This window comes from Domibacillus epiphyticus, from assembly GCF_001975785.1.
GTDB lineage: Bacteria > Bacillota > Bacilli > Bacillales > Domibacillaceae > Domibacillus > Domibacillus epiphyticus.
This window is the reverse complement of sequence record NZ_MSFI01000012.1, coordinates 1-199,754: the sequence shown is the minus strand read 5'-3', so window position 1 is coordinate 199,754 and position 199,754 is coordinate 1. Positions and strand designations below refer to the sequence as shown.

Genomic DNA, 199,754 nt, shown 5'->3' with positions numbered 1-199,754 from the left:
TTGACTCCGTCATGCGCTGGTTCGAATCCAGCTAGCCCAGCCATTTTGCGGAAGTAGTTCAGTGGTAGAACATCACCTTGCCAAGGTGGGGGTCGCGGGTTCGAATCCCGTCTTCCGCTCCATAAAATAAGGCGGCATAGCCAAGCGGTAAGGCCAAGGTCTGCAAAACCTTTACCACCGGTTCGAGTCCGGTTGCCGCCTCCATAATGAATTGCCGGCGTGGCGGAATTGGCAGACGCGCTGGACTCAAAATCCAGTTCCTTCACGGGAGTGCCGGTTCGACCCCGGCCGCCGGTATACTCAGCGTTTAAAACGTAAAAAAGAACTTCTACAAGATGTAGAAGTTCTTTTTTTTGTGGGAAATTTCACTTTTCAACAATGACCGTGATAACATGAAAGAAATACATATTGTTTGAAAGGACGATTGTTGAATGAAAATCGCATTTATATCTGATATTCATGGCAATGCAGTGGCACTTGATGCTGTATTGTGTGATATTAAAAAAAAGCAAGTAGATAAAATTTACGTGTTAGGGGACATTTGTTACCGAGGTCCTGAACCGAAGCGGTCTTTACAGCTTATCCAGTCATTGAATACAAATGTGATTAAAGGGAATGCAGATGAGTGGGTTGTACGCGGTGTTCAAAAAGGAGAAGTACCGGATTCAGCAATTGATATGATGAATACTGAGCGTGAGTGGATTTTATCCAATTTAGAAAAAGAGGATATTGATTATCTACAAAAACTCCCTAAAGAACTCCAATTTGATGCAGCTGGTTTGTCTATTCATGTTTTTCACGCCACACCTGACAGTTTATTTGACGTCGTGGTTCCAGGGGAATCCGATGACATACTCAAAACCAAATTAATGTCTTCTTCTGAATCGGATGTATACGTCTATGCCCATATCCACAAGCCATATATACGTTTTATAAATGGGAAAGTATTGATCAACATCGGGAGTGTAGGGCTGCCGTTTGATGGCGTAAAAAAATCATCTTACGCGATTATTAAGATTGAAGAATGTCAAATAAGTACATCGATTGAACGTGTTGAATTTGATGTGGAAAAAGTGGTTAAGCAATATGAGCAATTGGGGTATCCGAATCAAAATATGGTAAACGTCATCCGCAATGCGAGAATTTAAAAGCAAACAACCTCTTTTGGTTACAAATGGGGTTCTTTTGTTTCATAGGGAAGTTAACTGGGTACCGTTCTCTTAGTTGAAAAGAAAATAGTAATTGGGCTGCTCGTATTTGGTGTTCTCAATTCATTTTGAACTTTATATTAAAAAATCAAATAATTCTTATTATAAGAAAAAGATAACTTTACAGAATGTTTCGAATATGGTAAGGTTGTAAACAGTTTCATATTGATTTTCTGCTAGGGGTGTCCGTTAGCCGGACTGAGAGAAGAGCGCGTATTTTGGCTCTTTAACCCTTTGAACCTGATCTGGTTGACACCAGCGTAGGGAAGTAGGGAGAGACGGCTTATACGTCGTTTTAACACACTATTTCACGGGTTCTTTTATTTATTAAAAGAACCCGTTTTTATTTTCTAAGTTGTGTTCTTCCAGATCAGGTTCATTTATTTAAAAGGAGGAATAGGTAAATGAATCGACTGGAAAGTGAAAAAATTGAGTTGCAGTCCCAGTTTCCTGCAAGTGAAAAGGTGTACGTGGAAGGAAGCCGTTCAGATGTGCGTGTTCCGTTTCGGAAAATTAAGTTGGGTGATACACAAACAGATGCAGGTACGTTTAAAAACGAGCCCCTTTCCGTATATGATACAAGCGGTCCATACACAGAACCTGGATTCGTTGCGGATGTACATAAAGGTCTCCCAAGGAGAAGGGAACAGTGGATTAAAGAACGAAATGATACTGAGACATACGCAGGACGCGAAGTAAAACCAGAAGATAACGGTACGAAAGATGCAGCATCTATGTTCCAGCCTGATTTTACTCATGTACCTCGCCGTGCACTAGCCGGAAAAAATGTAACACAAATGCATTACGCAAAAAAAGGGATCATCACACCGGAAATGGAGTATATTGCAATTCGCGAAAATATGGATCCGGAAACCGTTTGTGAAGAAGTGGCGTCTGGCAGGGCGATTATTCCGGCCAATATTAATCATCCAGAAAGTGAACCGATGATTATCGGCAGCCACTTTCATGTGAAAGTAAATGCAAATATCGGCAACTCAGCTGTAAGTTCTTCGATTGAAGAAGAAGTGGAGAAGATGACGTGGGCGACGCATTGGGGTGCAGATACGATCATGGATTTATCAACAGGAAAAAATATTCATGCGACGCGTGAGTTTATAATTCGCAACTCCCCAGTGCCAGTGGGAACCGTTCCAATTTATCAAGCGCTGGAAAAAGTAAACGGGATCGCTGAAAACTTAACGTGGGAAGTGTATCGGGATACATTAATTGAACAGGCGGAACAGGGTGTTGATTATTTTACGATTCATGCGGGTGTGCTGCTCCGCTATATTCCCTTGACAATTAAACGGACAACCGGTATTGTGTCACGAGGCGGTTCAATTTTAGCGCAGTGGTGTCTAGCGCATCATGAAGAAAATTTTCTTTATACACATTTTGAAGAGATTTGCGAAATATTAAAAGCGTATGATATATCCGTGTCATTAGGCGATGGTCTTCGCCCAGGTTCAATTGCTGATGCAAATGATGAAGCGCAATTTGCAGAGCTTGAAACGCTTGGTGAATTGACGAAAATCGCCTGGAAGCATGACGTGCAGGTAATGATAGAAGGACCTGGACATGTACCACTCCATAAAATTAAAGAAAACATTGATAAAGAAATTGAGATCTGCCAAGGGGCTCCTTTTTACACTCTCGGTCCATTGACAACAGATATTGCGCCAGGTTACGATCACATTACATCTGCAATCGGTGCAGCGATGATTGCAATGCACGGTACAGCGATGCTTTGCTATGTAACACCAAAAGAACATCTTGGATTGCCGGATAAAAACGATGTTCGTGAAGGGGTTATTGCTTATAAAATCGCTGCACATGCAGCAGATCTGGCCAAAGGCCATCCAGGAGCACAGAAAAGAGATGATGCGCTGTCAAAAGCGCGCTTTGAGTTTAGATGGCATGATCAGTTTAATCTATCACTTGATCCTGATCGTGCTCGCGAATACCACGATGAAACATTGCCGGCAGAAGGCGCAAAAACAGCTCATTTCTGCTCCATGTGTGGTCCCAAATTTTGCTCAATGCGTATTTCTCACGACCTTCGCAAACAGGCAGCCAATGACGAGGAAATTATGGAAATCGGCATGAAGCAAAAATCAGAAGAATTCGTGCAGACAGGAAGCAAAATATACAGTTAAAGCACATTGTTCGACTTTTCAAATCGATTGTGAAATAATGTTATTTACCCCTGTGCGGGATTTTTCACTGATCTGGAGGGAAGACAATATGCTTTCTGAATATATAAAGCAAAATGAACAGTACCGAAATGAAGTGATCGAAGCAGTAGATGGGCTGACGGATGATAAATTAAATAAACGTCCTGACAGCAGCAGCTGGACAATTATGCAAGTACTTGACCATCTGTATTTAATGGAGCAGGGGATTACGAAAGCAATTGAGTCGGAGCTAAATAATCCGGACAGCGAAAAAGCAGCTCCAAAGCCAATTGAAAAAACGTTAGACCGTTCTAATAAAAAAGACGCACCTGATTTTGCCAAGCCTCCTTATGATTACCGGACGCTTCAGCAAATGAAAGATCGTCTATACATTTCGCGAGATCAACTTATGAGGCTGCTTGACCAGACAAATGAAGAAACATTAAAAAATAAATCATTTCCGCATTCGTCATTCGGACCGATGCCGCTTAACCAATGGGTATCGTTTATTGGATTGCATGAAAAGCGCCACCTGGAGCAAATTGAAGAAATAAAAGAACAATTAAACAAGTAAGCGGGCACCCCCGTTTGCTTGTTTTTTCTATGAAGAGGTGATAGAAATGTATCGGCAATTAAAACAGGAACTGATCGACTACAGCAAAGAAATCGGCATTGATAAAATCGGGTTCGCTGCAGCCGATCCATTTCTGGAATTAAAGCAAAAGCTTGTTCAGCAGCAAGAACTTGGGTATGCGTCAGGTTTTGAAGAAAAAGATATTGAAAAGAGAGTAAACCCCGCCCTTCTGATCGATCAGCCGCGATCGATCATTGCCATTGCTCTTGCGTATCCGTCTAAGCTTGAGGGTGCACCAACAGGGAAAAAGGGTGAACGGCGCGGCTTGTTTTGCCGTGCGTCCTGGGGAGAGGACTACCACGCTATTTTGCGAAAAAAACTAGCTCTTATGGAAGAGTTTTTACAAAAAAAACTATCGGATGTTCAGTGCAAGTCAATGGTAGATACGGGAGAGCTATCTGACCGCGCTGTTGCGGAGCGTGCGGGCATCGGCTGGAGCGCGAAAAACTGCGCAATTATTACGCCGGAATTCGGGTCGTATGTATATCTCGGTGAAATGCTCACAAACGTGCCATTTGAGCCGGATACACCAATGGAAAGTCAATGCGGGAGCTGCAGGAAATGTATCGATGCATGTCCAACGAGTGCACTTGTACAGGGAGGCCAGCTCAATTCACAGCGTTGTATTGCGTATTTAACGCAGACAAAAGATTTTTTGCCGGAGCAGTTTCGAAAACATCTTGGCAATCGTTTATATGGCTGTGATACTTGCCAGACCGTCTGTCCGGAAAATAAGGGGAAGCATGTCCTCATTCATGATGAAATGACGCCAGACCCGGAACAGGTAAAACCACTTCTTGAACCGCTATTGTCGATCAGCAATAAAGAGTTTAAAGAACGGTTTGGATCGATGTCTGGTTCGTGGCGCGGAAAAAAACCAATTCAGCGCAATGCAATTATTGCGCTTGCGCATTTTAAAGAAGAATCGTCGCTGCCGGCTCTTATGCATGTTTTATTCGAAGATCCTCGTCCTGTCATGCGTGGCACGGCTGCGTATGCGATCGGCAAAATTGGCGGGATGGAAGCGGAACATGCGTTGAAACGTGCGTTGATCCATGAAAAAGAAAGTGACGTTCTCGCTGAGATTGAAAAAGCAATTCAAACCTTTCATTCCGTGTTATAATGAATGTTTGAGGAGAGGTGACGATTTGTGGCTGTTCATGTAGTACTTTATCAGCCGGAAATTCCGGCGAATACAGGGAACATAGCGCGGACGTGTGCCGCGACAGGTGCTCCGCTTCATTTAATCAGACCGCTGGGTTTTTCAACGGATGATAAAATGTTAAAGCGTGCAGGACTTGATTACTGGGAGTTTGTGAATATTACCTATTATGACTCGCTGGATGATTTTTTTGAGAAAAATAAAGGTAATATGTTTTATTTATCAAAGTTCGGAACACAGGACCATGCGAAATTTGATTACAGTGATCCAGAACAGGACTATTATTTCATGTTTGGAAAAGAGACGACCGGCTTGCCGAAAGATCTTATTCAAGCGAATTTGGACCGCTGCCTGCGTGTGCCGATGAACGATCATGTCCGTTCGCTAAATCTGTCAAATACTGCGGCGATTCTTGTTTATGAAGCACTTCGCCAGCAAAATTTTCCGGGATTGCATTAAAAAAGGCTGCACCGATTTATTCGGTACAGCCTTTTTATTTTTTCTCATACAAGTATTATGGCAGGACACGCTTTTCTTCAGCAGGAACAAAAATTCGCTAAAGAAATTATTTTGTTCCTGGCTTATCGTCATAGCCAGCTGTGAAAATGGCTGCTAAAAATGCAGCACAAACAGCAAGAACACCTAATAGTCTCATGAATTCATGCTCCTTCCTTCAACGTGAAAGTACATAACTTCCTCCATTATAACGGAAAAAAGCACCATTGTGAACGCTTCTTTTTCAAAATCGTGGCAGGCGTTTTTTCATAATTGGAGAGTTGTCTGCATAAAATCCGGTAAATACGCCCATTGTGAGCGGAGCGGAGGGAGCTATTTATGACGATATTAGATAAAATTCAATCGTGCCGTGCAGAAGAAGAAAAGCTGCGCTGGGAAGGAACGTTTCGCGAGTATTTGGATTTATTGAAAAAACAGCCGCACATTGCTATGCCGGCACATGCGCGTATATATGAAATGATCCGGTCTGCAGGGATTGAAGGGGACCAGTATTCATTTTTTAGTGGAGAATTATTTGGCCTGGATGAAGCGATAAAACGGCTCGTTGAAGAATATTTCCATCCGGCAGCAAAAAAGCTGGACGTACGAAAGCGGATTTTGCTGTTAATGGGACCGGTCGGCGGAGGAAAATCAACGATTGTGTCAATGCTAAAAAGAGGTTTGGAGCAGTTTACTAGAACAGATGCAGGAGCTGTTTATGCGATAAAACATTGCCAAATGGCAGAAGATCCTCTTCATTTAATTCCACGGGAACTGCGGGATGATTTTTTTGAAGAGTATGGAATACGCATTGAGGGATCACTGTCACCGCTGAATGCCTTTAGACTCGAGAATGAATTTGGCGGGAGGATTGAAGATGTCCCAGTTGAACGAATATTTTTTTCGGAAGATCGGCGCAGAGGGATCGGAACATTCAGTCCATCTGATCCGAAATCACAGGACATTGCCGATTTAACCGGCAGCATTGATTTTTCAACTATTGCAGAGTTCGGTTCGGAATCAGATCCGAGAGCATACCGGTTTGACGGCGAATTAAACATTGCAAACAGAGGACTGATGGAGTTTCAGGAAATGCTGAAATGCGATGAAAAATTTTTATGGCATCTGCTGTCACTTACGCAGGAAGGCAATTTTAAAGCAGGGCGGTTTGCGCTTATTTCCGCGGACGAGATGATTATTGCCCACACGAATGAAACGGAATACCGGTCATTTATTGCGGATAAAAAAAATGAAGCTCTTCATTCACGGATGATTGTCATGCCGGTTCCGTACAATTTAAAAGTGTCGGAAGAAGAAAAAATATATGCCAAAATGATCCATGAAAGTGAAGCGGCAGATGTTCATTTTGCGCCTCATACATTCCGGACGGCGGCGATGTTTACGATTTTAACACGATTGAAAGAGTCCAGCCGTGCGAATATCGATTTAGTGATGAAAATGAAGCTGTACGATGGAGCGGCAGTGGAAGGATTGACTGGCCTGGATGCGGCTGAATTGAAAAAGGAGCATCCAGATGAAGGAATGGATGGAATTGACCCGCGCTATGTAATGAATCGGATTTCAGCTGCGATTATAAAGAAAGGGACGAATTCGATTAATGCGCTGGATGTACTTCGTTCCTTGAAAGACGGTCTTGACAGCCATCCGTCCATTTCAAAAGAAGTCCGGGCAAAATATTTGCAGTTTATTTCTGAAGCGCGTAAGCAATATGACGAGACAGCAAAAAAAGAAGTACAGAAAGCGTTTGTCTATTCGTACGAAGAGTCAGCAAGGGCAATGATGGACAATTACCTCGATAATGTCGAGGCGTATTGCAACAAAACGAAACTGAATGATCCGCTGACAGGTGAAGAAATGAATCCAGATGAACGGCTTATGAGATCGATTGAAGAGCAGATAGGGATTTCAGAAAACGCGAAAAAATCATTTCGTGAAGAAATGCTCATTCGTATTTCGGCTTATGCACGCAAAGGAAAGAAATTTGACTACCGTGAGCATGACCGCCTGCGGGAAGCAATTCAAAAGAAACTGTTTTCTGACTTAAAAGATGTGGTGAAAATTACGACATCTTCTGTTGCACCGGATGAGCAGCAGCTGAAAAAGATGAATGAAGTGACAGCACGCCTTATTGATGAGTGCGGCTACAATTCCGTTTCAGCGAATGAACTGCTTCGCTACGTTGGCGGGTTACTGAATCGATAGCATGAAAAAACCCGGTTGAGTGTTAACCGGGTTATTGTTTTCCATCTTTTTGATTATCGTATTGAATGGGATCAGGCTGGCGCTCATCTTGTTTCAATTCTTCATTTGTACGCTGACGCTCCATTTGGCGTCCGAGCTGCTCCATATCTTCAAAACTTGTGACCATAGAATTGAAAGGCTCAACTTTTTGCTCTTTAAAATTCATGATTTGTCACCTCATCTTCATTTGTAAAGAGTTTACCCCGTCGTTTGAAAAATGAAACCGGGAGGCTGCGCAATTGGACAAATTTTATCACATTTCTGAAGAAGACTGGTCATTGCACCGAAAAGGATTTGACGATCAAGAACGACATCGGCAAAAAGTAAAAGAAGCGATTCAAAAAAATTTAGCCGACATGGTGACAGAGGAACAAATTATTATGTCAGACGGCAAAAGAATCGTGAAATTGCCAATCCGATCCTTGCAGGAATATCGAATTCGCTATGCTGAAGAGAAAAATCGTCATGGTGGGCAGGGAAAAGGGGACGTAGGGGATGCGATTGCACGGGCAGGTGACGACCAGGCGACAGCTGGACAAGGGAAAAAAGCAGGAGACGTCCGCGGTGAAGACTATTATGAAGCGGATGTCAGTCTTGCTGAAATTGAAGAAGCACTTTTTTCCGAAATGGAATTACCACGGCTGGTTGAGAAAGAAAAGTCTACATCGTTTATTACAGACTGGAAAATAAATGATATCCGCAAAACAGGGGTAACCGCACGGATCGACAAGAAAAAAACATTATTAGCCGCATTTAAACGCAACTCGCTGTCCGGCATACCAGACTTTTTTCCAGTGCTTCCGGAAGACAGGCGGTTCCGATCGTTTACAGAAGAGAAAACGCCGCAGTCAAAAGCTGTTATTTTTGCCATGATGGACACGAGTGGATCTATGGGGCCATTCGAAAAGTATATTGCCCGCAGTTTTTTCTTCTGGATGACCCGATTTTTAAGGAAAAAATATACGACGGTTGAAATCGTGTTTATCGCTCATCACACAGAAGCCAAGATTGTAGAAGAGGACGATTTTTTTTCAAAAGGGGAGAGTGGAGGAACGATCTGCTCATCTGCATATACACTTGCACTGGAGTTAATTGATAAAAAGTATTCACCAGACCGCTACAATATTTATCCATTTCATTTTTCCGATGGTGATAACTTAGCATCTGATAATCCGCAGTGCGTGACGCTTCTAAAAAAGTTATTGCCGCACTGCCGTATGTTTGGCTACGGTGAAGTCAACCAATATAACCGGACGACCCCGCTTATGTCTGCATTTCGAAAAGTAAATGATCCTCTTTTCCGTTCATATGTCATTCGAAAACGCGAAGAGGTGTACCCAGCTTTGACGTACTTTTTCAAACCGGAAAAAAAATAGGCTTCTGTCGATTAATTACGGAACAAGCTGTCGGATAAAAAAACAAACCGCTTCAAAGCATTGAGCTTTGAAGCGGTTTGTTTAATGCGGCAGGAAAGCGAGCTGATAAAAGAACAGCACCGCAAAAATATAAACGAGCGGGTGAACTTCTTTGTATCGGCCGCGTGCAATTTTTAAAAGTGGATATGAAACGAATCCAAGGGCTATACCTGTTGCAATACTTGATGTAAGCGGCATGCTTAAAATAATGAGAAAAGCGGGAAATGCTTCGTCCAGCTCTCCCCAGTTAATTTTCGCGACGCTTTGCATCATAAGGCAGCCGACGATAATAAGTGCGGGTGCAGTAATCGCAGATATGCCAGAAACCGCAGATACGAGCGGACCAAAAAAAGCAGCTGCAATAAACAGGACAGCAACCGTAACAGATGTTAAACCGGTCCGGCCGCCTGCTGCGACCCCTGTAGATGATTCGATGTATGCACTTGTCGGGCTTGTGCCGACCATTGCGCCAACTGAAGTCGCGACTGAATCAGCAAGAAGTGCTTGCCGCGCTCTTGGCATCTTATTTTCTTTCATTAATCCAGCCTGCTGCGCCACACCAATCATCGTACCCGTTGTATCAAAAATAGTTACGAGTAAAAAGGAAAAGACAACAGCATATAATCCATGCTGTATGACATCAGAAAACGCAGTGATGGGATTAGCTGAGATGAATCCTTCCGGTAAAGAAGGAGTGCCGATAAATCCGTGATCAAAAGAAAGCTGTCCTGTGAAAAAAGCAACAAGACCCGTCACAATCATCCCGATAAATAAAGAGCCGTTCACTCCGCGAACCATTAAAATTATGGTAATGGCCAGTCCAAATAAAGCAAGCAAAGCAGATGGGCTGTGCAGGTCACCGAGTTTGACCAGATTATTTGGATCAGATGCAATGATCCCTGTTAGGCGCAGCCCGATAAACGCAATGAAAAGACCAATACCAGCGGAAATTCCATGTTTCAAATTAGATGGAATTGCTTCAATCAATTTTTCACGCAGTGGTGTTAAGGATAATACTACGAATAATAAACCTGAAATAAACACAGCCGCAAACGCTGTTTCAAAAGTAATACCGCCATGAGATCCAACGACCGAGTAGGCAAAGTATGCATTCATGCCCATTCCGGGTGCAATGGCGATCGGATAATTCGCGAATAGGCCCATCCATAGCGTGCCGACAACTGCTGCGATAATCGTTGCAGTAAATACTTGTTCAAACGGCACGCCGGCATCCTGCAAGATGAGCGGGTTGACAACCACAATGTAAACCATTGTTAAAAAGGTCGTCAAGCCGGCTAACATTTCCGTTTTGACGGAAGTGCCGTTTTCAGATAATTTAAACATAAACAAATTCCTCCAAAATACGAACATTTAAAAATCCATGTTTAATGTTATTCCTTTTAGGAAATGGATGCAAGCAGCAAATAAAAACCACCCCGACATGGCGGGATGGTGTACTATTCTTATTTTGCGTACGTAATGAGGTTTTTAACCGGAATTCGGTCTGTTGGACGTCCTTCTTGCAGCTTGCGTCCTATCGTAATAAGCATCGTCGGCAAGTAGCGTTTTGACACATTAAATGTTTCGACAAGAGCAGATGCATTAAAACCGCCGATAGGGCATGTGTCAAATCCTTTTGCCCGGGCTGCCAGCATAAATTGCATCGCTGCAAGCGAAGAATTCAAAATGGCTCCATCACGCGGATATTCTGCATGTTTATAAGCACCGTTGATTTGACCGGCCAATATTTCTTTCAATTCCGGAGTCATTTCATTCGCTTCTACCTGCGGATCGAAAACAGGGTCAATATTATGGTAGCCTTCAAGATCCCCTAAAATGCAAATAACTGCGGATGCATCGACAATTTGCTTCTGGTTGTAAGCAATGGGCAATAATTTTTCCTGTACGTCTTTTCCGTGGAAAACGAGGAAATGCCATTGCTGTAAGTTCCATGCTGACGGTGCCCGGCCTGCTGTTTCCAACAGCGCTGTTAATTCGTCTGTCGATATTTCAGCCGCTGGATCGTATATTTTAACCGAACGACGGCTCAATGCGACATCAAAAAAATCTGACATATAGTAAAGCCTCCTAAATTGTACAACTTTTTACATATCCGATATGATAAGTTCATTAATCACTTTTCGTAAGTTATATTCGCTATTCACTTTAATCAAATTCGCACAGTTCGTCAAGAAATTGAATTTTATAGAACGGGAGTGAGTATTCGTGCTTGGTGATAAACAAGAAAAAATATTGATCATTGTCATGTTTGTTCTTGCTGCTATCTTGTTTGCTGCTATTTTATATATATATGTCTTTTGAAAAAAAGCTGAATTCTTAAAAGAGTTCAGCTGAAATATTTCTACTATTGTGTCGAAGAAAAAAGCTCTTTGATGAGAATTGGAACGGGTGATTCTGCCGAAACGAGATCATTGGTAAAAGGATTCGGAACGGTTAATTTTGCAGCGTGAAGCAGCTGGTAATCAAATGTGGATGAACCGCCATATAGAGAATCACCGGCAATGGGATGACCGATTGAAGCGAGATGGACGCGTATTTGATGGGTGCGTCCTGTTTCAAGACGGCATTCGACCAGTGAAAAAACATCCTTTTTTTCCATTACCTTAAAGTGTGTTACGGCGTTTTGCCCGGAAGGTGAAATACGCCGCCGTGATGGATGATGACGGTCTTTCCCGATCGGTGCTTTGATTGTACCAGAATTTTTTTTCAACCTTCCATCCACAACAGCGTAATACGTCCGATAAATTGTTTTTTCTTCCAAGAGACGTGAAAAAACTGCATATGCTGCTTCATGTTTGGCAAATAGCACGGCGCCGCTCGTCCATTCATCAAGACGGTGCACGTGGCGGACAGGAAGCGTGTCACCTGATAAGGAAACGTGATAACAAATTTCGTTTAAAAGTGTATTTGTCTCCCCGGCTTCATTTGGATGGGTTTTCATTCCCGCTGGTTTATCGGCAATAATCATATGATCATCCTCGTACAAGATGGACGGTTCAGAATAAACCGGTTCAGCGCCGAATGGAGCTGTCTGAAAAAAAGGGACAGACAGCCGTGACCCAACGGGCATTGGCATGCGCCAATTTACCGATTTGCCATCCAACTTCACCAGGTTATCCATGCGCCAGCGATGAAGTAACTTCTTCGGCAGTTTCCAAATGGTAAAAAATAATTCTTCTATGGTCATGCCGTTCCATTCGGAGGGAATTTGAAGCGAAAAGAGTGAACCTTGTCGAAGGGTGTTCATTAATATCATCCTTTTCTGAAAAATAAATAATTATGATTATCGGATTTTGTGTTATTATTTTAAAAGACTGCAAATAAAGGTGGCTGTCCCATGGTAATGATTATTTCTTCAACAATCGAACAGGAAGAAAAAATAAAAAGCTTAAGCAAGTACCTGTCGCAACATGTATTTCCGCGTTACCTTGATTCACAAAAGGGAGAAAATTTGTTCCTTTTAAATGAAGAAACGCTAGAAAATATCGAATCTTTACACGATGCTTCCCGAGTGATTACAGCGCTTACTACCATTATATCCATTCTTGAAACGGCTCATTTATCAGCTTCATATGAGGAGCTGTTTATGGATAGTGTTGAGACACTACGCAGTTATCGCATTGCTTTTCCATTTCCGCTTTCATTTTTCATTGAACGAAAGCCCGTTGAATTTAGTTAAAAAAAAGCTGTCTTCTGCCATTTTTTCTGCAGAAGACAGCTATTTCTTTATTGCTGTTCTTTTGTTTGTTCAAGGAAAGAATGCCATTCACTCTCTGGCTGGCTGCCAACAAGACGGTCTTTTTCCACACCGCCTTCAAAATAAATAAGTGTTGGCGTGTATTCAATCTTATATTCTTCCCATCCTTGCTCAAATTCAAGAAGGTTGTACTGAAGAACCTCTACATTTTCGTCATCCGCAATCGGCATCAACACAGGGGTTGTTTCTTGACAATGCGGGCAAGTCGGGCTGAAGAAATACACAACGGCATCTTCACCATCTTCAAGTTTTTTTTCAAGATCATCGGGCAAAACGATGTTTTGATAGTTTGGGTCATCGAGCTGCTGGACTGTTTCAGTATGTAGATCATCTTTTCCATATGGATTTCCTTCTGATGCCTGTTCTTTCTGATACTGCGTAATAAAGGCAATAGCACCGAATACCAACACGAGCACTACTGCGAAAATAATCACTTTTTTCAATGTTAGTCACCTTTTCCCTTTAAAATCAATAAACTGGCGATGAAAATAATCGTAAATGCTGTAAGTGCAAGAAACGGAATCGTAATAAAACCAAGCCAGTTAATGTACATGCCTGTGCATGGAACACGTCCGCATGCGGGAGCTGCATCCGTTAAAACGTCCACTTTTTGAATGCCATAATGATATAAAGAGATAAGTCCGCCAATGCCGGAAAGTGCGAGGGAATACATCGCTGCCTTCACATCTTTTCTCACGACGGCGATTCCTAAAACAAGGACGATCGGATACATCAAAATGCGTTGATACCAGCACAGCTCACATGGTTCATAGCCGACAACTTCTGAGAAATAAAGGCTGCCGAGCATCGCTGTGAAAGACGCCGCCCATGCGGTGAAAAGCAAATTGTCTTTTTTTAGCATCATTTTCCCTGCCTATAATGAATTTAATTTCTGAACAATAGCATTATAGTATTAATTGTGTTGAAAAGTAAAATATTGTGTCGATGAATTAATCTGTAAAATGGGGTATACAGATGGTATCATAAAAGAAATACGAGTTTGGAGGGGTAGTCTGTGGCCTGGAAAGAAGAGTACAGCCGGTGGACAAATCATCCGGTCCTTGATCAAGAAATGAAAGATTTACTTGTAAACATTGAAAACGATGAAAAGAGTTTAGAAGATGCATTTTACAAAAATCTTGAATTTGGTACAGGCGGGATGCGCGGCGAAATTGGTGCCGGTACAAACCGCATGAATGTATATACAATTCGCAAAGCATCTGCTGGGCTTGCTGCTTACATATCAGACGTGGGAGAAGAAGCGAAAAGGCGCGGTGTTGTCATTGCGTATGATTCGCGTCATAAGTCACCTGAATTTGCGATGGAAAGTGCGAAAACGCTCGCTTCTGCCGGCATTCAAACGTATATTTTTGATGAACTGCGCCCGACGCCCGAACTATCGTTTGCAGTTCGTCACCTACAGGCATATGCGGGCATCGTCATTACGGCGAGCCATAATCCACCTGAATACAACGGATATAAAGTTTATGGTCACGATGGCGCGCAGCTTGCTCCGGAAGCTGCTGACCACGTCATAAAAAAAGTATATGCAGCAGGAGACGAACTTTTAATTAAAGTGGAAGACGAGTCTGTGTTAAAAGAAAAAGGGCTTATTAAAATGATTGGTGGAGACATAGACAAAGCTTATGTTGACAAGCTTGTAACGATTTCCGAATGGCCGGAGGCAGCAAGAGACACGGATATTCACGTTGTGTTTTCTCCGCTTCATGGAACAGGAAACAAACCAGTTAGACAGGCACTCGAAGCGCTCGGTTATAAAAATGTGACAGTTGTTGCCGAACAGGAACAGCCTGATGCAAATTTTTCCACGGTGAAATCCCCAAATCCAGAAGAAAAGGCAGCGTTTGAATTAGCAATCCGCGATGGACAAAAAGTCGACGCTGACATTTTAATTGCAACAGATCCAGACGCAGACCGTCTTGGCGTTGCCGTAAAAGACGGAGATGGCGGTTATGTGCTTTTGACAGGAAATGAAACGGGTGCTGTGCTTGTGGACTACATTCTTTCCCGTAAAAAAGAAAGAGGGACTCTGCCAGATAACGGACGAATCTTCAAAACAATCGTCACCTCTGAAATTGGACGTGCAGCGGCAGCACAATACGGGATATCGTGCGAAGATGTGTTGACCGGTTTTAAATTTATCGGAGAAAAAATAGAAACGTACAATTCTACAGGCGAGTATACATTTTTATTTGGATATGAAGAAAGTTATGGCTATTTAATCAGTGATTTCGCACGCGATAAAGATGCAGTCCAGGCGGCGATTATGGCTGTTGAAGCATGTGCGTATTACAAAAAGCAGGGCAAGACTCTTCACGATGCGCTTATGGATTTATATGACCGTGTCGGTTTTTTCAAAGAAGGCCTGCAATCTTTGACGCTAAAAGGAAAAGATGGAGCTGAACAAATCCGCGCGCTTCTCACTTCATTCCGTGAAAACCCGCCTGCACAAATCGCAGGTATTCCGATCACATCGATTGAAGACTACCAAACAGGCGAGCGGACAATTCTTACGACAAATGAGAAAGAAACAATTAAATTGCCGGCATCGAACGTGCTGAAATATTTTCTTGAAGACGGTACATGGGTTTGTGTGCGGCCATCGGGAACTGAGCCGAAAGTGAAATTTTATTTCGGTGTGAAAGACGAGACATATGCCGGTGTTGTCGAAAAACTTGAACGCGTGCAATCACAGTTTATGGAACGTATTCAAGCCTTGGTGCATTAATGGAGGAGAGACAGAATTCAATTCTGTCTCTCTTTTTTCATGTTTATTTTTCCGCTGCATAAAATGAAGCAGGGGGGATGGCGGATGGAGCAAAATAATCTGCAAAATGCAATTGATGAAATAACAGATATTGCCGCCGGTTTCGGTCTCGATTTTTATTCAATGCGCTATGAAATTTGTCCTGCTGACATTATTTACACGTTCGGTGCTTATGGCATGCCAGCCCGCTTTTCGCATTGGCGATTCGGCAAACGGTTTTACAAAATGAAGCTTCAGTACGAAATGGGGCTCAGCAAAATATACGAACTCGTGATCAACACCGATCCATGCAGTGCGTTTTTATTAAATACGAATTCACTCATTCAAAATAAATTAATTATTGCCCACGTCCTGGCGCACTCAGATTTCTTTAAAAATAATGCCCATTTTAAAAAGACGAATCGGCAAATGGAGACGGCGATGGGTGCGGCTGCTGAGCGTATTCAGGAATTAACAGATGAATACGGGATTGACCGGGTGGAGCCATTTTTAGATGCGGTTTTGTCGATTGAAGAACATGTTGACCCGAACGGGGATATTGGCGGAGCCGATTCGAAACCATCACTTCCGAAAAAGCATCTGTATGATGACTTATGGGAGAGGACAGATGATGAGCAGGTGACAGAAGAACTGTTTCGTGAAAAAGATATGCTCAAATTTATTGCAGAAAAAAGCACTGTCCTGGAAGACTGGCAGCGGGAAGTGATCATGATTGTACGGTCGGAAATGCTGTATTTCTGGCCTCAAATGGAAACAAAGATCATGAATGAAGGATGGGCATCGTACTGGCATATGCGGATTATGCGGGAGCTTGATTTGCCGGAATCGGAAGCGATAGAATATGCACGTTTAAACGCAGAGGTTGTGCAGCCATCGAAAATGGGAATGAATCCGTATTATGTTGGTGTAAAACTGTACGAGCACATAGAACAACAATTCGGCAGCAGGGAAAAGTTGTTTGATGTGCGGGCAATGGAGTCGGACATATCGTTTTTACGAAATTATATGACCAAGGATTTTGTTGAAAAAGAAGAGATGTATTTGTTTGAAAAGAAAGGAAGTCACTGGACAATCACGGAGAAAGATTGGGAGAAAATTCGCGATCATTTAACCTCCTCGAAAATCAATGGTGGATTTCCGCATTTATGTGTGACGGATGGCGATTATTTGAAGTCAGGGGAGCTTTATATTATTCATTCATTCGAAGGGGTGGAACTTGATCTCGGTTATTTGGAACACACGATGCCTCACATTTATACTTTATGGGGGAAGCCGATTCACATTGAAACAGTGGTGGATGGCAGAATTGTCGTTTTTTCATATGGCAAAGACGGGGTAAAAAGAAAGTACGGAAAAACAGTTTAACTGTTAGACCATTAAACATGGAATCGAAAACTTTACGAAGGGAGACGAACCGGAGAAATCGCATTAATTGCGATCCTCTGATTCGTTTCCAGCTGTTTGGGCAGCAAGTCTCTCTATAATACGGCGTTTACGGTACAGCATCATGCCAGCGTCGGCGATATCTTCAATCATCGAACGGTTTGAAATGGCGCCGAATATGATGCCAATTACAGGCACAAGGCGAAAGATCTTTTTTAAACTATACTGCTCGCGGTACGCAATGACGACTTCGCGCCAGCCTTGCAAATGGGAAATCATCTGTTTGTTATTGTCACGGCTGGCGTAATTGGATAATTCCTTTAAAATCGCTTTTTTGCCGACAACATCCGATGATGTAAACTGAAGACATTTAATAATAAAGATTCGCTCTTCACGGTCGTTCGGATCATACCCATATGACACGGCAATTTCTTGCAATGTTTTTAACGAAATGGCGAGGGTCGCTGGAATATCTGCAGCCAGCGTTAAAAAACCGCCCACACCCGTTGCTGCACCTTGTACTGTAGCAGCCCCAGCATGAGATTTTTGGATGGACAGCGCAGTTTTATCCATTGCTTTCAGCGGCACATTAGCGGCATCTTCAATCGTATGAACAGGCATTTCTGCATGGCGTTCAAGCTTTTTTAAAATACCTCGCTCTTGCGTTAAATATTTTCCTCCGCTTTGAATGTAATAACCGATCTCATCCAGCAGAGCACTGATGCGTTTTTGGATAAATGCGGGTGTCATCCGGTCCAATAGAGTGAATGGCAGACGGGCAACTTTATCCCAGATCCACAACCCTTTTTGATCATTCTCCCAACGTGCAATTACTTCTAGTTCCTCTTCCAATATTTCTTTTGTTTCCATGATGAATAATCCCTGCCTTTCATTTCTTTTTACGAATAAACAAAAACAAAGTTTCATAAAAAAACCTGCTTCGTAAATTGATTCCGAAGACAGGTCATATCAATTCCCGTTTTAATTCTTTCACTTTAACAGCGAGTTCATCGCAGACAAATTGGTAAGCAGCCCATCGCTCTGGCATTTTATCACAATGCACCGGGTTTGGTATATTCCAGCGCAATACCTTGTGTTTAGGTTCATCAGGAAGCGATGGTAAACTGTCACGCTGAAAATCATAGATCTCAACAACAACATCTGCTTCTTTGACTAGCTGGGGTTTAAGAGAACGAGGTGTGTTGTTGACAATGTCAATATTAACTTCTTTCATCGCTTCTACAGGCAGGATATCGTCATCAGCATTCATGTAAGAAGCGCTAATGACATTCCAAGACGGTACATTTAATCGTGAGGCCCATCCTTCAGCCATCATGCTAAGATGATTGACAGGAGACAGGAATAAAATGGTTTTGTTTTTCATGACCGCAGACCCCTTTGATGTGATGGCTATACTTTTTTATACCCATTCCCCGCATAAATAAGCATCTATGTTTAAAACTAAATGTAATGTCTATTCTTATGTTATAGTTCTATCTTACTATTCTTTTTAAGATGAATGACAACAATCAATCTTTTTGTTTATATAGCGGGAGAGAGGGTAAATAATAAAGAAATTTGTCTTTTTTTAAATTTCGATAAAGTTCGTGAAGGGGGAAGGTTTGTGAAAAAAATGAATTTGACGCTGAAAATAATTTCAGCTCTTATTTTAGGGGTTGTCGTCGGCTTAACGTTAAATTTAACTGCGCCGGACGTTTTTACCGTTTTAAATACGTATTTATTCGTACCAATCGGTCAACTTTTTTTAAGTCTAATCAGCATGTTAGTTGTGCCGCTTGTGTTCTTTTCAATTATTCTTGGGGCAGCGGGTCTCGGTGATCCGCAAAAGCTGGGTCGGATTGGTTTGAAAACCGTCGTATATTTTTTAGCGACGACTTGTTTTGCCATTATAATCGGTCTTTTACTTTCTGAAATTGTACAGCCGGGTACAGCCGGTGATTTTGATACGGAGGGTGCGGAATTCAACGCTGTAGAAGCACCGCCAGTCAGCGAAACATTGATGAATATAATACCGAAAAACCCCATTTCAGCGATGGCAGAAGGCAATATGCTTCAAATTATCGTATTTGCTGTTTTCATAGGTCTAGCGTTAACTGCACTTGGTGAGAAAACAAAAGGAATTTTCACTCTTGTGGAGCAGGGCAACGATATTATGATGTATTTGGTTGGTCTTGTCATGAAATTTGCTCCATATGGAACGTTTGGTTTGATTGCTACAGCGATTGGGAGTCAAGGCTTCAGTGCAATCCGTGCGATGGGGGCATATATGCTTGTAGTAGTAGCCGCTCTCATTATTCATTCTGTTATTACTTATGGCGGAACGGTTGCTTTTTTAGCGAAGAAAAGCCCTATTTGGTTTTTTAAAAACTTCGTTCCGGCTATGACTGTGGCATTTAGTACATCAAGCAGTAATGCAACACTGCCTGTTTCCATGGATGTCGCTCAAAAACGTTTGAAGGTACCTGAACCAATTAGTTCATTTGTACAGCCGCTTGGTGCAACAATTAACATGGACGGTACAGCAATCATGCAAGGGGTAGCGACAATGTTCATCGCACAAGCGTATGGAATTGATTTAACAATGGGTGAACTTGTGACTGTTGTTTTAACAGCGCTGCTTGCAAGTATTGGAACAGCTGGTGTTCCGGGTGTAGGGCTTATCATGCTGGCAATGGTGCTTAGCAGCGTCAATCTTCCGGTAGAAGGAATTGGTCTCATTCTTGGTATTGACCGCGTTCTTGATATGGCGCGTACAGCTGTTAACATAACGGGTGATGCGGCATGTGCCGTTTATGTTGCAGAAACAGAAAAAAACAATAACATTAAGCGCCAGCGCGCAGAAATATAAAATGATGAAAAAGGAGATAGGGTCTAGTCCCCTTTTCCTTTTTTATTTTCAAAAAAATCTTTTTCGATTATAATAATGATGCACATACACAGCAAAGGAGCCGAGCACCCATGAATCTTGGATTTGGCGAAGTAGCAATCATTTTAATTGTGGCGCTGTTAATATTTGGACCATCGAAACTTCCGCAGCTTGGCCGGGCAGCCGGACAGACGCTTCATGAATTTAAACGAGGCATGAAGAATGTAATGGAAGACGAGGATGATAAAAAGAAAGTAGAAACAAAGTAAATAAGCGGGGCAGCTGCTCCGCTTATTTTTTTCGTTCCGAAAAACCATTTTGCAACTTTCTATGTGTCGCATTCGTATAGGCACATACGCCGGTTTTCAGTCTTTTTCGTTGCATTTTGATAGAATGTGCTTAAAATGAGAACAGGCCGTACTGTATTTTTTAGAAGGGAATAAAGCAAATGAAAGCAGTAATGAGGTTTATAAAACATGTCTGGCGCAAGTTTCATATGACGCAGATTACGATTTTGCTCTCTGCTGTCCTCTTGCTTATCGGGCTTGCAATTGGATTTTACTTTATGAAGTCAGCTGATGTGGAAACATTAAAACAAGGATTATCTCAGTCGACTATTATTTATGACCGAGATGGGGAAAAAGCAAGCAAACTTTCCGCCAATCGTACGGATAGTGTATCGATAGAAACAATTCCGGAACATTTGCAGGAAGCTTTTATAGCAGTTGAAGACAACCGTTTTTATGAACACGGCGGTTTTGACATGAAAGGGATTTTCCGCGCATTTTTCACAAATGTAATGGCTGGTTCACGCGTTCAGGGAGCAAGTACAATAACGCAGCAATTGACGAAAAACGCGCTGTTATCACCAGAAAAAACGTACCGCAGAAAAGTGGAAGAATTATTTCTGGCGATTGAAATTGAAAAAGTATACAAAAAAGAAGAGATTCTGGAGATGTATTTAAACACAAGTTATTTTGGAAATGGAGCATGGGGTGTTCAAAATGCATCGAAAAAATATTTCGGGAAAGAGGTATCGGAATTAACAAGGGCAGAGTCATCAATGCTTGCTGGGATGGTAAAAGCCCCGTCACGCTACAACCCGATTGATCACATGGACAATGCGCTGGAGCGGCGTAATGTCGTTTTAAATCAAATGGTGAAATACGGTTATATAACGCAGCAGCAGGCAGACGAAACAGCCGATCAAAGCGTGGCGTTAAAAGATACGAGCGGTGATCCGTTAAAAGGAAAATATGCTCACTATGCTGATGCTGTCATTAACGAAGCGATAACCCGTTTTGGATTAACGCAGGACGATCTTTTGACACAGGGCTACAATATTTACACTTCACTTGACCAGGATATGCAGTCGCAGCTAGAGGATGTATATGAAAATAGCTCTGTATTTCCAGATAGTGTAAACGGGGAGGATTCACAGAGTGCATCCGTACTGATGGATCCGAAAACAGGAGGAGTTCTTGCAGTTGTCGGCAGACGGGGTGAGCACGTGTTTCGCGGGTTCAGCTTTGCTACTCAGATGAAAAAGTCGCCTGGTTCAACAATAAAGCCGCTTGTCGTGTATACTCCTGCACTTGAAGAAGGATACAAACCAACAGATATGCTGAAGGACGAGAAGATGTCGTTCGGGGGAGGAGAAGAACCGTATTCTCCAACGAATTTTGGCGGCACATATGAAGGGGAAGTGCCAATGTTTCGGGCCGTGGAAAAATCACTTAATATCCCTGCTGTCTGGCTGCTTGACCAAATTGGATTGTCAAAAGGTACCAATGCATTAAAGCGGTTTGGCTTTGAAACAGGTGATGAAAAGCTCGGTATCGCTCTTGGTGATATAAAACAGGGAGTTTCCCCGTTACAATTGGCCGAAGCATACACGACTTTTTCGAACAGGGGTGTTCGAAAAGAAAGCTTCTTTATACAAAAAATCGTCGGGCCTGAGGGAGAGATAGAAGCGAAATGGGAACCGGAAGAAGTTCAAGTAACATCAGAAGAAGTGGCTGATACAATGACATCGATGCTTCTTGGTGTTGTTGAACGAGGTTCCGCACAAAGGGCACAAGTGAATGGTATCGACATTGCGGGTAAAACGGGTTCCACACAAGTGCCGATTGAAGGGATTACAGGAACTGAAGACCAGTGGTTTGTCGGTTACACCCCAAATTTAGTTGGTGCTGTTTGGGTAGGTGTGGAGAAAGTGAGTAATACAAATTACTTATCGAGTAACAGCTCTGATGGGGCGGTGCCATTGTTCGGGGAAATTGTTGATGAAATATCGCCATACATTGGTGAAACATCATTTGATGTTGAGTCGATTGACGAAGACGCAAAACCAGAAGAAGAACACTGGTATGATGGGGTTATAGACAAGTTGAATGAATGGTTTTAATCGCAAGGCCGAATGAATCTCGTTCGGCCTTGCTTTTTCTAAAAAACACATGAAAGCGATTTCAAAAAATGAATAAAAAAAATTATCTGAATATAGCGGAAAAAATACGCGAAAGGTGTTGACCAAAGTGTAAAAGAACGATATCATTGACCACAATATAAACTTAATTTTCAGATTAAAGAATATATAATTCAACGTCAAAAGCATGAATGAGTACATGCATGGCCAGTCATCTTGGAGGAGATACAATGCGCAGCGATATGATCAAAAAAGGGATCGAACGCGCCCCGCACCGGAGTTTGCTTTATGCAGCCGGCGTTAAGACGCAGGACTTACACAAGCCGTTTATCGGCGTGTGTAACTCGTATATTGATATTATTCCGGGTCACGTCCATTTAAACAAGTTTGCGGAAGTCGTCAAACAAGAAATTCGTGAAGCAGGCGGTGTTCCGTTTGAGTTCAATACAATTGGGGTTGATGATGGGATTGCAATGGGCCACATCGGAATGCGCTATTCACTTCCAAGCCGTGAGCTGATCGCGGATTCAGCAGAAACCGTTATTAATGCTCACTGGTTTGACGGCGTATTTTACATCCCAAACTGTGACAAAATTACACCAGGTATGCTTATTGCAGCCGTGAGAACGAATGTCCCGTCTGTTTTCGTTTCAGGCGGACCAATGGAAGGCGGAACATCATCAACAGGCAAGCCGCTTTCACTTGTATCAGTATTCGAAGGCGTTGGTGCTCATCTTTCCGGCAAAATGTCAGCTGAAGAGCTCGCTGATATTGAAGCAAATGCCTGCCCTACATGTGGATCTTGTTCAGGTATGTTCACAGCAAACTCTATGAATTCCCTCATGGAAATGCTTGGTTTAACACCGCCGGGCAATGCGACAATCGTAGCTACATCAAATGAACGCCACCGTCTTATTAAAGAAGCGGTAGGCTACTTGATGAATGCGATTGAAAACGACTTAAAACCGCGTGATATCGTCACAGAAAAAGCAATTGATGATGCATTTGCGCTTGATATGGCGATGGGCGGTTCAACGAATACCGTTCTTCATACATTGGCAATTGCAAGTGAAGCGGAAATTGATTATGATTTAAACCGAATTAATGATGTCGCAAAACGAATTCCATATTTATCGAAAATCAGCCCTGCTTCCGATTACACAATGGCAGATGTTCATGAAGCTGGTGGAATCAGCGCGATTATTAATGAACTCTGTTCGATCGAAGGCGCACTCGACCGCGATCGTATAACGATTACAGGCAAGTCCGTTTATGAAAACGTAAAGGATGCTGTAATCAAAAATGATCAAGTAATCCGCACGAAAGAGAACCCGTATAGCCCGGTTGGCGGTTTGTCTATCTTATATGGGAACATTGCTCCTGACGGCGGTGTCATAAAAGTCGGTGCGGTGGATCCTTCTATTAAAACATTTGAAGGTGAAGCCATCGTCTTTGAATCACAGGATGAAGCAGTTGAGAATATTAATAATGGTACAGTAAAAGAAGGACATGTCGTAGTGATCCGCTACGAGGGGCCAAAAGGTGGTCCTGGTATGCCGGAAATGTTAACACCAACGTCGGCAATCGCTGGACGTGGGCTCGATAAGAAAGTCGCTTTGATGACAGACGGACGTTTTTCCGGCGCATCTCGTGGTATTTCGATCGGACACGTTTCACCAGAAGCAGCGGAAGGCGGACCTATTGCATTCATTAAAAATGGTGATAAAATTATTATTGATCTGACAAATCGTACATTGAATGTCGATGTAACAGACGAGGAATTGGCAGCACGCAAAGCAGAATTTGTGCAGCCGGAGCCAAAGATAAAAAAAGGCTGGCTTGCACGCTATGCAAAGCTTGTCACATCCGCTAATACTGGCGGCGTCATGAAAATTTAAATGAAGTAAGAACATACAACACGTTGACGAGGAAAAAGTTTCAGGAATCTGCATTTCACAGAGAACCGGTTATTGCTGAGAGCCGGGAGTGCATCCTGCCGCGACATCCCCTCTGAGTGCTTTCCTGAACGTCATCCAGTAGGGAGAGCCGGGTGCAATAGCACCCGTTACCAAAAGGGCCGGCCGTTCAGTCGGTGGTCCATAAGGCGAATTTTTGTGAGGAAATTCGTGAATCAGGGTGGTACAGTGAAAAGTGATGAGGTCTTTTCACCCCTGCGTTTCTGCTCAGGCAGTCGCAGGCGTGAAGAGACCTTTCTTTTTGCCATAAAGTAAGTAAAAAGCAGTCACCTCTTGCCAATACGGACAAAAAACCATTATTTGGAGGGAGAAAAACAATGAGCCAAAATGCAAAGGCAGAAGAATTCAATATGGAAAAGCAGTCACCAGTTAAAACAAGTCCGATCAATGGTGCGGATCTTTTCGTCGAAATATTAAAAAAAGAAAACGTAGAAGTGATGTTCGGATACCCGGGCGGTGCCGTTCTTCCTTTGTATGATGCGCTTTATAAAAACCCAATCCGTCACATTTTAGCCCGACATGAGCAGGCAGCAATTCACGCAGCGGAAGGATATGCACGCGTATCCGGAAAACCAGGGGTTGTTCTTGCGACATCAGGACCTGGCGCAACAAACCTTGTTACGGGTATTACCGATGCAATGATGGACTCCATTCCACTTGTTGTTTTCACCGGTCAGGTAGCGACAGGTGTGATTGGATCTGACGCATTCCAGGAAGCAGACGTTATCGGAATAACAATGCCTATTACGAAACATAACTATCAAGTTCGTTCGATGGATGATCTGCCAAGAATTGTTCATGAGGCGTTTCATATCGCGACAACAGGTCGTCCCGGTCCCGTATTGATAGACATTCCAAAAGATATTGCAGGAATGGTTGGGGAACCAAAGTTTGTCGATGAAATCAATCTGCCTGGCTATCAGCCAAACTTTAAGCCGAATAGCCTGCAGGTCAAAAAGCTTCGCGGTGCGCTTGCAGAGGCGAAAAAACCGGTCATTTTAGCAGGTGCGGGTGTCCTGCACGCGAAAGCATCTGCAGAACTGCTTGAATTTGTCGAAAAAATGCAAATTCCGGTTGTGAACACACTGCTTGGCCTCGGCGGTTTCCCATCGAATCACCCATTATTCCTAGGAATGGGCGGTATGCATGGTACGCATACAGCAAATATAGCACTTTATGAAGCGGATTTATTAATAAATATTGGCGCCCGCTTTGACGATCGCTTAACAGGCAACCTGTCCCACTTTGCACGAAACGCAACGGTAGCGCATATCGACATTGATCCTGCTGAGATCGGCAAAAACGTAGAGACGCATATTCCGATTGTAGCCGATGCACGTGAAGCATTGAAAAAGATTTTAAGTCTTGACTTTGAGGCGCCTAAAGCGAATGAGTGGCGTGCGAAACTTCAGCAGGATAAAGTAGATCATCCACTTTGGAATACAGAAGACGGCGAAGGGATTTCACCGCAAGCTTTAATGAAAATCATTCATGAAATTACGAATGGAGACGCCGTTGTGACGACTGACGTTGGGCAGCATCAAATGTGGACAGCGCAATACTATGGTTTTACTAAACCTGATCAATGGGTTACATCAGGCGGTCTTGGTACAATGGGATTCGGTTTCCCGGCAGCAATCGGCGCGCAAATTGCGAAGCCGGATAAAACAGTCGTGGCGGTTGCCGGTGACGCAGGCTTCCAAATGACTTTGCAGGAGCTTGGACTTGTTGCTGAATTAAAGCTGCCGATCAAAATTATTGTGTATAACAACATGGCGCTCGGCATGGTTCGTCAATGGCAGGAAACATTTTATGAAGAGCGTTATTCACAATCGCTTATTCCGGTACAGCCGGACTTCGTAAAATTAGCTGACGCATATGGCATTCGCGGGTATGTCGTTCAGACTGAAGAAGAAGCAGAAAAAGTAATGAGCGAAACATTGAACAATAATGAACCGGTCTTAATTGACTGCCGCATTAAGCCGAAAGAAATGGTTTATCCGATGATCGCGCCAGGCAAAGGACTTCATGAAATGATTGGGGTGAAACCGCAATGAAACGAATTGTAACAGCAACTGTTTTGAATCAAAGCGGTGTATTAAACCGGATTACCGGACTCTTTACACGCCGCCAGTTTAATATTGAAAGCATTACAGTTGGTGCAACGGAAACGGAAGGCATATCAAAAATGACATTCGTTGTCCATGTTGAAGATGACCGTATGGTTGAACAAGTTGTGAAGCAGCTTAATAAGCAAATTGATGTATTAAAAGTAAACGACATTACAGATCAGGCAATTGTGACGCGTGAACTTGCGCTTCTTAAGGTAATGACAACTCCTCAGACGCGTGCTGAAATTAACGTCATTATCGAGCCGTTCCGCGCCACGATTATTGATGTGGCGAAAGATAGTGTCACGATTCAAGTAGTCGGAAACTTCGAGAAAATCGAAGCGATGATTGAACTTCTTCGCCCTTATGGAATTAAAGAAGTAGCCCGAACAGGCCAAACGGCGATTAAACGCGGTTCCCAGCGCCTTGTGTCGGAATCAAAAACGTTTTCTATTTTAAATTAAAATAAAATAAAAAAATCAAACAATTTTTGGAGGATGAAGTAAAATGACAAAAGTTTATTACAATGGTGACATTAACGAAGCGGTACTTTCTAACAAAACAGTGGCAATCATCGGTTACGGTTCTCAAGGCCATGCACATGCATTGAACCTTCGCGAAAGCGGTGTGGACGTAGTAGTAGGTCTTCGCCCGGGTAAATCATTTGATCAAGCAACTGCCGATGGTTTTGACGTGAAAACAGTACGTGAAGCAAGTGCTGCAGCGGATGTAATTATGATCCTTCTGCCGGATGAGTATCAAACAGCTGTTTACAAGGCAGAAATCGAGCCTGAATTGTCTGCAGGAAAAGCTCTTGCATTTGCTCACGGTTTCAATGTACATTTCAACCAAATCGTACCGCCAGCTGATGTTGACGTATTCCTTGCTGCTCCAAAAGGTCCTGGTCACCTTGTTCGCCGTACGTATGAGCAAGGCGCGGGCGTACCTGCACTATTCGCTATTTATCAAGATGTAACGGGACAAGCAAAAGACATCGCTCTTGCTTACGCAAAAGGTGTTGGTGCGGGCCGCGCAGGTATTTTAGAAACAACATTCCGTGAAGAAACAGAAACAGATTTGTTCGGTGAGCAAGCAGTTCTTTGCGGTGGTACAGCTGAACTTGTAAAAGCAGGTTTTGAAACACTTGTTGAAGCTGGATACCAGCCTGAAATTGCATACTTCGAGTGCTTACATGAATTAAAATTGATCGTAGATTTGATGTATGAAGGCGGTCTTGAAGGAATGCGTTACTCAATTTCTGATACAGCTCAATGGGGCGACTACGTATCAGGACCACGAGTTATTACGGCTGAAACAAAAGCGCGTATGAAAGACGTATTAACTGATATCCAAACTGGTAAATTTGCAAAAGGCTGGTTGCAAGAAAACCAATTGAACCGTCCTGAGTTCACAGCAATTACTCGCCGTGAAAGCGAACATCAGCTTGAAGTGGTTGGAAAAGAGCTTCGTGCATTAATGCCATTTATTAAACAAGGCAAAAAGGAAGTGGGTTCTAGTGCGAAAAATTGAGATTTTTGACACCACATTGCGCGATGGGGAACAGTCCGCAGGCGTAAACTTAAATACGATCGAAAAACTCGAAATCGCCAAGCAACTAGAACGGTTAGGCGTAGATGTCATCGAAGCGGGCTTTCCTGCCGCTTCTCCCGGTGACCTCGACGCGGTAAAACAAATAGCTAATACAGTGAAACACAGTTCTGTAACAGGTCTTGCCCGCTCAAACAAAAAAGATATTGATGCGGCCTGGGAAGCATTGAAGGGATCAGCTGAACCGCGTATTCACGTCTTTATTGCTACTTCGCCTATTCATCGCGAATATAAATTGAAGATGAGCAAAGATGAAGTCGTGGAACGAGCAGTAGAAGCGGTAAAATATGCTAAACAAAATTTTGCAAAAGTTCAGTTTTCTGCTGAAGATGCTTGCCGTACCGAGCTTGATTTTCTTGCACGTGTAACGGAAGCAGCCATTGACGCTGGCGCATCGGTTATTAACATTCCTGATACGGTTGGCTACATTACACCACAGGAGATTAAAGAAATTTTCCAGTACTTGACGCAAAACGTACGCAACATCGACAAAGCGATATTGTCTGCACACTGCCACGATGATCTTGGCATGGCAGCAGCAAACTCACTTGCGGCGATTGAAGGCGGCGCTGGTCAGGTTGAAGGGACAATTAATGGTATCGGTGAGCGTGCCGGTAATGTGGCTCTTGAAGAAGTAGCAGTTGCACTTTACACGCGCAGTGATTTTTACAAAGCAACAACAGGATTGAAACTGAATGAAATTAAACGTACGAGCAACTTAATCAGCAAATTGACAGGCATGATCGTTCCGGCTAATAAAGCGGTCGTTGGTGACAATGCATTTGCTCATGAATCAGGAATCCACCAAGATGGCGTATTAAAAGAAAAAACAACGTATGAAATCATAACACCTGAATTAATTGGTCTTAGCGCCAACAAACTCGTAATGGGGAAACATTCAGGCCGCCATGCATTTAAAAGTAAGGCAGCAGAGCTTGGCTTTGACCTTTCAGAAGAAAAGCTGAATGATGCATTTAAAACATTTAAAGAGCTTGCAGACCGTAAAAAAGAAATTACCGATGAAGATTTATTTTCACTTCTCGCGGATAAGCAAACACAGGCAACTGATGTAAATGGATATGAATTAACAGGTGTTCAGGTTCAATATGGAACAGAACATATACCAACAGCAACAATTTCAGCAGTATTGCCGGACGGGACAAATGTAACGGAAGCAAGCACCGGTTCTGGCAGTGTAGAAGCGATCTACAATACAATCGAACGTATTGTAGACGGCGAAGTAAAATTGCTGGATTATAAAATTAACTCGGTTGGCGGTGGACGCGATGCACTGGCAGAGGTACATGTCCGTGTGGAACTGAACGGCATGGAATCTAGCGGACGCGGCACAGCGCAGGATGTTCTAGAGTCATCAGCTCTTGCGTACTTGAACGCGGTTAATCGTGCAGTTACATTGCAAGCAAGACAATCTGGAGTTGAAAAAGCACACATTTAATGCAACGGAGGGGTTTATGTGAAGAAGAAAATTGCCGTATTACCAGGCGATGGAATTGGCCGTGAAATCGCATCGGGAGCAGCCGCTGTACTTGAAGCAGCAGGCAAGCGTTTTGGCCACGAATTTGAGATTGAGTATGCTGAAATTGGCGGTGCAGCCATTGATGCACATGGTACACCGCTTCCGGATTCTACACTGGAGCTGGCTAAAAACAGTGACGCTGTACTGCTTGGCGCGGTCGGCGGCCCGAAATGGGACAACCTCCCATCTGCACAACGTCCGGAGCGTGGGTTACTCGCAATTCGTAAAGAACTCGGGCTATTCGCGAATTTACGTCCGATTCCATCATTCCAGAAACTCGTGCAATCTTCTCCGCTGAAGCCTGAAATTGCCGGAAATGTGAATATGCTGATCGTGCGAGAACTAACAGGCGGTTTATATTTTGGCAAGCCGAGTGAACGCCGCGGTGAAAACAATGAAGTCGTTGTCGACACGCTTCAATATACTCGTGATGAAATTGAACGTATCGTAGTCAAAGCGTTTGAATTTGCCTCTGGACGCAGCGGCAGGCTGACATCTGTTGACAAAGCGAATGTTCTTGAATCTAGCCGTATGTGGCGTGAAATTGTTAATGAAAAAGCAGCGGATTATCCAAATGTGACAGTCGATCATATGTATGTTGATGCTGCAGCGATGAAGTTAATCAGCAGCCCGGGACAGTTTGATGTCATTGTGACGGAAAACTTATTCGGTGATATTTTGAGTGATGAAGCATCGATGATTACCGGTTCACTCGGCATGCTTCCATCAGCAAGTTTATCAGAAAGCGGTTTTGGTTTATATGAACCGGTACATGGTTCTGCACCGGACATCGCCGGACAAAACAAAGCAAATCCACTTGCGATGATTTTATCAACTGCATTAATGTTGAAATATTCTTTAAATATGCGTGAAGAAGGCGAAGCAATTGAGCGAGCGGTACAGTCCGTTTTGAATGACGGCTATTGCACATCAGATTTGCAAATGGAAGGCAGCACAGTTGTTGGAACTGATCAAATGATTGAACTCGTCACAAAACGTGTGGCGGAAGAGTCAGATAATATCTCTGGCAATATAGTTTATATGTAAAGAGCACAGATAGCCACGGTGGATTCTTTTCTTCTCTGCAAAACGGCAGGGAAGGACAGAGTCCCCGTTTTTTATCAAAATGCACATATGTAAGAGGAGGGCTGTAACATGACGAAGAAAACCGTTATTGAAAAAATTTGGGAAAATCACGTTGTTAACAGAGAAGAAGGGAAACCAGATCTGCTCTATATCGATTTACATCTTGTTCATGAGGTAACATCTCCACAGGCATTTGAAGGATTGAGGATGAATGGCCGGCGTGTCAGACGCCCTGATTTAACATACGCAACAATGGATCATAACGTACCGACAATTAACCGTCACATTATTAACGATCCAGTTTCCAAAACACAAATTCAGACACTCGAGCAAAATTGCCGTGAATTTGGTATTGAGCTTGCTGATATTGACCATCCAGATCAGGGGATTGTTCATGTCATCGGTCCTCAGCTTGGCTTAACTCAGCCAGGAAAAACAATTGTATGCGGTGACAGTCATACATCCACACATGGTGCATTTGGTGCCCTTTCATTCGGTATTGGAACAAGTGAAGTAGAACATGTTTTAGCAACACAAACATTATGGCAGCAGCGTCCGAAAACATTGCAAATTAAAGTGAACGGGAAACTTGGATTTGGCGTGACGGCTAAAGATATTATTTTGGCAATCATCGCGAAATTTGGTGTGAATGCTGGGACTGGGTATGTAATGGAGTACACGGGTGAAGCGATACGCAATTTGTCAATGGAAGAACGAATGACGATTTGCAATATGTCAATTGAAGCAGGTGCACGTGCCGGTCTTGTCAGCCCTGATGAAACCACTGTTGAATTTTTGCGCGGTCGCCGGTATGCCCCACAAGGAGAAGAATTTGAAGAAGCGGCAGCACGCTGGTTAGCTTTGGCTACAGATGAAGGCGCTGAATATGACAAGACGCTTGAAATTGATGCGGCAGAAATCGAACCTCAAGTAACATGGGGCACAAACCCGTCAATGGGAAGCGGAATCTCCGGATCAGTACCGTCTCCTGATCAATTTAACAGAGAAGCAGACAAAGAATCAGTCCGTCTTGCACTTGAATATATGGGCCTTGAGGCAGGTACAAAATTAAGTGACATTCCAGTTGATTTCGTTTTTATCGGTTCATGTACGAACTCCCGTATAAGTGATTTACGAGCAGCAGCGGAAGTTGCAAAGGGGCGTAAAGTAAAAGACCATGTGACAGCGATTGTTGTTCCTGGTTCGCAAACAGTCAAGCAGCAGGCAGAAGCGGAAGGACTTGATAAAGTCTTCATTGAGGCAGGTTTCCAGTGGCGCGAATCTGGCTGCTCGATGTGCCTTGCGATGAACGACGACATTGTGCCGCCTGGTAAACGCTGTGCATCAACGTCAAATCGTAACTTTGAAGGACGTCAAGGTAATGGAGCGCGTACACACCTTGTGAGCCCGTCAATGGCCGCAGCTGCTGCTGTAACAGGACAATTTACAGACGTTCGTGAATTATCAAGCGTAAATCAATAAAAAGGAGCGGTCTATTATGCAGCCTATTAACGAATTTAGCGGAATTGTTTGTCCACTTAACCGGCCAAACATTGATACCGATCAAATTATTCCAAAACAATTTTTAAAACGGATAGAACGTCAAGGATTTGGTCAATTTGTTTTTTATCACTGGCGTTTTGATGACGATGGCAATAAACGTGAAGATTTTGTAATGAACAAGACACAGTACAAAAATGCTGAAGTGCTTGTGGCCGGCGAAAACTTTGGCTGCGGTTCATCACGTGAACATGCACCGTGGGCGTTGCTTGACTATGGCTTTCGTGTCATTATTGCATCGAGCTATGCCGATATCTTTTACAATAACAGTGTGAAAAATGGCATTCTAGCCGTAAAGTTAACAGAAGAAGAAGTCGCAACCATTATGGAGCGTTCAAAAGAAGAAGGCTACAGCATTCATGTAAATCTTGAAGAACAATCCGTAAAAGACGATAAGGGCTTTACAGCGAATTTTGACATTGACCCTTACTGGAAAAAAATGCTTCTAAATGGTTGGGATGAAATTTCGGTTACACTTACGGATGAAGATCATATCCGCAAGTACGAAGAAAAAATGTACGGCAAACAATATAGCTAATAAATAAGAAGGATTCCAAGGGGAATCCTTCTTTGTTTATTTTAAAACATGGAAATAATCCATGAAATGACAACGATTGCACCAATAATCATTAAAATTGTCTTCAACATATTATTCACCTCGTAAGCATTTGTTTCGAATACTCTTCCCTGGAATTGAACAGCCTAAACACGTATGACAAAAATGATATTAAAATAAAGATTTCGTGTTTTCTTCATATATCAATAGGGAAAAGGAGAAATAGGGAGGTGCGTGCTTTTGATAGAATTTAAAGAGGTATCAAAAAAGTATCCGGATGGATTCGAGGCGCTAAAAAAAATAAATTTAACGGTGAAAACAGGTGAAATATTCGTATTGATAGGTCCGAGTGGATGCGGGAAAACAACGACGATGAAAATGATTAATCGTCTTAGTGATCCGTCCAGCGGTTCAATCTATATAGACGGAGAAAACATATCAAAGATTAATCAGGTTCAGCTCCGGAGGGATATCGGATATGTGATTCAACAAATTGGTTTAATGCCGCATATGACGATTAAAGAAAATGTCGGTCTAGTTCCAAAGCTAAAAAAATGGGAAGAATCAAAATATGCCGGCCGTGTTCGGGAATTGATGACGCTTGTCGGCCTCGATCCAGATGTGTACGCTGACCGTTATCCTGCAGAATTGTCAGGAGGCCAGCAGCAGCGGATCGGTGTTATCAGGGCAATGGCGGCAGAACCCAATATTATTTTAATGGATGAGCCATTTAGTGCGCTTGATCCAATCAGCCGGGAACAGCTCCAGGAGGAACTTGTCCGTCTGCAAAGCGACATTCAAAAAACGATCGTGTTTGTGACGCACGATATGGATGAAGCACTTAAAATCGCGGATCGTATTTGTATTATGAGAGAGGGAGAAATTGTTCAGCTTGATACACCTGAGCGCATTTTGCGTCATCCAGCTGATGAGTTTGTGAGACAATTTATCGGTGAAGACCGTATGCAGGAACAAATGCCGCTGCCGCCTCTTGAGCTCTTAATGACGGCTCCAATTACAGCGTCTCCTGATAGAGGAATTGCGGCCGGCCTCAAATTAATGCGGCAAAAACGAGTTGATAGTTTAATCCTTGTCGATCATCATCGCCGCTATCATGGCGTAGTCGGCATATGGGATTTGCAGCGTTCGTATATGGATGAAGACTTAACACTGCGAGATGTTGAAAAAGTGACAGTCCCTGTGATTGATCATCTTGAAGACCCAGAAACAGCGCTTGAGATGATGAACCAAACGCCTCTTAGCTTTATCATTGTGACAGACGAAGAAAATCGTGTGCAAGGCATTATTAATCGAGCCAGTATCGTGAGGCATATTTCCAATCAATTTGTATAAAAAGGAGAGGTAAGTTATTTTGCCATTAAATTTAATAGCACAAACGACAAACGCGTTTACAACCAGGTGGGCTGAAATATGGCAGCTCATAGTGGAACATTTATATATTTCGTTACTATCAATAGGCCTTGCAATCCTCATTTCAGTGCCTCTCGGTATTTATTTAACCCGCCATAAAAAAATTGCCGAGCCCATAATCGGTATCACCGCAGTATTTCAAACGATTCCTAGTTTAGCACTGCTCGTATTTCTCGTACCATTCATTGGAACAGGAGAAGCACCTGCCATTATTGCCTTAACCATTTATGGACTACTGCCGATTTTACGAAATACATACCTTGGTATTACAGGTGTAGACCGATCAACAGTTGAAGCGGGGGTCGGAATGGGGATGACCAGCCGCCAAGTGTTATGGATGGTTGAATTGCCGCTCGCGATGAAAGTTATTATGGGAGGTGTGCGGACCGCGACAGTGTTAATTGTTGGGGTCGCAACAATTGCCGGCTTAATCGGTGCGGGCGGGCTCGGGGATTTAATTTTCAGAGGCCTGCAAACATATAATTCGGGTCTTATTCTTGCAGGCGCGATTCCAGCTGCACTCATTGCAATTATTCTGGATTTTATTTTGAAACGAGTTGAATATAATTCATCGACAGAAGCTTTGCAAAAAAAAGGAAAACGCAGCCGCAAAATGACTTTGACCCTCGTTTCAGCTGCAGGATTGTTATTTATTGGAATGGCTGTCTGGCCGTTTGTTGGGAAAGGAAATTCAGACGATACGATTACGATTACAGGAAAGTCATTTACTGAACAGGAAATTCTCGTACATGTATACGGGAAGCTTATTGAGGAACATACAGATTTAGATGTAAAGCATGAATCGTTTATAAGCGGATCGGCTGGTGTATTTGATGGACTGAAACAAGGGTCTTACGATATGTCAGTTGAGTATACGGGAACGATTTTACTGAATTATTTAAAAGAAGAAATCGACAGCAATGATCCAGATAAGGTATATGATTATGTGAAAAACCGATTTAATGAAGAATATGATTTGCAGCTTCTCGAACCAATTGGATTTAATAATACATATTCCGTGACGATTCGCCAAGCAGACGCGGATAAATACGGGATAAATACGATTTCAGAATTAAAGTCATATGCAAAAAATATGCGTTTCGGATCAGAGCCAGAATTTTTAGAGAGAGCTGACGGTTACCCGGGTCTTCAGGAAGTGTATGGGATTGATTTTGCCTCTACACAAACGCTTGATACAGGAATCATGTATAGCGCTATTAAGAATAACGAAGTGGATGCAATTGACGCGTATACGACAGACGGACGTATTCAAGCATTTAATTTAAAAGTACTTGAAGATGACAAACAGTTTTTCCCACCGTATTACGCGATTCCCGTTGTTCGGGGCGAAGTACTTGAAGCACATCCGGAACTAGAAGAAGTATTAAATATGCTTGCGGGAAAAATTGATGATGAACGTATGCAGGAATTAAATAAGCGTGTTGATTTGGATGGGAAAAAATATGAAGAAGTAGCGGAAGAATTTTTGAAAGAAGAAGGTTTTATTGAGTAAAATTAGCCGTTCGGAATGTCCGGACGGCATTTTCTTTTAATTGGCATGAAGCTTAAAAAAAAAGGGAAAATTGAAACAGATATCTTTTCAAGGAGGAATGAAAATGAAGTTTCGAATTGAACATGATACGCTTGGTGAAATGAAGGTAGAGGCCGATAAATACTGGGGAGCGCAGACACAGCGCAGCCTTGAAAATTTTCCAATCGGCACGGAAAAAATGCCGATGGAGATGATTTACGCATTTATGCATTTGAAAAGAGCTGCGTCGGCAGTGAACGGTGAACTTGGCAAGCTTCCGGAAGAGAAAATGAATGCAATCATTGAAGTATGCGATGAAATTTTAGCAGGGGAATGGGATGAACATTTTCCTCTCGTTATCTGGCAGACAGGAAGCGGGACACAAACGAATATGAACGTGAATGAAGTGATAGCGAGACGTGCTTCAGAAATTGCCGGAAAAGAAGGATTTATCCATCCCAATGACGATGTAAACATGTCTCAAAGCTCGAATGATACATTTCCGACGGCGATGCATATCGCTATTTATACAGATATCGAAAAACGTTTAAAACCTGCTTTGAATCAACTTAAAAAAACGCTTCAAACGAAAGAAGAAGCGTATATGAATGTCATTAAAATTGGGCGTACTCATTTACAGGATGCAACGCCATTAACGCTCGGACAAGAAATATCAGGGTGGCGTCACATGATTAAACGAAGTGAAGAAATGATTGACCGGGCAAAATCAGAATTATTAAATCTTGCCATCGGTGGCACGGCAGTCGGAACAGGGATTAACGCAGATCCTTTATTTGGCGATAAAGCGGCAGAACAGTTAAAAAAACAGACGGGGTATCCGTTCGTTTCATCAAAGAACAAATTCCATGCGTTAACGAGCCATGATGAAATCGTATTTGTACATGGTGCATTAAAAGCTCTTGCAGCAGATGTAATGAAGATAGCTAATGATGTCCGTTTTCTTGCAAGCGGACCAAGAAGCGGTCTCGGAGAATTGACCATACCAGCAAATGAACCGGGCAGTTCTATTATGCCTGGAAAAGTGAATCCGACACAAAGTGAAGCGCTCACGATGGTAGCTGTTCAAGTATTTGGAAACGACGCGGCTATCGGTTTTGCATCCAGCCAGGGGAATTTTGAATTAAATGTGTTTAAACCGGTTATCGTATATAATGCTCTTCAATCGATCAGACTGCTCGCTGATGGATTAAAGTCATTTGATGAACGATGTGCTTCCGGAATTGAAGCGAATTTGGAAGTAATACGTGAATTAATGGAACAATCACTCATGCTCGTCACGGCGTTAAATCCTCATATCGGATATGAAAAATCTGCAGAAATTGCAAAAAAGGCCCACAAAGAGGGAACAACATTGAAAGAAGCAGCACTAGCATCGGGCTATGTCTCGGAAAAAGAGTATAATCAATGGGTAGACCCACTTCAAATGGTTAATTTGCCTAAATGAGGAAAAATAAAAAACCGTCTCAAAAGAGAAACTTTTGAGACGGGTCTTAATTTAACATTATTTTTGAAAGCCGCTTAATTGCTGTTCAGCCATTTGAACGAGACGTTTTGTGATCTCTCCTCCAACTGAACCGTTTGCGCGTGATGTTTCATCAGCGCCGAGCTGTACGCCGAATTCAGACGCGATTTCATACTTCATTTGGTCGATTGCTTGTTGTGCCCCTGGTGCTACTAGCTGGTTACGACTTCCGCTGTTGTTGGACATTACTGTTCATCTCCCTTTATCATTTTTTGGCCGGGTCTGACGGAGTTGCACCGCCGCGGTACACCGCCCGATACTCTCGGCTGTGACCCGATGTGTTTGTGTTACTAGTATGGATTTTTCACATTCGTTTATGCTTGACAAAAGCAGGTAGTTGTTTCCTCCATAGGAAAGCCGCTGAGACAAGCGTTTTTTGGGACAATATGTTATAATATTCATACGTTAAATTGAGTACTTGGTATGAAAAAGGAGATCAGAACGGAGAGATAGAGGATGCAAACATACAATCGTGATGTGAAAAACCGCTTGAGCCGTATTGAAGGCCAAGTTAGAGGTGTGATCAAAATGGTAGATGAAGAAAAAGACTGCCGTGATGTTGTCACACAGCTATCTGCGATTCGATCGGCTGTTGACCGTTCAATCGGACTGATCGTTGCCCAAAACTTGGAAGCATGCATTCGAGACGCACACGAAAGCGGCCAAAATGCAGATGATGCGATTGCAGAAGCGGTTAATATGATTGTAAAAAGCAGATAATGAATGCGATGTCGTTCCACCCGGAATCGGCATCGTTTCTTTTATGTAAGTGGAAGGTGGAAAAAATATGAATTTACTTGGGCTCGTTTTATTTATGGGGCTGATCGGTGCTGTGATTGGCGGGGTTACAAACGCGATTGCGATACGCATGCTATTCAGACCGCATGAAGCCCGTTATTTTGGCAATTGGCGTATACCCTTTACGCCAGGATTGATCCCAAAACGGCGTTCGGAACTTGCGAAACAGGTTGGGAAAATTGTTGATGAGCATTTATTGACTCCTGAAAGCATCAAGCACAAACTAAGTGAACAGGAATCACGCGGAGAAATTGTATCTTTTTTGCAGACGGAAGCGAAAAAATTCATTCATTCCGATATGACTGTGACTGAGCTTCTTGAAAAAGTACATATTAAAGATCCAGGGGATAAAGTTGAAACGAAAATAAATGAATGGATTGATCAAAAATACAAGGCAGTTAAAGATTTTTACATCGATCAAACGGTAAAAGAATCTTTGCCTTTGGAATGGCTGGACAAAGCAGAAGCGAAGATACCAGATGTGTCTTCTTATATATTAAAAAAAGGCGTTGATTATTTTTCCAGTGAAGAAGGCCGTTACCGGGTGAAAAGAATGACGGATGATTTCCTTGCTGAGTGGGGAAAGTTTGGCGGCATGATTCAAATGGTACTCGGAAATACATCACTGGAAGATAAAATTCGTCCAGAGATCATAAAATTTTTAAACAGTCCGGGAACGAAAGAGCTTCTTGATACCGTTTTGAAAAATGAATGGGATAAAGTGATTGAATGGACGTGGGCAGATGTTCTTGATCAGTTTTCTGATGAGAGAATGGTCAAAAAAGGGAAAAGATTTATCTCTGGACAGCTTGCCATTCAAACGATTTTGGATAAACCAATTTCTGCATATGCTGTGCCGTTTGAAGATAAAATCATTCAATCATTCATTCCAGAAATCACGGATAAAGGAATTGCCAAGATGGCGTCCCGTATACCTGTGATGATGCAGAAGTTAAACATTGCGGATATTGTTAGACAACAAATTGAAACCTTTTCGATTGCCCGCCTTGAGAAGATTGTACTCGATATTGCCCATCGTGAGTTAAAAATGATTACATGGCTCGGTGCGTTGCTTGGCGGCTTGATTGGTATTTTGCAGGCAATAATTATGATGGCGTTCCCGACTTGACCGGGGGCGTCTTTTTTCATATGATGGGAAAAGTGTATAGGAAGAAAGGGGATGAACACAGGTGTTCATTCAAGTAAAAGGGCTGTATGATGAAAAGCTAATCAGGCCCGTTCAATTAATTTCTAACTTATTTTTTGAAGAAACCGTTTTGACAGACGAAGAAAAAGAGATGGTCATGACCTTTTCCATAAATGAATCTAAAGCTGCTGTTTCATTAGCAGCAGACGGAAATCGATTTGAATCGAGCAGGAACATAGAAGAATTGCCGGAAGAAGAGAAAGAACGCCGGAAAGTTCTTAAAAATGCTGTATCGCACGTTGTGCTGGATGTATTGACACAATTCACAGGCATAAAACAAAATTGGGGCGTGTTAACAGGCATACGGCCGACGAAGCTGATGCATAAACACCATCAAGAAAATACAGATAAAATCAAAACCCGTGATTATTTAAAAGAAACCTATATGATATCCGACGAAAAAATTACACTGATGGAGCGTATTGTAGAACGGCAGCTTGCAATGGTGCCTGATTTATATAATTTGCGGCGTGAAGTAAGTATTTATATTGGGATTCCTTTCTGTCCAACGAAATGCGCATATTGTACATTCCCTGCTTTTGCCATTCAAGGAAAACAGGGAAGAGTTTCTTCGTTTCTTAGTGGACTTCATTATGAAATGGAGAAAATCGGTGACTGGCTGAAACATAATGATATGAAGATAACGACAGTGTATTACGGCGGCGGAACACCAACATCGATTACCGCACAGGAAATGGACGATCTATACGAACATATGTATAACGTTTTTCCTGATGTGAAAAATATACGCGAAATTACGGTGGAAGCAGGAAGGCCTGATACGATTACGCCGGACAAACTTGATGTATTAAATAAATGGAAAATTGACCGGATCAGCATTAATCCGCAGTCGTACACACAGGAAACGCTGCATGCAATCGGCCGCCACCATACAGTGGAAGAAACCATTGATAAATTTCATCTCGCCCGGAGTATGGGAATGAACAATATTAACATGGATTTAATTATCGGACTTCCGGGAGAAGGAACAGATGAGTTTCAGCATACACTTGATGAAACAGAGAAGTTAATGCCGGAATCACTCACTGTACACACACTGTCATTTAAACGAGCGTCAGAAATGACACAAAACCGGGACAAATATAAAGTAGCGGACCGTAATGAAGCGGAGAAAATGATGGAAATGGCAGAAAACTGGACAGGAAAGCATGGCTATGTGCCATATTATTTATACCGCCAGAAAAACATCGTCGGCAATCTTGAAAATGTCGGCTACGCCATTCCGGGACAGGAAAGTATTTATAACATTATGATCATGGAAGAAATGCAGACCATTATTGGGATCGGCTGCGGAGCGGCAAGCAAGTTTATCGATCCGGAAACGGGTAAAATTGAACAGTTTGCCAATCCAAAAGATCCGAAATCATATAACGAACGGTTTGTGGAATATACAGATAAAAAAATTGAAAAATTGAATAAACTATTTTCGATAGAATACACGACCCGATAAGAACACGGGTCTTTTTTTGCGAAAAACTATGAATAGTTGTTCATTTTTTGTATGATAAATATAGAATGACAGGAGGCGAAAAAATGGAAAATGTGCTTTGTTCAATTGAAGGAGAGACAGCGTATATTCAATTTAACCGGCCGAAGTCGATGAACGCACTTAACACAGAATTGATGAAGGAATTTTACAGCTGTATAAAAGATATTAGTGGAAATGGCGACGTGAAAATGGTTGTCTTGTCTGGTTCGGGCTCCGTTTTCTCAGCTGGCGGGGATATAAAAGAAATGTTATCGGAAGCAGATGAAGAACAGTTTAACAGCATTATGGATTTAATATCGGACATTACGCTGGCGTTTTACTCCATGCCAAAATTGACAATTGCGGCCATTCACGGTGCCGCTGCCGGTCTCGGCTTGAGCATTGCACTTGCAGCCGATTATGTCATGTGTGAAACAGATTCAAAAGTGGCCATGAATTTTATTGGCATCGGGTTAATTCCAGATGGCGGAGGTCATTTTATGCTGGAGAGGCGTCTCGGTCCAGTGAAAGCAAAAAAAGTAATATGGGATGGAAAAGTAATGAGCGGTACGGAAGCTGCGGAAATGGGACTTGCTGACCGTGCTGTCGCATCTGGGGCGATGCAGGAAGAAGTAGCTTATCTCATCGAAGAACTCAGTCAGAAGCCACTCCAAGCGATGATTAAAACAAAGAAGATTATGGCGGATTTAAATCGGCCGCAGCTAATAAAAACATTGGAGCTAGAAAAACACGGCCAGTTGAAAATGAGAGAAACGAATGACCATCAAGAAGGCATAAAGGCCTTTTTGGAAAAAAGAAAACCGGTTTTCAATAAATAAAGAATAAGCGCATTCATTAATTTGAATGCGCTTTCCTTTATGAGTGGAATAGAAGAAGTTTTCCCTCAGGTGAAGTGCACCGGTATGTTCTCTTTTCATACGCATGTTCATGCAATAGCTGGGCGCAGCGATCTTTTGCCTCATCATCCTTTTTTGCTTCAAATGATTCATCCAGTAATTTTTTACCGTTTTTTTCAAACACGGTTAGTTTATACATTTTCATTACCCAATCCCCCTTAAGACGTGATACGATTATTGTACACAAAATCCAATATAGAAAAAAGCATAGAAAGACGAAAAGAACGTATGATCCATGATATAATAAAGTGAAGAGTGCCATGAGGAGGACGACGATTTGGATAAAGGAATTACACAGTATGAGGCAGGAGAAAGTGTGGATTGCTTTTTGATGATTCGATCTGCTGTAAAAAGCACAGCAGTGAACGGAAATCCATATTTAACCCTTATGCTGCAAGATACGAGTGGTGAGATTGAAGCGAAACTTTGGGATGCAAAAGACGAAACCGTGAAAATGTACGCGCCGCAGACGATTGTGAAAGTAGCGGGGGAAATTCAAAACTATCGCGGACGTATGCAGTTAAAACTTCGTCAAATTCGTCCGGCATCCCCTCAGGATGGAATGGATGCAGGTGATTTTGTCGAAACTGCACCCCTCAGCCAGGAAGAAATGGCAGATATCATTACCCAGTTTATTTTTGAAATGAAAAATCCGCACATCCAGCGCATTACCCGCTTTTTATTAAAAAAGTACCATCATGAATTTCTTGAATATCCGGCAGCGACAAAAAATCATCATGAATTTGTATCCGGACTCGCGTATCATGTTGTCTCAATGTTACAACTAGCGAAATCAATTGCGGATCTTTATCCAACGCTCGACCGCGATTTACTCTATGCAGGCGTCATTTTACATGACCTTGGGAAAGTAACGGAATTATCAGGTCCAATCGCGACGACGTATACAGCAGAAGGGAACTTAATCGGACACATTTCGATTATGGTGAACGAAATTGGCCAGACGGCAAAAGAGCTTGGTATCGAGGGAGAAGAAGTGATGGTTCTTCAGCACATTGTCCTCTCCCACCACGGGAAAGCAGAGTGGGGAAGTCCAAAGCCTCCAATGATTAAAGAAGCGGAAATGCTGCATTATATCGATAACCTTGATGCAAAAATGAACATGCTGGATCGGGCGCTGGAACGAACAAAGCCCGGTGAGTTTACCGAAAGGATTTTTCCGCTTGATAACAGGTCGTTTTATAAACCTCATTTTTCAAAGTAAAACAAAAAAGCACCCTATTAAAGGTGCTTTTTTGTTGATTATTTTTCTTCTTTCGCGGCGTCATTTTCTTTTGTTGTTTCTTCTTCTGTTTCAAATGCGCCTTTTAAGTCCTCGTCCGTTACTTTTACATCAGCGGCTTTCATTTCTTCATCAAGCTTTGTTTGAAGTGCCTCTGTATCAACTTTTGATTCCTTCAATTCTTTCGTCATTTGATCTTTTAATTCATTGAAAGATCCTTTTTCTTTTTGTTCGGTAATTTTAATAATGTGGTAACCGTAATCCGATTTAATCGGTTCACTCACTTCACCTACTTTTAGTTTGCCAAGTGCTTCTGTAAATTCAGGAACGAATTGTGTACGTCCAGCATTATCAATCCACCCGAGACTGCCGCCATTTTCAGCGGAACCAGGATCGGTAGAATTTTCCTTAGCCAGTTTGGCAAAGTCCTCGCCATCAGCCAGCTTTTGTTTCAATTCTTTTGCTTTCGCTTCTTCTTCAACGAGAATATGGCTCACATTAATTTCAGGCTGCCACTCATCATAATATTTTTTTACTTCATCATCTGTTACTTTTACGTCCGCAAGAGCGGCTTTTTCGCGAAGAAGCTCAAGCTTCAAAAATTCTTTAAAGCCATCTTCATCAAGCCCATACTGTGCCAAAAACATTTCATACTGGTCACCAAGCTGATCCTTCGCTGTTTTCACTTCATTTTCCAGTTCTTCATCCGTTATTTCATATTTTTCAGAGAGGACTTTTTTCTGCATAATTTCCTGCAGTGCCTGCTCCATTTGCGGACCAAATTTGTCCTTCATTTCTGCATACAATTCCATATCGGTAACGTCGCCCGCTTTTGATGTCGCGATGACGTTTCCCTCACTTGCTCCACCGCAGCCGGAAAGTGCTAAAACACCTGCTGCCAGTGAAAGAGGCAGTACCCATTTCTTCATGCAAATAACAACTCCCTGATTATCGGCCGCCCTGTATGTTAGGCCGGCGTATTTAGTCTTTATATCAAACACAACTATAACATAATTCCAGTCCATGTAAAAGAAAAGACCCGTCATTCAAATGATAGGCGGGTCTATACATACAAGATTTCGATATAAGATGTGGATAATAAAATCACAATTAAAATATTTACTGTCCGAAAAATTTTCGCATGGCGTTCTTCTGGAATTTCCTTTTGAATACAAAGAAGATTTGTCATTCGATTTATATGGTAAAGAATGAATATTGAAAAGATGATAAAAGTAATCATAAGCCCGATCATTTTACACAATTTCCCCCTTTTTTCCTTGTACTCATAACTATATCAAACTACGGGATAAATTGAAAACAGAACCCCCGGCATCAGTGCCATGCGGGGGATTCATCCGGAATTAAAATCTCAAAACCTTGCATGTCTTCTTCAATGAAGGCATTCTTAGGACATGACAAAATCGCTTTTAAATATAGAAAATCAAACGCGCAAATACCGGTATGGAATGCCGCTGCCATTGTAAAATAGTGCAAATAATGCGGGAGCATGGCCCCCCCGGCAAGAAGCAAAGGCGTCATGACGAAAAATGGCAATGTTAAGCAGATCATAAAGCGGTTTTTCGAGACGGGCTTGCGTATTGTAACCGTCAAAACAGGCAAAAATGTATATTTCCGTTCCCATGTTAATTTTAATCGGCGATTGATCACAGGAACGAGGTGGATCAATTTATGAAGCGGGTAAACGGCTAGAAGACCGACAGCAAACCAGGGAAATCCCGGTGTATGCAACGTTTCTGAGTAGTACGACTGCATGGATGAAAAGGCGACTGAAAAGAAGAGAAGCGTTGTCAGTATAGAGACGACGAACAGCTTGTTGAACCCGTACGTTTTTTCAAAATTAAACGTCCGCCAGCATTTCATAAAAACGTAACCTCCGCCTTGCTAAAAATTAATTCATTGCCTACATAATTTACGACGGTGGCACATAAAAAGCAAGAATAATTTTATAGAAAATAAAAACATCCGGCATTTTACCTAGCCGGATGTTTTTGACGTTTCGGATTTACTCAACTTACCGTTTTCCTCATCAAAATCTTTTTCAATGTTATGAATCGATTTTTCGAAAATGTCCATGAAGTCATCGCCGTAAATATTTTTAATAATCGCCATCAGTTCAGCGAGATCAGGAAATTTTCCGAATAATTCACGAAGCGGGGCACTTCCTTCAAACACAAGGTTCGTTTCTGGATCGTACTGCTCCATTAAGTCGAATATAAGCTGTTCGCCTTCTTTTGTTAGTTCTACGTATGTGTTTCGTTTATCATCTTCTTTTTTTGAAAAAGTCAACAGTCCACGCTCTTCAAGCTTTTTTGAAAAATTAAAAGCGGTTGAGACGTGCATCACACCGAAATTAGCGACATCGGAAATGGAGGCGCCTTTTAAATGATGCGCAATCCATAGAATATGATGTTCATTAATGTTTAGATCATACGGTTTAATCCAGCGCTGCCAATCTTTTTCGACAGCTTTCCAGAGTGCTTTTGATAATTGTGCCATTCTCTGACTAAATATAAACGCTTCTTTCATCGTATATTGATGATTTGACATATTCGCACCTTCTTTAGCTATTTTTCCCACCCCAAATTGAAGAAGACTGATTGTCTTATATTATGCCAATAAAATAAAAAAATGGAAAGAGAAAATTCACGAAATTTTCAAAATGGCTGATAATAAAAAAACAAGCAGAGGAAGCTTTGCATCCTCTGCTTGTACGCTTACTTTTTTGGAGAAGGCTGTGGGAGACTTTTTTGCAAATCTTCAACCGTGCTTTGAATTCCGGAAATTTCAGTTTGTAATGCTTGTTTATGAGGCTCAATGCTTTCTTTCCATAGTGCAGCATTTACTTTCACATCATTAACCATTTCCGGAATGTCTGTTTTTGCTGTGTCAATAAGGCGCTTCACGGACTCTTTAACCTGACCGGCATTGTCTCTTATTTCCATCATCGTAAGTTTAGCTGAGACTTGGGCATCTTTCATTTTCCCGCGTGTTTCCCGTCCACTCACGGGTGCTTTTAAAAGGGCCGCTGCAGCACCTCCCGCAAGTCCTGCAAGTAAACCTGTAAACAAAGCTTTTTTATTCATATTTTCACCTCGTTAGTCATTACCTGTTCCAAACTGAATATATATATTGAATAGCTTTTCCCGAATTCCATGGGTTGCAAACGTGCAAAGGAGCGAAAAAGATGACAGGACTTATATTCGGGTTGTTTTCGTTTGCATGGATTCTTTTTGCGAGCATGCTTTACCATGTAAATGCAGCAAAAAAAAGCGTGCCAGCGGAAGCTATATGTTTGAAAAAAAGAGCGGGACAGATCGGTGCAATGGGTGCACTGTTAATGGCGGCTGCCATTTTACTCTCCACTTATAGCTGAGCGTTGATCGCCGCTGCGACTTCCTTTAAATCATATGATTGGCTGTTTTCTTTAAAGACGGGGTGGAAGCCATCTTCTGATCCATAACGCGGAATTAAATGCATGTGATAATGAAATACGGTCTGGCCTGCTGTTTTCCCGTTATTGTTCAGCAAATTTAATCCTTTTGGTGAAAAAGCGGCATGAATGGCATCGGCTACTTTTTTGACCGATTCAAATAAAGGTGCCGACATATCAGGTGTGAGTTCAAATATATTTTCTTTATGTACTTTCGGGATAACTAGTGTGTGGCCTTTCGTCACTTGACTAATGTCAAGAAATGCATACACATTTTCATCTTCATATACTTTTGCTGATGGGATGTCACCGTTTACGATCTTGCAAAAAATACAATCACCCATGATCAAACACTCCTTTATGATTCATTGTCAAAATTTTAGCACATAATCAGCAGGTGGGGAACTATGTGCTCATCTTCTTATTTTGATACAATATATGTAACGGATTTAGAAGGAGAGGACGTTGTATATGTCTTTATTATCAGTGAAAGATTTGACTGGCGGTTATACGCGTAAGCCGGTTTTGCATAATGTGTCGTTTGAAGTCGGCAAAAACGAGCTGGTCGGGCTGATCGGTTTGAACGGTGCCGGAAAAAGTACGGCGATTAAGCATATTATCGGCTTAATGGAACCGGTGAAAGGGAATGTTCAGATTAACGGACGGACACTAGAAGAAGGCCCGTCTGGCTACCGCCGTCATTTTTCCTTTGTACCGGAAACGCCTGTCTTATATGATGAGTTAACGCTGGAGGAACATATGCGGTTGACTGCAATGGCGTACGGGTTATCAGATTCAGAATATGAAAAAAGAATCGGGCCGCTGCTAAAAGAATTCAGGCTCGAATCCAAAATGAAATGGTTTCCAGCTCATTTTTCAAAAGGAATGAAGCAAAAAGTCATGATTATGGGCGCGTTTCTAACCGAGCCGTCGCTTTATATTATTGACGAGCCATTCGTTGGCCTTGATCCGCTCGGCATCCGGTCATTGCTGGACTGGATGGACAAAATGAAAAAAGGCGGAGCCGGTATTTTAATGTCGACACACATTCTGGCTACGGCAGAAAAATACTGCGATAAATTTGTTATATTGCATGAAGGCAGAGTAAGGGCAAAAGGGACCATGGACGAGCTTCGACGTGAATTCAATATGCCGGGTGCAGCACTTGACGATATTTACGTAGAACTCACAAAGGAAGAGACACGATGAAATTTTCTGCGGATGCACTTTTTAAAGAACGGGTCACGTCGTATTACGCTGAAGTACGAAAATATACGCGGTATATGTTAAATGACCACCTTTTATTTGTCCTTGTTTTTGCCTTGGGTGCCACGCTTTATTATTACAGCGGCTGGGTTGAAACGATTGACGAAACATTCCCGGCACCGCTTTTTATGGCGGCTGCAATGGCCGGCGTACTGCTGTGGAGTCCAGTTTATACGTACATAAAGCGGCCTGATACAGTTTATTTACTGCCAATTGAAGAAGAGATGCCCCCTTATTTACAAAAAGCCGTCTGGACAAGTTTTGCAGCGCAGAGTTATATCCTCGCTGCACTCCTGGCGTTTTCCATGCCGATGTATGCGGCATCACAAAATACAGGGTTTGGAAACTTTTTCTTCTTTTTAGCTGTGCTTCTTGCCGTGAAACTCTGGAACTTATATTGCCGGCTGTATGCGCTCAATTTGCCGTCAAATGATACACGTGTGATGGATATTATTGTGAGGCTGTTACAAAGTTTTGCTGTATTATATGCTGTTTTTTCCGGGTATTATTCCGTTGCCGGGCTTACCGTCTTATTTATGCTCTTATGGTTTTCACATGTAAGACGTCAGGGGAGCCGCCCTCTTAAGTGGGAACTGCTAGCTGAGCTTGAAGAAAAGAGGCTTGCTGGCTTTTATCGGATTGCGAATATGTTTACTGATGTTCCGCATTTGCGAGGTACAGCAAAACGACGGGCTTGGCTGGACAGACTCCTTCCGGGTTCGAAAAGCGGAATACATGTTTATTTGCTGTTCCGTACGTTTGTCCGAATGAATGAATATTTTGGTTTGTATCTCCGTTTGTCCATTATAGCAGCGGTCATTATTTTGTTCAGCGGAACACTCACCATGCAGCTTATTGTTGCGATTCTCTTTGTGTATTTAACAGGATTTCAGCTTATACCCATTGCTGTGCGTCATGATCACATTATCTGGCCGCGTCTTTATCCTGAAGGTGAGGGTGAAAAAAGTAAGGCGGTACAAAAACTGCTTCAGCGTCTTATGATCATACAGTCTGTTTTATTCAGCATTGCGTCAATTCAAAATGGGACACTGGTAGGTGCTGGGATTGTCCTAACATCCTCCATCGCATTTTCTATTTTGTTTGTTAACGTGTATGCACCGGCACGTCTAGCGAAAATGAGGCGCATATAATGGGAGAAAGCAAGAAGCTCTGATATGGACTGCACCCCAATGGTTAGACATCATCTAACAACTGGAGGTGCAGTTTTTATAGGACTCTTAAGGTATCAACCCGGAAAAGAAAGTATCCACTCTCGTTCAAAATTCTTTCTTGTGAGTTTACCTGTAATAAGTAACTGGGTGAAACAACATGAAGTACATGGGGGAAAACGTTTGACAAACGGTTTCCATCCTATTGCTTGCCGTTTAAACTGGACGTACTAAACGATAAAAATGGGACGTCACCCTAAGTACTGCCTAACTGAATAAAAGTGTCTACCTTTTTGGGTTCAATTCAATGAGGGCAGCTTTTTTATTAATTACTGTTCTTCAGGAATGGTATACACTGTGATATAAGATGAACCGGAAAAGATATTTGGCCGTTTATCAAGGCCTTCTTCTGTGCCGCGTTTTTTATGTGCTTGATTGTATGCGTCAGACGTTTTCCAGTTTTCAAATGCTTTTGCATTTTTCCACTGTGTATAGATTACGTATGTGTTAGAATCGAGAGGACGCAGTACACGGATCGCCACAAACCCTGCTTCATTCTCAATTGCGCCGGCACGGTTTTTGAAGCGGTGTTCAAATAATGGACGTCCCTCATCAGTTACTGGAATATTGTTTAAGACAACATATCCATGTTCAGCGATTTCACCGGCTGCATCCACGACTTCGTAACGGCGTGGAGACGCAAAAACGGTCTTTCCATTTGTTTCATGAACCAGTGCCGCTCCTTCAGCGCCTTCCATCAAGACCATTTTTTCTCCCGAATTCTTCTTTTTAATCGTTTTCAAAAAATCGTATGTGCCGCTTGTAATGAACACATTCATCCTGATCACCTCCATTTCAAGTATATATTGATCATTGCAAGTTCTGCCATTTTTAACTCTTGTACACTGTACGATTTGGCGATTTTTCGAATTACACAACCTTTTAGTGAAAACAATGGGATGGTGGGATATAATAGTTAATAGTGATTCTAATCTGGAAAGGTGGCACTCAATTAATATGAGGCAAATTAATGATACATTTATAAAAGCGGCGCGTGGTGAAAAGACCGATTACACACCGGTCTGGTTCATGCGTCAGGCTGGGCGTTCTCAGCCCGAATACCGGAAGTTAAAAGAAAAATATTCGCTGTTTGAAATTACACATCAACCGGAAATCTGTGCATACGTAACACGTTTGCCAGTCGAGCAATATGATGTAGATGCAGCGATTTTATACAAAGATATTATGTCACCGCTTCCGTCCATCGGTGTAGACGTAGACATAAAGTCAGGCATTGGACCTGTCATTTCCAACCCGATCCGTTCCGCAGCGGATGTTGAGAAACTAGGGGAAATTGATCCGGAAAGCGACGTTCCTTACGTTCTTGAGACAATTCGGCTGTTGACAAAAGAGCAACTGAATGTGCCGCTTATTGGTTTTGCGGGTGCGCCGTTTACCCTCGCCAGCTATATGATCGAAGGAGGCCCTTCAAAAAACTATAATAAAACGAAAGCCTTTATGTACGCAGAACCAAAAGCGTGGTATGCCCTTATGGACAAGCTTGCCGAAATGACCGTTACATATGTGCGTGCGCAAGTAAAAGCAGGTGCAAAAGCGATTCAAATTTTTGATTCATGGGTTGGTGCTTTAAATGTAGCGGATTACCGTACATACATTAAGCCGGTTATGGAGCGTATTTTCGGCGAGCTTGGAAGTGAAAATGTGCCACTTATTATGTTCGGTGTCGGTGCGAGCCATCTCGCCAAAGAGTGGCATGATCTGCCGCTTGACGTCGTCGGTCTTGACTGGCGTCTGCAAATCAATGAAGCACGAGCTATGGGCTTAACAAAAACATTGCAGGGAAATCTTGATCCGTCCATCCTCCTTGCCCCATGGGAGGTAATTGAAGAGCGGACAAAAGCCATTCTAGATCAAGGGCTTGCACAGCCTGGCCACATTTTTAATCTGGGACATGGCGTTTTTCCTGAAGTAGACCCGGATACGTTGAAGCGTTTGACGGCATTCGTACACGAATACAGTGCAAAATAAGCTTTCTTTTTTGAACAAAGTTGTTCATCCGTGTCAAAATAAGGAGAATTGATTATTAATTAAGGTGGGAAAAGCATGACAAAGAAAAAAATGGGCCTTCTTGTCATGGCGTATGGCACGCCATATAAAGAAGATGATATTGAACGTTATTACACACATATCCGTCACGGGCGCAAGCCTTCCCAGGAAATGCTGGATGATTTGAAAAGCCGCTACGAAGCAATCGGGGGGATCTCTCCACTTGCGAAAATTACGGAAGACCAGGCAAAAGAGCTGGAAGCATTTTTAAATAAAATGCAGGATGATATTGAGTTTAAAATGTATATCGGTTTAAAACATATCGAACCGTTTATTGAAGATGCCGTACAGCAAATGAAAAACGACGGTATTGAAGAAGCGGTTTCGATCGTTTTGGCGCCGCATTTCTCAACATTCAGCGTAAAATCATACAACAACCGTGCGGCAGAAGAATCAGCAAAAATTGGCGGTCCGGTGATTACATCAATTGAAAGCTGGTACCATGAACCAAAATTTGTTCAATACTGGGCAGACAAAATTAAAGAAACGGTTGCGTCCATGACAGACGAAGAAAAAGAACATTTCGTTTTAATCGTATCTGCACACAGTCTACCTAAAAAAATTATTGCGGCAGGAGATCCGTATCCGGAGCAGCTGAAAGAAACCGCTGACCTGCTTGCGGGTGCTGCGGGTGTTGAGCGGTATGCTGTCGGCTGGCAAAGTGCAGGGAATACACCGGAGCCATGGATTGGACCGGACGTTCAGGACTTAACACGCGATCTATATAAAACGAATGAATATAAAGCCTTTGTTTATGTGCCGGCAGGATTTGTCGCCGATCATCTTGAAGTGCTTTATGATAATGATTACGAGTGTAAAGTTGTGACGGATGAAGTAGGGGCAGCCTATTACCGCCCGCCAATGCCAAATGCACGTCCGGAATTTATTGAGGCGCTTGGTGATGTTGTGATGAAACATTTGGAAGGAAATGGAAAAATTTAAAAAGAAGGCGATCTTGTGGAGGACAATCGAAAAAAAGTAGTGGTCATCGGTGGCGGCATTACCGGTCTTGCGGCTGCATTTTATTTACAAAAACAGACAGAGCAGCCTATTGACGTAACGTTAATTGAATCATCAAACCGTCTAGGCGGGAAAATTCAAACGGTGAAAAGGGACGGCTTTATTATTGAGCGGGGACCAGACTCCTTTTTAGAGCGCAAAACGAGTGCGGCGCGACTTGCAAAAGAAGCAGGGGTCGATCATTTACTGACGAATAATGCAGCAGGAAAAGCGTATGTGCTCGTAGGTGAAAAGCTTCATTCCATGCCTGAAGGAGCTGTTATGGGTGTACCAACGAAAGTGGCTCCTTTCGCAACGAGCAGTCTTTTTTCCTTGCCTGGAAAAGTACGGGCGTCAGCTGACTTCATTTTGCCAAAATCAAAACCGATAGCGGACCAGTCACTCGGTCATTTTTTCCGGCGCCGTCTCGGTGATGAAGTGGTCGAAAACTTAATTGAGCCGCTTTTATCAGGTATTTATGCCGGGGACATTGATAATTTAAGCTTAATGGCCACCTTTCCAAACTTTTATCATGCTGAACAGAATCACCGCAGTCTCGTCCGAGGTATGAAAAAACTGGCGCCGACGCCGAAGCATCCGGCTCCAAGCGAGAAGAAAAAAGGCATTTTCTTAACGTTAACAGACGGTTTGGAGTCACTTGTTAAAGGAATAGAAGCAAAACTCGTCCCGAATTCTGTTTTAAAAAATACGTCCGTCAATCGTATTGAACGTCAACCAGACGGCCGCTATTTATTACATTTGTCTTCTGGACAAACAATAGAAGCTGACAGCATTATTTCAACCGTTCCCCATACGGTTTTGCCTGCTATGCTTCCTGATTACGACTTTTTCGATGTCTTTCGCAAAATGCCGGCAACCACTGTTGCAACGGTCGCGATGGCATTTCCTGCATCAGCCGTGAAAGAAAGATTTGACGGTACCGGATTTGTCGTATCGAGAAACAGTGATTATACGATTACAGCGTGCACATGGACACATAAAAAATGGCCGCATACAACCCCGGATGACAAAGTACTTCTTCGCTGCTATGTCGGTCGTGCTAACGATGAAGCAGTAGTGGATTTGCCAGACGCGGATATTGAACGCATTGTTTTGGGCGACTTAAACAGGATGATGGACATTACAGGAAAGCCTGAATTTACGATCATTAGCCGTTGGCATGAAGCGATGCCTCAATATATCGTCGGACATAAAGAACGTCTTGCTGCTATATCAGGCTATATAGTGAATGAATTGCCCGGCCTTTATATGGCAGGAAGTTCTTTCAATGGTCTTGGCATACCTGACTGCATTGACCAGGGTGAGGATGCTGTTGAAAAAGTATTATATTATTTACGGACAGGACAGCCTGTATGAACGTAAGCGGAATTCGACTAAATCGAATTCCGCTTTTATTGTTGGTCAATGAGTACGGATGGTGAATACCTAAAAGCGATCCTGCAAATAGCATGTTTAATTGCCAAAAATTTTTCATACTTATTTCACACGTATTCTTTATAATTAAAAGAAGCGCGGGAAGGAGTTGTCTATTTGAAGAAATTACTTGTCATTATTTTATTTCTTTCCGGGTGCAGTCAGGCGTCTTATACTCCTGTTAAAGAGAATGAATTTGCGGCATTGCTGAACATACGTGAACCGGGATTAACCTTTATCAATAAAGAAGGTTCTGTCATGGCAGAATGGCTGTTTAAGGATATGTACACAGGCGGTGTTTTATTCCCTGACGGTAACCAGCTTTTGTTATTTGGAACTGAACTTGATTATGCAGCCATTTATTCGATTAGTGAAGGAAAAGAGCTGGATCGGTGGGAAGTGCCGGCAGGCGTGACAGGAGCCGTCTACATAAAAGAAACAGACGAAGTGGCGCTTTCGGTAAAAGAAGACCGGTCTGTTCATTTTTTTCAGACAGACGGTAAGGAAATAAAAAGGGTAAAGACAGGGAAATACCCGATGACAATGCTGGAACATAACAAAAAACTGTATGTTATTAATTACCAAGATACCGTTTTGTCAGAATTGGATATTTATACGCATGAAGTCAAGCGGGAATTAGCTATTCCGACATCGTCGACAGGAATGGCTGTTGATAAATCAAAAAATGAGATATGGGTAGGCGGTCATGGCTATGGCCCTGAGGCTGGGGAAACGATTCATATCTACTCTTTGGAAACAGGCTCATTAACCGCCACAGCAGATGCACCGGTAATGCCCGTTGCATTTACAGGGAAAAATGGCTACATGTATGCAGTCAGTCACGGATCAAATACAATTTATGCTTTTGATCCTGACCGAAAAAAAATTGCACAGCGGGAAGCACCGGCAAACCCGTTTACTATTTCTTTTTTTGATGATCAAATTATTTCAGCGGGTTATGACAGCGGGAAACTTTCTTTTTATGAAGAAAAGACCTTAACATTACTGAAAACGATTAAAGCAGGTGAAGGACCTTTTTTGATTTTTGTGAAGGATGGTGACAGGGATGCAGCATATATTGATCGTTGATGATGAACAGGATATGATTGATCTCGTTTCCATGTATATTGAAAACGCCGGGTATACGGTTAGTTCGGCGCTTAATGGTGAAGAAGCAGAGCAAATAATAAAAATAAAGAAACCAGACCTTGTCATACTCGACGTTATGATGCCTGGAGAAGATGGATTTGCCCTTTGCGAATCGATTCGGTCATACAGCAATGTGCCGATTGTCTTTTTAACGGCAAGAGGAGAAGAGTGGGAGAAAGTGCGTGCCTTTGGTCTGGGCGGCGATGACTACATAGTCAAGCCATTTTCGCCGGGTGAAATGACGGCTCGTATTCAAGCGCTGCTTAGGCGGACAGGCATGTCAGACGATGATAAGGAATTTATCCAAAAAGGAACATTGAAAGTGAATGTTCCGGCGAGATCAGTGAAAGTGGAGAAGACCTCTGTTCCATTGACGATGAAAGAATTTGATTTGCTTATTTTACTGGCCAAAAAACCAGGTCGTACCTTTTCACGTGAAGAATTGCTTGAAATGGTTTGGGGTGCGGATTACAGCGGCGGTACAAGAACTGTTGACACGCATGTGAAAACGCTGCGTATGAAACTTGGTACAGAAGGCTTCCTCATTGAGACAGTATGGGGAATTGGCTATAAGTTTTCGGATGGTGCATGATGACACTTTCGAAAAAATTGTGGCTTACGTTTCTTGTATTTGTTATCGTTACAGTCGGTTCTGCATTCGGTCTTGCTTACATCTTATACGAAAAGTTATACGTTGATAGTGTGAAAGAAGAACTCGTGTCAACGGCTAAAAAGCTGGCTTATGATTATGAAGGAGGAGAACTCGATCAGACATTTATCGATCAGGTGAATTGGTTTAGTGAAAAGTCTCATTTTGAAGCATTTGCTGTTCGCAATCCGCGTGAATTAGCCGCCTGCATTCCATATGAAGCGGATTATGATACACTCATCGGTCCGGAAGAGAGGGAGCAGCTTTTACAAAATAAAATCATCGAAGAAACAGGTTATTCAGAAAGATTTGACAGACAGATCATTTCGATTATCGTTCCCCTGTTAGAAGACAGGAAATTAAACGGGATAATTTATTTATACGTTCCGCTCGAGCGAATTGATGAACTTGCTTCAAGTTTAGTCATATACTGGACAGCAGGGGCAGTTGTCATCATGAGTTTTTTATTGGCAGCCGGTATGAAATGGACACGGCACCTCACAAAACCGTTAAAAGATATGCAGTCCGCTGCTGTTCGATTGTCGAAAGGCGACTATTCAGCCAGAGTGTCGGAGAGGTCTAATGATGAACTTGGAATGCTCTCTAAAACATTCAATGAAATGGCAAATGCCATTGAAACAGAAGATGAGCTTAGAAAAACATTTCTGGCAACGGTTTCACATGAACTTCGGACACCGCTCAGCTACATAAAGGGATACAGCGAAGCAGCAATGAACGGCATGGAAGGAAAGGAAAAACAGATTGCCATCATTCATCGTGAGTCTAAACGGATGGAACGGCTTGTCAACGACCTGCTCGAACTGATTCGGCTGGATTCGGGCAAGATGAAAGTGGATAAAATGCCGCTGCCGTTTGCCGAAATTGTCTATCGGACCGTTGAAACATTTCGCCCTGCAGCAAAAAATAAGATGATCCATTTTGACCTGAACATTGACGAAGATGTTATTGTTAACGGCGATGAAGGACGGCTAGAACAGGTCATGACAAACATTCTTGACAATGCCATACGCTATTCGAATAAAGGCGGTATGATTCAGATTACGATGATACAGGAAAAAGAAACTATGAAATTACTTATTTGTGACAATGGAGTTGGGATCCAGGAAGAAGAGCTGCCTCGTATAACTGAGCGATTTTACCGTGTGAATAAAGCACGCACACGAAACGACGGAGGAAGCGGACTCGGGTTATCAATCGTCAAACAAATCATTGAGCTGCATGACGGTGAATTGCGAATCGAAAGTATGGAGGGCGAAGGAACAACGGTTATCATTTTATTGCCTGTACTAACGTAAAGGAGACTAAATAATGAAAAAATATTTGGCGCTGCTCTTCATCGGAATCATACTCGTACTTTCGGCGTGCATCGGTGAAGAAAAGAAAGAAAATACAGTATCGACAACCGAACCGGTTCATGTAGAGTTAACAGTTCCTGCAAAGGCTCCATTAAATGAAGCGGTAGAGATGACAGCAACTGTTACACAAAGCGGTGAAGCAGTGGGTGATGCTGACGAAGTAAAATATGAAATATGGAAAGACGGAGTGAAAGAAGATAGTGAAATGATTGAGGCAGAATCAGAAGGCAAGGGTGTCTATTCGATTAAAAAAACGTTCAGTGAGGAAGCTTTATACCACGTACAGGTTCATGTCACGGCACGCGGTCTCCATACGATGCCTAAAGCGCCAATTGCCATTGGAGACGCAGCAGTTCCGGCGGAAACGAAAAACAATAAAAAAATCGAACATCATCATGAAAACTAAACAGCAAAAACACCGGCCAAGGCGTAGCCGGTGTTTTTTCATGGAATTGGTCCCAATATTAAAGTTCTTTAATATTGGAGCAAGAGTGGCATGTATTGCTGTAGCAGTCATGCTGCTCTTCAATGTGAGAGCCGCATTTAGCACATTGTTTAGCCGGCAAGTTTTTGAAAAATTCAACGATGTTCGTAATCATAAAATCCGCTCCTTTTTGTTATATAACTGTTTAACTTGTTGTATGTATTGTATTATAACAGATAAGGGGGCGTCAACCATTTTCCATAAAAATATTTTAATTTTTAGAAAAAAGGGAATACTATGGAAAAGAGAGGGGCAGAAGAGTGAATATAACAGTTATTGGATGTTGGGGAGGATTCCCGAAAGTAAATGAAGCGAGCAGTGGTTATTTAATTGAAGAGGATGGATTTACGTTATTGATAGACTGCGGGAGCGGAGTGCTATCAAAACTTCAAAACCATACGAAACCGGCCGGTCTTGGAGCAGTTATTTTATCTCATTACCATGCCGACCATATTGCGGATATCGGTGTACTGCAGTACGCATTGTTAATCGATTCTTTTACCGAGAAAACGCGGGATCAGCCGCTTGCTATTTACGGTCACCAGGAAGATTCAAAATTTCAAACACTTACATACAAAAACATTACCACTGGCATTGCCTATGACCCTGATCGTTCACTTTCTATAGGACCATTCATCATTACCTTTATGAAAACCAATCATCCGGCACCTTGTTATGCAATGCGTATTTCAGCAGGAGGACATACGATTGTATATACAGCGGATACATCATTTAAAAAAGAAATGGGCGAGTTTGCGGAAGGTGCGGATGTTTTGCTCGCTGAAAGCAATCTTTACCAAGGAATGGATGGATTATCCGTCGGTCATATGACGTCAGAAGAAGCAGGTATCGTTGCGCAAATGGCTGGCGTTAGAACACTGGTACTGACACATTTGCCTCATTTTGGCGATATTGAACGGTTAAAAGAAGAAGCAGCAAAACAATTTGATGGCACGGTTGTTTTGGCTCGTGAAAATTTAGAGATCGGATTGTAAGCCGCAGGTTGCGGCTTTTTTTTATGTCCTGTATAATTAAATGTAGAAAAATGAATGACTATTCATTTGTGAAAAGGGGATGGAAGGATGAATGCGGCAAAAGCACTTGAACAAACAGCAGCGACCAAAGCGGACAAAATGGCATATACGTTTTTGGGTCAGTCAGTCACCTATAGGGAACTAAATGAATCTGTTGATCGGTTTGCGGCGGGACTTCAAATGGCTGGTATGAAAAAAGGGGATCATATTGCTCTTTTGCTGGGAAATTCACCTCACTTTATCGTTTCGTTGTACGGCGCTTTGCGTGCTGGATTGACAGTCATTCCAGTCAATCCGATTTATACACCCGATGAGATTAGCTATATTTTGAGAAATGGAGATGTAAAAGCGGTTGTACTGCTGGACATTCTATTGCCAGCTGCTGAAAAGTTGCACGCACACCTGCCTTCAATTGAGCAGTATATTGTATGTGAATCGGGAGATGAACGGGCAGCTGGTGTGGAACAATCTATTTCTTCCATATACCCTAAAATGAAAACGTTTTCTTATTTACTCCAGAATAAATCGATTTTTGTAGAACCTGAGATTGAGGAAGACGATACAGCGGTCATTTTGTACACATCTGGTACGACAGGTAAGCCAAAAGGAGCCATGCTGACGCATAAAAATATATATTCTAATGCTCGTGACATTGCTGACTACCTTGATATATCAGAAAAGGATACAGTCGTAACTGTTTTGCCAATGTTTCATGTTTTTTGCCTTACAGTTGTGTTAAATGCTCCAATTGTCAAAGGTGCGACAATGGTTATTTTGCCAAAGTTCAGTCCGAAAGAGGTTTTTGATGCTGTAAAAGAACATAAGGCGACCATTTTTGCGGGAGTACCGACGATGTATAATTTTTTATATCAATTTGAAAGTGGAGATCCGACTGAATTTTCATCAATTCGCCTTTGTGTTTCTGGTGGTGCTTCTATGCCGGTTTCGTTACTTGAAAACTTTGAAAAAAAGTTTAATGTGCAAATATCAGAAGGATACGGTTTATCGGAAGCAAGTCCGGTCACATGTTTTAATCCGCTCGATCGCCCACGGAAAGCCGGATCAATCGGATGTTCAATTTCTAATGTACAGAACAAAGTTGTCAATGAACTCGGTGAAGAAATGGGGCCGGGTCTAGTTGGTGAACTGATTGTAAAAGGACCAAATGTTATGAAAGGCTATTATAAAATGCCGGAAGAAACAGCGGCGGCGATTCGAAACGGATGGTTATACACAGGAGATCTTGCCCGTCAGGATGAGGAGGGATATTTTTATATAGTCGATCGAAAAAAAGACCTTGTGATTGTCGGAGGCTACAATGTGTATCCACGTGAAGTGGAAGAAGTACTGTACGCCCATCCTGATATCATTGAAGCAGCCGCAGTAGGAGTGCCGGACCAGGATTACGGGGAAGCCGTTCTCGCATTTGTTGTGAAAAAAGGAGAAGGGCTGACAGAAGAAGAGATTATACATTATTGCAAAGCGCATCTCGCAGCTTATAAAGTACCAAAATCAGTTGAGTTTTTAGATGAACTTCCAAAGAACACAACTGGGAAAGTATTAAGAAGATCATTAAAAGACCAAATTGTAAAAGAGTCTTAAATGCTTGGCGCATATCAAACAGGATATGCGCATTTTTATTGTCGGAGTTGAAACAAAGCGGTATAATTTGTTAGAAAAATGAAGACAGGAGAAAGAAAAATGGAAGCAATAGTGGCGGGTCGCGGCGAATTTAAGGAAGGATTATACGCAGGCATTGGAATTGCGATTGGATATTTTCCGGCAGCACTTACATACGGTCTTTTAGCAAAAAGCGCAGAGCTTTCGTTTGTTGAAACAATGTCGCTCAGCATTTTTGTGTTTGCCGGTGCAGCACAATACATAGCACTCAATTTAATTGCTCTTGGAACAGGCATTTTTGAAATTGTCCTGACGACATTTATCTTAAATATTCGTCATTTTTTAATGTCAGCGGCATTGAACGAAAAAGCAGAAAATGAATCCATATGGAAAAAGTCTGCCTATGCATTTGGGGTAACAGACGAAACCTTTTCTGTTGCAGCCATGAGAGAAGGATCGATTAATTCTTTTTATATGGCGGGACTTGTTATCATATCTTACTCAAGCTGGGTCATCAGTTCAGGACTCGGATATATAGCTGGAAATGCATTGCCGCAAGTAGTACAAGAAAGCATGGGGATTGCCCTTTATGCGATGTTTATCGGACTGCTGGTTCCTTCACTGAAACAAAGCATGAAAGCTGTTCTTTTAGCCGGAACGGCAGCGTTATTAAACTGTGTTTTTATTTATTCTGGCACACTTTCAACAGGCTGGGCCATTATCATTTCGACACTTTTGGCTGCTGTAGCCATTGAAGCAGCAGATCAAATGAGAAGAAAGGGGCGGTCTTTATGAGTGCCGAAATGGCGATGATTGTTTTTGGTATGGCAGCTGTCACTTATATTCCGCGCATGCTGCCTTTTCTTATGTTTAAAGGGAAAGAATTGCCGGCTTTCTGGCAGGGAATTTTGCGAAACGTACCGTACGCAACACTCGGTGCTCTTATTTTTCCCGGGATTTTAACATTTCATGAAAATTTATGGTTTGGGATTGCCGGGGCGGGAGCTGCCTTTCTTATTGCCTTTACAGGTGCCAATATCATCTTTACTGTCATAGGATCTATTGGGATATTAACGGTTCTTTCGATGCTGTGAATGGGGAAGCATGCGCTCAAAAAGCACCGTATCAAGTAGATACGGGGCTTTTTTTGTTATAGTGTTGGGGTGTTCTTTTCGTTTGGGGAAATTATATGAAGGAGAGTCATGATGCCTGATATTTTTTCTCCAAACGTTTCAATTCATCTGAAAGAGTTAGAAATGTGGAACGATCTCTGTTATCAAGAGATTGATCGATTTTTTCCATTAACTGTGCTTTTTCTTTTTTGTATAAAATGTCATTTAAAAAGCTGCTGATAAATTCACTTACAGCTGTTTTTTCCAATTCGCGGGGCATCGGGGACTTCATCATCTCGGCAAAATAATTATTGTTTTCCATATTAATCACCTCTGATACCTTTTTTTTATTATATGAAATTATAAGGAACTAATCAACAGAAAGTTTTTAATTTTGAGAAAATTAAATCTTGGTACGAATGGGACAAAGATACAAGAACATGTTACGATGAAAACGTAATGGATTTCCTGTGAAAAGGGTGGTTGCGATGGTACGAAACAAATCAAAAAAAGCGGATGAAATGTTTTGTATACAATCAAATACAATGCTGTTACAACCAGTTGATTCCGGCCAGAAAACAATTGTGTTGGAAAGCTATAAAGAACCTAAACTAATTCATGAGAAAACATTCACGATCGTCCGGAAAAGCTGTCTTCATTACCTGTCAACGTACGATGGCAGAAAGAAAGCATCAAAGCAGCTGCTCGGTGTAAAAACGAAACTTCCTCTTGTGATTGATCATGTTGGAGGTATTTATCTTTTCCCAGTTTCGTCACATGTAAAACCTGATTGTGTCTGGATCTCTTTAGCACATGTCCAGAATTTGAATACTGTGGAGAAAAAGCAGACAGAAATAACGTTTAAAGACGGACAAAAAGCAATAGTAAATGCTTCAATTCTTGTGTTGTTCAGCCAAATTCATCTGGCAATGGAACTGCAAAAAAGAACAAAGAGATTCGGCTGCGGAAGCACAGGTGAAAAAGTGGAACGAAAAAGGTGGGTCAGCGGCCGTAAAGGGTTGATGATTTCGTTTGCGGACAGGAAAGAAAGGGAAGAAGAAAAAGACTCGAAATGCTGATATAATGTGAAAGGGATCTATAGAATGGAATTGAGTAAATGGTTTTCGACAGAAAGAATTATGGAATGGATTAATCACTATGAATCGTTCGGACCACTCCCCGGCTTTTTTTTGCCGCTTCTTGAAGCATTTTTGCCTTTCCTGCCGTTATTTGCATTTGTTCTTGCGAATGTAAATGCATTCGGACTATGGTTTGGTTTCTTTATTTCATGGGGCGGTGCCGTAACAGGTTCATTTCTCGTATTTTTATTAATGCGCCGGTTTGGCCGTGAAAAAGTATTATCAATCTTTCAAAGAAATAAGCAAGTTAAACAGATGATGGACTGGGTGAACCGGCACGGATTTGCGCCGGTGTTTTTGCTTCTTTGTTTTCCTTTTACACCATCAGCAATTGTTAATATTGTCGCAGGATTATCGAAAATTAGCATTGTTCAATATTTATTTGCGGTGATGGCAGGGAAAACGGTCATGATCTTTACGATCAGTTACGTTGGTTATGACGTTGCGGCTCTTATTCATCAGCCGGGACGCACAGCGGTCATCATTGGTGTTATGATCCTTCTCTGGTTTGGAGGGAAGCAAATGGAAAAAAGGCTTGGTAAGTAAAACCATATCATCATGATGTGGTTTTCATCAATCCTTTTTATCGAACGTATGATCTTTCTTTATGGTAAAACTTATGAAATGGAGGGGTTGTAATGGCGCTCCAATTTGTGATTGGACGTTCAGGTTCCGGAAAAACGGATCGCATGATTTCCGATATGAAAAAACAGGTGCTGAATGATCCCGCAGGCAGACCGATCATTTATATCGTGCCGGAGCAAATGTCTTTTCTATCTGAATACAGGCTGGCGGCAGACGATGAACTCGGCGGTACGATTCGTGCACAAGTTTACAGCTTCACCCGTCTCGCCTGGCGTGTTTTACAGGAAGAAGGGGGAATGAGCCGCCAGCACATTACACCGGCTGGCCGCAGCATTTTAATCCGCAAGATTATTGAGGAAAACAGGGAAGAACTTTCTGTTTTTGCCAAAGCCGCTGATAAAACAGGTTTTGTAAGCACGGTTGAAGGAATGCTCTCTGAATTCAGGCAGTATTTAATTACACCTGATGAGATGGAAAAATACCGCAGGAGTGTCCCGTCAGCCCTTGCTGATAAGTTAAGAGACTTACAAAAGATCTATACTGAATTTAATCAGGCGCTTGTCGGAAAATATACAGATACAGAGGATTATATGCGTCTTCTTGCACAAATGGCCGCAAAATCAGACTACATTCGGGAATCTGATATTTATATAGATGGTTTTCATAGTTTTACACCCCAAGAATACGACGTGATTCACGTACTAATGAATACAGCTCGAAATGTAACAATCGCGCTGACAACAGATCGTTCTTTTCGTGATCAAGATCCGGATGATACGCATCTGTTTCGATTAACCGGAAGAACGTATCACGATTTATATGAAATGGCAGTTGAATCTGGTGTTGATGTGAAAGAAGACACTGTCATGTATGGACACATGCGTCAAAAGAAAGAATCATTAATTCATTTAGAGTCACAGTTTGACAGACGTCCGGCAAGCAAGGACAAAAAAAGCCATGGGTTGACACTTTTGCAGGCTGCAGGAAGACGTGCAGAAATAGAAGGAGCGGCACGCGAAATCCGCCGGCTTGCCCGTACGGAAAACTACCGGTATAAACAAATAGCGCTTCTTGTTCGCAATGGAGAAGAGTACCGGTCGATTATTGAAACAGTGTTTGATGATTATAATATCCCATTTTTTATTGATCAGAAGCGTCCGATGCTGAATCATCCACTTATTGAGTTAATCCGGTCATCGCTCGAAGTAATTAGCGGCAACTGGCGTTATGAAGCGATCTTCCGAGCGGTTAAAACGGATTTATTATTTTCATTTGATGAACCTCGTGAAAACATGCGCCGTCGTATGGATTTGCTTGAAAACTATGTACTTGCACATGGCATATATGGCGATCGCTGGACGAACGGAGAAAGATGGACGTACCGCCGTTATATGGGTCTCGAGTTTACCACTGTTGCCCAAACGGATGAAGAACGAGCGTTTGAAAACCAGTTAAATGAGATGAAAGAAGAAATAGCCGCGCCTCTTTATCGACTTCAAAAACGATTAAAGCGTGCAAAACAAGCACTTGAATGCTGTCGTGCGCTGTATCAATTTATTGAAGAATTAAAAATTCCAGAGAAAATGGAACAGCTGTCGTTTGAAGCAGAAGCCCGGGGCGAATTGACTGCATCAGCTCAGCATAATCAAGCGTGGGATGCAGTAATTGGCATGCTGGATGAGTTTGTGGAAGTAGCAGGCGGGGAACGAATGGATGCGAAAAAATTTGCCGCTGTTTTGGACGCTGGTCTTGAAGAACTTGAATTTTCCATTGTTCCTCCCGCAGCAGATCAGGTAATTGTCGCGAATCCGGAAAAATCCAGATTGGCCGGTATTGAATCTGCTTTTGTCATTGGCATGAATGACGGTGTATTTCCTGCCCGTCAAATGGAAGACGGCATTCTTGACGACGAAGAAAGGGATGTGCTTATTTCAGCAGGAATGAATGTCGCACCAGGAAGCAAAACGAGATTGATGGATGAAGAGTTTGTCACATACCGAACATTAACCATACCAGCGAGCAGGTTATATGTATCGTGGCCAATTGCTGATTCAGAAGGTAAGTCGCTGCAGCCTTCTCCATATATAAAGAGATTAAAAGAGTTTTTTGAGAATCTAGAGGAACAGCTGCTTGCGAATGATCCAGCTGATTTACAAGCGGACGAACAACTTGAATACATCTGCCATCCAGATCCGACGCTTTCTTATTTAACATCACAGTTCCAGTTGAAAAAACGAGGCTATCCTCTCCACTCTTTCTGGTGGGATGCATATAATTTTTATATGCAAAGCCCTCAGAAACGAATGGCAGGGCTCGTTTTTGACAGTTTATATTATGAAAATAAAACAGATACGCTTAACGAAAAGACCGGTATTGATTTGTACGGAACAGACATGATTGCCAGTGTTTCGAGAATGGAAACATTCCATTCCTGCGCGTTCAGTCATTTTGCCCGCCATGGCTTGAAACTGCGTGACCGCCTTGTGTATCGTCTTGAAGCACCGGACATCGGTGATTTGTTTCACGGTGCCTTAAAGTGGATTGCGGAAGAAGTGGAGAGGCGTGGAATGAAGTGGCCCGATTTGACGAAGGAGCAGTGCCGTTCATTTGCCAAAAGTGCGGTCGAGGAGCTCGGCCCGAAACTGCAGAACCGTATATTAATGAGTTCTAACCGTTATTCATACATTCAGCACAAACTGGAACAGATTATTGCTCGAGCTTCTTCGGTATTGAGCGACCAGGCAAAGGTGAGCGGCTTCTCGCCAGTCGGGCTTGAGCTTGCATTTGGCCCGCGTTCTGAATTGCCCCCGCTCGTGTTTAATTTGAAAAATGGAGCCCGCATGTCCCTTGCCGGCCGCATTGATCGAGTCGATAAAGCGGAAGGCAGCAATGATACCTATTTGAGAGTCATAGATTATAAATCTGGCAGCCGCGATGTCGATATGACGGAAGTCTATTACGGTTTTGCCATGCAAATGTTAACGTACCTGGATATTGTACTGACACATTCGCCTCTTTTGACAGGGACGGAAGCACGTCCTGGCGGTGTTCTGTATTTCCATGTTCATAACCCTTATTTAAACACGAAAAAATTTATGACGGTTGAAGAAATTGAAAATGAAGTGATGAAAAGCTTTCGGATGAAAGGACTCATTTTAGGAGAAGACGAGGCAATTCATTTGATGGATGAACAGCTTGAGTCGGGTGATTCATTAATCATTCCGGCAGGCTTCAAAAAAGATGGAACCCTGTCTGCGCGGTCTAAAACAGCAGATGAGGATTCATTCGGAATGTTGCGGCGCCATGTGCGGCGATTATATGAAACTGCAGGAAATGATATTGTATCAGGTAACGTTGGCATTACACCTTATCGCTACAATAAAAAAACACCATGTACATTTTGTTCCTACCGGCAAGTCTGCCAGTTTGACGAATCGCTCGATGAAAACAGCTTTCGACTCATACGCCCGCGTAAAAATGAAGAGATTATTCAAATGATGAAGGAGGAAGAAGATGACGGAACTGTATAACATTCCGAAAAAGCCGTCAGACGCACTCTGGACAGACGATCAATGGAAAGCTGTTTATGCGCAAGGAAGTGATATTTTAGTTGCAGCTGCAGCCGGTTCCGGAAAAACGGCCGTCTTAGTAGAACGGATTATTCAAAAAATCATTCGCGATGATGCGCCGGTTGATGTGGATGAGCTGCTGGTTGTCACCTTTACAAATGCCGCAGCAGCGGAAATGAGGCACCGGATCGGCGAGGCGCTGGAACGGGAAATTGAACGCAATCCATCATCGAACCGGCTGCGCCGCCAGCTTCGTTTGTTAAATAAAGCTTCCATTTCAACATTGCATTCTTTTTGTCTCGAAGTCATTCGAAAATATTACTATATGATTGATATAGACCCTGCATTTCGGATAGCGGACGATACAGAAGCAGTGTTAATTCGCGATGAAGTGCTGGAAGAGTTGCTTGAAGAAGAATATGGAAAAGAGAACAATGAGTCCTTTTACCGGCTTGTCGACACTTTTTCTGGAGACAGAAGTGATGTGGAACTCCAAAAAGCGGTGATTCGGCTTTATGACTTTTCAAGGTCGCATCCGGAACCGGAAGAATGGCTGCGTGGAATTTCTGACATTTATGAGACCACGGATACGATTGATAATCTATTATTTATGAACCCATTAAAAAAAGATATCCGCTTTCAGCTGGAAAGCGCCCTGGCCATGTTAGACGAGGGGTTAATGATGACGGAGCTGCCAGGGGGTCCTGTTCCGCGCGCGGAAAATTTTCTGGCTGATGCCGCACAGGTGAGATCGGTCTTGCAATGTGAAACATGGGAAGAGATGTACAAAACGTTTCAAACAGTCAAGTTTCCAACACTGAAAATGTGCAAAGGGGACGAATATGATGAAGTGCTGAAAGAACGTTCAAAAACAGTACGGGACAATGCAAAAAAAATCATCAATGACTTAAAAGAAACCTTTTTTTCCCGTAAACCGGAAAACTGGCTTCGCGATATGGATGAAATGAAACCGGTAGTTGAAAGACTCGCACAGCTTGTTCTTGATTTTGCGTTGAGATATGAATCGGTGAAAAGAGAGCGGGGCATTACCGATTTTAGCGACCTTGAACATTACGCATTGTCGATATTAATGACTGATGGCCAGCCCACGGAAGCGGCAGAATCGTATAAACGCCGGTTTAAAGAAGTGCTGGTGGATGAATATCAGGACGTAAATATGGTACAGGAAACGATCGTCAGCCTTGTTTCGGCCAACGATGAACAAAAAGGAAATCTGTTCATGGTGGGCGATGTAAAACAATCCATTTACCGCTTTCGACTCGCTGAACCGGGATTGTTCCTCGGAAAATACAAACGTTTCCGTTCAGACGGCCTGGCTTCCGGATTAAAAATCTCCCTGTCACGTAATTTTAGAAGCCGAAGCGAAGTGCTTAATGGAACGAACTATTTATTTCAGCAAATTATGGGCACGGAGGTTGGTGAAATAGAATACGGATCAGAAGAAGCGCTTATACCGGGCGCTGCGTATCCGGATGCTTCTTATCCGGTCGAGGTGGCCCTGATAAACAGTGACGGACCGGAAACGACGGCTGAAGACGAAATTGACCGGGAAGATGCAGAACAGTCCCAAATTGAATCGCGGTTTATTGCATCCAAAATAAAAGAATTAATCGAATCCGGTTACCCTGTTTATGACCCGAAAACAAAATCAGAACGCCCGGTTCAGTACCGTGATATTGTGATTTTAATGCGTTCCCTCACATGGGTGCCGGAAATGATGGAAGAATTTAAACGTGCAGGCATCCCCGTTTATGCCAATACTTCCGGCGGTTACTTTCAAGCAACAGAGATATCGGTCATGCTTTCTTTATTGCAGGTTGTTGACAACCCGTTTCAAGATATCCCGCTGGCAGCTGTGCTGCGTTCACCTATTGTGCGCTGCACGGAAAATGAACTTGCCTTAATCAGGATTGCATCGAAAAAAGGGAGCTATTTTGAATCGCTGCTTGCCTTTATGGAGGATCCTGACAGTGACGCTTCATTAAAAGAAAAGGTACGTCCGTTTTTAGAGCATCTAGAAAAGTGGCGTTCGATCGGCAGAAGCGGTGCGCTGTCTGATCTAATATGGGAGTTGTACCTCGATACGCAGTTTTACGCGTTTGCTGGTGGAATGCCCGGAGGAAAGCAGCGCCAGGCGAATTTGCGGGCATTGTACGACAGGGCTCGTCAGTATGAAGAAACGTCATTCCGCGGATTGTTCCGCTTTCTCCGTTTCATCGAACGGATGCGTGAACGGGGAGATGACCTCGGTACAGCCCGAGCGCTGTCGGAACAGGAAGATGTTGTGCGCATCATGACGATTCATGCGAGTAAAGGGCTTGAATTTCCTGTCGTGTTCACAGCTGCTTCAGGCCGCCGGTTCAATACGATGGATTTAAACGGGCGCGTTTTGTTTGATAAAGATTACGGCCTGGCCGTGAAATATATGAACCCGGACAAGCGAATTGCGTGGCCGTCACTTGTTCAGCTTGCATTCCAGCGTAAAAAGAAGCTGGAACTACTTGCTGAAGAAATGCGTGTACTTTATGTTGCGATGACGCGTGCGAAAGAAAAATTGTTCATAACAGGCTCTGTCAAAAAAGCAGAAAAGAAAATGTTGGACTGGACACTGGCGGGTGAACATCATTCCATGTTGTTAAGCGATTCGGTAAGAGCATCGGCATCATCCTATCTGGACTGGATTGGACCTGCTTTAAGTCGGCATGCAGACCTTGATGGTTCTCATCCGTTATTAAAAGATCACCCATCCCGGTTTCATTTTTCAGTGATTGAATCTGCACAATTATTGTTAACAGAAGAACAGAAAGAAGAACAGCAGCAGGACACGTGGCTGGAATATATAAAAAAAAGGCAGTTGTATCCGGAAGAGTCATTGAGTAAAGAAGAAATTGAAGCACGGATGGGCTGGCAATATTCGTATCCTGAAGCGGTTCGCCTGCGTTCGAAACAATCGGTTTCAGATTTAAAACGAATAAATGATGTTTATAATGACGGGGCTTCTGATGAAACAGCACGTGCATACCGGCGTCCAGTGTTCAGACGTCCCCGCTTTATGCAGGAGAAGCAGTTGTCTCCCGCAGAAATAGGGACAGCAGTTCATACGGTTATGCAGCATGTTCCTTTAAGGCATGCACCAGAAGAGGTCGAAGTGGAACGGCTTAAAGAGGAATTAATTGATAAAGAACTCTTAACGATAGAACAGGCAGAAGCCGTTGATTCGGGAATCGTAGCAGCTTTCTTTAAATCAGAGCCGGGAAAAATGCTGCTTCATGCAGATCGTGTGCATCGTGAGCTGCCATTTAATATGGGGTTAACAGCTCGCGAAGCAGGGACAGCTGATTCAGACGAAAAAGTATTGATTCAAGGTGTCATTGATTGTCTTTTTGAGTATAAAGGAAATCTTTATTTACTAGATTATAAAACGGATGGTGTAACAGATCGTTTTGCTGGGGGATTTTCAGAAGCAGAGCCTGTTCTCAGAAAACGGTATGATGTGCAGATTCATTTGTATGCCAAAGCGATTGAACGCATCTGGAAGCAAAAGGTACACAAAAAGTTCGTCTTCTTTTTGGATGGTGCGAATGTAATGGAATATGAGTGAAAAAAGAACATTTCTGTTATGATAATGAAGGGAACGCCATAAGGGGAAGGAGCTTTTTTCGTGCAGTCTTTATCAGCAGGCGGACCGAAACGCATTATAGCAATTGATGTGTTAAGGGGGCTTTCTCTCTTCGGCATTTTTCTCGTCAATATGCTTTCGTTTCATTCGCCTTATATTTACTACAATCCATATGAATGGTGGAAAACATCTCAAGATTTGGCCGCCTTTTCATGGGTGGACATCCTTGTCCAGTCCAGTTTTTATCCGCTTTTTGCGATGATGTTTGGCTTTGGTGCAGCAATGCAGTATGAAAAAGCAAAGCAGCAAGGTCAGCCATTTGTTTGGACCGGTATTCGCCGTTTTACGTTTTTAATGGTGCTCGGTCTCGTTCATGCTTTTTTCATTTGGCCGGGTGATATTTTATTCAATTATGCAGTATGCGGCTTTTTGCTTTTACTTTTCTTGCGGTTATCAGGACGGATGTTACTTATAGTTGGCACGCTCTTACTATTTTTGCCCGCTATTGCATTGAGTCTTATGCTTATAATGGCCGCGTACATGGACCCGTACAGCACTGTATATTGGACGGATATCGCATCTGTTTCCGCCTCCATTGCCGCTTATGGAAGCGGAACGTATGCTGAGATTACAACGCAGCGGATGAACGACTGGCTGAATGTAAACATTGTTGACGGTGCGTTCTTCTACCAGCTGATTTCAATTTTGCCGTTCTTGTTTATCGGGGCAGGTGCTTACAAACTGGATATAGTCGGAAAGTGGACAAGCAGACCGAAAAAAACAGCTTTTATTTTTCTTGTTTTTTTCGTAACCGGTCTTCTTTTAAAAGGAGTTCCGACCATTTTCGACCGCAGCAATATTGCATACAGTTATATTCAAGATTCGATAGGTGGTCCGATCTTGGGCGTTTCCTATGCTGCTCTTATTATTCTGTTATGTTCGTTTGCTAAGTCGTATCATTTGCTGAAACCGTTCGCTGCAGCCGGAAAAATGTCATTGACGAATTATTTAACGCAGTCGATCATCGGTACACTCATTTTTTATCATTATGGACTGGGGTTTTATGGACAAATTACAGTGTCTACTGGCATATGGCTTTGTGTTACGATCTATGCCGTCCAGGTGATTGCATCCAACTTGTGGCTTGAACGATTTCAACAGGGGCCGTTTGAATTATTGTGGCGTACAGCTTCATATGGGAAAAGGGGGAAACAAGGATGAAATGGATCAGTTTTAATGTGGATGGAAATGAGCAATACGGACTGTACAATGTACAGGAAAAAACAGTTGCAGCGGTATCAAAAATGGAAGGCTCGCCAAAGTCGTTCACTGAAGCGCTTGGGGATCCCGACTTTATGGAAAAAGCAGTTCGCTTGGCTGACTCTGCACCGAGAATAAATGAATCAGATATTGAGTGGCTTGCACCGATTCCTCGGCCGTTAAAAAACATTTTCTGTGTCGGTAAAAATTATCGTGACCATGCTGTTGAAATGGGCGGTAAATCAAGTGTGCCGGAGCATCCAATGATCTTTACGAAAGCACCTACGACAGTTTCTGCAAACCATGCACCGATACCTGCCTACGAATCTTTAACGGATTATCTTGATTATGAGGGTGAATTGGCTGTCATCATTGGAAAAAAAGGAAAAGAGATTTCCCGTGCTGAAGCGATGGATTACGTGTTTGGCTACACAGTGTTAAACGATGTGACAGCACGCGATATTCAAAATCGTCATAAACAATACTTTCTTGGGAAAAGCCTTGATTCCACATGTCCAATGGGACCGTGGATTGTGACGAAAGATGAAATTGCGAATCCACATGACTTGGGAATCATAACAAGAGTGAATGGTGAAATCCGCCAGCAGTCCAATACGTCGCAGTTTATCTTTCCGATTGATGAAATTATTCACGTCCTGTCTAAAGGGATGACGCTTGAACCGGGTGATATTATCGCAACAGGCACCCCGGCGGGTGTCGGCTTTGCGATGAATCCGAAAAGGACACTGCGCAAGGGAGATTCGGTTGAAATTACAATTGAATCTGTCGGTACTTTGACAAATAAAGTACAATGATTGTATGGTACGATAATCATGCAATAGGAAGGAGGATAAACATGGACTTTTTATCAACGAATACCCATTTGCACATTACAACGTGGGCAGTAGCGGTTATTTTGTTTTTTATTGCACTGGGTAAGCCGTCAAAAGGCGTACATATGGCTCTCCGATTATTTTATGTGCTTATTTTGATCTCTGGATTCTTGCTGTTCATGAAATACAATTCTGTTGATCCGATGATGTACGGTTTGAAAATGCTTGGTGGTATTTTGACAATCGGTTTAATGGAAATGACGCTTGTCCGCAAAAAGAAAGGCAAAGGAACAAGCGGTGTGTTAATTGGAGCAGTTATTTTGCTTCTCATTACCATCGTTCTCGGTTTCAGACTGCCAATCGGATTTTGACGAAAAAAGCTGCGCGGTGTATAAACAACGCGCAGCTTTTTGCTATAATAAGAGAAAAGGAGCTGATCTGGTGTTTCCTGTTTTATTATGGTTGATTGTTTTCGCTCTTTTTGTTTACACGGTGCGGTCTGTTTCCACTCATATGAAACCATCTGAAACCCCGCAATCTCCCGAACTCAATGAAACGGAAGAAGATTGTCCTGATAAGTAACCGTCTTTTCATAAAGAAGAGGCGGTTTTTTTGTATTTAAAAATGACTGATTGCGGTAGTTTTTAAACATTGTCTGTTTCTTGAACATTGCCGACATCGTTTGACGCAAAGTGCTAAAAAGCGTACTCTAAATTATGGACAACCATTTTGACGCAGGGGGAAAAGGCAGTGAAAAGACAATTATTTTCGCTCGTCATGATCCCGCTTCTCCTTTTTTCTTCTAATGCCGCACTGGCTGAAGAAAAAAGTGAGAAATGGCATGATGAAACGATTTATTTTTTAATGACAGACCGTTTTATGAACGGGGATCATACGAATGATCAGCAGGTAAATAATGAAGACCCGTCTGCATATCAGGGCGGGGATTTAAAGGGCGCAGCTGACCAGCTTGATTATTTGCAGGAAATGGGGATCACAGCAGTTGTGGTTTCACCTGTATTTGAAAACGAAGCAGGTGCATATCACGGCTACAGCGTGACGGATTACAGCAAATTGAATGAACAGTTTGGAACGAAAAAAGATCTTCAGAAGCTCGTGAAAAAAGCACATGAATTAAAAATACGGGTTCTCGTTGATTTTCCAGCGACACGTGTCAGTACGGATCATGTATGGCTAAGTGATACGGACAAAGCTGATTGGTTTACGTCGCGGTCAAACCAGCAGGATCCAGCATGGCTTGGAGAAATGGCTGAGCTGAATACAGCGAATTCAGACGTTCAAAAAGCGCTTGTCGATGCAGCGGAAACACTTGCAGATGATACTGAGATTGACGGGTATTTTTTCAGCAACGCATCCCAAGCAGAACCTGCATTCTGGACTGCTTTTGCGGACCGTCTTTCTAAACTTCACTTAATTGGTGAATTGAAAGATATGACACCGGAAGAAGGTGCCGCGTATGAAGAAGCAGGGCTTGATTCCGTGACGGCTCCCTGGGTTCAGGAGCCGCTGCGTAAACAGTTTGCAACGGTGGATCGCTCATCAGAAGAAGTGAAGAACCTTCTATTAAAAGAACAAGAAGTTTTGAATAATCCCCTTTCGACGATTCATGTAACAGACTCAGTATTAACTGACCGGTTTACACTCGATATGGCCAATGAAAATATGTTTCCAGGGGCAAGATGGAAAATGGCTTTAACCTATATGTACACAACACCGGGAACGCCGGCTATTTTTTATGCATCTGAGATTGCCCAGAATGGGGAATCGGGTGTTGATTCTCACGGATTGATGAACTTCCGCACCGATCAGGAACTTGTTGATTATATTAAACAGATTGCGGTCTTGCGCTCTGATTTGCCAGCGCTTAGACGCGGTACATATGAGCCGCTCTATGAAAAAGACGGCATGTCCGTCTTTAAGCGGCAATACAAGGATGAAACACTGATCGTCGCAATAAACAATACAGGTGAAACAAAAAAAGTGACGATTCCAGCAGAAGAACTTGATCCAGATAAAGAATTAAGAGGACTTCTCGCCGGTGATATGTCACGCGCTGCAGATGGAGGATTTACGCTTATTTTGGACCGTGAAGAAGCGGAGATTTACGCACTCGCGGAAAAAACAGGCATCAATTTTGCGTTTATCGGTGCAATGGCAGTTGTATATGTCACCTTTATGATTTTCTTGTATATTGTCTGGAAACGAGGGAAACGGGCAGTGAATAAAGAATAAAAAAACGGAAGCTCCAGTCAGCTTCCGTTTTTTTATTCACGGGACGTCGTGCCCCATTGAGCTTTGTAGAATGGCGAACCACTGGTCATGGTTAAGGGTTAGCCTAAGTGAGCGTACAGCTGCGTCTATGCGCTCTTTTTTCCCGGTTCCGATAATTGGCATGATCCGTGCCGGGTGTTGAAGCAGCCATGCGTAAAGCACTTCGTCGATCCCGTCTGCACCGATTTCACGACGAACTTCTTCAAGTGTTTTGCGAAGGCGGTCGGCTTTTTTATCAGTGCCTAGAAAAATAGAACCGCCTGCGAGCGGTGACCAGGCCATTGGTGCAATTCGCTTTTCCATGCATAAACTGAGCGTGCCGTCTTCAAAATTTTCAAGCTTATACGCTGACAATTCCAATTGGTTCGTCACTAAGGGGAATGGCAGGTAGGACTCAAGCATCCGCCACTCGTTTTCTTTAAAATTTGAAATACCAAAATGCCGTACTTTGCCGGACTCTTTCAACGCCACAAAGGCTTCAGCTGTTTCCTGAGGATCCATGAACGGGTCCGGTCTATGGATTAGAAGAAGATCGATGTAGTCAGTCTGCAGGTTGCGCAGTGAGTTTTCAACAGACGTTAAAATATGTGATTTCGATGTATTGTAATGATGTGTTTTATGTTCCGGGCGCTGTTTTGAAGGCAGAACGATGCCGCATTTTGTGACGATTTCCATTCGATCCCGCAGTGAAGGTTTCATTTTTAACGCATCGCCGAATAAAGCTTCACACGTATAGCTTCCGTAAATATCGGCGTGGTCAAATGTGGTAATGCCGTGTTCAAATGCATATTCTATCAAGCTTAATGTTTCTGTATTAGAATAATTCCATTTAGCAAGCCGCCATGATCCATGAATGAATCGTGAAAAAGACAGATCTTCTGTCAGTTGAATTCGTTCCATATATTCCATCCTCATCTGTTTAAATTACACATGTATGTTTAATGATAAACGTTTCTCGAGAAAAAGAGCAACACCGTCCTCTTCATTTGAGGCGGTCGTTTCGTTTGCAATCGATTTTAATTCCTTAATTCCATTGCCCATGGCCACGCCAGTGCCGGCAAATTCAATCATTTCTAGATCGTTGTCTTCGTCGCCGAATGCGATGATTCGTTCAGGAGGGATGCCGATCCAGTCCGAAACGCGCTTTAAGCCGACCGCTTTGCTCAAGCCGCTTTTGATGATCTCAATAACATGCCAGGGTGCAGCCCAGCGCCGGTGGTCGATTACTTCTGCATGTACACCGCTTAAATGCCGGCGAATATCGGGCACCTGTTCTTCTGTCGCATGGATCAGCATACTTGTTGGATGATCTGTAAGCATGGTTCGTAAATCTCCAGTTGTGACGCTAGGGTTGCCCATGTTAAACACATCGATCAATTTTTCGTCATGATAGTGAAAATAGACATCATCGAGCACTTCGGCAATAATGTTGTAAAAAGTGAAAGAGTGACATGCTTCCACGATATCGATAGCTGTTTTTAAATCCATTGGCTCGTGAAACATGCCCCATTTATCGTTTCCTGGATGATGAACGAAGGCGCCGTTAAAGTTAATGATCGGTGTTTTCAATCCGAGTTCATTGTAATATGGAGCGCTGGAGCGGAAAGGACGCCCTGTTGCAATCATTACTTCATGGCCATGATCCATTGCTTTATGGATCGTATTCTTTGTGCGCGCTGAAATCGTTTTTTCATCGGTCAATAATGTTCCATCAAGATCAAGGACAATTAAATGTTTTTCCATACGTGACATTTCTCTCCTTTTTCTGTTTCTGAATTTAAGTGTAGAGCGTTGGAAGGCAATTTGTAAAGAAGACAGGCTTTTTACTCATCATTTTCCCGCGTGTCTGTTATGATAAGTGGAGGTAAAATGAAGAGGAGTGTTGAAAATGGATCAAGATTTAAAAGAAAATATTATGGGGGCGCTTGAGCAGGTTGTCGACCCGGAGTTAGGGATCGATATTGTGAATCTTGGCCTTGTCTATGATATTGATATGGATGACGAAGGAAAAACAACCATTACGATGACGTTGACATCAATGGGCTGTCCTTTAGCGGGTGTCATTGTGGATCAGGTAAAAGCAGCGCTTGCCGACATTCCAGAAGTGAAAGAAGTGGATGTGAACATCGTCTGGACTCCTGTCTGGTCACGCGACATGATGTCACGCTACGCGAAAATTGCATTAGGCATTCAGTAAAAAGATGGCTCCGTAAGCGGGGCCATCTTTTTGATTCGATCACTTAATCCTATTCATAAATAAAACAATCGGCCCGGCGATAAAACAATACAGCGCAAAGTAAATCAAATTTCCTTTTTCCATAATGTACATAAACCATTTCAATAAAAATAGGTTATCACAAACGAAACCGACAAACGCAAGAGTATACGGGATAATGGCATTCTCATGGTCATATCGCCATTATTTTTTCGTCCCGTAAATTACAGATCGTAAATAAGGCTATTCCGGTAATAATAACCGAAAAAATATTGAGCCAGCTATAAATGCCAGCTGGAAGATACTTTGAGTGGTTCTGTAAGTTCCTGGAACAATCCAAGAAACCAATATTTTACTCATAAAAATGTCTTCCCTAATTATCCTCTATCACTATAAATGTAAGCTGCTACTTTACCAGTAAGGCATTTTTTTCACGCCGTTTTCTTTGCGAAAAAAAAGGGAATATTTTAAAATGAACAAAAGGTCAAATAAGGTCAAGGGGGTTTTGACATGAATATGGACAAAATGACATATACGATGCAGGAAGCGCTCGCCGCTGCACAGCAAAGCGCCGTAGAACGAAGCCACTCTGACGTTGATACTTTACATATGCTGACGGCTCTCTCAACGAAAGAAGACGGGTTGTTCAGCCGGATTTTTGAACGTGCAGGCATGAAAAAAGCCGTATTGCTGCGGTTTTTAAAGGAAGCGATCCAAACAAAACCTGCTGTCTCCGGGGATGCACAATATGGCGCATATTTATCAAGCGGACTGAACACCTGGTTTCAAAATGCGGCAGCAAAACAAAAAGAATGGGATGATTCATATTTATCGGTTGAACATATGGCGGCTTCTATTTTTTCTGCAGGTAACTTAATCACAGAGTTTTTGAATAAAGAGAATGTGACCGAAAAAGCAATTTTAGAAGCGATCCAAGATATTAGGGGGAATGAAAAAGTGACGACACAAAATCCTGAAGCGGGCTATGAGGCTCTTTCAAAATACGGACGTGATTTAGTGGAGGAAGTGCGCGCCGGAAAAATAGACCCCGTCATTGGCCGGGATGATGAGATTCGGCATGTGATCCGCATTTTATCGCGGAAGACCAAAAACAATCCGGTGTTGATCGGCGAACCGGGAACCGGGAAAACGGCCATTGTTGAAGGGCTAGCTTGGCGAATCGTCCGCAAAGATGTGCCAGATGGGCTGAAAGACAAAACCATTTTTTCTCTTGATATGAGTTCACTAATTGCCGGTGCGAAATTCCGGGGTGAGTTTGAAGAACGGTTAAAAGCCGTATTAAATGAGGTGAAAAAAAGCGACGGCAATATTTTGTTGTTTATTGATGAAATTCATACAATTGTTGGTGCCGGGAAAACGGAAGGATCCATGGATGCAGGCAATATGCTCAAGCCGATGCTTGCGCGCGGCGAATTGCATTGTATTGGGGCGACCACGCTGGATGAACATCGTCAAAACATTGAAAAGGATCCGGCGCTTGAACGACGGTTTCAACCTGTCCTTGTATCAGAACCGGCGATTGAAGATACGATTTCCATTTTGCGGGGATTAAAAGAACGGTTTGAAATTCATCATGGTGTGAACATACACGACCGGGCGCTTGTCGCCGCGGCCACATTATCAAACCGCTACATAACGGACCGCTTTTTGCCCGATAAAGCGATTGACCTTGTCGATGAAGCTTGTGCGATGATCCGGACGGAAATTGATTCGATGCCGACAGAACTTGATGCCGTTATGCGCCGTGTCATGCAGCTAGAAATTGAAGAGGCGGCACTTCGAAAGGAAAAAGATGCTGAAAGTGCTGTGCGCCTGGGGCAGATTCAAAAAGAACTCGCCGACTTAAAAGAGCAGGCAGATACGATGAAAGCACAATGGATGGGCGAAAAAGACGCCATTATGCATGTAAAGGAGAAGCGAGGGGAGCTGGACCGTCTTCGGCGCGAGCTTGAAGATGCGGAGAGCCGCTACGATTTAAACCGGGCAGCTGAACTGCGGCACGGTCAAATCCCAGCTGTTGAAAAAGAGCTCTTGGAACTGGAAGCGGAAGCTGCTGATAAAAAGGATAACCGTCTTCTTCGGGAAGAGGTAACAGAGGAAGAGATCGCCTCGATTGTCGCGCGGTGGACGGGAATTCCCGTAACGAAGCTGGTGGAAGGGGAAAGAGAAAAGCTTTTGCGGCTGGAGGAAATTTTGCACGAGCGGGTCATTGGCCAGGATGAAGCGGTATCTCTTGTTAGTGATGCGGTCATCCGGGCACGTGCCGGAATTAAAGATCCGAACCGGCCAATCGGCTCCTTTTTATTCCTTGGCCCAACTGGTGTCGGGAAAACAGAACTTGCAAAGACGCTTGCTGATGTCTTATTTGACAGCGAAGAGCAGATGATTCGTCTCGATATGTCCGAGTACATGGAGAAGCATTCCGTGTCACGGCTTGTCGGTGCACCTCCGGGTTATGTCGGATATGAAGAAGGAGGTCATCTGACCGAAGCAATCCGCCGCCGTCCATACTCGGTTGTTCTCCTTGATGAAGTGGAAAAAGCACATCCTGATGTGTTTAACATTTTATTGCAAATGCTTGATGATGGACGTATCACTGATTCACAGGGAAGGATGGTCGACTGTAAAAATACGGTCGTCATTATGACGTCAAATATTGGCTCGTCTCACTTGCTAGATGCCGGCGGCGAGGGTGAAATTCCAGAAGAAGCAAAAAACAATGTCATGATGCAGCTGCGTTCACATTTCCGCCCGGAATTTTTAAACCGGGTAGATGATATTGTCTTATTTAAACCGCTCACCCGCGATCATTTAAAAGGGATTGCCGGCAAGCTGCTTGAAGGATTAGCAGCGCGGCTTGAAGACCGGGGGATTTTACTTACGGTGACTGACGCTGCGAAAGAGATGATCGCGGTTGAAGGTTATGATCCTGTATTTGGTGCCAGGCCGCTGAAACGGTTTATTCAGCGCCAAATTGAAACGAAAGCGGCCCGTTCCATTATTGCCGGTGAGATCGTGTCAGGAAAAACGGCCATTGTCGATGTGGAGAATGGAGAACTTGTTGTGAAATCATGAAAAAAAGCGCAGTGGACAAAAATCCGCTGCGCTTTTCTTATTCTTCAATACTTGTATCTTTCTTTCCAAGATCATACGCTTCTTGCATAACACTCATGAATAAACCGAAAAAAGGTTCTGCCAGAGCAGGGGAAAATTCGATGCCTGCTTCCTTCAGCTTTTCCTGTGCTTCAGGCAAGTACTTCATGGCAATTTGCATAAATTCCATATTCTTATTATCCATTTTCTTTCTCCTTTATTGTCCCGGTAATTGGCCGGTTTTTTTATAATCGTCAATGAGCTTATCCATTTTGGCAGCAAATTCAGGATCAATTGACTCCCCAAAAGGACTAAGCGAAATGACGTTATCTGCAAAATCGAAGCTGACATTGCCAGAATCCAGGCTGCCTTCCGCATATTGACCTGCTACAAGGCTATAGAGACGGTCGACATGTTGAACTGTGCTCGTTAATACTGTATCCCGGCCAAGATCAGATTGATCGGATACGTAGCCGATTGCCCGCAAATTGTGTTCCTTTACTTTCTCTATGACCGGTACATTGTAGCCGTCTCCAGCAGGATATATAACATCTGCCCCAGCAGCAATTGCTTTGTCTAATACAGCAAGAGCTGTCTCTGTGTCGTCCCAGTTGTTTACATATTCAGTAATGACTTTAGCATCGGGATTCACGTAAAGAGCTCCATCATTAAAACCCTTTACCTCTGGCTGCCATTGAAAGGTCGCAATGACGGCAATCGTATCCGTTTTGGATGCGTGTGCTGCTGTCATCCCGCCAAAAAAGCCCATCGCATGTCCTTCGAATTTTAAGCTGGTTGTGTTTTTTCGTTTTGCATCACCATTAAAGCTGACAAAATGAATGTTTGGATAATCCGGTGCAATTTTATTAAAGTATTCAGCATACTCCATCCCATGTCCAAAAATGAGGTTGACTCCTTTATGGGCCAGTTCATCTACTGCACGTTCGGCGAGTGCCTGAGAATTAATCCGCTCTTTATAAAACACATCGACGCCGTATTCAGATTGAATCTTCAACATTCCTTTATAGCCTTTCGTTCCCCATACCTGGTCGCTGATTGTGTCTGTAATCAGCATGCCGGCACTTGTCATTTCACTCTTTTCCGTTTCATTGCTGCAGCCGGTCATAAGTAAAATAACGGTAAGGATAAACAGGCTGATCCATTTTTTCATCATGTTGTTCTCTCCTAATTATCTTTACACTCCTATATTATTTTACCGTAAAAATCGTCAAGAAAAAGAAAAACTTTTTTATGCTGTGCGTTCTGTATTATGCTAATATTATGGTCAGAGTACATAAAAGTAATTAAGGAGGTATATCAGTGCAATATATCATGACATTTATTTGGACACTTATTTTGTCTGAAATGGTTGTATACGTTGTTTCATCAATGAATGGGGCAACATTCCATTTTGAAACAGGCGTATTAATTTCGATTGCCGTCACGATTTTGTTATTTATCTTGACAGCATTAATTCCGAATGACCCTATTGAAAAACATTGATAAACATGAAAACGGGTTCCTTTTTATGGGAGTCCGTTTTCTTTTTTGTATTGCAATTCATACAGATTTTGAGTAAAATTAGTACCAAGTCATAATATTTGATATTACAAATGTGCGAAAGAAGGTGCGTTTAGATGAACGCTGGAATATGGGGAATGGGCCGCTACGTACCGGATAACGTCGTAACAAATGCGGATCTGGAAAAAAAGATGGATACTTCAGATGAATGGATCCGGACTCGTACCGGTATTGAAGAGCGCCGCATCGCCGGTGATGACATCAATACGTCTCACATGGCGATAAAAGCAGCGGAGAAAGCAATTGCGCATGCGGGGATTCAGCCTGAAGAGATCGACCTCATCATTACAGCTACCGTCACGCCTGATCATGGTTTTCCTTCTGTATCCTGCATGATTCAGCATGAGATCGGGGCAGTAAATGCTGCCGCAATGGATATTAGTGCAGCATGTGCCGGATTTATGTATGGCATCATTACAGGAAAACAATTTGTTGAAACCGGTACGTATAAGCATGTTCTTGTGATAGGAGCAGAAAAACTGTCCAAAATCGTTGACTGGGATGATCGTAATACCGCTGTATTATTCGGTGACGGCGCTGGAGCAGCTGTACTTGGACCAGTTTCAGAAGGAAGAGGAATTCTCTCGTTCGAACTCGGTGCAGATGGACGTGGATTACAGCATTTATACCAGGATGAGTTTGTCCAGATGAACGGCCGGGAAGTATTTAAATTCGCTGTTCGTCAAATGGGCGAATCCTCTATTAATGTTATTGAAAAAGCAGGTTTGACAAAGGAAGACGTTGATTTTCTCATGCCTCACCAGGCGAATATCCGCATCATGGAATCAGCACGTGAACGTCTTGGCCTGCCATTGGAAAAAATGTCTGTGACGGTCAATCAATTTGGGAATACATCGTCCGCATCTATCCCTATTACGTTTGTTGAAGAGCTTGAAAAGGGGAAGATTAAAGAAGACGATGTGATTGTCATGGTCGGATTTGGCGGCGGCCTGACATGGGGTGCTATTGCGATGAGATGGGGACGTTAATAACGATTAAATCAAAGAGGTGAAGAACGTGGAAAAGCGAAGAGTCGTCATTACCGGTCTTGGGATTGTCTCGCCGGTCGGGAATACAGTGGAAGAAGCATGGAACAATGTGACAGCTGGAAAAAGCGGGATTAAACCGATGACAAGACTAAATGCGGATGATTATCCGGCAAAGGTAGCAGCGGAAATTCGTGATTTTGATCCTGAGCAGTTTGTCGAAAAGAAAGAAGCGCGTAAAATGGACCGCTTCACGCAATTTGCTGTTGCGGCGGCAAAAATGGCTGTGGCAGATGCAAAACTTGAAATTACGGATGAAAACGCGTCCCGGATTGGTGTTTGGGTCGGATCCGGTATTGGTGGAATGGAAACATTCGAAAGTCAATACAAAACATTTTTAGAACGCGGCTACCGCCGTGTCAGTCCGTTTTTCGTTCCAATGATGATACCAGATATGGCGGCAGGCCAGGTCTCCATTTATCTAGGTGCCAAAGGAGTCAATTCATGTACCGTAACTGCGTGCGCGACAGGAACAAACTCTATCGGAGATGCTTTTAAAGTCATTCAGCGCGGCGACGCAGATGCTATGATTTCTGGCGGGGCGGAAGCGCCGATTACGCAAATGTCCGTGGCTGGTTTCTGCGCAAACACAGCACTCTCTACAAATCCAGATCCAGAAACGGCAAGCCGTCCGTTTGACTCGAATCGTGACGGTTTTGTCATTGGAGAGGGAGCGGGAATTGTCGTATTAGAGGAACTTGAACATGCAAAAAAACGCGGTGCGACCATTTATGCAGAAATTGTCGGCTACGGTTCTACAGGGGATGCCCATCACATTACAGCGCCGGCGCCAGATGGTGAAGGCGGCGCGCGCGCAATGAAAATGGCGATTAATGACGCCGGAATAGCACCTGCAGAAATTGATTATATCAATGCGCATGGTACAAGTACGCCGTATAACGACAAATTTGAAACAGCGGCCATTAAAACAGTTTTTGGCGAACATGCTCAAAAACTTTCAATCAGCTCGACAAAATCCATGACCGGTCATTTACTCGGTGCAGCCGGTGGTGTGGAGGCCATTTTCACTGCTCTTGCCATTAAAAACGGTCTAGTGCCTCCGACAATTAACTTGGTCAATCCGGATCCGGAATGTGACCTTGATTATGTCCCTAATGAAGCACGAAAACAGGAAGTACGCGCTGCAATGAGCAACTCACTTGGCTTTGGCGGTCACAATGCAACCATCGTATTGTCACAATATAAAGATTAATTAAAAAAACAGGCTGCGGCCTGTTTTTTTTGTACATTCGCTGCATATACATACAGGACAAGCATGCGGGGACGTGATTAAGATGCGCTTTATGATGTTTTTAACAGGTTTTGGATTTGCTGTCGCGGGCGGTGTAAGCTTTATTATGTATTTTAATCTGCTGGCAGCAGGCATGACTTGGGCGGAGTATGCTTCTTTTACAGCCCGTCGCCCAGAATGTTATTTATTTTTCATTGGATGGATGTTCATTTTTTTCGGATTGAAAGAATAAATTAACGAAAACGTGACGATAATGTACCCATAAAAAGGAAGTCAAGGAGGAATTCGATGCTGTACCTTCATGATGTGTGGGTCAACTGGTTTGAAGGAGAAGAAAATGGCTGCAATGTTTGCCCATTTCACGAATGGAGAAAAGATGATGGGATGATGCTTCTGGATCAAGTCCCCGTTGTGATTGTCAGAGAACAGGCAATGGATTACATTGAAAATACACTCGGTGAACTTCCGGAGGATCTATTAAAGAAAATTGAAAACAAAGCTTTTATAAGGAAAGGCAGCAAAAGAGAAATGATGGAGTATTGTTTTATTGCGTCTGACGGAAATCGTACGATGGCGATTGAGACGATGGGTTACCGTGTAGCTGTGAAGAAAAGCCGGATCATGCCGCAGCATGAACTGATTGTTCGTGAAATGGCGGACTGCCACGCATCAGAACCATTTTATTTTCCGGAGATGGACAAAAAAACATACAGTTTAACAGAGCCGTCCCCTGAATGGATGACGGGACTTACTAGAAAAGAACGGCAGTTAAAGCAGCTGCTACTTCTGGCTGTTGATCAACTGATTGAATCAGGCAATGAACATGAGTTAAAGTATTGGTTTACAGAATGGGCGCCGGACCGATATGAATCTATCCGGCAAATGGAGTGGAAAGAAGCAGCCGATCAATTTAGTAAAGCGGTCACAATGGGCTGGAGTGCAAGACATGAGCAAGTTTGCAGCCAAATTATTAAAGGAAGACCATTCTTTGAAAAAATGTACGAACATGAAATGAGCTTTGCGTCATAAACATGGTCTGTATTCAGGAATTTCTTGAATAAGGAAAAAAATGTAGCTCAATACAGTACTGAGCTACATTTTTCATTATTTTTGCTTGCGGCCGAGACCCATTGCATTTTCCATTTTTCTGAGCGTTTTACCGGCTGTACGGCGTGCTTTTTCCGCCCCTTCATCAAGAATGCGATCCAGCTCCTCCGAATCAATCAACTCGTTGTACCTGGCTTGAACAGGGGCTAGATTTTGAATAATGACGTCTGCCACTGCCTGTTTAAAATCTCCATAGCCTTTTCCTTCAAATTGTTTTTCGAGATCCGCAATCGGGATTCCTTCCAGCGCTGAATAAATGGACAGCAGGTTTGAAACGCCAGGCTTATTTTCTTTATCGTACTTCACGATGCCATCAGAATCGGTGACGGCACTTTTTATTTTTTTCTCAATCTGTTTTGGATCATCAAGCAATGTGATAAACGCTTTATTATTCGGATCTGACTTGCTCATTTTCTTTGTCGGATCCTGCAATGACATCACGCGTGCGCCTTCTTTTGGAATACGTACTTCAGGAACCGTAAAAATATCATTGTATTTTTTGTTAAAACGTTCTGCTAAATCACGTGTTAATTCAAGATGCTGTTTTTGGTCTTCTCCAACTGGAACAATGTCTGTTCCATAAAGCAAAATATCTGCAGCCATGAGCGGAGGGTATGTAAGGAGGCCTGCTGAGACCGCTTCTTTCCCAGCTGATTTATCTTTAAACTGTGTCATCCGCTCTAGTTCCCCAATATAGGCCACACATTGGAGCATCCATCCTGCTTGTGCGTGTGCCGGCACTTCGGACTGAATAAATAATGTGGCTTTTGAAGGATCAAGCCCAACTGCTACATAAAGTGCTGCCAGACTGCGGATGTTTTTGCGCAGCTCAAGACGATCCTGCTGCACGGTTATTGCATGCTCATCAACGATGCAGAAATAACAGTTGTAGTCGTCCTGGAGCTCTACAAACTGTTTCAATGCGCCGATATAGTTTCCAAGTGTAATCGTTCCGCTTGGCTGAATGCCGGAAAAAATCGTTTTCATCATATGTTTTTTTCACTTCGCTTCATCTTATTATGAGTTTGATTATAAACAATACAGACTGAATATTCAAGGAGCGCATAGCGTGTTGAAATTGAAGATGATGGGTATACTGGTGAAGAAAATATTTTAAAATTAAAGCTATTTTTAAGGAGAAGATGCATGAATTGGTATGAAAAGTTAAATCAATATTTTCCAATCGAAGAAATGAAATCAAAAGAGCAGATAGAAGTGCTGCTAAGAGAGCGTGGTAATGTTTATCATAAAGATGAAGGAAGGAATCATGTCCTAATTTACGTAGAGTTTGACGGGTTTGTTTTTGTCGACTATTTGTTTGTGTCGTCATCGGCACGCGGACAAGGGCTTGGAAAAAAGCTGATCAATAAGCTAAAGTCGAAAAACAAACCGGTCATTCTCGAAGTTGAACCGGTTCAGTATGAAGATTCTGACACAGAAAAAAGGCTCCGTTTTTATGCGCGTGAGGGATTCCAGCATGCATCCAAAATCGGTTATCGCCGGCGCTCTCTGGCAACGGGGGAAGAAACGGTGTTAGAAATTTTATATTGGAGTCCTGAAGCAGCGGATGAGAAAACCATCTATGAAGCAATGGTAAAAACGTACCGAAACATTCATACATATAAAGATGTTGAAATGTACGGAGCGCCATTTGAATCTGTCGATCAAACGCTGTCTTTTGAAATCGAGCGAACAGAAGATATTTTAAAACCATTTAGCAATGAGGTGAAAAAATTTTGATCTTGACGTTTAGTTGACACATTTTCAGGGTACAATATGATTGTGAAGAATATACAAGTAATTTTTACGATATAATGAAAATGGTATTCAATGAATGACACATCATGGTATAATACATATGTAGCCGGTTGTTGAGGAGTTTCACTACTATATGAAATCTCCATGATCGTTCAATTCCTCAAATTGACAGGTATTATACATTTTAATTAAGGAGTGTGAATGAGGAATGGTTACACTATACACATCACCAAGCTGCACGTCTTGCCGTAAAGCAAAAGCGTGGCTGGAAGAACATGAAATTCCTTACGTGGAACGCAATATTTTCTCTGAGCCGTTAAGCATTGACGAGATTAAAGAAATTTTGCGTATGACGGAGGACGGAACGGATGAAATCATTTCAACGCGTTCGAAAATTTTCCAAAAACTGAATGTAGATCTTGAAACGCTCCCTCTTCAAGATTTGTTTGAATTGATTCGCCAAAACCCGGGATTGCTTCGCCGTCCAATCATTATGGATGAAAAGCGTCTGCAAGTCGGTTATAATGAAGACGAAATTCGCCGCTTTTTACCGCGGAAAGTCCGTACATTCCAGCTTCTTGAAGCGCAGCGCATGGTTAACTGACACAAAGAAAAATCTCTGCATCCTTTGCAGGGATTTTTTTTGTCCAAAACGCTTGAACAAATCAAAAAATTCAGATAGAATGGGCAGACAGCCCTCCTATTTGGAGTCTTTCTATTTTCCTTTACGACGTGTTTATCATACAATAGAACAAAGGGATAAGGATTTTGTTTCCGCACACCCGACAACCCTCTAAATGGAAGGGAGAGACCGCAATAATGGAAATCGAACGCATTAACGAGAATACGGTTAAGTTTTTCATATCGTATGTTGATATAGAGGAACGGGGCTTTGACCGCGAAGAAATCTGGTATAACCGGGAACGCAGCGAAGAACTGTTCTGGGATATGATGGAGGAAGTCCACGATGAAGAAGATTTTACTGTGGATGGACCGCTTTGGATTCAAGTGCATGCCCTTGATAAAGGGCTTGAAATTTTAGTGACGCAGGCAAATTTATCAAAAGACGGCCAGCGCCTTGAATTACCCTTTACAAGCGATAAGCTTGATGTAGAAGGGCAAATTGAAGACTTGCTGGAAGAGCATTTTGACCGGCCGGAGGAAGATGAAACACCACTGGATTTTGTTCTTTCTTTCCAGGATTTCGAAGATGTCATTGTGCTTAGTAAGCGCGGCGGCCTTGATCACTTAACGACATCTCTTTACGCACACGACAACCGTTATTACTTATTTGTTGAATTTGACGATGAGCGGTTTGAGGAAGAAGATATTGACGATGCACTGAGCATTTTGCTTGAATACACGCATGAATCACGCATGACGATCCACTCATTGCAGGAATACGGAAAATGTGTCATGGCGGAAAACGTTTTTGAAACAGTACGCCACTATTTTTCATCATGAACAAAAGACTTAAAAGAGTTCCCCTCTTTTAAGTCTTTTTTTTTTTGCAAGAAGGATATTCTCTTCGATTGTCGAAAGGATACAGTGTGAAAGGAGATGGTCAATATGCTTGCGGCAGTGAATGCATACGGGCAATCCGTTGTGCTTGCCGGACCAAATGCGCGAATGACGGCGCTAAGCTTGAAAAAAACACCTTATTTTTGCCCGCAGTGCGGCCGCCCGGTCGTGATAAAAGCGGGTGATGTTAACATTCCACACTTTGCTCATGAAGCAAATTCCTCCTGCGACTCTTTTTCTGAACCTGAATCACCTCGTCACCTTAGCGGCAAACTGGATTTATTCAACTGGATCGCAAGTACACGGGATGCGGAAATGGAAGCACGTCTGCCGGATAGATCGCAGCGTCCGGATATTTTAACGGGAACGATTGCGGTGGAATATCAATGTTCGGCCATTACTTCATCGCTTTTCCGTTCACGGACGGAGAGATATAACAATCGTCTTTTAACGCCATTCTGGTTATACGGTGGTCCACCAATTGAGAAGAAAGGGAGGTACATTAAACTAACACCGTTTCAGCGTCTTTTTTTGCGCTATCATTCACAGCTCGGTTTTTATTTCATTACGTATTATCCTGAATCAAAATTATTTTCTGTGTATGGACGAATTATTCCAGTGACAACCTCTTTATGTTTTGCGGAACGACTTGATGTCAGGATATCCGAAATGCCCTTTCCCCCTGCTGCTGTTTTTTCATCTAATTTCACCTTTTCATTGCAGGCTTTTTTTGATGAAAAACGGAAATGGATTGACCGATCGAGGCATTACAATAATGCTCGTACCCATTTGCTTTTTAAATCGATCTATGAGGCGGGTCGCAACCCTCATTTGCTTCCTGAAGAAATCGGCCTGCCGGTTCGAACCGGGGTGGCTATTCGCAATCATCCAGTGGAATGGCAGTTTTACATTATTAATGATCAGAAAAGCGGGTCGCCAGAAGAAGCGGCTGCAATTGTACGCAAACGAATTGAGTCGGGGCATTTAAAAGAAGCGATTCTTCCGCTTGCTCCGTTGATGACACCGGAACAGGCAGCTGCAGACTATATAGAACTTATAAACGAGCTAGGAACTGGAAAGCGTGCGGATAGCCGGTCGATGGGGGCTAAAATACAGAGGGAAGAAACCTTTTGTACTGCTTATGAAAAGCAAATTATAGACAGGCTGATTTTTTGAGGAAAGCAAGAAAGGAATATACAATAAAAAAGGAGAATGGTAATGGTAAGAGAAAAAGGGAGGTTTTTTTAAAATGGCAGAAAATCAAGTGAAGCAGCTGCCTGCACGCAGAGAAATAGCAGAGGAATTGAAATGGCGCCTGGAAGATATTTTTGAAACAGATGCGGCATGGGAAGAAGAATTTAAAGCAATTCAAACGCTTGCACAAGAAGCAGCATCATACAATGGTACACTAGGAAACAGCGCCGAGCAGCTGCACACATTTTTTGCTTGGCAGGATACACTTTTAGAGAGAATGGGCAGACTTTATACGTATGCGCATATGCGTTACGACGAAGACACACAAAACGCACATTACCAGGGAATGAATGACCGTGCGAAAATGCTATACACACAAATTGCCGGTGCTTTGTCATTTGCTGATCCTGAAATTTTATCGATTGACGAAGAGAAGATTCACAGCTTTGCAGCGTCATATGAGCCGCTTACGCTTTATAAAAAAGTATTGGACGATTTGAACAAGCAGCGTCCCCACGTGTTGTCAGCGGTTGAAGAAAACTTGCTGGCGAAGGCGTCTGATGTGCTTGGTTCATCCAGTGCCACGTTTGGCATGTTGAACAATGCTGATCTTGAATTTCCGGTGGTCAAAGACGAGAACGGAGAGAGTGTACAAATTACACATGGAAATTACATCCGCTTTTTAGAATCACCTGACCGCCGTTTACGTGAAGAGGCATTTAAGGCGGTATACGCAACGTATGGAAAATTTAAAAACACATTTGCTTCTACACTGTCAGGGCAAATTAAAAAAGATAATTTTTCAGCAAGCGTTCGTCACTATGGCAGTGCACGTGAAGCCGCACTTTCACGCAATCACATTCCTGAAGAAGTGTACGACAATTTAGTCAGCACAATTAATAAAAACTTGCCGCTTTTGCATCGGTATGTGGCACTGCGCAAAAAAGTGCTTGGCCTCGATGAATTGCACATGTATGACTTGTATACGCCACTTGTTGCGGAAGGTAAGTTTGATGTGACGTATGATGAAGCGAAAGAGCTCCTTTTAAAAGGGTTGCAGCCGCTAGGTGAAGAATATAACAGTATTCTGGCAGAAGGGCTGAACGGCCGTTGGGTGGACGTTGTTGAAAATAAAGGAAAGCGGAGCGGAGCGTATTCATCGGGAGCATATGGAACGAACCCATACATTTTAATGAACTGGCAGGATAACGTAAACAATCTGTTCACGCTGGCTCATGAATTTGGCCACAGCATTCACAGTTACTACACGCGCAAAAATCAGCCTTATGTTTACGGAGATTATTCCATTTTTGTCGCAGAAGTAGCTTCGACATGCAATGAGTCCATTTTGAATGACTATTTATTAAAAACAACTGATGATGAAAAGAAACGTATTTACTTGCTTAATCACTTTTTAGAAACGTTCCGTGGGACCGTTTTCCGTCAGACAATGTTTGCCGAATTTGAACATCTCGTCCATAAAAAAGCTCAAAATGGTGAAGCATTGACAGCGGATGGATTAAGTGAGGCGTATTATGAGCTGAATAAAAAATACTTTGGTGGCGATATGGTCATTGATGAAGAAATTGGGCTTGAATGGGCTCGGATCCCTCATTTTTATTATAATTATTATGTTTATCAATATGCGACAGGGTTAAGCGCTGCGATTGCATTGTCATCGCAAATTTTAAAAGAAGGCCAGCCTGCAGCAGAGCGTTATATTAATGAATTTTTGAAAGCGGGAAGCTCTGATGACCCAATTGATGTTCTTAAGCGTGCAGGTGTGGACATGACGGCCGCAGATGCGATTGAATCTGCATGCAAAGTATTTGAACAATCATTAGAAGAGATGGAAAAACTACTGTCTTAAAATGGCAGTTAACGCTCTCAAACCCATTGTTATGACAATAATGTGAACGAAGGGTGCATCTCTTGCAACTTATGTGCCAACATGATACGATGATGACGTGAAGTTGATCACAAACAAACATATACCCCTTTGTTTGACCGTGAAAAATTTCTCCCATCCCCTTTGTTCGTAAGAAAAAGCTCCGCTTCGGCGGGGCTTTTTCTATTTCATCAACTTTGATTCTTACGTCCAGACAATTCTTTCCCTCAATCATAATATAGTATAGAAAGGGGGGAGATAATCATGCCACGTGACGATTTTCAAGGTCAATTAGACAGGTTAAAAGAAAAAGTGGATGAACAACAAGATGATATTGATCGTTTGAAAAAGAAAGTAAAACGCCTTAAGAAAAGAGTAAACCGACTTGAAGATAAAGTCGATCGTCTTGAAGATAGAGTGGATCGTCTTGAAGACAAAAAACGCGATAAAAAAAATGACAGAAAACATGATTGCTAATTAGACAAAAAACCGCGCTTTCTCTTAATGGAGGAAGCGCGGTTTCTTTTTAAGACTATAGAACACGCTGGCATCTTTTTAATGTACATACTCCCAAAACGCCCCGTGCTTTGTATCAATTTTGCGTACTTTTTGCTGCAGCTGCAATTTTTTCATTTCCCGTTCGGCACAAATTTCAGACCAGTCGTAGACTTCGCTAATTTCTGTCGTTGCAGCAATTCGGAAATACTGCATAAACTCTTCAAGAGGCGGTGGGTCAAGCGGTTCCGGTATTTCTTCCAACATTTCCTGCAGGATTTGCACGTATATGTCATAAGAATACAAACCAGAAATTTTAATCCCTTCATCTTCTATCCGCTCATTGAAAAATACGATAGTTGGTGCCTCGTCGACATCCATTTCACAAGTAATCGTTAAATCACATTGAAAGGCTTTCGTCGCACCCGCTGAATGAATATCATTTAAAAACTCACCCTTATCAAGACCAGCTTCTTCTGCGCATCGGCTCAATACAGTAAGATCGGAAACATTTTCTTTATCTAAAAAAAGCTGTTCCTGCAGTTTACGTAAAAACTTGCTGCCTGCCCGTTTTCCTTGAAGTTCTGCTGCTTTTATTGCAATAGATGCAAGAAATGGGGATGAAACAGAATCTTCCAGCCAGATAGAATCATCCCATGCAAGGCCGCTTCGTTCGATAGCAAGTGGTCGTCTTGACACGTTTAACGCTGTTAATTTTCCTGTCAAAACTTGCCTCAGCTTAAAATAATGTCCGTATTCAATCTGCAGCTTCCGAATCATCGGATCAAGTGCCCAGCAATCCGGACAGAGTGGATCGACAAATACATATAGTTCAAGCGGTTTTTGCCGGGCGGAGCAAATCCGTTCAGGTAATTGCGTTACATTCACAGAACATCACCCTCATCATCCGGCCGGTTCACCATATGGTGGGCCGTTTGTGTTAGACGTTCAAAAAAGAACGACCGTAATTCTCCGTTCAACTGTACATCATCCATCGCCGCTTTCATACAAGTCAGCCAGGCTTCAGCTCGAACAGGTGTAATCGTAAATGGCAAATGGCGAGCGCGGAGCATCGGGTGCCCATGTTCCTCTGTATATAGTGGCGGTCCGCCTAAAAACTGAGTTAAAAACTGTTTCTGCTTTCTAGCAGTTTCTGTTAAGTCATCGGGAAAAATCGGCGCAAGATCCGGATGTTGCGAAACACGGCTATAAAACACATCAACCAGTTCCGAAAGCTGTTCTTCACCAATGATGTCGTATGGAACATTGGATTTCTCGGCCATAAAATGTGACTCCTTTTTCCTCTTAGTGTATATATATTTTATCAAGGCTTTGGGTATAAAACAAATGAATAGTCTCAGGCAAAAAAAACCGGCTCTACGCATTGTAGTAGCCGGTTACTTTTTTTACATAGTTTTGAGTCTCGTTAAATGGTGGAATACCGCCGTATTTCTTCACGTTGCCAGGTCCCGCATTGTAGGCTGCTAGAGCAAGTGAAGTATTTCCGTTAAACATATCAAGCATCTGCCTTAAATATTTCGTCCCGCCAAGTACATTTTGCTCCGGATCGAACGAGTTGTGGACGCCAAGATACTTTGCTGTGCCAGGCATAAGCTGCATAAGACCAGATGCTCCAGCATGGCTGACCGCATTCGGATTAAAATTCGATTCTTGTTTTATGACAGATTGAATGAGTTTTTTCGGTACATTATATTTCTCCGCAGCCCTTGTAATGATATCATCAAAGCTTGTTTTCGGGGCGTTTAGAAGGTCTGCTCCAGCTTTTGTATATAGTGCCGGTTGTGGAGCAGCAGCAGAACTTGCTTCACCTGCATTTACAATTTCCAGTCCCTGTATCAGCGCTTGCTTCAGAATAGATCCGAATAGCATAGAGCTGTTTGTTGACGTTGTAAGAGGGGATGGAGTCGTCTGCGTTCCAAGGGCTTGCATCATTGTTGACTTAATCATCGTATTAAAAAAATTCGTATCCACGTCAATTGCCTCCGTTTTGAATGTATGCGTTGTAAAAACGTCGAATTTTATTTTTGGCCGGTTTATATTCAATGTCGAATTTCGTTAATAATGAATGAAATGTTTGTTCACCTGAAAGATCGTTCGCCTCATATTCAATTTCATAATCTTCCTGGTCTCTATACGAGCTATGATCAAAGACAAGCAGCCCGCCTTTGTATTCCATTTCTGCACGCGTTGTTGATAATGTGCCGAAATGAATGAACTTATCTGAACCTGCAAGTTTGCGGGCAGCAGCCATGACATCATTTGCGGGAATTTGACCTGACAAAGCGGATGCCGCTTCTTCGGAAGAAAGCGGGACCGTTGATTCGAGCAGTCCTGTTTCTGCTGGTTCTTTTAATGTCATTTCGGCTTGTCCATGTTTTTCACGGATACGCAGCGCAGCTCCCGCCTCTTTTAAAGAGAAATGAGCAGTATCAAAATAATGGTTATGCTGCAGGATAAAGGGTCCGGGATTAAAGGCTTTAATTAACTTTTCAAATTGCCCTTTTGTCAGTAAGCATTTAAATTCAATTTCAATTTCCTGCTTCATGTATCTGCCTCTTTTTCCAATAAAGTTTCTTCTCTTATTGTAGCCTGTTCAAGCCGTGTTTGAAAGAACAAATTGTGGTAAAATAATTAAGATTAAATGAACGGCTTGTTTAAAGGAGAGGTAACATGAGAACGAAATGGCATTTTACGAAAACAGAATGGGCAGACGGCACTCTTCGTCTACTATCTGAAGAGGACGTTGAGGTGACACACCTTCAGCCGGTAAATCAGGTCATTACCGATTCAGACGAATTCGCCTTTGTCTATCTGGCAGAAGCGGAGCCGGGATATGTTTATTTATATCTGCATGAGAGTACTTGGCCGGATGTAAAAAGAGCAATTGAAGAGAGTAAAATGCTTGAAGTAGCCGGTACAGACGGAACGTTTACGCTCGTTTCTTTTCATGAGGAAATGGAAGAGCTTATAGCGAATATTGAAGGAAACAGCAATTACGGTGAGGAAATGGTGGAGAAAGTGGAACGTGTTTTTTTCGCCGAGCAGCGCTGATGGAGGCTTCTATGGACAATTGGGATGAGTTTTTAGCACCATATAAACAGGCAGTGGAAGAATTGAAGGTGAAGCTTCGAGGCATTAGAAAGCAGTTCGCGATTGAAGACGACCGCTCGCCGATTGAGTTTGTTACGGGCCGGGTAAAGCCCGTTCCAAGCATTTTAGATAAAATGAATACAAAAAAAATTCAGATGGACCGTATTCATTGTGATATTCAGGATATTGCCGGGCTGCGCATGATGTGCCAGTTCGTGGATGATATAAAAAATGTCGTAGCCATTCTCCGAAAACGGAACGACTTTAAGATAATAGAAGAAAAAGATTATATTTCTCATAAAAAACCGAGTGGCTACCGATCGTATCACATGGTCATTGAGTATCCGGTGCAGACGATTTACGGTGAAAAAAAACTTTTAGCGGAAATTCAAATTCGAACGCTTGCGATGAATTTTTGGGCGACGATTGAGCATTCGCTAAATTACAAATATAACGGAGATTTTCCAGAAGAAATCCAGACGAGATTGCAAAGAGCGGCGGAAGCCGCATTTCGCCTAGATGAAGAAATGTCGCTCATTCGCGAAGAAATTCAGGAAGCGCAGCTATTTTTTACGAAGAAAAAGGAATAAACAATAATCGGCAGGGGTGAGACAGAATGAAGTTTGCGATTACGTCAAAAGGGGATGCGAAGTCCAACGCACTCATGCACAAAATTCGTAATTATTTAACGGATTTTAAGCTGACATACGATGAGAATGAGCCGGATATTGTTATTTCAGTAGGCGGTGACGGAACACTCTTGTACGCTTTTCATCGTTATAGCGGTCGGCTGGATAAAACGGCATTTGTTGGAGTACATACCGGACATCTTGGTTTTTATGCTGACTGGACGCCAGATGAAATCGAGAAGCTTGTCATTGCGATTGCGCGGACGCCATATCAAATTATTGAATATCCGCTCCTTGAAGCGATCATCCGATATCAGCATGGAGGGAAAGAAACGCGTTATCTGGCCTTAAATGAATCAACGGTGAAAAGTGTGGACAGTACACTCGTCATGGATGTCGAAATTCGTGGAGAACATTTTGAGCGTTTTCGCGGGGACGGTCTTTGTGTATCCACCCCATCTGGCAGTACGGCTTATAATAAAGCACTTGGGGGTGCGATTTTGCATCCATCCATTCGTGCACTGCAGCTTGCGGAAATGGCATCCATTAACAATCGGGTATTCCGGACTGTTGGTTCTCCGCTGATCTTGCCGGCGCATCACACATGTATGCTGAAACCTGTTAATCGGCCTGACTTTTTAGTGACGATCGATCATTTGACGATTTTGCATAAAGATGTCAAGTCGATTCAATACCGTGTAGCCGGTGAAAAGATTCGATTTGCCAGGTTCCGTCCATTCCCATTCTGGAAACGGGTGCACGATTCGTTTGTCAGCAATTAACATGAAACCTTTTGAATTGAACTGGACAGCAGGAGAAGACGGGATTCTGCTAAGAACATTTTTGCAGGAAAAAGACATTTCAAAACGGGCGCTTACGGATATTAAATTTACGGGCGGTTTTATTTCGGTAAACGGGAAAGAAGTAAATGTCCGGCACATATTAAGAGCTGGCGATGTGGTACGGGTTGTTTTTCCTCAGGAAGTGCCTTCAGACGGGATGGAAGCGGAGAAAATCAAGCTAGATGTTTTATTTGAAGATGAGGTGTTAATCGCTATCGGGAAGCCTGCCGGGATGAATACCATACCATCCCGCGAACACCCGGCGGGTTCGCTTGCTGCCGGCTTGCTTGGCTTATACGATGAGCGGGGGATCGCTGCGACTGCTCATATTGTGACACGGCTTGACCGCGATACATCAGGCATTGTGCTGGCGGCGAAAAACAGGCATGTGCATCATTTATTGTCGAATATGCAAAAAAGGAAACTGGTTAGCAGGCGGTATGAGGCGCTGGCAGAAGGTATATTTTCAACACAATCCGGCCTGATTGATGCGCCCATTGGCCGTTGCGATGATAGCATCATTGAACGGATCGTCCGGCCGGATGGTCAGTATGCCCGAACAGGATACCGCGTTCTCTCACAATATGCCCATTTTGCTCATGTCGAAGTGAAGCCGGAAACCGGACGGACACACCAGATTCGTGTCCATATGTCGCACATCGGCCATCCGCTTGCAGGAGACGACATGTACGGGGGAAGTCTTGAATGGATTCAGCGCCAGGCACTTCACTGTGGATCTCTGTCATTTGTACACCCATTAATTGGTGAAACAATTGATATCACCATGCCCATGCCGGATGATATGAAACTTATATTGAATGAATAAAGCCGTGCTCCGCTAATGGAAGCATGGCTTTTTTCTCGTCTGCTTAGTCAAAATCACGAAATTTTTCAGGAACGAGCGATTGTGTTGAAGGGACAAAAACAATTTCACGTTCGGGCCAGCGAAATGCTGTTAATTTCCCGCCAAATACACATCCGGTGTCAATATTAACCGTGTTATTCACTTCCCGCGGTTCTCTTACGGGGGTATGTCCGTAGACGATAAACGATTCACCACTATATTTTTTGGCCCAGTCACGCCGTACAGGTGAACCGTCTTCGTGTTTTTCTCCGGTAATGTCCCCGTACAGGACAAACGTTTTTACCCGTGAATTGTTCCTTCCGATGTAATCAGCGCGGATGCCCGCGTGAGCGATGATAAGCGCTCGGCCGTCCACCATATGATAAAGAGGGGATTGCTCGTACATCGATAAATAGCGGCTGCGAATGGAACGATATTGCTCTTTCGGCAGAGAATCAAGCTCTGCAGCGGTTGTTTCTAGCCCGTGTGTTTTTTGAACGTTGTTTCCTGAAAAATAACGATATAGTTTATTGCAGTGATTTCCAGGCGCGTATAACGCTGACTGTTCTTCAAACAGGCGGCATACAACATCTAGAACCCCCACGGAATCGGGACCTCTATCAGTCAGATCACCAACAAAAGCAAGAGTCCGACCGCCGGGATGAACAGGAATATCGGCGTCCCATTTATAGCCAAGCTCCATTGTTAAGTTGCGAAATTCTTCTAAACAGCCATGAATATCACCGATAATATCCAGCTTCATAAAAAAACCTCCTTAAAAATTTACATTATTATAAAGATTCAAATAAGACAGAAGACAAAAAATTTGCTACGATAATGTGCATATAAAGGAAAAGAGGTGCCTAAATGGAACACGCGTCTCTTTCATCACTGGTTATTGTAGTGGTAGCCGCTTTTTTAACGCCTATTTTGCTTCACCGTTTCAGGATATCATTTATACCGGTTGTAGTAGCGGAAATTATCGTCGGGCTTATTTTAGGCCAGAGTGGCTTTCAAATTGTTCAGGATGATGTATGGCTCGGTACATTGTCAACGCTTGGCTTCTTATTTCTCATGTTTTTAAGCGGTCTTGAAATCGACTTTACTATGTTCTCCAGCCAGAAAAAACCGAAAGCAGCTCCTAAAAAAACAAAAAATGTGCCGAATCCTTTTTCAGCGGCTAGTATTGTATTTATTGGTATTTTTATTGTATCATACGGGCTTGCATTCGGTTTCGAAGCGATGGGGCTCATTGATGATGCCTTTTTAATGACGCTCATTATTTCGACGATTTCCCTTGGGGTTGTCGTGCCGACGCTGAAAGAAGCGGGATTGATGAAAACGGTCATTGGACAGATTATTTTGCTTGTCGCTGTCATTGCGGATCTCGTCACGATGATTTTGCTTGCTGTGTACGTATCGATTAACAGCGAATCAGGCGGAAATATGTGGCTGCTCCTTATTCTATTTGCAACTGGTCTTCTCTTTTATGCGGTTGCGAAAAGGGTTAAACATAAGCCGCTTTTTACTGCGTTATCAACCGGTACCGTTCAAATTGGCACCCGTGCGGTATTTACCCTTATGATTGTCCTTGTGGCGCTTTCAGAATACGTTGGGGCAGAAAATATTTTAGGTGCATTTCTAGCAGGGGTGCTCGTGTCGCTTTTAGCGCCAAACCACGAACTGATCCGCCAGCTCGATTCCTTTGGATACGGTTTTCTCATCCCGATATTCTTTGTAATGGTTGGTGTGGAGTTAAATATATGGACGCTCTTCGGAGATCCACAGCTGTTGCTTCTCATTCCGCTGCTGCTTTTGGCTTTGTTTATTTCAAAAGTAGTGCCAATGCTGTACTTGCGCCGATTTTATGATATGAAATCGGTGATTGCATCTTCGTTTTTATTAACATCCACACTCTCACTTGTTATCGCAGCCGCTAAAATTGCGGAAGAACTCGGTGTGATTACAACGGAGTTGAGCGGAACGTTTATTCTTGTCGCTGTGATTGCGTGTATTATCACACCGGTTATTTTTAAAAAAATGTTTCCATTTGAATTAATGAAAACAGAGAAAAAAAGCAACGTCGCGTTTGTCGGAGCAACGCAGTATTCACTGCCTGTTTCTAGAGAGCTATCATCCGATCAATTTAACGTGTCTGTCTATCAGGGAGCAGACAATGAACCGGCTTCTCCGTCACTGTTTGAGATTGTGTATATTGATGATCTAGCTGTTGATTCAATTAAATCAGCCGGATTGTTTGAAAAAGATATTCTTCTTCTCATGACAGAAAATGAAGAATTAAATGTCCAAATCGCAATCGCAGCGAAGAAGGCCGGCGTGGAACGGGTCATTGCCCATGCGGAGCGGGAGGAGTCCTCGCGCCAGCTTGAGGAAGAAGGAATCGAAGTGTTTTCATCCATTTTGTCAGCAAAATCCTTGCTTCGAGCAATGATTGAATCGCCGTCTGTGCCGGATTTTGTCACGAATTCTGACGTGGCGCTGCATGAAATTAAGCTTGGCAACCGTGCATTTGCTGGAATGCGCCTTAGTGATTTCCCGTTTACTGGAGACGTGATCTTCGTTCGGATTGTGCGCGGGGTTGATTTGATTGTCCCGCATGGAGATACAGAGCTGAAAATAGGCGACCGGCTTATTGTGACAGGATCAAAGGAGTATGTGGAAGAATTGAAACAGGATTTACGGTGATTTTTTCCTTTTCATTTGAAAGAGTTACTGTTAATATTAATACTAGGTACTAATAACTTGTGTTAACAGGAGGAACGGAGATATGTCATTTTCACTTGAAGGAAAAACGTTTGTGGTGATGGGTGTCGCGAATAAGCGAAGCATCGCCTGGGGAATTGCCCGTTCACTTGATGCAGCAGGTGCTCGTCTCGTGTTTACATACGCGGGAGAGCGTCTGGAGAAAAATGTGCGTGATCTTGCCGCAACACTGGAAAACCAAAACGATCCGTTCATTTTATCATGCGACGTTACAGATGACGCAGCGATTGAAGTGAGCTTTGCGCAAATTAAAGAAAAAGTCGGTGTGATTCATGGTCTCGCTCATTGTATCGCATTTGCGAACAAAGAAGACCTCGATGGTGATTTCGTGGATACATCACGCGAAGGATTTATCCTCGCCCATAACATTAGCGCATACTCATTGACAGCTGTTGCAAAACACGCGAAGCCTTTAATGACAGAAGGCGGCAGCATCGTGACCCTTACATACCTTGGCGGAGAGCGTGTGATTACAAATTACAACGTCATGGGTGTGGCAAAAGCGTCGCTTGATGCAAGTGTTCGTTATTTGGCTGCGGACCTTGGCAAACATGGCATCCGCGTTAATTCGATTTCGGCTGGCCCGATTCGTACACTCGCTGCAAAAGGAATCAGTGACTTTAATGACATGCTGACTCAAATTGAAGAACGTGCACCGCTTCGCCGCACAACAACACAGGAAGAAGTGGGCGATACAGCAGTCTTCTTGTTCAGCGACATGTCGCGCGGAATTACCGGTGAAAATGTTCACGTTGACTCAGGCTATCACATTACAGGAAATTAAAGTTTTAAAAAACCGTCCATATTGGGCGGTTTTTTGCATATACTGGACAAAAAGCGGAGGTGCTAAAGGAGTGAAAAAAGAAGAAAGACCGCTCTTATATATCGGCCAGCCGGAACTTAAACGTGTTCATCCAGTCATGCAGAAAGTGGTGAAGGCGGAATCAGAAGTAATCATCAAAGAAGCAATGGACGAGAAGGAAAAAAAGAAGCCGCTTGAATCCGTTAAATTAAAGCCGTTTCGGGAAATGAATGTAAATGAAAAAGTCGTTTACTTAGCGCAGCGCCGTATTCCGGTACCGTGCCGTTTTGAATGGAAAGATGGCTCTGTGCACGGCATCATCGAACGGTTTGATGGAGAAAATGTATGGGTGCTTGATGAATCTGGAGAGAAAACGGTCCGTGTTCCCATTGCGGATATGGTGTATATTCACATTGCAGGTACATGAAAAAACCCGCCAACCCGGCGGGGTAAGGTTATCGGCAGATGTTTAAGTCAACATCCTTAATACACTGGATCGCAATGAATTCCTCTAAATCAACCGTTATACAGCTGCGGGTTTTTTTGAATTTTTTTACTTTGCATACCTTATTGAGGCTGATTCCATTGTCATTTGCAAGTTTCACTGGGTTACAATCATCATCCATAGGCTTTAATACACGCAGGCGGGCACAGCAGTCGTCAAATATATCTTCTACGCGGAAAAAGATGGATACGCACCCTTTGTCACAACGGTCATCATCATCATCATGTTCATCTGGATCAAAGAAAGCGAAAAACGGGGTTCCATTTTCAGTGGTGAGAGTAAAAACACGTGTGTCCGCATTACGGCGCCGTGGTCCGTCCAAGTCTCCAAGCGGCTCAGCAAAGCAGTCTTTGCAGTCTCTGCAGTCATCATCTTCTTTGGCTTCCTGAATGTCTCGAATCGTGCGCACTACCTCGCAAACACAGCTTTCGGTAAAATCACGCCGGTCATCATCGTCACGATGCTTTTTGCATCCCATCATGCACTCCTCCTTTAAATATTGGTACACTAATACTGTATGAATTCTGTTCGTTGTGGGCATGGACTATTGCCGCGATGTGCAGAATTTTTTTTGTCTATGGGGACATACTGATCAAAAACGGAGGTGCAGAGGATGAAAAAAATGGTACTTGTGATTTTGCTCCTGGCCGGATGTGCACCGGAACATGACGGGACAGCCATATTAGAAACAGCTGATCCGGATGCCGTTCAGCTCGATGGCAAACAGGATGGGCTGGCGGATACAATCAAAAAAGAAGCAGATTCGGTGGAGTCTATTTACGATACAGCTGTTGTCAAAGGGAAAAAAGAGCTTCTTGTCGCCTATAAAGTGCGTCATCTCGACCGTTTTAAAATGAAAAAAATTGAAAAAGATCTTACGAAACGAATCGAAAAAATAGCAGGCAAAGATGTGGAGGTTGTCGTGTCAAGCGATTATAAAATTTTCCTTGAAGCGGTCAGGCTAAAAGAGGACATGGCAGCCGGATTGAAGACGGAAGAGCAAGCCGATAAGCGTCTGTCTGAAATTATTAAATTAAAACGGGAGATGACATAAATGAAACCGGGGCTGTATAAAAAGCTCGCATCGAAATATGAACCGAAAAGACCGGTGTTAAAAAATTGCATCCGAGCTTTCTGGACAGGCGGACTCATTTGTGTGATCGGCCAGGCGGTTTCGTATTTTTTTATTTTCTTTTTTAATTTTACCGAGCAGACGGTCGGCAATCCAACCGTTGCGTTCATGGTTTTCTTGTCTATGCTGCTAACAGGATTCGGCATCTATGACAGGATCGGTCAGTTTGCCGGGGCAGGCAGTGCCGTACCGGTAACTGGATTTGGCAACGCCGTTATATCTGCAGCGATTGAACACCGCACAGAAGGCTTTGTGCTGGGTGTGGGCGGAAATATGTTTAAACTCGCAGGATCGGTCATTTTGTTTGGAGTTTTTTCAGCTTTTATTGTGGCGCTTATTAAATCTGTTTTTTAAAGGAAAGGAAGAGAAGAATGATCGCAATGTTTTTCTGGGCATTTGTTATCGGAGGGCTTATATGTGTGATCGGCCAGCTGATGATGGATATTGGCAAATTAACACCGGGACATACGTTGTCAGCCATGGTGACGGCAGGGGCAGTACTTGCCGGATTTGATTTATATGAACCGCTAATTGATTTCGCCGGTGCAGGGGCTACCATTCCGATTACGAGCTTTGGCAATTCTCTCGTGACTGGAGCAATGCAGGAGGCAGAGAAACACGGGATCGTCGGCGTGTTAACAGGAATGTTTGAGGTGACAAGTTCCGGGATATCCGCTGCGATCGTCTTCGGATTTATCGGCGCACTTTTTTTTAAGCCAAAAGGGTGAGTGGGCCCATCCCTTTTTTCTGTTTTTCCATATGATACTAGTGAAAGCAGAGAAAGGGGGAAATGAAGATGGGCTATTACGGTGGTTATTCTTGCGGTCGTCATCACGGCCATCACGGTTATGGCGGTTACGGTGGGTCGAGTACGTTTGTTCTCATCGTTGTTCTGTTCATTTTGCTTATCATTGTTGGCGCAAGCTTTTATTGATCATGATCAGCAAAAGGAGGGACAGCTATGGATAACAAATTCTTTGGAAAGATTGAGAAGAAGACCGGTGTGAGCATGAGCGATGTATTTGCGCTTGTCGATTCCCTTCAATATGCGGATTTTCGCGATGAGCGGACCGTCCGCGCTGTCATCGCACAGACTGCTGCACTGGCAGGAAAAAGAGTGCCGAAGCAGGTAGAAGACGAACTCGTCAAGACGATCATAAAAGATGGACGCAAACTCGATATTGATGCCATTACGAAAATGCTCAAATAATCCTAAGGAAAGAGTGGTTAAAAAGCCGCTCTTTTTTCAATCGAACAGGAGTATTGAATCAAATTTGGAATAAAACGTTTACATCCCGCATAAAGTGGATAAAGAATGTTAAAAAACTAAAACGAGGAGGAGTTAAAATGAGCTACATACTGCCAATACCCCAATACCAATACATAGGATACAGAGAGCGCGTGTTTAACGAAGCGGATGATGGCTATTCTAATGTTGATTCAACTTCAAAAGTAACGTTCGACAAAGTGCTGCAGGAACGCACCGAGCCGGAAATGAGTTCGGAAGAGCGCCGTAAAAAACGCGAAAATGAACATGAAGCATTTCGTGTTCATCTTGCTCAAATTAGCGGAAAAGGGTTTGAAATAGACGAACTTGGATAATGAACGAATTTCCGATAGTAAAAAAGCTTATCTCCATTGCGGTGATAAGCTTTTTTACTGTTACAAAGGTTTTGTCATCGTTTTATGTACAATTCCGGCATCTAGAAACTCTTCAGAGATGACAGTATATCCGCGTTTTTCATAAAACGGGATTGCCTGTACTTGAGCGTTCAGTTTTAATGCAGTTAGTCCTCTTATGGCAGCTGCGTGCTGTTCAATCGCTTCCATGATAATGTTTCCGGCACCTTTGCCGCGCACTTCTTTTAACACACAAATCCGTTCTACTTTCCCGTATTCCCCGACGGTGCGAAAACGGCCGGCACCGCACGGGTTATTGCTGTCATCATACAGCACGAAATGAACGGCTTCATCCTCTAATTCATCCAGTTCAAGTTCGGGAGGGACATTCTGCTCTTCGATAAAAACAGCTGTACGAACAGTAAATGCATCCTCCAGCTGTTTTTCATCCGTTGCTAACACTGCTTTCAATTTTATTATGCATCCTTTCCAAGTAAAAATGTTTCATAAACCGTCCAGGAACCGTTCTCCAGCTGATACAGCAAATGAAACCGGTCCGCAATCTCCGTTAGTCCTATCGACTCCATTTTTAAGGAACCGTATACATCGGAATGTTCATCGTCAGAGAGCTCCTGGCCGATGGTAATGTGCGGGACAAATGCATAAGGCTCTTCGCCGGGAAGGTCGTCTTTATGCATCATTTCATATAAAGAGGTCAATGTATCATTCGGATCCACTTTGAAATAAATGACGTTGTTCACTGGTTCAAATGATTTCACTTTACTGACGTGATACGAAAATGGCTGATGGACCGCCGCAATCTTGCGCAGTTTTTCAGCAATGATTTTCACATCATCGTCACCTGCATCGAACGGACTTTTCAATGTAATATGCGGTGAAACGAGTGCATAATGCGGGTCATAGCGCTTCCGGTAACCGTTTACTTTATCCTGCAAAGGTTTTGATGGAAAAATAACTACACCGTATTTCATTTCGTTCACTCTCCCTGATATTAACGTTTCTACACTAGTATAACAAAGTTCGCGAAAATAGCCCTTATCCTACCTTTGAATTTATTCAAACATGATTGACAGTGCCCTCTTCATATCCGGCTGCCAGTGCGTCCACACATGTCCGCCATCAAACTCGTCATAAAAATAATCAAATTTTTTCATAAGAAGCAGCAAATGAAGCGCCCGATTTGGCGTTAAAAAGTCGGCAGTTTCACCATTGGTCATTTTTACTTCTGTTTCACCGGTCCCAATGACATGGTATAACGACAGATGATGAGCATCATCCGCTGTCTCCACCGCATTCATGACGGTGCTGTCAACGTATGGAGAATGCATCAACACTTTCCCAAACAGGTTCGGATACTCAAGTGCCGTCATAAGTGAAACCGTCGCCGCAAGCGAATCACCGGCAAGCGCCCTCCCAAAAGAGACGTTATGTCCGGGAAACTTTTCATCCAAATAGGGAACGACTTCATGCGCCAAAAAGCGAATATACGCTTTTTGCTTGTTACCGTCTGGATGGTATTTCTCCCGGCGGTCGTTTTTATTATTGTATGGGATGCCCACGATAATCATGTTTTCAATTTCTTCCTGTTCTAACAGCTCATCCGCGACGCGTGGCAAGCGCCCCATTTGAAAATAATCTTTGCCGTCCTGGCAAATAAGAAAAGAATACGTAAACATTGGTGAAAAATCAGCCGGTACATAAATTAAAATCGGAATATCTTCATCGAGCTCTTTTGAATGAATGACGTCATCCTGTATCGTCCCGCGTTTCATCATGAAAACCCCTCCGAAAACATAGTCAAGTCAACTAATTCTACCATAAGAACGGCGTTTTCGGGCAGGAACAGCAGCCAGAATGCGGTCTATGCGAAACGTCCGAATTTCCTGCCGCTTTAAACAAAAGGCCCGGATCATACCGGGACTGACGGATTTAACTATAATGGTCCGCTCCGTAATCTCTTCATTTTTCCCTATATAAATGACTGTCACTGGTTCTTTTAACTTCATATACGTTTGCAACGAATGAAACATCCGTTCTCACCTCTTCTTTTATCATAAACGAACAAAAGTTCTTTTTCAAGCAGGGAATGACAGGGATATGGTATGATGGAAAAAACGAACGAATCGAAGAAGGTGATGATATGGGACGAATCGGAACGCTGCGAAGGGCGCCGGAAATTTTGGCGGTGTTTGCCAAGCACGGCTTTGCGGGATACATTAAGGACCTCGGATTGGCGGAGAAAATACCATTCACCAAAAGGGGAGTAAAAGAGCAAAACGTGAAAGGAGAGCACCTGCGAAGGGCGCTTGAAGAGCTCGGACCGACATTTATGAAACTCGGCCAGTTTCTTTCGACCAGAACCGATTTGCTGCCCCCATCATGGACCGGACCGCTTGCAAAACTGCAAAATAGTGCACCGGCAATGCCGTTTGAAAAGATTAAAACCATTGTGGAAGCTGAAGCGGGACAGCCGCTTGATAACTGGCTCATATACATGGAAGAAATCCCTCTCGGTGCCGCTTCTATCGGGCAGGTGCACCGGGCTGCGCTCAAAGATGGAACGGAAGTCGCCATTAAAATCCGCCGCCCCGGCATCGAGCCCGTCATCCGCAATGATGTCTCCATTTTGCGGCAGCTCGCGAGCCTGGCGGAACGCAATTCGGAACTGGCCAGACAATTCAGCTTAAAAGCGGTCATCGACGATTTCGCTCTCGCGCTCGGGAGAGAAATGAACTACCGGATGGAAGCGTTAGAGGCAGCGGGTGTACGGAAAGCAATGAAAGAAAAGCGCATATACGCCCCGAAAATCTATCCGGAATGGACGACCGAGCAAATGCTGGTCATGGAATATGTCAACGGCAAACCACTTCGCGGGGACATCATTGCAGAAATGAAGCGGGAAGAGCGGCAGCACCTGGCGCGGGCATTATCCGAAACCATTCTCCGGCAAGTGTTTATCGACGGTGTCTTTCATGCCGATCCGCATCCGGGCAACCTGCTGTTATTACAGGACGGCCGTCTCGGGCTCATTGACTTCGGAAATACAGGACATTTATCGGATGACATGAAACATTTGCTGTCGGACTGCTTATTTGCACTAGCCGACCGTGATGCCGCCGCGCTTTCCATGCTTGTCCTGGAGATGGGGTCCAGAAAACCGGTCGACCGCCGAATCCTGCAGCGCGACATCAGCCGCTGGATGGCGGGTTATATGGACGTGGAACTTGCCGACGTGAAAATGGGCTCCATGCTCCAGGAGCTCTTCAGCGTCGCCGGCAGCCACAGCATCACCATCCCAAAAGACTTTGTGCAGGTGGGACAAGCGTTTTTAAAAGTTGAACAGACCGTTATCGCACTCGATCCCGCATCCAGTCTTTCCGGCATGGTGCGCGACATGGCACACGAAGTGCTACTGGGCCGAATCCATCCGAAAGAACTCATACGCGAATCACGATCATTCGTCCGTTTACTGAAAATGGCGGCCAACAAGCTGCCAGGCGTGTTAAACGAAACGTTAACCGAATGGGAAGGCGGCCAGCCGAAGCTGAAAATGCACATTACCGCCGATGAGAACATTATGAGGCGAATCGAGCGGATGGCCTCCATGATCGTCCTGAGCGTCATGATGCTTGCCTTCAGCATCGTCATGGCCGGCATATTCGTCTCCATGCGAAACCAGTCGCCGCTCACCGGAACGAATGCCTATCATATCGGCATGCTGACCGCCCTGATCATGACCATTATCTTTCTCGTCGTCATCTCCCTCATGTGGCGCAAAATAAAATAAAAAGCATTGACACCTTACTGGCATTTTCCTATAATAGAACTTGTCAGTAATTCGATTCCTTAGCTCAGCTGGGAGAGCGCTACCTTGACAGGGTAGAGGTCGCTGGTTCGAACCCAGTAGGAATCATAGGGTGCCAAACCCACGGAAACCCTTATGGAACAAGGGTTTCGACGGAAAAGATCACTTCTTCGGAGGTGGTCTTTTTTTAATGTGAATTTGGCTTTGGGGACGAATTGGGGACGAAACCTTTAAATGCTATCTTTTTTAGGTGAAAAAAGATCATTTAATTTATCCGCGGCTTCTTGATCAGCTGAACGTAAAGCATGGCCATACGTATCCATTGTGATGCGAATATCAGCATGCCCAAGCCGTTCGGAAATAATCTTTGCATGAACGCCCTGATTGATTAGCAGGGTAGCGGACGTGTGTCGAAGATCGTGCAGGCGAATATAACGCACGCCTGCGCGGGTCGTAAATCGTTTCCACCAGGTTGTTGGTGTAGTGGGATAAAAGTGTTTGCCGTTCTCGTTGCAAAAAACATATTCGTGCTCTGTCTCAATCCACAATTCACCCATTTTCATTTTTTCTTTCCGCCAGTATAACTGATATCTTTTTAATTCAAGTAGAACAGATGAGGGAAGAGAAATTAAACGTTTGGATGTTTCAGATTTCGGCTCTTTTAAAACTGGACGCCCTTTTTCACCGCGACTGATGACTTGCTCAATATGGATGGTGCTTTTATCAAAATCGATGTGTTTCCATTCTAAACCAAGAAGTTCGCCTCTTCGTAATCCAGCAGCTAGAGCCAGTGTGATAAATACCCGCCAATATATCGGCTCGCCTTGAGCTGCTGCGAAAAGAACTGCGATTTCTTTTTCATCATATACAACTACTTTTTTCTTTGAACGGTCTTTTGGGCGTTTCACAGACGCAACTGGATTCTCTTTGAGTATTTTCCAGTCTTCAGCTCGTTGAAAAACATTCCGTAGGACACGATAGATATATTCATTAGTAGAGATTGAAAGGCCCTTATCATCCCCGTCAGCCCGTTTCAATCCATCCAGAAAATTGACTACATGAATGGGTTTCACTTGGTCAAGGCGCATATGGCCAAAGGCAGGGAGAATGTGATTCTTTAGATAGGACCGATACGTATCCAGTGTTTGTTCTCCGAGTTCTTTTTTCGCGTACTTCTTTTCCCATTCTTCAGCAAATGCCGAGACAGTTAATTTTTCAGGGGCAATATATTCGCCCGATTCTATCTCTGTTTTAAATTTGTACAGTTCAGCATTGAGAAAATCATTTAATTTCCGCGTTTTTTTCAAAAGGTCCGGATCAACACGAATGGTTTTTGAACGCTTTTTTCTTTTTCCGTTATTATCATATCCGGCTTCGACAACCAGCCGAAAAGAATTTCCACCGCGCTTTTCAATACTTGCCATTGTCGTCACTCCTTTATCATCATCATTAGCCTTATTTTTGTATTTAACAACCGTATTTGAAATACAAATTTCCTTCCCTAACATCCAAGAAAGGGTTACAACAATACAAATTGTATTTTCTTTTTACCTTTCTGATAAAGTTCTCTTATAAGCATGTTTGTCCCTAGAATATATGTTCTTTTTTGTGTATAAAAATAGCCCCATTTCATAGGCGGGAGGGGAAATTAGAGCGCTGTCCGTATAGAAATCCTGCTTTCTGTATCCACCAACGTTCTAGACGTTCTTCCGCGAAAGCGTATTCGACACCAAAAGTAAGAGCTACTTCCGCGATGGCTTCCAGCTCATTATCTGGCAGCTCTATTTCGTCAAGCATAAATGTTGGAATGCAAAAGTACAGTGCAAAACTATTAGCCTGCCATTCTTGCAATTGAACGAAAGGGAAGGGCAGCTCTGTTTGATTGCCTGAGTGTCTTAATAGATGACAAACCTCATGAGCAAATTCCTGCCACTGTTCTTCTTTATGTAAGTTTTCATTAAGCCTAATCATCATAATGCCATCAAGTTCAGCGCACTTGCTTTTCTTATGACTATATCCCACCTCTATATTGAGCCTCCTGGCAATTAGCTCTATATCTAGCTGTTCTGGAGAAGTAATCGAAATTTTTGTGTATAAATTCTCAATAAAGTCTTCAAGGTGGGATTTCACATAGGTCATAAGGGACGCCTTCTTTCCAATTTACAATTATGGGAACATACGTTTTAATCAGTATATAACAAAACATACCATAGAGAAAAGAGGTAAGCGTGAAAATTGTCGCAAAAAGAAAAAAACCTGTCTCGAAAAGAGACAGGTTGGAGAAGAAAAAAATTTTTTTATTTATCGTTCGCAAGCCCAGCCATCTTTATCCCGGTCGTGTTTCGCATCATAAGCCGGATGCCCTTTTTTCACGCCGTTTGGGTACTTTTTGCGCAGTTCTGTACAGTTTTTAAATGTTTCTTTCTTTGGTGCAGCTGGCTTAGGTGCCGGTTTCGGTGCTGGAGCTGGTTTTGGCTTTGGAGCAGGTGCCGGCTTTTTAATTGGTGCACAACCACCATTAATAGCACTAGTACTTGACCAAATGCCGACTTTTGCTTTCTTTGCTTTATTCTCGTCAACCTGCAACTGTTCTAAGTATTGTGTATTAGGTGGATAAACAGCAATGCGGGCATACCCATTCTGTAGCAATAGTCGGTTGAACATTGTTTCATTTACATAAACGTAAGCGAGAATCCGGCCATACTTATCACGAGTTTGTACACCCAATTCGATACTGACTTTTTTCTTCTTATCTAACAAATACTTTTTCGTGTAAGCGGTGGCTTCTGGACCGAATAGCTGCACGCACTTATTTGGATCCTTTGTTTCGGGTGTGTCGATCAGGATCAAACGCACCGTCTCTTTACGACCTTTGTATGTTACTTTAATAGTATCGCCATCTACAACTTCATTGACGGTAACTTTAGTTGCTGTTTTAGGCAGAGCAGCTTCGGCAGTTTGCGTTGAATCAGTTGTAAGTTCCGGCGTAAATGATCCAGCAAGCAGCGAGAAGGACAGAAGGGACGCGGCAAAAGGCTTAAATAATTTTTTCTTTAGCATAATTTTCTCCTTTTTTCTTAATTTATTGATAATTGCAATATTGTTTTAGCTACACGTTGCATTTGGTCTTTATCAAATATTTCGTCGAACTCCAGGCGGCGCTTCCCATATTGAATATATAAGCCTTTTTCGACCAATCCATCCTTGAACCACTTTACGTCATGAATAGTCTGGTATCGAAACTTATCGACCGTTGCCAAGTTTTTTGCGACAAACCACACTCTTTTGTCCGTAACAAATAAGTAGCCCGGAAATTCTTTTGTTTTGGTTTTATCAAATTCACACTGCAAGAAAGTGATGCCATGTTCGTTAGACTCAAATATACGATCTTTGACCGACTGAAAGAAGGCGTTGTTTTTGTCTATAGCACGATACTCATACTCACTATATTTGTGTATGTCTGGTGCAACAAAGTGAGAGAGGAGGGCTAAGGTTTCTTCATGCTGCTTTTGTGCTTTTTCTCTTGCAATTCGCTCTTTTTCAGCTTGTTTTGCCTCTTGAATTTTCTTTTTTTCTTCTAGTTGGAGCTGAGCTTTTTTCTTATTCTCTAGTTTTAATGTCTCTTTCTGGGTACGAAACTCAGTCACTTTCTGTTTAACTGCTTCTGGGTCCTTCCCTTTAGAAAGAAATTTAATAAAGACGTCCTCAACTTTATAACAAATTCGACGATAAACCCTCATAAATTTACCCCCTTAGCTGATGGTTTTCTTCGCTACATAGAAACGACGTGCTAGCCATGCAAGACCAGCAAATCCAACACCGGCAGCTGTTTGTGTGTTATCTTCACGATTTTGTTCTAAGCCTTTTTCATAATAATGTTTGAAAATGACTTCTGCATGCTTATATTCTTCTGGAACGGTATATTCTTCGCCGCTGTCTCCTAATTCAAAACCAGCCTGCTGGATTTCTTCGACTTCCTGATTAGATTCAAACCCTTCTTTATACCACGCAGCATATTGTTGGTTTTCAATCGCTGGTTTCTGATAAGTAAGAGTGGTAAAGGCAGCATTGTATCCTTGCTGTACATATTTGTCTTTGAATTCAGCCAGCCCTTTTTGAAAGCCTTCTTCATAGGCTTGATGATAGCTTTCTTTCATATTATCTAGGGTTTGCTGCATATCTTTCAGTCCATCTTGATATCCCATTTCAGAGTACTTAGCAATAGCAGCTTCATCACGTTTCTTAACAGCTTGGTTAAATGCAGAAGTAAATGTTTCTTTTAAAACAGCTGTTTTAGCATATTTGTCTGGTATAGAAAGAGTGTCTGTTTTCTGGCCAAGCACAGAGCCTTCTTTTTGGGCAGTTATTTTCTCGGATTCTAATTTTTTTTCTGCTTCAGCATATCCTTTTTCATATCCTGTGGTATAGCCCTCGTTGTAAGCAGCAGAACCTGAACCCTGAGCGTTTTTGGATGCCGCAGCATACCCGTCTTCATATCCAGCTTCGTAACCTTCGTCCTCACCGTTTGCGCGATCAGCAGCTTCTTGTTGTGCGGCAATTTCTGCTGGAGAAGGTTCATTGGATGGGGCAGGAGTACTTGTACTGCTTGAGCTGTCACTGCTACCTCCTCCACCACCAGAACTGCTTCCGCCGCCTCCATGGTAGTGATATTCTCCTTGACCTAATCCCCATTTTGCGCAGTTTGTGTGGCACGTATGGCCGCCCTGCCCATCTGTATTTCCTGGATGAGCAAACGTTGTAGAAGCTATGCTAAACGCTAAAATAGGGGCTAAAAGAGCAATTTTTTTATTCATTTTCTCAACTCCCATTTTAATGATTTATTTTTAAAATAATTGTACTGAGTCTATTTTCCTCCATTATTATGGTTATTCCTACTATTTTCGATCGACAAAATACGACGAAAAATGTCATATCAATTAATTTTTGCTAAATATATAATTAACTTATGGATTTTCGTCTGTTTTTACTTAAAAGTTCTGAAAAATTAACGCAGAGACCGTTAAGTAAACATTTAAATTAATAAAAGGGTACATAAAAAGTAGGAACAATTGTTGGATACTTGAAAAAGCAAGGTCTTTTAAGAGTTCGAATTTTAAGGACATATTGATAATTAATTATTTTTAAAGAAAAGATGTGTTCAAATCATTAATTGAGTTAAAGTTTATAAAACGCCTATAAACAATTTTGAGAGGAGGCAAGAGGATATGGAAATTAACTATTTATCAGAAATGAACGCTTATTTTGACGAAATATTATATGGCAATCATCAAAAATTTACTACAAAACGAATTCAGGCTACAAACCAGCTAAAGTCATATATTGTCGAAAATCATTTAGATTCTGGAAAATCGACTCAATCTTACGATGAAAAAGTTATAGAGTTTTTTAATAAAATAAATAGTGGGTTAAAGTATGACTTTAAGATTCGCCAATCAAAGGATGAACATCTTTTTATAAATAGTTCAAGCGAAGGAACAGTTTACATTGATACTTCCCAAAAACGTTTTTGGAAAATACATTCGGTCGCTAAAGCAGAAGTTAGCGATTACTTTCATAGAATTTTAACAAAGAAAAAAAACTTTGATCAAATATGGCTGCCTATTCCTTTTTTACTTGGTCTGCCTAAATTTGGAGAAATGTATGGGATAGGGATTTCTTTCACAGAAGAACTCAAAGATGATGAGTTTGAATCTTTATATCCTGATAATAGTGATAACTTAAGCATGAATATCCGTCGATTGTATGTAAAAGAATTACTAAAGTTGATGAAAAATTCTTCTATGAAGGAAGTTATGGGTGTTAATAAAATTAGTATTTTAGATCCTTCTAGTGAAGAAAATGAAAGTTACATTATTGACGATATAACTTTTTTTGGGAAAGTAACAGCGCGAGGCACCTCCTATTCTAAACATAGTCATATTTTAGAATCGATATTATATAACTACAAAAAAAATATTTCAAATATAGAAGACGAATATGCTTTGCATTTTGATCCTGGAACATCTGCAATCGAAGGCTACCCCATAGAAGTAGTTCTCAAAAGGGGAGAAATCAACATTCAAAAGCTGGTTTCCGTATTGTTTTCCGGAAACAAACCTTTTTCACTCTGGGGCATTCCACAATGGAAGAGTGAAAATTATTGTCAAATATCAGCGGTGGATCTTCATAATGGTAACTATGGGAAAATGATTGATTTTGAAGTTTTTCCAAGCCTTATTAGAGCCTATCTGCCACAAGGAACGTGTGGAAATTCAATTTCAAGGCTTCTTACCAATATACATCAATCTATAGATGCTACGGCCGTGATTAAAGGGAGGGAAGCTAGTGACTTCTTTAAAATCTTATAGCGAATTAGATATGCTAAACATTTTAATTACAATGTGTTTTGCTGAAAAGCTCCCAAATTCAGATAACATTTTTCACCAAGAAGGGTATAGAATTATCTCAATAGATCGTACTATACAAACTAGCTCAGGATCTATTAAATATGATTTAGTACTTTCATCTGTTTCAAAGAATGTTACATTGTGTTTTGAATTGAAAGGCTTTAAAGCTTCTAATTTATCTAATGACCAACTTGATAGATATAAAGGGCTGGCAACTGATGAATATATTGGTCTCGCCGGCATTTCTTCACCAAACTCTATGAACCATGAGTTACAAACAATCATTGGTATTAATATTGAGAATGCAATCAGAGTAGAGAATTATCAAATTAAAGAAGGTTATTCGTTCCCGATATTAAACTTTGGTTCAAAATCGATAAGTTTATCTTTTCGCTCTCTGAAAGATACTCAATTAGATGAAAGACTGCTTAAAAGTTTATCTATGCAAGAGAAACATCCAGTGTTTATTTATTTCGATAAAGAATCTTCTTTAAGTGATTTAGCATATAGAATTATCCCGAAAGTTTTTTCTTATGCCAAAGTAGATGAGTTAACATTTACGGTTGATCAAATAATTGATGACGTATATTGTTCGGTGAAGGAGTTACATAGAATTATTGGTCCGGATGTAAAGAAAGCAGTTATAAATAAAATCAAGCAGCTATTGAAGAAAATGTCTCAGGAAGAATATAAAGACTTTTTATCGTGGGACTCAAAACAACAGCGTTGGAATATATTGAAAATTAATTCTGAATCACATCATGTGACAGATATGGCATATCAAAGAGCAGCTGGCACCTTTATTGAGAGGTTAAAAAGTGGAGCTCCATTTACTATAGATAAGGTTGTGCCAGAAGGACAGCTCTCAATTTTCGATTTTGAAGAAGATATCGAGCATTCACTTTAATAAAAAATTTTACGATCCAAAAAGGAAAAAAGAACATACGAGATACTTTTCATATATTCTTTCGGAGTCTAGACAAAGCCGCTTTTCAAATTTTCTATTTGAGGCAGCTTTGTTTTTTATTTGGTTGAGTATGCCTTCTCTGGCTAGTCATGGAGACGTCCACGATCAGATTCAAATGGCTTATTCATAAGGTTCGTGGAAGCGAAAGTAAATAATATCGCTGATATGCTTTTTTAACAAGCTGAAGCTACTTGCATTTAAGTATGCAAGCAGCTTTCTAATTCGTCATGAATAGCATGAACCAAATTTTCAATAAAGTCTATAACCCATTCTGATTCATTTAAAGCTATTTTTTCCTTTTCTAATTTATCAGAAGGGTAATCTCCTTGATGCACAATTTGATTACGCCTTTGAGCGATTAAATTAAGTGTATTTTTAATAACTTTTTGGTCATCATTCAAAGCATCAGCTATCTTTTGCCATTTGTGTTCCTCTGGCCAAATTAATGATAGAGCCTCAGTAATTTTATCTGGGGTTTGATAGGACTGAAATGCTAACTTTTTAATTACAAACTGTTCAAAAGAACTGAGTGGATCCGAAGATTCTTGAATAACTGCTATAGGAATTAAAAAATTCGAATAGCTTTTTGTCGGAGGAAGTTCTTTATTAAAAGTATGAATTAAACCCTTTTTGACAATGTCATGTATATATTTATCTAAAGCTGAAACAGCCTGAATCCATTGCCAGCGTAAAAGATCGTCCAATGCTTCAGGAATATTGAAATGATCATATACAGAAGAAATATGTCGAGTATCAGTGATGATTAAATCAAATTGTTCTATAGGATCCTTCATTTGAGGATCTCTACGATAGCATTTGTTATATTTTCGAATAAAATATTAATTTCTTCTTGTTTCTCTAACATTCTTTCTTTTACTTTCCCAGTAGTCCCAAGTTGATTTTCATTCAGGGAGAAAATAGGTACTCCATGTTCGTGAGATCGTTGGATTAATGCTCCGAATTCAGGAATTTGAGCTAAACAGTGGGAATCAATTAATTCTAATTTTTTTGCAGGCTCAATATCGTAAATCATATTAAACTTTTTTAAAGTATTTATGAAAGAACCTTCAATAAAATCATTTATTTCAGTAATTTTATCAGAATAAGCGGCTGCAGGTTTATTATTACGCAAGTTAAATCTTTGGATAATTTCTCCAATAAATTTAGGCTCCCTTTGAGGTAATGGATAAGTAGCAGTTTCAAAAAAGGGCTGTGAGGTAATAGCCCATTGTTTCCATCTAGGTAAAATCTTTTGCATTGTATTAAGAGCCATAATAGAAAATGGATCTGGATTTGTTGGAATAATAAATGCATCCGATGTAATAAAGAATGTTTGATTAATAGCACTTAATCCGGGATTCATATCTATCAAAACATAGTCGATTGAATATTTATGAGCACATAATTGAATTAACTCATAAAACGATCCAGGTAGATTTTGGAGTGTTGTGATTGCATTATTACTGTTCAAAGCTAAGCTTAGCGCAGGGTCATATTCTGAAAGGTCCATATGACCAGGAATTAAAAATAAATTTTCATTTTCTTCTGGGATATAACAATCGATAGCCTTAATGGGATGTGGAGCACCTTCAAATGCAGGACGAACCCCATCTTTAATATTGTTTAGTTTATTTGTTCCTATATAATATTCTTCAAAAGCATCTTTTAGTAATAAACCAGTTAAGTTACATTGAGGGTCACCATCTACTAAAAGCACTTTATAACCTTTGTCTGCAAGTTTCCAGCCAATGTTATATGTAGTCGTGGTTTTACTAACCCCTCCTTTGTGATTAAAAACAGAAATAATTTTAAAGTTTTCATTACCTGTTTGTGTTTGTTCCATTTAGCTTAACTCCAATCAAAGTTATAGTTTTAAAAGCTTGTAAGTTGAGATATTAATTTTACATAAAACAACAGTAGAGAATTGGTTGTAAATTCCATACTATAGAAAAATAATTACATTCTCTGCTTATGAGGCCGATTAAAATGATCAATCCAAAGCATCCTAAACAAATTTCTCATAATTACCCATAATAAATCTCATTTTCACAAATAATGAATATTACACAATAAATACCATATAAAGAGTAAAAAAAAATTATCCCTTTTGAGAAACGGTTTTTAACGCAACCAATTCACGTGGAATTCCATAAATTTCGCCAATTTGGAAGATTGATAGATTTGAGTTTGAATATTCCTGTAATTTTTCGTCTGACAGGAGTAATTCAACTGCAAAAGCGTTTGCTTCAACTTCTACACGATCAACGGAGAACAACGTTTTTTGTTTTAAAAAAGATGTATTTGCTTTTGGATGTAGAAGAGCATGCCCTAGCTCGTGAGCACAGACAAAGCGCTGGCTATGCTCGTTCAACTTATTATTAATGTGAATAAACTTAACCCGTTTATAGCTGCTGAAATACCCTAGTATATTCCCTAATGCTTCATAGGAGAGGAGAATGCCGCATTGTTCAGCAATCTTGATAGGATCGCTGGTTGCATGTTTTTCAATTATTTCAGTCACAGTGGCTTTAATATCCAACATAATTCTCCACTCCTATTTTCTATACTTCTTAGGGGTGTATTTTTGTTTGGCTAGGCGTTTAGCCAAGCGCATTGAATTTTCGAGGGAAGCAATCAGCAGCTCTCGATCTTCTTCATCCATATCATCTAAGGTGTGTCCATCAAAACTAGCCAAACCATCTTTCGATTCAAGATTGTTAATGATTTTTTCAAGGTCTCTCAAAATATCCCGTTCATCTTTAGCGGTCAGTTCAGGAAGCTCAGTTTTATTATCAATTTTTCTTTTATCTGTTCTTCCGTATAAGTAATCAGTAGAAACTTCAAAAAAGTCAGCAAATGCGTTAATAATTTCGCTGTCGGGTTTTCGATTTCCATTTTCATATCCAGAAATGGTGGACTCAGCAAGTGAGAATTTTTTTCCTAGTTCCTTCATAGTTAAATTTTTTTCTTTTCTAAGTTCCCGCAATCGATTACCGAACATAGCAATGATCCTCCTAATTTCTATATAAATCCATTATACTTTGCAAAATGCGAATATAAAGAAAAAAACAAAAAACTTTGCAAAATGCGTTGACACTTTGCGTATTGCGTTGTATTATGGAAACAAGCAACACGATATGCAAAGTTTTTAAATTAAAAAGAGGTGATTTAAAGTGAGTTTGCCTAAAAAGGCTAGAATTGCCGCCGGTTTCACTATAGAAGGAGCCGCCAAAGAGTTGAATATTTCAGGAGGCTATCTTTCCCAAATTGAAAACGGTCAGCGTCAAATTGATTCAAAACGCGCAGATGAGATTGCAAAACTATATGGTTGTGAAAAAGATAAAATTTTTTTACCTAAGCGCTATTCGATTCGCGAAGTTTTAGGGAAATTAGAAAAAAAAGGAAGTCAGCTAAGAAAGGAAGGTGATCAAGAATAGAGGCGCTCACCTTCCCAGTATGGCGAAAATTGCTGTCATTTAAACAAGACCAATATCTAAGCACGTTACATTAAGGAGGTGATCAAATGTTTTATGGAAAACGCATTAATGAATTAGAACAGCGTGTTGCTGAATTAGAAAAGAAAGCCACCGCGGCAACGGCGGCTGACTGTGAAAAAGAAGAGATTATTATTCCGCTGAAGGATCGTCAATCTCAGGCAATACAGCTTTTCCATAGTGTTCAAGAACCTTTGTCACAATCCTTGTTGAAGACTCAACAGCAAGTTCATGAGCAAGTAAAACAAGAGTAGTGGATAACATCATTTCATAATCTTCATCACTTAAGTTCAGTGTTCTTGCGTGTTGAATCACTTCTTTGACTTCTTTAATAATGTGATCACGAGTTTCAGAATTTTCTACTACATCTTTGTATAACTCGTTCATATTTAAAGTTTTTATTGTTCCACCCCCTTCCTATGAAAATAGTAACACAGGAAGGAAAAACCAGTAAGGAGGAAGCGAATTGAATCAACTAACCGTTAAATCACTCGATGGCCAACTTGTCGCAGACAGTAAAGAGGTTGCTGAAATGAATGGCAAACGTCATGAAAGCTTGTTTCCACGAATGGCGGTGATCTAATCAATGCAAAACCAAACATGGACCGTTAAACAAGTTGCTGCTTACCTCAGTGTTCATCCAGACACCATTTACACGATGGTGAAAGAAAAACAAATTCCTCATTTTCGTGTGAGAAGCAAAATTTTTTTCACGAAATCTGCTATTGATACTTGGATAAGAAGCCAAGAAGAAGATGTGGCAATGTAATTTCATTATATAAAGAAATCCAGTATGAAGAAATTCTAAATTAAATACAAAAAGATGGGAGTGGTTGATTTTGAATATAAAAAAATCAGCAAATGTGGGTAAGGTCATTGAGCGATTGATAGAAGGAGAAGGCATATCGCTAAATCAGCTTTCTCTCGACCTTGGTGTCTCACCTCAGATGGGCAGTCACATAAAAAATGAACGGCGTCCATTGCAAAAGGATATTGCCAAAAGAGCGATCAATGTGTTTAACGACTGTCCGGCTTTCGTAATGGACCTAATCTTCGAGTTCAGCAGTGGATTTTCTGCACCGGTACTCCGAGGGAAAGCAATTGAACAGCATCGCTTATCCTTCAAGCATTTTTTGCTCAAAGAGTGGACGGATGTATATGGCCGGATTCGCTCGGAGGACTTCGATTGGTGCAAGCCTCCAGAAGAAGCAAGCAAAGCAGAAAAAGATTGGGTGAAGGACTTAATCGTCGAATTAAACGAAATGGAAATGGCTGCAGCAAACTTTCGGTGTCATCTGTATGAAGCGTATCTAATCAACCCGAAGCAGGTTAGAGATGAGACGCTGACCCGGATAAAAGCGAAAGGCTGGGTTGAAGCGTGAAGAAAAAGGACAAGCCAAGGAAGCGACGCCGGTCATATGCCGTAATTGTCAAGAAGCTGAACGCCAACGGAATAAAAGCGAAAGTGGTGAAGAAGCTCAATGTTTTGGGTATTCGATGCAGTACAAATCATTATCTTAACGGTTGCCGGAATGGCTCTTTTGGGGATCGGCTGGGTTTCACGTCCAGTATGGGATCGATATAAAAAAGACCAAAAAAATAACGCCCGCTGATGAAAATATCAGAGCGAACGTTAAGTGACATAGGTACATTATACCGTGCTAATAATAGATATACTACAGTTTTTGTCGATAAATGTCGAAAAATTTTCTTCTCATTATTTCGATGCCTATCGTAAAACATTAACTATCAGAAAGAAGGTAAAAAATGGATCATCCACTTATCCAGCAAATTGAACGGACTGGCTTTCCATTGCATTTTCAAGAGCGTGAATCTGACTATCCGGCGGAAGACATTTTTGGAGACGAGATTATGAGCAACGACATCTATTTCATTATGAAAGATGGCTCAGTTGTATTGGAACAAAATCTTGCTGAATATGCGGTTCAGCACTTAGACGCATTAGAAAAGCAAGCTGAAGCATGAAAAAGACTCCTGTTGGAGCAGGAGTCGACTGTTTAAAAATAGGTATTACAAACATTGTACTGCACAACAAAAAATGAATCAAGGAAGTGAAGAATTTGGCAAAGAACATGAACGCTATTTCAACAAGTGATTTATCGCGGCACGACTGGCTTCTGGAACGACGTAACGGTATCGGTGGCAGTGATTGTGCTGCCATTGCTGGCCTCAATAAATACAGCTCGCCAATGAAAGTGTACCTTGAAAAAACGAACCAGATCGAATCGGAAGAAATTTTTACGGTTAATGAGCAGGGCGGGTTTGAAGATGGAAGTGAGGCAGCCTATTTTGGTGTGTTAAATGAGGATTTGGTTGCTCAGGAGTTTGCACGCCGTACTGGACTTAAAGTTCGCCGGCGAAATGCCATTCTAAAGCATCCCGAATATGATTTTATATATGCAAATGTAGATCGATTGATTGCCGGTAAAAAAGAAGGACTTGAATGCAAAACAGCCTCAGAGTTCTTAAAGAGCGAATGGGAAGGCGATGAAGTGCCGCCATCTTATCTGCTCCAGTGCCAACATTACATGGCTGTAACTGGATATGAAGCCTGGTGGATTGCCGTATTAGTTGGTGGTAACAAATTCATTCATAAACGAATTGAACGGGATGAAGAGCTGATTGAGTATCTTATCAATATTGAAAAAGAGTTCTGGGAAAACCATGTTTTAGCCAACAACCCACCACCATTTGATGGTACAGCTGCTTCAAGTGACTTGCTTAAAGCACTGTACCCACAGCATGAACCAGGAACTTTTATTAATTTGACGACTGATCTACAGGTCTACATTGACTCATTTAAAGCGCTAGAAGCAGATAAAAAAGAGATTGAACTGAAAATGGCCGAATGCCAAAACGTCCTGAAAGATGCCATGAAAGAAAACGAAACAGCTTTTATCGGTGATCAAAAGATTACCTGGAAAGCTCATGTTTCAAACCGAATTGATTCTGCTCGGTTAAAGAAAGAGCAGCCAGAGATTTACGAAGAATACATTAAACAAAGCATTTCTCGCCCTTTCAAAATTAAATAACTGGAGGTTTTACCGTGGCTACAAATAACACGATCAAAAACGAACTGGCAAAGAAGCAACAAAATGCTCCAGCGAAACAAGTGTCACCGGAACAGTCACTTAACGGTTTATTAAAACGAATGGGTCCCGAAATACAGCGGGCCCTTCCAAAACATATGGATGCCGACCGCATGGCACGTATCGCTTTAACGGCTGTCCGGACCACACCAAAGCTTCTGGAATGTGATCAAATGTCCTTCCTTGCGGCGATCATGCAGTCTGCCCAGCTGGGCGTTGAACCGAATACGGGGCTTGGCCAGGCGTATTTGATTCCCTACGGCAAGCAGGTACAGTTTCAGCTTTCTTATAAAGGGCTTATCGATTTAGCCGTACGCAGCGGTCAATATAAAGCGATTTACGCTCATGAAGTGTACACAAACGACGAACTAACCTTTGAGTATGGTCTATACAAAGATTTAAAGCACGTACCGGCCAGTATTCCAGAAGGCGAGCCAATAGGTTACTACGCAGTATATCACCTGCAAAATGGCGGTTTTGATTTTGTCTACTGGACAAGAGAGCGCATTGATCAGCACGCCAAGAAGTTCAGCCAGGCAGTGCAAAAAGGATGGACAAGCCCTTGGAAAACGAATTATGACGCGATGGCAAAGAAAACGGTTTTGAAAGAAGTGCTGAAATACGCTCCAAAATCGATTGAGTTTCAGAAGACCGTTGAAGCTGATTCAACAATCAAGAAAGAAATTGCACCAGATATGAGTGAAGTAATTGATGTGCAGCCTGAATTTGAACTGGTAGAAGAACAGCAGGAAACGCTGGTCCAGCCAGAGACAAAAGAAACGAAAAAACCATCAGCAAAAGACATCGATTTTGATGCGATCAACGTTTCAAACGATGATCTACCATTTAAATAATGGAATACAAAATGGCCATACCGAATCTTATCCGGCAGATGAGCAAAGACAATGATGAGTACATCAGGTGGGTGAGGAGCTACTTCAAGTCCTCCCACCCACATCTGGTGCTCATACGAATTGAGAAGCAGGCAGTACTGGTCAAGAAAGAATAATAAAGGCGGTGATTCGGTGCCAGACAGTTACCCGTTTCCAATGTACTCCGGTTTGTTGGAGCCAACACATTACAAGAAGATTGGTTCAGCATTGTGGCTTTTCCTCTGGTGCGTCAGTTCAACAACCAAAGAAGTCGAGCGAGACGGGGTGAACTGGGGCATCGTTTTAGGAAACAAGCCACTGAAGAAAAAAGATATTGCACCAATATTCGGTGTCAGCGAAAAAACGGTGGAGAGATGGATCAATGATCTAGAAAAATACGGATACATCAAAACCACCCGTGCACCTCACGGATTGATTTTCTCCGTCAGAAACTCGAAAAAGTATGTTAACAAACCGGACAAAAATGTCGCATCAGTTAAGAGTGATACGACAGATATGTCGCTTCACTTAGGGAGTGATGAGACAAAAATGTCTGATCAGTCAGATAGTGATACGACATATTTGTCCAAGAGAAGCGACAAAAATGTCGCATCTAATAAAGATATTACAAAGATAAACAAAAATAATACTAATACTAATACTAAAACGGACCCTGTTGATTTAATTGCTGAAAGGTTTGCTGATCTGAAAACGGCACAGCAAGGCAAGGAGAGTTTTCCAACTCTTGAGGATTACCAGGAAATCGCCCAGATAGTCGTCCAGGGAGTGTCGGTCTCCCAAACTATCGAATTTCTTGAGCAGTGCTTTGCGGATTATGCCAAGCGCAAACCGAACGGCAAAATTACCAGCTTTAAATACTGCAGGGATTATATCCTTGACCACCATGCAGCTTTAGAAGCAAAAGAGGCTGCCAAAATATTAGCAAAACGGAGGATTCCGGACGATGGCAAAAAAACTAGCGGACATCATGGCGGAACTGCACCAAAGAGGGATTCCCTCACCGGCGGCAAAACTGGATGGCTCGGCAGAAAAAAAGGTTAACTGCTCAAAATGTGAAGATCAGCTGATGGTACATTACCGGGTACACCGTGACGCTGACTGGACAGTGAATCCTGACACCGGAAAGCTTGTACCGGATCCTAAATTTATGGTGCTTGAATCTGATTTTCTGGCCATGAGAGTATGCGGTCCCGAGGAAGCGCGGAACTGGCAGCGTAAGTATTCCATCCAGTGCGAATGCGTAAAGAAAATCCGCATCAATCGGCTGATGAAATCCAGTGAAATTACAGATGAGTTTAAGCTGCTCGGCTTTCAAAATTTTAAGACGAAAGGCAAAGCTGTAATTGTTGCAGACATGAAAGAGTGTGCGATGGACTACTACAAGGAATTTGAAAAAATTCGAAGCAAACGGGCTAATAGTATGGCTCTTCTTGGTCAACCTGGCAGCGGGAAAACGCACTTGATGATGGCAATATCAAACAATCTGATCGTCAAAAAGGGTGTCTCGGTTCATTACTTTCCTTACGTCGAAGGCTTTAACGACTTGAAAGAAGATTTTGAGCAGATTGCTCCCAAGCTAGAGCGGATGAAAAACGCAGATGTGCTTTTCATCGATGATCTGTTCAAACCTGTCGGCCGGGGAGTAAATAGAAAGCCGCGGGCAACGGAATGGCAGATTGAGCAAATGTACGCAGTGATTAATTACCGGTACCTTAATCATTTACCGATTCTCGTTTCATCGGAACTGGACGTGGATCAGATGGATGAGGTGGATGAAGCTCTCGGTTCACGGATTTACGAAATGTGCCAGGACTTCACGGTTGTGATCGAAGGGGATCGAAAAATATTGAATTATAGATTGGTGGGATTAAACGATGTGTAATACATGCGGCGGTACACACCGTGTCACATACAAAAATAGTTTTGGAGCTTATATTTTTCAAGCTTGCCCGTCTTGTGGACCGGTGCCGGAGCATATCCGGAAAGCGAAGCGAGAGGCATTAAACAAACGTCTTGAGGATGCTAGAAAACGTTTTGGAATGGATGAGAAAACAGGTGGTGATGCTGCATGAATCCTGTAAGCAAAAGCAGGCAGAAGAGGAGGCACAGGCCGAATTTGAACGGAACCAGGTCACGATTGAAGAGGTGCTGAATGAGAAGGAAGTCGGTTAAAACAGCAGGGCGTAACTGGAACGCTAAGAAAACCTTTGCTTTCGGCAAGGTGTTTGACAGCAAAGCAGAGGCGGATTATTACAAGCTGCTTCTGTCGGATCCATCTGTTGAAAAAGTAGAAGTGCAACCGGTATATGAAATTATCCCAGCATATACCGTTATATGTCGTCGATGTGAAGGAACAGGGCGTCAAATTAGCACGAAAACAAAACGCGAGATAAATTGCTCTCTCTGTTCCGGAAAAGGCTCTAAAACGAAGGCAGGGGCGAAATACACGGCTGATTTTCATGTCACATATAAAGATGGAAAGACTGAAGTGGTGGACGTGAAAGGTGGTCCTGCTTCACGGGATTTCTCCTTGCGGCGGAAGCTGCTTGAACAGGCGATCGGGCAGGAAGTAACCATTATGGAATACACGAAAGCAGGGTGGAGGAGAAAACGATAATGTCTCAATACGAATATCACATGGCACAGGCGCCAAGCACGAAAAAGCAGGCAATCTGGTGCGAGCGGAAATGCACCTTGATCTTGCGGATCAGTGCAAACGATGATCGGTAGTTGACCATAAACAAATTAATGGAAAAAGTCCCTATTTTTATTGTTCGCTTTTAGTTGTGCCTAAAATGATAACTAACAAAATTAGTGATATTCGGGCAAGTCTGTCTTCAGTAACTGTTTTGAGTAAAGCTACTAAAACTATTCCCAGAATGGGATTCTCTTCAAGTAACAGAATGGTGATAACATCCAACAAGGAAATAACGTCATCAGTAATATCATGTTCTTGTAAACCCACTATTCTCACAGCCTTTCTTTATTATCATTATATTTCCGCTTAAAAATATGGCGTGTTTTTAGTACCTAGGGTTGATAGTAAATTTAAATAAAATTAATTCACAGTGTGAGACACAAACTGTAAAGGAGTGAAGATGATCGTTTTAAACGGGAAACTTGAAGAATGGAAGCGGCAAATGGAGTAAGCGGAAGAATATAATTTGTTCTTTGACAGACACATGGTAGCCAAAATGATTTCAATAATTGAACATCAATAAAAAAAATCAAACTTCCAAGGTGAAGGGATTGAAAAAATGGCTACAGATTACGCAGAGGAAGCATTAGTAGAGTAATCAAAAGTTTGTCCCTATTGCTATAACTATCCAAAAAAGGGCGTTTGTACTGTTGTTCGTACTAATGACGGTACTGATACTAACGTGCAAATTATTCACGACGAACTTTTTTAAAATAAGAAACAATGTTCGTTTTTAATGAAGCGTAAGAACCAATAGCGGCATATCCATAAAACCAGCCCATGAAAATACCGGCAACTAGATGCCCTCGGTGGCTGATGAAAACAGAAATAAGTAAACCTATGATCAATGCAATGAAGGGCATCAAGGGTTTCGAAGGCTTTAAAAATATTTTGATTAACTGCGTCAGGATAAGAACGACAGGGACCGCAATGACAGCATCCCAGAAATTTGTATGTATTGTGGGGAAATCCATTGAGATATCATCCTTTTTTAATGATATCATGGTGGAATTTCGAAATTTTATTCAACAGTACGCCCATAAAGGTTAGGAGGTAACAGCATGTTGCAAGGAAGATGCCTGGATGCGGACATTCTACCGACGTACGAAACATTTTATTTTTTTCCAGTCGGTAATGATCATGTTTATGCATCCAGATTCCCACGAAAAGGCACTCAAACGGGCTGTGATAGGGATTTGAGATTTTACAAGATTCTGAGATAGCTGTGTGGCCGCCAGAGCCGTCGAAACGCTCAGTAGAAATCGAACTGAACGAAGTATATGTTGCCAAACTTATCTGGTGTTGGTAAGCGTCGAAGGGTCGATTAGATAAAGAATACTATGTTATTGCTCGGGGATCCGGTACACATGAATCCCGAACTAACATGAATGATCGGCTGTTTTCCTGTCCATTGGTTTGAGAATTTTGAAAGAGCTGAAATTAGACTGGTTATCGAATCGATTGAGGTCGCATTAAACCAAGAACTGAAGACAGAAAAATTCGATGAGGATCTAACTCCGCAGTTTAACGAGCAACTCAGTTTATTTTAGATAAGTCTGGTGAACATTCGACACAAATTGTGAAAAAAAGGTGAGTCAGTTATGAGGATTGCTCACCAATAACCATTGCATCAATTAAAAGTTGGATATCACTCTGAATTTGCTCTTTAACATTCATATCGTTACATCTATAGTAGTCGTCTATTAATCGGCCTAGTTCAACAAGAATAATCAATTCATACAAGAAAAACTCTCCTTCGGGCATTTTGTAACACTACTATTGAATTATATACCGTAAATATAGTTTTAAAAGGGTTTTGACAAAAGTACTAAAGAAAGGTGATTTAAATCAAAAATGAGACACATTTCGACGATTACACGACATAAAAAGGGGTGACTGCCTTGTTGAGGATTGGGGAGCGGGTTTCAGTCCAAATAGGCGACATTACAGCGATCGGTTATATCAGCAACGTCGGTTATTACGGTCATCAAATAGAATTAACGAAAGTTGCGCGGATCATAGGCGGTGAAATTGAATGGAACCGGCCGACGAAAGGGTCATATGAAGCTCATCGACTAGAGCCAGTAGGAACGTTGTTGGATGAATGGCAGGATAAGTCGGCGTTGGTAGATTTGGCCCTTCTGACGAAGGACAAGCGTTTTTGAAGAATTGATGGGAGGAAACCAAAAATGGCATACCGTGAGCATTAATTGATCAGCAGTGGACGCCGGAGCGGTGGTGGGGATAAAAAAAAGCCAGGTTATCCCGGTTAAAAAACGACAAGAACGCTTGAAGATCAAGATCTATTTTGTAATTGGAATTGAAAAATCAACTTGTCTAGTTCTTGACTATATTTAATAGTTTCAACATTATCAAGACCTTTTTCCATTCCGGTGGAAACCATCAATTCACGAAGTTCATTAATTTGTGAAAGCAGGCTGTCAGTGTTTGTTTGACCTTGCTTCATATGGTACCTCCTTAATGTAGGAATCTTTAGAAAATTATAGGTCATTTTTGTGTAAAAATAAAGTTATTTTGTCTGAAATTGCAAATTTTTGCAACAAAAAAAGCCGAGGAAGCTCCCCGGCTCGTTAAAAAATATCGACAATATTATTTTAACAGACTGGGGGCTTTTCAGCTATGAGAGAAATTATAATCGATCCTTCCACTATGAAACTGGAATTGGATATAATGGAAATACCGAAAAACTGTGTTGTGGTAATCTGTGACGGGAAGGTCAAGGTCAGAGAGCTGCCGCCACATGGGGAATACAAGATCGTCACGCATCAGGGGAAAGTAAAGCGGATGAGGCGGGAAGAGGGGGAGGAGTTTTGACATTTGAACAAGTACTTGACATTGCTACAAAATTTAATGGGGTTATTGGTGCTGTGATAGGGTCTATGTCTACTTTGATCATTACACATATCTTAAAAAATACCGGAAGGGTTTATGTGAATATTGCGAAAGCTGAAAAAAAGTATATGCGACAAGAACAGGGAAAACAAAAATATGCAGTTTATGATATTAATCAAGCGACTGAAAGTGATTTTGTAATTGACGTTGAGTTTTATAATTCTTCAGAGATTTTTAAGTCAGTAAAAAATTTCATCGTCCAATTTTATGATGAAAAAAATCAACCATTTTACAACCATCCATTGAATGACAAAAAAATGAGAAATGGTCAATTTAAACCAATCGATCACCCTGCTGATTACTACAATTTAGAACCGAAAAAATTACAAAAACTAAGTTTTTGCTTTTTTATGGATCATGATATAGAAGTTTTAAAACACACTCATAAAATAGGGATTGAGTATGGAATTGTGAAAAGAAAGTCTTTAAAAACAAAGACGGTTAAAATAAAGAATATTGATTTTAAATTTAATGATTACTAAAAATGCTACTAGCTTACTAGAAAAGTACTGAATGAAGAAGTTAGGATAATAAAGCGGGATGAGGGGGAAGTCTTTTGAATAAGGTTCTGGTTACGGAGAAACAAAGAAACTTAATATTAAATAGTGAGGCAGCTAAAACTTCTTTTGAAAACTTATATGCTTTTCTTATAGAACATCAAGAAATAAAATATGAAGACCTCCAAAAATATTCAGAGCTTAATAACCTGAGTTCATACTACGATGAATTAATTAATGCTTGTAGATCGGAATGGGAAATTGCCAAAATTCAACCATCAAAGGACCTAGGGGAGAATTTCAGAGAATATAAAAGGATTTGTAGTTTATGTGGGTATAAATATCTCAAAATTGAAAATAGAATCCAGAATAAAATAAATAAGAAAACATTGGTAATAGGAACGGAATGTGTTAAGGAATTTGGTGAATCTATCAATGCTATGGTTATGTTAGCTCAGCGTGACTCAAAAAGAGCAACAAATAGATATGTGCTAGAGAATGAAATACCTGGTATCAGAAAATTTGTAGAATCATCATCTAAATTTGTTGATACATTAGATTTAATTATTCCGATACATCTTGAGCAAAAATGGAGAAAAATTTCTGAGGAAATCAACAAGGCTTATAATAATTACATTGATGAGAAAAACAAAAATATAAGTATTCTCATGGAATATTGGAAGAAAAAAGAGCTAATAATACAAGATATAGAAAAATTTATTAATGATAATAGAAATAAAAAAAACATTGCCGATAGAACGATATTAGAATGGTTACTTTCAAATAATAAGCATTCTGAAATAAGAATGATTAGAGAGAACTTAGGAATAATTAACTGGGCGATAGCCCATAGAATTTATGAGCCTAACTTGATGGAAAGCTTATTAAGAGAGTTATATAAACACTTTATCGAGATGGGTATTGAAATATCAACTTTTAATCCTAAACAAAGACTTGTGAATTTAAAATTTAGTAAGAAAAACAGATTTCTCACGGCATCAATTATATATGAAGAGTTAATTCTAAATCATGGCGGCTTTATTTTTGAAGAATCAATAGAAGACACATTTGAAGATATCTATGACAATTGTGATGTTGTTGAAAGAGATTCTCAGAATAAATTAATCGATTTAATTAGAAAAACAAAATCCAATTATAAATTATTAAAAAAATACAGAGCAGACAATGAAATATTGTTTATAAAAGAAAATGAGTATTTCCTTGTGAATTTTAAAAAACTAATACATGATTTGAAAAAGCTTTATTTTAGGGATGAAACCTCTCTAAAGGAAGTTTATTATGCACTTGAAAAAAATATAATAAAAACAATGAATAAAAAGGAACATGAGAACTACAAACAAAGTAAAGAATTGGCTTCTAAACTTATCAGATGAATAGTAGTTCACTCAGCCATCTGAAGGACACTGTACAGACACGAAAACTCGTGCGCTGTTTGGTGTCCTTTTTTGTTGTTTTAACGGCAACTGTCATTGCAACCAATCTATAATTTTACCCCTATTTTTGGAACCAAGGAGTGATGGAGATGAAAACAATGAAAGAGCAGCTGCAGCAATAGATGAAAGTAAACCAGATGGAAGCTCCAGTTGAAAGAAAGGAAAAGCTGAAAAAGACACAGCTCGTCAAACAGTCGGAGAAGCTCACTGAGCGGGATTTAAAAGAGGACAGGTCGTCAGATTCTAAGAAGGGGAAGAGGGGGTTGCGTATAAGCGATTACGATATATAACTTTAACGAATTGATTAGAGATTACCGAATGATGAAAGAAATTGAACGGCTGCAACGAATTATTTACGGCACTTCGCTTCCGATCGTTCTTGGGGCGTTGCTCAATATGGAGTTGAAGCGACACTACCAAAAGGATCTTTCGGCAAAAGCCCGGCCGAGCTTCGTGATATGGATATACGGGAGCAAAAGCAGTATGAGAGGTTAAAAGGATATAAGCGCAAAGTAGTTGCCATTGAAAGTGCCGGTGATTTTCTCGATAAAGAAATATTAAAAATCGTATATGACTGCATCCTTAGCGGCATGACGCGTAAGCAGATTGCGATACACCTTGAAATATCCGTCGATTCACTCGATAAACTCCGTGCCGAGGTAAAGTCACAAATCGGCTCAAATACGACTTTTTCCGAACTTTTGCACTGCGAAAATTTTGCGTGTTAAACTGGGAGGCAGGACGGATCGGAGTTACACCCCTCCTGCATCTGAAAAATTATTAAAGGTATTCAGTTTCATCACACTGAGGGCATGGTGGCAGTCTATCGTTATCATCGTCTAACGTCACGGTATGACCACAAGCTTTACAAGTATAGGTACCTTTTCCAGGCTTTTCACCAGTTGTTGGCATGGACTCACCTCCTCCTTTTTATTTATTATTCACTGTAAAGGAATAAAAACCTTCCATTTGTCGTAATTTGATGAACGATTTTTGTAGGATTATGCCTCTTCTCCTAGAAATATGTAGTAGAAGAGGGGGTGACAATATGAGATATGAGGACTTTATGGCGCAAATAAGTAATTCTATTGAAAACGACTGGCTATACGATGATGAAATTGGTAAATTTGTTTTCAGAAACGATATTAGAATTTCTATACAGTCTGATAGAACAGAATCTGTCGGAGATGATGGTTTTTATGAAAGATGGGCTACCAACTTTCCGAATGAGAATGCGTCTAGAAAAAAATATTTTTTACAGTTTAATGATTGCATCGTGGACACGTTTTATACTGTTCAAGTAGACGGGTTTCGAAGTGCTATTCCTTACCCGAGATTAAATGGGATGACGATAACACAACAGCAATATAATATCGGTAGCATCATTAATTCTATTCATGGTTACAGCTTTGATGAGTATTTGACATCAGCTGGAATTACAGTTGTATAATTTAGCACCCAGAGTGGTGCTTTTTTCTTTACTCAAACAATTATATGATGAAGGAAAAAAGGAGTGAAGAAATGGAAATTGATTTTTCGCCGTTAGAAGATCTTATGAAAACTTTAGTGATTAAGGCAGTATGGTTTTCCGTGGCAGTAATTGTTGCTGCTGTAATAGTAACAGTTGTTTTGAAGTTTTTAAGAGTACCAAGGTTTATATCGAAGTATTTTGTTATTGCTGCTATGTTAGGAACAGCATATTATTGGGCAACCCATTATTTTTAGTCACTCATTTGAGTGGCTTTTTTCTTTGCTCTAAAACAAACAATTAAAGGAGATGCAAGCCGTGAGAATTGAAAAATTGCGCATAGAAACAATGCATAAGAACAACTGGAATCCAAATGCATGTCACAACAAGTTCTAAGTTATCATCCATTAAAAATATAGAATCGAAAAGCCAACAATCGAGCTTCGTTTAATGAAAGCAAGGTGGGGGTCTGCACTAATAGATTCCAAAAGAATCGTGTTGAACACAGAACTTATTAAAGTACTGAAGTACTGCATTGAATATGTAATACTTCATGAGCTTATACATTTCAAACACAACGATCATAGTGATACTTTATAACCTGCTTTTTCCCTGATTGGGAAAGGAGAAATGCAATTTTAGATGAAGAAATCGTAAGAGAGCTTTAACGAAATATGAACTGATCCTGATAGTAATTTAGGATCAGTTTTTTCTTGTAAAAAAACTCTATTGAGGTAAAATATTACTGAATAATTATTTTTAGTAAGGATGCGATATTTTGTCTTATACAAAAACTACATTTCGTGACAATATACTTACACCAGTTAACAAAATACAAAAAGAAACAATTAAATTAAATGATTTTACACCAATTTTAAAATATTTGAACGCAACATTAGATATTCACCATAACATTTTAAAAAATGATGGTGATATCGGTACTCTTTGGAACGAGCTAGTGTTTGATTTGCTTGCATCTATACATTCTGCATCTTCAGGATTCTATAGATCAGCAATTGTTACTCTTAGAAGTATTTTAGAAATAGGTACTGCTTCTTTTTTTTATTTTGACCATAAAATTCAATTTGGAATTTTTCAAAAGACCAATGCAAAAGCTGACAAGTATGTAAGTGCACTTATTAACGATTATGATTTCTTCAAAACAAAATATATTAAGTGTTTTTATGAAGACATTGATTCCATCGAAAAAAGTCCTGATTCAGTTAGTATTTACTTAACAAAAAAATATGGTGAGCTATCAGATGTTGTACATGGAAGGTACAATAGTTTAATTAAAATAAACTCTGTAACGATTAATTATAGCCAAAGTGACTTTAAAAAATATGAAAAATTGCTTTTATCAACTTTAAGCATTTTAGCGGTTTTATATGTTTTAAGATTTAATGATTTTAATAACACGGATATTTTGGAATTGGCAAATATTTGCGGGGTGGTGAAATTATGAATAAAATTATTAATAGATCTTTAGGTGATTATATAGTTGATAGGACTGAAAGTCTAAACAGTGAAAATATCCGTAAATTTTTTATTGATAAGAGCGATGATAAGATAAATAGACTTTTAGACTCTAGTCAGTATCTTTTGCAAGGTAGTAGAGGCATAGGCAAAACGATGTTAATGAAAACAGCAGAGATAAGTGCTGCGGATGATTTTGGCCGGGATAGTATTTTGGCAGTTTGGGTAAGTTTTGAGGAGTCCATCAGGATTGAAAGAATTAAGGTGATAGATTCGGAAGCAGATCCATTCCTTCAATGGACCATGGGGAAAATACTAATTGAAGTTCTAAATAAAATTATTGAATTAAAACCTTCTTGTATTGATACTCTTAGTAATAGACTGGCTAATTTTTTTTCATATTCAGGCAACTCTAAAATGCACGAATATGAACAATATGCAAAAATTTTAAATGATTATATTGATGTATTAGAAGTAGCTGATATTGAAGATAACAAAGCATTATCAAAAAAAGCGCCTTCAGCCGAATTAGTTAAAATACTTGATAATCCAGCCAGCTTCAAAAGGTTTATGCTGCAATTAATCGAAGACTTTGAATTAGAAAGGATAGTCTTACTTTTTGATGAGGCTGCACATGTATTTTCTTCAAGTCAGCAAGAGAAGTTTTTTACTTTTTTTAAAAGTTTGATTCATCCGAAAATAGCTTGTAAAGCCTCTGTTTACCCAGGGATAACTAACTATGGTAAATATTTTGAGAGAAACCATGATGCGAAAGAATTGAGAATTAGTTGGTCTCCACATGAGAGTGAAGATGTAACGTACGTTAAAAAAATACTTAAAAAAAGGATACAAGATTTTAATATTGAATATTGGAACAAACTAACGGTAAATAATGAGATAATAAATACCGTATGTACGTGTAGTAACGGAAATCCAAGGTTTGTATTTCATATAATTGATGAATTGCAAAATACCAATGCTTTTAAACAAAAAAGTATTACAACGACTATGCTTATAAATTGTTTGCGTACTGTAAATGAAGCAAAATGGTCTGAATTCATTACATTAAAAAATAGATTAGTAAAATATAAGCAACACATTATTGAAGCTGAAACTTTTATAAAAAACTTAGTAATACCAAATTTAAGAGAATGGAATAACAAGCGTCGAAGTGCTGGAAAAAAGCTTTCAGTGGGGTTTTACATTGAAACTTCAGCTTTTGAAAAGATATCTAAACTTTTCGATATTCTTGCTTATTCTAATTTCATTACTGTGAATGACAGTAAGAAAAGCATGGGCAAGGGGAAATATGGATATTATATAACTATTAATCCAAGTCTATTATTTTCAGATCTTGTAATTAGAGACTTTAGTGAAATGAATAACATTTCAATTAATATAGACAATAATCAAGCCTATTTTGAAAGCACATCTGAAATTAATAAATTAATCCAAAAATTGAGTAAAACCGAAGAAGAATATCATTGTTCCAATTCAAAATGTGAGTTTATAACTAGCGATATTTCATTCACTTTCTGTAAAAAATGTGGAAGTAAAATGGAGATATCCGAACAGGAACCTCTTTACAAAATCCTAAGAGGACATAGTATTGAAAATTTAAATCTTTCTCATAAGATCGTATCGAGATTGAAAACAAAATTTAATACTATCGGAGAAATTTATGATGCAAAAATAGATGATATTAGAATGTCATATATACAAGATGTTCGAATAGAAAAAATTAAAAATGCTGCGGTAGAGTACATGGCAGGATAAAGAATTTTGATCGAAGATAAGAACTTTCATAAAGTCCTTACGGAAAATCCGTTGTAATGAATATAATGCCTTCCTATTAATAAGATATAGGTTGGCATTATTTTATTCAATTTTATCTGAATAGATTTTGTTAACAGCACATAGTATTGATTTAGATGAAGAAAATGCATTTCGAAGTATTGAAGACAAGGCACAGGCTCTTTTAAAGAGTATCCATAAAAACGGCTGAAAATATATTAAACGTTTGATGATTCGGTACTTATATTAACAATCAAAATTACCAATTCTTAATTTGGAAAATGATTATTTGTTTACAACTTCAATTAACGTGTTTTAAATATTATGAGTAGCCGCTCACTTAGAACGGCTTTATTGCTTAAGCCATTATATTTCTTCTATTAGTTTGAGTTTTTTTCCTGTTTTTTCTTTATATTTATCAGCAATCCTTCTGCAATCTTGCTCGTTGATAAATTCGGGGATATCGTGTTCAAAAAAGTATAGAAGAAGCTTGTCATATCACTATTTAGAGGGAATTTATTTTGGTGCCATTTTTGGTGCCGAAACGGTGCCCTTCGATTCAACTAACTTTTTTGCGAGTCCATTATTTAATTCGTCTTCAGTCTGTTCAAATATTCCGATCAGTTTGATAAAAAGTGCTTAAGCATGGTATAAGTGTAAAAGAAGCAGGGACATTTTGCTTTTTAATTTTGGGATAAGGGTTCGCCCTGGTATCCCATCATGAATGAGAGGATTTGAAATTGAATATGATAGATAATTTTTGGCGTGATTTACCACGGCCTTTTTTTATACTGGCACCAATGGAAGATGTGACGGATGTTGTTTTTCGCCATGTAGTGAGTGAAGCAGCCAGGCCTGATGTGTTTTTTACTGAGTTTACAAACACGGAGAGTTATTGTCACCCAGAGGGGCACAAAAGTGTGCGTGGGCGTTTGACTTTTACAGAGGATGAACAACCAATTGTAGCTCATATATGGGGAGATAAGCCTGAATACTTTCGGCAAATGAGCATTGGTATGGCGAAACTTGGGTTTAGGGGAGTGGATATCAATATGGGCTGTCCTGTACCTAATGTGACACAGAACGGGAAGGGAAGCGGCCTTATCCGTCGTCCAGAAGTTGCAGCAGATTTAATACAAGCAGCAAAAGCAGGAGGATTGCCTGTAAGTGTAAAGACAAGGCTTGGTTTCACGGATGTAGACGAATGGCATGACTGGCTAACACACATATTGAAACAAGACATTGTGAATCTTTCCATTCATCTGCGTACAAGAAAGGAAATGAGCAAAGTAGATGCGCATTGGGAACTAATCCCGGAGATTAAGAAAATTCGTGACCAGGTGGCACCAGATACACTCTTGACGATCAATGGGGATATCCCTGATCGTCAAACTGGCTTAAAGCTTGCTCATCAATACGGTATTGATGGGATTATGATTGGGCGTGGTATTTTCAATAATCCATTTGCTTTTGAAAAGGAGCCGAAAGATCATAGCAGTAAGGAATTGCTTGATCTCTTAAGGCTGCATCTCGATCTTCATGATAAATATTCGCTGCGTTCGTTCAAGGCTCTTCATCGCTTTTTTAAGATATATGTCCGTGGGTTTCGAGGGGCAAGCGAATTAAGAAATGAATTAATGAGCACAGAGTCAACAGATGAAGTGCGTGCATTGCTCGATGACTTTGAGTCAAAGCATCTTGATGGAATGGGGGAACAGCAGTGACCCAATTCAAGGTAAAAGCGTAGTAGGACGATAAACTGGTGTGCCCCCTGAAGATCTTTTCTTGTGGTTGATTCAAAAAAGAATTTTTAAATTAAGGTTTGGAAAATAAATATCGCTAAAAGTGGCAGAAGAATATAAAAAAAGACGAAAAAGCAGACGCATCATTTGTTGAAGCGCAAAAATTGTAAGAGATTATGGCATTTCAGACGGCACATACCCGCAACGTCATAACACGTCAAGAAGGCTTTCAATGATGATGGACATTCATAAGCAGCTTTATAAATAATAAGAGAAAGCCCTGGTTACATATTAATGACCAGGGCTTTATTTCATTCAATCTTATTATCGTCCGTTTTTATCAATTCCTCACGCTCATTCAATAGCGTACGCAATTCATCAATATCTTCTTCAGTCGCATGGTTGCGTATGAAGCTGCGCGCACGGGATCGATTACTTAAATATTTTGCGTACTCTTTATTCTTTTCTTGCCACTTTTTATTCGCCTCGGTTTGACTGTTCTTCATTCAAGCGAACCCTTTCTTTCATTAGCTTATTTCTAGTTTTAAGAAGGAATAGGTAACGTATAGCTAATACGCCTGCTATTGACCATAAGACAATCATACATATAAGGAATATATCCATATTTTTGTAGTATACTTAGGGAAGAGGGGAGTTAACTTCCCCGTCTCTTTTTTACTGGTTTTTGCCTTAGCAATTCAATTTATAATTTCATCTTCCGGTTCCGGTTGGTCAACCACTTTTGACGAATAGTTAGAATTGAAACTGCGAGGGCTATTATTTTGCCTAAGTCCTCCACTGTTCACCCCTTTCGTTAATCTAATTATACTATGCATAGTAAATATATACAAGATTTTTTCATAAAATTAGAATTAATCTTATTTTTTTCCACAAAAAAAGATGGTAATAACCGATCATTCAAAATCCTGTTCATATTCCTCCGCTAACTGAATTGACACAATGTCTTTACTTTCTGAAAGACAGCAGATTTTAGCGCTTCGGTTTCCTTTAAATTTCGTCTATCTGATATCCTTTTTTGTGAATAGGTAAACGCCTGTCTAACGTGGAGTCGTTTATCCAAATCGAAATGCTTGAACTCCAATCCAATAAACCGCCGCAAGTCTGTAGTAATGGACAGCTTAACGATGATTTTCCAATGTGCTTCTAAACAATCCAGCAATTCACTGACTTCATCGAGGGTATAAACTCTGATTCTTTATATTCAACTTTTGGTTTCTTTGACAGGCGATTTATCGACAAACCGGCATTTAACGGCTAAAGCATTAGACCAGGAACTGAAGACAGAAATGACCGACCACCACAGTTTACCGAACAGCTCAGTTTATTTTAAAGCTGGTGAACGTCTGACACAAAAAGTGCAATTAAAAAACCGGCATTAATGCCGGCTGCTGCAAAATTAATGATGATTCAAAAAATATAAAAACCAAACCGCATGATTTTGTTCATCAGCTGAGGCTCTTTGAAACTGTTCTTTAATAAACCAATGACTGGTCTTTCCAGAAATCTCGTGGTAAAAGTCTACAGTCTCCTGCTCATCCTTAAATGCAGCTAGTACTCCATTCCGAAAATCCATGGGGCATTGTTCTGTTATTTGTGGAGATGGTTCTTTTGCTGTTAGGGATGTATAGATAAAAGAGAAAACTTGATAGTGTTTAATTTCATCATTTCGTATTTCAAGAATTTGATTTTTAATCTCGCTGTTTGGAGCATAATGTGCTAATTGTTCGTAACAGTAAATTGCACTGTACTCACCGTTAATAGCTTTTGAAATATTGTTCATTAGCTCAGCGTTTGAAAAAGGTTGTACAGTGTAATATTGCAATTTGCTCTCCCCCTTTTTTATCAGTGTATGATGGGGGTTACTTAAAATAATCTTGTCCATAGGTCGAAGATTGCCGGAAATTAAGTTTTCATTGCTCTCAATGTGTACATAAAGCCAAAATTACATGAAGTCATTGTGGGAAGGATATCACGATGAAGTGGAACATTTGCGTCATACACCGCATAACAAAGAAATCTATGCGAGACGCAAAGAAACTATTAAACGCGTCTTCACGGATGCGAAAGGAAAGCATGGCATGCGCTGGACAACCCTCAGAGAACGGGGGAAATTATCCATGCAGGCGATGCTTACTTTTGCTGATGAACCTCAAGACACTGGCAAACTGGCCATGGAAAACACCACGCCCAGTTTGATCAATCAACACCAATAACGCAAAAATGACAAAACCGCCTCAAATCGAAGATTTAAAAAGCGGCTTTTATTGACGGCCTGAAGCTTACTCAAAGAGTAAGCTTATCTTCCCATATAAACACTATCACATGTTCCAGGTTTTGGTTCATAAAAACAATGACTTTTAAATTGACCAGAAAAAGGTTGATCGTACCAAGTTGGAGGGCACGGAGCATATGGATTAAAATACCAAAGAGCATATTTCGCTGGGTGTTGTCTCCAATAATCCAGATTCTGTTTTGCTAATCTTCTTTCAGCAGTTCTCGCTTTTTGATAAAATAAGGTTCCTTTTTGAACAGCTTCAAAGGAATAATTGTTTCCTTGTATTTGATAAATAACATGCGAAACTGTTCTTAAATTTCTAAAGTCTAGACAATTTGCATTAAGACGATTAACAATAACATTTCCAACATATAACATCCCCTGTTTTCCTTCTCCTTCGGCTTCTGCTCTCATCATCCTTGCCATTAAGTCAACGTCCGAACTTCGGTAACTAACTCTTGGCATTTTTTCACCCCCAAAATATAGTATGAAAAAAAGCCTGCATTGGTGTAGCCTTTCAAATAATATCACCTTTCGTCTAAATATTTTTAGGATGACCTTCTACTATTTCCTTACTAAATAAAGCACTGTAACTATCATAATAAAAAAGCATGGTCTGAAACCGGGATTGACTTGTAGCAGCTCACTATTTTATTCCATTTCAAGTGGATCTATAGTTGCTTCGTACCACTTAATGACGTTTCCTTTTTTATCAACAAGAAACTTCGTAAGTTCCATTTAACCAAGTCGCAAAATAGATAATCTGGATGTTTTTCTTTATGATGGGTATTTTCACCAATATATGGGTATAGTAAGGTGTCTAACTTATAGTTATATTTTTTCAAAAAGTAATCAGAATAGAAGAAATTTTTGATGTGTATTGTCAACTCTTGTTTTTATGGGAATGTTCTAATAATTACAACGTTTTTTAATAATAGAATAAGTATTGTAATATATCAAAAACGTATTATAATACTATTTAATAGAGAGACAGTTGTCTTTGTCAGGTGGAATATGATGAGAAATGAAAACTAATTTATGGCTCGATCGTATCTACTTGTATTTGGCTTCTTTCTATCGCCTTGTTATAAGGAAAGCAATGTGATTTATATCTTAAACTAATGGGGGAACCATCTTTGAAGAATATACAGCAAAAGTGGAATCAGGTGAGCTTAGTCAAACAAATCATTATCGGTTTGATTATTGGTATTCTCCTGGCTGTCATAATTCCAGAAGCAGCAAAACCAGTTGCCATTTTGGGCACATTGTTTGTCGGTGCTTTAAAAGCTATTGCGCCTGTGTTGGTGCTTGTTCTGGTTATGTCGGCCATCGCTCAGCATAAAAGCGGCCACAAAACCAATATGAAATCGATTATTGGCTTATATCTTTTAGGAACATTTTTAGCAGGTCTTATCGCTGTTATTGTCAGTTTTATTTTTCCTGTTAGTTTATCGCTAGCGGACGGTGCTGAAGATATCACGCCTCCTAGCGGTGTGACAGAAGTGTTGAAAACATTATTGCTGAACGTTGTCGATAATCCGGTAAATGCGATTGTGAATGCGAACTACATCGGGATTTTAGCTTGGGCAATTGTTCTTGGTTTGGCGCTAAGAAATGCCGCTGACACTACAAAAACGCTCATTTCGAATTTTTCGGATGCGGTGTCGAAAATGGTAGCTTGGGTGATTAAGTTTGCGCCGCTTGGAATCATGGGTCTAGTGATTGAATCGATTACAACAAACGGACTTGAGTCGTTGCTCAGCTATGGGAAATTGCTTGCCGTTTTGATTGGCTGCATGGTTTTTGTGGCGCTCGTTGTGAATCCAATCATTGTGTTCGCCGCGATCCGTCAAAACCCTTATCCGCTTGTATTTAAATGCTTAAAGGAAAGCGGGATTACTGCGTTCTTTACACGCAGCTCGGCTTCCAATATTCCTGTAAACATGAGATTATGTGAAGATTTAGGTTTGGATAAGGATAGTTATTCAGTGTCCATTCCATTAGGTGCAACGATCAATATGGCCGGTGCTGCTGTAACGATTTCAGTATTGACACTCGCAGCGGTTCATACGCTGGGTATTCAAGTGGATCTTCCAACAGCAATCCTCCTTAGCGTAGTAGCAGCTATATGTGCTTGTGGTGCTTCAGGGGTTGCTGGAGGTTCCTTATTACTGATTCCGCTGGCATGCAGCTTGTTTGGAATCCCGGCTGATATTGCGATGCAAGTGGTGGGGGTAGGATTTGTCATCGGTGTTTTACAAGATTCGTTTGAAACATCACTTAACTCATCCACAGACGTTCTTTTCACAGCAGCAGCTGAATATAAAGAGTGGCGTAAAGAAGGGAAACAAATTAGTATCCATAAAGCGTGATAAAAAGAAATCCATTCATCTGCAATTAAATGGCCCCTCCAACTGTTTGTTTAACAATTGGAGGGGCCGTTTTTTTGGAAAAAAAACAGCTTTCTTAACGATTATGTATGTTTCTTAATGCTGCCGACCAAGTGTTGTTATTTACTTTTACAGGTTGAGGTCTTGTTAGTTAACTATTTAGTAATCCCCTCAAATTCATTCATCGTCTCATTAATTTTAGATTGGGTTGAAATAACACTTTTTTGTGAACTTTCGGTTAACGTACTAACCTTACTTACTTCTAGTGTGATGTTTTCTACGTTTATATTCATTTTTTTAATTGCTTCTTCAACATTACTCGCTAATTTACGAACTTCATCAGCAACAACCGCAAATCCTTTTCCATGTTCACCAGCTCTTGCTGCCTCAATTGCTGCATTCAATGCCAATATATTCGTTTGCGCGGAAACATTTCGTATTGATTTAGATAGTTCACTGATTAAATTGGTTTGTTCGTTCAATGATTGAATAGCTATTAAATTCTCATTAGAGTTAACCGTAACCATTTTCCCTAAGTCTTCAGATAAAGTTTTAAGTTGAGAAACAATTTCTATTGTTTTATTTTCACGTTCCGTAACGTCTGTCGCAAGTTTAAGAACAGCATTTACTTTACCTTCTTCGTTTTGAATAGGAATATAAGTCGCTTCAAGCCAAATCAAATTCCCCGCTTTGCCAACCCTTTGAATTTTCTCTTGAAACTTGCTCCCTTTTTCTAAATTAGTCCATAGTTCAGCATATTTCTTGCTGCTTTGAAATTCTAAGGTGCAAAACTGCTTATGCATCATATTTTTCATTTCGTTAACGCTATACCCCAACGTCTGTGCAAAATTTTCATTTACCCATATAACTTTCTTGTCTAAATTGAATTCAATCATGGCTAAGTGAGACTCAAGTGCAGCTAAAACAGATCTTTCATCCAATACTTGAGTGCTCGTATTAATATTTGTCGTAATGTTCATGCGCCTACTTCCTTTTTAATAATGATTGTTTCGTTTTTATAAAAAAGCCTCTCCTGGAACAATTTCCTGAAATCCTTATAAATTATACCATTTTATCCAGCCATTTTGCCCTATTAGTTTAATGTGATTTTCAGAAGTTATGAAACCATTTTTGGATAACCGTATTATTTATATTTCAATCGGTGTCCTATTGAATGAATTGACGGTTGATCTTTCATCGCTTATCCACTAAAAAGGGTATAAATTAGGTAAAACAAGTCCATCCTATTAAGGAAAGAATTCAATCTGTACGGTGTGTTCTGAATTTACCAGAGAAGAATAAAATGGGTGAACTATGTTTATGAATGCTGCAGCAAAATAGGGAGTAGTGAATGAAGCAAAAAAAAAATAGTTGCTATAGCAACTACTTTCAATTACAATATATTATTAGTTGCTATAGCAACTAATTTACACATTTTTTGGAGGTATTTTTAATGGAAGCTATTGGTCTTTTAATTATACGTATTGTAGTAGGCCTATATTTTGCTGCTCACGGAGCACAGAAAGCATTTGGATGGTTTGGAGGGGGCGGACCTGCTGGTACAGGTGCATTCTTCGAGCAAATCGGAATTAAGCCAGGCAAACCTATGGCGCTGCTCGCTGGATTAGGCGAATTCGTTGGAGGAATACTGTTCTTGTTGGGATTCCTTACGCCTTTGGCTGCGATTTTAATCATTGTTCCGATGATTGTGGCGATTAAAACGGTACACGGAAAAAATGGTTTGTTTTCTGATAAAGGCGGCATTGAATATAATTTGGTATTAATCGCCGTTGCATTAGGAATTGCATTATCAGGTCCTGGTTCTTTATCGTTAGACGCGCTTTATACTATCAAGTTTTGGTAAATAGAAGGTTTTAAACCAGAGGAAGCTCTCGTTTTATATCTTCATACACGAACAGGTGCTGTATTTAATAACAAGTCAAAGAACACACATATCAAAATAAGTGTGTTCTTTTTGTTTTCATCATATGCGCAATAAACGCGTCAACCTTATGTGGAAAGGGTATAATAAAATAGCAGAAGTAGACAATAATTGCACCTGCCTTGAATGAGGATAGACATGCTGTGATTTTTGTAAAAGAATACAATAAAAGACAAAAACAAAAGAGGGAAAGGAGATACTATGGAAAAAAGAGAAGCAGGATGGAACCTAGACAACAGCTACACCCGTCTTCCTCAATCGTTTTATACGGAACACACTCCAACCGCTGTACGCAAACCGGAGCTGGCTATTTTTAATGATTCGCTGGCAGAATCCCTTGGATTAAAGGCTGAGGAACTGAAAAGTGAAGAGGGTGCTGCGGTGATGGCTGGCAGCCGGATTCCTGATGGTGCTTTACCGCTTGCTCAAGCCTATGCGGGGCATCAATTTGGGCATTTTACGATGTTAGGGGACGGACGGGCGCTGCTGCTTGGCGAACAGATATCCCCGCAAGGTGTACGGTTTGATATTCAGCTAAAAGGCTCAGGCAGAACACCATATTCCCGCGGGGGCGATGGCCGGGCAGCACTTGGACCAATGCTGCGTGAATACATCATCAGCGAAGCAATGCATGCGCTCGGTATTCCTACAACCCGAAGTTTGGCAGTAGTTACGACCGGGGAGCCAGTTATCCGCGAAACCGAGCTGCCAGGTGCTATTCTGACCCGTGTGGCTGCCAGCCATCTGCGCGTCGGCACCTTTCAATACGCTGCAAAATTTGGGACAGAAGAGGAACTCAAGGCACTTGCTGACTATACGCTAAAGCGCCACTATCCAGAAGTGGAAGAAAATGATGATCGATATCTTTCGCTGCTTCAAGAAGTGATCAAGAAACAGGCCGCGCTTATTGCGAAGTGGCAGCTGGTTGGCTTTATCCACGGTGTGATGAATACCGACAATATGACCATTAGCGGAGAAACCATCGATTATGGTCCTTGCGCTTTTATGGATACGTATGAACCGGCAACCGTATTCAGTTCTATTGATCTTCATGGCCGTTATGCCTATGGCAACCAGCCGCAAATTGGCGGCTGGAATCTCGCGCGATTTGCTGAAACCTTATTGCCGTTATTACACGATGATGAGGAGCAGGCTGTTGAACTGGCCCAGGAGGCGATTTCAGCATTTCCCGAGTTGTATCAGCAAAATTGGCTCGCGGGAATGAGAGCAAAATTGGGGATATTTAACGAAGAAGAACAGGACAAATCCCTTGTAGAAAGCCTTCTCAGTATGATGCAGAAGCAACGTGCGGACTATACGAATACTTTCCGCGCATTAACGTTTAATCAACTAGAGGGTATAGCCTTGTTTGAGACACCTGAATTTGCAGAGTGGCAAACACTCTGGCAGGATAGACTAAGCAGACAGGAGGAATCGAAAGCTTCCTCGCAACAGTTAATGCAAAACAGCAATCCTGCAGTAATTCCACGGAACCATCGGGTAGAAGAGGCGCTGGAAGCAGCGGTGAAACAAGGAGACTACAGTGTGATGGAACGCCTTCTTGCTGTTCTTTCAAGCCCGTATGCGCATTCCTCCGAACAGGCTGATTACACAACACCTCCTGCGCCATCAACTGTTCCTTACCGAACTTTTTGCGGCACCTGATGGTTTTAGGGATCGTTTTCTGCTTTTCTTCGTACAAAAATGCTGCCCCTCGCAACGGGCAGCATTCCCTGTGAATTCACAGGGGAAGTTTGCTTGCTCACAACGATTATGTAGTCTGCTTAGCCCTCAAGGAAAATACTAACGATCATCTATTTATGATGATTGCTCACCAATAAACATCGCCTCACTTAAAAGCTGGATATCAATCTGAATTTGCTCTTTAATATTTGTATCGGTACATCTATAGTAGTCGTCTATTAATCGACCTAATTCATTAGATAGAATATATGTCCATTCGCCCAATAAAATACCCCCCTTTAGGTAATTTATCTTGTTACTAATGATATATATACCTTATAAAATAAAAATTAAACAGTGTTTCTACAAAAGTTCTAAAAAAACGTGGAAAAATAGCAAAAAATAATCCATTATGACAAAGACTATCTGTATGTAAACAGGGCAAAACGAAAAATAAGTAATTTAAGACATTAACGGTGAAATATCAATTAAGCGGCTTCTCCAGCAGAAGATTCACCTGAAATTATTACAGCTACTGTTGTGGATATTTAGTATGTTTTTACTACTCATTGGAATATCCAAGAAAAAGTAATTATTTATAAAGATAAAGATCTTGCTGCAAGATCAGCTCTTTATCAGGCTTGATATACATTGGTTTCTCAAACACGTCTAGTTTAAAAGCAGGCTGGATTTTGTTGTCATACACTTCTTGTTTCCATCAATGAAATTATCATAAATTTATTTTTTTAAAGGGTATTCTATAAGATAAAAGCCATCAATTCTTGTTTTTTGTTTAATAAATAGGGAGATGGGTACTATTTTTATACGAAGAGTAAAACGTTTAGAGGAGGAAAAAACATGAGGAAAGATGAATATCATAATTTGAATGACGGCTTGAAAAAAGAAGTATATACACCCGAGGAATTTATAGAAGAAAGTGAAAGACTCAATCAAAGCGAGTTTTATGGGACAAATAGTGAAAAGTATGGCAGGGTACCAAACGAACCGAAAATATCAAAATAAGTGTAAATAAGCAGTAGAACCGGTACTTTTTGAAAAAACGAAGATCGTTACAGTACAGAGTCTTCGGCGGCAAATGAGCGGGTTAATAAGAAACAAAAGGCAATGTAAAAGATCACTTCTCGGGAGTGATCTTATTTGTTTTTATCAAACTTTTACAAAATAAAGCCAGAAATAACATCCAAATCCCATCGTCGAAATAGGGGTTTTATTTAAGTATTTTTATAAAGAAAGTAAGAAACCAGGACCATTAATGATCCTGGTTTTAATATATTTATTTCCTCTTTACTACTATCGTACCTGCCATCTTATCGTGTAAAGATTGCTTTTTACTGCTAAACCCAGCCATGATATAGCCCATGTAAAGTATAATTCCTGAAAAAAAGGTAGAAATATATCGCCATACTCCTCTAAAAAAGGAAATTCGTCTTCCAGATAAATCCATAACCTTTATGCCAACTATACGTTTGCCAAATGTTGCTTGCCATTTTGAAGCGTGCATTCCAGCAAAGTAGAACAGACCAATGAAAGCCCCGATAAGATAGAATATCCCTTCAAATGATTCCGACAGAAACATCGCTTCATCATAACTCATCATATAAGGATCCATCATAAAACTAAAGCCTAACACCAAACCTATTGCGGCGAGTATGAAAACCGGGATGGATATAATAATAGAATCTATTAGAGCAGCAACAAATCGAATCCAAAAACCAGCATAGGGATTTTGATTCTGTACATTTAGAAGACTGCCGCAATCCACACACATTTCTTGATGTGATTTTGTGCTAATTCCGCAAGTTTGGCAGTATTTATGACTGTTGAGTGGACGAAAGCCGCAGCTTGTACAAAATTCTGCCTTTTTACTTACTTGAGTTCCACATTCTCTGCAATGCATATTATTCCTCCATTAAAAAAAGTCCCAATCTCCGACTTCTTTTCCTTCTTTCTTTTTCTTGGCTATTAAATATGCATCAATAATTGCTAGAGGAGTTGTAAGAAGTGCTGAAACACCAAGAGTAAACATTCCTAAAATGATACTGCCAATTAAAATTGCTGCACCTTTCTTCCCTTGACCCATAATGATTTGACCCAATCCTGTGAGTAAAAAGGATAATAAAGCCATGAGCCACGGTTCTTGAGTATTATTGTTTCCACGAGTTGAATTTCTGGTTAACGAAACACCGCACTCTACACATATTTCTTGATTTTCATTTACTTTTTTTCCGCAATTATGGCAGTAATTCTTTATGCGAAACGGGTTAACCCCACACTTTGGACATATTTCAGCTTTATCTGAGATATGTTCACTGCAATTTGAACAATACATACAGTTTCTCCTTCGTTAAATAAATGTTAATAAATATTTCATTAATTGTTGACCGTGACTAAAACCTGATGCGAGTATGCCATATAATAAAAAATCAGTTCCAACCCCAGCTGAAATTCCGGTAATGAATCATCTTCCATTTGTACTTTTCCATTTTCCTATAAATTGAAATCCACCGTCTAACAAAAGGGGGACTAATAATAAAAAAGAAGGGAATAAGGGGATCTTTCCAAATATAAAAGCATAAACGATTCCAATAAAATATCCGATTAAAATACCTGTACAACGCGCACAAATAGGAAATTGATGACCTTTATAAAAAAATGATCTTTCCGGTAACCGATGACAAGCAAACAACATGTTAAGAGATTTTTCCATTCCATCAAACCTACGATACTAGATTAGTAATAATACATTGATTCAGATAAAGCGCCGATAAGCATTCCGGCAATATATAAAACGATGCCTAATACGAATCCGACAATTGCCCATTTACATACTGATTTAGCGGATTTTGGTTTATCTTCCCGCCAAATAAAATAAAGAATTAAACCGAGTAAAGGAAAACAACAAACTGCTAAATTTAGTAATCCTGATGGATGATCTTGTCCAGAAGATACACTGCTATTAAGTCTTACTCCACAACTAGTACACATTTCTTGTTCGCTTTTTGTAGAATAACCACATGATTGACAATAATTCTTTCCATTGAGTGGTCTTACTCCACAAGATGTACAAATTTCAGCTTTTCCATTTACCTGGCTGCCGCATTCTCTACAGTACATTTTCTTCCCACCTTTTAAATTTATTGATAAGATATTTTAAAATACCTACATTCTGAATCTTTTATCCCGTTAAATATAATATAAGTATTATATAATTTCTATAGATTCGACAAAATAAGACAAATATGATCGGTCTATTACAAATAATCAGGTCAAAAGATGTAAAAATTTAGTATGTAAACATCCTTTAATTTAATATTTATGTATTTTACTATTAATGAAAAAAGATTTTAAAAATATTTTCAAATAATATTTTCGCTTATGGAAAGCACTCTCTCAAAGATGCTAATTGTGTCTCGACAATCCTTTATCTGATAATTTAAAATTAAGACAATAGATAACAATTGCGGGTGATGACGTTGATCCATTTACTTCCGTTAATGCTTGAGCGGGTTGGCATTATTGTGATTATCGCTTTTTTGCTTTCGCAAATAAAATCATTCCGCCAGATCATCCAGACTGACCGTGGAGTAAAGGGAAAATGGCTGCTTGTGGCGATCTTCGGTGCGTTTGGCATCGTTAGTAATTATACAGGGATCGAAATCAAGCAAAACGCTCTCTTTGACAACACGTGGCTAATGGATGTGGACCCGGATAATGCGATTGCGAGCACGAGAAACTTGGGTGTAGGAATCGGCGGACTGCTCGGAGGCCCATTCGTCGGATTTGGAGTGGGGATGATTGCTGGCATCCATCGCTATACGCTTGGCGGATTTACAGCTGGCGCTTGTGCTGTTTCCTCGATTCTGACTGGCATCGTGGCCGGTTATATAGGAAAACGATATAAAAAAAGGCATGGAATTACTCCCTGGTTTGCAGTCGGAGTGGGAATGGCGATGGAAACAGTTCAAATGCTTATTATCCTAGCTTTTACAAAACCGTTTGAAAAAGCCTGGACACTTGTTGAAATTATTGGCGTTCCGATGGTCATTATGAATGGTCTTGGAATCTTGATTTTTATGTATATTATTCAATCGATTCTCCGAGAGGAAGAACGTACTCGTGCATTGCAGACGCATAATGCTTTTATGATTGCCGACCGCACACTTCCGTTTTTCCGCAGAGGGTTAAACAAAGATTCCTGCATGGAAGTAGCGAACATTATGCTTCAGCTGACGGAAGCCGACGCTGTAGCCATTACAAATGATCACCGCGTACTGGCGCATATTGGAGCCGCTTCTGATCATCATATTCCCGGTAAGGCGTTTGTAACCGGTCTTACAAAGGATGTGTTGAATAAAGGGACGGTTATGACGACCAGAAAGAAGGAGGAGATTTTTTGTTTTCATGACGACTGTCCATTACAGGCTGCGGTTGTTCTCCCGTTAAAGGTTCACGAGAAAACAGCCGGTACATTAAAGATGTATTTTACAAACCCTGAGAAACTGGACAGAGTAGAGCAGGAATTGGCGGAAGGACTGGCCAGATTGTTCTCGACCCAGCTTGAGCTGGCGGAAGCGGAACTTCAAAGCGAGTTGTTGAAAAATGCTGAAATTAAAGCGCTTCAAGCACAAGTTCATCCGCATTTTTTGTTCAACTCGATCAACACGATTTCGGCTTTGTGCCGCACCGATATAGAAAAAGCGAGAAAGCTTCTCGTCGAGCTCGGCATCTTTTTTCGAAGCAATTTACAGGGAGCCCGGCAATTTATCATACCTCTTGAGAAAGAGCTCGAATATGTTAGAGCCTATTTATCGCTGGAGCAGGCACGTTTCCCGCATAAATATCACGTTTCGTTTCGTATTGAACCGGGAGTGGAGAAGGCGCTTATTCCTCCTTTTACCATTCAGCCGTTAGTGGAAAATGCAGTTCTTCATGCTTTTTCAAAGATAAAAGAAGGCGGAGTTGTAGATATTCATGTATGTACAGTTGGCGAAGGCATTCATATCACGGTCGAAGATAATGGAAAAGGGATGACACGTGGGGAATTAGAACCGCTTGGAAAAAAAACAGTGAAATCCTCCAAAGGAACCGGAACAGCTATTTACAATATCAGTAAGAGGCTGGAAGGCATATATAATATGAAAGCAGCCATGCACATTCACAGCAAAGTGAATGCTGGAACGAAGATTGAAATGATTGTGCCTTTAAAAAGGAGCAGATGAAAAGAATGTTAAAAGCCTTTATAGTAGATGACGAACCTCTGGCAAGAGATGAGCTTCAGTTCCTTTTAATCCGAAGTAAACAAGTGGAGATCGTGGGAGAAGCGGATTGTATGGAGGAAGCGATGAAAAGCATTCCTGAAACAAATCCTGATATTGTTTTTTTAGATATAGAATTGGGAGGACACAGCGGGCTGCAGCTGGCGGAACAATTATTGGCCGTCGATCCTGTGCCGACCCTTATTTTCGCTACCGCATATGATGAATATGCGCTCCAGGCGTTTGACTTGGAAGCATTCGACTACATTCTAAAACCGTTTGATGAAGGACGCATTCAGCAAACATTAAGAAAAATAAGCCGCATGCGGGCCATTGGCGAGAATGTAGAGGAGTCGGTTTCGATTTCAAAACCGGTCGAGCAAACAGGAAAACTAGCCATTCTTGTGGAAGAAAAAGTGTTATTAATCAATATTTCAGCGATTCTGTTTGTTTGTTCACATGAAGGAAAAGTCGTCGTCAAAACGATGGAGAAAGAATTCAAAACGGGGGACTCATTAGTCGCAGTGGAAAAAAAGCTGAGCAATACTTCGTTTATCCGGGTACACCGCAGCTATATTGTCAACATCCATTATATTGCAGAAATCCAGCCATGGTTCAACTCCACATATAACCTCATCATGACGGATCTTTCAAAGGTGCCAGTCAGCCGGACGTATGTAAAAGATTTAAAACAGCTTTTTGGTTTATAAACGATAGATGCAATTCATCCGTCTATTTTGCAACTCATCCTCTTTATTCTGCATTTTACCTTGAAACTGTTCTGCAGATGCGTTCAAGTAGTAAGATAATCTTACAGAATATTTCGACATAAGGAGGTATACAAAAATGAATGCGATTACAATTGTTATTGCTTCAATGTGTATTTTAATGATTGCTTATCGTTTATACGGTACATTTATGGCCGTAAAAGTGCTAAAACTTGATGATTCGAAGCCGACGCCTGCTCATGTACTGCAAGATGGAAAAGATTATGTCCCGACAAATCGCTGGGTGACGTTTGGTCATCACTTTGCGGCGATTGCGGCGGCCGGACCGCTTGTTGGGCCTATTTTGGCAGCGCAGTTCGGTTATTTACCAGGCTTGCTCTGGCTGTTAATCGGTGCTGTTATTGGTGGAGCCGTACATGATGCTGTTGTCTTATTTGCTTCCATGCGAAAAAACGGACAATCTCTTTCTGAAGTGGCGAAGCAAGAGCTCGGACCAGTCGCCGGCTTCTGCACAGGATTGGCGATGCTATTCATTATCACGATCACGATGGCAGGCTTATCGATGGTTGTTCTGCATGCGCTGGAGAAAAATCCATGGGGGACATTCGCGGTTGGCATGACCATTCCGATTGCCATGGCCGTCGGTCTATACCATAAAAAAACAGGCAACTTAAAAGCTGCCTCGACCGTTGGGTTTACGTTAATTATGGTCGCTGTTTTCAGCGGTCCTTATATCCAAAATACAGCGTTGGGCGACTTTCTGACACTTGATATTAAAACGCTGGCATTTGCATTGCCGATGTACGCTTTTTTCGCGGCCGCTTTGCCGGTATGGCTCTTGCTGGCGCCGCGTGATTACTTGAGCAGCTTTATGAAAATCGGGGTGTTTATTGCACTTATTATAGGTGTTTTTATTATTAATCCGGCAATCCCATTTCCAGCCGTAACTGAATTTGTTCATGGCGGAGGCCCGATTTTAGCAGGACCGGTATGGCCGTTCATTTCTATTACAATCGCATGCGGGGCGATTTCCGGTTTTCATGCATTCGTAGGCTCCGGTACCACGCCAAAAATGCTGGATCGCTGGAGTGACATTAAAGTGGTCGGATTCGGTGCGATGCTTGTAGAATGTTTGGTCGGTGTCATGGCATTGATCGCCGCCACTGCTCTCCATCCAGGTGACTATTTTGCCATTAACTCCACACCGGAAGTATTCCGTACACTCGGGATGGATGTAGTAAATCTTCCGCAGCTTAGCCAGGAAATCGGGATTAACCTGGAAGGGAGAACAGGAGGGGCAGTTACACTCGCTGTCGGAATGACTTACATTTTTACAGAAATTCCATGGTTCAGCAATATGGCTTCTTATTTTTTCCAATTCGTCATTATGTTTGAAGCGGTGTTTATTTTAACGGCAATCGATGCCGGGACGCGTGTAGCACGGTACTTGATCCAGGACTTCTTCGGGGAGTTTTACAAACCTTTGAAAAAAGTGGATTGGCTTCCAGGTTCCATTTTTGCCAGCCTGCTCGCCTGCTTTATGTGGGGCTACCTCCTCGTATCCGGAGATATCGGTTCAATATGGGCACTGTTTGGTGTATCCAATCAATTGATGGCTTCGATCGGTCTGATCGTCGGAGCTACCGTTATTTTAAAAATAGCGGACAAACGCTGGTATATGCTTACTTGCTTAGTTCCACTAGCTTACCTGTATGTGACAGTAAACTATGCCGGCTACTGGATGGTCAAAAACGTGTACTTAAATCCAGAAGCGGCAGGTTATAGCGTGTTAAACAGTGCCTTATCGATCATCATGCTTGTTCTTGGCTTAATTATTCTCGTAACAGCCATAAAAAAATGGCGGGAGCTTCTGGAAGCTCCGCCATCCGATTTACGAATCGACGCAGGATAACGGCATAAGGGGATGTCTCAATGGTTTGTTTATGAGGCATCCTCTTTCTTATATAACGACGGCCGGATTTACGGATTTTAAGCCGGTTTTTCATATTTTTGGGCCGGATTTTTGGGAATTCGGCCAAACCAGAGTATATTTCGGCCTTAATTGAAATAATTCGGCCAAACCAGAGTATATTCCGGCCTTTATTGAAATAATTCGGCCAAAATGGTGCAGATTCAGAACTTTCCTCTTAAGCGAAGAGATACATACTTAATTTGCTTGCTCATTTATGATTAAAACCACCACTCTTCACGAAATGAAAGTGGTGGTTTCTTTACTTATTAAGACATTTCTTTCAGATCGGAAATACTCACCTGTGTACGTTCTTCGCCGGGTCCACGCAAATGAACCGTTGCTGTTTTGCCATCTTCATGTACTTTATCAATCCAGATGGAAACGCCGTTAAATTGTACTTCTACATCGGATGAAGGAGTCGACACAATTTGTTTTGCTCGTTGTAAATCCATGCGATCACCTCACAATTTCGCTCTGCTTATTTTTTTGATTCGTCATTCGGATAAATTCGTTCGCGATTTGGTTCCATGTTATCGAGTTCAGACAGTTCACGCGAAAACTCTTCATTCACTCCTCCTGGAGGTATCTTTAAATTTTTTGGTGTTTGCGGCAAAGAACCTGCATTACGAGTGCCTGTTTTATTATCGTCTCTCCCCATAGAAAAACCTCCTATCCGCTACTCGGTTCTTTCCGTTGATGCTTTCATTCGTTCTTGAGGATGTGTGTTAATAGATCCATCTGCCCGTTTGGAAGCATATTCTGCCTTAGCCCGTGCTTTTCCGGCTTCCCCTTTCATCGATGTAATCGAGAAATCCTTCGCTTTGTTCCTCATTGTATCCCCTCCAATTGAAATGGATGCATTGCGTTTCCGCGTATATAGTATGGGGAAATGAAACAAATTTATCATTGGCAGCTCCATGAAAATTATGGATAAATAACTTCTATGTATGTTTCGAACCTTTCTGGCTACATTAAAAATTACTATTAAGAGCAAGGAGGTCAGATCAATGAAACAAGAAAGCACACATGATTTTGTTGAAAAATTAAATGAGACAAAGAAAAAAGATGAGGAAAACAAGAAGAGACAAGGGAATGGTCATCCTGAGAAGAAATTACCTAATCATCAGCACTGAAATGCTGGAAGTCGTCCTCCTGTAGACACCGCCTTGTAAATGAATTCTTGAATTAAATGGAAAGACCACTTTTGGGCAGTGGTCTTTCTATACTGCTTATAAGTGAATTTTATTTAAAATGGCTCCGTGAATTGCCTTTTTTTCTAAATGCGCGTAAATATCCCATAGAAGCAGCAAAAGCAGCGGTTCTTGGGGGAACACCTTTTTTCATGAGTACGTCCACTGTATCTTGGATCTTCTGGCCAGCATCTTCATTCGCCTGGTTCAACATAAACGCCTCCTTTTTTAAAACGCCTTGTCATTATTTTGCCGGTGAAGGTTGAGATTATACAGGTCCAAATTTTGTTGAATGGTCAATTAATTTTACTGGTTGACGGATACCGAATGGGAGAAAGCGGTTCGGTATTTAGTTCCGGAAAGAGGGAGCAAATTATCGTTTGAAAACCTTGTCCCATTTTCGAAAGGTGGGAGCTTTACTAAGGAAAGTTATTCCAGCGTGCTCCTCGTGTAATTCCAGTAAAAATGATATGGACTTTTATGTCTGGTTTCGTGAGCAATCGTTTGAAATGAGAGAGCAACGGGTCACAGCGTACATTTCCCAAATGAAACAACCTGCGGAATTTGAACAGATAATTCTTTTCCAAAATGGAGAATTTTTATGCAACTCGCCACTCGATTTTCATAAGCTAACAGGGATGGCATATGAAAAGGAGGTGGTCAGATGGCAATCAAACCGGCTTCTCTGCAGCGGGGAGATACGGTTGGGATTGTAACGCTTGGCAGTCCCCTTGATGCGGTGACAATAAACGAACGCATTGCATTTTTACAAGGAATGGGGCTTCAAGTTGTTTTGGGGAATTACGTATATTCACAAAACGGATTTCTGGCTGGTACGGATGAACAGCGCGCAGAGGACTTGATGAGAATGTTCACGGATACGCGCGTGAAAATGATACTGCCTACAAGGGGCGGTGTAGGTGTGGGAGGCATATTGCCCCATCTCGATTATAGCCTGATCAGCCGAAACCCGAAAATCATTAGCGGTTATAGTGACATCTCTATATTGCTGAATGTTTTGTATCAGTTTTCTGATATGGTTACATTACACAGTTTACTCCTTGTTGACTTTCGTGCAGATACACCGCCTTATAACTTTGAACAGTTTTTCACCGCGACTTCTTCTACTGTTTCACCTCGTCCAATACTGAATCCACCGGGTATTCCGCTTGTCGGCAGAGTGGGTGGGAATGTGAGCGGGCCGATCGTTGGCGGGAATTTAACATCGATCGTCGGCAGTATTGGTACACCGTTCGAAATCGATACTGCTGGAAAAATTATCTTCATTGAAGAAACGCACGAGCCGATTAACACGGTTTATCGTTATCTCGAACACATGATGCTTGCCGGGAAATTTGATGATTGTATCGGAATCGTGATGGGTGAATGCACAGAATGTCCAAATGCATATGGAAAGTCTTACGACGATTTGATTAATGAATTTATCGTACCAATAGGCAAACCATTAATAACAAATCTTGCGTCAGGACATGGGTATTATAAAGCCGCTATTCCAATCGGCTGCAGGGTGAACTTAAACAGCTTTAATAACACGATTACGTTGCTGGAACCAGCTGTGCGTTAATCAAGTTATCTTATCCCCTGAAAATTTGCTGAAAAGAGCAGGGAGCCTATTCATTGGTTCTCTTTTTTGTACTTTAAAAGCAAAGAGAGGAAATAGTGTAATTTTCTTGGATTCAAATAAGTTTATCCCTAAATTGGGGCGTTTATCTGGAACGAAATCAGGATCTGTCCTTCGGAGGGATTCAACAGAAACATTCTGGTTTCAGCAGGTGATGATGAAAGTTCAGGGGCTTTATTGCGGAAACTTTTCACGATAACAGCAGAGAAATCAATCAAGGTCAAGCAGCCCGGAGAGGGAGCAAATGCCAGTCAACAGAACTCTGCGACGAGTCAAGAACAGCTTGCTTTGAAGAGGTTTCTTCCTCTGAGCAGTCTTTATCTCAATTAGCTGAAGAAATGCAAGTGACATTAGCAAAAATCAAATGTAAACCGCCACATCATCGGGAGTGGCGGTTTTTACTGTCAAATATCGATTGTCATTTAAATGAGGTACCAGGTCCTCTTATATTAAAAACATTGCAACAATAGTGGTTGCAACTAAACCTATTGTTACAGGTTTAAGGTTTCTTCTTGCGAGTTCAAATGGGTCAACACCGCAGATTGCTGCAGCAGGTATTAACGCCCAAGGCACCAATGTTCCCCCACCAACCCAAATGGCGGCAATTTGGCCTAGTGCAGTAAGGGTCGCCGCGCCTGCTCCGATGGCTGTACCAAATAAATTGGCGATTGAACCGACTAGAGAGATACCTGAAAAGCCGGAACCATCGAGTCCCGTTATTGTTCCGACAACCGTTATCGTGAGAGCGCCAATTTCCTTGCTCAACGGGACAACTGATGCAAGGGCTATACCGAGGTCGTTAACAATTCCGTGTGAGTTCTTCGGAAGAAGGTCGCCAAGAATGGCAGTAAAGCCTGCATCTCCTAAATAAAAGAAAGCGGCAATCGGAATGACGGGACCAAATACTTTAAAACCAAATTGGAATCCCTCGATCAAGTAACTTGTTGTTTTTTCAAGACCTTTATTTTTATAGCTGACCATCGTAATGACAAGTAGAATGAAGACAGATGTACCTCCAATTAAGGCAGTTGCATCGCCGCCAGTCAGATCAAGGATGAACATGGCCGCCACATCGAGTGCAAAAAGTATGGGAATGAAAAAGGCGAAGAAACGCTTTTGGGTGGTGGAGAGAAGATTTATGTGCTGCTCTGCAGGTTCAATGGTTAGTGCAGCAGATAATCCGGTTGAATTCGTTACTTTACCAGACCGCAAATCACGTTTTAAAAAGTAAAAAGCGGTAACAGTTGTGACAATTCCCATGACCAAAACAAGCGGTACACTCGCATTGATGACTTCACTGACTGAAAGTCCGGCTGCATCTGCCGTCAATTTTGGAGCACCTTGAATGATAAAATCACCTGATAACGCAAGACCATGCCCGAATAGATTCATGGCTATGGCCACTCCGAGCGCCGGAAGACCTGCCCGGATAGCGACAGGAAGCAGGACAGCGCCGATTAAGGCAACAGCCGGGGATGGCCAGAAAAACCAGGATATAAACATCATCAGAATCCCGATTGTCCAATAAGCAAGTGCCGGAGTTCTTATAAGCTTCGAAAATGGGGAAATCATTACATCATTAATACCAGTTGTAGTTAATGTTTTGCTCATGGCCACAATGATGGAAATCACAAGAATGGTGGGGAGCAGCTCTGTTATGGCAAAAATAAAGCTTGAAAAGATGCTGCTGATGGAGGCACTCAAAGAGCCGGTAGCTGTGAGGGCAATTAAAAAAACACCCGTAATACTGATTAAAGTTGTATCACGCCGCATCACCATAAAACCGATAATTAATACGATAAAAATGACATAAATCCAATGAAGGGCTGCAAGTTCAACGCCCATCTATGTTCCTCTCCCTTCTTTTATCCTTATTAATACATAAATCTTCCAAGGTTGTAATACAGAATATGTATGGAATGAAGAGTGGTGAGAAGAACATTTGAAATAATAAATATAGCTCTGATTGGAATGAACAGAAAAAAAGCCTAAAGAATAGAATATAAATGCATTAAAAATAAATAAAAAAGGGGGTAGCAACATGGTGGACGATACAAATGAACTTCTAGAGGAGACAGTGCTTCGGGGTCCGCAAGGCCCAGCAGGCTCGCAAGGACCGAGAGGGGAAACCGGTCCACAAGGCCCAACGGGAGCGGACGGAGCAGTAGGCCCGCCGGGACCTCCGGGAGCAGATGGAGCAGCAGGACCTGCAGGTCCGCAAGGTCCTCAGGGCTCTCAGGGCCCGCAAGGCCCAGCAGGCCCTCAAGGTCCGAGAGGAGCAGATGGAGCAGTAGGCCCTCAAGGTCCAGCGGGAGCAGACGGAGCGGCAGGTCCGCAAGGTCCTGTGGGAGATACAGGTCCGCGAGGTCCTGCGGGAGAACCGGGTGGTCCGCAAGGTCCGAAAGGGGACACAGGCCCGCAAGGTCCTATGGGGGAAACGGGTCCACAGGGCTCGCCGGGCCCAATAGGCCCGCAAGGACCAAAAGGGGATCAAGGTCCGCAAGGCCCGGTTGGAGAAACGGGTCCACCAGGTCCGATGGGAGCAGCAGGCCCGCAAGGGCCGAAGGGAGAAACAGGTCCGGGTGGAGCTGCAAGCACATTAGACGGACTGAATTCTACCCAATTTCTTCGCTCGGATCAGTCAGACATTTTAAAAGGGGAGTTAACAGTAACAGAAAATTTAACGGTAGAAGGGAATTTTATTCGTTTTCCTTTAAGCCCCGTGCCTCCGGCTTCTCCTGTCAAAGGGATGGTTTACTACAATACAAGTATTAATAAGCTGCAAATATTTACGGGTTCGATTTGGAAAAGTATCTTTACTTCGTAAATTTAAAAAAGAATCATGTAAATTTTATTTAGATTTACCCAATGGGTGAGTCTTTTTTATTTGTTTTTTTTGTTTAGGAGTCGATTGTTTTGTGAAAAGCTGCAAACATGTTTACACCCGGAAAAAATTTTTCCGGGTGTTTTAATGAATATCCTCCTCTTTTACAGGATGAATGAATAACGAATTCATATGTTGAATAACGATTCGTTTGAGTTTCTCCTTCGATAGACGGTTCGGTTCGAGCATTGCATGCAGGGCAAGGCCGTCCACAATAGCATACAATCTTTCGGCCTCAAATTCTCTATCCAGTCCATATTTTAACAGGCTTCTTCGCTCAGGAGATGACAGAATATGGATAATTCCATCCGGAATACCGTCTTCCTGCCTTGCAAGTGTTCTTTGTAATTCGCATTTGCCATGAAGTGAAACCATATGGACATTTCTGTCATGCTTTCTTCATATGCTGGAATGAGTATTCATTCTGCTCCCTATTTTGAAATCACTTCAAAAAATTTTCGTTCCGATACAAGCTTTACGCCATATCCTGCCTGCTGCCATTCTTTCGCTTTCTGGATCTTCTTTGCCACCATTCCGTTTCGGTACTTTCTTGCGTCCGATTCTCCTACGATGAGATAGTCCGTGTCTTTTTTCAGTGTTGTGTGGACGCTCGCACCTATGTTTGTGACGAGTTCGATGGCGTTGGAACGTTTCATGGAGGTAAGTGTGCCGGTGAAGCAGAGTGATTTATTGTAAAAAGGATGTTGTTTGTCTGTTTTCAAGGGTAACTGCGTCTTTTTGCGGGTAGTATTGTTTTTCCTAAAAGCGCCCCCTTTCAAGTAGCCGAATGAGTAATCGATCTCGTTTAGCAAGCTGTGAATCGTTTCGTGATCTTTTGTCATATTCATGACGATCGTCGCGCAGGCAATGGCATCTTCCAGTGCGTTATGGTGCTCAAACTGAAAATTGAAATGACTGGCGACAATGTTTAGTTTATTAGAAGGCAGATTCAGTAATTTTTTCGCAAGCATGCAAGAACAAAAATAGGGATTGTCCGGCAGCTGCAGTTTATATTTTTGTGCCGTTCCACGCAGCACGTTAATGTCAAATTGGGCGAAGTGGGCAACGATCGGATCATCCCCGATAAAGTGGAATACGTCTTCAAAAATATCTTGAAATGAAGGCGCATCTCTCACATCGTTTGGATGAATGCCATGGACCGCGATGTTTCGGCTGTCAAATCGTTCGCCAGGATTAACGAGCGAATAATAGGTATCTATCATTTTATTATCTACAACTTTTGCCAGACCAATGGAACAAACACTGCTCCGGCTGGCATTTGCAGTTTCAAAATCTAGTGCCACAAAATTCATCATGAGATCGTTCTCCTTAATGAGGAATTGGTAGAATAAGTGTACTGCTTTTTTTATGGAATCACAATAAATCAATTTTGAATCGAACAAGCGTGTCAGAATTTGTCGAACGATTTTATGCATGGAAAAATAAATTATATCTTATAATAATATAAGCCCAATATTTCGGGTATCGAACAATATTATATTCCTTAAAATCCTGTAAAGGGTGGCGTCAGGGATATCCTGAAATAAAGTCGTCATGACGTGGAACGATCCCACCGGCTTTATTGACCTAATCATTTAGTGTTTAGCGAGACCTTTGCCATTTGTGGCGAGGGTCTCTTTATTTTTGTATAAGAAGAAGGAGGAGGAAGTATGGAATTTTTATCAGGGGAGTTTTTAACCGCACTTTTTGCCATTATTATGATTGACCTGGTTCTTGCCGGGGATAACGCTATACTAATTGGGCTAGCCGCCCGGAAACTTCCGAAAGAGCAACAGAAAAAAGTAATCCTATGGGGAGCAGTTGGAGCAATCGTCATTAGGATCATTGCTACGCTGCTAGTCGTTTATCTTCTGCGTATCCCTGGACTTCATTTAGTCGGAGGATTGTTGCTCGTATGGATTGCGTACAAGCTGCTTCTTGAAGAAGAGGAACATGAAGTGAAAGCGGCAGATTCTATGTGGGCAGCCATTAAAACCGTTATCATAGCCGACGCTCTAATGGGACTAGATAATGTGTTGGCGGTTGCCGGCGCAGCTCATGGGAATTTCCTTCTGGTCGTGCTGGGGTTGCTCGTTTCAATTCCAGTCGTGATGTATGGAAGCACGTTGATCCTTAAACTAATCGAACGTTATCCATTCATTATTATGGTGGGATCCGCAATCCTCGGATGGACAGCGGCCAAGATGATTGTCGGAGAGCCTTTCATGCATGATTATTTTACGAACCCATTTGTGAAATATGGATTTGAAGCATTAGTCGTTGCCTTGATTTTGCTGGCAGGCAATATAAAACAGAAGAAAGTAGAACGCGAAAAAAATAAAATCGCTTAAAAGAAAAATTGCGAAGAACGTCTTCCCACTTAGCTTAAAAACTCATCCTTTGATTTATAAGATCATCGATTTGATACGTGATATTCTCTTCTCAATAAAACTTGCTGTCATTAAATGTTAGGCGATTATAGAATAAGTTGATGAAAAGTGTTGCAGATGATTTAGAGAAACAGTGAGTAGATTTAAAGCAAAGAGTAATTAAAAGACGTTTTTTATTGTATAATAGACAAAAACCGACAGAAGGTGTCATTATGCAAAAGTTAGGATGGGGATTAACGATTATCGGGTTTGCCGCGATATTAGGCGGTATTTTGTACCCGCTTGAAGTAATCAGTAAAACGACATTTTTTTCACTGCTCATAGGCGGTGCGTGTGTCATGTTTATTGGCTCGATGGTGAGAAGTTTCTCCATGCTTAGAAAATAAAGATTCGCTGCTTCTTATGGAGCAGCGTTTTTCTTTTACTAAATAACCTGATCAGAAATGAATAAATATTCCTGGTTTATATTTTTTGAAAATGGGTATATGAATACTAAAAAAGCAAAGAGGGAGACAGCATGAGGGAACAGAGGGATACTTATGATCACAATTTGTTTTGTAAAAAGCTTATCCAGTTGTTAATTGATTACGAGATGTGTACGGATGAGGAAGTGAAAAAGAATATACATAAAGATATAGAGCTGATTGAAGAGGCGATTTATCAGCTTTATTGATTCGAAGAAAATATACTTATAATTTTATTAAAGAGCGAGGGTCTTAAGCCTCGCCACGAAGCATTCATTTATCTGAAGATATCTTATAATGAGTGACGTTTATGTCACAACTGGATAATCATTGAAAACTGCCTGGTACGCGCCGGGCAGTTTTTTTATAGGCGCCCTGGGCTAATGCATAAAAAGGAACAAGCAGATTGCTTTTCAAGATGTTAACAGATATGGTGTGAGAGGAAAAACTCTTTTAAAGGATGGATATAAATTGGATCAGTATAAAGAAATATCGGAGTTTGTCTACACTTACATATGCAGCGAAGAAGAACGCTCGTTATGCCGTCTTGAGATGCGCTCTCTTTTTGGCGGTGAGTCTTGTTCGAATATCTTCAGGAGTTCCGTTAAAATCGATCCAAGCAGAAGTCCGTTTATAAAGGAACGGATCGATGTGATGTTTGAAGGGGATGACATTCGGGATATTTTGAAGCAAGTCGAACAGCTTCGATTAATGGATGGTACGTTCAAAGTTCTTTTTGTAAAAATAAATGATCTGGATAAATCCAAAAAAATAGAATATCAAGAGCGGCTTAAGATTGAGCGGGAAATCGGCTCGCGGATCCGAGGGAAAGCAGATATTCATCGTCCAGATTTTCTGTTTGGCATAGGGACTGTTGACGGGAGATGGTTTTTCGGACCATACCATAAAAACGAAGCAATCTGGTTTCTTCATATGAAGAAACCTCGCGAATACTCTACTGCGCTTAGCACCCGTGCAGCCCGGGCCATCGTAAACATCGCCGTCCCAAATCCAGAAGGTGTAAAAGTCATTGACCCGTGCTGTGGGATCGGGACAGTATTGGTGGAGGCACTTTCAATGGGGATTGATATTGTAGGACGCGACATTAATCCTATAGTTGCAGCTGGATCAAGGGAAAACATCGCTCACTTCGGGCTCGTAGGAGACGTGACGCTCGGACCGATATCAGAAGTCATAGAAAAATATGATACAGCGATAATCGATTTACCGTACAATCACTGTTTGCGTGCAACGCCGGAAGATCAGCTTTCCATCCTGAAACATGCCCGCCGTTTCGCAAAAAAAGTGGTTGTGGTCACCGTTAAAACGATTGATCATATGATTGAAGAAGCTGGATTTGAAGTAATAGACCGCTGTGAAGCGAAAAAAGGGTTGGCAGGCACATTTTCCAGGCAAATCATTGTGTGCGTGTAAGAAACAAAACATTTCCTGAAACAGGAAAATAAAGGTTGTTGCAATTATAGTTAATTTTTCACATTCTTATCTATATATTTGTACATTTGGTGAAATGTTGGGTATATATGCTTGTTAATTATTGTCGAATTTTATCATAATGTGTATAATACTCCTATTGCCTGTCTATAAAACATCCTGGGTCTAATTATAATTATCTATATTTAGGATGCAAAAGAATGTGTTTATTAACTCAACAATGATTTTCTTGCGCTAAAAGCATGAAAACTTTGGTTAGTCCTTTTTTGAAAAGGGCTTTTTTCGTTCGAAGAGTGAAAAAATACTTACAAATGATATTGGAGGTGAAAAAGTCAGGAAGCGATCAGTTTAGCAAATGAACTTGTTTGGATTAAAAAATGGATAAGACCTTGAAGTTGAGATCTTAATAATAAAAGAGGGGTTAACGAATGAACATAAGTAAAAAGTTATTTAGTGGTTTTTTTGCCGTATTAATTTTATTAGGTTTTATTGCATCCTTTAGTGTGTATCAGCTTACATCTATTACATCTACATACAATTTCTTGGCTGGCGAGCAAGCAACAAAAGCGTTAAATGCCAAGGAAATCAAATATTTATCTGCAGAACAAGCGAAAAGTGTACGGGGATACTTAGTAACGGGCAAAGATTCAACCCTTCAAAATTTTGAGGAAGCACAAAAACAGTACAACACAGTATCAAAGCAATTGGAAGCTGTTCTGTTTACAGCTGGGGGAAAAAAGGTTATTCAGGAGCTAAATCAGATTCAAGCAGAATACGTTCAAACTGCTGAGCAAGTGATTCAATACAAGCAGCAAAATAACGTAAAGGCCTATACAGAACTTCTTAATGAGGAATTAACGCCATTAACAAATGAGATTTCTGAAAAGGCACAAGAGCTTGAGAAAATGTGCCTGGATTTATTGAATTCAGAAAATGAAAAGACGAAAAAGCAAGCAGCTCATGTGAAAACAATCTTATTAGTAGTCTCAATTCTTGCATTAATTATCGGTATTGCGATTGCCCTGTACATTAGCCGGTTGATTTCGAAACCTGTTACAGAGGTAGCAAAAGCGGCTGAACAAATCGCTGAAGGAAATCTTGCTATAGAAGACATTCAAGTGAAAAACAGAGACGAAATTGGCACCATGGCTGATTCTTTCAATCAAATGAAACAAAATTTGCGCGATTTAATCCGCAAGGTGAGTGATAGTTCTGACCAAGTCGCTGCTTCCTCAGAAGAACTGTCAGCAGCTGCCGAGCAATCTGCCCAATCTGCCAATCAAGTAGCCGGGGCTGTACAAGAGATTTCTACTGCAGCGGATGGGCAAATAATTAGCATGGAAGAGAATAAAAGAGCGATGAATGAAAGCGCACTTGGCCTTCAAAACATTGCGGAATCAGCTTCTGTTGTTTCAGCCTCAACGAAAGAAGTATTGCACGAAGCGGAGCAAGGAAACCAGGTAATCGTTCAAACGATTCAGCAAATGGAAGGTATTGCTCAATCTGTAAAAGGTGCAGCTAATGTAATAGAAGAATTAGGTGATCATTCAAAACAGATTGGCCAGATTGTTCAAGTCATCAGTGATATTGCAAACCAAACGAATCTATTGGCACTTAACGCAGCAATCGAAGCGGCCCGTGCTGGTGAACAAGGAAAAGGATTTGCCGTTGTGGCAGACGAAGTAAGAAAGCTTGCGGAGCAATCTCAGCAATCATCTGAACAGATCGCGTCCTTAATTAAAAACATACAGGAAAGCACGAGTCATGCGGTAACTGTAATGCATAAGGGGACAGAAGAAGTGCAGTCTGGAACCGTGATCGTGAATCAAGCGGGAGAGGCTTTTATCCACATTTTAAGTTCCATTAAAAACGTTACCGATCAAGTACAAGAAGTATCAGCAGCAACAAAAGAGATATCCGCAAGTACAGAACAATTAGCTGTTTCAGTCGACCAGCTTACACGTACATCAGCCGACATCTCAACCAATACACAGGGTGTCGCTGCAGCTTCACAAGAACAGCTTGCTTCAATGGAAGAAATTACAGCTTCTGCTGATTCCTTAAGTAAGCTCGGACAGGATTTACAGCATGAAATAAGCAAATTTAAAATATAATTCAAAGCCCCGTATTCATTCATTTGAGTGCGGGCTTTTCTCGTTTAAAATAATGATTTTGATAAGAAGGGCATCGTGTTTATATTTAGCGGGTTGTGGGAATGATGGAAACATGTAGATCATTTTTACAGGAGGTATTTCTAATGGCGGAAGACAAAGCGGTACATCATAACGACTCAATTGAACAGCAGAACAAGAAAGAAAAAGGACAGGATATAGAGCCGCAGCGCGCGCAAGATAAAAAGAGACCCGGGCAAGAAGATAAAAATCCCGATGATTTTGAATAACTGAATATAAAGAAAGACGAACTTTATACGGTTCGTCTTTCTTCCTTTATATTCTATTCAAGAGGCAAAGGCCGTAACAGTACCTTGATGGATGGGGGCATTTTAAGGTCTACTTGTGCTTGTTTTAAATAATGGTACATTGCTTTTCCCCCGGTTGAGTTCGCCGAGTGTATGGTAATTCGGTCCGCAAACAACTGATGTTTCACCATTAATTGGACAAGAAGAAATCCATTTCTTGTTTTACATACTAAATCATGATCCAGTGACAAATGATCAATATGATAATGCTTTAATAAATCAAAACAATCGTCAATCGTTTTAACAAGCGTGTGGCCTGGAGGACAAGTTCGGTAATCATCAAGAAAAACATTGATACTCATTTTACCAATCCTCAGTTTTCGACATATTATTAGTGTAACATAAATTAAAAATATTCAGAACAATATGCAGTACTTTCGCTTGTAGGTTAGAAATGATATAGTCTTATATATCGAAATGAGAAAAGAGGAAAGAACATGATTGATCATATTGTACTGGTGAAATTTGCTGAAACAACAACGGAAGAACAATTGCAGGAAGTGGTAGACCGCTTTAAAGCATTGAAAAACCATCTTACTGGGGTCGTGGATATTCAAGCGGGTATCAATTTCTCAGAAAAAACAAAAAGTCAGGGCTATCAAGTTGTATTGAAAACTCGTTTTGAGGATCATGCAGCTCTTGAAGCATATGGACCAAATCCGGAACATCAAGCGGTTGCTGCTTATATTCGTGAAGTGGGAAGACTGGATAGTATTGTAGTTGACATCGAAATTTAAGTGCTGTAAGGCCTAATAGATGTCACTTATAAGAAGGAAAAGGACATTCTTGAAACGGAGTGTCCTTTTTGTGTATTTCAATTTATTTCCCCTTACATGCAAAAGCCACAATAACAGGCGTAACATTATGTGGAAAATAGACCTTTTTTAGGATAAGTGGTATAATAAATTTACATTTTTTAAATATTCCCCTCTTAAAAACTTCTCAAAAATGCGTTTTTCACTTATACCCTACCTTTATATGGAACGACAAAAGACTAGCGGCCACACATTAATTGGGTGAAGAAATCTGAATTTCTCTCTTGATCCATAATGAAGTAATGAAGAAGCGCTATAAAAGTACATTTTTTAAAACAATTTATACGTGATTATATTGCGCTTTTTTTTTCGAAAAGAAATGGGTTGATATGAAACATCAAAAAAATTAGTATCTGGAGACACTATTATCTGTTAATAACAGAATAGTGTACTGAAAACTGGGAGGGAAAATGTGTAATGATGAGGTCAATTATTCGCTTTAGTATGAAAAATGCGGTTGCCTTATGTTTAGCGATGCTTCTTATTGTCGCTGGAGGAATCTATTCTTTGAGGGAAATTAACATTGAGAAATATCCGAATGTAGATATCCCGTATATAACGGTTGTTATGCCGTATCCGGGGGCTTCTCCTGAGCAGTCAATGAAGGATCTTGGAGAGCCGGCCGAGAAAGAACTCATGAATATTGAAGGAGTAGAAAATGTTTATACAGACGGTGTGGCCAATGCTGCTTATGTAACGCTGGAATTTGACATGTCCGTTAATATGGACGATGCCGAACAGCTTGTCAGGTCTTCAGTAGATAAAGTGTCCCTTCCTGAAACGGCTAAAAATCCAGAAATTATTTTACAGGGTCCGGAACCTGATCCAACTGTTTTCTCAATGGGGATATACTCAAAAAACGAGCAATCAGACATTCAGAAATTTGTTGATGATGAGATCACACCAAAACTTGAAGGAATTGACGGCGTTTCGAAAGTGGAAATAGGCGGAGACGAGGAAAAGACTGTGAACATTCGTCTTCTTCCTGAGAAACTGAAAGAGAATGGGATTACGCTTGATGACGTAAAGACAGCCATCAATTCGAACAACATAGCCATTCCTACAGGGGATTTGTCCCTATCAGATGAAGTTTTGCCAGTACGGGTTAGAAAAGAATTAACATCTATTGATGATGTGAAAAATATTCGTCTCTTTAAGCAAGGAACTGTACAGGGGGGAATACCCGGACTTGAGAATTTAAAACTAAGTGAAATTGCTGAGGTTGCTTATGAAAGTGAAAATGTGAGCAATTTCACCCGCATTAATGGAGAGCCTGGCGTGCGCTTTGGGATTATTGCGGAAGGTGGAGCGAATGTCGTTGCGATCGTAGAGGAAGCGAAGGAAGAAATGGGAAAAATTCAGCTTCCAGAAGGATTTGAAATGAAAACGCTCCGTGACCAATCGATTGAAATTGAGGAATCGGTGAATGCGATGCTGCGAGAAGCCTTGCTTGGAGCAGTTATGGCTGTTGTTGTGACGATGCTGTTTTTACGCAATATTCGATCCACCATTATTGCTGTCATATCCATTCCACTATCCATTCTTGCTTCATTTACTGTTCTTAACATGCTTGGTTATACGTTAAATATTATGACGCTCGCAGGAATTGCCGTGGCTGTGGGACGTGTCGTGGATGACTCGATTGTTGTCATTGAAAATGTCTTTAGAAGAGTCAGAGCCGCGGAAGAACGGAGCGAAAAACTTGTGGAGCAGGCGACAAGGGAAGTGGCTTCTGCCATTACATCTTCCACCATTACGACTGTGGCGGTCTTTTTACCGATGGCTTTCGTGCCGGGAATTGTCGGGAAATTTTTTGCGCCCCTTGCCTGGACTGTCGTAATTTCATTACTATTTTCACTTATTGTCGCTGTTACCGTCGTACCGCTTATGTCGAGAATATTCCTTTTGAATATTTCACCGAAAGAACATAAGGAAACGTCCCTGCAAAAAGGATATCGCAAAAGCCTGCAATGGGTGCTGCGAAATAGAATGGGGACGCTCATAATAGCTGTTGTGCTTCTTGCTGCTTCTATTGGTTTTATTGCGCCAAGGCTTGGCACAACATTCCTGCCTCAAGAAAAAGTGAGCAATTACGATGTAAATGTCACGATGAAGAAAGGAACAGCTCCCGAGAATACAAGTGAAACAGCAAGCAAAGTCGAAGATATTTTGTTAAATAAAGAAGAAATAGAGCTTGTCAGTACAAGTGTTGACGGACAAAATGAGCAAGCGTCCATCACGTTTGTCGTCAAAGAATCTGTTGAAGACGTAGATGGACTTATAGAAGAACTTCGTGATGGATTTGCGGATGTAAAAGAAGCGGAAGAAATCTCTGTAGCCGGTGTCGGAAACTTTGCAGGGGGCGCACAGTCGCAATACGTACTTGTTGTAAACGGGTCGAATCTAGAAGAGATTAAAACGGCCAGCCAGGATATCCAAAGCAAGCTAAAAGGAATTGATGGAATGGCCGATGTTAGCTCATCACTTGATGGCGATGAACCGGAAATTGAAATCGATCTTAACGAAGAAAAACTTGCTGAAAATGGGCTCATGCCGGCAATGGTGGGACAGAGTCTTCGCGCTCTTATAAATGGTGATGTTGTTACAACCATGACACTTGAAGGGGAAACAACTGACGTCAAGTTAAGTGTAAAAGGGAATGAAATGACCTCTCTTAACGAACTGGGTGAACAGGAAATTAATAACGTCATGGGTTTGCCTGTTGCGCTGAAAGAAGTGGGAGAGTTAAAACGGGCCAATAACAGAATGGCCATCACACGGTTGAATTCAAATGAATATGTGATGGTTACTGGACAAATTACAAGCCCGAAAACAGGGGAAGTGACGAAAAGAGCAGACGAAGCAATTGCTGATCTAGATCTTCCTGAAAGTGTAAGTTACTACAAGGAAGGGGCTTCCGCAGCCATGGAGGATGGCTTTACAAACATGGCGATAGCCATCGCTGTTAGTATCCTTCTTGTGTATATCGTAATGGTTATTGCTTTTGGAGAAGGAAAAGCCCCGTTTGTTATTCTATTTGCCATTCCATTTTCAGTGATTGGTGCATTGCTCGGACTTTTTATTGTCAAACAGCCGATTGGGATGCCTGCTATGATCGGTCTGCTCATGCTGAACGGAATTGTTGTAACAAATGCCATAGTATTGATTGACAAAGTGAAGCAGAATGAACGGAGCGGCATGGATAAGAACGAATCCATAATCGAAGCGGGAGTGGTTCGAATTCGGCCAATCCTCATGATAGCAATTGCTACAGTTGGCGCGCTAATTCCGATGGCGATATCGAGTCATGCGGGAATAGTATCCGCATCACTCGCCGTTGTCGTCATTGGGGGACTGACAACATCTACTCTTCTGACACTTTATATTGTGCCGGTAATGTATAGCTTTTTTAATCCGAGAAAAAAAGTAAAAAGAATAAAACCGGAAATGAATACGAAGGCTGTATAAAAGGATATATTGTCCGGTAAATTCAATAGAAAAAGATCATATGATTCAGGCAGCTTGTGTACCCTATCATTAGGGCACAAACTGCCTATTTTATTCGTTGAGACTGAATTTTGCTATCCTCTAAATAATATCGAGTAGATACTTTTCCGGGTTACTTTTGAGTTTAAAGATTATTATTGTTCATATCCATTCTTATGGAAAAACAAACATGACACTTGTCATACTCTAGGCGTGACGGGTGCTACTGCACAAGTGAAATTCTCTTCGATATAATAAGAATCATCAACTAGCGGAGGGAATTGCAATATGAGTAAAGAGAACTCGAAAATCTTGAGAAAACAAGTTGCCCCTTATGAAAAATCAAATACAAAAAAGAGTATATTTCAGCTTATAAATACGATCGGTCCTTTTGTTTTAATCTGGTACCTCGCGTATCAAAGCCTGTCTGTTTCTTATTTCTTGACGTTAGGACTCGCGGTTATCGGTGCAGGATTTATCACGCGGATCTTTATTATTTTTCATGACTGCTGCCACCACTCGTTCTTTAAAAATCGGAAATTGAACCGTGTTGTCGGAACAATTACCGGCGTTTTAACGTTTTTCCCGTACGATCAATGGGGTCACAGCCATAATGTGCATCACGCCACGAGCAGTAATTTAGACAAACGCGGCACAGGCGATATGTGGATGATGACAGTCGAAGAATATTATAATGCACCATTAAAAACGAGAATTGCGTACCGCTTATACCGAAATCCTTTCATCATGTTCGTGATTGGTCCAATTTGGGTGTTCCTCATTATGAATCGTTTTAACGTAAAAGGAGCCCGAAAGAAAGAACGCATGAATACGTATTTAACGAACATCTTGATTTTTGCTGGTGCGGCACTGCTTTGTTGGGCGATTGGCTGGCAATCGTTCCTGCTTGTACATGGTCCAATGTTCTGGATTGCGGGTTCAATCGGGGTATGGCTCTTTTATGTACAGCATACTTTTGAAGATTCTTACTTCGAAGAAGATGAAAACTGGAGCTATGTAAAAGCGGCGGTAGAAGGAAGTTCATTTTACAAACTACCGAAACCACTGCAATGGATCACTGGAAATATCGGTTTCCACCATGTGCATCATTTAAGCCCGAGAGTTCCAAACTATCAACTAGAAGCGGCGCATTATAACGCTGAGCCATTGCAAAATGTACCAACAATCACGCTCTGGACGAGTATTAAATCCGTGCAATTCCGTTTATGGGATGAGAAAAAAGACAAATTTGTCACGTTTAAAGAAGCAAAACAGCATGTAATGGAGCGACAATACCGCTCAGTATAATAGCAATTGACCGTGTTTCCGCTTTTTCGGAAGCATGGTTTTTTTGTGTTTCGTTTGTGTTAAAATGAGAAGGAAGAATATGTTTAAAGAAGGTAGAGTATGAAAAAAAGATGGACGATGTTCCAAAAAAGTTCGGGGCTTTCTCCGTACGTATGGATTATATTAAGCTTTTTGCCCTTTTATTTTATTTTCCAGTCCTCGTCGACGAAAGAAATTGTCGTTGGGATTACGCTGACCATTCTCTTTTTTATCAGCTATCGATTTGCTTTTTTGTCTAAAAACTGGACTGTGTATGTATGGATTTGTATTTTAGTTGGCATTTCCATCACGATGACAATCCTTTTTCAATTTATTTACTTCGCTTTTTATATTGCGTACTATAACGGCAATATGAGAAACCGTGCCGCGTTTATTACCTCGTATATCATTCATTTAGTCGGCACAACTTTTTCGATTAATTACAATCTCGTTTTACAGGATCCATTATTTATTCAGCAGCTCCCAATCATCGTCATCGTATTTATCAGTGTAATTTTGCTTCCTTTTAATCTATATAACCGGAAAAAGCAGGAGAAGCTTGAAGAGGAACTCAAGACGGCGAACAACCGTATTTCTGAATTGGTTAAACAAGAGGAGAGACAGCGAATTGCCCGGGATCTTCATGATACGCTTGGACAAAAACTATCTCTTATCGGTTTAAAGAGCGACTTGGCAAGGAAACTTATTGATAAAGATCAGGAGAAAGCAAAGGACGAGCTGATCGACGTGCAGCAAACCGCGCGAACAGCATTGAATGAAGTTCGTAATTTAGTATCATCGATGCGCGGCACTCGGTTAAATGAAGAAATAATTCTTGTCAATCAAATATTAAAAGCGGCACAAATCGAATATACTGGCGAGCAGGAGTTTAAGCTGTCCAACGTTTCTCTGTTCGTGGAAAATATTTTAAGCATGTGCATGAAAGAGGCAGTGACCAATGTAGTGAAGCATAGCCAGGCATTTTCCTGCCATATTACCATCGAGCAGTCAGAAGAAGGGATTCAAGTGACGGTGAAGGATGACGGGGTCGGAATTGACCGCCAGGATCTCGGAAAAGGGAGCGGGCTTCTTGGCATGAGAGAAAGGCTCGAATTTGTGAATGGGAGCCTGGATATTCAGTCAGGCAACGGCACGACAGTGATCATGAATTTGCCAAAAGACGTTAAACAGCGTGATGAGGAGGAATATGTATGATTCGAATAGTCATTGCGGAAGACCAGCGGATGCTGCTCGGTGCACTTGGTTCGCTTCTCAGTCTGGAAGAGGATATGGAAGTGATTGGGCAGGCTGCGAACGGGGAAGAAGCGATATCGCTCGTTCGCACCTTGCAGCCTGACGTATGTATTATGGACATTGAAATGCCGTTAAAAACGGGTCTCGATGCAGCGGAGGAATTAATGAACTGTGACTGCAAAGTTATTATTTTAACGACATTTGCCCGGACAGGTTATTTCCAGCGGGCGTTAAAAGCGAAAGTGAGCGGATACCTGTTAAAAGACAGTCCTAGTGAAGAGCTGGCTAGCTCCATCCGCAGTATTATGGCGGGCAGACGGGTATATGCCCCTGAATTAATGGATGACTTCTATAGTGAAGAGAATCCGCTCACTGTACGGGAAAAAGATGTGTTAGCGCTTGTGGCAGATGGAAAAAATACAAAAGAAATTGCAAATGAACTTAATATAAAAACCGGTACAGTCCGAAACTATATTTCCACTATTTTCGAGAAGCTGGAAGTAAAGAATAGAATCGAAGCCATTTCCCAGTCAAAAGAAAAGGGATGGTTTAAATAAATAACAAAAGCTGTCTGCGCGGCCGCAGGCGGTTTTTTTATTTTGCGAAACGTAATACCCCAAAACCAGGATATTTTGAAAATCAGATGAATGCATCACTGGTGAATACATATACATAATGGACAAGCATTATTTTAATACATACTGAAAAGGGGGCAAAAATGGATTTTTTTTAGGTATAGGTGTTGCAGTGGCCGGTTATTTTATTGGGGATGGACTGAAAAATTTTAAACATCCAAGTGATAAAAGTTTGCTGGATTATTTCAAAAAAAATGATCATCGTGAATTGATAAAAGAAAGTGACGTCCATCATGTGTTAGGAATAGCAAAAGAAGATGCAAGAAAATTAGTTCATGAATATCCGGATATTCCTCATTTAACGCTGAATGGGCGGGTGTATTTTCCAAAAACAAAATTGCGTCAATGGTTAAAAAAATAAATTGACATTTTTATAAACGTATCTTATGATTGATTCAAATAGTTGAATCGTCCTCCTAAAGGGGAGTAGCTTTTACAACAAAGTCGTCATTTCGGAGTTTATTCACTCTCGGCTTTGTTGGCAGCGTAATGTTGTTAGCGAGACCTTTACCTCGGGTAAAGGTCTTTATTTTTGAAAAAACCTTTACCGATACTGGTAAAGGTTTTTTATGTTTTTAATACAAATGCGAGGAATGGAGAACGAGAACTATATAAATTTTATATGTAAGCAGGAGGTGTGTTCAGTGATACTAAGAAAATATTTGTCACTGTTAGGAATAGGATCCGCGAGGGTAGATCTTATTTTACCTAAGGAAACGTATAAGCCTGGTGAACAAATTAAAGGACATTTCTTAATCGAAGGAGGAACGATTGAACAGCGTATTAAACGGATTGAATGCGACTTAGTCCTGATTGACGAGACAGCCGGTACAGAAAAAGTGGTTGATTCAACTACCATTTTAACATCAAAGATGATTCTCTCAGAAGAAATGAATCATATACCGTTTACATTTAGGCTGCCGAAATCTGTTCCGGCTTTTATGAAAGAAAAATCTTACCGATTTAACACAAAGCTCACGTTTGAAAAAGGAATTGAAAGCAAGGATCAGGATATTATCCAAATTGTTTCGTAATTGTACATAGGTACAGTAAAAAAGGAGGATTTGAAATGGAGTTAACGATTTTATTAGAATACGCTTGGGTGCTGCTGCTTTTAATAGCGTTAGAAGGTCTTTTAGCAGCTGATAATGCACTCGTTTTAGCGATTATGGTGAAGCACCTGCCAGAAGAAGAACGTAAGAAAGCATTATTTTATGGACTAGCTGGGGCATTTGTTTTCCGTTTTGCATCATTGTTTGCGATTTCGTTCCTAGTTAACGTATGGCAGGTACAAGCGATTGGGGCTCTTTATCTTCTGTTTATTGCCATCAATCACATTGTTAGAAAACTTCTGATTCATAAAGGAAGAGAAAAAAATCAAGAAGCAGAAGAAAAGAAGAAATCAGGATTTTGGGGAACAGTTCTCAAAATTGAACTGGCTGATATTGCTTTTGCGGTTGACTCTATTTTGGCGGCTGTCGTATTAGCGGTTACGCTTCCAGAAACAAACCTGCCGAAAATCGGTGGTATGGACGGCGGACATTTTCTCGTCATTTTTGCTGGCGGTATGATCGGATTAATTATCATGCGCTTTGCTGCTCATTTCTTTGTAAGACTGCTTCAAAAGAAACCTGGTCTCGAAATTGCGGCATTTTTAATCGTTGGATGGGTAGGAGTCAAATTAGCAGTCTTTACGTTATCACATCCGGAGGTTTCATTATTGCCTTACGGATTTGCAAAATCACCTGAGTGGAAAATCACGTTCTATGCTGTTCTCATCCTCATTGCTTTAGGAGGGTGGTTCTTGTCAAAAGAGAAGAATGAACTCCCTTCTAAAGAAGAATCAGAAGACCGTAGTTGAATACGAAAATCGATAAAAGGAATCAACTGATCAACAGTTGTTCCTTTTTCCTTTATTTAAGAATTATAGGACTGTCACCAGCAATAAACTCTTGCATATAATGCTTTGTTAAGAATAAATGTAAGTGAGGTGTGCGGTGTGAAGCGAGCGGTGACGGAGTATGTTTGTGTATTGAAAGAGTTTTTGCCTAAAGGAGCGGAGGTTTTAGAACTGCAGTATCCAGAAAAACGTCCTGCGATTTTACTTGCTGACCTGGACGGTGATCAGCTTATGGAATTAGTGGGGGTTTATAAAGAACACGGAGAAATTTATTTTGTTATTTTAAAAAATTATCATAATGTATGGTATCAGGTGGCTCATACGAAAGGAAAAGGGTATAACATTACTGATTTATTGGCGGCCCCAATTGTAGACAGTAAAATCAATACTCTGCTCATCGGCTGGCAAATTGCAGGCATCTGGTCGGAGCTTGAAATGCTGCAATGGACACCAAAAGGATTTCAGCATGTGACGCCAAATAAAAAGATCTATAGCAAATTGGAAGTGGAAGATATGAATCCCGGTCCGGATAAAGAGGGGAAATGTGAGATTGCCCTCTGGACCCATGACACGGGTAATGCTTATCAAGTAGATGTTTTACGCTGGGAAACAAATGAGTTTATTGAAGCAACTGACGTATATCCTTACTATTTTGAGAAAGTAGCTGATTATTACCGGACATTACTCCAAGAGATGGATTCACCTGTATATTGGTACTATTTAGCTGATGCGCAAATAAAAGCCGGATTAGTAGAACAGGCAATCACAACACTTCATAAGGCGCTTTCTTCATCCACTCCTTACCCATCTAAAGAAAAACTGCTTGAGATGAAGCGCCATCTGCAGGCAGAACATAATACTGTCGTTGATGTAAAGCGCGGTGACGTCACCGGAGATGCGGCCATTGATACCGTCTATCTTACAGCGGATAAAACACCCGACACCCCTTTCTTGCAAAATATTACCCTTGTGATCCGGAATGGCCGAACCAATCAGTATGAAAAAATTCACCTAAAAGAAAATGCAGGATATAACCCGACCATTTTTCTTGGCGATTTTACCGGCAAAAAGGCGGAGGATATTTTAATTGTTATAAATACAGGCGGGAGCGGGGGGATTATTAATGCGTATGTGTTTTCATTCATGAACGGGAAGTTTCATCAAATTTTTGATTCAGCATTATTTAATGAGAAATACAAGTATGATGTGGCATACAAAAATTATTGGAAAGCAGATGTGACAAGCTTTCACCAAAAAAAGAAGTATTCACTTGACCTGCATTATAAAGGGGAACAATATTTAGCGGAAATATATGAGGATGGTATCCTCAAAGAGCCAATCAAAGGATGGGTTGCCCCCCTGTCAGGTGTCTATCCAGTTGATTTTGAAAGGGACGGTATATACGAACTTCACACGTTTCAAAACATTGCCGGCAAATACAGTGCAGATAGACTTGGCTACATGGAAAATGTATTAAAATGGAACGGAAAAGAATTTGCGTCTGACCGGCAAAGTGTGGCGATTTTTGGGGAGGATATCCATTCTGTATAAAAATTATGCACACCATATGAAATTAAACGTTTAGAAGAAGAAACTTTGTGATAAACAAAAAGAAATGATCCCGGGATATTTGAAAAAGGAGATGGCACATTGTCAAACGCTAAATTTAAACTTTATTATGTAAATGGTGAAAATGAGGAATTGGAATCTCAATATGAATGCAATGATGAAGCAAGAAGCTTTTTGTCGAAAAGACTGGACAGCAATCGCACATGGATTTATTTATGCCGAAAACATATTAATTTAAAAAATGTCGTTCATATAGAAGTAATCGGAGAGAAATAATTTTGGAAGGGAGCCCTGTCTTTATTGACAGTGCTCTTTTTATTCTTCTTTCGTTAGTGCCGATAGATCCTGTTTTTTTCCGATCACAATTAAAATATCTCCTTTATGAATAGTTTGGGTAGAGGAGGGAGAGATAAGAATATCCCCATGACTCATGACAGCAATTACACTCACATTGTAATTTGCTCGGATATCAAGTTCCCGCAGACTTTTTCCCACCATGTTTTCAGGAATGTTTATTTCTTCTATACTGTATTCTTTGGAGAGTTCAATAAAATTAATAACGTTCGGTGACAGCAGCTGATGAGCGACTCGTTCACCCATATCTTTATCAGGATAAACGATCCAATCAGCTCCTACTTTCTCTAACACTTGTCCATGCTGTTCATTTAGTGCCTTTGCAATGACCTTTTTAATTCCTATTTCTTTTAATAGCAATACCGTCAAGATACTTGCCTGCATATTGCTGCCAATTGCCACAATAACGCAATCAACGTTACGAATCCCCAGCGATTTTAATGTGGCTTTTACAGTCGTATCCGCCACGGCTCCATGTGTAATAAATAATTCAGCATCTTCCACTTGTTTTTCTTCAATATCAATCCCCATGACTTCCTGGCCAGCATCATATAATTGTTTCGCTACACTCGATCCAAACCGGCCCATTCCAATCACTGCATACTGTTGTCTAGTCATTCTGTTTGCCGCCCTCCTTACCCAATCATCATTTTTCCTTTCGGATAACGGAACGTATTCGCTTCTTGTTTTGTCGCAATCGCATACGCAATCGTCAGCGGTCCCACTCTCCCTGCAAACATGGCAATGATAACAAGAATTCTGCCAATGGGGGATAAATCAGGGGTCAGCCCCATGGACAACCCTACATTAGAGGAAGCAGAAACAGCTTCAAATAATATCATTAAAAAATCTTGGTTGTTTTCCGTAATTGTCAGCAGCATGGTCAAGACGACAGCGAGAAACAGTCCACTTACTGTCACGGTCAGGGCTTTATAAATGGTGTTAAACGGGATACATTGCCGAAAGAAAACAACATCCTCTTTTCCTTTAATTTGTGACCATACAGCACCTAGTAACGTAGCGAATGTCGTTGTTTTAATCCCGCCGCCAGCAGAACCCGGAGAAGCTCCGATGAACATAAGGAACATTATGAGGAACAAAGACGACTGTGTTAAGTCTGCCATATTCAAAGTGCTGGAACCCGCCGATCTTGGCGCGACAGATTGAAATAGTGCTGCTAACAATTTACCGTCGTGTGATAACGTCTGCAGCGTTTTAGGGTTCCCAAACTCCAACAATAATATCAGAATCGTTCCACCAAAGGTTAAAACGAAACTTGTTGCTAACACTACTTTGGTATGTAACGATACCCGGCGGGTTATTCTGTACTCGTAAAGTTCATTCAAGACTATAAAACCGATGCCCCCTAAAGTGATAAGGGCACAAACTGTCAGGGTCATAATAGAATCGTCTACGTAATGTGTTAAACTTTTGAATTCCCCCGTTAAATCGAAACCGGCATTGTTAAAATTAGAAATAGAATGAAAAATGCCGAAAAAGATTGCTTTTCCTGTTGGGATGTCGGCTGCAAAACGAAAGGATAAGATGATCGCTCCAATTATTTCAATAAGGACTGTAAAGAAAATGATTCTTTTTGATAATTTGACAATTCCTTCTATGGATGAGCTATTCATGGATTCACGAAGAACTAATCGTTCTTTTAAAGAAATTCTTTTTCCTAATAAAACAGCAAAAAAAGTGGCAAATGTCATAAATCCTAATCCGCCTATCTGGATAAGCGATAAAATAACCAATATCCCGAACGTCGAAAAGGTGCTTCCTGTGTCAACGACAACAAGACCATTTACACAAGCAGCAGATGTCGCTGTAAACAGGGCATTTAAAAATGAAAGTCCGTCCCCATTGATCGTGGCATAAGGAAGAGTTAACAGAAATGTTCCAATCAAAATAATTGTTAAAAATCCGAGGACAAGAACTTTTGGGGGATCTAAAAACTCTCTCAATTTTTTCATTTTTCTCTTCCTAACTGTTGGATAATGGAATGCTTAATGGACATTAGCAAAAAAGGTTTAAGTGATTTTATAGTGCCCTGATCGCGGATGACCATTCATGATGGGAAAACAAAAAAGGAGCCAGCGGCTCCTTTTTTATTTATTCTATATCTTTTTTTACCTCTGTAATCGGGTAATGCAATACAAAGTCAATCCGTTCAATTAAACGAGGATGAGAGCCTAGGAGGAGATGAATGATATCCGGCTCGTAACCGGTCGTTTTAGAGTCTTCTGTGAGCTTTTGAAAACTCGAGATGGCAGCTTCTTTATCACCGGTAATGTTTAGAGCATATTCATCAGCTTGGATTTCCATATATCTTGAATGTAAATTCTCCAAAGGCGATATAGGGAAACTGACAATTGCCACTGACAGCAGCAAAAGTGGTAGAGCAGCGAAATCATGGGCATCCGTGACACCAATACGTGAACCGAATTTCCTGATGAGAAAGTAGTAAACATGATACGTACCGAATGCAACAAAGAATGTGATGATCACACTTAAGAAAAGACCGTGGTATATATGTTTTAACTTATAATGACCGATTTCATGTGCCATGACAAAACGAATTTCTTCTGTCGTTAATTTTTCAAGCGCTGTATCTCCTAATACAATCTGCATATTGGAGCCGATCCCTGTAACATACGCGTTCATCTGGTTCGATTGTTTAGACATATTCATCTCTAAAATCTTTGCATCCGGTATTCCGGCTTCCTCTGCAAGCTGTTCGATTTCAGCCCGAATCTGTTTGTCTTCAAGCGGTTTATATTCATTAAATAGTGGATCGATGATTTGTGGGAATAAAAACATCATAAAAAGGGTAATTGGCAGGGATAATCCCCACATACTAATCCACCATTTTTTTGGCTGTTTTCTAATGAGCCAGAACGCCCCGAACAACAGCGGGGTCATAATGACAAAATCTACTCCGAGCCCTATAAGAAAATCTTTTGTCCAAGAGAGGACGCTTTGATCGGTCAAATCATACTGATGGCCAAGGCGGTAAAAGAATATGTCCAACGGAAGGTAAATCGCTGTTAACACAAGAGAAACTGCGAAATAGTAATAAGAGAATTGCCAAAAGGAACGTTTAGCAATTTTTTTTGCGTGATGACGAACTCGTTTTGAAAACGTAAGAATGGCAATCAATACAATCACATCAAGCGGTATTTGAAGGAAGTAAGTAAAATAACTAATTAAATCCAGCTGATGGGATTCCTCGATTTGATTTTCCGTTAAAAAGGTTTTGGGGTCAGCTTCTGTTCCATTATACTCATCCGGTATGTCACCCGGTGTAAGGCTGAACAAATATGTACTAATGCCCCCTGCGTAAACCAAATATAGTAAGAAAAAGAAAGTATAAAGCTTTTTCATTGACCATGTTTTTTTCATAGACCGTTCATCACTCCACTAGTTGAAATTTTACACTGGAAAAATATTTCCAGGACAAGAACTTTTGGAACAGGTAAAAAGGCTGATTAAACCTTCACCATTGCAACTGGAAATTTAACAAATACAAGAGCTACTTCATTTTTATTCTTTATATCACTTGTTTATGAAAAGCAGTTTGAGGAAATTTTTAATCCGATTAATATATTAGTTATCAAGTCTTTCTATAACAACATTTTTTTAGGTATAAATTGAAAATGTGACAAAATTGTAGAATATTGTAGAAAATTGTTGATATTTGGTGAAGCATTGATATACTCGTCTTTATACGTGTAGGGTACTTTTGTACTAATACTAAATGATTATTAGGAGCGTGACGATGAACGATAAATTTTTATTGTTTGATATAAAAAAAAGCATGTATGGGATGGGCATACAAAACGTAGTTTCAATCGAGAAGGTGACAGAAGCTTCTCCTTTTCCTAATATGCCTGAGTATGTTGTTGGCATGGTGCAGATTAGAGGGCAAATTATCGTAGTGATTGATATGTCTTCATTGCTTTATAACAATTCCAGCCAAATAGACAATGATACCCGTTTTATTCTCGTTGAAAGAAATGAAACCGTGATTGCCTTAATGGTGGAGAGAGCAAATGAAATTATTAATATAGAGGAGAATGAAATAAAACCGGTTCATTCAATTGAGACTGGCACGGAGACTTTTATTATAGGGGCTGCTTTAGAAGAAAATCGGATCATCACGATCCTTGATATTGAAAAACTGTTAACATCTCTGCAAGATATTGACGCAATTAGAAGAGAAATAGCTGAACAAAACAATGAATACATAAACGAAAAATGAGGTGTCGATTTTGAAATGGTTTTATAACTTGAGAACGTCAGTGAAATTAATTTCTGCGTTTGTTTTAATGGCAACTGTATTAGGATTTGTCGGATTCTTTGGTTTGAATAATATGAGTAAAATTAATACGGAACTAGACTTTATGTATAAAGAGAGAGTCATTCCGATTGACTATATTTCTAGTTCACAAGTGTTGTATCAACAAATGAGAGTGAATATCCGGGATATGAATTTTACCGCGGATACTCCAGGCAAAAAAGCTGAGCTGGAGCAAAGTATTGATGAGTTAAGAAAAGAAGTAGATAAAGAGATTGATAATTATAAAAGTACGTACGTAATTAAAGAAGAACAAGAATTACTGGACAGGTTTGAACCTGCATGGCATGAGTACAATCAATTGATGGATCAGGCGATTCAATACGCTCATGACGACAATGATGAAGCCTATAACAGACTTGCTCCTGAATTTAGGGAAACAGGAGATGAAGTGGAAGGCGTTTTGCAGGAGTTAATTGACTACAATTCAGAACTGGCAAAAAAATCAAGTGAAGACGCAAATGCATTATTTAAAAGTTCCCAAACGATTACGATTATCGTTATTATTGTTTCATTAATTCTTAGTATCGGAATGGGCTACTTTATTGCACAAGTCATTTCACGCCCATTAAATCGAGTTGTAGGAGTAGTTGGTAAAGTGTCTTCCGGTGATTTAACGGAAACAATGGAGATTGATACAAAAGACGAAATCGGACAGCTGGCAAAATCAGTCGATAACATGGTATTAAGTTTAAGAACGACAGTAGGAGAAATCCTGGGTTCGGCTGAAAATGTATCAGCAGCGGCTCAAGAAATTTCTGCCTCTACTGAAGAAATTGCTAACGGAAGTACAAGCCAGGCGAATGAAGCGCAGGTCATGAATGAGTTATTCCGTGAATTATCGACGGCGATTAATTCAGTGGCTGCAACTGCGGAACAAACGTCTGAGTTAACAAATGAAACAATGGGTATAGCCAAACACGGAGGCAACGTAATTAGCTCCTCGATAGAAAGTATGAATCTGGTAAATGAACAAATGTCTTTACTCGAAAAAGATTCAAATAAAATTGGTGAAATCATTTCAGTCATTGATGATATCTCCAGCCAGACGAATCTTCTTGCCTTAAATGCAACGATTGAAGCAGCGCGTGCTGGCGAACAAGGGCGTGGATTTGCGGTCGTTGCAGATGAAGTGCGCAAATTAGCTGAACGAAGCGGTGAAGCGACAAAAGAAATTACGGATATTATTAATGGAATGCAGCAAAATACACAGCAAAGCGTAAAAGCAGTCGCAGAAGGGGTTGTCACCTCTGTACAAACCGGAGAAGCGTTTGAAAATATCTTGAATATGGTCAACCAATCAGCAGCGAGAGTGACAGAAATTGCGGCAGCAAGTGAAGAGCAAGCTGCACAAACAGCTGAAGTACTGAATTCAATCGAAAGCATTTCAGCTGCTACAGAAGAAGCGGCAGCGGGCAGTGAACAAACAGCGAGTACAGCTCAATCTCTTGCCAATCTTGCAGAAGGCCTGAATCAATCTGTGGCCATTTTCAAACTTAAATAAACCCGTATACTAAAAAGGCTGGCTACAATTTTGTAGCCAGCCTTTCATTTTTATTACGGTCATGGAAAGTCTTAATAAATGATTTTATTATATTTTTCTGATAAAATATACAATATTTGAAAGAAACTATTTTTTATTATAAAAGTATAAATTGTCGATCTTTTGACAATGCTTTGATGTATTTATATGAAGAAGGAGGAAGAGGGCAAGGAAGATGAAGTTCTTTGCATATATACTTGGTCTGTTGGCAGCAGTCGTGTTAGGTGTGTGTATTTGGATTTATTATCCACAATATCAAATTAACCAAATGAAAAAAGAATCTGTGTCCGATTCGCCTGCATGGGCAAGTGAACATGAAGTTACATATATGGAGTATTATCGATCGATTGATAAACCAACCATTCAGCATCTGGCAATTGGTGATTCTATTATAAAAGGCTATGGTGCAAACCCGAATGAGAATCTGGTCGAGTCTTTTTCTGTAGAACTTGAAGAGGACATAAAAAAAGACGTTTTTTATCAGAACGAGGGAATTAACGAGATGACAAGCTCCGAATTAAACGAATTAGTTCAACAAGGAACATATGATGAACAGATTAAAACGGCAGATATTATCACCATAAATATTGGCGGCAATGACATACTGCGTCTCGGATTTGAGAAGGGTTTTTATGAAGCAATTCGTTCGTTTGATACACTTCAGAAGACTTTTGACAATAACTTATCGAGCATTACGAATCGGATTAAAACACTCAATCCGGATGCGACACTACTTTTACTGGAGCTATACAACCCATTAGAACAAAATAATGAATTTTATGATGTAGCTGATAAAGTGCTGCCTAAATGGAATTTAAAACTTTATCAACTTGCATCGAAATTGGATAACGCAGTTGTCATTGAAACGACGGCTGTCATTAATAGCGAGAAACCGCAGAATCTTGCTTATGACGGTGTACATCCGAATGCACTGGGGTATAATGCGATTTCAGAACAGATGCTGATTCAATTTAGAAAGGATACGAGAGAACCGGAGGAACAGCCGTAAACACCTTCAACACGTTTAATGTGATTTTGCGCTATTTTTTCGACATATTTATCTTTTCCCCTTTCACTTTTATTATGTCTTCCGATAAATGAAAGTGATGAAGACATTATGAATAGTAAAGACGCATACTTATTTGGCAGGCTCTACAACTATGTCCGTGGTTTTCTGAATTTCATATATCTTTCCTTAATAGGAGGAGTTAAAGTGATGAAACTGTTTAAAGGTGAAAAAGTTGATTTAACAAAGCAATCCCCTGCATTGACATCGATTCGTCTTGGTCTTGGATGGAACATAAGCGGGGAATCGTTAGCGCGTTTTGATTTAGACGCTGTCGCTTTACTAGTAGACGAAGCCGGGCTTGTCCTTTCGCATGAACATATCGTGTTTTACAATCAATTAACCGCTGCAAATGGGGCGGTGGTTTTATCAAACGATAACCAAACTGGTGCCGGAACAGGCGATGATGAGGAAATATTCATTCAATTATCACATATGCCTCCTGCTGTCGATAAAGTGGTGGTGGCGATTTTTGTGCATGAAGGGGAAGAGCGTGGCCATTCTTTCGGTCAAGTAAATGAACCGTTTGTGCGCGTTGTAAATGACGCTACAAAAAAAGAAATGTACCGATATAAGCTGGGATTGGACTTTTCCGACGAAAAGGCGCTGATCGTTGGTGAAGTGTGCCGAAAGGGAAGCGGATGGACATTTGAGGTATCCGGCAAAGGAGTTGGCGGCGGTCTTGCATCCCTGTGCCAGAAATTCGGGATGAACGAACTGCCTGCCTCCTTTTTTAAGAAAAAGAAAACGATGACCAAATTGTCACCGCTGCACTCGAAAAAACCACTTTTTTAAGAGTGGTTTTTTAAGTATGCTCAGTTGCTTCTTTTCTATTTTTTGAGTACGGTTAATTCAGAGATATATAAGCAGTACTACAAAGATGGCAATGTATCCAATGTGTTAAGGCGGTTTGTCGTCGTGTTTGATAAAAGGAGGACGGAATGTGACAAGTGTTTATGAATTTAAAGTGAAGAAACCGAATGGAGAGATAATCTCATTAAAAGAGTATGAAGGTAAGCCTTTGGTCATTGTCAACACAGCAAGCAAATGCGGGTTAACACCCCAGTTTGAAGGACTGCAGTCTTTATATGAAAAATATAAGGATGACGGATTAGTGGTACTTGGGTTTCCATGCGATCAGTTTAATAATCAAGAATTTGATGATATCGATAAAACAACGGAATTTTGCCGCTTGAATTACGGTGTTTCATTTCCGATGTTTGCGAAAATAGATGTAAATGGCGACAATGCAGATCCACTTTATAAACATTTGACAACAGAGAAAAAAGGGATATTGTCAAAAAAAATCAAGTGGAATTTTACGAAGTTCTTGGTGGATCGAAGCGGGCAGGTTGTCGAACGGTATGCACCGACTACTGCTCCTGAAAAAATAGAAGAAGAATTGAAGAACATATTAATATGACTGTATTTAGTGATTAAATGCAAATACTTTTCTACTCCAAGCTCCGGGCGTAAATGCCGACGGAGTTTTTTCGTTGTCATGACAGCGCTGCCACCTGAATACATTAATGCAGGAAAGGATGATGTGTATGTGTGGAATAACCGGCTGGGTAGATTTTAAACGAGATTTGACGAATGAACAAGAAATGGCAGAAAGCATGGCGGCCACCCTAAAAAAGCGCGGCCCTGATGACTTCCGCGTGTGGACTTCTCGTCATGCTGCTTTCGGTCATACTCGTCTTGTTGTCGTGGATCCGGCAGGAGGCGCTCAGCCGATGACCCGGGAACAATACACGATTGTCTACAATGGTGAGCTGTATAACACAGAAGAAATTAGGAAAGAGCTTCTAAGAAAAGGATACGCGTTTCAGGGACATTCCGATACAGAAGTGTTATTAAAGGCGTTTATTGAATGGCAGGACCAATGTGTCGATTATTTAAACGGTATTTTTGCTTTCGCTGTATGGAATGAAACGAAACAAGAGCTGTTTATGGCCAGGGATCGGTTAGGGGTAAAGCCGCTTTTTTTTAAAGAATCGAATGAGTCCTTATTATTTGGCTCGGAGTTAAAATCAATACTCGCGCATCGGGATATAAAAGTGGAAGTTGATCGTACGGGATTGATGGAAATCTTTGCGCTCGGTCCGGGGAGAACACCGGGACACGGTGTATTTAAAGATTTGAAAGAATTGCGGGCTGCTCATGCGCTAACGTATAACGAAAACGGATTGAAAATTTGGAGGTACTGGAATGTAAAAAGCGATAAACATGTCCATTCCCTTAATGAAACAGCAGAGCACGTTCGTTATTTGCTTAAAGATGCCGTAGAACGTCAGCTGACGGCAGATGTGCCGGTTTGCACATTTTTGTCGGGAGGGGTTGATTCGAGTGCAATCAGCGCATTTGCGGCACATTATTTTCAAGAACACGGGAGAGGTCCACTCTATACGTATTCAATTGAATACGAAGAAAACAGCCGTTTTTTTCAAAAAAATTTGTTTCAGCCAGGAGAAGATCGTCCGTGGATAGACAAAATGCAAAAATATACGGGATCCATCCACCATACATCAATCATTGGTCAAAGCGAGCTTGCTGAAAAATTAAAAGAAGCGATGATTGCCCGGGATTTGCCAGGAATGGCGGATATTGATTCCTCATTACTGTGGTTTTGTGAGGAAATTAAGCGCGATTTCACTGTTGGTTTATCGGGTGAATGTGCCGACGAAATTTTTGGCGGGTACCCGTGGTTTCATCGGGAAGAATTATTAACTGGGAATGCGTTTCCTTGGATGAAGTCGCTGCCAGAAAAGAAAAGGGTGTTGAACGAAAAATGGCGAAAAGTCCTGCCACTGGAGGAATATGTGCATGACCGGTACAATGAGATGGTTTCCGAAACACCAAAAATGGATGGTGAGAACGGAATTGAACGGAAGCGCAGAGAGATGTTTTATGTAAATATGGTGTCGTTTATGGCGGCTCTTCTTGAGCGGAAAGATCGAATGAGTATGGGAGCCGGGCTTGAAGTGCGGGTGCCATTTGCGGATCATCGTCTTGTTGAGTATGTTTGGAATATTCCGTGGGAGATGAAAATGGCAGATGGACGAGAAAAAGGAATTTTACGAAAAGCACTTGAAGGGGTATTGCCTGGCGAAGTATTGTACCGGAAGAAAAGTCCGTATCCGAAAACGCATCATCCAGACTACACAGCGGAAGTAAGCAAAATGCTTGGTGATATTCTGAGAAAGGACTCGCCATTGCTTGAATTTTTCTCACACGCAGCCTTGAAGGAACTTGTTGATTCTGGCGGCTCTTCGTTTCGAGCACCATGGTTTGGCCAGCTCATGACGGGTCCCCAGTTAATAGCATATTTTGTTCAGTTGAATATGTGGTTTGAAGAATATAATGTAAGATTTTGTGACAAGTAAGATGTTTTCGTTTGCTGAATAAGGGAATATATTATCAACAAGGAAGGAGTGCTGACAATGAAAAAGAACAAAATGAAATGTTTGTATCGAAGTGGATATGGCGAGTGGCAGCAAAGTGAATTGTTCGAGGAAGATTTTAAAATCGGCGAAGGCACTCACTTTCATATTAAATGCGGCGAGTCTTCAGCATTTTACGAAATGGTATCCGATCGCTATTTTACAGATAGAAAAGACCGGATAAAGACGTATTATAAATTTGAAACGCCTGATGTTGATAGAATCGACAACCGCTTTTACAGTGTTGCGAGTATTGACCATCGGAATCAAGATATCACATTCGATATACACAGTGAGTAATATATTATTTGTTTGTAAGAGACCGCTTCTTTAGAAGGGGTCTCTTTTAACGTTTACTTTCATTTTTCATATGTTATAGAGAGGTGATGTTATGACGGCATTCCCAATTTCTCTTTTCGTTTATATGGACATTTGCATGTGTATTGGATTTTATATTTATGTGTTTCGAAAAAAGAAACTAATCGGGTTTCAGTTAGGCATGAATATTAGCAATGTAATGGGCGGGATGACTGCGTTGCTGTCAGGCATAGTCCTCATCTGGCAATTCCCGTTTCACTTTACGGCAATTACCATCCTCTCCGCTTTAACGGGCGCATTGACCGGGGCGTTATTTGGCTTGCTTTTTGATTATCAAACATTTATTACGGGGTTAACGAATGGGTTAATGATTGGGATCATGTCACCAATGCTTGGAGCGGTATTAGAAGTACCATTCCTTTTTCTATTGTTTCTTCATGGACTGTTTTTCGCTACGCTTGTTACGATTTTGATTTCTATTCAGAGGTCGTGATGGTATTGCTGTTTATAATTATATGCTGCGTATGGAATATAATCGGGGTTCATTTAGTATACCGGCTTTTTAAAAAGAAGCATATGTTATTTGATGATCGTTTCACGATGACGATGTGTATGACCGCAGCTATGATCCATTCATTTTCCGTGGCTTTGCACCTAGAATTAGTTGTTGCTTCTTTGAACAAATTCCTTTTTCTTTGTCCGATTCTAATCGGGATTTGGATTGGCTGGAAATTTGGGTCTATTTTAAAAAATCCCGCCCGCCTCACCGGGATTTACAATGGGTCTATAGGCGGGTTGATGGGAACGATGCTGGGTGCAGTGATACAAAATCCTTCTCTTTGCAGTATCCCAGTTGTATCGGATGGGGTGATTGCGCTGAACATGTATATATTGTCTATTTTTTTCACTATAGTTCATTTTAAGATAGCCGTCTTCATTCGTTATTCATTTACTATATAGAGGAGGGGTGCAAGATGTTTCTAGACGTTTAGCTGTAAAAATTTTTGTTTTATCTGAAAAATTTTTATGGTAAATTATCTGATAAATGAGGAGGTTAAAAAAATGACACAACTGAATAATGTAGGCATTATCAAAAAGGCAAATATTTATTTTAATGGAAAAGTAACAAGCAGAACGGTTTTATTTCCAGATGGAACAAAAAAAACGCTGGGTATTATGCTTCCAGGAGAATATGAATTCTCTACGGACTTGAAAGAAGAAATGGAAATCATATCAGGGAAGCTGGAATACAAGTTGTCAGGACATGACTGGGTAACGATCGATGGAAGCGGCATCTTTTATGTGCCTGCTAATGAGTCGTTCCAATTAAAAGTGCATACAGTTGCTGATTACTGCTGTTCTTATTTGAATGAGTAATACATAAAAAGGAGCCAGATATCTGGCTCCATTGTTAGGAATGCTGCAAATCTGCAACAATTTCAAACGAATGAAGGCGCGCTTCATGATCATAGATTTGAGCGTTAACCATGATTTCGTCTGCTTCCGTTTCATGTATGAACGCACTCAGTTTTCGTTTAACGGTTTCAGGACTGCCGATGATGGATGAGCCGATTTGCTGCTGAAGTGTCGCTTTTTCATATTCAGTCCATAATTCATCCATGTTGTCCACAGGCGGGTGAAGCGGTGCCGGTTTATTACGAATAAGATTTAAAAATTGCTGCTGCATAGACGTAGCGAGCCGTTGTGCCTCTTCATCTGTGTCGGCTGCAATGATATTAACGCCCAGCATCGCATATGGTTTATCAAGCACATCAGATGGCTGGAAATAACGTCGGTATAAAGAGAGTGCCGGCAATGTATTATTAGGAGAAAAGTGACTAGCGAAAGAGAAAGGCAAACCGAGTTGTCCGGCAAGCTGGGCGCTAAAACCACTGGAGCCTAGTAACCAGATTGGTATGTTCAATCCTTCCCCTGGGATTGCTCTAACAGGCTTATTTCCAGGCTGGAAATAAGCGCGAAGTTCAGCTAACTGGTCTGGAAAATCATGTCCGTCACTTCGGCTGTCACGTCGAAGTGCACGCATGGTCACTTGATCTGTGCCTGGCGCTCGTCCTAGACCGAGATCAATACGGCCGGGAAACAATGATTCAAGGGTCCCAAATTGTTCAGCAATGACGAGCGGTGAATGATTTGGCAGCATGATGCCTCCAGAACCGACACGGATTGTTTTTGTTGACGCAGCAACGTGTCCAATTACGACTGCGGTTGCAGAACTCGCAATACCAGGCATATTATGGTGTTCGGCGAGCCAATATCGATTATATCCCCATTTTTCCGCCTGACGGGCCAAATCTGCTGTATTTCGGAAAGAATCGGTCGGTGTTCCGCCGGTCGTGATGGGAGAAAGGTCCAATACTGAGTATTTGATAGACATAGTGAGACACTTCTTTCTATTATTTGTGTGTATTAGTGTAGCAGGAATCTTTCGTTAGGCAAAATAAAGGGACTCACATATCAAAGGGAATTAGGGATTTTTTACTGTTGAAATGTGAAGAAATATGAAGTAATATACTAATACAGCTGCGTTGTACGTAATGAATAATTAAGTTTTAACCTTTAAGCTGTAAAAGGGAGTTTAAAATTAAAATGAGAATGACATGCCTCTTTTCATAACGGGAGGACACGCATGAACATTTTTGCAAACACCCACTTTGAGGAGTGGTGGTTTAAAACTTTCTTATATAATGAAATACGGCAAAGGCGGCTCATATTTAAAATGCTCTAAAATCAGTTCCGCATGGGACTGATTTTTTTATAAAGACATGGAAATAGATGAAATTGACACGACGGAGTATACCTGTCGTGTTTTTTTGTTGTATAATGACGAATTTTCGAATAATTTCTTTTTTTTAGGCAAAAAGAACTATTAACTCATAGAATTAAAGATGGATTTAATGTATGATAATAGAAAAATAGGAAGTTTAAAAAATAGGAGGATAATTTATGAAATTACATTCATTAAAAAACAAATTAATTATTTTATGTTTGTTTATTTTGCTGATTCCTACAACGATTATAGGGATAAGTACATATGGGATGTCGAAAAACGAATTAGAAAAGTCCGGTGAAACACAACTTAAAAATAATGTAAAAATGACGATTGGGATGATTAACCTTTTAAATGAAGAAGTTGAAGCAGGAAACCTGACGCTAGAAGAAGCGCAGGAAAAACTTCGTCAAGAATTGTTAAGTGAAAAAAACGCGGATAATGAACGGTCGATCAAAAAGGAGTATACAGTCGGGGAAACTGGTTATACATGGGCGGTAAATGAAAATGCTGTATCGGTCATGAACCCTGGAAATGAAGGACAGGACTTAACAGATGTACAATCTGAAGACGGTGTGATGATCGGGGAAGAATTTGTTGAAATCGGATCGAATGGCGGAGGGTTTGTCACCTATAAATGGGAAGATCCAAGTACAGGTAAAGTGGAAACAAAAGTTTCTTATGTTGAATTGGATCCGCACTGGGGATGGATTGTCGGATCAGGAGCATATTTAACAGAGTTTAATCAAGCATCTAATAAAGTGTTATATTTAGTTTCAGCGATTGGTGCGGTCTCGTTAATTGCCGGCATGATTCTAGTAAACTATTTCTCTAATCGTATAACAAAGCCGATTAAGGTTATTGGAAAAGAATTGAACCTAGCTGCAGAAGGTGACTTTTCTACTGAGGAAGTAATTGTTAAAACAAAAGATGAAGTCGGGCAGCTGGCGAAAGATTTTAATAACATGACACGAAATATGAGGGAGTTAATTAGTGAGGTTAAAACGTCTTCTGAACTGTTGGCTGCTTCATCTCAGCAACTGACAGCGAGTGCGGAGCAGACAAGCAGGGCAACGGAAGAAATCACGGAGTCTGTTCAGCACATTGCAGGTGGTGCGGAAAATACAACATCAAGTTTGGAAGAAAGTGCAAAATCGTTAGAAGAAGTCACATTTGCTGTCGGCAACATTGCTGAAAACTCTAACACGATTGCGGAAACGGGCTCAAAAACAGCGGAACAGGCTAAGCAAGGCGGAGAATTTGTCGAAAAAACAGCTCTTCAAATTGAGGCAATTGATCGTTCGGTTAACGAAAGCGGTGAAGCGATCAAGCTGTTGGACAGACGATCACAGGAAATTGGCGAAATTTCAAAAGTCATAACCGATATTGCTAATCAAACGAATTTGTTAGCACTAAATGCAGCGATCGAAGCAGCACGGGCGGGAGAGCATGGAAAAGGTTTTGCGGTAGTAGCGGATGAAGTTCGTAAACTCGCAGAGCAATCGCAGCAGTCCTCTACGCAAATTTCAGAACTGATTAAAGAAATACAAGTAAATATGAGCCGCTCAAATGACTCTATTAATCAAGTGAAATCCGAGGTAAAAGAAGGTCTTGAGATCGTGGAAGAAACAGAAAAAAGCTTTGCTGACATTTTACGATCAATGGAGCACATGGGTACACAAATTGATGATATGGCAGCAACAGCTGAGCAAATGTCTGCAAGTGCACAAGAAGTTTCAGCAACGGTGACGAACATCACAACCGTTTCAAAAGATGCATCAATGCATTCTCAAAGTGTAGCGGCTTCAACAGAAGAGCAGCTGGCTTCAATGGAAGAAATATCCTCATCATCTAGCACGTTATCAAAAATGGCATATGACTTACAAGAACTTGTAAGCAAATTTAAAGTATAGTATGTATTATCCTTGGAAAAGCTTGTATACTTTAAGAGGTATACGAGCTTTTTTGTCGAGTTAAGTCAGGCAAGGTTTCAGAAGGGGGATTTAAAATGGGGAAAAAATTAAAATTAGGAGCAAAGATCAATCTGATTGTTCTAGGGATTGTTTTGTTTCTATCCGTTATTGTAGGAGCTGTGGTCATTCAGCAGGTAGGTGCGGGAATCAAGCAATTTGCTATTGAAAAGGCAAAAGGTGATCTTGGTTTAGCATACCGATATATTGATAATAAATATCCTGGTGAATGGGCGATAAAAGGTGACAAGCTCTATAAAGGCGATACAGCCATGAATGAGAATTTTGAGCCTGTGGATAAGATAGGAGAAGACACAGGGGATACAGTCACTATTTTTCAAGGGAATACACGCATAGCGACAAATGTGATGACGGACGGAGAACGGGCTGTAGGAACAACAGTATCCCCAGAGGTGGAAAATGTGGTGCTGGAAAATGGTGAAAACTATTATGGAGAAGCAGAAGTTGCAGGAAACCGGTATCAAACAGCGTACATGCCGCTAAAAAATAGCTCTGGAGAGGAAATTGGGATTTTTTATGTAGGTGCATCACAGCAAATTATCGATCAAACCATTTCAGGCTTTCTAAAAATTTTCTTAATTGTGTTAGCAGTCATTATTTTACTTTCATCTCTCGTTATATTCTGGTTCACACGCGGATTAAAGAAACGATTAACAGCTATTTCCACAGCGTTGGAAAATGCGGGGAATGGGGATTTTACAACAGAGGTGCATGATCACGCAGGAGATGAACTGACCGACCTTGCAAATAGCTACAATGCTACGAGGGAAAGCTTACGGTCAATGATTATTGATGTGGTTCAAACATCCGAGCAGGTTGCTGCTTCATCTGAGGAATTAACAGCCAGCGCTGAGCAGACAAGCAAAGCGACAGAAGAGATAACCATGTCGATTCAACATGTTGCAGACGGATCGGAAGAAACAACTTCCAGCCTAGAAGGAAGTGCAAAATCGTTAGAAGAAGTAACGATTGCAGTTGGCAACATTGCAGAAAGTTCAAGTGTAATTGCGGAAGCTGGATCAAAAACGGCCGAGCAGGCAAAGCAAGGCGGGGAATTTGTTGAGAAAACTGCTTTGCAGATTCAGTCAATTGATCATTCGGTTAATGAAAGCAGTGAAGCGATAAAGTTGTTGGATAGACGATCGCAGGAAATTGGCGAAATTTCAAAAGTGATTACCAGTATTGCCAACCAAACGAATTTATTGGCACTCAATGCAGCGATCGAAGCTGCACGGGCAGGAGAACATGGAAAAGGGTTTGCGGTAGTGGCGGATGAGGTTCGCAAATTAGCTGAACAATCACAGGAGTCATCTACACAAATTTCTGAGCTTATTAAGGAAATCCAAGTGAATATGGGACGGTCCAATAACTCGATTAATCAAGTCAAAATAGAAGTAAAAGAAGGGCTTGATATCGTCGGAAAAACAGAAAAAAGTTTTGCGGAGATTTTACGTTCAATGGAGCACATGGGTACACAAATTGATGATATGGCAGCAACAGCCGAGCAAATGTCCGCAAGTGCACAGGAAGTTTCAGCAACGGTGACAAACATCACAACCGTTTCAAAAGATGCTTCGATGCATTCTCAAACTGTAGCAGCTTCAACAGAAGAGCAAATGGCATCGATGGAAGAAATATCTTCTGCGTCTAATGTATTGTCGGAAATGGCGATGAACTTACAAGAACTTGTAAGCAAATTTAAAGTTTAACAGACTATTACTCTTTCTTGTGTATTACGTTATGTTAGCAAATAAGAGACAGATAGAGAATTTGATCCTTCGTTCTTATTCTTAAACAATTATGATAGTCTCTAAAAAAAGTAATTCCCGTTCGCTATGAACGGGAATTTTCTTTTTTATGAAAAAAATTTTCATTCCGTATCTTACATGTAATGTTATTAAAATTTACTTTGAAATTGATACTGATTCATTAACTTGTCAAGCCTTTGGCTATGTTGAAGGGTCTCAATATGGTCAAGCCCTTTCATGGTACCAGTCGTAATCATTAATTTGCGAACAGTTTTAATTTGAACCATTAATTCATCAAAGCTTTCATGATTATTCATGAATATGAACCTCCAAAAAATAGTTTCGTAATAAAAAACAGAACAGGATATAGTATAAAAAATTTTTAAAGAGGAAGAAATAGATTCGACAAAACTTCTGATAACCTTACATGATTGTCGAGATTTTGCGATCGAAAAGACTGGATTTTTCTTTTTTTATTAGGTAAAATATTACATTAATACGTATGAAAAGGGAATGACATTGAAAAAAACAGGACGTGTCTATTTTTGCTTTTATTCTTTCTGATTACCAGCAGCTTTCGACAAGGCATAATGAAAAAGTTTATAGGTATTATGTTGTGCGAATTTGATCGGGTTAACCTTATTGTCAATGAACTCTTAGGTCTGTCAAAACCGATCGATGTTGTCTTTAAAGAGCAGGATATCCAGCCGTTGCTGCAAGATGTCGTTGCACTCATGAATTCCCAGGCAATGATGGGAAATGGTCTCATCCAGGTAGATATTGAAGAGGAGGCACCACCCATCTTTTGTGAGCAAAGCAGTTAAAACAGGTCTTTATTTATGTGTTAAAAAATACGATAGAAGCGATGCCGGACGGCGGTGTTAATCTTGTGCGAATGAGCTGCAAAGAGGGGATTGCGGCTTTGGTTAATGACTTGCTGCAAAATTATTGAAAACCAAAGCAGCGAATTGAATATTTTCAGAAGGGACAACTGTAGAAGTCATGTTTCCGGCACAAAAAAACCCGGTTCTTAATGACCCGGGCTTAAAGATTATGAATTGAAAAACACTTTTTCCGTATTATATTTCGCTTGAAACGTATTAATTATAAATGTTTCATAAATGTCGCGTTCCACCGGGCTGTCCACAATACAAACTACAATTTTATGCACATCATCACGGTGGTTTTTAATATCAGAAACGTTGTCTTCAAAATGTTTGCGGATCCGCATGCGCAGTTTGCGAGCCTTTCCGACATATAGCAAGTTGTCGTCCGCATCATAAAACATAAAAACACCCGCTTTATCGCGTGGAATTTTATGATAATCTGTAAATCCATATTCTCTTGCAATGGGTGCTTCACTCGTATCTTCGGGATTTCGTTTTCTCGTTAAAATGAAGTCCGCTTTCGGCATTTCGATGTTAATCAAATAAATCACTTCCTATTCTTCACTTAATGGTACAATGCTATCATAACAAAGTAGAGGTGGTTGTGGATGTCTATTTTAGTATGGACCGGTATTATTTTATTATTTATCATTAGTTTTATCGGATTTATTTTTCCGATTGTTCCTTCTGTGGTGGTTTTATGGGCGGGATTTGCACTTTACTATTTTGGAATCAGCAAAGAAGAGCTGTCTATTATCTTCTGGATTGCTATGGTCATCTTTACAGTACTGATTTTTGTCGCCGATTTTCTAGCCAACAGTTACTTTGTGAAGAAATATGGCGGCTCGAAGTGGGGAGAGTGGACAGCTGTTGCTGCTATCATCGCCGGTTCATTCATTATCCCCCCATTTGGCATTTTGATTGTGCCTTTTGCGGCGGTTCTCCTCATTGAATTGATCATTCAAAAAAATGCCAAGACGGCTATTCTTGCAGCCTATGCTACATTGGTCGGTTTTTTAAGCGGTACACTGGCAAAAATCGTGATTCATCTTCTCATGTTACTATGGTTTTTCGTTGAAGTATTCATTTAATGTGACACATTTAAAGCAGAAAAAGCGGATTCCCAGGAAGGGAATCACGCTTTTTTTTGTTCGGCATCAGCCGGTTTACGAAAAGTATTGTTTTGTAAAGAATTCGTGAAGCGGGTTCCGTTTTGCATGTCACTTCCACAAAATGGGCACGACGGCGAATTATCATCTGAAAAGTTCTTTCTCATCCAGCCAATACAGTCGTCCGACGTACATTCCCACGTCTCAATATCGACGTTTGGCAATGGTTCGGTGCGATTTTTGCTGTAATAAGACATAACGTCACCCCCGGGTTAAATTTGTCATTCGTTCCTATTATCTCACGTTTTGGGTGTGAATGATACATGAATTCATCATTTTATTAGGAAAAGCGAAGATTATTATGAAAATGAATTGCCTTTTTGATTGTAATCGGTTACAATAACTTCTGAAAGTGATGCATAAGTATATACAAGTTCATTTTCAATTAGAACAAAAATTCAAACTTTTTTTATTTAAGTGTTGATATTCCGGATGTAATCGATTACAATCACATTACAAACGAAATATTAATAAGAAATGAGAGAGCCTTTATGGTGAGCATAAAAGACGTGGCACAGAAAGCAAATGTTTCGACTGCAACAGTATCTAGAGTGATCAGCAAACCAGAGGCTGTCAAAGAAGAAACATCAAAAAAAGTTTTGAAAGCGATTCAAGAATTAAACTATCAGCCGAACGTATTAGCACGCCAGCTCAGAAGGCTGGAAACAAAAACGATCCTTGTGATTGTACCAGATATTACGAATACGTTCTTTTCAAAAGTGTTAAGAGGAATTGAATCTGTCGCGGTTTCAAATGGATATAAAGTAATTCTTGGAGACGCGGGCAATGATGTGGAGCGGGAAGAAGAATACTTAAATGTCTTACGCCAGAAGCAGGCGGATGGAATCGTTATGCTGACGGCAAGAATGGAAACAGGCGTAATTGAAAAATTCTCGGTGGATTATCCGCTCGTTCTTGCTTGTGAGTATATCGAAGGTTCTACTATTCCGACTGTGTCGATTGATAATGTAAGCAGTGCGAGAAAAGCAACAGAATATTTAATTGCACTTGGACATGAAAAAATCGGTACGATCACGGGTCCATTAAATGTAGTTCTCGGGAAGGATCGCCTTAAAGGGTATACACAAGCAATGGCAAGACATAATCTTTCGGTGGAGCCCTTTTTAGTTCAGGAAGGAACCTTCACTTTTGACAGCGGCTACAATATGATGATGAAGTTTTTAGCTTTAAGCAATCCGCCGACTGCTGTGTTTGCTGCAAATGATGAAATGGCGTTCGGCGCTGTGAAAGCGGTTAAAAGCAGAGGGCTGCGAGTTCCTGAAGATGTCTCAGTGATCGGATTTGACGACATTGAGTTTTCGGCCATATTTGAACCGCCATTAACAACCATATCTCAACCTACCTTTGAAATTGGAACTAAGGCAATGGAACTGCTGTTGAAATTAATGAACGAAGATGAAATAACCAGAAATCAATATATACTCGAAGATAGTCTTATTGAACGGGATTCGTGCACAAGGAACAATGCTTGAGCCACCCCGAGTTTAAAAAATCAGGAGTATTTTTTTGATTCAATGTAATCGATTACATGAACTGGGTCATCATTCGCCCGTATTATTTGAGGGGGTGATGGGTTTCCATCAGAAACAAACCGCCGATTACAATTACATTTATGATTTCGAAATCGAATGGAGGAAATATAACAATGAAACTTGGATATCAAACAAATACATGGGGCGGAGTAGTTGGTCACCCTGCAGGCGTCACATCAATTAAAGATCTATACTACCTTGCGAATGGTTCAACTGAAGAAGCCTTGAAAGAAATCTCTGAAGCAGGTTATAAAGGGTTTGAAATTTTCGATGGGAATCTAATGCAGTATAAAGACAAAAAAGAGGAGTTCACATCTTTATTAAAACAATATTCATTAGAATTTATTGGAGTATATACCGGAGGGAATTTTATCTACCCGGATATTTTAAAAGAAGAACTGGCTAAAATTGAAGAAGTGGCAGCACTTGCATCTGAATTAGGGGCCCGTCACTTAGTGATCGGCGGGGGTGCTGTTCGTTCAACTGGTATCGTTGAAAGCGATTATAAAGAGTTGGGTGATGCCCTGAATCAAGTAATGGTAATTGCAGAGAAGCATAATTTGATTCCAAGCTATCATCCACACTTAGGCACAACCGTCCAGGCGCCTGATCAGTTGGACAAGCTTATGCCGCTCACAGATATTTACCTTTGCCCGGATACAGCACACATTGAAGCGGGCGGCGGGGATCCTGTCGAAGTCGTTAGAAAATATGCGGATCGCATTAAATACATCCACTTCAAAGATTATCAAAATGGTGAATTCCTTCCTTTAGGAGAAGGTCATCAAAAATTTGATGAGATGATCCGTCTTCTTGATGAAGCTGGATACGATGACTGGATTACGGTTGAACTGGACAGTTACGATGTTCCGAAAAAAGGAGCAGAAATCAGCCGCCGCTATTTAAAAGGTTTTGAAAACAGAAAATAAATTTGACGGACAATGAACAAGGGGGATCTTTTATGAAAAGAAAATCTTCATTATTCACGGCTATGTTATTGAGCGGCAGCCTTGTGCTGGCGGCTTGTGGCGGACAAAGTGGTTCAACTGAAAAAGAATCAGCTAACAAACCCGTAGAGGTACCGGATACCGGTTCTTTAACAATTAATCCTAAAATAGAAGATAAAGAGATTTTAGGAAAAGGGCCTTTTGGTGAAGCGGCAGTTTCAGCTAAAACATTAGAATTAACGGAAGACGATATTTCGAAAATTAAAAAAGGCAATTTTACCGCTGCACTTGTTATGCATTACTCTGGAACTGACTACATGACCGCGCAAACAGATGCATTAAAAGCGAGTTTTAAGCGGATGGGCATCGAAGTTATCGCAGTAACTGACGCCCAGTTTAAAGCGGAAAAACAAGTTTCAGATATTGAAACAGTCACAGCCAAGAATCCTGATGTTATTGTAAGTGTTCCAGTAGATCCCGTGTCAACAGCAGGTGCTTATAAAAAAGCTGCTGAAGCGGGAATCAAATTGGTCTTCATGGATGGGACAGCTCAAGGGTTAAAACCAGGAAAAGACTTCGTCAGCATTGTTTCCGGGGACAACTATGGGAATGGTGTGGAAGCAGCAGAAGTTATGGCTAAAGAACTTGACGGAAAAGGGAAAATTGGAGTGGTTTTCCATGATGCGGATTTCTTCGTGACAAAACAGCGTCAAACAGCTTTTGAAGAAACGATCAAAAAGAAATACCCGGATATTGAAATTGTGGCTCATGGCGGAATTACAAGCCCGAATGATGGAGAAAAAGTTGCATCTGCTATGTTAACGAAGCACCGTGATCTCGATGGAATCTTCGCAATTTGGGATGTTCCAGGAGAAGGTGTTGTTTCAGCAGCTCGTACAGCTGGAAGGGATGATCTAGTTATTACGACGACAGACCTCGGTACAAACGTTGGATTGGAAATGGCTTCTGGCGGCACAGTAAAAGGACTTGGTGCACAACTTCCTTATGATCAAGGAATAGCGGAAGCCATTTTAGCTGGATATGCACTTCTTGGAAAAGAAGCTCCGTCATATGTGACAACACCTGCTGTACAAGTAACAAAAGATAATTTAGAAGATTCTTGGGAACTTGTATATCGACAAGAAGTTCCAGATTTAATTCAAAGCGCAATAAAGTAAAAAATATAATAATTGGAGGAAAATATAATGAAAAAGTTAAACGTAGGAATGATTGGCGGAGGATTCATGGG

At 41.2% G+C, this 199,754-nt stretch carries 217 protein-coding genes, 4 tRNA genes, 1 other RNA gene, 1 pseudogene and 1 riboswitch; of the genes and pseudogenes, 152 read left to right on the top strand and 71 right to left on the bottom strand.

What is annotated here, in order from left to right; genetic code table 11:
• Window positions 1-47: 47 nt before the first annotated feature.
• From BTO28_RS09370 to BTO28_RS09330, 9 genes are all read left to right on the top strand, one after another.
• Window positions 48-122: transfer RNA gene (locus tag BTO28_RS09370), tRNA-Gly, on the top strand.
• Between the two features lie 8 nt (window positions 123-130).
• Window positions 131-204, top strand: a tRNA-Cys gene (locus tag BTO28_RS09365).
• A 9-nt stretch (window positions 205-213) separates the two neighbouring features.
• Window positions 214-297 (top strand) — tRNA-Leu (locus tag BTO28_RS09360).
• Window positions 298-431: 134 nt separating this feature from the next.
• On the top strand, window positions 432-1,148 hold the full coding sequence (locus BTO28_RS09355) for a metallophosphoesterase family protein (RefSeq protein ID WP_076765564.1): 717 nt from the start codon (window positions 432-434) through the stop codon (window positions 1,146-1,148).
• A gap of 228 nt (window positions 1,149-1,376) precedes the next feature.
• Window positions 1,377-1,492, top strand: a riboswitch (TPP riboswitch).
• Window positions 1,493-1,612: 120 nt separating this feature from the next.
• The gene (gene thiC / locus BTO28_RS09350; RefSeq protein ID WP_076765562.1) at window positions 1,613-3,364 is read left to right on the top strand and encodes a phosphomethylpyrimidine synthase ThiC; all 1,752 of its coding nucleotides are present in this window, start codon (window positions 1,613-1,615) and stop codon (window positions 3,362-3,364) included.
• Between the two features lie 88 nt (window positions 3,365-3,452).
• Window positions 3,453-3,956 (top strand): DinB family protein, encoded by a 504-nt coding sequence (locus BTO28_RS09345; RefSeq protein ID WP_076765560.1) that lies wholly within the window; start codon window positions 3,453-3,455, stop codon window positions 3,954-3,956.
• A gap of 46 nt (window positions 3,957-4,002) precedes the next feature.
• Window positions 4,003-5,139: a tRNA epoxyqueuosine(34) reductase QueG gene (queG, locus tag BTO28_RS09340; RefSeq protein WP_076765559.1), complete on the top strand. Its 1,137-nt coding sequence runs from the start codon at window positions 4,003-4,005 to the stop codon at window positions 5,137-5,139.
• A gap of 27 nt (window positions 5,140-5,166) precedes the next feature.
• On the top strand, window positions 5,167-5,637 hold the full coding sequence (trmL, locus tag BTO28_RS09335; protein WP_076765557.1) for a tRNA (uridine(34)/cytosine(34)/5-carboxymethylaminomethyluridine(34)-2'-O)-methyltransferase TrmL: 471 nt from the start codon (window positions 5,167-5,169) through the stop codon (window positions 5,635-5,637).
• Between the two features lie 375 nt (window positions 5,638-6,012).
• The gene (locus BTO28_RS09330) at window positions 6,013-7,896 is read left to right on the top strand and encodes a PrkA family serine protein kinase (protein ID WP_076765555.1); all 1,884 of its coding nucleotides are present in this window, start codon (window positions 6,013-6,015) and stop codon (window positions 7,894-7,896) included.
• A 31-nt stretch (window positions 7,897-7,927) separates the two neighbouring features.
• Here the strand turns inward: BTO28_RS09330 and BTO28_RS17280 are convergent, their stop codons facing one another.
• On the bottom strand, window positions 7,928-8,101 hold the full coding sequence (locus BTO28_RS17280) for a hypothetical protein (RefSeq protein WP_198936756.1): 174 nt from the start codon (window positions 8,099-8,101) through the stop codon (window positions 7,928-7,930).
• Between the two features lie 73 nt (window positions 8,102-8,174).
• Between BTO28_RS17280 and yhbH the strand changes: the two genes are divergently transcribed.
• Window positions 8,175-9,311, top strand: a complete 1,137-nt coding sequence (gene yhbH, locus BTO28_RS09325; protein ID WP_076765553.1) for a sporulation protein YhbH — start codon at window positions 8,175-8,177, stop codon at window positions 9,309-9,311.
• An 81-nt stretch (window positions 9,312-9,392) separates the two neighbouring features.
• On the opposite strand, the gene BTO28_RS09320 is transcribed toward yhbH, so the two are convergent.
• The 3 genes from BTO28_RS09320 to BTO28_RS09310 all read right to left on the bottom strand — a co-directional run bounded on the left by BTO28_RS09320 (window position 9,393) and on the right by BTO28_RS09310 (window position 12,618).
• The gene (locus tag BTO28_RS09320) at window positions 9,393-10,694 is read right to left on the bottom strand and encodes an NCS2 family permease (protein WP_076765551.1); all 1,302 of its coding nucleotides are present in this window, start codon (window positions 10,692-10,694) and stop codon (window positions 9,393-9,395) included.
• Between the two features lie 119 nt (window positions 10,695-10,813).
• Window positions 10,814-11,425: a nitroreductase family protein gene (locus BTO28_RS09315; RefSeq protein ID WP_076765549.1), complete on the bottom strand. Its 612-nt coding sequence runs from the start codon at window positions 11,423-11,425 to the stop codon at window positions 10,814-10,816.
• A gap of 290 nt (window positions 11,426-11,715) precedes the next feature.
• Complete coding sequence (locus BTO28_RS09310) at window positions 11,716-12,618, bottom strand: RluA family pseudouridine synthase (RefSeq protein WP_076765546.1); 903 nt, start codon at window positions 12,616-12,618, stop codon at window positions 11,716-11,718.
• Between the two features lie 90 nt (window positions 12,619-12,708).
• Between BTO28_RS09310 and BTO28_RS09305 the strand changes: the two genes are divergently transcribed.
• The gene (locus BTO28_RS09305) at window positions 12,709-13,050 is read left to right on the top strand and encodes a DUF5365 family protein (protein ID WP_076765544.1); all 342 of its coding nucleotides are present in this window, start codon (window positions 12,709-12,711) and stop codon (window positions 13,048-13,050) included.
• A 47-nt stretch (window positions 13,051-13,097) separates the two neighbouring features.
• Here the strand turns inward: BTO28_RS09305 and BTO28_RS09300 are convergent, their stop codons facing one another.
• Both BTO28_RS09300 and BTO28_RS09295 read right to left on the bottom strand, forming a co-directional pair.
• Window positions 13,098-13,562, bottom strand: coding sequence for a thioredoxin family protein (locus tag BTO28_RS09300; protein WP_408606653.1), 465 nt, complete (start codon window positions 13,560-13,562; stop codon window positions 13,098-13,100).
• Between the two features lie 11 nt (window positions 13,563-13,573).
• On the bottom strand, window positions 13,574-13,993 hold the full coding sequence (locus BTO28_RS09295) for a disulfide formation protein C (RefSeq protein ID WP_095532668.1): 420 nt from the start codon (window positions 13,991-13,993) through the stop codon (window positions 13,574-13,576).
• Window positions 13,994-14,143: 150 nt separating this feature from the next.
• Between BTO28_RS09295 and BTO28_RS09290 the strand changes: the two genes are divergently transcribed.
• Entirely contained in the window at window positions 14,144-15,877 is a 1,734-nt protein-coding gene (locus BTO28_RS09290) for a phospho-sugar mutase (protein ID WP_076765538.1), read from the top strand.
• 84 nt (window positions 15,878-15,961) lie between these two features.
• Window positions 15,962-17,281 carry a SpoVR family protein gene (locus BTO28_RS09285; protein WP_076765536.1) on the top strand — a complete coding sequence of 440 codons (1,320 nt, stop codon included), beginning with the start codon at window positions 15,962-15,964 and terminating at the stop codon, window positions 17,279-17,281.
• A 63-nt stretch (window positions 17,282-17,344) separates the two neighbouring features.
• Here BTO28_RS09285 and BTO28_RS09280 read toward each other — a convergent pair whose 3' ends face one another.
• Window positions 17,345-18,169 (bottom strand): EcsC family protein, encoded by an 825-nt coding sequence (locus BTO28_RS09280; RefSeq protein WP_076765600.1) that lies wholly within the window; start codon window positions 18,167-18,169, stop codon window positions 17,345-17,347.
• Between the two features lie 94 nt (window positions 18,170-18,263).
• Window positions 18,264-18,683, bottom strand: a complete 420-nt coding sequence (locus tag BTO28_RS09275; protein WP_076765534.1) for a low molecular weight phosphatase family protein — start codon at window positions 18,681-18,683, stop codon at window positions 18,264-18,266.
• Between the two features lie 249 nt (window positions 18,684-18,932).
• Here BTO28_RS09275 and BTO28_RS09270 point away from each other — a divergent pair, with 249 nt between their 5' ends.
• The 14 genes from BTO28_RS09270 to fumC all read left to right on the top strand — a co-directional run bounded on the left by BTO28_RS09270 (window position 18,933) and on the right by fumC (window position 37,472).
• Window positions 18,933-20,168, top strand: a complete 1,236-nt coding sequence (locus BTO28_RS09270) for a dicarboxylate/amino acid:cation symporter (RefSeq protein WP_076765598.1) — start codon at window positions 18,933-18,935, stop codon at window positions 20,166-20,168.
• 110 nt (window positions 20,169-20,278) lie between these two features.
• The gene (locus tag BTO28_RS09265; protein WP_076765532.1) at window positions 20,279-20,455 is read left to right on the top strand and encodes a twin-arginine translocase TatA/TatE family subunit; all 177 of its coding nucleotides are present in this window, start codon (window positions 20,279-20,281) and stop codon (window positions 20,453-20,455) included.
• A gap of 179 nt (window positions 20,456-20,634) precedes the next feature.
• On the top strand, window positions 20,635-22,593 hold the full coding sequence (locus tag BTO28_RS09260; protein ID WP_076765530.1) for a transglycosylase domain-containing protein: 1,959 nt from the start codon (window positions 20,635-20,637) through the stop codon (window positions 22,591-22,593).
• Window positions 22,594-22,841: 248 nt separating this feature from the next.
• Entirely contained in the window at window positions 22,842-24,509 is a 1,668-nt protein-coding gene (gene ilvD, locus BTO28_RS09255; RefSeq protein ID WP_076765528.1) for a dihydroxy-acid dehydratase, read from the top strand.
• Between the two features lie 428 nt (window positions 24,510-24,937).
• Window positions 24,938-26,644: an acetolactate synthase large subunit gene (gene ilvB / locus BTO28_RS09250; RefSeq protein ID WP_076765597.1), complete on the top strand. Its 1,707-nt coding sequence runs from the start codon at window positions 24,938-24,940 to the stop codon at window positions 26,642-26,644.
• Window positions 26,641-27,162: an acetolactate synthase small subunit gene (gene ilvN / locus BTO28_RS09245; protein WP_076765526.1), complete on the top strand. Its 522-nt coding sequence runs from the start codon at window positions 26,641-26,643 to the stop codon at window positions 27,160-27,162. Before ilvB ends, ilvN begins: the two co-directional genes overlap by 4 nt.
• Before the next feature lie 43 nt (window positions 27,163-27,205).
• A complete protein-coding gene (ilvC, locus tag BTO28_RS09240; protein ID WP_076765524.1) occupies window positions 27,206-28,228 on the top strand; it encodes a ketol-acid reductoisomerase in 1,023 nt (340 codons plus the stop codon).
• Window positions 28,215-29,762: a 2-isopropylmalate synthase gene (locus BTO28_RS09235; RefSeq protein ID WP_076765522.1), complete on the top strand. Its 1,548-nt coding sequence runs from the start codon at window positions 28,215-28,217 to the stop codon at window positions 29,760-29,762. Before ilvC ends, BTO28_RS09235 begins: the two co-directional genes overlap by 14 nt.
• A gap of 18 nt (window positions 29,763-29,780) precedes the next feature.
• A complete protein-coding gene (gene leuB / locus BTO28_RS09230) occupies window positions 29,781-30,890 on the top strand; it encodes a 3-isopropylmalate dehydrogenase (RefSeq protein WP_076765520.1) in 1,110 nt (369 codons plus the stop codon).
• 108 nt (window positions 30,891-30,998) lie between these two features.
• Complete coding sequence (leuC, locus tag BTO28_RS09225; RefSeq protein WP_076765517.1) at window positions 30,999-32,411, top strand: 3-isopropylmalate dehydratase large subunit; 1,413 nt, start codon at window positions 30,999-31,001, stop codon at window positions 32,409-32,411.
• 16 nt (window positions 32,412-32,427) lie between these two features.
• On the top strand, window positions 32,428-33,027 hold the full coding sequence (gene leuD / locus BTO28_RS09220; RefSeq protein WP_076765515.1) for a 3-isopropylmalate dehydratase small subunit: 600 nt from the start codon (window positions 32,428-32,430) through the stop codon (window positions 33,025-33,027).
• A 258-nt stretch (window positions 33,028-33,285) separates the two neighbouring features.
• Window positions 33,286-34,398, top strand: a complete 1,113-nt coding sequence (locus BTO28_RS09215) for an ABC transporter ATP-binding protein (protein WP_076765512.1) — start codon at window positions 33,286-33,288, stop codon at window positions 34,396-34,398.
• A 19-nt stretch (window positions 34,399-34,417) separates the two neighbouring features.
• Complete coding sequence (locus BTO28_RS17675; RefSeq protein ID WP_083711433.1) at window positions 34,418-35,989, top strand: glycine betaine ABC transporter substrate-binding protein; 1,572 nt, start codon at window positions 34,418-34,420, stop codon at window positions 35,987-35,989.
• 103 nt (window positions 35,990-36,092) lie between these two features.
• The gene (gene fumC, locus BTO28_RS09205) at window positions 36,093-37,472 is read left to right on the top strand and encodes a class II fumarate hydratase (RefSeq protein ID WP_076765510.1); all 1,380 of its coding nucleotides are present in this window, start codon (window positions 36,093-36,095) and stop codon (window positions 37,470-37,472) included.
• 57 nt (window positions 37,473-37,529) lie between these two features.
• Here the strand turns inward: fumC and BTO28_RS09200 are convergent, their stop codons facing one another.
• Window positions 37,530-37,736, bottom strand: coding sequence for an alpha/beta-type small acid-soluble spore protein (locus BTO28_RS09200; RefSeq protein ID WP_076765508.1), 207 nt, complete (start codon window positions 37,734-37,736; stop codon window positions 37,530-37,532).
• 270 nt (window positions 37,737-38,006) lie between these two features.
• Between BTO28_RS09200 and BTO28_RS09195 the strand changes: the two genes are divergently transcribed.
• The 4 genes from BTO28_RS09195 to BTO28_RS09180 all read left to right on the top strand — a co-directional run bounded on the left by BTO28_RS09195 (window position 38,007) and on the right by BTO28_RS09180 (window position 41,883).
• Complete coding sequence (locus BTO28_RS09195; RefSeq protein WP_076765505.1) at window positions 38,007-38,270, top strand: metal-sensitive transcriptional regulator; 264 nt, start codon at window positions 38,007-38,009, stop codon at window positions 38,268-38,270.
• Window positions 38,271-38,337: 67 nt separating this feature from the next.
• Window positions 38,338-39,477, top strand: coding sequence for a DUF445 domain-containing protein (locus tag BTO28_RS09190; RefSeq protein WP_076765504.1), 1,140 nt, complete (start codon window positions 38,338-38,340; stop codon window positions 39,475-39,477).
• Window positions 39,478-39,538: 61 nt separating this feature from the next.
• The gene (locus tag BTO28_RS09185) at window positions 39,539-41,026 is read left to right on the top strand and encodes a coproporphyrinogen III oxidase (protein WP_076765502.1); all 1,488 of its coding nucleotides are present in this window, start codon (window positions 39,539-39,541) and stop codon (window positions 41,024-41,026) included.
• 83 nt (window positions 41,027-41,109) lie between these two features.
• Complete coding sequence (locus tag BTO28_RS09180) at window positions 41,110-41,883, top strand: enoyl-CoA hydratase (RefSeq protein WP_083711431.1); 774 nt, start codon at window positions 41,110-41,112, stop codon at window positions 41,881-41,883.
• A 37-nt stretch (window positions 41,884-41,920) separates the two neighbouring features.
• On the opposite strand, the gene BTO28_RS09175 is transcribed toward BTO28_RS09180, so the two are convergent.
• On the bottom strand, window positions 41,921-42,106 hold the full coding sequence (locus BTO28_RS09175) for a YhzD family protein (protein ID WP_076765498.1): 186 nt from the start codon (window positions 42,104-42,106) through the stop codon (window positions 41,921-41,923).
• Window positions 42,107-42,238: 132 nt separating this feature from the next.
• On the opposite strand from BTO28_RS09175, the gene yhaM reads away from it, so the two are divergent.
• On the top strand, window positions 42,239-43,183 hold the full coding sequence (yhaM, locus tag BTO28_RS09170; RefSeq protein WP_076765497.1) for a 3'-5' exoribonuclease YhaM: 945 nt from the start codon (window positions 42,239-42,241) through the stop codon (window positions 43,181-43,183).
• 38 nt (window positions 43,184-43,221) lie between these two features.
• Here the strand turns inward: yhaM and BTO28_RS09165 are convergent, their stop codons facing one another.
• The 5 genes from BTO28_RS09165 to BTO28_RS09145 all read right to left on the bottom strand — a co-directional run bounded on the left by BTO28_RS09165 (window position 43,222) and on the right by BTO28_RS09145 (window position 46,305).
• Window positions 43,222-44,130 (bottom strand): peptidylprolyl isomerase, encoded by a 909-nt coding sequence (locus BTO28_RS09165; protein ID WP_076765495.1) that lies wholly within the window; start codon window positions 44,128-44,130, stop codon window positions 43,222-43,224.
• 134 nt (window positions 44,131-44,264) lie between these two features.
• Window positions 44,265-44,453, bottom strand: coding sequence for a hypothetical protein (locus BTO28_RS17465; protein WP_076765493.1), 189 nt, complete (start codon window positions 44,451-44,453; stop codon window positions 44,265-44,267).
• Between the two features lie 80 nt (window positions 44,454-44,533).
• The gene (locus tag BTO28_RS09155; protein WP_076765491.1) at window positions 44,534-45,082 is read right to left on the bottom strand and encodes a DUF3267 domain-containing protein; all 549 of its coding nucleotides are present in this window, start codon (window positions 45,080-45,082) and stop codon (window positions 44,534-44,536) included.
• A gap of 114 nt (window positions 45,083-45,196) precedes the next feature.
• The gene (locus tag BTO28_RS09150) at window positions 45,197-45,769 is read right to left on the bottom strand and encodes an HTH-type transcriptional regulator Hpr (protein ID WP_076765488.1); all 573 of its coding nucleotides are present in this window, start codon (window positions 45,767-45,769) and stop codon (window positions 45,197-45,199) included.
• Window positions 45,770-45,936: 167 nt separating this feature from the next.
• On the bottom strand, window positions 45,937-46,305 hold the full coding sequence (locus tag BTO28_RS09145; protein WP_076765486.1) for a YtxH domain-containing protein: 369 nt from the start codon (window positions 46,303-46,305) through the stop codon (window positions 45,937-45,939).
• 101 nt (window positions 46,306-46,406) lie between these two features.
• On the opposite strand from BTO28_RS09145, the gene BTO28_RS09140 reads away from it, so the two are divergent.
• A complete protein-coding gene (locus BTO28_RS09140) occupies window positions 46,407-46,595 on the top strand; it encodes a hypothetical protein (protein WP_076765484.1) in 189 nt (62 codons plus the stop codon).
• Here BTO28_RS09140 and BTO28_RS09135 read toward each other — a convergent pair.
• Window positions 46,586-46,996, bottom strand: a complete 411-nt coding sequence (locus BTO28_RS09135) for an HIT family protein (RefSeq protein WP_076765482.1) — start codon at window positions 46,994-46,996, stop codon at window positions 46,586-46,588. The genes BTO28_RS09140 and BTO28_RS09135 overlap by 10 nt on opposite strands.
• Window positions 46,997-47,123: 127 nt before the next feature.
• Between BTO28_RS09135 and BTO28_RS09130 the strand changes: the two genes are divergently transcribed.
• Together BTO28_RS09130 and BTO28_RS09125 are read left to right on the top strand one after the other, a co-directional pair.
• Window positions 47,124-47,861: an ABC transporter ATP-binding protein gene (locus tag BTO28_RS09130; RefSeq protein WP_076765479.1), complete on the top strand. Its 738-nt coding sequence runs from the start codon at window positions 47,124-47,126 to the stop codon at window positions 47,859-47,861.
• A complete protein-coding gene (locus tag BTO28_RS09125; protein ID WP_076765477.1) occupies window positions 47,858-49,069 on the top strand; it encodes an ABC transporter permease in 1,212 nt (403 codons plus the stop codon). The genes BTO28_RS09130 and BTO28_RS09125 overlap by 4 nt, the downstream gene beginning before the upstream one ends.
• A gap of 347 nt (window positions 49,070-49,416) precedes the next feature.
• Here the strand turns inward: BTO28_RS09125 and BTO28_RS09120 are convergent, their stop codons facing one another.
• The gene (locus BTO28_RS09120) at window positions 49,417-49,926 is read right to left on the bottom strand and encodes an antibiotic biosynthesis monooxygenase family protein (protein WP_076765474.1); all 510 of its coding nucleotides are present in this window, start codon (window positions 49,924-49,926) and stop codon (window positions 49,417-49,419) included.
• Window positions 49,927-50,104: 178 nt separating this feature from the next.
• Here BTO28_RS09120 and hemE point away from each other — a divergent pair, with 178 nt between their 5' ends.
• The 7 genes from hemE (at window position 50,105) to BTO28_RS09085 (ending at window position 57,227) form a co-directional block, all read left to right on the top strand.
• Window positions 50,105-51,136, top strand: coding sequence for a uroporphyrinogen decarboxylase (hemE, locus tag BTO28_RS09115; protein ID WP_076765472.1), 1,032 nt, complete (start codon window positions 50,105-50,107; stop codon window positions 51,134-51,136).
• 75 nt (window positions 51,137-51,211) lie between these two features.
• Window positions 51,212-52,156, top strand: a complete 945-nt coding sequence (gene hemH, locus BTO28_RS09110; protein ID WP_076765470.1) for a ferrochelatase — start codon at window positions 51,212-51,214, stop codon at window positions 52,154-52,156.
• A gap of 15 nt (window positions 52,157-52,171) precedes the next feature.
• Window positions 52,172-53,590, top strand: a complete 1,419-nt coding sequence (hemY, locus tag BTO28_RS09105) for a protoporphyrinogen oxidase (protein WP_076765469.1) — start codon at window positions 52,172-52,174, stop codon at window positions 53,588-53,590.
• A gap of 174 nt (window positions 53,591-53,764) precedes the next feature.
• Complete coding sequence (locus BTO28_RS09100; RefSeq protein WP_076765467.1) at window positions 53,765-54,736, top strand: YncE family protein; 972 nt, start codon at window positions 53,765-53,767, stop codon at window positions 54,734-54,736.
• Complete coding sequence (locus tag BTO28_RS09095) at window positions 54,723-55,388, top strand: response regulator transcription factor (protein WP_332888720.1); 666 nt, start codon at window positions 54,723-54,725, stop codon at window positions 55,386-55,388. Before BTO28_RS09100 ends, BTO28_RS09095 begins: the two co-directional genes overlap by 14 nt.
• Window positions 55,388-56,761 (top strand): sensor histidine kinase, encoded by a 1,374-nt coding sequence (locus tag BTO28_RS09090; protein ID WP_158068809.1) that lies wholly within the window; start codon window positions 55,388-55,390, stop codon window positions 56,759-56,761. The genes BTO28_RS09095 and BTO28_RS09090 overlap by 1 nt, the downstream gene beginning before the upstream one ends.
• A gap of 13 nt (window positions 56,762-56,774) precedes the next feature.
• On the top strand, window positions 56,775-57,227 hold the full coding sequence (locus tag BTO28_RS09085; RefSeq protein WP_076765461.1) for a FixH family protein: 453 nt from the start codon (window positions 56,775-56,777) through the stop codon (window positions 57,225-57,227).
• 58 nt (window positions 57,228-57,285) lie between these two features.
• On the opposite strand, the gene yhfH is transcribed toward BTO28_RS09085, so the two are convergent.
• Complete coding sequence (gene yhfH, locus BTO28_RS09080; RefSeq protein ID WP_076765459.1) at window positions 57,286-57,420, bottom strand: protein YhfH; 135 nt, start codon at window positions 57,418-57,420, stop codon at window positions 57,286-57,288.
• 145 nt (window positions 57,421-57,565) lie between these two features.
• Between yhfH and BTO28_RS09075 the strand changes: the two genes are divergently transcribed.
• From BTO28_RS09075 to BTO28_RS09060, 4 genes are all read left to right on the top strand, one after another.
• Window positions 57,566-58,300 (top strand): MBL fold metallo-hydrolase, encoded by a 735-nt coding sequence (locus tag BTO28_RS09075; RefSeq protein ID WP_076765457.1) that lies wholly within the window; start codon window positions 57,566-57,568, stop codon window positions 58,298-58,300.
• An 87-nt stretch (window positions 58,301-58,387) separates the two neighbouring features.
• Window positions 58,388-59,941 carry a fatty acid--CoA ligase family protein gene (locus BTO28_RS09070; protein WP_076765454.1) on the top strand — a complete coding sequence of 518 codons (1,554 nt, stop codon included), beginning with the start codon at window positions 58,388-58,390 and terminating at the stop codon, window positions 59,939-59,941.
• A 99-nt stretch (window positions 59,942-60,040) separates the two neighbouring features.
• The gene (locus BTO28_RS09065) at window positions 60,041-60,754 is read left to right on the top strand and encodes an AzlC family ABC transporter permease (protein ID WP_076765452.1); all 714 of its coding nucleotides are present in this window, start codon (window positions 60,041-60,043) and stop codon (window positions 60,752-60,754) included.
• Window positions 60,751-61,053: an AzlD domain-containing protein gene (locus BTO28_RS09060; RefSeq protein WP_076765450.1), complete on the top strand. Its 303-nt coding sequence runs from the start codon at window positions 60,751-60,753 to the stop codon at window positions 61,051-61,053. Before BTO28_RS09065 ends, BTO28_RS09060 begins: the two co-directional genes overlap by 4 nt.
• Before the next feature lie 106 nt (window positions 61,054-61,159).
• Here the strand turns inward: BTO28_RS09060 and BTO28_RS09055 are convergent, their stop codons facing one another.
• A complete protein-coding gene (locus BTO28_RS09055; RefSeq protein WP_076765448.1) occupies window positions 61,160-61,393 on the bottom strand; it encodes an IDEAL domain-containing protein in 234 nt (77 codons plus the stop codon).
• Between the two features lie 166 nt (window positions 61,394-61,559).
• Between BTO28_RS09055 and BTO28_RS09050 the strand changes: the two genes are divergently transcribed.
• From BTO28_RS09050 to BTO28_RS09015, 8 genes are all read left to right on the top strand, one after another.
• Entirely contained in the window at window positions 61,560-62,150 is a 591-nt protein-coding gene (locus BTO28_RS09050) for a competence protein ComK (protein ID WP_076765445.1), read from the top strand.
• 24 nt (window positions 62,151-62,174) lie between these two features.
• Complete coding sequence (locus tag BTO28_RS09045) at window positions 62,175-62,756, top strand: TVP38/TMEM64 family protein (RefSeq protein WP_076765443.1); 582 nt, start codon at window positions 62,175-62,177, stop codon at window positions 62,754-62,756.
• A 92-nt stretch (window positions 62,757-62,848) separates the two neighbouring features.
• Window positions 62,849-66,325, top strand: coding sequence for a helicase-exonuclease AddAB subunit AddB (addB, locus tag BTO28_RS09040; protein WP_076765440.1), 3,477 nt, complete (start codon window positions 62,849-62,851; stop codon window positions 66,323-66,325).
• Window positions 66,309-69,986, top strand: coding sequence for a helicase-exonuclease AddAB subunit AddA (gene addA / locus BTO28_RS09035; protein WP_076765438.1), 3,678 nt, complete (start codon window positions 66,309-66,311; stop codon window positions 69,984-69,986). Before addB ends, addA begins: the two co-directional genes overlap by 17 nt.
• A 60-nt stretch (window positions 69,987-70,046) precedes the next feature.
• The gene (locus BTO28_RS09030; protein WP_076765436.1) at window positions 70,047-71,225 is read left to right on the top strand and encodes a DUF418 domain-containing protein; all 1,179 of its coding nucleotides are present in this window, start codon (window positions 70,047-70,049) and stop codon (window positions 71,223-71,225) included.
• The gene (locus tag BTO28_RS09025; RefSeq protein ID WP_076765435.1) at window positions 71,222-72,079 is read left to right on the top strand and encodes a fumarylacetoacetate hydrolase family protein; all 858 of its coding nucleotides are present in this window, start codon (window positions 71,222-71,224) and stop codon (window positions 72,077-72,079) included. Before BTO28_RS09030 ends, BTO28_RS09025 begins: the two co-directional genes overlap by 4 nt.
• Before the next feature lie 41 nt (window positions 72,080-72,120).
• Complete coding sequence (locus BTO28_RS09020; protein ID WP_076765433.1) at window positions 72,121-72,468, top strand: YisL family protein; 348 nt, start codon at window positions 72,121-72,123, stop codon at window positions 72,466-72,468.
• A gap of 379 nt (window positions 72,469-72,847) precedes the next feature.
• On the top strand, window positions 72,848-74,350 hold the full coding sequence (locus BTO28_RS09015; protein WP_083711429.1) for an alpha-amylase family glycosyl hydrolase: 1,503 nt from the start codon (window positions 72,848-72,850) through the stop codon (window positions 74,348-74,350).
• A gap of 36 nt (window positions 74,351-74,386) precedes the next feature.
• Here BTO28_RS09015 and BTO28_RS09010 read toward each other — a convergent pair whose 3' ends face one another.
• Both BTO28_RS09010 and BTO28_RS09005 read right to left on the bottom strand, forming a co-directional pair.
• Window positions 74,387-75,289 (bottom strand): aldo/keto reductase, encoded by a 903-nt coding sequence (locus tag BTO28_RS09010; protein ID WP_076765431.1) that lies wholly within the window; start codon window positions 75,287-75,289, stop codon window positions 74,387-74,389.
• Window positions 75,290-75,313: 24 nt separating this feature from the next.
• Complete coding sequence (locus BTO28_RS09005; protein ID WP_076765429.1) at window positions 75,314-76,132, bottom strand: Cof-type HAD-IIB family hydrolase; 819 nt, start codon at window positions 76,130-76,132, stop codon at window positions 75,314-75,316.
• Window positions 76,133-76,277: 145 nt separating this feature from the next.
• Here BTO28_RS09005 and BTO28_RS09000 point away from each other — a divergent pair, with 145 nt between their 5' ends.
• Window positions 76,278-76,586, top strand: coding sequence for a metal-sulfur cluster assembly factor (locus BTO28_RS09000; RefSeq protein ID WP_076765427.1), 309 nt, complete (start codon window positions 76,278-76,280; stop codon window positions 76,584-76,586).
• A gap of 528 nt (window positions 76,587-77,114) precedes the next feature.
• A complete protein-coding gene (gene clpB, locus BTO28_RS08995; RefSeq protein WP_076765425.1) occupies window positions 77,115-79,700 on the top strand; it encodes an ATP-dependent chaperone ClpB in 2,586 nt (861 codons plus the stop codon).
• A 37-nt stretch (window positions 79,701-79,737) separates the two neighbouring features.
• Here clpB and BTO28_RS08990 read toward each other — a convergent pair whose 3' ends face one another.
• Together BTO28_RS08990 and BTO28_RS08985 are read right to left on the bottom strand one after the other, a co-directional pair.
• Window positions 79,738-79,923, bottom strand: coding sequence for a ComZ family protein (locus BTO28_RS08990; RefSeq protein ID WP_076765423.1), 186 nt, complete (start codon window positions 79,921-79,923; stop codon window positions 79,738-79,740).
• Window positions 79,924-79,935: 12 nt separating this feature from the next.
• Entirely contained in the window at window positions 79,936-80,892 is a 957-nt protein-coding gene (locus BTO28_RS08985) for a BMP family ABC transporter substrate-binding protein (protein ID WP_076765421.1), read from the bottom strand.
• 146 nt (window positions 80,893-81,038) lie between these two features.
• Between BTO28_RS08985 and BTO28_RS08980 the strand changes: the two genes are divergently transcribed.
• The 5 genes from BTO28_RS08980 (at window position 81,039) to BTO28_RS08960 (ending at window position 84,626) form a co-directional block, all read left to right on the top strand.
• On the top strand, window positions 81,039-81,221 hold the full coding sequence (locus BTO28_RS08980) for a YjzD family protein (RefSeq protein WP_076765419.1): 183 nt from the start codon (window positions 81,039-81,041) through the stop codon (window positions 81,219-81,221).
• A 134-nt stretch (window positions 81,222-81,355) separates the two neighbouring features.
• The gene (locus BTO28_RS08975; RefSeq protein ID WP_076765417.1) at window positions 81,356-82,288 is read left to right on the top strand and encodes a beta-ketoacyl-ACP synthase III; all 933 of its coding nucleotides are present in this window, start codon (window positions 81,356-81,358) and stop codon (window positions 82,286-82,288) included.
• 28 nt (window positions 82,289-82,316) lie between these two features.
• Window positions 82,317-83,558: a beta-ketoacyl-ACP synthase II gene (gene fabF, locus BTO28_RS08970; protein WP_076765415.1), complete on the top strand. Its 1,242-nt coding sequence runs from the start codon at window positions 82,317-82,319 to the stop codon at window positions 83,556-83,558.
• A gap of 82 nt (window positions 83,559-83,640) precedes the next feature.
• Window positions 83,641-83,829: a hypothetical protein gene (locus BTO28_RS08965; RefSeq protein WP_076765413.1), complete on the top strand. Its 189-nt coding sequence runs from the start codon at window positions 83,641-83,643 to the stop codon at window positions 83,827-83,829.
• A gap of 56 nt (window positions 83,830-83,885) precedes the next feature.
• The gene (locus tag BTO28_RS08960; protein ID WP_076765411.1) at window positions 83,886-84,626 is read left to right on the top strand and encodes a DUF3603 family protein; all 741 of its coding nucleotides are present in this window, start codon (window positions 83,886-83,888) and stop codon (window positions 84,624-84,626) included.
• Between the two features lie 75 nt (window positions 84,627-84,701).
• Here the strand turns inward: BTO28_RS08960 and trpS are convergent, their stop codons facing one another.
• A complete protein-coding gene (trpS, locus tag BTO28_RS08955) occupies window positions 84,702-85,694 on the bottom strand; it encodes a tryptophan--tRNA ligase (RefSeq protein ID WP_158068808.1) in 993 nt (330 codons plus the stop codon).
• 156 nt (window positions 85,695-85,850) lie between these two features.
• On the opposite strand from trpS, the gene BTO28_RS08950 reads away from it, so the two are divergent.
• The 6 genes from BTO28_RS08950 to BTO28_RS08925 all read left to right on the top strand — a co-directional run bounded on the left by BTO28_RS08950 (window position 85,851) and on the right by BTO28_RS08925 (window position 91,542).
• On the top strand, window positions 85,851-86,444 hold the full coding sequence (locus tag BTO28_RS08950; protein WP_076765409.1) for a GNAT family N-acetyltransferase: 594 nt from the start codon (window positions 85,851-85,853) through the stop codon (window positions 86,442-86,444).
• A gap of 226 nt (window positions 86,445-86,670) precedes the next feature.
• The gene (spxA, locus tag BTO28_RS08945; RefSeq protein ID WP_045850634.1) at window positions 86,671-87,066 is read left to right on the top strand and encodes a transcriptional regulator SpxA; all 396 of its coding nucleotides are present in this window, start codon (window positions 86,671-86,673) and stop codon (window positions 87,064-87,066) included.
• Window positions 87,067-87,281: 215 nt separating this feature from the next.
• Entirely contained in the window at window positions 87,282-87,926 is a 645-nt protein-coding gene (gene mecA, locus BTO28_RS08940) for an adaptor protein MecA (RefSeq protein ID WP_076765407.1), read from the top strand.
• A gap of 105 nt (window positions 87,927-88,031) precedes the next feature.
• A complete protein-coding gene (locus BTO28_RS08935; protein WP_076765405.1) occupies window positions 88,032-89,159 on the top strand; it encodes a competence protein CoiA in 1,128 nt (375 codons plus the stop codon).
• 73 nt (window positions 89,160-89,232) lie between these two features.
• Window positions 89,233-91,047 carry an oligoendopeptidase F gene (gene pepF / locus BTO28_RS08930; RefSeq protein WP_076765403.1) on the top strand — a complete coding sequence of 605 codons (1,815 nt, stop codon included), beginning with the start codon at window positions 89,233-89,235 and terminating at the stop codon, window positions 91,045-91,047.
• Between the two features lie 282 nt (window positions 91,048-91,329).
• Window positions 91,330-91,542, top strand: a complete 213-nt coding sequence (locus BTO28_RS08925; protein WP_076765401.1) for a hypothetical protein — start codon at window positions 91,330-91,332, stop codon at window positions 91,540-91,542.
• Window positions 91,543-91,620: 78 nt separating this feature from the next.
• Here the strand turns inward: BTO28_RS08925 and BTO28_RS08920 are convergent, their stop codons facing one another.
• The 4 genes from BTO28_RS08920 to BTO28_RS08905 all read right to left on the bottom strand — a co-directional run bounded on the left by BTO28_RS08920 (window position 91,621) and on the right by BTO28_RS08905 (window position 94,126).
• Window positions 91,621-92,448 carry a ClpXP adapter SpxH family protein gene (locus BTO28_RS08920; protein WP_076765399.1) on the bottom strand — a complete coding sequence of 276 codons (828 nt, stop codon included), beginning with the start codon at window positions 92,446-92,448 and terminating at the stop codon, window positions 91,621-91,623.
• Entirely contained in the window at window positions 92,445-92,843 is a 399-nt protein-coding gene (locus tag BTO28_RS08915) for a globin domain-containing protein (RefSeq protein WP_076765396.1), read from the bottom strand. The genes BTO28_RS08920 and BTO28_RS08915 overlap by 4 nt, the downstream gene beginning before the upstream one ends.
• A gap of 94 nt (window positions 92,844-92,937) precedes the next feature.
• Entirely contained in the window at window positions 92,938-93,552 is a 615-nt protein-coding gene (locus BTO28_RS17670) for a lytic transglycosylase domain-containing protein (RefSeq protein ID WP_269843866.1), read from the bottom strand.
• 1 nt (window position 93,553) lies between these two features.
• Entirely contained in the window at window positions 93,554-94,126 is a 573-nt protein-coding gene (locus BTO28_RS08905; protein ID WP_076765394.1) for a CYTH domain-containing protein, read from the bottom strand.
• 125 nt (window positions 94,127-94,251) lie between these two features.
• Here BTO28_RS08905 and BTO28_RS08900 point away from each other — a divergent pair, with 125 nt between their 5' ends.
• From BTO28_RS08900 to BTO28_RS08885, 4 genes are read left to right on the top strand one after another with little or no spacing between them, the layout of a single operon-like run.
• Window positions 94,252-94,632, top strand: a complete 381-nt coding sequence (locus BTO28_RS08900) for a UPF0738 family protein (RefSeq protein WP_076765392.1) — start codon at window positions 94,252-94,254, stop codon at window positions 94,630-94,632.
• 11 nt (window positions 94,633-94,643) lie between these two features.
• A complete protein-coding gene (locus tag BTO28_RS08895) occupies window positions 94,644-95,261 on the top strand; it encodes a GTP pyrophosphokinase (protein WP_076765390.1) in 618 nt (205 codons plus the stop codon).
• Between the two features lie 26 nt (window positions 95,262-95,287).
• A complete protein-coding gene (locus BTO28_RS08890) occupies window positions 95,288-96,082 on the top strand; it encodes an NAD kinase (RefSeq protein WP_076765388.1) in 795 nt (264 codons plus the stop codon).
• Window position 96,083: 1 nt separating this feature from the next.
• Window positions 96,084-96,968, top strand: a complete 885-nt coding sequence (locus BTO28_RS08885; protein WP_076765586.1) for an RluA family pseudouridine synthase — start codon at window positions 96,084-96,086, stop codon at window positions 96,966-96,968.
• A 43-nt stretch (window positions 96,969-97,011) separates the two neighbouring features.
• On the opposite strand, the gene prpE is transcribed toward BTO28_RS08885, so the two are convergent.
• Complete coding sequence (gene prpE / locus BTO28_RS08880) at window positions 97,012-97,749, bottom strand: bis(5'-nucleosyl)-tetraphosphatase PrpE (RefSeq protein WP_076765385.1); 738 nt, start codon at window positions 97,747-97,749, stop codon at window positions 97,012-97,014.
• Between the two features lie 104 nt (window positions 97,750-97,853).
• On the opposite strand from prpE, the gene BTO28_RS08875 reads away from it, so the two are divergent.
• From BTO28_RS08875 to BTO28_RS08865, 3 genes are all read left to right on the top strand, one after another.
• Window positions 97,854-99,692, top strand: a complete 1,839-nt coding sequence (locus BTO28_RS08875) for a monovalent cation:proton antiporter family protein (RefSeq protein WP_076765383.1) — start codon at window positions 97,854-97,856, stop codon at window positions 99,690-99,692.
• 82 nt (window positions 99,693-99,774) lie between these two features.
• A complete protein-coding gene (gene fabI, locus BTO28_RS08870) occupies window positions 99,775-100,554 on the top strand; it encodes an enoyl-ACP reductase FabI (RefSeq protein ID WP_076765381.1) in 780 nt (259 codons plus the stop codon).
• Between the two features lie 70 nt (window positions 100,555-100,624).
• A complete protein-coding gene (locus BTO28_RS08865; protein WP_144289473.1) occupies window positions 100,625-100,999 on the top strand; it encodes a hypothetical protein in 375 nt (124 codons plus the stop codon).
• A 28-nt stretch (window positions 101,000-101,027) separates the two neighbouring features.
• On the opposite strand, the gene BTO28_RS08860 is transcribed toward BTO28_RS08865, so the two are convergent.
• A complete protein-coding gene (locus BTO28_RS08860; RefSeq protein WP_076765377.1) occupies window positions 101,028-101,555 on the bottom strand; it encodes a CotY/CotZ family spore coat protein in 528 nt (175 codons plus the stop codon).
• Window positions 101,556-101,690: 135 nt separating this feature from the next.
• Between BTO28_RS08860 and BTO28_RS08855 the strand changes: the two genes are divergently transcribed.
• The 6 genes from BTO28_RS08855 to BTO28_RS08830 all read left to right on the top strand — a co-directional run bounded on the left by BTO28_RS08855 (window position 101,691) and on the right by BTO28_RS08830 (window position 103,811).
• A complete protein-coding gene (locus BTO28_RS08855; protein ID WP_076765375.1) occupies window positions 101,691-102,131 on the top strand; it encodes a YhcN/YlaJ family sporulation lipoprotein in 441 nt (146 codons plus the stop codon).
• A complete protein-coding gene (gene spoVAC, locus BTO28_RS08850) occupies window positions 102,132-102,563 on the top strand; it encodes a stage V sporulation protein AC (RefSeq protein WP_076765373.1) in 432 nt (143 codons plus the stop codon).
• Between the two features lie 17 nt (window positions 102,564-102,580).
• Entirely contained in the window at window positions 102,581-102,937 is a 357-nt protein-coding gene (spoVAE, locus tag BTO28_RS08845) for a stage V sporulation protein AE (protein WP_076765371.1), read from the top strand.
• Window positions 102,938-103,005: 68 nt separating this feature from the next.
• On the top strand, window positions 103,006-103,143 hold the full coding sequence (locus tag BTO28_RS08840) for a YjcZ family sporulation protein (RefSeq protein ID WP_076765370.1): 138 nt from the start codon (window positions 103,006-103,008) through the stop codon (window positions 103,141-103,143).
• Between the two features lie 27 nt (window positions 103,144-103,170).
• On the top strand, window positions 103,171-103,419 hold the full coding sequence (locus BTO28_RS08835) for a stage VI sporulation protein F (RefSeq protein ID WP_076765367.1): 249 nt from the start codon (window positions 103,171-103,173) through the stop codon (window positions 103,417-103,419).
• 137 nt (window positions 103,420-103,556) lie between these two features.
• The gene (locus tag BTO28_RS08830) at window positions 103,557-103,811 is read left to right on the top strand and encodes a hypothetical protein (protein WP_076765365.1); all 255 of its coding nucleotides are present in this window, start codon (window positions 103,557-103,559) and stop codon (window positions 103,809-103,811) included.
• 60 nt (window positions 103,812-103,871) lie between these two features.
• Here the strand turns inward: BTO28_RS08830 and BTO28_RS08825 are convergent, their stop codons facing one another.
• The 4 genes from BTO28_RS08825 to BTO28_RS08810 form a co-directional block, all read right to left on the bottom strand.
• Window positions 103,872-104,300: a GNAT family N-acetyltransferase gene (locus BTO28_RS08825; protein ID WP_076765363.1), complete on the bottom strand. Its 429-nt coding sequence runs from the start codon at window positions 104,298-104,300 to the stop codon at window positions 103,872-103,874.
• 5 nt (window positions 104,301-104,305) lie between these two features.
• Window positions 104,306-104,821: a YjcG family protein gene (locus BTO28_RS08820; protein ID WP_076765361.1), complete on the bottom strand. Its 516-nt coding sequence runs from the start codon at window positions 104,819-104,821 to the stop codon at window positions 104,306-104,308.
• An 81-nt stretch (window positions 104,822-104,902) separates the two neighbouring features.
• A complete protein-coding gene (locus BTO28_RS08815; protein ID WP_076765359.1) occupies window positions 104,903-105,625 on the bottom strand; it encodes an alpha/beta hydrolase in 723 nt (240 codons plus the stop codon).
• 27 nt (window positions 105,626-105,652) lie between these two features.
• Window positions 105,653-105,880, bottom strand: coding sequence for a WYL domain-containing protein (locus tag BTO28_RS08810; protein ID WP_076765357.1), 228 nt, complete (start codon window positions 105,878-105,880; stop codon window positions 105,653-105,655).
• A gap of 110 nt (window positions 105,881-105,990) precedes the next feature.
• Here BTO28_RS08810 and BTO28_RS08805 point away from each other — a divergent pair, with 110 nt between their 5' ends.
• Window positions 105,991-107,637 (top strand): ABC1 kinase family protein, encoded by a 1,647-nt coding sequence (locus BTO28_RS08805; RefSeq protein WP_158068807.1) that lies wholly within the window; start codon window positions 105,991-105,993, stop codon window positions 107,635-107,637.
• 53 nt (window positions 107,638-107,690) lie between these two features.
• Window positions 107,691-107,763, top strand: a tRNA-Val gene (locus tag BTO28_RS08800).
• A gap of 122 nt (window positions 107,764-107,885) precedes the next feature.
• Here the strand turns inward: BTO28_RS08800 and BTO28_RS08795 are convergent.
• From BTO28_RS08795 to BTO28_RS08775, 5 genes are all read right to left on the bottom strand, one after another.
• Window positions 107,886-109,079, bottom strand: coding sequence for a tyrosine-type recombinase/integrase (locus tag BTO28_RS08795; protein ID WP_076765353.1), 1,194 nt, complete (start codon window positions 109,077-109,079; stop codon window positions 107,886-107,888).
• A 205-nt stretch (window positions 109,080-109,284) separates the two neighbouring features.
• Window positions 109,285-109,794: an ImmA/IrrE family metallo-endopeptidase gene (locus BTO28_RS08790; RefSeq protein WP_076765351.1), complete on the bottom strand. Its 510-nt coding sequence runs from the start codon at window positions 109,792-109,794 to the stop codon at window positions 109,285-109,287.
• A gap of 162 nt (window positions 109,795-109,956) precedes the next feature.
• The gene (locus BTO28_RS08785; RefSeq protein ID WP_076765349.1) at window positions 109,957-110,715 is read right to left on the bottom strand and encodes a thermonuclease family protein; all 759 of its coding nucleotides are present in this window, start codon (window positions 110,713-110,715) and stop codon (window positions 109,957-109,959) included.
• 17 nt (window positions 110,716-110,732) lie between these two features.
• Window positions 110,733-111,395, bottom strand: a complete 663-nt coding sequence (locus tag BTO28_RS08780) for a PH domain-containing protein (RefSeq protein WP_076765347.1) — start codon at window positions 111,393-111,395, stop codon at window positions 110,733-110,735.
• Window positions 111,396-111,407: 12 nt separating this feature from the next.
• On the bottom strand, window positions 111,408-112,469 hold the full coding sequence (locus BTO28_RS08775; RefSeq protein ID WP_076765345.1) for a YHYH domain-containing protein: 1,062 nt from the start codon (window positions 112,467-112,469) through the stop codon (window positions 111,408-111,410).
• A 411-nt stretch (window positions 112,470-112,880) separates the two neighbouring features.
• Here BTO28_RS08775 and BTO28_RS08770 point away from each other — a divergent pair, with 411 nt between their 5' ends.
• Window positions 112,881-114,023 (top strand): hypothetical protein, encoded by a 1,143-nt coding sequence (locus tag BTO28_RS08770; RefSeq protein WP_076765343.1) that lies wholly within the window; start codon window positions 112,881-112,883, stop codon window positions 114,021-114,023.
• The gene (locus BTO28_RS08765; RefSeq protein ID WP_076765341.1) at window positions 114,001-114,969 is read left to right on the top strand and encodes a hypothetical protein; all 969 of its coding nucleotides are present in this window, start codon (window positions 114,001-114,003) and stop codon (window positions 114,967-114,969) included. The genes BTO28_RS08770 and BTO28_RS08765 overlap by 23 nt, the downstream gene beginning before the upstream one ends.
• Window positions 114,970-115,226: 257 nt before the next feature.
• Here BTO28_RS08765 and BTO28_RS08760 read toward each other — a convergent pair whose 3' ends face one another.
• The 4 genes from BTO28_RS08760 to BTO28_RS08745 all read right to left on the bottom strand — a co-directional run bounded on the left by BTO28_RS08760 (window position 115,227) and on the right by BTO28_RS08745 (window position 118,030).
• Entirely contained in the window at window positions 115,227-115,823 is a 597-nt protein-coding gene (locus BTO28_RS08760) for a HEPN domain-containing protein (protein ID WP_076765339.1), read from the bottom strand.
• The gene (locus BTO28_RS08755) at window positions 115,820-116,872 is read right to left on the bottom strand and encodes a ParA family protein (protein WP_076765337.1); all 1,053 of its coding nucleotides are present in this window, start codon (window positions 116,870-116,872) and stop codon (window positions 115,820-115,822) included. The genes BTO28_RS08760 and BTO28_RS08755 overlap by 4 nt, the downstream gene beginning before the upstream one ends.
• Window positions 116,873-117,127: 255 nt before the next feature.
• Window positions 117,128-117,568 (bottom strand): ImmA/IrrE family metallo-endopeptidase, encoded by a 441-nt coding sequence (locus BTO28_RS08750; RefSeq protein ID WP_076765584.1) that lies wholly within the window; start codon window positions 117,566-117,568, stop codon window positions 117,128-117,130.
• 15 nt (window positions 117,569-117,583) lie between these two features.
• A complete protein-coding gene (locus tag BTO28_RS08745; RefSeq protein WP_076765335.1) occupies window positions 117,584-118,030 on the bottom strand; it encodes a helix-turn-helix domain-containing protein in 447 nt (148 codons plus the stop codon).
• Between the two features lie 172 nt (window positions 118,031-118,202).
• Between BTO28_RS08745 and BTO28_RS08740 the strand changes: the two genes are divergently transcribed.
• The 12 genes from BTO28_RS08740 (at window position 118,203) to BTO28_RS08690 (ending at window position 125,143) form a co-directional block, all read left to right on the top strand.
• Window positions 118,203-118,466 carry a helix-turn-helix domain-containing protein gene (locus BTO28_RS08740; RefSeq protein ID WP_076765333.1) on the top strand — a complete coding sequence of 88 codons (264 nt, stop codon included), beginning with the start codon at window positions 118,203-118,205 and terminating at the stop codon, window positions 118,464-118,466.
• A gap of 86 nt (window positions 118,467-118,552) precedes the next feature.
• Window positions 118,553-118,777 carry a hypothetical protein gene (locus BTO28_RS08735; protein ID WP_076765331.1) on the top strand — a complete coding sequence of 75 codons (225 nt, stop codon included), beginning with the start codon at window positions 118,553-118,555 and terminating at the stop codon, window positions 118,775-118,777.
• 332 nt (window positions 118,778-119,109) lie between these two features.
• On the top strand, window positions 119,110-119,292 hold the full coding sequence (locus BTO28_RS08730) for a helix-turn-helix domain-containing protein (protein ID WP_076765328.1): 183 nt from the start codon (window positions 119,110-119,112) through the stop codon (window positions 119,290-119,292).
• Window positions 119,293-119,362: 70 nt separating this feature from the next.
• Complete coding sequence (locus BTO28_RS08725; RefSeq protein ID WP_076765326.1) at window positions 119,363-119,905, top strand: helix-turn-helix domain-containing protein; 543 nt, start codon at window positions 119,363-119,365, stop codon at window positions 119,903-119,905.
• A gap of 99 nt (window positions 119,906-120,004) precedes the next feature.
• Window positions 120,005-120,136 carry a hypothetical protein gene (locus BTO28_RS17665; RefSeq protein ID WP_269843865.1) on the top strand — a complete coding sequence of 44 codons (132 nt, stop codon included), beginning with the start codon at window positions 120,005-120,007 and terminating at the stop codon, window positions 120,134-120,136.
• 154 nt (window positions 120,137-120,290) lie between these two features.
• On the top strand, window positions 120,291-120,509 hold the full coding sequence (locus BTO28_RS08720; RefSeq protein WP_076765324.1) for a YqaI family protein: 219 nt from the start codon (window positions 120,291-120,293) through the stop codon (window positions 120,507-120,509).
• A gap of 107 nt (window positions 120,510-120,616) precedes the next feature.
• Complete coding sequence (locus BTO28_RS08715; protein ID WP_076765582.1) at window positions 120,617-121,576, top strand: YqaJ viral recombinase family nuclease; 960 nt, start codon at window positions 120,617-120,619, stop codon at window positions 121,574-121,576.
• Between the two features lie 14 nt (window positions 121,577-121,590).
• Window positions 121,591-122,487 carry a recombinase RecT gene (locus BTO28_RS08710; protein WP_076765322.1) on the top strand — a complete coding sequence of 299 codons (897 nt, stop codon included), beginning with the start codon at window positions 121,591-121,593 and terminating at the stop codon, window positions 122,485-122,487.
• 171 nt (window positions 122,488-122,658) lie between these two features.
• Entirely contained in the window at window positions 122,659-123,567 is a 909-nt protein-coding gene (locus tag BTO28_RS08705) for a MerR family transcriptional regulator (RefSeq protein WP_095532666.1), read from the top strand.
• Window positions 123,494-124,408 carry an ATP-binding protein gene (locus tag BTO28_RS08700; protein WP_233129857.1) on the top strand — a complete coding sequence of 305 codons (915 nt, stop codon included), beginning with the start codon at window positions 123,494-123,496 and terminating at the stop codon, window positions 124,406-124,408. The genes BTO28_RS08705 and BTO28_RS08700 overlap by 74 nt, the downstream gene beginning before the upstream one ends.
• Complete coding sequence (locus tag BTO28_RS08695) at window positions 124,401-124,598, top strand: hypothetical protein (protein ID WP_076765318.1); 198 nt, start codon at window positions 124,401-124,403, stop codon at window positions 124,596-124,598. The genes BTO28_RS08700 and BTO28_RS08695 overlap by 8 nt, the downstream gene beginning before the upstream one ends.
• An 80-nt stretch (window positions 124,599-124,678) precedes the next feature.
• A complete protein-coding gene (locus tag BTO28_RS08690) occupies window positions 124,679-125,143 on the top strand; it encodes a DUF1064 domain-containing protein (RefSeq protein WP_076765316.1) in 465 nt (154 codons plus the stop codon).
• A gap of 150 nt (window positions 125,144-125,293) precedes the next feature.
• On the opposite strand, the gene BTO28_RS08685 is transcribed toward BTO28_RS08690, so the two are convergent.
• Both BTO28_RS08685 and BTO28_RS08680 read right to left on the bottom strand, forming a co-directional pair.
• Window positions 125,294-125,491, bottom strand: coding sequence for a hypothetical protein (locus BTO28_RS08685; RefSeq protein WP_076765314.1), 198 nt, complete (start codon window positions 125,489-125,491; stop codon window positions 125,294-125,296).
• Window positions 125,492-125,913: 422 nt separating this feature from the next.
• Window positions 125,914-126,198: a hypothetical protein gene (locus BTO28_RS08680; RefSeq protein ID WP_076765312.1), complete on the bottom strand. Its 285-nt coding sequence runs from the start codon at window positions 126,196-126,198 to the stop codon at window positions 125,914-125,916.
• A gap of 927 nt (window positions 126,199-127,125) precedes the next feature.
• Here BTO28_RS08680 and BTO28_RS08670 point away from each other — a divergent pair.
• Window positions 127,126-127,389 (top strand): hypothetical protein, encoded by a 264-nt coding sequence (locus BTO28_RS08670; RefSeq protein ID WP_076765310.1) that lies wholly within the window; start codon window positions 127,126-127,128, stop codon window positions 127,387-127,389.
• Window positions 127,390-127,520: 131 nt separating this feature from the next.
• Here BTO28_RS08670 and BTO28_RS08665 read toward each other — a convergent pair whose 3' ends face one another.
• Window positions 127,521-127,691, bottom strand: a complete 171-nt coding sequence (locus tag BTO28_RS08665) for an aspartyl-phosphate phosphatase Spo0E family protein (RefSeq protein ID WP_076765307.1) — start codon at window positions 127,689-127,691, stop codon at window positions 127,521-127,523.
• A 173-nt stretch (window positions 127,692-127,864) separates the two neighbouring features.
• Between BTO28_RS08665 and BTO28_RS08660 the strand changes: the two genes are divergently transcribed.
• The 4 genes from BTO28_RS08660 to BTO28_RS08645 all read left to right on the top strand — a co-directional run bounded on the left by BTO28_RS08660 (window position 127,865) and on the right by BTO28_RS08645 (window position 130,816).
• On the top strand, window positions 127,865-128,059 hold the full coding sequence (locus BTO28_RS08660) for an XtrA/YqaO family protein (RefSeq protein WP_076765305.1): 195 nt from the start codon (window positions 127,865-127,867) through the stop codon (window positions 128,057-128,059).
• Entirely contained in the window at window positions 128,056-128,619 is a 564-nt protein-coding gene (locus BTO28_RS08655; RefSeq protein WP_076765303.1) for a hypothetical protein, read from the top strand. Before BTO28_RS08660 ends, BTO28_RS08655 begins: the two co-directional genes overlap by 4 nt.
• Before the next feature lie 74 nt (window positions 128,620-128,693).
• On the top strand, window positions 128,694-130,028 hold the full coding sequence (locus tag BTO28_RS08650) for a hypothetical protein (protein WP_076765301.1): 1,335 nt from the start codon (window positions 128,694-128,696) through the stop codon (window positions 130,026-130,028).
• A gap of 518 nt (window positions 130,029-130,546) precedes the next feature.
• Entirely contained in the window at window positions 130,547-130,816 is a 270-nt protein-coding gene (locus BTO28_RS08645; RefSeq protein ID WP_233129855.1) for a hypothetical protein, read from the top strand.
• Window positions 130,817-130,868: 52 nt separating this feature from the next.
• Here the strand turns inward: BTO28_RS08645 and BTO28_RS17890 are convergent, their stop codons facing one another.
• Complete coding sequence (locus BTO28_RS17890) at window positions 130,869-131,000, bottom strand: zinc ribbon-containing protein (protein WP_076765299.1); 132 nt, start codon at window positions 130,998-131,000, stop codon at window positions 130,869-130,871.
• Window positions 131,001-131,136: 136 nt separating this feature from the next.
• On the opposite strand from BTO28_RS17890, the gene BTO28_RS08635 reads away from it, so the two are divergent.
• From BTO28_RS08635 to BTO28_RS08610, 6 genes are all read left to right on the top strand, one after another.
• Entirely contained in the window at window positions 131,137-131,538 is a 402-nt protein-coding gene (locus BTO28_RS08635) for a hypothetical protein (RefSeq protein ID WP_076765297.1), read from the top strand.
• 71 nt (window positions 131,539-131,609) lie between these two features.
• Window positions 131,610-131,813 carry a hypothetical protein gene (locus BTO28_RS08630; protein WP_076765295.1) on the top strand — a complete coding sequence of 68 codons (204 nt, stop codon included), beginning with the start codon at window positions 131,610-131,612 and terminating at the stop codon, window positions 131,811-131,813.
• Window positions 131,814-132,006: 193 nt separating this feature from the next.
• The gene (locus BTO28_RS16800; protein ID WP_233129854.1) at window positions 132,007-132,156 is read left to right on the top strand and encodes a M48 metallopeptidase family protein; all 150 of its coding nucleotides are present in this window, start codon (window positions 132,007-132,009) and stop codon (window positions 132,154-132,156) included.
• Between the two features lie 178 nt (window positions 132,157-132,334).
• A complete protein-coding gene (locus BTO28_RS08620) occupies window positions 132,335-133,021 on the top strand; it encodes a hypothetical protein (protein ID WP_076765292.1) in 687 nt (228 codons plus the stop codon).
• Window positions 133,018-134,808: an ORC-CDC6 family AAA ATPase gene (locus BTO28_RS08615; RefSeq protein WP_233129853.1), complete on the top strand. Its 1,791-nt coding sequence runs from the start codon at window positions 133,018-133,020 to the stop codon at window positions 134,806-134,808. Before BTO28_RS08620 ends, BTO28_RS08615 begins: the two co-directional genes overlap by 4 nt.
• A 764-nt stretch (window positions 134,809-135,572) precedes the next feature.
• Window positions 135,573-136,550 (top strand): tRNA dihydrouridine synthase, encoded by a 978-nt coding sequence (locus BTO28_RS08610; protein WP_076765576.1) that lies wholly within the window; start codon window positions 135,573-135,575, stop codon window positions 136,548-136,550.
• 329 nt (window positions 136,551-136,879) lie between these two features.
• On the opposite strand, the gene BTO28_RS08605 is transcribed toward BTO28_RS08610, so the two are convergent.
• Both BTO28_RS08605 and BTO28_RS08600 read right to left on the bottom strand, forming a co-directional pair.
• Window positions 136,880-137,074: a hypothetical protein gene (locus BTO28_RS08605; protein WP_076765290.1), complete on the bottom strand. Its 195-nt coding sequence runs from the start codon at window positions 137,072-137,074 to the stop codon at window positions 136,880-136,882.
• Window positions 137,075-137,985: 911 nt separating this feature from the next.
• Window positions 137,986-138,369 (bottom strand): ferritin-like domain-containing protein, encoded by a 384-nt coding sequence (locus tag BTO28_RS08600; protein WP_076765574.1) that lies wholly within the window; start codon window positions 138,367-138,369, stop codon window positions 137,986-137,988.
• A 175-nt stretch (window positions 138,370-138,544) separates the two neighbouring features.
• Between BTO28_RS08600 and BTO28_RS08595 the strand changes: the two are divergent.
• Window positions 138,545-138,785: pseudogene (locus BTO28_RS08595) on the top strand (transposase); the annotation flags it as partial.
• 100 nt (window positions 138,786-138,885) lie between these two features.
• Here BTO28_RS08595 and BTO28_RS08590 read toward each other — a convergent pair.
• Window positions 138,886-139,329, bottom strand: coding sequence for a cell wall hydrolase (locus BTO28_RS08590; protein WP_076765285.1), 444 nt, complete (start codon window positions 139,327-139,329; stop codon window positions 138,886-138,888).
• A 671-nt stretch (window positions 139,330-140,000) separates the two neighbouring features.
• Between BTO28_RS08590 and sstT the strand changes: the two genes are divergently transcribed.
• Window positions 140,001-141,236 carry a serine/threonine transporter SstT gene (gene sstT / locus BTO28_RS08585; protein WP_076765283.1) on the top strand — a complete coding sequence of 412 codons (1,236 nt, stop codon included), beginning with the start codon at window positions 140,001-140,003 and terminating at the stop codon, window positions 141,234-141,236.
• A gap of 173 nt (window positions 141,237-141,409) precedes the next feature.
• Here the strand turns inward: sstT and BTO28_RS08580 are convergent, their stop codons facing one another.
• Entirely contained in the window at window positions 141,410-142,234 is an 825-nt protein-coding gene (locus tag BTO28_RS08580; protein WP_076765281.1) for a methyl-accepting chemotaxis protein, read from the bottom strand.
• A 473-nt stretch (window positions 142,235-142,707) separates the two neighbouring features.
• Here BTO28_RS08580 and BTO28_RS08575 point away from each other — a divergent pair, with 473 nt between their 5' ends.
• Complete coding sequence (locus BTO28_RS08575; protein ID WP_076765279.1) at window positions 142,708-143,118, top strand: DoxX family protein; 411 nt, start codon at window positions 142,708-142,710, stop codon at window positions 143,116-143,118.
• Between the two features lie 279 nt (window positions 143,119-143,397).
• Window positions 143,398-144,861, top strand: a complete 1,464-nt coding sequence (locus tag BTO28_RS08570) for a protein adenylyltransferase SelO (RefSeq protein WP_076765277.1) — start codon at window positions 143,398-143,400, stop codon at window positions 144,859-144,861.
• A 153-nt stretch (window positions 144,862-145,014) separates the two neighbouring features.
• On the opposite strand, the gene BTO28_RS17275 is transcribed toward BTO28_RS08570, so the two are convergent.
• Window positions 145,015-145,164, bottom strand: a complete 150-nt coding sequence (locus tag BTO28_RS17275) for a hypothetical protein (RefSeq protein ID WP_198936755.1) — start codon at window positions 145,162-145,164, stop codon at window positions 145,015-145,017.
• A gap of 573 nt (window positions 145,165-145,737) precedes the next feature.
• Between BTO28_RS17275 and BTO28_RS17140 the strand changes: the two genes are divergently transcribed.
• Window positions 145,738-145,902 carry a hypothetical protein gene (locus BTO28_RS17140; RefSeq protein WP_158068806.1) on the top strand — a complete coding sequence of 55 codons (165 nt, stop codon included), beginning with the start codon at window positions 145,738-145,740 and terminating at the stop codon, window positions 145,900-145,902.
• A 271-nt stretch (window positions 145,903-146,173) separates the two neighbouring features.
• On the opposite strand, the gene BTO28_RS08565 is transcribed toward BTO28_RS17140, so the two are convergent.
• From BTO28_RS08565 to BTO28_RS08550, 4 genes are all read right to left on the bottom strand, one after another.
• Complete coding sequence (locus BTO28_RS08565; protein WP_233129852.1) at window positions 146,174-146,797, bottom strand: RDD family protein; 624 nt, start codon at window positions 146,795-146,797, stop codon at window positions 146,174-146,176.
• A 12-nt stretch (window positions 146,798-146,809) separates the two neighbouring features.
• Window positions 146,810-147,229: a zinc ribbon domain-containing protein gene (locus BTO28_RS08560; RefSeq protein ID WP_076765275.1), complete on the bottom strand. Its 420-nt coding sequence runs from the start codon at window positions 147,227-147,229 to the stop codon at window positions 146,810-146,812.
• Window positions 147,230-147,358: 129 nt separating this feature from the next.
• Entirely contained in the window at window positions 147,359-147,589 is a 231-nt protein-coding gene (locus BTO28_RS17885) for a DUF2085 domain-containing protein (protein WP_408606651.1), read from the bottom strand.
• A 41-nt stretch (window positions 147,590-147,630) separates the two neighbouring features.
• Window positions 147,631-148,014 (bottom strand): phosphatase PAP2 family protein, encoded by a 384-nt coding sequence (locus BTO28_RS08550; protein WP_083711423.1) that lies wholly within the window; start codon window positions 148,012-148,014, stop codon window positions 147,631-147,633.
• A 359-nt stretch (window positions 148,015-148,373) separates the two neighbouring features.
• Here BTO28_RS08550 and BTO28_RS08545 point away from each other — a divergent pair, with 359 nt between their 5' ends.
• The 3 genes from BTO28_RS08545 (at window position 148,374) to cstA (ending at window position 152,795) form a co-directional block, all read left to right on the top strand.
• Window positions 148,374-150,119, top strand: a complete 1,746-nt coding sequence (locus BTO28_RS08545) for a sensor histidine kinase (protein ID WP_076765274.1) — start codon at window positions 148,374-148,376, stop codon at window positions 150,117-150,119.
• 5 nt (window positions 150,120-150,124) lie between these two features.
• Complete coding sequence (locus tag BTO28_RS08540) at window positions 150,125-150,865, top strand: LytR/AlgR family response regulator transcription factor (protein WP_076765273.1); 741 nt, start codon at window positions 150,125-150,127, stop codon at window positions 150,863-150,865.
• A gap of 136 nt (window positions 150,866-151,001) precedes the next feature.
• A complete protein-coding gene (gene cstA, locus BTO28_RS08535) occupies window positions 151,002-152,795 on the top strand; it encodes a carbon starvation protein CstA (protein WP_076765271.1) in 1,794 nt (597 codons plus the stop codon).
• 326 nt (window positions 152,796-153,121) lie between these two features.
• Here cstA and BTO28_RS08530 read toward each other — a convergent pair whose 3' ends face one another.
• Genes BTO28_RS08530 through sspK form a run of 3 tightly spaced genes read right to left on the bottom strand, consistent with a single transcriptional unit; the run spans window position 153,122 to window position 153,687 of the window.
• Window positions 153,122-153,307, bottom strand: a complete 186-nt coding sequence (locus BTO28_RS08530; RefSeq protein ID WP_076765269.1) for an H-type small acid-soluble spore protein — start codon at window positions 153,305-153,307, stop codon at window positions 153,122-153,124.
• A gap of 26 nt (window positions 153,308-153,333) precedes the next feature.
• Entirely contained in the window at window positions 153,334-153,513 is a 180-nt protein-coding gene (locus tag BTO28_RS08525; protein ID WP_076765266.1) for a YfhD family protein, read from the bottom strand.
• An 18-nt stretch (window positions 153,514-153,531) separates the two neighbouring features.
• On the bottom strand, window positions 153,532-153,687 hold the full coding sequence (gene sspK, locus BTO28_RS08520; protein ID WP_076765264.1) for a small, acid-soluble spore protein K: 156 nt from the start codon (window positions 153,685-153,687) through the stop codon (window positions 153,532-153,534).
• A gap of 175 nt (window positions 153,688-153,862) precedes the next feature.
• Between sspK and BTO28_RS08515 the strand changes: the two genes are divergently transcribed.
• Window positions 153,863-153,988: a DUF4023 domain-containing protein gene (locus BTO28_RS08515; protein WP_076765262.1), complete on the top strand. Its 126-nt coding sequence runs from the start codon at window positions 153,863-153,865 to the stop codon at window positions 153,986-153,988.
• 109 nt (window positions 153,989-154,097) lie between these two features.
• On the opposite strand, the gene BTO28_RS17135 is transcribed toward BTO28_RS08515, so the two are convergent.
• Entirely contained in the window at window positions 154,098-154,259 is a 162-nt protein-coding gene (locus BTO28_RS17135; RefSeq protein ID WP_158068805.1) for a hypothetical protein, read from the bottom strand.
• A 450-nt stretch (window positions 154,260-154,709) separates the two neighbouring features.
• Between BTO28_RS17135 and BTO28_RS08510 the strand changes: the two genes are divergently transcribed.
• Window positions 154,710-155,630, top strand: coding sequence for a S66 peptidase family protein (locus tag BTO28_RS08510; protein ID WP_076765256.1), 921 nt, complete (start codon window positions 154,710-154,712; stop codon window positions 155,628-155,630).
• A gap of 501 nt (window positions 155,631-156,131) precedes the next feature.
• On the opposite strand, the gene BTO28_RS08505 is transcribed toward BTO28_RS08510, so the two are convergent.
• On the bottom strand, window positions 156,132-157,532 hold the full coding sequence (locus BTO28_RS08505) for a hypothetical protein (protein WP_076765255.1): 1,401 nt from the start codon (window positions 157,530-157,532) through the stop codon (window positions 156,132-156,134).
• Between the two features lie 196 nt (window positions 157,533-157,728).
• On the opposite strand from BTO28_RS08505, the gene BTO28_RS08500 reads away from it, so the two are divergent.
• Complete coding sequence (locus BTO28_RS08500) at window positions 157,729-158,514, top strand: collagen-like domain-containing protein (RefSeq protein ID WP_076765253.1); 786 nt, start codon at window positions 157,729-157,731, stop codon at window positions 158,512-158,514.
• Window positions 158,515-158,655: 141 nt separating this feature from the next.
• Here BTO28_RS08500 and BTO28_RS08495 read toward each other — a convergent pair whose 3' ends face one another.
• Both BTO28_RS08495 and BTO28_RS17130 read right to left on the bottom strand, forming a co-directional pair.
• Window positions 158,656-158,946, bottom strand: a complete 291-nt coding sequence (locus BTO28_RS08495; RefSeq protein WP_076765251.1) for a TetR family transcriptional regulator C-terminal domain-containing protein — start codon at window positions 158,944-158,946, stop codon at window positions 158,656-158,658.
• Between the two features lie 56 nt (window positions 158,947-159,002).
• On the bottom strand, window positions 159,003-159,887 hold the full coding sequence (locus BTO28_RS17130; RefSeq protein ID WP_076765250.1) for an exonuclease domain-containing protein: 885 nt from the start codon (window positions 159,885-159,887) through the stop codon (window positions 159,003-159,005).
• 354 nt (window positions 159,888-160,241) lie between these two features.
• On the opposite strand from BTO28_RS17130, the gene BTO28_RS08485 reads away from it, so the two are divergent.
• The 6 genes from BTO28_RS08485 (at window position 160,242) to BTO28_RS17265 (ending at window position 165,278) form a co-directional block, all read left to right on the top strand.
• Complete coding sequence (locus tag BTO28_RS08485) at window positions 160,242-160,922, top strand: TerC family protein (RefSeq protein ID WP_076765248.1); 681 nt, start codon at window positions 160,242-160,244, stop codon at window positions 160,920-160,922.
• Between the two features lie 251 nt (window positions 160,923-161,173).
• Window positions 161,174-161,347, top strand: a complete 174-nt coding sequence (locus BTO28_RS17270; protein ID WP_198936753.1) for a hypothetical protein — start codon at window positions 161,174-161,176, stop codon at window positions 161,345-161,347.
• A 131-nt stretch (window positions 161,348-161,478) separates the two neighbouring features.
• The gene (locus BTO28_RS17125; protein WP_158068804.1) at window positions 161,479-161,634 is read left to right on the top strand and encodes a hypothetical protein; all 156 of its coding nucleotides are present in this window, start codon (window positions 161,479-161,481) and stop codon (window positions 161,632-161,634) included.
• Window positions 161,635-161,896: 262 nt separating this feature from the next.
• Window positions 161,897-162,859: a TRM11 family SAM-dependent methyltransferase gene (locus BTO28_RS08480; protein WP_076765245.1), complete on the top strand. Its 963-nt coding sequence runs from the start codon at window positions 161,897-161,899 to the stop codon at window positions 162,857-162,859.
• A 446-nt stretch (window positions 162,860-163,305) separates the two neighbouring features.
• Window positions 163,306-164,991 (top strand): methyl-accepting chemotaxis protein, encoded by a 1,686-nt coding sequence (locus BTO28_RS08475; protein ID WP_076765243.1) that lies wholly within the window; start codon window positions 163,306-163,308, stop codon window positions 164,989-164,991.
• A gap of 143 nt (window positions 164,992-165,134) precedes the next feature.
• Window positions 165,135-165,278, top strand: a complete 144-nt coding sequence (locus BTO28_RS17265; protein WP_198936752.1) for a hypothetical protein — start codon at window positions 165,135-165,137, stop codon at window positions 165,276-165,278.
• 53 nt (window positions 165,279-165,331) lie between these two features.
• Here the strand turns inward: BTO28_RS17265 and BTO28_RS08470 are convergent, their stop codons facing one another.
• A complete protein-coding gene (locus tag BTO28_RS08470) occupies window positions 165,332-165,658 on the bottom strand; it encodes a cyclic-phosphate processing receiver domain-containing protein (RefSeq protein ID WP_076765241.1) in 327 nt (108 codons plus the stop codon).
• 135 nt (window positions 165,659-165,793) lie between these two features.
• Here BTO28_RS08470 and BTO28_RS08465 point away from each other — a divergent pair, with 135 nt between their 5' ends.
• The 10 genes from BTO28_RS08465 to BTO28_RS08420 all read left to right on the top strand — a co-directional run bounded on the left by BTO28_RS08465 (window position 165,794) and on the right by BTO28_RS08420 (window position 176,617).
• On the top strand, window positions 165,794-166,093 hold the full coding sequence (locus tag BTO28_RS08465; RefSeq protein WP_076765239.1) for a Dabb family protein: 300 nt from the start codon (window positions 165,794-165,796) through the stop codon (window positions 166,091-166,093).
• Window positions 166,094-166,588: 495 nt separating this feature from the next.
• The gene (locus tag BTO28_RS08460) at window positions 166,589-169,639 is read left to right on the top strand and encodes an efflux RND transporter permease subunit (protein ID WP_076765237.1); all 3,051 of its coding nucleotides are present in this window, start codon (window positions 166,589-166,591) and stop codon (window positions 169,637-169,639) included.
• Window positions 169,640-169,945: 306 nt separating this feature from the next.
• Window positions 169,946-170,965, top strand: a complete 1,020-nt coding sequence (locus BTO28_RS08455) for a fatty acid desaturase (protein WP_076765235.1) — start codon at window positions 169,946-169,948, stop codon at window positions 170,963-170,965.
• A 99-nt stretch (window positions 170,966-171,064) separates the two neighbouring features.
• Window positions 171,065-172,198 carry a sensor histidine kinase gene (locus BTO28_RS08450; RefSeq protein WP_076765233.1) on the top strand — a complete coding sequence of 378 codons (1,134 nt, stop codon included), beginning with the start codon at window positions 171,065-171,067 and terminating at the stop codon, window positions 172,196-172,198.
• Window positions 172,195-172,794, top strand: coding sequence for a response regulator transcription factor (locus tag BTO28_RS08445; RefSeq protein WP_076765231.1), 600 nt, complete (start codon window positions 172,195-172,197; stop codon window positions 172,792-172,794). The genes BTO28_RS08450 and BTO28_RS08445 overlap by 4 nt, the downstream gene beginning before the upstream one ends.
• A 190-nt stretch (window positions 172,795-172,984) precedes the next feature.
• The gene (locus BTO28_RS08440; RefSeq protein ID WP_233129851.1) at window positions 172,985-173,233 is read left to right on the top strand and encodes a DNA-binding protein; all 249 of its coding nucleotides are present in this window, start codon (window positions 172,985-172,987) and stop codon (window positions 173,231-173,233) included.
• A gap of 283 nt (window positions 173,234-173,516) precedes the next feature.
• Window positions 173,517-173,906, top strand: a complete 390-nt coding sequence (locus BTO28_RS08435; protein ID WP_076765227.1) for a sporulation protein — start codon at window positions 173,517-173,519, stop codon at window positions 173,904-173,906.
• 35 nt (window positions 173,907-173,941) lie between these two features.
• Window positions 173,942-174,733, top strand: a complete 792-nt coding sequence (locus BTO28_RS08430) for a TerC family protein (protein ID WP_076765225.1) — start codon at window positions 173,942-173,944, stop codon at window positions 174,731-174,733.
• A 150-nt stretch (window positions 174,734-174,883) separates the two neighbouring features.
• Entirely contained in the window at window positions 174,884-176,323 is a 1,440-nt protein-coding gene (locus BTO28_RS17455; protein WP_233129850.1) for a hypothetical protein, read from the top strand.
• A 99-nt stretch (window positions 176,324-176,422) separates the two neighbouring features.
• Window positions 176,423-176,617, top strand: coding sequence for a hypothetical protein (locus tag BTO28_RS08420; RefSeq protein ID WP_076765223.1), 195 nt, complete (start codon window positions 176,423-176,425; stop codon window positions 176,615-176,617).
• A gap of 39 nt (window positions 176,618-176,656) precedes the next feature.
• On the opposite strand, the gene BTO28_RS08415 is transcribed toward BTO28_RS08420, so the two are convergent.
• From BTO28_RS08415 to BTO28_RS08405, 3 genes are all read right to left on the bottom strand, one after another.
• Window positions 176,657-177,313, bottom strand: coding sequence for a potassium channel family protein (locus BTO28_RS08415; protein WP_076765221.1), 657 nt, complete (start codon window positions 177,311-177,313; stop codon window positions 176,657-176,659).
• A 17-nt stretch (window positions 177,314-177,330) separates the two neighbouring features.
• On the bottom strand, window positions 177,331-178,668 hold the full coding sequence (locus BTO28_RS08410) for a TrkH family potassium uptake protein (RefSeq protein WP_076765219.1): 1,338 nt from the start codon (window positions 178,666-178,668) through the stop codon (window positions 177,331-177,333).
• A gap of 139 nt (window positions 178,669-178,807) precedes the next feature.
• Window positions 178,808-180,097 carry a M48 family metallopeptidase gene (locus BTO28_RS08405; protein ID WP_083711421.1) on the bottom strand — a complete coding sequence of 430 codons (1,290 nt, stop codon included), beginning with the start codon at window positions 180,095-180,097 and terminating at the stop codon, window positions 178,808-178,810.
• A 376-nt stretch (window positions 180,098-180,473) separates the two neighbouring features.
• On the opposite strand from BTO28_RS08405, the gene BTO28_RS08400 reads away from it, so the two are divergent.
• From BTO28_RS08400 to ppnP, 10 genes are all read left to right on the top strand, one after another.
• Complete coding sequence (locus tag BTO28_RS08400) at window positions 180,474-180,956, top strand: chemotaxis protein CheW (protein ID WP_076765217.1); 483 nt, start codon at window positions 180,474-180,476, stop codon at window positions 180,954-180,956.
• 1 nt (window position 180,957) lies between these two features.
• The gene (locus BTO28_RS08395) at window positions 180,958-182,556 is read left to right on the top strand and encodes a methyl-accepting chemotaxis protein (protein WP_332888717.1); all 1,599 of its coding nucleotides are present in this window, start codon (window positions 180,958-180,960) and stop codon (window positions 182,554-182,556) included.
• A gap of 214 nt (window positions 182,557-182,770) precedes the next feature.
• Window positions 182,771-183,604 (top strand): GDSL-type esterase/lipase family protein, encoded by an 834-nt coding sequence (locus tag BTO28_RS08390; protein ID WP_076765213.1) that lies wholly within the window; start codon window positions 182,771-182,773, stop codon window positions 183,602-183,604.
• 207 nt (window positions 183,605-183,811) lie between these two features.
• A complete protein-coding gene (locus tag BTO28_RS08385) occupies window positions 183,812-184,456 on the top strand; it encodes a TerD family protein (protein WP_076765210.1) in 645 nt (214 codons plus the stop codon).
• Between the two features lie 148 nt (window positions 184,457-184,604).
• Window positions 184,605-185,084: a glutathione peroxidase gene (locus BTO28_RS08380; RefSeq protein ID WP_076765208.1), complete on the top strand. Its 480-nt coding sequence runs from the start codon at window positions 184,605-184,607 to the stop codon at window positions 185,082-185,084.
• Between the two features lie 127 nt (window positions 185,085-185,211).
• Entirely contained in the window at window positions 185,212-187,047 is a 1,836-nt protein-coding gene (gene asnB / locus BTO28_RS08375; protein WP_076765206.1) for an asparagine synthase (glutamine-hydrolyzing), read from the top strand.
• Window positions 187,048-187,104: 57 nt separating this feature from the next.
• On the top strand, window positions 187,105-187,404 hold the full coding sequence (locus tag BTO28_RS08370) for a hypothetical protein (protein ID WP_076765203.1): 300 nt from the start codon (window positions 187,105-187,107) through the stop codon (window positions 187,402-187,404).
• Between the two features lie 91 nt (window positions 187,405-187,495).
• Entirely contained in the window at window positions 187,496-187,915 is a 420-nt protein-coding gene (locus BTO28_RS08365) for a hypothetical protein (RefSeq protein ID WP_076765200.1), read from the top strand.
• Window positions 187,915-188,382 (top strand): hypothetical protein, encoded by a 468-nt coding sequence (locus BTO28_RS08360; RefSeq protein ID WP_083711415.1) that lies wholly within the window; start codon window positions 187,915-187,917, stop codon window positions 188,380-188,382. Before BTO28_RS08365 ends, BTO28_RS08360 begins: the two co-directional genes overlap by 1 nt.
• Window positions 188,383-188,484: 102 nt before the next feature.
• Window positions 188,485-188,799, top strand: a complete 315-nt coding sequence (gene ppnP, locus BTO28_RS08355) for a pyrimidine/purine nucleoside phosphorylase (RefSeq protein WP_076765198.1) — start codon at window positions 188,485-188,487, stop codon at window positions 188,797-188,799.
• Window positions 188,800-188,833: 34 nt separating this feature from the next.
• Here ppnP and BTO28_RS08350 read toward each other — a convergent pair whose 3' ends face one another.
• Window positions 188,834-189,817, bottom strand: coding sequence for an LLM class flavin-dependent oxidoreductase (locus tag BTO28_RS08350; RefSeq protein WP_076765196.1), 984 nt, complete (start codon window positions 189,815-189,817; stop codon window positions 188,834-188,836).
• 140 nt (window positions 189,818-189,957) lie between these two features.
• Here BTO28_RS08350 and ssrS point away from each other — a divergent pair.
• The 3 genes from ssrS (at window position 189,958) to BTO28_RS08335 (ending at window position 193,910) form a co-directional block, all read left to right on the top strand.
• Window positions 189,958-190,154, top strand: a non-coding RNA gene (gene ssrS / locus BTO28_RS08345) — 6S RNA.
• A 232-nt stretch (window positions 190,155-190,386) separates the two neighbouring features.
• Complete coding sequence (locus tag BTO28_RS08340; RefSeq protein ID WP_076765193.1) at window positions 190,387-192,123, top strand: methyl-accepting chemotaxis protein; 1,737 nt, start codon at window positions 190,387-190,389, stop codon at window positions 192,121-192,123.
• A 95-nt stretch (window positions 192,124-192,218) separates the two neighbouring features.
• Window positions 192,219-193,910, top strand: a complete 1,692-nt coding sequence (locus BTO28_RS08335) for a methyl-accepting chemotaxis protein (RefSeq protein WP_076765191.1) — start codon at window positions 192,219-192,221, stop codon at window positions 193,908-193,910.
• Between the two features lie 188 nt (window positions 193,911-194,098).
• Here BTO28_RS08335 and BTO28_RS08330 read toward each other — a convergent pair whose 3' ends face one another.
• Entirely contained in the window at window positions 194,099-194,266 is a 168-nt protein-coding gene (locus BTO28_RS08330) for an aspartyl-phosphate phosphatase Spo0E family protein (protein WP_076765188.1), read from the bottom strand.
• Window positions 194,267-194,560: 294 nt separating this feature from the next.
• Here BTO28_RS08330 and BTO28_RS08325 point away from each other — a divergent pair, with 294 nt between their 5' ends.
• Window positions 194,561-194,773, top strand: a complete 213-nt coding sequence (locus tag BTO28_RS08325) for a hypothetical protein (RefSeq protein ID WP_233129849.1) — start codon at window positions 194,561-194,563, stop codon at window positions 194,771-194,773.
• 227 nt (window positions 194,774-195,000) lie between these two features.
• Here BTO28_RS08325 and BTO28_RS08320 read toward each other — a convergent pair whose 3' ends face one another.
• Window positions 195,001-195,378, bottom strand: coding sequence for a nucleotide excision repair endonuclease (locus tag BTO28_RS08320; RefSeq protein WP_076765184.1), 378 nt, complete (start codon window positions 195,376-195,378; stop codon window positions 195,001-195,003).
• A 66-nt stretch (window positions 195,379-195,444) separates the two neighbouring features.
• Between BTO28_RS08320 and BTO28_RS08315 the strand changes: the two genes are divergently transcribed.
• Window positions 195,445-195,927 carry a DUF456 domain-containing protein gene (locus BTO28_RS08315; RefSeq protein WP_076765182.1) on the top strand — a complete coding sequence of 161 codons (483 nt, stop codon included), beginning with the start codon at window positions 195,445-195,447 and terminating at the stop codon, window positions 195,925-195,927.
• 44 nt (window positions 195,928-195,971) lie between these two features.
• Here BTO28_RS08315 and BTO28_RS08310 read toward each other — a convergent pair whose 3' ends face one another.
• Entirely contained in the window at window positions 195,972-196,202 is a 231-nt protein-coding gene (locus BTO28_RS08310; RefSeq protein ID WP_076765180.1) for a cold-inducible protein YdjO-related protein, read from the bottom strand.
• A 294-nt stretch (window positions 196,203-196,496) separates the two neighbouring features.
• On the opposite strand from BTO28_RS08310, the gene BTO28_RS08305 reads away from it, so the two are divergent.
• From BTO28_RS08305 to BTO28_RS08295, 3 genes are all read left to right on the top strand, one after another.
• Window positions 196,497-197,498 carry a LacI family DNA-binding transcriptional regulator gene (locus BTO28_RS08305; protein WP_076765178.1) on the top strand — a complete coding sequence of 334 codons (1,002 nt, stop codon included), beginning with the start codon at window positions 196,497-196,499 and terminating at the stop codon, window positions 197,496-197,498.
• A gap of 173 nt (window positions 197,499-197,671) precedes the next feature.
• Window positions 197,672-198,487, top strand: a complete 816-nt coding sequence (locus BTO28_RS08300) for a sugar phosphate isomerase/epimerase family protein (protein ID WP_076765176.1) — start codon at window positions 197,672-197,674, stop codon at window positions 198,485-198,487.
• Window positions 198,488-198,519: 32 nt separating this feature from the next.
• Entirely contained in the window at window positions 198,520-199,683 is a 1,164-nt protein-coding gene (locus BTO28_RS08295; protein ID WP_076765174.1) for a substrate-binding domain-containing protein, read from the top strand.
• The last annotated feature ends 71 nt before the right edge of the window (window positions 199,684-199,754 follow it).

Excerpts from the sequence above, each read along its gene's own strand:
- BTO28_RS09355 (WP_076765564.1), top strand. The coding sequence starts at position 432 with ATGAAAATCGCATTTATATCTGATATTCATGGCAATGCAGTGGCACTT.
- thiC (WP_076765562.1), top strand. The coding sequence starts at position 1,613 with ATGAATCGACTGGAAAGTGAAAAAATTGAGTTGCAGTCCCAGTTTCCT.
- BTO28_RS09345 (WP_076765560.1), top strand. The coding sequence starts at position 3,453 with ATGCTTTCTGAATATATAAAGCAAAATGAACAGTACCGAAATGAAGTG.
- queG (WP_076765559.1), top strand. The coding sequence starts at position 4,003 with ATGTATCGGCAATTAAAACAGGAACTGATCGACTACAGCAAAGAAATC.
- BTO28_RS09330 (WP_076765555.1), top strand. The coding sequence starts at position 6,013 with ATGACGATATTAGATAAAATTCAATCGTGCCGTGCAGAAGAAGAAAAG.
- BTO28_RS17280 (WP_198936756.1), bottom strand. The coding sequence starts at position 8,101 with ATGAATTTTAAAGAGCAAAAAGTTGAGCCTTTCAATTCTATGGTCACA.
- BTO28_RS09320 (WP_076765551.1), bottom strand. The coding sequence starts at position 10,694 with ATGTTTAAATTATCTGAAAACGGCACTTCCGTCAAAACGGAAATGTTA.
- BTO28_RS09315 (WP_076765549.1), bottom strand. The coding sequence starts at position 11,425 with ATGTCAGATTTTTTTGATGTCGCATTGAGCCGTCGTTCGGTTAAAATA.
- BTO28_RS09310 (WP_076765546.1), bottom strand. The coding sequence starts at position 12,618 with ATGAACACCCTTCGACAAGGTTCACTCTTTTCGCTTCAAATTCCCTCC.
- BTO28_RS09305 (WP_076765544.1), top strand. The coding sequence starts at position 12,709 with ATGGTAATGATTATTTCTTCAACAATCGAACAGGAAGAAAAAATAAAA.
- BTO28_RS09295 (WP_095532668.1), bottom strand. The coding sequence starts at position 13,993 with ATGATGCTAAAAAAAGACAATTTGCTTTTCACCGCATGGGCGGCGTCT.
- BTO28_RS09285 (WP_076765536.1), top strand. The coding sequence starts at position 15,962 with ATGGAGCAAAATAATCTGCAAAATGCAATTGATGAAATAACAGATATT.
- BTO28_RS09280 (WP_076765600.1), bottom strand. The coding sequence starts at position 18,169 with ATGGAAACAAAAGAAATATTGGAAGAGGAACTAGAAGTAATTGCACGT.
- BTO28_RS09275 (WP_076765534.1), bottom strand. The coding sequence starts at position 18,683 with ATGAAAAACAAAACCATTTTATTCCTGTCTCCTGTCAATCATCTTAGC.
- BTO28_RS09270 (WP_076765598.1), top strand. The coding sequence starts at position 18,933 with ATGAATTTGACGCTGAAAATAATTTCAGCTCTTATTTTAGGGGTTGTC.
- BTO28_RS09265 (WP_076765532.1), top strand. The coding sequence starts at position 20,279 with ATGAATCTTGGATTTGGCGAAGTAGCAATCATTTTAATTGTGGCGCTG.
- BTO28_RS09260 (WP_076765530.1), top strand. The coding sequence starts at position 20,635 with ATGAAAGCAGTAATGAGGTTTATAAAACATGTCTGGCGCAAGTTTCAT.
- ilvD (WP_076765528.1), top strand. The coding sequence starts at position 22,842 with ATGCGCAGCGATATGATCAAAAAAGGGATCGAACGCGCCCCGCACCGG.
- ilvB (WP_076765597.1), top strand. The coding sequence starts at position 24,938 with ATGGAAAAGCAGTCACCAGTTAAAACAAGTCCGATCAATGGTGCGGAT.
- ilvN (WP_076765526.1), top strand. The coding sequence starts at position 26,641 with ATGAAACGAATTGTAACAGCAACTGTTTTGAATCAAAGCGGTGTATTA.
- ilvC (WP_076765524.1), top strand. The coding sequence starts at position 27,206 with ATGACAAAAGTTTATTACAATGGTGACATTAACGAAGCGGTACTTTCT.
- leuC (WP_076765517.1), top strand. The coding sequence starts at position 30,999 with ATGACGAAGAAAACCGTTATTGAAAAAATTTGGGAAAATCACGTTGTT.
- leuD (WP_076765515.1), top strand. The coding sequence starts at position 32,428 with ATGCAGCCTATTAACGAATTTAGCGGAATTGTTTGTCCACTTAACCGG.
- fumC (WP_076765510.1), top strand. The coding sequence starts at position 36,093 with ATGAAGTTTCGAATTGAACATGATACGCTTGGTGAAATGAAGGTAGAG.
- BTO28_RS09200 (WP_076765508.1), bottom strand. The coding sequence starts at position 37,736 with ATGTCCAACAACAGCGGAAGTCGTAACCAGCTAGTAGCACCAGGGGCA.
- BTO28_RS09195 (WP_076765505.1), top strand. The coding sequence starts at position 38,007 with ATGCAAACATACAATCGTGATGTGAAAAACCGCTTGAGCCGTATTGAA.
- BTO28_RS09190 (WP_076765504.1), top strand. The coding sequence starts at position 38,338 with ATGAATTTACTTGGGCTCGTTTTATTTATGGGGCTGATCGGTGCTGTG.
- BTO28_RS09180 (WP_083711431.1), top strand. The coding sequence starts at position 41,110 with ATGGAAAATGTGCTTTGTTCAATTGAAGGAGAGACAGCGTATATTCAA.
- BTO28_RS09175 (WP_076765498.1), bottom strand. The coding sequence starts at position 42,106 with ATGAAAATGTATAAACTAACCGTGTTTGAAAAAAACGGTAAAAAATTA.
- BTO28_RS09165 (WP_076765495.1), bottom strand. The coding sequence starts at position 44,130 with ATGAAGAAATGGGTACTGCCTCTTTCACTGGCAGCAGGTGTTTTAGCA.
- BTO28_RS17465 (WP_076765493.1), bottom strand. The coding sequence starts at position 44,453 with ATGATCGGGCTTATGATTACTTTTATCATCTTTTCAATATTCATTCTT.
- BTO28_RS09155 (WP_076765491.1), bottom strand. The coding sequence starts at position 45,082 with ATGAAATGCTGGCGGACGTTTAATTTTGAAAAAACGTACGGGTTCAAC.
- BTO28_RS09150 (WP_076765488.1), bottom strand. The coding sequence starts at position 45,769 with ATGTCAAATCATCAATATACGATGAAAGAAGCGTTTATATTTAGTCAG.
- BTO28_RS09145 (WP_076765486.1), bottom strand. The coding sequence starts at position 46,305 with ATGAATAAAAAAGCTTTGTTTACAGGTTTACTTGCAGGACTTGCGGGA.
- BTO28_RS09140 (WP_076765484.1), top strand. The coding sequence starts at position 46,407 with ATGACAGGACTTATATTCGGGTTGTTTTCGTTTGCATGGATTCTTTTT.
- BTO28_RS09135 (WP_076765482.1), bottom strand. The coding sequence starts at position 46,996 with ATGGGTGATTGTATTTTTTGCAAGATCGTAAACGGTGACATCCCATCA.
- BTO28_RS09130 (WP_076765479.1), top strand. The coding sequence starts at position 47,124 with ATGTCTTTATTATCAGTGAAAGATTTGACTGGCGGTTATACGCGTAAG.
- BTO28_RS09125 (WP_076765477.1), top strand. The coding sequence starts at position 47,858 with ATGAAATTTTCTGCGGATGCACTTTTTAAAGAACGGGTCACGTCGTAT.
- BTO28_RS09120 (WP_076765474.1), bottom strand. The coding sequence starts at position 49,926 with ATGAATGTGTTCATTACAAGCGGCACATACGATTTTTTGAAAACGATT.
- hemE (WP_076765472.1), top strand. The coding sequence starts at position 50,105 with ATGAGGCAAATTAATGATACATTTATAAAAGCGGCGCGTGGTGAAAAG.
- hemH (WP_076765470.1), top strand. The coding sequence starts at position 51,212 with ATGACAAAGAAAAAAATGGGCCTTCTTGTCATGGCGTATGGCACGCCA.
- BTO28_RS09090 (WP_158068809.1), top strand. The coding sequence starts at position 55,388 with ATGACACTTTCGAAAAAATTGTGGCTTACGTTTCTTGTATTTGTTATC.
- BTO28_RS09085 (WP_076765461.1), top strand. The coding sequence starts at position 56,775 with ATGAAAAAATATTTGGCGCTGCTCTTCATCGGAATCATACTCGTACTT.
- yhfH (WP_076765459.1), bottom strand. The coding sequence starts at position 57,420 with ATGATTACGAACATCGTTGAATTTTTCAAAAACTTGCCGGCTAAACAA.
- BTO28_RS09070 (WP_076765454.1), top strand. The coding sequence starts at position 58,388 with ATGAATGCGGCAAAAGCACTTGAACAAACAGCAGCGACCAAAGCGGAC.
- BTO28_RS09065 (WP_076765452.1), top strand. The coding sequence starts at position 60,041 with ATGGAAGCAATAGTGGCGGGTCGCGGCGAATTTAAGGAAGGATTATAC.
- BTO28_RS09060 (WP_076765450.1), top strand. The coding sequence starts at position 60,751 with ATGAGTGCCGAAATGGCGATGATTGTTTTTGGTATGGCAGCTGTCACT.
- BTO28_RS09055 (WP_076765448.1), bottom strand. The coding sequence starts at position 61,393 with ATGGAAAACAATAATTATTTTGCCGAGATGATGAAGTCCCCGATGCCC.
- BTO28_RS09050 (WP_076765445.1), top strand. The coding sequence starts at position 61,560 with ATGGTACGAAACAAATCAAAAAAAGCGGATGAAATGTTTTGTATACAA.
- BTO28_RS09045 (WP_076765443.1), top strand. The coding sequence starts at position 62,175 with ATGGAATTGAGTAAATGGTTTTCGACAGAAAGAATTATGGAATGGATT.
- addB (WP_076765440.1), top strand. The coding sequence starts at position 62,849 with ATGGCGCTCCAATTTGTGATTGGACGTTCAGGTTCCGGAAAAACGGAT.
- addA (WP_076765438.1), top strand. The coding sequence starts at position 66,309 with ATGACGGAACTGTATAACATTCCGAAAAAGCCGTCAGACGCACTCTGG.
- BTO28_RS09025 (WP_076765435.1), top strand. The coding sequence starts at position 71,222 with ATGAAATGGATCAGTTTTAATGTGGATGGAAATGAGCAATACGGACTG.
- BTO28_RS09020 (WP_076765433.1), top strand. The coding sequence starts at position 72,121 with ATGGACTTTTTATCAACGAATACCCATTTGCACATTACAACGTGGGCA.
- BTO28_RS09010 (WP_076765431.1), bottom strand. The coding sequence starts at position 75,289 with ATGGAACGAATTCAACTGACAGAAGATCTGTCTTTTTCACGATTCATT.
- BTO28_RS09005 (WP_076765429.1), bottom strand. The coding sequence starts at position 76,132 with ATGGAAAAACATTTAATTGTCCTTGATCTTGATGGAACATTATTGACC.
- BTO28_RS09000 (WP_076765427.1), top strand. The coding sequence starts at position 76,278 with ATGGATCAAGATTTAAAAGAAAATATTATGGGGGCGCTTGAGCAGGTT.
- clpB (WP_076765425.1), top strand. The coding sequence starts at position 77,115 with ATGAATATGGACAAAATGACATATACGATGCAGGAAGCGCTCGCCGCT.
- BTO28_RS08990 (WP_076765423.1), bottom strand. The coding sequence starts at position 79,923 with ATGGATAATAAGAATATGGAATTTATGCAAATTGCCATGAAGTACTTG.
- BTO28_RS08985 (WP_076765421.1), bottom strand. The coding sequence starts at position 80,892 with ATGATGAAAAAATGGATCAGCCTGTTTATCCTTACCGTTATTTTACTT.
- BTO28_RS08975 (WP_076765417.1), top strand. The coding sequence starts at position 81,356 with ATGAACGCTGGAATATGGGGAATGGGCCGCTACGTACCGGATAACGTC.
- BTO28_RS08965 (WP_076765413.1), top strand. The coding sequence starts at position 83,641 with ATGCGCTTTATGATGTTTTTAACAGGTTTTGGATTTGCTGTCGCGGGC.
- BTO28_RS08960 (WP_076765411.1), top strand. The coding sequence starts at position 83,886 with ATGCTGTACCTTCATGATGTGTGGGTCAACTGGTTTGAAGGAGAAGAA.
- trpS (WP_158068808.1), bottom strand. The coding sequence starts at position 85,694 with ATGATGAAAACGATTTTTTCCGGCATTCAGCCAAGCGGAACGATTACA.
- BTO28_RS08950 (WP_076765409.1), top strand. The coding sequence starts at position 85,851 with ATGAATTGGTATGAAAAGTTAAATCAATATTTTCCAATCGAAGAAATG.
- spxA (WP_045850634.1), top strand. The coding sequence starts at position 86,671 with ATGGTTACACTATACACATCACCAAGCTGCACGTCTTGCCGTAAAGCA.
- mecA (WP_076765407.1), top strand. The coding sequence starts at position 87,282 with ATGGAAATCGAACGCATTAACGAGAATACGGTTAAGTTTTTCATATCG.
- BTO28_RS08935 (WP_076765405.1), top strand. The coding sequence starts at position 88,032 with ATGCTTGCGGCAGTGAATGCATACGGGCAATCCGTTGTGCTTGCCGGA.
- pepF (WP_076765403.1), top strand. The coding sequence starts at position 89,233 with ATGGCAGAAAATCAAGTGAAGCAGCTGCCTGCACGCAGAGAAATAGCA.
- BTO28_RS08925 (WP_076765401.1), top strand. The coding sequence starts at position 91,330 with ATGCCACGTGACGATTTTCAAGGTCAATTAGACAGGTTAAAAGAAAAA.
- BTO28_RS08915 (WP_076765396.1), bottom strand. The coding sequence starts at position 92,843 with ATGGCCGAGAAATCCAATGTTCCATACGACATCATTGGTGAAGAACAG.
- BTO28_RS08905 (WP_076765394.1), bottom strand. The coding sequence starts at position 94,126 with ATGAAGCAGGAAATTGAAATTGAATTTAAATGCTTACTGACAAAAGGG.
- BTO28_RS08900 (WP_076765392.1), top strand. The coding sequence starts at position 94,252 with ATGAGAACGAAATGGCATTTTACGAAAACAGAATGGGCAGACGGCACT.
- BTO28_RS08895 (WP_076765390.1), top strand. The coding sequence starts at position 94,644 with ATGGACAATTGGGATGAGTTTTTAGCACCATATAAACAGGCAGTGGAA.
- BTO28_RS08890 (WP_076765388.1), top strand. The coding sequence starts at position 95,288 with ATGAAGTTTGCGATTACGTCAAAAGGGGATGCGAAGTCCAACGCACTC.
- BTO28_RS08885 (WP_076765586.1), top strand. The coding sequence starts at position 96,084 with ATGAAACCTTTTGAATTGAACTGGACAGCAGGAGAAGACGGGATTCTG.
- prpE (WP_076765385.1), bottom strand. The coding sequence starts at position 97,749 with ATGAAGCTGGATATTATCGGTGATATTCATGGCTGTTTAGAAGAATTT.
- BTO28_RS08875 (WP_076765383.1), top strand. The coding sequence starts at position 97,854 with ATGGAACACGCGTCTCTTTCATCACTGGTTATTGTAGTGGTAGCCGCT.
- fabI (WP_076765381.1), top strand. The coding sequence starts at position 99,775 with ATGTCATTTTCACTTGAAGGAAAAACGTTTGTGGTGATGGGTGTCGCG.
- BTO28_RS08860 (WP_076765377.1), bottom strand. The coding sequence starts at position 101,555 with ATGGGATGCAAAAAGCATCGTGACGATGATGACCGGCGTGATTTTACC.
- BTO28_RS08855 (WP_076765375.1), top strand. The coding sequence starts at position 101,691 with ATGAAAAAAATGGTACTTGTGATTTTGCTCCTGGCCGGATGTGCACCG.
- spoVAC (WP_076765373.1), top strand. The coding sequence starts at position 102,132 with ATGAAACCGGGGCTGTATAAAAAGCTCGCATCGAAATATGAACCGAAA.
- spoVAE (WP_076765371.1), top strand. The coding sequence starts at position 102,581 with ATGATCGCAATGTTTTTCTGGGCATTTGTTATCGGAGGGCTTATATGT.
- BTO28_RS08840 (WP_076765370.1), top strand. The coding sequence starts at position 103,006 with ATGGGCTATTACGGTGGTTATTCTTGCGGTCGTCATCACGGCCATCAC.
- BTO28_RS08835 (WP_076765367.1), top strand. The coding sequence starts at position 103,171 with ATGGATAACAAATTCTTTGGAAAGATTGAGAAGAAGACCGGTGTGAGC.
- BTO28_RS08830 (WP_076765365.1), top strand. The coding sequence starts at position 103,557 with ATGAGCTACATACTGCCAATACCCCAATACCAATACATAGGATACAGA.
- BTO28_RS08820 (WP_076765361.1), bottom strand. The coding sequence starts at position 104,821 with ATGAAATACGGTGTAGTTATTTTTCCATCAAAACCTTTGCAGGATAAA.
- BTO28_RS08815 (WP_076765359.1), bottom strand. The coding sequence starts at position 105,625 with ATGATGAAACGCGGGACGATACAGGATGACGTCATTCATTCAAAAGAG.
- BTO28_RS08810 (WP_076765357.1), bottom strand. The coding sequence starts at position 105,880 with ATGTTTCATTCGTTGCAAACGTATATGAAGTTAAAAGAACCAGTGACA.
- BTO28_RS08805 (WP_158068807.1), top strand. The coding sequence starts at position 105,991 with ATGGGACGAATCGGAACGCTGCGAAGGGCGCCGGAAATTTTGGCGGTG.
- BTO28_RS08795 (WP_076765353.1), bottom strand. The coding sequence starts at position 109,079 with ATGGCAAGTATTGAAAAGCGCGGTGGAAATTCTTTTCGGCTGGTTGTC.
- BTO28_RS08790 (WP_076765351.1), bottom strand. The coding sequence starts at position 109,794 with ATGACCTATGTGAAATCCCACCTTGAAGACTTTATTGAGAATTTATAC.
- BTO28_RS08785 (WP_076765349.1), bottom strand. The coding sequence starts at position 110,715 with ATGCTAAAGAAAAAATTATTTAAGCCTTTTGCCGCGTCCCTTCTGTCC.
- BTO28_RS08780 (WP_076765347.1), bottom strand. The coding sequence starts at position 111,395 with ATGAGGGTTTATCGTCGAATTTGTTATAAAGTTGAGGACGTCTTTATT.
- BTO28_RS08775 (WP_076765345.1), bottom strand. The coding sequence starts at position 112,469 with ATGAATAAAAAAATTGCTCTTTTAGCCCCTATTTTAGCGTTTAGCATA.
- BTO28_RS08770 (WP_076765343.1), top strand. The coding sequence starts at position 112,881 with ATGGAAATTAACTATTTATCAGAAATGAACGCTTATTTTGACGAAATA.
- BTO28_RS08760 (WP_076765339.1), bottom strand. The coding sequence starts at position 115,823 with ATGAAGGATCCTATAGAACAATTTGATTTAATCATCACTGATACTCGA.
- BTO28_RS08755 (WP_076765337.1), bottom strand. The coding sequence starts at position 116,872 with ATGGAACAAACACAAACAGGTAATGAAAACTTTAAAATTATTTCTGTT.
- BTO28_RS08745 (WP_076765335.1), bottom strand. The coding sequence starts at position 118,030 with ATGTTCGGTAATCGATTGCGGGAACTTAGAAAAGAAAAAAATTTAACT.
- BTO28_RS08735 (WP_076765331.1), top strand. The coding sequence starts at position 118,553 with ATGTTTTATGGAAAACGCATTAATGAATTAGAACAGCGTGTTGCTGAA.
- BTO28_RS08730 (WP_076765328.1), top strand. The coding sequence starts at position 119,110 with ATGCAAAACCAAACATGGACCGTTAAACAAGTTGCTGCTTACCTCAGT.
- BTO28_RS17665 (WP_269843865.1), top strand. The coding sequence starts at position 120,005 with ATGTTTTGGGTATTCGATGCAGTACAAATCATTATCTTAACGGTTGCC.
- BTO28_RS08720 (WP_076765324.1), top strand. The coding sequence starts at position 120,291 with ATGGATCATCCACTTATCCAGCAAATTGAACGGACTGGCTTTCCATTG.
- BTO28_RS08715 (WP_076765582.1), top strand. The coding sequence starts at position 120,617 with ATGAACGCTATTTCAACAAGTGATTTATCGCGGCACGACTGGCTTCTG.
- BTO28_RS08700 (WP_233129857.1), top strand. The coding sequence starts at position 123,494 with ATGGCGGAACTGCACCAAAGAGGGATTCCCTCACCGGCGGCAAAACTG.
- BTO28_RS08695 (WP_076765318.1), top strand. The coding sequence starts at position 124,401 with ATGTGTAATACATGCGGCGGTACACACCGTGTCACATACAAAAATAGT.
- BTO28_RS08690 (WP_076765316.1), top strand. The coding sequence starts at position 124,679 with ATGAGAAGGAAGTCGGTTAAAACAGCAGGGCGTAACTGGAACGCTAAG.
- BTO28_RS08680 (WP_076765312.1), bottom strand. The coding sequence starts at position 126,198 with ATGGATTTCCCCACAATACATACAAATTTCTGGGATGCTGTCATTGCG.
- BTO28_RS08665 (WP_076765307.1), bottom strand. The coding sequence starts at position 127,691 with ATGAAGCAAGGTCAAACAAACACTGACAGCCTGCTTTCACAAATTAAT.
- BTO28_RS08660 (WP_076765305.1), top strand. The coding sequence starts at position 127,865 with ATGAGAGAAATTATAATCGATCCTTCCACTATGAAACTGGAATTGGAT.
- BTO28_RS08645 (WP_233129855.1), top strand. The coding sequence starts at position 130,547 with ATGGATATACGGGAGCAAAAGCAGTATGAGAGGTTAAAAGGATATAAG.
- BTO28_RS17890 (WP_076765299.1), bottom strand. The coding sequence starts at position 131,000 with ATGCCAACAACTGGTGAAAAGCCTGGAAAAGGTACCTATACTTGTAAA.
- BTO28_RS08635 (WP_076765297.1), top strand. The coding sequence starts at position 131,137 with ATGAGATATGAGGACTTTATGGCGCAAATAAGTAATTCTATTGAAAAC.
- BTO28_RS08630 (WP_076765295.1), top strand. The coding sequence starts at position 131,610 with ATGGAAATTGATTTTTCGCCGTTAGAAGATCTTATGAAAACTTTAGTG.
- BTO28_RS16800 (WP_233129854.1), top strand. The coding sequence starts at position 132,007 with ATGAAAGCAAGGTGGGGGTCTGCACTAATAGATTCCAAAAGAATCGTG.
- BTO28_RS08615 (WP_233129853.1), top strand. The coding sequence starts at position 133,018 with ATGAATAAAATTATTAATAGATCTTTAGGTGATTATATAGTTGATAGG.
- BTO28_RS08610 (WP_076765576.1), top strand. The coding sequence starts at position 135,573 with ATGATAGATAATTTTTGGCGTGATTTACCACGGCCTTTTTTTATACTG.
- BTO28_RS08605 (WP_076765290.1), bottom strand. The coding sequence starts at position 137,074 with ATGAAGAACAGTCAAACCGAGGCGAATAAAAAGTGGCAAGAAAAGAAT.
- BTO28_RS08600 (WP_076765574.1), bottom strand. The coding sequence starts at position 138,369 with ATGAACAATATTTCAAAAGCTATTAACGGTGAGTACAGTGCAATTTAC.
- BTO28_RS08590 (WP_076765285.1), bottom strand. The coding sequence starts at position 139,329 with ATGCCAAGAGTTAGTTACCGAAGTTCGGACGTTGACTTAATGGCAAGG.
- BTO28_RS08580 (WP_076765281.1), bottom strand. The coding sequence starts at position 142,234 with ATGAACATTACGACAAATATTAATACGAGCACTCAAGTATTGGATGAA.
- BTO28_RS08575 (WP_076765279.1), top strand. The coding sequence starts at position 142,708 with ATGGAAGCTATTGGTCTTTTAATTATACGTATTGTAGTAGGCCTATAT.
- BTO28_RS08570 (WP_076765277.1), top strand. The coding sequence starts at position 143,398 with ATGGAAAAAAGAGAAGCAGGATGGAACCTAGACAACAGCTACACCCGT.
- BTO28_RS17140 (WP_158068806.1), top strand. The coding sequence starts at position 145,738 with ATGAGGAAAGATGAATATCATAATTTGAATGACGGCTTGAAAAAAGAA.
- BTO28_RS08565 (WP_233129852.1), bottom strand. The coding sequence starts at position 146,797 with ATGCATTGCAGAGAATGTGGAACTCAAGTAAGTAAAAAGGCAGAATTT.
- BTO28_RS08560 (WP_076765275.1), bottom strand. The coding sequence starts at position 147,229 with ATGTATTGTTCAAATTGCAGTGAACATATCTCAGATAAAGCTGAAATA.
- BTO28_RS17885 (WP_408606651.1), bottom strand. The coding sequence starts at position 147,589 with ATGTTGTTTGCTTGTCATCGGTTACCGGAAAGATCATTTTTTTATAAA.
- BTO28_RS08550 (WP_083711423.1), bottom strand. The coding sequence starts at position 148,014 with ATGTACTGTAGAGAATGCGGCAGCCAGGTAAATGGAAAAGCTGAAATT.
- BTO28_RS08540 (WP_076765273.1), top strand. The coding sequence starts at position 150,125 with ATGTTAAAAGCCTTTATAGTAGATGACGAACCTCTGGCAAGAGATGAG.
- cstA (WP_076765271.1), top strand. The coding sequence starts at position 151,002 with ATGAATGCGATTACAATTGTTATTGCTTCAATGTGTATTTTAATGATT.
- BTO28_RS08530 (WP_076765269.1), bottom strand. The coding sequence starts at position 153,307 with ATGGATTTACAACGAGCAAAACAAATTGTGTCGACTCCTTCATCCGAT.
- BTO28_RS08525 (WP_076765266.1), bottom strand. The coding sequence starts at position 153,513 with ATGGGGAGAGACGATAATAAAACAGGCACTCGTAATGCAGGTTCTTTG.
- sspK (WP_076765264.1), bottom strand. The coding sequence starts at position 153,687 with ATGAGGAACAAAGCGAAGGATTTCTCGATTACATCGATGAAAGGGGAA.
- BTO28_RS08515 (WP_076765262.1), top strand. The coding sequence starts at position 153,863 with ATGAAACAAGAAAGCACACATGATTTTGTTGAAAAATTAAATGAGACA.
- BTO28_RS17135 (WP_158068805.1), bottom strand. The coding sequence starts at position 154,259 with ATGTTGAACCAGGCGAATGAAGATGCTGGCCAGAAGATCCAAGATACA.
- BTO28_RS08510 (WP_076765256.1), top strand. The coding sequence starts at position 154,710 with ATGGCAATCAAACCGGCTTCTCTGCAGCGGGGAGATACGGTTGGGATT.
- BTO28_RS08505 (WP_076765255.1), bottom strand. The coding sequence starts at position 157,532 with ATGGGCGTTGAACTTGCAGCCCTTCATTGGATTTATGTCATTTTTATC.
- BTO28_RS08500 (WP_076765253.1), top strand. The coding sequence starts at position 157,729 with ATGGTGGACGATACAAATGAACTTCTAGAGGAGACAGTGCTTCGGGGT.
- BTO28_RS08495 (WP_076765251.1), bottom strand. The coding sequence starts at position 158,946 with ATGGTTTCACTTCATGGCAAATGCGAATTACAAAGAACACTTGCAAGG.
- BTO28_RS17130 (WP_076765250.1), bottom strand. The coding sequence starts at position 159,887 with ATGATGAATTTTGTGGCACTAGATTTTGAAACTGCAAATGCCAGCCGG.
- BTO28_RS08485 (WP_076765248.1), top strand. The coding sequence starts at position 160,242 with ATGGAATTTTTATCAGGGGAGTTTTTAACCGCACTTTTTGCCATTATT.
- BTO28_RS17270 (WP_198936753.1), top strand. The coding sequence starts at position 161,174 with ATGCAAAAGTTAGGATGGGGATTAACGATTATCGGGTTTGCCGCGATA.
- BTO28_RS17125 (WP_158068804.1), top strand. The coding sequence starts at position 161,479 with ATGAGGGAACAGAGGGATACTTATGATCACAATTTGTTTTGTAAAAAG.
- BTO28_RS08475 (WP_076765243.1), top strand. The coding sequence starts at position 163,306 with ATGAACATAAGTAAAAAGTTATTTAGTGGTTTTTTTGCCGTATTAATT.
- BTO28_RS17265 (WP_198936752.1), top strand. The coding sequence starts at position 165,135 with ATGGCGGAAGACAAAGCGGTACATCATAACGACTCAATTGAACAGCAG.
- BTO28_RS08470 (WP_076765241.1), bottom strand. The coding sequence starts at position 165,658 with ATGAGTATCAATGTTTTTCTTGATGATTACCGAACTTGTCCTCCAGGC.
- BTO28_RS08465 (WP_076765239.1), top strand. The coding sequence starts at position 165,794 with ATGATTGATCATATTGTACTGGTGAAATTTGCTGAAACAACAACGGAA.
- BTO28_RS08460 (WP_076765237.1), top strand. The coding sequence starts at position 166,589 with ATGATGAGGTCAATTATTCGCTTTAGTATGAAAAATGCGGTTGCCTTA.
- BTO28_RS08455 (WP_076765235.1), top strand. The coding sequence starts at position 169,946 with ATGAGTAAAGAGAACTCGAAAATCTTGAGAAAACAAGTTGCCCCTTAT.
- BTO28_RS08450 (WP_076765233.1), top strand. The coding sequence starts at position 171,065 with ATGAAAAAAAGATGGACGATGTTCCAAAAAAGTTCGGGGCTTTCTCCG.
- BTO28_RS08445 (WP_076765231.1), top strand. The coding sequence starts at position 172,195 with ATGATTCGAATAGTCATTGCGGAAGACCAGCGGATGCTGCTCGGTGCA.
- BTO28_RS08430 (WP_076765225.1), top strand. The coding sequence starts at position 173,942 with ATGGAGTTAACGATTTTATTAGAATACGCTTGGGTGCTGCTGCTTTTA.
- BTO28_RS08415 (WP_076765221.1), bottom strand. The coding sequence starts at position 177,313 with ATGACTAGACAACAGTATGCAGTGATTGGAATGGGCCGGTTTGGATCG.
- BTO28_RS08410 (WP_076765219.1), bottom strand. The coding sequence starts at position 178,668 with ATGAAAAAATTGAGAGAGTTTTTAGATCCCCCAAAAGTTCTTGTCCTC.
- BTO28_RS08405 (WP_083711421.1), bottom strand. The coding sequence starts at position 180,097 with ATGAAAAAAACATGGTCAATGAAAAAGCTTTATACTTTCTTTTTCTTA.
- BTO28_RS08400 (WP_076765217.1), top strand. The coding sequence starts at position 180,474 with ATGAACGATAAATTTTTATTGTTTGATATAAAAAAAAGCATGTATGGG.
- BTO28_RS08390 (WP_076765213.1), top strand. The coding sequence starts at position 182,771 with ATGAAGTTCTTTGCATATATACTTGGTCTGTTGGCAGCAGTCGTGTTA.
- BTO28_RS08385 (WP_076765210.1), top strand. The coding sequence starts at position 183,812 with ATGAAACTGTTTAAAGGTGAAAAAGTTGATTTAACAAAGCAATCCCCT.
- asnB (WP_076765206.1), top strand. The coding sequence starts at position 185,212 with ATGTGTGGAATAACCGGCTGGGTAGATTTTAAACGAGATTTGACGAAT.
- BTO28_RS08370 (WP_076765203.1), top strand. The coding sequence starts at position 187,105 with ATGAAAAAGAACAAAATGAAATGTTTGTATCGAAGTGGATATGGCGAG.
- BTO28_RS08365 (WP_076765200.1), top strand. The coding sequence starts at position 187,496 with ATGACGGCATTCCCAATTTCTCTTTTCGTTTATATGGACATTTGCATG.
- BTO28_RS08360 (WP_083711415.1), top strand. The coding sequence starts at position 187,915 with ATGGTATTGCTGTTTATAATTATATGCTGCGTATGGAATATAATCGGG.
- ppnP (WP_076765198.1), top strand. The coding sequence starts at position 188,485 with ATGACACAACTGAATAATGTAGGCATTATCAAAAAGGCAAATATTTAT.
- BTO28_RS08350 (WP_076765196.1), bottom strand. The coding sequence starts at position 189,817 with ATGTCTATCAAATACTCAGTATTGGACCTTTCTCCCATCACGACCGGC.
- BTO28_RS08340 (WP_076765193.1), top strand. The coding sequence starts at position 190,387 with ATGAAATTACATTCATTAAAAAACAAATTAATTATTTTATGTTTGTTT.
- BTO28_RS08335 (WP_076765191.1), top strand. The coding sequence starts at position 192,219 with ATGGGGAAAAAATTAAAATTAGGAGCAAAGATCAATCTGATTGTTCTA.
- BTO28_RS08330 (WP_076765188.1), bottom strand. The coding sequence starts at position 194,266 with ATGAATAATCATGAAAGCTTTGATGAATTAATGGTTCAAATTAAAACT.
- BTO28_RS08325 (WP_233129849.1), top strand. The coding sequence starts at position 194,561 with ATGTTGTGCGAATTTGATCGGGTTAACCTTATTGTCAATGAACTCTTA.
- BTO28_RS08315 (WP_076765182.1), top strand. The coding sequence starts at position 195,445 with ATGTCTATTTTAGTATGGACCGGTATTATTTTATTATTTATCATTAGT.
- BTO28_RS08310 (WP_076765180.1), bottom strand. The coding sequence starts at position 196,202 with ATGTCTTATTACAGCAAAAATCGCACCGAACCATTGCCAAACGTCGAT.
- BTO28_RS08305 (WP_076765178.1), top strand. The coding sequence starts at position 196,497 with ATGGTGAGCATAAAAGACGTGGCACAGAAAGCAAATGTTTCGACTGCA.
- BTO28_RS08300 (WP_076765176.1), top strand. The coding sequence starts at position 197,672 with ATGAAACTTGGATATCAAACAAATACATGGGGCGGAGTAGTTGGTCAC.
- BTO28_RS08295 (WP_076765174.1), top strand. The coding sequence starts at position 198,520 with ATGAAAAGAAAATCTTCATTATTCACGGCTATGTTATTGAGCGGCAGC.